General features: G+C 71.4%; 217 protein-coding genes, 4 tRNA genes, 3 pseudogenes and 2 riboswitches (1 of these 226 only partly in view). Of the genes and pseudogenes, 150 read left to right on the top strand and 74 right to left on the bottom strand.

The features are described 5' to 3' along the window. A protein-coding gene (locus tag ACIQR3_RS03830; protein WP_403533584.1) for a GNAT family N-acetyltransferase crosses the window boundary here: on the bottom strand, window positions 1-807 show its 5' portion. The gene continues 258 nt to the left of window position 1, outside the view; only the first 807 of its 1,065 coding nucleotides appear in the window; the start codon lies at window positions 805-807; its stop codon lies beyond the left edge, outside the window. Between the two features lie 230 nt (window positions 808-1,037). On the opposite strand from ACIQR3_RS03830, the gene ACIQR3_RS03825 reads away from it, so the two are divergent. Further along, window positions 1,038-1,841 carry an HAD family hydrolase gene (locus ACIQR3_RS03825; RefSeq protein ID WP_403533581.1) on the top strand — a complete coding sequence of 268 codons (804 nt, stop codon included), beginning with the start codon at window positions 1,038-1,040 and terminating at the stop codon, window positions 1,839-1,841. Between the two features lie 29 nt (window positions 1,842-1,870). On the opposite strand, the gene ACIQR3_RS03820 is transcribed toward ACIQR3_RS03825, so the two are convergent. Continuing rightward, window positions 1,871-2,389 (bottom strand): transglycosylase SLT domain-containing protein, encoded by a 519-nt coding sequence (locus ACIQR3_RS03820; protein ID WP_403533579.1) that lies wholly within the window; start codon window positions 2,387-2,389, stop codon window positions 1,871-1,873. Between the two features lie 4 nt (window positions 2,390-2,393). Next, window positions 2,394-2,582: riboswitch (cyclic di-AMP (ydaO/yuaA leader) on the bottom strand. Between the two features lie 868 nt (window positions 2,583-3,450). On the opposite strand from ACIQR3_RS03820, the gene ACIQR3_RS03815 reads away from it, so the two are divergent. The 4 genes from ACIQR3_RS03815 to ACIQR3_RS03800 all read left to right on the top strand — a co-directional run bounded on the left by ACIQR3_RS03815 (window position 3,451) and on the right by ACIQR3_RS03800 (window position 7,906). Further along, window positions 3,451-4,461, top strand: coding sequence for a polyprenyl synthetase family protein (locus tag ACIQR3_RS03815; RefSeq protein WP_403533576.1), 1,011 nt, complete (start codon window positions 3,451-3,453; stop codon window positions 4,459-4,461). A gap of 252 nt (window positions 4,462-4,713) precedes the next feature. Continuing rightward, complete coding sequence (locus ACIQR3_RS03810) at window positions 4,714-6,009, top strand: outer membrane lipoprotein carrier protein LolA (protein WP_403533574.1); 1,296 nt, start codon at window positions 4,714-4,716, stop codon at window positions 6,007-6,009. 75 nt (window positions 6,010-6,084) lie between these two features. Continuing rightward, window positions 6,085-7,017 (top strand): ABC transporter ATP-binding protein, encoded by a 933-nt coding sequence (locus ACIQR3_RS03805; RefSeq protein ID WP_403533572.1) that lies wholly within the window; start codon window positions 6,085-6,087, stop codon window positions 7,015-7,017. After that, on the top strand, window positions 7,004-7,906 hold the full coding sequence (locus ACIQR3_RS03800) for an ABC transporter permease (protein ID WP_403533569.1): 903 nt from the start codon (window positions 7,004-7,006) through the stop codon (window positions 7,904-7,906). Before ACIQR3_RS03805 ends, ACIQR3_RS03800 begins: the two co-directional genes overlap by 14 nt. Here ACIQR3_RS03800 and ACIQR3_RS03795 read toward each other — a convergent pair. Further along, complete coding sequence (locus ACIQR3_RS03795) at window positions 7,896-8,984, bottom strand: amidase family protein (protein ID WP_403533997.1); 1,089 nt, start codon at window positions 8,982-8,984, stop codon at window positions 7,896-7,898. The two genes, ACIQR3_RS03800 and ACIQR3_RS03795, sit on opposite strands and share 11 nt — an antisense overlap. Before the next feature lie 110 nt (window positions 8,985-9,094). Further along, on the bottom strand, window positions 9,095-9,598 hold the full coding sequence (locus ACIQR3_RS03790) for a DUF6668 family protein (RefSeq protein WP_403533566.1): 504 nt from the start codon (window positions 9,596-9,598) through the stop codon (window positions 9,095-9,097). Between the two features lie 216 nt (window positions 9,599-9,814). Here ACIQR3_RS03790 and ACIQR3_RS03785 point away from each other — a divergent pair, with 216 nt between their 5' ends. Further along, a complete protein-coding gene (locus ACIQR3_RS03785) occupies window positions 9,815-11,167 on the top strand; it encodes a tetratricopeptide repeat protein (protein WP_403533563.1) in 1,353 nt (450 codons plus the stop codon). A gap of 61 nt (window positions 11,168-11,228) precedes the next feature. Here ACIQR3_RS03785 and rarD read toward each other — a convergent pair whose 3' ends face one another. Then, entirely contained in the window at window positions 11,229-12,248 is a 1,020-nt protein-coding gene (gene rarD / locus ACIQR3_RS03780; protein ID WP_403533561.1) for an EamA family transporter RarD, read from the bottom strand. A 119-nt stretch (window positions 12,249-12,367) separates the two neighbouring features. Next, window positions 12,368-13,222 carry an NAD(P)H-binding protein gene (locus ACIQR3_RS03775; RefSeq protein ID WP_403533558.1) on the bottom strand — a complete coding sequence of 285 codons (855 nt, stop codon included), beginning with the start codon at window positions 13,220-13,222 and terminating at the stop codon, window positions 12,368-12,370. Between the two features lie 100 nt (window positions 13,223-13,322). Here ACIQR3_RS03775 and ACIQR3_RS03770 point away from each other — a divergent pair, with 100 nt between their 5' ends. Then, a complete protein-coding gene (locus tag ACIQR3_RS03770; RefSeq protein WP_403533555.1) occupies window positions 13,323-13,712 on the top strand; it encodes a winged helix-turn-helix transcriptional regulator in 390 nt (129 codons plus the stop codon). A gap of 87 nt (window positions 13,713-13,799) precedes the next feature. Here the strand turns inward: ACIQR3_RS03770 and ACIQR3_RS03765 are convergent, their stop codons facing one another. The 5 genes from ACIQR3_RS03765 to ACIQR3_RS03745 form a co-directional block, all read right to left on the bottom strand. Then, window positions 13,800-14,849: a 2-oxoacid:ferredoxin oxidoreductase subunit beta gene (locus tag ACIQR3_RS03765; RefSeq protein ID WP_403533553.1), complete on the bottom strand. Its 1,050-nt coding sequence runs from the start codon at window positions 14,847-14,849 to the stop codon at window positions 13,800-13,802. After that, a complete protein-coding gene (locus ACIQR3_RS03760; RefSeq protein ID WP_403533550.1) occupies window positions 14,842-16,770 on the bottom strand; it encodes a 2-oxoacid:acceptor oxidoreductase subunit alpha in 1,929 nt (642 codons plus the stop codon). The genes ACIQR3_RS03765 and ACIQR3_RS03760 overlap by 8 nt, the downstream gene beginning before the upstream one ends. Before the next feature lie 297 nt (window positions 16,771-17,067). Then, the gene (locus tag ACIQR3_RS03755; protein WP_403533994.1) at window positions 17,068-17,727 is read right to left on the bottom strand and encodes a LuxR C-terminal-related transcriptional regulator; all 660 of its coding nucleotides are present in this window, start codon (window positions 17,725-17,727) and stop codon (window positions 17,068-17,070) included. Window positions 17,728-18,195: 468 nt separating this feature from the next. After that, window positions 18,196-19,560 (bottom strand): sensor histidine kinase, encoded by a 1,365-nt coding sequence (locus ACIQR3_RS03750; protein WP_403533548.1) that lies wholly within the window; start codon window positions 19,558-19,560, stop codon window positions 18,196-18,198. A 370-nt stretch (window positions 19,561-19,930) separates the two neighbouring features. Continuing rightward, window positions 19,931-21,124 (bottom strand): sensor histidine kinase, encoded by a 1,194-nt coding sequence (locus ACIQR3_RS03745; protein WP_403533545.1) that lies wholly within the window; start codon window positions 21,122-21,124, stop codon window positions 19,931-19,933. 167 nt (window positions 21,125-21,291) lie between these two features. Here ACIQR3_RS03745 and ACIQR3_RS03740 point away from each other — a divergent pair, with 167 nt between their 5' ends. From ACIQR3_RS03740 to ACIQR3_RS03665, 16 genes and pseudogenes are all read left to right on the top strand, one after another. Beyond that, complete coding sequence (locus ACIQR3_RS03740) at window positions 21,292-21,717, top strand: NADH-quinone oxidoreductase subunit A (RefSeq protein WP_403533542.1); 426 nt, start codon at window positions 21,292-21,294, stop codon at window positions 21,715-21,717. Next, complete coding sequence (locus tag ACIQR3_RS03735) at window positions 21,708-22,340, top strand: NADH-quinone oxidoreductase subunit B (RefSeq protein WP_403533539.1); 633 nt, start codon at window positions 21,708-21,710, stop codon at window positions 22,338-22,340. Before ACIQR3_RS03740 ends, ACIQR3_RS03735 begins: the two co-directional genes overlap by 10 nt. Beyond that, window positions 22,337-23,749 carry an NADH-quinone oxidoreductase subunit C gene (locus ACIQR3_RS03730; RefSeq protein WP_403533536.1) on the top strand — a complete coding sequence of 471 codons (1,413 nt, stop codon included), beginning with the start codon at window positions 22,337-22,339 and terminating at the stop codon, window positions 23,747-23,749. The genes ACIQR3_RS03735 and ACIQR3_RS03730 overlap by 4 nt, the downstream gene beginning before the upstream one ends. Next, entirely contained in the window at window positions 23,746-24,714 is a 969-nt protein-coding gene (locus tag ACIQR3_RS03725) for an NADH-quinone oxidoreductase subunit H (protein WP_403533534.1), read from the top strand. Before ACIQR3_RS03730 ends, ACIQR3_RS03725 begins: the two co-directional genes overlap by 4 nt. Before the next feature lie 2 nt (window positions 24,715-24,716). Then, window positions 24,717-25,242, top strand: a pseudogene (locus tag ACIQR3_RS03720) (NuoI/complex I 23 kDa subunit family protein); the annotation flags it as partial. Beyond that, window positions 25,231-25,299: pseudogene (locus ACIQR3_RS03715) on the top strand (hypothetical protein); the annotation flags it as partial. The pseudogenes ACIQR3_RS03720 and ACIQR3_RS03715, both read left to right, overlap by 12 nt. A gap of 55 nt (window positions 25,300-25,354) precedes the next feature. Further along, complete coding sequence (locus tag ACIQR3_RS03710) at window positions 25,355-25,954, top strand: NADH-quinone oxidoreductase subunit J (RefSeq protein WP_403533532.1); 600 nt, start codon at window positions 25,355-25,357, stop codon at window positions 25,952-25,954. Beyond that, window positions 25,954-26,358, top strand: coding sequence for an NADH-quinone oxidoreductase subunit NuoK (gene nuoK / locus ACIQR3_RS03705; RefSeq protein ID WP_403533991.1), 405 nt, complete (start codon window positions 25,954-25,956; stop codon window positions 26,356-26,358). Before ACIQR3_RS03710 ends, nuoK begins: the two co-directional genes overlap by 1 nt. Beyond that, window positions 26,355-28,352: an NADH-quinone oxidoreductase subunit L gene (locus ACIQR3_RS03700; RefSeq protein ID WP_403533529.1), complete on the top strand. Its 1,998-nt coding sequence runs from the start codon at window positions 26,355-26,357 to the stop codon at window positions 28,350-28,352. The genes nuoK and ACIQR3_RS03700 overlap by 4 nt, the downstream gene beginning before the upstream one ends. 6 nt (window positions 28,353-28,358) lie before the next feature. After that, the gene (locus ACIQR3_RS03695) at window positions 28,359-29,933 is read left to right on the top strand and encodes an NADH-quinone oxidoreductase subunit M (protein ID WP_403533526.1); all 1,575 of its coding nucleotides are present in this window, start codon (window positions 28,359-28,361) and stop codon (window positions 29,931-29,933) included. After that, entirely contained in the window at window positions 29,930-31,456 is a 1,527-nt protein-coding gene (locus ACIQR3_RS03690) for an NADH-quinone oxidoreductase subunit N (protein WP_403533524.1), read from the top strand. The genes ACIQR3_RS03695 and ACIQR3_RS03690 overlap by 4 nt, the downstream gene beginning before the upstream one ends. 234 nt (window positions 31,457-31,690) lie before the next feature. After that, window positions 31,691-32,554, top strand: coding sequence for a zinc metalloprotease HtpX (gene htpX / locus ACIQR3_RS03685; protein WP_403533521.1), 864 nt, complete (start codon window positions 31,691-31,693; stop codon window positions 32,552-32,554). Beyond that, entirely contained in the window at window positions 32,551-32,943 is a 393-nt protein-coding gene (locus tag ACIQR3_RS03680; RefSeq protein WP_403533518.1) for a YccF domain-containing protein, read from the top strand. Before htpX ends, ACIQR3_RS03680 begins: the two co-directional genes overlap by 4 nt. A 227-nt stretch (window positions 32,944-33,170) precedes the next feature. Then, window positions 33,171-33,437 carry a GlsB/YeaQ/YmgE family stress response membrane protein gene (locus ACIQR3_RS03675; protein ID WP_403533516.1) on the top strand — a complete coding sequence of 89 codons (267 nt, stop codon included), beginning with the start codon at window positions 33,171-33,173 and terminating at the stop codon, window positions 33,435-33,437. 177 nt (window positions 33,438-33,614) lie between these two features. Next, window positions 33,615-34,022 (top strand): YciI family protein, encoded by a 408-nt coding sequence (locus ACIQR3_RS03670; protein ID WP_403533513.1) that lies wholly within the window; start codon window positions 33,615-33,617, stop codon window positions 34,020-34,022. A gap of 7 nt (window positions 34,023-34,029) precedes the next feature. Next, window positions 34,030-34,826: pseudogene (locus tag ACIQR3_RS03665) on the top strand (sigma factor). 152 nt (window positions 34,827-34,978) lie between these two features. On the opposite strand, the gene ACIQR3_RS03660 reads toward ACIQR3_RS03665, so the two are convergent. After that, window positions 34,979-35,467: a YajQ family cyclic di-GMP-binding protein gene (locus ACIQR3_RS03660; RefSeq protein WP_189417980.1), complete on the bottom strand. Its 489-nt coding sequence runs from the start codon at window positions 35,465-35,467 to the stop codon at window positions 34,979-34,981. 164 nt (window positions 35,468-35,631) lie between these two features. Here ACIQR3_RS03660 and ACIQR3_RS03655 point away from each other — a divergent pair. Continuing rightward, window positions 35,632-35,713 (top strand) — tRNA-Tyr (locus ACIQR3_RS03655). 153 nt (window positions 35,714-35,866) lie between these two features. Here ACIQR3_RS03655 and ACIQR3_RS03650 read toward each other — a convergent pair. The 17 genes from ACIQR3_RS03650 to ACIQR3_RS03570 all read right to left on the bottom strand — a co-directional run bounded on the left by ACIQR3_RS03650 (window position 35,867) and on the right by ACIQR3_RS03570 (window position 48,523). Further along, entirely contained in the window at window positions 35,867-37,231 is a 1,365-nt protein-coding gene (locus ACIQR3_RS03650) for a tyrosine-type recombinase/integrase (RefSeq protein ID WP_403533510.1), read from the bottom strand. Further along, a complete protein-coding gene (locus ACIQR3_RS03645) occupies window positions 37,228-37,437 on the bottom strand; it encodes an AlpA family transcriptional regulator (protein ID WP_030671993.1) in 210 nt (69 codons plus the stop codon). The genes ACIQR3_RS03650 and ACIQR3_RS03645 overlap by 4 nt, the downstream gene beginning before the upstream one ends. A gap of 457 nt (window positions 37,438-37,894) precedes the next feature. Continuing rightward, the gene (locus ACIQR3_RS03640) at window positions 37,895-39,370 is read right to left on the bottom strand and encodes an ATP-binding protein (RefSeq protein WP_403533507.1); all 1,476 of its coding nucleotides are present in this window, start codon (window positions 39,368-39,370) and stop codon (window positions 37,895-37,897) included. 3 nt (window positions 39,371-39,373) lie between these two features. Continuing rightward, a complete protein-coding gene (locus ACIQR3_RS03635) occupies window positions 39,374-40,273 on the bottom strand; it encodes a bifunctional DNA primase/polymerase (RefSeq protein ID WP_403533506.1) in 900 nt (299 codons plus the stop codon). 86 nt (window positions 40,274-40,359) lie between these two features. After that, window positions 40,360-40,647 carry a hypothetical protein gene (locus ACIQR3_RS03630; RefSeq protein ID WP_403533503.1) on the bottom strand — a complete coding sequence of 96 codons (288 nt, stop codon included), beginning with the start codon at window positions 40,645-40,647 and terminating at the stop codon, window positions 40,360-40,362. A gap of 17 nt (window positions 40,648-40,664) precedes the next feature. Then, complete coding sequence (locus ACIQR3_RS03625) at window positions 40,665-41,099, bottom strand: hypothetical protein (RefSeq protein WP_403533500.1); 435 nt, start codon at window positions 41,097-41,099, stop codon at window positions 40,665-40,667. A gap of 13 nt (window positions 41,100-41,112) precedes the next feature. Beyond that, entirely contained in the window at window positions 41,113-41,304 is a 192-nt protein-coding gene (locus ACIQR3_RS03620; protein ID WP_403533498.1) for a hypothetical protein, read from the bottom strand. Continuing rightward, complete coding sequence (locus tag ACIQR3_RS03615; RefSeq protein ID WP_403533495.1) at window positions 41,301-41,570, bottom strand: hypothetical protein; 270 nt, start codon at window positions 41,568-41,570, stop codon at window positions 41,301-41,303. The genes ACIQR3_RS03620 and ACIQR3_RS03615 overlap by 4 nt, the downstream gene beginning before the upstream one ends. 141 nt (window positions 41,571-41,711) lie before the next feature. Further along, window positions 41,712-43,892: a cell division protein FtsK gene (locus tag ACIQR3_RS03610; protein ID WP_403533492.1), complete on the bottom strand. Its 2,181-nt coding sequence runs from the start codon at window positions 43,890-43,892 to the stop codon at window positions 41,712-41,714. A gap of 87 nt (window positions 43,893-43,979) precedes the next feature. Next, window positions 43,980-44,795, bottom strand: coding sequence for a phosphoadenosine phosphosulfate reductase (locus ACIQR3_RS03605; RefSeq protein WP_403533489.1), 816 nt, complete (start codon window positions 44,793-44,795; stop codon window positions 43,980-43,982). Beyond that, window positions 44,792-45,409, bottom strand: coding sequence for a GGDEF domain-containing protein (locus tag ACIQR3_RS03600; RefSeq protein WP_403533487.1), 618 nt, complete (start codon window positions 45,407-45,409; stop codon window positions 44,792-44,794). Before ACIQR3_RS03600 ends, ACIQR3_RS03605 begins: the two co-directional genes overlap by 4 nt. Continuing rightward, a complete protein-coding gene (locus tag ACIQR3_RS03595; RefSeq protein WP_403533989.1) occupies window positions 45,406-46,464 on the bottom strand; it encodes a conjugal transfer protein in 1,059 nt (352 codons plus the stop codon). The genes ACIQR3_RS03600 and ACIQR3_RS03595 overlap by 4 nt, the downstream gene beginning before the upstream one ends. Window positions 46,465-46,520: 56 nt before the next feature. Further along, window positions 46,521-46,970, bottom strand: a complete 450-nt coding sequence (locus ACIQR3_RS03590) for a Pycsar system effector family protein (RefSeq protein ID WP_403533485.1) — start codon at window positions 46,968-46,970, stop codon at window positions 46,521-46,523. Then, on the bottom strand, window positions 46,967-47,236 hold the full coding sequence (locus ACIQR3_RS03585) for a DUF6284 family protein (RefSeq protein WP_403533483.1): 270 nt from the start codon (window positions 47,234-47,236) through the stop codon (window positions 46,967-46,969). The genes ACIQR3_RS03590 and ACIQR3_RS03585 overlap by 4 nt, the downstream gene beginning before the upstream one ends. Window positions 47,237-47,439: 203 nt before the next feature. Then, a complete protein-coding gene (locus ACIQR3_RS03580; protein ID WP_403533480.1) occupies window positions 47,440-47,655 on the bottom strand; it encodes a hypothetical protein in 216 nt (71 codons plus the stop codon). Window positions 47,656-47,853: 198 nt separating this feature from the next. Continuing rightward, complete coding sequence (locus tag ACIQR3_RS03575; protein ID WP_403533477.1) at window positions 47,854-48,234, bottom strand: ATPase; 381 nt, start codon at window positions 48,232-48,234, stop codon at window positions 47,854-47,856. A gap of 103 nt (window positions 48,235-48,337) precedes the next feature. Beyond that, a complete protein-coding gene (locus tag ACIQR3_RS03570; RefSeq protein ID WP_403533475.1) occupies window positions 48,338-48,523 on the bottom strand; it encodes a hypothetical protein in 186 nt (61 codons plus the stop codon). 872 nt (window positions 48,524-49,395) lie between these two features. On the opposite strand from ACIQR3_RS03570, the gene ACIQR3_RS03565 reads away from it, so the two are divergent. Both ACIQR3_RS03565 and ACIQR3_RS03560 read left to right on the top strand, forming a co-directional pair. Beyond that, on the top strand, window positions 49,396-50,121 hold the full coding sequence (locus ACIQR3_RS03565) for an XRE family transcriptional regulator (protein ID WP_403533472.1): 726 nt from the start codon (window positions 49,396-49,398) through the stop codon (window positions 50,119-50,121). 2 nt (window positions 50,122-50,123) lie between these two features. Further along, window positions 50,124-50,597, top strand: coding sequence for an NUDIX domain-containing protein (locus ACIQR3_RS03560; protein ID WP_403533469.1), 474 nt, complete (start codon window positions 50,124-50,126; stop codon window positions 50,595-50,597). On the opposite strand, the gene ACIQR3_RS03555 is transcribed toward ACIQR3_RS03560, so the two are convergent. The 3 genes from ACIQR3_RS03555 to ACIQR3_RS03545 all read right to left on the bottom strand — a co-directional run bounded on the left by ACIQR3_RS03555 (window position 50,585) and on the right by ACIQR3_RS03545 (window position 52,746). After that, the gene (locus ACIQR3_RS03555) at window positions 50,585-51,151 is read right to left on the bottom strand and encodes an HD domain-containing protein (RefSeq protein ID WP_403533467.1); all 567 of its coding nucleotides are present in this window, start codon (window positions 51,149-51,151) and stop codon (window positions 50,585-50,587) included. The two genes, ACIQR3_RS03560 and ACIQR3_RS03555, sit on opposite strands and share 13 nt — an antisense overlap. 1 nt (window position 51,152) lies before the next feature. Then, entirely contained in the window at window positions 51,153-51,614 is a 462-nt protein-coding gene (locus ACIQR3_RS03550) for a GntR family transcriptional regulator (protein ID WP_403533465.1), read from the bottom strand. Window positions 51,615-51,690: 76 nt separating this feature from the next. Beyond that, window positions 51,691-52,746 carry a pentapeptide repeat-containing protein gene (locus ACIQR3_RS03545; RefSeq protein ID WP_403533462.1) on the bottom strand — a complete coding sequence of 352 codons (1,056 nt, stop codon included), beginning with the start codon at window positions 52,744-52,746 and terminating at the stop codon, window positions 51,691-51,693. A gap of 431 nt (window positions 52,747-53,177) precedes the next feature. Between ACIQR3_RS03545 and ACIQR3_RS03540 the strand changes: the two genes are divergently transcribed. After that, window positions 53,178-53,390, top strand: a complete 213-nt coding sequence (locus ACIQR3_RS03540; protein WP_215164940.1) for a hypothetical protein — start codon at window positions 53,178-53,180, stop codon at window positions 53,388-53,390. A gap of 27 nt (window positions 53,391-53,417) precedes the next feature. On the opposite strand, the gene ACIQR3_RS03535 is transcribed toward ACIQR3_RS03540, so the two are convergent. Next, a complete protein-coding gene (locus ACIQR3_RS03535) occupies window positions 53,418-54,074 on the bottom strand; it encodes an NAD(P)H-binding protein (RefSeq protein ID WP_403533459.1) in 657 nt (218 codons plus the stop codon). A 288-nt stretch (window positions 54,075-54,362) separates the two neighbouring features. Beyond that, window positions 54,363-55,625: an amidohydrolase family protein gene (locus ACIQR3_RS03530; RefSeq protein WP_403533456.1), complete on the bottom strand. Its 1,263-nt coding sequence runs from the start codon at window positions 55,623-55,625 to the stop codon at window positions 54,363-54,365. A gap of 245 nt (window positions 55,626-55,870) precedes the next feature. Between ACIQR3_RS03530 and ACIQR3_RS03525 the strand changes: the two genes are divergently transcribed. The 9 genes from ACIQR3_RS03525 to ACIQR3_RS03485 all read left to right on the top strand — a co-directional run bounded on the left by ACIQR3_RS03525 (window position 55,871) and on the right by ACIQR3_RS03485 (window position 61,145). Continuing rightward, window positions 55,871-55,943: transfer RNA gene (locus ACIQR3_RS03525), tRNA-Thr, on the top strand. 46 nt (window positions 55,944-55,989) lie between these two features. After that, a tRNA-Met gene (locus tag ACIQR3_RS03520) sits at window positions 55,990-56,062 on the top strand. 90 nt (window positions 56,063-56,152) lie between these two features. Then, a complete protein-coding gene (rpmG, locus tag ACIQR3_RS03515) occupies window positions 56,153-56,317 on the top strand; it encodes a 50S ribosomal protein L33 (protein ID WP_003948671.1) in 165 nt (54 codons plus the stop codon). A gap of 116 nt (window positions 56,318-56,433) precedes the next feature. After that, window positions 56,434-56,886 (top strand): MaoC family dehydratase N-terminal domain-containing protein, encoded by a 453-nt coding sequence (locus tag ACIQR3_RS03510; RefSeq protein WP_403533454.1) that lies wholly within the window; start codon window positions 56,434-56,436, stop codon window positions 56,884-56,886. A gap of 7 nt (window positions 56,887-56,893) precedes the next feature. Next, window positions 56,894-57,322 (top strand): MaoC family dehydratase, encoded by a 429-nt coding sequence (locus ACIQR3_RS03505; RefSeq protein WP_403533452.1) that lies wholly within the window; start codon window positions 56,894-56,896, stop codon window positions 57,320-57,322. Between the two features lie 102 nt (window positions 57,323-57,424). Further along, the gene (locus ACIQR3_RS03500; protein ID WP_403533450.1) at window positions 57,425-57,994 is read left to right on the top strand and encodes a TetR/AcrR family transcriptional regulator; all 570 of its coding nucleotides are present in this window, start codon (window positions 57,425-57,427) and stop codon (window positions 57,992-57,994) included. 94 nt (window positions 57,995-58,088) lie between these two features. Next, window positions 58,089-59,540, top strand: coding sequence for a DHA2 family efflux MFS transporter permease subunit (locus ACIQR3_RS03495; RefSeq protein ID WP_403533447.1), 1,452 nt, complete (start codon window positions 58,089-58,091; stop codon window positions 59,538-59,540). Window positions 59,541-59,597: 57 nt separating this feature from the next. Further along, window positions 59,598-59,981 carry a DUF3291 domain-containing protein gene (locus ACIQR3_RS03490; protein WP_403533444.1) on the top strand — a complete coding sequence of 128 codons (384 nt, stop codon included), beginning with the start codon at window positions 59,598-59,600 and terminating at the stop codon, window positions 59,979-59,981. Between the two features lie 108 nt (window positions 59,982-60,089). Then, window positions 60,090-61,145: a UDP-N-acetylmuramate dehydrogenase gene (locus ACIQR3_RS03485; protein ID WP_403533441.1), complete on the top strand. Its 1,056-nt coding sequence runs from the start codon at window positions 60,090-60,092 to the stop codon at window positions 61,143-61,145. A 115-nt stretch (window positions 61,146-61,260) separates the two neighbouring features. Here the strand turns inward: ACIQR3_RS03485 and ACIQR3_RS03480 are convergent, their stop codons facing one another. Continuing rightward, window positions 61,261-62,310, bottom strand: a complete 1,050-nt coding sequence (locus ACIQR3_RS03480) for an adenosine deaminase (RefSeq protein WP_403533439.1) — start codon at window positions 62,308-62,310, stop codon at window positions 61,261-61,263. Between the two features lie 125 nt (window positions 62,311-62,435). Beyond that, on the bottom strand, window positions 62,436-63,662 hold the full coding sequence (locus tag ACIQR3_RS03475) for a pyridoxal phosphate-dependent aminotransferase (RefSeq protein ID WP_403533436.1): 1,227 nt from the start codon (window positions 63,660-63,662) through the stop codon (window positions 62,436-62,438). Between the two features lie 272 nt (window positions 63,663-63,934). Between ACIQR3_RS03475 and ACIQR3_RS03470 the strand changes: the two genes are divergently transcribed. The 11 genes from ACIQR3_RS03470 to ACIQR3_RS03420 all read left to right on the top strand — a co-directional run bounded on the left by ACIQR3_RS03470 (window position 63,935) and on the right by ACIQR3_RS03420 (window position 78,289). Then, window positions 63,935-64,007: transfer RNA gene (locus ACIQR3_RS03470), tRNA-Trp, on the top strand. Window positions 64,008-64,115: 108 nt separating this feature from the next. Next, window positions 64,116-64,403 (top strand): preprotein translocase subunit SecE, encoded by a 288-nt coding sequence (secE, locus tag ACIQR3_RS03465; RefSeq protein WP_190206132.1) that lies wholly within the window; start codon window positions 64,116-64,118, stop codon window positions 64,401-64,403. Window positions 64,404-64,483: 80 nt separating this feature from the next. Then, complete coding sequence (gene nusG / locus ACIQR3_RS03460) at window positions 64,484-65,353, top strand: transcription termination/antitermination protein NusG (protein ID WP_403533433.1); 870 nt, start codon at window positions 64,484-64,486, stop codon at window positions 65,351-65,353. Window positions 65,354-65,521: 168 nt separating this feature from the next. Beyond that, on the top strand, window positions 65,522-65,956 hold the full coding sequence (rplK, locus tag ACIQR3_RS03455) for a 50S ribosomal protein L11 (RefSeq protein WP_004927359.1): 435 nt from the start codon (window positions 65,522-65,524) through the stop codon (window positions 65,954-65,956). 84 nt (window positions 65,957-66,040) lie between these two features. Then, window positions 66,041-66,766 carry a 50S ribosomal protein L1 gene (rplA, locus tag ACIQR3_RS03450; RefSeq protein WP_403533429.1) on the top strand — a complete coding sequence of 242 codons (726 nt, stop codon included), beginning with the start codon at window positions 66,041-66,043 and terminating at the stop codon, window positions 66,764-66,766. 152 nt (window positions 66,767-66,918) lie between these two features. Beyond that, on the top strand, window positions 66,919-67,776 hold the full coding sequence (locus tag ACIQR3_RS03445; RefSeq protein ID WP_403533427.1) for a hypothetical protein: 858 nt from the start codon (window positions 66,919-66,921) through the stop codon (window positions 67,774-67,776). 57 nt (window positions 67,777-67,833) lie between these two features. Then, window positions 67,834-68,856, top strand: a complete 1,023-nt coding sequence (locus ACIQR3_RS03440; protein ID WP_403533424.1) for a hypothetical protein — start codon at window positions 67,834-67,836, stop codon at window positions 68,854-68,856. Between the two features lie 345 nt (window positions 68,857-69,201). Beyond that, a complete protein-coding gene (rplJ, locus tag ACIQR3_RS03435) occupies window positions 69,202-69,732 on the top strand; it encodes a 50S ribosomal protein L10 (RefSeq protein WP_215164921.1) in 531 nt (176 codons plus the stop codon). A gap of 113 nt (window positions 69,733-69,845) precedes the next feature. Continuing rightward, window positions 69,846-70,235, top strand: a complete 390-nt coding sequence (rplL, locus tag ACIQR3_RS03430; protein WP_403533987.1) for a 50S ribosomal protein L7/L12 — start codon at window positions 69,846-69,848, stop codon at window positions 70,233-70,235. Between the two features lie 578 nt (window positions 70,236-70,813). After that, on the top strand, window positions 70,814-74,299 hold the full coding sequence (rpoB, locus tag ACIQR3_RS03425) for a DNA-directed RNA polymerase subunit beta (RefSeq protein WP_215164918.1): 3,486 nt from the start codon (window positions 70,814-70,816) through the stop codon (window positions 74,297-74,299). A gap of 93 nt (window positions 74,300-74,392) precedes the next feature. Then, a complete protein-coding gene (locus tag ACIQR3_RS03420; protein ID WP_215164917.1) occupies window positions 74,393-78,289 on the top strand; it encodes a DNA-directed RNA polymerase subunit beta' in 3,897 nt (1,298 codons plus the stop codon). Between the two features lie 76 nt (window positions 78,290-78,365). Here ACIQR3_RS03420 and ACIQR3_RS03415 read toward each other — a convergent pair whose 3' ends face one another. From ACIQR3_RS03415 to ACIQR3_RS03390, 6 genes are all read right to left on the bottom strand, one after another. Beyond that, on the bottom strand, window positions 78,366-79,241 hold the full coding sequence (locus tag ACIQR3_RS03415; RefSeq protein ID WP_403533420.1) for a M48 family metalloprotease: 876 nt from the start codon (window positions 79,239-79,241) through the stop codon (window positions 78,366-78,368). A 1,014-nt stretch (window positions 79,242-80,255) separates the two neighbouring features. Next, window positions 80,256-80,795, bottom strand: a complete 540-nt coding sequence (locus tag ACIQR3_RS03410) for a Pycsar system effector family protein (RefSeq protein ID WP_403533417.1) — start codon at window positions 80,793-80,795, stop codon at window positions 80,256-80,258. Beyond that, entirely contained in the window at window positions 80,792-81,991 is a 1,200-nt protein-coding gene (locus tag ACIQR3_RS03405) for a PE-PGRS family protein (RefSeq protein ID WP_403533414.1), read from the bottom strand. Before ACIQR3_RS03405 ends, ACIQR3_RS03410 begins: the two co-directional genes overlap by 4 nt. A 36-nt stretch (window positions 81,992-82,027) precedes the next feature. Continuing rightward, window positions 82,028-84,211, bottom strand: a complete 2,184-nt coding sequence (locus tag ACIQR3_RS03400) for a hypothetical protein (protein WP_403533411.1) — start codon at window positions 84,209-84,211, stop codon at window positions 82,028-82,030. Next, complete coding sequence (locus ACIQR3_RS03395) at window positions 84,208-85,116, bottom strand: hypothetical protein (protein ID WP_403533410.1); 909 nt, start codon at window positions 85,114-85,116, stop codon at window positions 84,208-84,210. The genes ACIQR3_RS03400 and ACIQR3_RS03395 overlap by 4 nt, the downstream gene beginning before the upstream one ends. Before the next feature lie 287 nt (window positions 85,117-85,403). Next, window positions 85,404-86,111, bottom strand: a complete 708-nt coding sequence (locus tag ACIQR3_RS03390; RefSeq protein ID WP_403533408.1) for a Crp/Fnr family transcriptional regulator — start codon at window positions 86,109-86,111, stop codon at window positions 85,404-85,406. 168 nt (window positions 86,112-86,279) lie between these two features. Here ACIQR3_RS03390 and ACIQR3_RS03385 point away from each other — a divergent pair, with 168 nt between their 5' ends. The 7 genes from ACIQR3_RS03385 to ACIQR3_RS03355 all read left to right on the top strand — a co-directional run bounded on the left by ACIQR3_RS03385 (window position 86,280) and on the right by ACIQR3_RS03355 (window position 93,814). Continuing rightward, window positions 86,280-86,786: a DUF1707 and DUF4190 domain-containing protein gene (locus tag ACIQR3_RS03385; RefSeq protein WP_403533405.1), complete on the top strand. Its 507-nt coding sequence runs from the start codon at window positions 86,280-86,282 to the stop codon at window positions 86,784-86,786. Window positions 86,787-87,094: 308 nt separating this feature from the next. After that, entirely contained in the window at window positions 87,095-87,466 is a 372-nt protein-coding gene (gene rpsL / locus ACIQR3_RS03380) for a 30S ribosomal protein S12 (RefSeq protein ID WP_003948652.1), read from the top strand. A 2-nt stretch (window positions 87,467-87,468) separates the two neighbouring features. Next, window positions 87,469-87,939, top strand: a complete 471-nt coding sequence (gene rpsG / locus ACIQR3_RS03375) for a 30S ribosomal protein S7 (RefSeq protein WP_003992340.1) — start codon at window positions 87,469-87,471, stop codon at window positions 87,937-87,939. Window positions 87,940-87,978: 39 nt separating this feature from the next. Beyond that, window positions 87,979-90,105 carry an elongation factor G gene (gene fusA / locus ACIQR3_RS03370; protein ID WP_403533402.1) on the top strand — a complete coding sequence of 709 codons (2,127 nt, stop codon included), beginning with the start codon at window positions 87,979-87,981 and terminating at the stop codon, window positions 90,103-90,105. Between the two features lie 191 nt (window positions 90,106-90,296). Next, a complete protein-coding gene (gene tuf, locus ACIQR3_RS03365; protein ID WP_215164886.1) occupies window positions 90,297-91,490 on the top strand; it encodes an elongation factor Tu in 1,194 nt (397 codons plus the stop codon). 147 nt (window positions 91,491-91,637) lie between these two features. Next, a complete protein-coding gene (locus tag ACIQR3_RS03360) occupies window positions 91,638-92,612 on the top strand; it encodes an alpha/beta hydrolase family protein (protein WP_403533398.1) in 975 nt (324 codons plus the stop codon). Between the two features lie 89 nt (window positions 92,613-92,701). After that, window positions 92,702-93,814: a hypothetical protein gene (locus ACIQR3_RS03355; protein ID WP_403533395.1), complete on the top strand. Its 1,113-nt coding sequence runs from the start codon at window positions 92,702-92,704 to the stop codon at window positions 93,812-93,814. Between the two features lie 32 nt (window positions 93,815-93,846). Here the strand turns inward: ACIQR3_RS03355 and ACIQR3_RS03350 are convergent, their stop codons facing one another. The 3 genes from ACIQR3_RS03350 to ACIQR3_RS03340 form a co-directional block, all read right to left on the bottom strand. Beyond that, window positions 93,847-94,761: a hypothetical protein gene (locus ACIQR3_RS03350; protein ID WP_403533392.1), complete on the bottom strand. Its 915-nt coding sequence runs from the start codon at window positions 94,759-94,761 to the stop codon at window positions 93,847-93,849. 16 nt (window positions 94,762-94,777) lie between these two features. Further along, window positions 94,778-95,044: a hypothetical protein gene (locus tag ACIQR3_RS03345; RefSeq protein WP_403533389.1), complete on the bottom strand. Its 267-nt coding sequence runs from the start codon at window positions 95,042-95,044 to the stop codon at window positions 94,778-94,780. Window positions 95,045-95,219: 175 nt separating this feature from the next. Then, window positions 95,220-95,687 carry an ATP-binding protein gene (locus ACIQR3_RS03340; RefSeq protein WP_403533985.1) on the bottom strand — a complete coding sequence of 156 codons (468 nt, stop codon included), beginning with the start codon at window positions 95,685-95,687 and terminating at the stop codon, window positions 95,220-95,222. A gap of 150 nt (window positions 95,688-95,837) precedes the next feature. Here ACIQR3_RS03340 and ACIQR3_RS03335 point away from each other — a divergent pair, with 150 nt between their 5' ends. The 3 genes from ACIQR3_RS03335 to ACIQR3_RS03325 are packed head-to-tail and all read left to right on the top strand — an operon-like array spanning window position 95,838 to window position 97,065. After that, complete coding sequence (locus ACIQR3_RS03335; protein WP_215164978.1) at window positions 95,838-96,686, top strand: helix-turn-helix transcriptional regulator; 849 nt, start codon at window positions 95,838-95,840, stop codon at window positions 96,684-96,686. Continuing rightward, the gene (locus ACIQR3_RS03330) at window positions 96,683-96,898 is read left to right on the top strand and encodes a DUF397 domain-containing protein (protein WP_403533387.1); all 216 of its coding nucleotides are present in this window, start codon (window positions 96,683-96,685) and stop codon (window positions 96,896-96,898) included. The genes ACIQR3_RS03335 and ACIQR3_RS03330 overlap by 4 nt, the downstream gene beginning before the upstream one ends. Next, the gene (locus tag ACIQR3_RS03325; RefSeq protein ID WP_403533384.1) at window positions 96,898-97,065 is read left to right on the top strand and encodes a DUF397 domain-containing protein; all 168 of its coding nucleotides are present in this window, start codon (window positions 96,898-96,900) and stop codon (window positions 97,063-97,065) included. The genes ACIQR3_RS03330 and ACIQR3_RS03325 overlap by 1 nt, the downstream gene beginning before the upstream one ends. On the opposite strand, the gene ACIQR3_RS03320 is transcribed toward ACIQR3_RS03325, so the two are convergent. Then, the gene (locus tag ACIQR3_RS03320; protein ID WP_403533381.1) at window positions 97,062-97,994 is read right to left on the bottom strand and encodes a LysR family transcriptional regulator; all 933 of its coding nucleotides are present in this window, start codon (window positions 97,992-97,994) and stop codon (window positions 97,062-97,064) included. The two genes, ACIQR3_RS03325 and ACIQR3_RS03320, sit on opposite strands and share 4 nt — an antisense overlap. Before the next feature lie 90 nt (window positions 97,995-98,084). Between ACIQR3_RS03320 and ACIQR3_RS03315 the strand changes: the two genes are divergently transcribed. Then, complete coding sequence (locus ACIQR3_RS03315; protein WP_403533379.1) at window positions 98,085-99,296, top strand: MFS transporter; 1,212 nt, start codon at window positions 98,085-98,087, stop codon at window positions 99,294-99,296. A 2-nt stretch (window positions 99,297-99,298) separates the two neighbouring features. Here ACIQR3_RS03315 and ACIQR3_RS03310 read toward each other — a convergent pair whose 3' ends face one another. After that, a complete protein-coding gene (locus tag ACIQR3_RS03310; RefSeq protein WP_403533376.1) occupies window positions 99,299-101,308 on the bottom strand; it encodes a hypothetical protein in 2,010 nt (669 codons plus the stop codon). Window positions 101,309-101,473: 165 nt separating this feature from the next. On the opposite strand from ACIQR3_RS03310, the gene ACIQR3_RS03305 reads away from it, so the two are divergent. Next, on the top strand, window positions 101,474-102,634 hold the full coding sequence (locus ACIQR3_RS03305; protein ID WP_403533374.1) for an acyltransferase family protein: 1,161 nt from the start codon (window positions 101,474-101,476) through the stop codon (window positions 102,632-102,634). Window positions 102,635-102,662: 28 nt separating this feature from the next. Here ACIQR3_RS03305 and ACIQR3_RS03300 read toward each other — a convergent pair whose 3' ends face one another. Next, window positions 102,663-103,928 carry a family 16 glycosylhydrolase gene (locus tag ACIQR3_RS03300; protein ID WP_403533371.1) on the bottom strand — a complete coding sequence of 422 codons (1,266 nt, stop codon included), beginning with the start codon at window positions 103,926-103,928 and terminating at the stop codon, window positions 102,663-102,665. Between the two features lie 562 nt (window positions 103,929-104,490). On the opposite strand from ACIQR3_RS03300, the gene rpsJ reads away from it, so the two are divergent. From rpsJ to truA, 31 genes are all read left to right on the top strand, one after another. Beyond that, window positions 104,491-104,799 carry a 30S ribosomal protein S10 gene (rpsJ, locus tag ACIQR3_RS03295; RefSeq protein ID WP_003948644.1) on the top strand — a complete coding sequence of 103 codons (309 nt, stop codon included), beginning with the start codon at window positions 104,491-104,493 and terminating at the stop codon, window positions 104,797-104,799. 16 nt (window positions 104,800-104,815) lie between these two features. Further along, a complete protein-coding gene (rplC, locus tag ACIQR3_RS03290; RefSeq protein WP_215167406.1) occupies window positions 104,816-105,460 on the top strand; it encodes a 50S ribosomal protein L3 in 645 nt (214 codons plus the stop codon). A gap of 8 nt (window positions 105,461-105,468) precedes the next feature. Beyond that, window positions 105,469-106,131, top strand: a complete 663-nt coding sequence (rplD, locus tag ACIQR3_RS03285) for a 50S ribosomal protein L4 (RefSeq protein WP_215167407.1) — start codon at window positions 105,469-105,471, stop codon at window positions 106,129-106,131. Further along, on the top strand, window positions 106,131-106,550 hold the full coding sequence (gene rplW / locus ACIQR3_RS03280) for a 50S ribosomal protein L23 (protein WP_215167408.1): 420 nt from the start codon (window positions 106,131-106,133) through the stop codon (window positions 106,548-106,550). Before rplD ends, rplW begins: the two co-directional genes overlap by 1 nt. Before the next feature lie 40 nt (window positions 106,551-106,590). Further along, window positions 106,591-107,427 (top strand): 50S ribosomal protein L2, encoded by an 837-nt coding sequence (gene rplB, locus ACIQR3_RS03275; RefSeq protein WP_018543909.1) that lies wholly within the window; start codon window positions 106,591-106,593, stop codon window positions 107,425-107,427. A gap of 12 nt (window positions 107,428-107,439) precedes the next feature. Then, window positions 107,440-107,721, top strand: a complete 282-nt coding sequence (rpsS, locus tag ACIQR3_RS03270) for a 30S ribosomal protein S19 (protein ID WP_403533367.1) — start codon at window positions 107,440-107,442, stop codon at window positions 107,719-107,721. A 43-nt stretch (window positions 107,722-107,764) separates the two neighbouring features. Then, the gene (rplV, locus tag ACIQR3_RS03265) at window positions 107,765-108,112 is read left to right on the top strand and encodes a 50S ribosomal protein L22 (protein WP_019329637.1); all 348 of its coding nucleotides are present in this window, start codon (window positions 107,765-107,767) and stop codon (window positions 108,110-108,112) included. Further along, window positions 108,112-108,948: a 30S ribosomal protein S3 gene (rpsC, locus tag ACIQR3_RS03260; protein ID WP_215167409.1), complete on the top strand. Its 837-nt coding sequence runs from the start codon at window positions 108,112-108,114 to the stop codon at window positions 108,946-108,948. The genes rplV and rpsC overlap by 1 nt, the downstream gene beginning before the upstream one ends. Before the next feature lie 6 nt (window positions 108,949-108,954). Beyond that, window positions 108,955-109,374 (top strand): 50S ribosomal protein L16, encoded by a 420-nt coding sequence (gene rplP / locus ACIQR3_RS03255; RefSeq protein WP_190206087.1) that lies wholly within the window; start codon window positions 108,955-108,957, stop codon window positions 109,372-109,374. Then, window positions 109,374-109,598, top strand: coding sequence for a 50S ribosomal protein L29 (gene rpmC, locus ACIQR3_RS03250; protein WP_010036720.1), 225 nt, complete (start codon window positions 109,374-109,376; stop codon window positions 109,596-109,598). Before rplP ends, rpmC begins: the two co-directional genes overlap by 1 nt. Beyond that, window positions 109,598-109,885: a 30S ribosomal protein S17 gene (gene rpsQ, locus ACIQR3_RS03245; RefSeq protein WP_189417909.1), complete on the top strand. Its 288-nt coding sequence runs from the start codon at window positions 109,598-109,600 to the stop codon at window positions 109,883-109,885. The genes rpmC and rpsQ overlap by 1 nt, the downstream gene beginning before the upstream one ends. 98 nt (window positions 109,886-109,983) lie before the next feature. Continuing rightward, window positions 109,984-110,352, top strand: coding sequence for a 50S ribosomal protein L14 (gene rplN / locus ACIQR3_RS03240; RefSeq protein WP_003974257.1), 369 nt, complete (start codon window positions 109,984-109,986; stop codon window positions 110,350-110,352). Window positions 110,353-110,354: 2 nt separating this feature from the next. Further along, entirely contained in the window at window positions 110,355-110,678 is a 324-nt protein-coding gene (rplX, locus tag ACIQR3_RS03235) for a 50S ribosomal protein L24 (protein ID WP_010036713.1), read from the top strand. Further along, complete coding sequence (gene rplE, locus ACIQR3_RS03230; protein WP_403533361.1) at window positions 110,678-111,235, top strand: 50S ribosomal protein L5; 558 nt, start codon at window positions 110,678-110,680, stop codon at window positions 111,233-111,235. The genes rplX and rplE overlap by 1 nt, the downstream gene beginning before the upstream one ends. 5 nt (window positions 111,236-111,240) lie before the next feature. Then, window positions 111,241-111,426, top strand: coding sequence for a type Z 30S ribosomal protein S14 (locus ACIQR3_RS03225; RefSeq protein WP_003948630.1), 186 nt, complete (start codon window positions 111,241-111,243; stop codon window positions 111,424-111,426). A 211-nt stretch (window positions 111,427-111,637) separates the two neighbouring features. After that, window positions 111,638-112,036 (top strand): 30S ribosomal protein S8, encoded by a 399-nt coding sequence (rpsH, locus tag ACIQR3_RS03220; RefSeq protein ID WP_007384075.1) that lies wholly within the window; start codon window positions 111,638-111,640, stop codon window positions 112,034-112,036. 24 nt (window positions 112,037-112,060) lie between these two features. Further along, entirely contained in the window at window positions 112,061-112,600 is a 540-nt protein-coding gene (rplF, locus tag ACIQR3_RS03215; protein WP_215167410.1) for a 50S ribosomal protein L6, read from the top strand. A 3-nt stretch (window positions 112,601-112,603) separates the two neighbouring features. Then, complete coding sequence (rplR, locus tag ACIQR3_RS03210) at window positions 112,604-112,987, top strand: 50S ribosomal protein L18 (protein ID WP_215167411.1); 384 nt, start codon at window positions 112,604-112,606, stop codon at window positions 112,985-112,987. A gap of 36 nt (window positions 112,988-113,023) precedes the next feature. Next, window positions 113,024-113,629, top strand: a complete 606-nt coding sequence (gene rpsE, locus ACIQR3_RS03205) for a 30S ribosomal protein S5 (protein WP_108014598.1) — start codon at window positions 113,024-113,026, stop codon at window positions 113,627-113,629. Window positions 113,630-113,631: 2 nt separating this feature from the next. Further along, a complete protein-coding gene (rpmD, locus tag ACIQR3_RS03200) occupies window positions 113,632-113,814 on the top strand; it encodes a 50S ribosomal protein L30 (RefSeq protein WP_003974250.1) in 183 nt (60 codons plus the stop codon). Between the two features lie 2 nt (window positions 113,815-113,816). After that, window positions 113,817-114,272: a 50S ribosomal protein L15 gene (gene rplO / locus ACIQR3_RS03195; RefSeq protein ID WP_189417905.1), complete on the top strand. Its 456-nt coding sequence runs from the start codon at window positions 113,817-113,819 to the stop codon at window positions 114,270-114,272. A gap of 241 nt (window positions 114,273-114,513) precedes the next feature. Beyond that, complete coding sequence (secY, locus tag ACIQR3_RS03190) at window positions 114,514-115,827, top strand: preprotein translocase subunit SecY (protein ID WP_403533357.1); 1,314 nt, start codon at window positions 114,514-114,516, stop codon at window positions 115,825-115,827. Beyond that, complete coding sequence (locus ACIQR3_RS03185) at window positions 115,827-116,480, top strand: adenylate kinase (RefSeq protein ID WP_215167413.1); 654 nt, start codon at window positions 115,827-115,829, stop codon at window positions 116,478-116,480. Before secY ends, ACIQR3_RS03185 begins: the two co-directional genes overlap by 1 nt. 228 nt (window positions 116,481-116,708) lie before the next feature. Next, on the top strand, window positions 116,709-117,545 hold the full coding sequence (gene map / locus ACIQR3_RS03180) for a type I methionyl aminopeptidase (RefSeq protein WP_403533353.1): 837 nt from the start codon (window positions 116,709-116,711) through the stop codon (window positions 117,543-117,545). 153 nt (window positions 117,546-117,698) lie between these two features. Next, a complete protein-coding gene (infA, locus tag ACIQR3_RS03175; protein WP_003948620.1) occupies window positions 117,699-117,920 on the top strand; it encodes a translation initiation factor IF-1 in 222 nt (73 codons plus the stop codon). A gap of 68 nt (window positions 117,921-117,988) precedes the next feature. Beyond that, window positions 117,989-118,102 carry a 50S ribosomal protein L36 gene (gene rpmJ, locus ACIQR3_RS03170; RefSeq protein ID WP_003974245.1) on the top strand — a complete coding sequence of 38 codons (114 nt, stop codon included), beginning with the start codon at window positions 117,989-117,991 and terminating at the stop codon, window positions 118,100-118,102. Window positions 118,103-118,290: 188 nt separating this feature from the next. Further along, window positions 118,291-118,671 (top strand): 30S ribosomal protein S13, encoded by a 381-nt coding sequence (gene rpsM, locus ACIQR3_RS03165; RefSeq protein ID WP_004984507.1) that lies wholly within the window; start codon window positions 118,291-118,293, stop codon window positions 118,669-118,671. Window positions 118,672-118,740: 69 nt separating this feature from the next. Beyond that, window positions 118,741-119,145 (top strand): 30S ribosomal protein S11, encoded by a 405-nt coding sequence (rpsK, locus tag ACIQR3_RS03160; protein WP_003948617.1) that lies wholly within the window; start codon window positions 118,741-118,743, stop codon window positions 119,143-119,145. A 118-nt stretch (window positions 119,146-119,263) separates the two neighbouring features. Further along, window positions 119,264-120,286 carry a DNA-directed RNA polymerase subunit alpha gene (locus ACIQR3_RS03155; RefSeq protein ID WP_003966937.1) on the top strand — a complete coding sequence of 341 codons (1,023 nt, stop codon included), beginning with the start codon at window positions 119,264-119,266 and terminating at the stop codon, window positions 120,284-120,286. Window positions 120,287-120,401: 115 nt separating this feature from the next. Then, on the top strand, window positions 120,402-120,854 hold the full coding sequence (gene rplQ, locus ACIQR3_RS03150; RefSeq protein WP_403533350.1) for a 50S ribosomal protein L17: 453 nt from the start codon (window positions 120,402-120,404) through the stop codon (window positions 120,852-120,854). A 145-nt stretch (window positions 120,855-120,999) separates the two neighbouring features. Further along, complete coding sequence (gene truA, locus ACIQR3_RS03145; RefSeq protein WP_403533347.1) at window positions 121,000-121,866, top strand: tRNA pseudouridine(38-40) synthase TruA; 867 nt, start codon at window positions 121,000-121,002, stop codon at window positions 121,864-121,866. A 78-nt stretch (window positions 121,867-121,944) separates the two neighbouring features. Here truA and ACIQR3_RS03140 read toward each other — a convergent pair whose 3' ends face one another. After that, complete coding sequence (locus tag ACIQR3_RS03140; protein WP_403533344.1) at window positions 121,945-122,832, bottom strand: hypothetical protein; 888 nt, start codon at window positions 122,830-122,832, stop codon at window positions 121,945-121,947. Between the two features lie 74 nt (window positions 122,833-122,906). Here ACIQR3_RS03140 and ACIQR3_RS03135 point away from each other — a divergent pair, with 74 nt between their 5' ends. From ACIQR3_RS03135 to ACIQR3_RS03095, 9 genes are all read left to right on the top strand, one after another. Next, window positions 122,907-124,121 (top strand): glycosyltransferase 87 family protein, encoded by a 1,215-nt coding sequence (locus ACIQR3_RS03135; RefSeq protein WP_403533342.1) that lies wholly within the window; start codon window positions 122,907-122,909, stop codon window positions 124,119-124,121. A 204-nt stretch (window positions 124,122-124,325) separates the two neighbouring features. Further along, window positions 124,326-124,769 carry a 50S ribosomal protein L13 gene (rplM, locus tag ACIQR3_RS03130; protein ID WP_055632362.1) on the top strand — a complete coding sequence of 148 codons (444 nt, stop codon included), beginning with the start codon at window positions 124,326-124,328 and terminating at the stop codon, window positions 124,767-124,769. Between the two features lie 44 nt (window positions 124,770-124,813). Then, entirely contained in the window at window positions 124,814-125,326 is a 513-nt protein-coding gene (gene rpsI / locus ACIQR3_RS03125; RefSeq protein WP_215167419.1) for a 30S ribosomal protein S9, read from the top strand. 178 nt (window positions 125,327-125,504) lie between these two features. After that, the gene (glmM, locus tag ACIQR3_RS03120; RefSeq protein WP_403533339.1) at window positions 125,505-126,863 is read left to right on the top strand and encodes a phosphoglucosamine mutase; all 1,359 of its coding nucleotides are present in this window, start codon (window positions 125,505-125,507) and stop codon (window positions 126,861-126,863) included. Window positions 126,864-126,944: 81 nt separating this feature from the next. Further along, on the top strand, window positions 126,945-127,394 hold the full coding sequence (locus tag ACIQR3_RS03115; protein ID WP_403533336.1) for a hypothetical protein: 450 nt from the start codon (window positions 126,945-126,947) through the stop codon (window positions 127,392-127,394). A 146-nt stretch (window positions 127,395-127,540) separates the two neighbouring features. Further along, entirely contained in the window at window positions 127,541-128,227 is a 687-nt protein-coding gene (locus ACIQR3_RS03110) for a hypothetical protein (protein ID WP_403533334.1), read from the top strand. Further along, entirely contained in the window at window positions 128,224-129,033 is an 810-nt protein-coding gene (locus ACIQR3_RS03105; RefSeq protein ID WP_403533332.1) for a hypothetical protein, read from the top strand. Before ACIQR3_RS03110 ends, ACIQR3_RS03105 begins: the two co-directional genes overlap by 4 nt. Continuing rightward, window positions 129,026-129,577: a hypothetical protein gene (locus tag ACIQR3_RS03100; RefSeq protein ID WP_403533330.1), complete on the top strand. Its 552-nt coding sequence runs from the start codon at window positions 129,026-129,028 to the stop codon at window positions 129,575-129,577. Before ACIQR3_RS03105 ends, ACIQR3_RS03100 begins: the two co-directional genes overlap by 8 nt. Window positions 129,578-129,581: 4 nt before the next feature. Next, the gene (locus ACIQR3_RS03095) at window positions 129,582-130,136 is read left to right on the top strand and encodes an SUKH-4 family immunity protein (RefSeq protein ID WP_403533328.1); all 555 of its coding nucleotides are present in this window, start codon (window positions 129,582-129,584) and stop codon (window positions 130,134-130,136) included. A 15-nt stretch (window positions 130,137-130,151) separates the two neighbouring features. On the opposite strand, the gene ACIQR3_RS03090 is transcribed toward ACIQR3_RS03095, so the two are convergent. Both ACIQR3_RS03090 and coaA read right to left on the bottom strand, forming a co-directional pair. After that, window positions 130,152-131,093 (bottom strand): DUF389 domain-containing protein, encoded by a 942-nt coding sequence (locus tag ACIQR3_RS03090; protein WP_403533326.1) that lies wholly within the window; start codon window positions 131,091-131,093, stop codon window positions 130,152-130,154. Window positions 131,094-131,129: 36 nt separating this feature from the next. Further along, a complete protein-coding gene (gene coaA / locus ACIQR3_RS03085; RefSeq protein WP_403533982.1) occupies window positions 131,130-132,140 on the bottom strand; it encodes a type I pantothenate kinase in 1,011 nt (336 codons plus the stop codon). Between the two features lie 165 nt (window positions 132,141-132,305). On the opposite strand from coaA, the gene glmS reads away from it, so the two are divergent. Both glmS and ACIQR3_RS03075 read left to right on the top strand, forming a co-directional pair. Next, window positions 132,306-134,153: a glutamine--fructose-6-phosphate transaminase (isomerizing) gene (gene glmS / locus ACIQR3_RS03080; protein WP_403533323.1), complete on the top strand. Its 1,848-nt coding sequence runs from the start codon at window positions 132,306-132,308 to the stop codon at window positions 134,151-134,153. A gap of 66 nt (window positions 134,154-134,219) precedes the next feature. Next, window positions 134,220-134,591 carry a holo-ACP synthase gene (locus ACIQR3_RS03075; protein WP_403533320.1) on the top strand — a complete coding sequence of 124 codons (372 nt, stop codon included), beginning with the start codon at window positions 134,220-134,222 and terminating at the stop codon, window positions 134,589-134,591. 10 nt (window positions 134,592-134,601) lie between these two features. On the opposite strand, the gene ACIQR3_RS03070 is transcribed toward ACIQR3_RS03075, so the two are convergent. Together ACIQR3_RS03070 and ACIQR3_RS03065 are read right to left on the bottom strand one after the other, a co-directional pair. Continuing rightward, window positions 134,602-135,207, bottom strand: a complete 606-nt coding sequence (locus ACIQR3_RS03070) for a helix-turn-helix domain-containing protein (protein ID WP_403533317.1) — start codon at window positions 135,205-135,207, stop codon at window positions 134,602-134,604. After that, a complete protein-coding gene (locus ACIQR3_RS03065; protein WP_403533315.1) occupies window positions 135,191-135,883 on the bottom strand; it encodes a TetR/AcrR family transcriptional regulator in 693 nt (230 codons plus the stop codon). Before ACIQR3_RS03065 ends, ACIQR3_RS03070 begins: the two co-directional genes overlap by 17 nt. A 118-nt stretch (window positions 135,884-136,001) precedes the next feature. On the opposite strand from ACIQR3_RS03065, the gene ACIQR3_RS03060 reads away from it, so the two are divergent. The 6 genes from ACIQR3_RS03060 to ACIQR3_RS03035 all read left to right on the top strand — a co-directional run bounded on the left by ACIQR3_RS03060 (window position 136,002) and on the right by ACIQR3_RS03035 (window position 142,207). Beyond that, window positions 136,002-137,135, top strand: a complete 1,134-nt coding sequence (locus ACIQR3_RS03060) for an FAD-dependent oxidoreductase (RefSeq protein ID WP_403533313.1) — start codon at window positions 136,002-136,004, stop codon at window positions 137,133-137,135. Between the two features lie 142 nt (window positions 137,136-137,277). After that, window positions 137,278-138,765 carry an NAD(P)H-hydrate dehydratase gene (locus ACIQR3_RS03055; protein ID WP_403533310.1) on the top strand — a complete coding sequence of 496 codons (1,488 nt, stop codon included), beginning with the start codon at window positions 137,278-137,280 and terminating at the stop codon, window positions 138,763-138,765. A gap of 109 nt (window positions 138,766-138,874) precedes the next feature. Then, window positions 138,875-140,044, top strand: coding sequence for an alanine racemase (gene alr / locus ACIQR3_RS03050; protein ID WP_403533307.1), 1,170 nt, complete (start codon window positions 138,875-138,877; stop codon window positions 140,042-140,044). A gap of 106 nt (window positions 140,045-140,150) precedes the next feature. Then, window positions 140,151-141,413 (top strand): alpha/beta fold hydrolase, encoded by a 1,263-nt coding sequence (locus ACIQR3_RS03045; protein ID WP_403533305.1) that lies wholly within the window; start codon window positions 140,151-140,153, stop codon window positions 141,411-141,413. After that, complete coding sequence (gene tsaE / locus ACIQR3_RS03040; RefSeq protein WP_403533303.1) at window positions 141,370-141,903, top strand: tRNA (adenosine(37)-N6)-threonylcarbamoyltransferase complex ATPase subunit type 1 TsaE; 534 nt, start codon at window positions 141,370-141,372, stop codon at window positions 141,901-141,903. Before ACIQR3_RS03045 ends, tsaE begins: the two co-directional genes overlap by 44 nt. Before the next feature lie 154 nt (window positions 141,904-142,057). Then, entirely contained in the window at window positions 142,058-142,207 is a 150-nt protein-coding gene (locus ACIQR3_RS03035; RefSeq protein ID WP_215167435.1) for a hypothetical protein, read from the top strand. A 65-nt stretch (window positions 142,208-142,272) separates the two neighbouring features. On the opposite strand, the gene ACIQR3_RS03030 is transcribed toward ACIQR3_RS03035, so the two are convergent. After that, complete coding sequence (locus ACIQR3_RS03030; RefSeq protein ID WP_403533299.1) at window positions 142,273-142,854, bottom strand: hypothetical protein; 582 nt, start codon at window positions 142,852-142,854, stop codon at window positions 142,273-142,275. A 143-nt stretch (window positions 142,855-142,997) separates the two neighbouring features. Between ACIQR3_RS03030 and tsaB the strand changes: the two genes are divergently transcribed. From tsaB to ACIQR3_RS03010, 4 genes are read left to right on the top strand one after another with little or no spacing between them, the layout of a single operon-like run. Continuing rightward, a complete protein-coding gene (gene tsaB / locus ACIQR3_RS03025; RefSeq protein ID WP_403533297.1) occupies window positions 142,998-143,651 on the top strand; it encodes a tRNA (adenosine(37)-N6)-threonylcarbamoyltransferase complex dimerization subunit type 1 TsaB in 654 nt (217 codons plus the stop codon). A gap of 35 nt (window positions 143,652-143,686) precedes the next feature. Continuing rightward, a complete protein-coding gene (gene rimI / locus ACIQR3_RS03020; protein ID WP_403533979.1) occupies window positions 143,687-144,181 on the top strand; it encodes a ribosomal protein S18-alanine N-acetyltransferase in 495 nt (164 codons plus the stop codon). Continuing rightward, the gene (gene tsaD / locus ACIQR3_RS03015; RefSeq protein ID WP_403533295.1) at window positions 144,174-145,271 is read left to right on the top strand and encodes a tRNA (adenosine(37)-N6)-threonylcarbamoyltransferase complex transferase subunit TsaD; all 1,098 of its coding nucleotides are present in this window, start codon (window positions 144,174-144,176) and stop codon (window positions 145,269-145,271) included. The genes rimI and tsaD overlap by 8 nt, the downstream gene beginning before the upstream one ends. Further along, entirely contained in the window at window positions 145,268-145,525 is a 258-nt protein-coding gene (locus tag ACIQR3_RS03010) for a hypothetical protein (RefSeq protein WP_403533292.1), read from the top strand. Before tsaD ends, ACIQR3_RS03010 begins: the two co-directional genes overlap by 4 nt. A gap of 224 nt (window positions 145,526-145,749) precedes the next feature. Here the strand turns inward: ACIQR3_RS03010 and ACIQR3_RS03005 are convergent, their stop codons facing one another. Then, the gene (locus tag ACIQR3_RS03005; protein WP_403533289.1) at window positions 145,750-148,065 is read right to left on the bottom strand and encodes a glycoside hydrolase family 3 N-terminal domain-containing protein; all 2,316 of its coding nucleotides are present in this window, start codon (window positions 148,063-148,065) and stop codon (window positions 145,750-145,752) included. Between the two features lie 146 nt (window positions 148,066-148,211). Here ACIQR3_RS03005 and ACIQR3_RS03000 point away from each other — a divergent pair, with 146 nt between their 5' ends. The 5 genes from ACIQR3_RS03000 to ACIQR3_RS02980 all read left to right on the top strand — a co-directional run bounded on the left by ACIQR3_RS03000 (window position 148,212) and on the right by ACIQR3_RS02980 (window position 154,620). Next, window positions 148,212-149,264 (top strand): LacI family DNA-binding transcriptional regulator, encoded by a 1,053-nt coding sequence (locus tag ACIQR3_RS03000; RefSeq protein ID WP_403533287.1) that lies wholly within the window; start codon window positions 148,212-148,214, stop codon window positions 149,262-149,264. 184 nt (window positions 149,265-149,448) lie between these two features. After that, the gene (locus tag ACIQR3_RS02995; RefSeq protein WP_403533284.1) at window positions 149,449-150,459 is read left to right on the top strand and encodes an LCP family protein; all 1,011 of its coding nucleotides are present in this window, start codon (window positions 149,449-149,451) and stop codon (window positions 150,457-150,459) included. Between the two features lie 105 nt (window positions 150,460-150,564). Beyond that, window positions 150,565-150,921: a YciI family protein gene (locus ACIQR3_RS02990; protein WP_403533281.1), complete on the top strand. Its 357-nt coding sequence runs from the start codon at window positions 150,565-150,567 to the stop codon at window positions 150,919-150,921. 68 nt (window positions 150,922-150,989) lie between these two features. After that, window positions 150,990-152,336, top strand: a complete 1,347-nt coding sequence (locus ACIQR3_RS02985; RefSeq protein ID WP_403533278.1) for an RNA polymerase sigma factor — start codon at window positions 150,990-150,992, stop codon at window positions 152,334-152,336. 229 nt (window positions 152,337-152,565) lie between these two features. Beyond that, a complete protein-coding gene (locus ACIQR3_RS02980; RefSeq protein WP_403533275.1) occupies window positions 152,566-154,620 on the top strand; it encodes a cell wall-binding repeat-containing protein in 2,055 nt (684 codons plus the stop codon). Here ACIQR3_RS02980 and ACIQR3_RS02975 read toward each other — a convergent pair. Then, on the bottom strand, window positions 154,598-155,812 hold the full coding sequence (locus ACIQR3_RS02975; protein ID WP_403533272.1) for a methyltransferase domain-containing protein: 1,215 nt from the start codon (window positions 155,810-155,812) through the stop codon (window positions 154,598-154,600). The genes ACIQR3_RS02980 and ACIQR3_RS02975 overlap by 23 nt on opposite strands. An 89-nt stretch (window positions 155,813-155,901) precedes the next feature. Between ACIQR3_RS02975 and ACIQR3_RS02970 the strand changes: the two genes are divergently transcribed. The 5 genes from ACIQR3_RS02970 to ACIQR3_RS02950 all read left to right on the top strand — a co-directional run bounded on the left by ACIQR3_RS02970 (window position 155,902) and on the right by ACIQR3_RS02950 (window position 161,287). Beyond that, window positions 155,902-156,819: a polysaccharide deacetylase family protein gene (locus ACIQR3_RS02970; RefSeq protein WP_403533270.1), complete on the top strand. Its 918-nt coding sequence runs from the start codon at window positions 155,902-155,904 to the stop codon at window positions 156,817-156,819. After that, on the top strand, window positions 156,816-157,520 hold the full coding sequence (locus ACIQR3_RS02965; protein ID WP_403533267.1) for a polysaccharide deacetylase family protein: 705 nt from the start codon (window positions 156,816-156,818) through the stop codon (window positions 157,518-157,520). The genes ACIQR3_RS02970 and ACIQR3_RS02965 overlap by 4 nt, the downstream gene beginning before the upstream one ends. A gap of 256 nt (window positions 157,521-157,776) precedes the next feature. Further along, window positions 157,777-158,085, top strand: a complete 309-nt coding sequence (gene groES / locus ACIQR3_RS02960) for a co-chaperone GroES (RefSeq protein ID WP_019329594.1) — start codon at window positions 157,777-157,779, stop codon at window positions 158,083-158,085. A gap of 116 nt (window positions 158,086-158,201) precedes the next feature. Continuing rightward, a complete protein-coding gene (gene groL, locus ACIQR3_RS02955) occupies window positions 158,202-159,827 on the top strand; it encodes a chaperonin GroEL (RefSeq protein WP_403533265.1) in 1,626 nt (541 codons plus the stop codon). Window positions 159,828-159,961: 134 nt separating this feature from the next. Then, window positions 159,962-161,287, top strand: coding sequence for a hypothetical protein (locus ACIQR3_RS02950; protein ID WP_403533262.1), 1,326 nt, complete (start codon window positions 159,962-159,964; stop codon window positions 161,285-161,287). On the opposite strand, the gene ACIQR3_RS02945 is transcribed toward ACIQR3_RS02950, so the two are convergent. Then, complete coding sequence (locus ACIQR3_RS02945; protein ID WP_403533260.1) at window positions 161,224-161,706, bottom strand: ATP-binding protein; 483 nt, start codon at window positions 161,704-161,706, stop codon at window positions 161,224-161,226. The genes ACIQR3_RS02950 and ACIQR3_RS02945 overlap by 64 nt on opposite strands. 219 nt (window positions 161,707-161,925) lie before the next feature. Here ACIQR3_RS02945 and ACIQR3_RS02940 point away from each other — a divergent pair, with 219 nt between their 5' ends. Next, entirely contained in the window at window positions 161,926-162,753 is an 828-nt protein-coding gene (locus ACIQR3_RS02940) for a helix-turn-helix domain-containing protein (RefSeq protein ID WP_403533257.1), read from the top strand. Continuing rightward, the gene (locus ACIQR3_RS02935) at window positions 162,750-163,001 is read left to right on the top strand and encodes a DUF397 domain-containing protein (RefSeq protein ID WP_403533254.1); all 252 of its coding nucleotides are present in this window, start codon (window positions 162,750-162,752) and stop codon (window positions 162,999-163,001) included. Before ACIQR3_RS02940 ends, ACIQR3_RS02935 begins: the two co-directional genes overlap by 4 nt. Window positions 163,002-163,046: 45 nt before the next feature. Here the strand turns inward: ACIQR3_RS02935 and ACIQR3_RS02930 are convergent, their stop codons facing one another. The 3 genes from ACIQR3_RS02930 to ACIQR3_RS02920 all read right to left on the bottom strand — a co-directional run bounded on the left by ACIQR3_RS02930 (window position 163,047) and on the right by ACIQR3_RS02920 (window position 166,744). Beyond that, window positions 163,047-165,146, bottom strand: coding sequence for an acyltransferase family protein (locus tag ACIQR3_RS02930; RefSeq protein WP_403533251.1), 2,100 nt, complete (start codon window positions 165,144-165,146; stop codon window positions 163,047-163,049). Between the two features lie 72 nt (window positions 165,147-165,218). Next, on the bottom strand, window positions 165,219-165,989 hold the full coding sequence (locus tag ACIQR3_RS02925) for an SDR family NAD(P)-dependent oxidoreductase (protein ID WP_403533249.1): 771 nt from the start codon (window positions 165,987-165,989) through the stop codon (window positions 165,219-165,221). Between the two features lie 41 nt (window positions 165,990-166,030). Continuing rightward, window positions 166,031-166,744, bottom strand: coding sequence for an MOSC domain-containing protein (locus tag ACIQR3_RS02920; RefSeq protein ID WP_403533247.1), 714 nt, complete (start codon window positions 166,742-166,744; stop codon window positions 166,031-166,033). Between the two features lie 105 nt (window positions 166,745-166,849). Between ACIQR3_RS02920 and ACIQR3_RS02915 the strand changes: the two genes are divergently transcribed. Continuing rightward, window positions 166,850-167,749 (top strand): LysR family transcriptional regulator, encoded by a 900-nt coding sequence (locus tag ACIQR3_RS02915; RefSeq protein WP_403533244.1) that lies wholly within the window; start codon window positions 166,850-166,852, stop codon window positions 167,747-167,749. Window positions 167,750-167,790: 41 nt separating this feature from the next. Here ACIQR3_RS02915 and ACIQR3_RS02910 read toward each other — a convergent pair whose 3' ends face one another. Then, the gene (locus tag ACIQR3_RS02910; protein WP_403533241.1) at window positions 167,791-168,120 is read right to left on the bottom strand and encodes a WhiB family transcriptional regulator; all 330 of its coding nucleotides are present in this window, start codon (window positions 168,118-168,120) and stop codon (window positions 167,791-167,793) included. Window positions 168,121-168,509: 389 nt separating this feature from the next. Between ACIQR3_RS02910 and ACIQR3_RS02905 the strand changes: the two genes are divergently transcribed. From ACIQR3_RS02905 to ACIQR3_RS02890, 4 genes are all read left to right on the top strand, one after another. Next, window positions 168,510-169,121: a response regulator transcription factor gene (locus ACIQR3_RS02905; protein WP_003948568.1), complete on the top strand. Its 612-nt coding sequence runs from the start codon at window positions 168,510-168,512 to the stop codon at window positions 169,119-169,121. A 469-nt stretch (window positions 169,122-169,590) separates the two neighbouring features. Beyond that, window positions 169,591-170,181, top strand: coding sequence for a sigma-70 family RNA polymerase sigma factor (locus tag ACIQR3_RS02900; protein WP_215167476.1), 591 nt, complete (start codon window positions 169,591-169,593; stop codon window positions 170,179-170,181). A 200-nt stretch (window positions 170,182-170,381) separates the two neighbouring features. Beyond that, window positions 170,382-171,884 (top strand): IMP dehydrogenase, encoded by a 1,503-nt coding sequence (gene guaB / locus ACIQR3_RS02895; RefSeq protein WP_403533237.1) that lies wholly within the window; start codon window positions 170,382-170,384, stop codon window positions 171,882-171,884. Between the two features lie 105 nt (window positions 171,885-171,989). Next, on the top strand, window positions 171,990-173,114 hold the full coding sequence (locus ACIQR3_RS02890; protein ID WP_403533233.1) for a GuaB3 family IMP dehydrogenase-related protein: 1,125 nt from the start codon (window positions 171,990-171,992) through the stop codon (window positions 173,112-173,114). Between the two features lie 767 nt (window positions 173,115-173,881). Here ACIQR3_RS02890 and ACIQR3_RS02885 read toward each other — a convergent pair. Beyond that, the gene (locus ACIQR3_RS02885) at window positions 173,882-175,090 is read right to left on the bottom strand and encodes a nucleotide sugar dehydrogenase (RefSeq protein ID WP_215167479.1); all 1,209 of its coding nucleotides are present in this window, start codon (window positions 175,088-175,090) and stop codon (window positions 173,882-173,884) included. Between the two features lie 324 nt (window positions 175,091-175,414). On the opposite strand from ACIQR3_RS02885, the gene ACIQR3_RS02880 reads away from it, so the two are divergent. The 7 genes from ACIQR3_RS02880 (at window position 175,415) to ACIQR3_RS02850 (ending at window position 189,709) form a co-directional block, all read left to right on the top strand. Next, window positions 175,415-177,121 (top strand): glycerol-3-phosphate dehydrogenase/oxidase, encoded by a 1,707-nt coding sequence (locus ACIQR3_RS02880; RefSeq protein WP_403533230.1) that lies wholly within the window; start codon window positions 175,415-175,417, stop codon window positions 177,119-177,121. 493 nt (window positions 177,122-177,614) lie between these two features. After that, a complete protein-coding gene (locus ACIQR3_RS02875) occupies window positions 177,615-179,645 on the top strand; it encodes a serine/threonine-protein kinase (protein WP_403533977.1) in 2,031 nt (676 codons plus the stop codon). A gap of 165 nt (window positions 179,646-179,810) precedes the next feature. Then, window positions 179,811-182,627: a protein kinase gene (locus tag ACIQR3_RS02870; RefSeq protein ID WP_403533228.1), complete on the top strand. Its 2,817-nt coding sequence runs from the start codon at window positions 179,811-179,813 to the stop codon at window positions 182,625-182,627. A gap of 216 nt (window positions 182,628-182,843) precedes the next feature. Then, entirely contained in the window at window positions 182,844-184,628 is a 1,785-nt protein-coding gene (locus tag ACIQR3_RS02865) for a serine/threonine-protein kinase (protein ID WP_403533225.1), read from the top strand. Between the two features lie 157 nt (window positions 184,629-184,785). Continuing rightward, complete coding sequence (locus ACIQR3_RS02860; protein ID WP_403533223.1) at window positions 184,786-186,042, top strand: serine/threonine-protein kinase; 1,257 nt, start codon at window positions 184,786-184,788, stop codon at window positions 186,040-186,042. Between the two features lie 136 nt (window positions 186,043-186,178). Continuing rightward, a complete protein-coding gene (locus ACIQR3_RS02855; RefSeq protein ID WP_403533220.1) occupies window positions 186,179-187,831 on the top strand; it encodes a succinic semialdehyde dehydrogenase in 1,653 nt (550 codons plus the stop codon). 69 nt (window positions 187,832-187,900) lie between these two features. Then, window positions 187,901-189,709, top strand: coding sequence for a GMC oxidoreductase (locus ACIQR3_RS02850; RefSeq protein WP_403533217.1), 1,809 nt, complete (start codon window positions 187,901-187,903; stop codon window positions 189,707-189,709). A gap of 212 nt (window positions 189,710-189,921) precedes the next feature. On the opposite strand, the gene ACIQR3_RS02845 is transcribed toward ACIQR3_RS02850, so the two are convergent. Together ACIQR3_RS02845 and ACIQR3_RS02840 are read right to left on the bottom strand one after the other, a co-directional pair. Next, entirely contained in the window at window positions 189,922-190,893 is a 972-nt protein-coding gene (locus tag ACIQR3_RS02845) for an LAETG motif-containing sortase-dependent surface protein (protein ID WP_403533215.1), read from the bottom strand. A 728-nt stretch (window positions 190,894-191,621) separates the two neighbouring features. Beyond that, window positions 191,622-191,960, bottom strand: coding sequence for a chorismate mutase (locus ACIQR3_RS02840; RefSeq protein ID WP_403533212.1), 339 nt, complete (start codon window positions 191,958-191,960; stop codon window positions 191,622-191,624). Between the two features lie 338 nt (window positions 191,961-192,298). Between ACIQR3_RS02840 and guaA the strand changes: the two genes are divergently transcribed. Next, window positions 192,299-193,882 carry a glutamine-hydrolyzing GMP synthase gene (guaA, locus tag ACIQR3_RS02835; protein WP_215172913.1) on the top strand — a complete coding sequence of 528 codons (1,584 nt, stop codon included), beginning with the start codon at window positions 192,299-192,301 and terminating at the stop codon, window positions 193,880-193,882. A 13-nt stretch (window positions 193,883-193,895) separates the two neighbouring features. Here the strand turns inward: guaA and ACIQR3_RS02830 are convergent, their stop codons facing one another. Next, entirely contained in the window at window positions 193,896-194,369 is a 474-nt protein-coding gene (locus ACIQR3_RS02830) for a pyridoxamine 5'-phosphate oxidase family protein (protein WP_403533207.1), read from the bottom strand. A gap of 166 nt (window positions 194,370-194,535) precedes the next feature. On the opposite strand from ACIQR3_RS02830, the gene ACIQR3_RS02825 reads away from it, so the two are divergent. After that, window positions 194,536-195,339 (top strand): class II aldolase/adducin family protein, encoded by an 804-nt coding sequence (locus tag ACIQR3_RS02825; RefSeq protein WP_403533206.1) that lies wholly within the window; start codon window positions 194,536-194,538, stop codon window positions 195,337-195,339. 46 nt (window positions 195,340-195,385) lie between these two features. Here the strand turns inward: ACIQR3_RS02825 and ACIQR3_RS02820 are convergent, their stop codons facing one another. Beyond that, entirely contained in the window at window positions 195,386-196,279 is an 894-nt protein-coding gene (locus tag ACIQR3_RS02820; protein WP_403533203.1) for a DUF4429 domain-containing protein, read from the bottom strand. 167 nt (window positions 196,280-196,446) lie between these two features. Between ACIQR3_RS02820 and ACIQR3_RS02815 the strand changes: the two genes are divergently transcribed. Next, window positions 196,447-197,721, top strand: coding sequence for a hypothetical protein (locus ACIQR3_RS02815; protein ID WP_403533201.1), 1,275 nt, complete (start codon window positions 196,447-196,449; stop codon window positions 197,719-197,721). Between the two features lie 268 nt (window positions 197,722-197,989). Further along, window positions 197,990-198,514: a DoxX family protein gene (locus tag ACIQR3_RS02810; RefSeq protein WP_403533198.1), complete on the top strand. Its 525-nt coding sequence runs from the start codon at window positions 197,990-197,992 to the stop codon at window positions 198,512-198,514. A 46-nt stretch (window positions 198,515-198,560) separates the two neighbouring features. On the opposite strand, the gene ACIQR3_RS02805 is transcribed toward ACIQR3_RS02810, so the two are convergent. Continuing rightward, window positions 198,561-198,812: a hypothetical protein gene (locus ACIQR3_RS02805; RefSeq protein ID WP_403533195.1), complete on the bottom strand. Its 252-nt coding sequence runs from the start codon at window positions 198,810-198,812 to the stop codon at window positions 198,561-198,563. Beyond that, window positions 198,799-200,238, bottom strand: coding sequence for a PspC domain-containing protein (locus ACIQR3_RS02800; RefSeq protein ID WP_403533191.1), 1,440 nt, complete (start codon window positions 200,236-200,238; stop codon window positions 198,799-198,801). The genes ACIQR3_RS02805 and ACIQR3_RS02800 overlap by 14 nt, the downstream gene beginning before the upstream one ends. Before the next feature lie 179 nt (window positions 200,239-200,417). Between ACIQR3_RS02800 and ACIQR3_RS02795 the strand changes: the two genes are divergently transcribed. From ACIQR3_RS02795 to ACIQR3_RS02785, 3 genes are all read left to right on the top strand, one after another. Then, window positions 200,418-201,710, top strand: a complete 1,293-nt coding sequence (locus ACIQR3_RS02795) for a PspC domain-containing protein (protein WP_403533189.1) — start codon at window positions 200,418-200,420, stop codon at window positions 201,708-201,710. After that, on the top strand, window positions 201,707-202,426 hold the full coding sequence (locus tag ACIQR3_RS02790; protein WP_403533186.1) for a LuxR C-terminal-related transcriptional regulator: 720 nt from the start codon (window positions 201,707-201,709) through the stop codon (window positions 202,424-202,426). The genes ACIQR3_RS02795 and ACIQR3_RS02790 overlap by 4 nt, the downstream gene beginning before the upstream one ends. Window positions 202,427-202,541: 115 nt before the next feature. Further along, entirely contained in the window at window positions 202,542-202,895 is a 354-nt protein-coding gene (locus ACIQR3_RS02785) for a hypothetical protein (protein ID WP_403533183.1), read from the top strand. Between the two features lie 64 nt (window positions 202,896-202,959). Here ACIQR3_RS02785 and ACIQR3_RS02780 read toward each other — a convergent pair whose 3' ends face one another. Then, the gene (locus ACIQR3_RS02780; protein ID WP_403533180.1) at window positions 202,960-204,126 is read right to left on the bottom strand and encodes an NlpC/P60 family protein; all 1,167 of its coding nucleotides are present in this window, start codon (window positions 204,124-204,126) and stop codon (window positions 202,960-202,962) included. Window positions 204,127-204,134: 8 nt separating this feature from the next. Further along, window positions 204,135-204,306: riboswitch (cyclic di-AMP (ydaO/yuaA leader) on the bottom strand. Window positions 204,307-204,537: 231 nt separating this feature from the next. Between ACIQR3_RS02780 and pcrA the strand changes: the two genes are divergently transcribed. Then, window positions 204,538-207,048: a DNA helicase PcrA gene (gene pcrA / locus ACIQR3_RS02775; RefSeq protein ID WP_403533177.1), complete on the top strand. Its 2,511-nt coding sequence runs from the start codon at window positions 204,538-204,540 to the stop codon at window positions 207,046-207,048. A gap of 93 nt (window positions 207,049-207,141) precedes the next feature. On the opposite strand, the gene ACIQR3_RS02770 is transcribed toward pcrA, so the two are convergent. Further along, window positions 207,142-208,869, bottom strand: a complete 1,728-nt coding sequence (locus tag ACIQR3_RS02770; RefSeq protein WP_403533174.1) for a M23 family metallopeptidase — start codon at window positions 208,867-208,869, stop codon at window positions 207,142-207,144. A gap of 254 nt (window positions 208,870-209,123) precedes the next feature. Then, on the bottom strand, window positions 209,124-210,164 hold the full coding sequence (locus ACIQR3_RS02765; RefSeq protein ID WP_403533171.1) for an esterase/lipase family protein: 1,041 nt from the start codon (window positions 210,162-210,164) through the stop codon (window positions 209,124-209,126). Between the two features lie 472 nt (window positions 210,165-210,636). Here ACIQR3_RS02765 and ACIQR3_RS02760 point away from each other — a divergent pair, with 472 nt between their 5' ends. Beyond that, window positions 210,637-211,053: a cobalamin B12-binding domain-containing protein gene (locus tag ACIQR3_RS02760; protein WP_403533168.1), complete on the top strand. Its 417-nt coding sequence runs from the start codon at window positions 210,637-210,639 to the stop codon at window positions 211,051-211,053. A gap of 186 nt (window positions 211,054-211,239) precedes the next feature. Here ACIQR3_RS02760 and ACIQR3_RS02755 read toward each other — a convergent pair whose 3' ends face one another. Together ACIQR3_RS02755 and ACIQR3_RS02750 are read right to left on the bottom strand one after the other, a co-directional pair. Next, complete coding sequence (locus ACIQR3_RS02755; RefSeq protein WP_403533165.1) at window positions 211,240-212,892, bottom strand: DUF5691 domain-containing protein; 1,653 nt, start codon at window positions 212,890-212,892, stop codon at window positions 211,240-211,242. A gap of 94 nt (window positions 212,893-212,986) precedes the next feature. Further along, window positions 212,987-214,348, bottom strand: coding sequence for an SWIM zinc finger family protein (locus tag ACIQR3_RS02750; protein WP_403533163.1), 1,362 nt, complete (start codon window positions 214,346-214,348; stop codon window positions 212,987-212,989). A gap of 133 nt (window positions 214,349-214,481) precedes the next feature. On the opposite strand from ACIQR3_RS02750, the gene ACIQR3_RS02745 reads away from it, so the two are divergent. The 6 genes from ACIQR3_RS02745 to sucD all read left to right on the top strand — a co-directional run bounded on the left by ACIQR3_RS02745 (window position 214,482) and on the right by sucD (window position 224,207). Then, window positions 214,482-215,666, top strand: coding sequence for an AAA family ATPase (locus tag ACIQR3_RS02745; RefSeq protein ID WP_403533160.1), 1,185 nt, complete (start codon window positions 214,482-214,484; stop codon window positions 215,664-215,666). A 192-nt stretch (window positions 215,667-215,858) separates the two neighbouring features. Further along, a complete protein-coding gene (locus ACIQR3_RS02740; RefSeq protein WP_403533157.1) occupies window positions 215,859-218,549 on the top strand; it encodes a DUF5682 family protein in 2,691 nt (896 codons plus the stop codon). Further along, window positions 218,546-219,727, top strand: a complete 1,182-nt coding sequence (locus ACIQR3_RS02735; protein ID WP_403533154.1) for a VWA domain-containing protein — start codon at window positions 218,546-218,548, stop codon at window positions 219,725-219,727. The genes ACIQR3_RS02740 and ACIQR3_RS02735 overlap by 4 nt, the downstream gene beginning before the upstream one ends. A gap of 273 nt (window positions 219,728-220,000) precedes the next feature. After that, a complete protein-coding gene (locus ACIQR3_RS02730) occupies window positions 220,001-221,329 on the top strand; it encodes a hypothetical protein (RefSeq protein WP_403533151.1) in 1,329 nt (442 codons plus the stop codon). 783 nt (window positions 221,330-222,112) lie between these two features. Then, complete coding sequence (gene sucC, locus ACIQR3_RS02725; RefSeq protein WP_403533148.1) at window positions 222,113-223,294, top strand: ADP-forming succinate--CoA ligase subunit beta; 1,182 nt, start codon at window positions 222,113-222,115, stop codon at window positions 223,292-223,294. Between the two features lie 28 nt (window positions 223,295-223,322). Beyond that, complete coding sequence (gene sucD / locus ACIQR3_RS02720; RefSeq protein ID WP_403533145.1) at window positions 223,323-224,207, top strand: succinate--CoA ligase subunit alpha; 885 nt, start codon at window positions 223,323-223,325, stop codon at window positions 224,205-224,207. Between the two features lie 82 nt (window positions 224,208-224,289). On the opposite strand, the gene ACIQR3_RS02715 is transcribed toward sucD, so the two are convergent. Further along, window positions 224,290-225,561, bottom strand: a complete 1,272-nt coding sequence (locus ACIQR3_RS02715; protein WP_403533142.1) for a helix-turn-helix domain-containing protein — start codon at window positions 225,559-225,561, stop codon at window positions 224,290-224,292. Between the last annotated feature and the right edge of the window lie 81 nt (window positions 225,562-225,642).

Below are 225,642 nucleotides of genomic sequence, written 5' to 3'. Positions count from 1 at the left end.
CCGCAGATGCAGCACCAGCCCCGGCGAGTACTTCGCCACCTCCACGTCGTACGCCGGGAACCAGCAGGCCAGGACGGTCGACGAGCGCAGCCCGAAGTGGGCGGCGACCGGTTGTCCGCCGGCGTAGAGGACGGACAGCGTGCCGGTGCACTCCGGGGTGCGGGTGCCGGCGAGCCGGCCGACGAGTTCGGTGATCCAGCGCTGCGCGAACCGGTCGCGGCGCCCGGTCCTGCGGTACTGCGCCGACTTCCACGCCATGAGCGTGCGCAGCGCGGCCGGGTCGCGCTCGTCGAACACGAACCGCACGTCCCCGACCTGGCGGCCGAGCCGGCGCTCCTTGGCCAGGGTGGTCTTGAGGAACTTCGGCGACTGGGCGCGCAGTACCTTCTCGTACGCCCCGTAGCCGCCGGCGACGTCGATGACGTGCGAGGCGTACTCCTCGGCGGCGTACGGCGTGAACAGCCCCTGTTCCGCCTCCAGGTTGTCGAAGGCGAAGCTGGACAGCGAGCAGGCCCGCAGAAGTTGGCGGGTGTCGGGCAGCGGACCCTGGCGCAGTACCGCCCCCTGGCAGTCCGACACCCCGAGGCCGATGGCGCGCCCCTGCCCCAGCGGTCCGCGCTCGTACGGCAGGAAACCGGCGCTCTCGCCGCCCTCGTACACCACCGCCACCCGCGCCGCCGGGCGGACCCGGCCCACGGCCTCGGTGAACTCCGGTTCCATGAAGGGGTTGCGAGGGGCGTGCGACTTGGCGCGCAGCTCCCGCCAGTGCTCCCGTTCCCCCTCGCCCAGTTCCTCCGGCCTCAGCACACGAATGCGTCCGCTGCTCAACTCGACCCCCCGATCAAGTCCCCCTGGACAGAAGGAACGTACCTCTGGGGCCCCTCGGAGCGGTAGAGAGCGGAGCATGTTGTTGCCAACCGGTGCACAGCGCTTCAACCGCCTTTTGCCGGTGATGCGTCAGGTTTCGGACATCGGCGTCGTGAACGTGCGCTTGACGACGGTGAGTCGGGGGCGCGCGACGTCCGTATTCTCTGATCATGAACCCCACCGCATACGCTCTCGTCGCCACCGACCTGGACGGAACGCTGCTGCGCGGCGACGACACCGTCTCCGAGCGGTCGCTCGCCGCGCTCGCGCGGGTGACCGGGGCCGGCGCGCACCACCTGGTGGTGACGGGACGCCCGGCGCCGAGAGTGCGCGCGCTCCTCGGCGACCTCGGCTGCGGGGGGCTCGCGGTGTGCGGACAGGGCGCGCAGGTGTACGACGCCGGCGCGGACCGGATGCTGTGGTCGGTCACCCTGGACCGGGAGCTGGCCGAGACCGCGCTCGGCAAGATCGAGGCCGAGGTGGGCGAGGTGTACGCCGCCGTCGACCAGGACGGGGTGGACGGGCTCACGCTGATCGAGCCCGGGTACTTGATGCCGCACCCCACGCTGCCCGCGGTGCGGGTCGGCCGGCGGGACGACCTGTGGACGGAGCCCATCAGCAAGGTGCTGCTGCGCCACCCCCGGCTGTCCGACGACGAGCTGGCGGCGACGGCCCGCGCGGTGGTCGGGTCGCTGGCGACGGTCACCATGTCGGGGCCGGGGACGGTCGAGCTCCAGCCGTGCGGTGTCACCAAGGCGACCGGTCTGGAGCTGGCGGCGGAGCGCCTGGGGCTGAGCCCGGAGCGGACGGTCGCCTTCGGGGACATGCCCAACGACATCCCGATGTTCCTGTGGGCGGCCCACGGCGTCGCCATGGCCGGCGCCCACCCGGAACTGCGGGCGGTGGCCGACGAGGTCACCCTGTCGAACGAGGACGACGGCGTGGCCGTCGTCCTCGAACGACTGTTCAGCTGAGGCGTGCTCGGGGCCTCGGCGGGTCGGGCTCAGTAGGCGCTGTAGACGTTGTCCATGGAGCCGTACCGGTCGGCCGCGTAGTTGCAGGCGGCGGTGATGTTGGCGACCGGGTCGTACATGTCCCAGGAGGTGCCTTCGACGTGGTAGGCGTCGAAGGTCGGCTTGATCACCTGGAGCAGGCCCTTGGACGGGGTGCCGTTGATGGCGTTGATGTCCCAGTTGTTGATCGCGAACTGGTTGCCGGACGACTCCCGCATGATGTTGCGGTAGATGCCGTTGTACGAGCCCGGGATGCCCTTCTCGGCCATGATGTCGAGCGACTGGCGGATCCAGCCGTCGAGGTTGTTGCTGTAGCCGTTGGCCGCGGTCAGGGCGGCCGTGGTGGTCGCCGTGGCCGAGTCGGCGGCGGGGGTGGCGGCCGGGGCGGCGGACGCGCTGGCGGCGCCGGCGACCGGCAGTGCCAGCACGGCGGCGCCGGCACCGGCGAGGGCGAGCTTGCGGACGAGACGGCTGGCGCCGGTGGCGTGCCGGAGACCCTTTGCGGGCATGGTGCGGTCCTCTCCATACGCCTGCGAGGTGAGCTGTCGGGTTCGGGCGGGGAGGTGCCCGGCCGTGCCCTGTCGGGCCCGGCTTCACCCCGAGCCGCTCCGGTCCTCCGGTGACGTCGGGTGACGTCCGGTGGCCGGCGCGGCGACTTACCTGGGTCCCCCGCTCCTGCCGTGAATGAGTCGGATGCGTGTGCGTCGGGCGGTGGCAGGATTCGGCGTCCGCTCGACAGGCCGGGAACGTATGCGACAGCACATGTCCGGAACAAGTGCCGGAATCACCTAACGTGCCTGTTGACCTTGGTCTGAGGCATTTGGGGTACTTGATCCTTTGCGAGTGGCAAGGGTCAACTGGCGTACGGGGCAAAGGGATGGGGGGTGCGCGGGCGGCGATGTGTGATCGGGTGGCGGCGTGAGTCAACTCACGGGCGGCTGCGAGTGGGGCAAATCGGGCAATCATGCCACTTGGGTTTTATTGGGGCTGGAGCAGAGGTCTGGAGCAGAGGTCTGGAGCGAAGGTCTGGGGCGGAGGTCTGGGGCGGAGGTCTGGAGCAGAGGTCTGGAGCGAAGGTCTGGGGCGGGAGTCTGGAACGGGGGTCTGTAGGCCGAATGGGTGACGTTCCCGGGTCGCGCGACGTTGGGAGGAGTGGTGGGATCTTCGATGGATTCCCGGTGGATCCTCGCTGGATCCTTGATGGAGCCCTGGTGGACCGGTGGTGGGGCCCGGCGGGGCCCGGCGGGGCCCGGCGGGGCGCGGCGGGGCGCGGCGGGGCGCGGCGGCTCGGGGGCGCCCTCAGGGAGCCTCCCGGGGGCCGGCGGGTCTCCGGGAGGCCCCAGAAGAACTCGCGGCGTCGGCGTGCCCCGGCCGCCCCGCCGAGTCGCCGTATGTCCGCTGATATCACCTGATCAAAAACATACAGTTCATGATCTGATACCGACCGGCCTGTAACGGTGGGCGCTATCGGTGATCGAAACGTGACCGGATACGCTGACTTGAGTGATGGCAGCGACCTATCGACCAGCCGTGTAACCGCGAGTAGACACCAGCAGACAGGAGACCCCTCGTGACCGTCGTCGGGCCGTTCGGGCTGAGCGTGCGGGACCAGGCTCTGGAAGCCGATGTCCAGGCCGGAATGGCGGCAGTCGAGGAAGGACTGCTGGAGGCAACCAAGAGCGAGGTGCCCTTCATCACGGAGGCCGCCCAGCACCTGGTGCGGGCGGGCGGCAAGCGGTTCCGGCCGCTGCTGGTGATGCTCGCGGCCCAGTTCGGCGACCCCGACGCCCCGGGCATCGTGCCCTCGGCCGTCGTCGTGGAGCTGACCCACCTCGCCACGCTGTACCACGACGACGTGATGGACGAGGCCGCCGTACGGCGCGGCGTACCCAGCGCCAACACCCGCTGGGACAACTCCGTCGCGGTCCTGACCGGCGACTTCCTCTTCGCCCGCGCCTCGCAGATCCTCGCCGACCTCGGTCCGGAGGCGGTCCGGGTGCAGGCCCTGGCGTTCGAGCGGCTGGTCACCGGCCAGATCCTGGAGACCGCGGGCCCGCAGGACGGCCGGGACCCGGTCGACCACTACCTGGACGTGCTGGGCGGCAAGACGGGCTCGCTGGTGGCGGTCGCCTGCCGGTTCGGCGCGATGATGTCCGGCGCCGACGAGACGGTCGTGGACGTCCTCACCCAGTACGGCGAGCGGCTCGGCGTCGCCTTCCAGCTCGCCGACGACGTGCTGGACATCGCCTCCGACTCCACCGAGTCCGGCAAGACGCCCGGCACCGACCTGCGCGAGGGCATCGCGACCCTCCCGGTCCTGAGGCTGCGCGAGCGCGCCACCCGGCTGGGGCTGGCCGAGGACCTCGCCCTGTGCGAGCTGCTCGCCTCCGACCTGACCGACGACGACCGGCACGCCGAGGCGCTGCGCCTGCTGCGCGCCCACCCCGCCCTGGACCAGGCCCGGCGGGACACCGTCCGCTACGCCGAGGAGGCCCGCGCGGCCCTGGCCCCGCTGCGGGAATGCGACGCGAAGACGGCGCTGGTGGAGCTGTGCGACGCGGTGGTGCACCGGGCCGGCTGAGCCCGTCCGGACGCCACCGTCCGCCCCCGCGTGCCACCGCCCCTAGGGGGAGGGGGAGTGCTCCGTGCGTGGGTGTCATACCGCAGCAGTAGGCGGAGTTGAGCCTGCGGTCTGACGCTTCCTGATGGCCGATTTGGTCAGATGGTCATCACGGAAAACAACACATCCTCACCAGTTCGGGTGAGAATGGCGGCTCAGGGTGGACTGGTGCGAGGTCGCGAACAGCCGCCGCCTACGACGGAGGTAGGGCACATGACACCGTACGAATCCGGGTCCGGGACCGAGATCGTGACCGAGACCGAGGAGCGCGGGACGGGGCGGCGCAAGGTCGCGCGGTACGTCGTCCCGGTCACGGTGATGGGCGTCGCGGCGGCGACCATCGGACTGGTTCCCGCGCTCGCCGACTCCGGGGACCCCGACCTTCCCGACATCACCGCGCAGCAACTCCTGGAGAAGGTGGCCGCGTCGGACGTACAGCAGCTGTCCGGCACGGTGAAGATCAGCACCGACTTCGGGCTGCCGGACCTCGGGGGTCTGGAGAGCGGCCTCATGAACGGCGCGGGTTCGTCCTCCGGGTCCGCGGACGGCGGTTCCTCCGCGGACCCGTCCACGAAACTGACCGAGCTGGCCTCCGGCACCCACACGCTGCGCGTCGCGCTGGACGGCCCCGACCGGCAGAAGGTGTCGCTGCTCCAGGACGCCGCCGAGTACAGCCTGATCCACGACGGCAAGGACGTCTGGGGCTACGACAGCGAGTCCGGCGAGGTCTACCACTCCACCACCGCCGCCGCCGACGACCGGGCCGAGGACGGCGGGCGGCGCGAGGAGCTGCCGGCCACCCCGGGCGACATGGCAGAGGAGGCCCTGAAGGCGGTCGACGACACCACGTCCGTGACCGTCGACGGCACCGCGCAGGTGGCCGGGCGGGACGCGTACCGGCTGGTGATCGAGCCGAAGCAGAAGGGTTCCACGGTCGGCTCGATCAGCGTGGCCGTGGACGCGAAGACGGGCGTGCCCCTGAAGTTCACGCTCAGCCCGGCGGGCGGCGGCTCGGCGGTCGTGGACGCCGGCTTCACCCAGGTCAGCTTCGACAAGCCGGCCGCGTCGACGTTCGACTTCACGCCGCCCAAGGGCGCGAAGGTGACGGAGGGCGACGAGATCGAGGAGGCGCCGGCCGCCGGGTCCGGTTCCGGGTCCGGCAGCGGGCTGGGTTCCGGCAAGGAGCAGAAGTCCGAGGAGGAGCTGGCCAAGGGCCTCGACGGACTGAAAGTCATCGGCGAGGGCTGGAACGCGGTCGCCACCTTCGACACCGGCTCCCAGGGCGGCCTGCCCACCGGCGACACCGGCGACACCGGCGACACCGGCGACACCGGCGGCGACCTCGGCGGCTTCCTGGGCTCGCTCGGCGACCAGGTCAAGGGCGAGTTCGGCTCGGGCACGGTGTTCAGCACCCGCCTGGTCAACGCCCTGATCACCGACGACGGCACGGTCTACGTGGGCGCCGTCACCAAGGACGCGCTGGTCGAGGCGGCCGACGCGGGCCGGTGAGGGCCTGAGGACCTGAGGGACAGCACACGGCAGCGCAGGGCAGCGGACGAAGCGAGTGAGTGAGTGAAGGAGCCGATGGACGCCGTCATCGCCACCCGCGGCCTCACCAAGCGCTATCGCGGCGGCCAGCTCGCCGTGGACGGTCTGGACCTGACCGTCCCGGCGGGCAGCGTCTTCGGCTTCCTCGGCCCCAACGGCTCCGGCAAGACCACCACCATCCGCATGCTGATGGGCCTGATCGAACCCACCTCGGGCACCGCCCGGGTCCTCGGCCGGCCCATGCCGCGCGCCGCCCGCGCCGTACTGCCCGGGGTCGGTGCCCTCATCGAGGGCCCGGCCCTGTACGGCTTCCTGACCGGCCGTGACAACCTGCTGCGCTACGACGCCGCCGACCCGGCCGCCGACCCGCGCACCCGGCGCGAGCGGGTGGCGGCGGCGCTGGACCGGGTCGGCCTCACGGCCGCCGCCGGGAAGAAGGCCAAGGCGTACTCGCTGGGCATGAAGCAGCGGCTCGGCATCGCCGCCGCGCTGCTCCAGCCGCGCCGTCTGCTCGTCCTGGACGAGCCCACCAACGGGCTGGACCCGCAGGGCATGCGGGAGATCCGCGTCCTCGTGCGCGAACTTGCCTCGGACGGCACGACCGTCTTCCTCTCCTCCCACCTGCTGGACGAGATCGAGCAGGTCTGCACGCACGCCGCCGTGATGACCCGGGGCCGGCTGATCACCCAGGGGCCGGTCGCCGACCTGGCGGCCGGGGCGCGCGGGCGGCTGGTGGTGACCACGCCGGACGCGGCGGACGCGGCCCGGGTGCTGAAGGAGCAGGGGGCCGCCGACGTGGTGGTCGCCGAGGACCGGGTGACGGCCGAGCCGCCGGAGCGCGACCTGGCCGAGGTGAACGCCGCGCTGGTGGCGGCCGGGGTCCGGGTGCGCGGCTTCGGAGCGGAGCGCGCCTCCCTGGAGGACGCGTTCGTGGCGCTGACCGGGGAGGGGTTCGATGTCGCGGGCTGAGACGAGCGCGCCGCTCACCGGGACGATCACGGACGTACGCCCGCCGCGTGCCCTGTGGAGCCTCGGTCTGCTGCGCAACGAGGTGCTGACCACCTTCCGGCGCTGGCGCACCCTCGCCCTGCTGGCGGTGCTGGCCGCCGTGCCGGTGCTGGTCGGCATCGCCGTGAAGATCGAGACGGGCGACGGGGGCGGCGCGGCCGGCGGCGGGGGCGGCGCGGGGCCGGCGTTCATCTCGCAGGTCACCAACAACGGACTGTTCCTGGTCTTCACCGCGCTCGCCGCGACCCTGCCCTTCTTCCTGCCGATGGCCGTCGGCGTCGTCGCCGGGGACGCGATCGCGGGCGAGGCGAGCGCCGGCACCCTGCGCTACCTGCTGGTCGCCCCGGCCGGCCGCACCCGCCTGCTGCTCACCAAGTACGCGACCGTGCTCATCTTCTGCCTGGCCGCCACACTGGTGGTCGCCGTCTCGGCGCTCGCGGTCGGCGCCCTGCTGTTCCCGCTCGGTGAGGTGACGACCATCTCGGGGACGCGGATCTCCTTCGCCGAGGGCCTCGGCCGCGCCCTGCTGATCGCCCTGGTCGTCGCCGCCTCGCTGGTCGGGGTGGCCGCGCTCGGCCTGTTCGTCTCGACGCTGACCGGCAGTGGCATCGCGGCGATGGCGACGACGGTCGGGCTGCTGATCACCGTTCAGATCCTCGACCAGATCCCGCAGTTGCACGCCCTCCAGCCGTACTTCTTCTCCCACTACTGGCTGTCCTTCGCCGACCTGCTGCGCGAACCCGTCTACTGGGACGAGCTGGTGAAGAACCTCGGCCTCCAGGCGCTGTACGCCGCCGTGTTCGGCTCGGCGGCCTGGGCGCGCTTCGCGGCGAAGGACGTCACGGCCTGACGCCGGTCACCGCGCGGGAGGCGGCGGCCACCGCGAGCAGCAGCGCCTCCGCGCCGTGCGGTGCGACCAGGTGGAGCCCGGCCGGGCAGCCGTCGGCGCCGAACCCCGCCGGAAGACTGAGCGCCGGATGCCCACTGAGGTTGAACGCCCAGGTCAGCGCCGTCGAGTAGCGGTCGCCGGGGCCCTCGTGGCCGTGCGGCGGGGTCGGGGCCGTCGGCGTCAGCAGCAGCGGGGCGGTGCGGAACAGCAGGGCCAGTCGGCGGTCGTTCTCGGCCCGCGTCCGGTGCGCGTCCGCCGGGTCGGCGCCGGGGGTGCGCAGGGCCAGCCAGGCGGGCCCCGGGTCCAGCAGCCGGAGCGGACGCCGGGGCCGTACGAGCCGTACGGCACCCTCGGCGACCAGGCGGTCCACGGCGGTGCGGGCCAAGGCGACGGGCTCGTCGTCGGGAGCGGCGAATCCCAGGTCGGGGGACCAGACGGCGGGCACGGGCAGCGCGGGCGCCGCCGCTTCCGATGCCGGGGTGTCCGGCACCATGACACGCCAGCAGGCCGCCGCGTCCGCCGCCGACCGGGTGAGGACGCCGGGCGCCGTCAGCCGCGTACGGTCCGCGCCGCCGGTCAGCTTCAGCCCCAGTACGCCGCACCACGCGGCGGGGATACGGACCGACCCGGCCCCGTCGCTGCCGGTCGCCAGTGGCACCAGCCCGGTCGCCACGGCCGCCGCCGCCCCGGCCGAGGAGCCGCCCGGCGTACGGTCGGCCCGCCACGGGTTGACGGTACGGCGGCCCTGGGCCCCGAGCCCCCAGGTCTGCCAGCCGGTGCCGGGGCCCGGCACGGACGTCGCGCCCACGGCGACACATCCCGCGGCGAGCAGCGGTCCCGCCGTCCGCAGCCCGCGCCGCCCCTTCACGGCGATCGGCACGCCCGCCAGCGGCAGCCGCGCACCCGCCGCCGTCCGCGCGTCCACCTCGGCGGCCCGCAGCAGCGCGTCCTCCTCCCAGACCTCCAGGAACGCGCCGAGCGAGCCGTCGGCGTCCGCGATCCGGCCGAGCGCCTCCGCCACGGCGTCCACGGCTCGCAGCCGCCCCGACCGCACCGCCCCGGCGATCTCCCCGGCCCCCGGCCCGGCGCGGCCCGCCCCGGGGTGGCGTACCGGCTGGTCAGGGACGGGCGGTGGTCCGGCGGCGGCCGTCACTGTTCCGCCCCGGTCGGCCGGGCCAGCGCCTCGGTGCCGCGGGGCGGGGAGCCGCCGAGGTCGCCCAGCCGCCAGGCGGGGACCCAGGGGACGCGGTGGACGTCGACGGCCGCTTCGAGCAGCCTCACCCGCTGGGCCAGGGGACGGGGCAGCCGGCCGGGCGCGTCCGCCACCAGGACGACTCCGTCGAGGGCGAGCCCCGGCGGTGCCTCCCCGTGGCGGAACGCGTCCAGTGCGCGGACGGCGGCCGCCAGCCCGGCCGCGTGGGTCCGGGCGACCAGCAGCACGGACGGCGGATCGGCGGGGCCGGGCCAGCCGCGGCCGCAGTCGTGGCCGCCGTAGACCTCGGCGAGGGTGGTGACGCCCGCGCCGCCGTGGGTGCCGACCCAGGAGCGGTGCCGTAGGGTGCGGGGCGTCGTGGCGGACGGCGGCACCGGTCCGGGTGTGTACACCGGCCCGCGGATCCAGATCTCCGGTCCTTGCCGCATGCTGGTGCGCATGCCCGTGCTCCTCCCTCGTCACACCCCGCCCCACGGCCCGGACCGCCCCGCCGGCCCGGCCGCCACCTCCTGGAACGAGCCTGTGACAGCGCGGTGACGTGAGAACCGCGAGCGAGCGGAGAAACTCAACAGTAGGTGTTCGAATGGCTCCGGACGGCACGGGGCGGGAAACCACCGGTACGGCCGCACACGGAACCCGCCCATGAGTGAGGGACGATGGCACGACTCAGCCGCGACAAGAAGCGGGACCACCAGCACGTCGGGCATCCGGCGGCCCCCGCGGCCCCGCCGATCGACGTGCGGGTGCGGGACGCCGGGACCGGCACGGTCGGCGGCGTTCCCGTCGCCGCGGTGCCGGGCGAGGAGATGCAGCAGACCGTACTGAACCGGCTCCAGCGCCTCGCGCGCGCCGCGGGCGGGCCGGTCCTCGCCACGGTCCACGACGAGCGCATCGGCTACGTCGTTCCGCTCCGCGTCGATCCGGACGGCTCCAGCCACCTCATGGGCGAGCCGGCCCGCACCGACCCGCCGTCGGACGCCGGCCGCCGCGCGGACGAACGGCCCGCTCAGGAGGACGTGCGACCGGTGCCGGGTGCGGCATCGGCATCGGTTTCGGGCCCGGGTCCGGCTTCGGGTCCGGGTCCGGCTTCCGGTTCGGGTCCGGCTTCGGGTCCGGGTCCGGGTCCGGCTTCGGGTCCGGGTTCGGGTTCGGCCTCGCCGGGGCCGGTGGGTGATCCGTCACCGACGTTCCGGCTGCGTACGCTGCCGAAGGCCGGGGCGTCGCAGGGGGCCGCCGCGGCTCCGGGGACCGTCGCGCCGCCGACCGGGGAGTTCGGCCCGCCGCCGCGGATGGACGGACCGGCGCCGCAGGAGGCGTCGAGGTTCCCCGCGGCGCCCGCGCCTCTCCCCGTGACGCCCCCCGCGCCCTCCGCGCCTCCTGTGCCCCTCGTGCCCCCGAAGTCCGACGTCCCCCTGGGACGCGCCGCCGGCCTGGTGACCGAGGCCGACCTGGCCGCCGACACCCAGCCGACGCCCGCCCGCGGGTTCGACGCCGTGGCCGAGGCCGTGCTCGGGGACGGACCGATCACCGCGCCCGGCGACAGCACCGCCCCCGCCGTGCTCGCGGAGCCCACGGCCCGCGTCAACGAGGCCGTCCGGGAGGGCCGGACGGAGGAGGCGGCACACCTCGCCGAGCAGGCCGTGACGGAGGCGACCGGCACGCTGGGCGCCGACCACCCCGAGGTACTGCGGCTGCGCGAACTGTCCGCCTACATCGCCTACCTGTCCGGCGACCCGGTCCGCGCCCTGCACACGGCGCTGGACGTGGCCCGGGCCCACCACCGCGCGGGCGACGCGGAGGCCGCGTACGGCACCGTGCGGAGCGCGGCCACCGCCTGGCGTGCCGTACGCGACCCCGGGCTCGGGCTGGAGCTGGGGCACGAGCTGATCGGCCTGTGGACGGCACTCGCCGTCGAGGAGGGACCGGCCGCCGACGACATAGAGGAACTGGAGTCCGCCCGCGCCCGCATGGGCCGCCTCACCGAACGCGCCCGGGCCCTGGCGGAGTAGCCCCCGCCGGGCAGGGCGGCGGCCAGGTCAACGAGCCTGGGCGTGCGGTCACTCGTACGGGTCACACGACCTGCCGGCGGGAGTCCGGCGCGGGCGCCTGGGACGCTCCCGCCTCCGCCGTCGTCCCCGCCTCCGCTGTTCCGGGGCTGACGCTCCCGGCCGCCACCGTCCCGGCCCTCAGCGTCCGGGCGTTGCGGCGCGCGGTGTGCAGCGCGTTCCAGGTGAGCAGCACGAGCGCCACCCACACCAGGCCGAAGCCGGCCCAGCGCTCGGGCGGCATCTCCTCGTGGAAGTAGAGGATGCCGAGCAGGAACTGGAAGACCGGGGCCAGGTACTGGAGCAGGCCCAGCGTGGACAGCGGGACGCGGATCGCGGCGGCGCCGAAGCAGACCAGGGGGACCGCGGTGACCAGGCCGGTCGCGGCGAGCAGCGCGGCGTGCCCGGCGCCCTCGGTGGTGAAGGTGGAGTCCCCGCGCGTGCTCAGCCACACCAGGTAGCCCAGCGCGGGCAGGAACTGGATCGCCGTCTCGGCGGCCAGCGATTCGACGCCGCCGAGGTTGGCCTTCTTCTTCACCAGGCCGTACGTGGCGAAGGAGAAGGCGAGGCACAGGGAGATCCACGGCGGCCGTCCGTAGCCGACGGTGAGGACGACGACGGCGGCGAGGCCGGTGGCGACGGCCGCCCACTGCACGGGCCGCAGCCGTTCCTTGAGCAGCAGCACGCCGATGGCGATGGTGACCAGCGGGTTGATGAAGTAGCCGAGGGACGCCTCGACGACATGGCCGCTGTTGACGGCCCAGATGTAGACGCCCCAGTTGATGGTGATGACCGCGGCGGCGACGGTGACCAGGCCGAGCTTGCGCGGCTGCCGCAGCAGTTCGCCCGCCCAGACCCAACGCCGTACGAAGAGCAGCGCGACGGCGACGAAGAGGAGGGACCAGACCATGCGGTGGGCGAGGATCTCCCCGGCCCCGGCGGGCTTGAGCAGCGGCCAGAAGAGGGGGACGAGGCCCCACATCCCGTAGGCCGCGAAGCCGTTCAGCAGGCCTATGCGTTGCTCGCCCTTCGACGTCCCGGTCACGGGCTCCTCCTTCTCGCGCGCTGGTCGCCTGCACGACCGTAGCGCCGCGCGCCCGCCCGTGTCATGCCCGTATCGCTATACGGTCATGACAGCGGCGGGCGGGCCGAGGGCCGGTCCGCTCACTTGCGCAGCGCGGCCTCGATCGCCTCGCCGACCGGGGTGGTCGGGCGGCCGATGAGCCGGGACAGGTCGCCGGTGGTGACGACCAGTTCGCCCTTCTCGGTGGAGGCCTCCACGCCGCCCAGGATCTGGGCCATCGGCTCGGGCAGCCCGGCGGCGACGAGGGTGCTGACGTACTCCTCGGCGGACACGGGGCGGTAGGCGACCTCGCGGCCCGACCGCCGGCTCACCTCGGCCGCGTACTCGGCGAAGCTCCACGCCTCGTCGCCGCCCAGCTCGTACCGCTTGTTCTCGTGTCCCTCGCCGGTCAGCACGGCGACGGCGGCGGCCGCGTAGTCGGCGCGCGAGGCGGAGGAGACGCGGCCCTCGCGGGCGGCCTGGACGACGGCGCCGTGCTCCAGGACCTGGGCGAGGTTCTCGGTGTGGTTCTCGTGGTACCAGCCGTTGCCCAGGATCACCCACGGCAGACCGGAGGCGAGCAGGACCTTCTCGGTGGCGCGGTGGTCGTCGGCGAGCGCGGCGGTCAGGCTGCTGGGGGCGCTGGTGTAGGCCAGCAGCGCCACGCCGGCCGCGGCGGCGGCGTCGATGACCGTCTTGTGCTGCGCGGGGCGGTCCTTGGTGACCTCGTTGCCGGAGATCAGCAGCACCTTGTCGCCGGCCGCGAACAGCCCGTCGAAGGTCTCGGGCGCGTTGTAGTCGGCCACGGCGATCCGTACCCCGCGCTCCGCGAAGCCGGCGGCCCGCTCCTTGTCGCGCACGACGGCGGTGATCTGCTCGGCCGGGACCTTCTCCAGCAGCTGCTCCACCACGTGGCGGCCCAGGTGTCCGGTGGCTCCGGTGACGACGATGCTCATGATCTGCGTGCTCCTCAGGGGGGTGACGTCGGGTTCTGTCACTCACCCTAGGAGGGGCGCTAACTTTTGGACAGTACCCACTTTCAAGTAAGGTACGGCTATGAACGTAAGTGCCCCCCGTACACGTGCCGGCCGTGAGGAGCTGTGTCCGTACCGGCTCGTCCTGGAGCACGTCACCAGCCGCTGGGGCGTGCTGGTCCTGATCGAGCTGCTCGACCGCCCGCACCGCTTCGGTGAGCTGCGCCGGGCGGTCTCCCGGCGGGGCCGGACGGTCAGCGAGAAGATGCTGACCCAGACGCTCCAGGTCCTGGAGCGCGACGGGCTGGTCCACCGGGACGCCAAGCCGGTGATCCCGCCGCGGGTGGACTACTCCCTGACGGACCTCGGCCGGGAGGCGGCCGAACAGGTGCGGGGGCTGGCCCAGTGGTCGAAGGACCGGATGGACGAGGTGGCGCGGGCCCGCCAGGCGTACGACGAGGCGCGGGGCTGATCGCTGCCCTCGGGCGTCTGGCATACGACGAGGCCCGGGGCTGACGGCTCGGCCGTCGCCCCGGGCCTCCGGCGCGGCTGTGCGGGCTCAGCCCACGACGGTCCAGGTGTCGCCGCCGGCCAGCAGCGCGGCGAGGTCGCCCTTGCCCTGCGACTCGACGGCTCTGTCGAGCTGGTCGGTCATCTGGGAGTCGTACACGGGCCGGTCCACGGAACGCAGGACGCCGATCGGGGTGTGGTGCAGGGTGTCGGGATCGGCGAGCCGGCTCAGCGCGAACGCGGTCGTCGGGGAGGCGGCGTGGGCGTCGTGGACCAGCACGTCCGCCTCGTTCTCCGGGGTGACCGCCACCACCTTCAGGTCACCGGTGGCCGGGTCCCGCACGACCCCCTTGGCGTGGTCGGCCCCGAACCGGATCGGCTGCCCGTGTTCGAGGCGGATCACCGCGTCCTCGGCCTGCCGCCGGTCCTTGAGGACCTCGAACGCGCCGTCGTTGAAGATGTTGCAGTTCTGGTAGATCTCGATCAGGGCCGTGCCCGGGTGGGCGGCGGCCTGGCGCAGTACCTCGGTGAGGTGCTTGCGGTCGGAGTCGACGGTCCGCGCGACGAAGGACGCCTCCGCGCCGAGCGCGAGGGAGACCGGGTTGAAGGGGGCGTCCAGGGACCCCATCGGCGTCGACTTGGTGATCTTGCCGACCTCGGAGGTCGGGGAGTACTGGCCCTTGGTCAGGCCGTAGATGCGGTTGTTGAACAGCAGGATCTTGAGGTTGACGTTGCGGCGCAGCGCGTGGATCAGGTGGTTGCCGCCGATGGACAGCGCGTCGCCGTCGCCGGTGACGACCCACACGGACAGGTCGCGGCGGGAGGCGGCCAGGCCGGTGGCGATGGCGGGGGCGCGGCCGTGGATGGAGTGCATCCCGTAGGTGTTCATGTAGTACGGGAAACGGGAGGAGCAGCCGATGCCGGAGACGAAGACGACGTTCTCCTTCGCCAGCCCCAGCTCGGGCATGAAGCCCTGCACGGCGGCGAGGATGGCGTAGTCGCCGCAGCCGGGGCACCAGCGCACCTCCTGGTCGGACTTGAAGTCCTTCGCCGACTGCTTGCCCTCGGCCTTCGGGACCAGCTTGAGTGCCTCAGTCATCGATGGCCTCCTTCAGCGCGGCGGCGAGCTGCTCCGCCTTGAACGGCATCCCGTTGACCTGGTTGTACGAGTGGGCGTCGACCAGGTACTTCGCCCGGACGAGCGTGGCGAGCTGGCCGAGGTTCATCTCGGGGATCACCACCTTGTCGTAGCCCTTGAGGACCGTGCCGAGGTTGGCCGGGAACGGGTTGAGGTGGCGCAGATGGGCCTGGGCGATCGGCTCCCCGGCCGCGCGCAGCCGCCGCACGGCGGCCGTGACCGGCCCGTACGTCGAACCCCAGCCCAGTACCAGGGTCCTCGCCCCGTCCGGGTCGTCGACCTCGATGTCGGGGACGTCGACGCCGTCGACCTTGGCCTGCCGGGTGCGGACCATGAGGTCGTGGTTGGCCGGGTCGTAGGAGATGTTCCCCGTGCCGTCCTGCTTCTCGATGCCGCCGATGCGGTGCTCCAGGCCGGGCGTGCCCGGGATCGCCCAGGGGCGGGCGAGGGTCTGCGGGTCGCGTTTGTACGGCCAGAAGACCTCGGTGCCGTCGTCCAGGGTGTGGTTGGGTCCCTGCGCGAACCGCACCCGCAGGTCCGGCAGTTCCGCCGGCTCCGGGACGCGCCACGGCTCGCTTCCGTTGGCCAGGTAACCGTCGGAGAGCAGGAAGACCGGGGTCCGGTACGTCAGCGCGATCCGGGCCGCCTCCAGCGCGGCGTCGAAACAGTCGGCCGGGGTGCGCGGGGCCACCACCGGCACCGGCGCCTCGCCGTTGCGCCCGAACATCGCCTGGAGCAGGTCGGCCTGCTCGGTCTTGGTCGGCAGACCCGTGGAGGGGCCGCCGCGCTGGATGTCGATGACCAGCAGTGGCAGTTCGAGGGAGACCGCGAGCCCGATCGTCTCGCTCTTGAGCGCCACGCCCGGGCCGGAGGTGGTGGTGACGGCGAGCGAGCCGCCGAAGGCCGCCCCCAGCGCCGCGCCGATCCCGGCGATCTCGTCCTCCGCCTGGAAGGTGCGCACACCGAAGTTCTTGTGCTTGCTGAGTTCGTGCAGGATGTCCGAGGCCGGGGTGATCGGGTACGAACCCAGGAACAGCGGCAGGTCCGCCTGCCGGGACGCGGCGATCAGGCCGTAGGACAGGGCCAGGTTGCCGGAGATGTTGCGGTACACGCCGGGCGGGAACGCCGTCGCCGCCGGGGCCACCTCGTAGGAGACCGCGAAGTCCTCGGTCGTCTCCCCGAAGTTCCAACCCGCCCGGTACGCCGCGATGTTGGCCGCCGCGATGTCCGGCTTCTTCGCGAACTTGGCGCGCAGGAACTTCTCCGTGCCCTCGGTAGGCCGGTGGTACATCCAGCTCAGCAGGCCCAGCGCGAACATGTTCTTGCTGCGCTCGGCCTCCTTGCGGGTGAGGGCGAACTCCTTCAGCGCCTCCACGGTCAGCGTGGTCAGCGGCACCGGATGGAGGCTGAAACCGTCCAGCGACCCGTCGTCGAGCGGGGAGGTGTCGTACCCCACCTTCTGCATCGCCCGCTTGGTGAACTCGTCCGTGTTGACGATGATCTCCGCGCCGCGCGGCATGTCCCCGATGTTCGCCTTCAGCGCCGCCGGATTCATCGCGACCAGCACGTTCGGGGCGTCGCCCGGGGTGAGGATGTCGTGGTCGGCGAAATGCAGCTGGAAGGAGGAGACGCCCGGCAGGGTACCGGCGGGCGCCCGGATCTCGGCCGGGAAGTTCGGCAGCGTGGAGAGATCATTTCCGAAGGACGCGGTCTCCGAGGTGAAACGATCTCCGGTGAGCTGCATACCGTCGCCCGAATCGCCCGCGAACCTGATGATCACCCGGTCCAGCCGGCGGACGTCCTTGCGCCCCGCCGGTTTGCGCTGCTCTCCTACGACCGTTCCGTCGGCCTGCTCCGCTGGGCTGCTGACCTGGCTGGTCACTGAACTGGACCTCCCTCGAGGCGGCTGTCCGGGGAGTGGTCTTATGCCGACCATCCCAGGATCAACCCTACGACCGTGGGGGTTGCCTATCGGGGGACATTCGCATGATGGACACGACTTCGAGACAGCCCGTTGCCTTGCGCTCCCATGGCTCAGCCGCCTCCCTGGCGCGGGAAAGCAAGCGCCTCTCCATCGTTCGGTTTATCGTCCGTTCGGATGAACGGACGGTCTGGTGGTGATATCTGGAGGGGCGGAGGTGAAGAGGTTGAAAAGCTGATCATGAGCCAGGGGAAAGATTCATGAGTTGAGGTAAGTGAGCACCGCGAGAACACGGCGGTGGTCGCCGTCGCTCGGGGACAGCCCGAGTTTCAGAAAGATATTGCTGACGTGCTTCTCGACGGCTCCGTCGCTCACCACCAGCTGCCGGGCGATCGCCGAGTTCGTCCGGCCCTCGGCCATCAGCCCCAGGACCTCCCGCTCACGTGGGGTGAGTCCCGCGAGCACGTCCTGCTTGCGGCTGCGCCCGAGCAACTGCGCGACCACCTCGGGATCGAGCGCGGTACCCCCCTGGGCGACCCGCACCACCGCGTCCACGAACTCCCGCACCTCGGCCACCCGGTCCTTCAGCAGGTAGCCGACCCCACGGCTGGACCCGGCGAGCAGTTCCGTGGCGTAGCGCTCCTCCACGTACTGGGACAGCACGAGCACACCGATCCCCGGGTACGTCTTGCGCAACTGCACCGCCGCCCGCACCCCCTCGTCGGTGTGCGTGGGCGGCATCCGCACGTCCGCCACGACGACGTCGGGCAGCTCCCCCTGGCCGTCCAGCTCGGTGACGGTCTTGAGCAGCGCCTCACCGTCACCGACCCCGGCCACCACCTCATGCCCGCGGTCGGTCAGCAGCCGGGTCAGGCCCTCCCTGAGCAGCACTGAATCCTCGGCGATGACCACCCGCACCCTGTCCTCCACGATTCTCGGCCCCCCACGACCCCACGCCGGCCCTGCCAGCCCCTGTGAACAGGTCCAGCATCCCAGCATTGGGCCCCGCGTGTGTCCGGGCGACGGCAACGAGGGGGGACCGGACCGCGTCCCGTGCCGCGGTCGGACCTTGGTCGGGGGTGGGGCCGGGGTCGGGGTCGGGGCTGGGGCCGGAGTTGGAGCCGGGGCCGCGGGCTTGTGCGGGGCGGTGGGCTTGTGCGGGCTGGGGGGCTTGTGCGGGCTGGGGGCACATGCGGCTCAGGGCGGCTGGTCCGAGCGCTACGGCAGTTCTGCGGTGATCCGGTTTGGGGCACATGCGGCTCAGGGCGGCTGGTCCGAGCGCTACGGCAGTTCTGCGGTGATCCGGTTTGGGGCACATGCGGCTCAGGCCGGTCGGTCCGAGCGCTACGGCAGTTCTGCCGTGATCCGGTTCGGGGAACATGCGGCTCAGGCCGGCCGGTCCGAGCGCCACGGCAGCTCCGCCGTGATCCGGGTGGGCCCGCCGGCCGGGGAGTCCACCACCAGGATTCCGTCCACCGCGTCGAGCCGCTCCGCCAGCCCCGCGAGCCCCGAACCGGCCGACGCGTCGGCTCCGCCCACCCCGTTGTCCATGACCTGGAGCATCAGCCGGTTCTCCACCCGCCACACCTCCACGGCCGCGTACGTGGCCCGCGCGTGCTTGCTGATGTTCTGCAGGAGCTCCGAGACGGTGAAGTACGCGATCCCCTCTATCGCCGGGGCCGGCCGCTCCGCCAGGTCCACCTCCATCCGCACCGGCACGGTGCAGCGGGAAGCGACCGAGGACAGGGCCGCGTCCAGGCCGCGGTCGGTCAGGACGGCGGGATGGATGCCGCGGGCCAGATCCCGCAGCTCCTGCAACGCCGTCTTCACCTCGCCGTGCGCCTCGTCCACCATCCGCGCGGCCTCCTGCGGGTCCTCGCGGAGCTTCTCCTTGGCCAGGCCCAGGTCCATGGCGAGGGTGACCAGGCGGGCCTGGGCACCGTCGTGCAGGTCGCGCTCGATGCGCCGCAGGTCGGCGGCGGCCGTGTCGACCACCACGCCCCGGTCCGACTCCAGCTCCACGACCCGCGTCGCCAGCCGCGACGGACCGAGGAGCCCGAGCACCATCAGCCGGTCCACCAGTGTCAGGGCCCGCACGATCCACGGCGCGGCCAGCGTGAACAGCAGCCCCACCAGTGCCGTCACGGTGATCTCGAAGGGGTTGTCCAGATAGATCCGGTGGGTCTCGTCGCCGTACAACTGCAATCCGTCCTGGCCGGCGTACATCGGGAAGACCCAGAACCACAGCGGGTACGTCAGCATCGCCCAGCCCCAGGTCCAGACGGCGACCGTGATACCGAACGAGACGACCGCCCACGGCAGGTGCAGCAGCGCGTACAGCAGCGCCCGCCAGGAGGTGCCGCTCTTGAGGACGGCCCCCATCCAGGCGAGGGCGCCCCGCTTCCGAGTCCGCGGCGGCGCAGGGTCAGCCACCTCCAGGCCCAGCAGCCCGCGCGCCCGTATCCGCTCCAGCGTGCCGAACCCGCGGCATCCGGCGAGCGCCGCCGCCAGCACCGGTACCCCGAGGAAGGTCACCAGCAGTCCGGCCCCCAGCGAGACCATCGTGACGGCGAAGGTGAAGAGGACGATGCTGATCGGCAGGCTCAGCAGCACAAAACCGAACTCGCGCCAGCTGCGTGCCTCGAACGGTGCCCGCAGACCGGCCGGCAGCCGGTGCCGCCGCTCACCGGTGCTCCCGCGAACCCCGGGGCCGCTGTCCAGCCCGTACTCCTGTCCGTACTCCATGGCCATCGGTGCCGTCCTTCTGCTCGTCCCTGCGGCTGTGCTGTGTCCTGGGGGCCTGCGTTCTGTGTGGTCGCGCCCGTGCCCTACGGCTGTGCCGTCGTACCTCCACCCTCCTCGGTCACCGGGCCGCGGGACATGGAGCCCGTCGGTCTCTTGGACCGGGGGTTTTCCCCACCCCGGGACCCTGGGGCGCCGGGGTGCCGGGACGCCGGGACCCCGGGACCCCGGGACGTCAGTACGCCGGGACGCACCCGGGCTCCATGGCGAGGTCTGCGCTCGGGGCGCGCGGTGGCTCGTGACCGCTGCTTCCCGCCGCCGCCCCGCTGTTTCCCGCTCTGCGTCGCTGCTTCCCCGCTGCTTCCCCGCTGCTTCCCCGCTACTTCCCGGCGGGTATGCCTGTGCGGTCGCGCCACGGCAGCTCGGCCGTGACGGTCGTCGGGCCGCCCTCCGGGGAGTCGACGACGAACAGGCCGTCGACGGCACCCAACCGGTCCGCGAGCCCCTTCATCCCCGTACCGCCGTCCAGGCGCGCGCCCCCGCGACCGTCGTCCCACACCTGTATGAGCAGCCGGGACTCCGCACGCCAGACCTCCACCGCGGCCGAACGCGCCCCGCTGTGCTTGCTGATGTTCTGCAGCAGCTCCGAGACGGTGAAGTACGCGATGCCCTCGATGGCCGCCGCCGGCCGCTCCGTCAGGTCGACCGTCACCCGCACCGGCACGGTGCAGCGGGAGGCGACCGAGGACAGGGCCGCGTCCAGGCCGCGGTCGGTCAGCACGGCGGGGTGGATGCCGCGGGCCAGGTCCCGCAGCTCCTGCAAGGCCAGTTTCACCTCGCCGTGCGCCTCGTCGACCATCGCCGCGACGTGCTCGTCGGCCTGACCCTCCAGCAGCTTCTCCTTGGCCAGGCCCAGCCCCATGGCCAGGTTGACCAGGCGGGCCTGCGCGCCGTCGTGCAGGTCGCGCTCGATGCGCCGCAGGTCGGCGGCGGCCGTGTCGACCACCACGCCCCGGTCCGACTCCAGCTCGGCGATCCGCCGTTCCAGCTCGTCCGAGGGGGAGAGCAGCGCGCGCACCATCGCCCGGTCGGCGTTGCCCAGCCCCCGGGCGATGAAGGGCAGCACCGGCCACAGCACGAACAGCGAGGTCAGCGTGGTGACGAAGGTGAGGATGCCCCAGGGCAGCCGTATGAACGCGTACAGAACCGTGCGCCAGCCCACCGGGTCCTTCAGCGCTGACCACAGATGTTGGAGGAACCCGCCCCTGCCGCGCGACGGCAGCCGGCTCGGCTCGTCCACCCGTACCCCCAGCAGCGCCCGCGCGCGTCCCCGCTCCAGCCTGCCCAGCAGGCGCGCGCCCATCAGCCCGGCCGCCAGCAGCGGGAGCCCGATCACCGTGACCGTCAGCCCGACACCCAGCGGCAGGACCGTCACGACGTAGACGAACCCGAGCAGCGCCACCGGGAGGTTCGCCAGCAGATGGGCGATCTCCTTCCAGGTGTGCCGGTCGTAGGCGAAACGGGCCGGTGGTGGGCGGTCGTCGGGCGGCGTTGACGAGAGGCTTTCGGTCATACGGATCAGCGTGCCGCGCGCCGGGGCCCGGCGCCATGAGGTGAACCGCCCGGAACCACTGAGGAAAACCCCACCCTGCTTACGCTGTCTTTAGCAGGCCCTAGACTCGCAGTGGTCTCAGTAGTGGACAGGGACGGACAGGGTCGGAGAGGGAGCGAGGGACGGACGTGCCGGAACCGACCATCGGTGGTGCGACCCCGGCCGACGCGACCGTCGTCGTGGCGTCGGACTACTTCCAGTCGTACTCGGTCGTCGGACTGCTCGCCGTCGTCGGCGTGCTCTTCGTGGCCGTGGCGTTCGGCGCCGGTCGCCTGCTGCGCCCGGTGGTCCCCACGCCCGAGAAACTCCTGACCTACGAGTGCGGGGTCGACCCCGTCGGCGAGGGCTGGGCCCACACCCAGGTCCGCTACTACGTCTACGCGTTCCTGTACGTGATCTTCGCGGTCGACTCGATCTTCCTCTTCCCCTGGGCGACCGTCTTCGCCGCACCCGGTTACGGTGCGACGACGCTCGTGGAGATGTTCATCTTCCTCGGCTTCCTCGCCGTGGGCCTGCTGTACGCATACAAGAAGGGCGTCCTGGCATGGACGTGACGCCGTCCGAACCGTCCGAACCCGTGCTGCTGCCGGAGCCGAAGCGGCTGGGCGCCCTCTCGCGCCTCGCCCCCGAGCCGATGAAGGTCGTCCTCAACTGGGGCCGCCGTTACTCGCTCTGGGTCTTCAACTTCGGGCTCGCCTGCTGCGCGATCGAGTTCATCGCCGCGTCGATGGCCCGCCACGACTTCATCCGCCTCGGTGTCATCCCGTTCGCGCCGGGACCGCGCCAGGCCGACCTGATGGTGGTCTCCGGAACGGTCACCGACAAGATGGCCCCGGCGGTCAAGCGGCTGTACGAGCAGATGCCGGAACCGAAGTACGTCATCTCCTTCGGCGCGTGCAGCAACTGCGGCGGCCCGTACTGGGACTCGTACTCCGTGACGAAGGGCGTCGACCAGATCATCCCGGTCGACGTCTACGTCCCCGGCTGCCCGCCGCGCCCCGAGGCGCTGCTCCAGGGGATCCTCAAGCTCCAGGAGAAGATCGCGCGGGAGTCGCTGGGGGAGCGGTACGGCACCTCGCGGCGGCCGTCGGCGGACGCGTTGCAGAGCGACCTGGTGCGGCCGCCCGCCCCGGCCGCAGCGCCGGCGCCGGAGCCGGAGCCGGGGGAGGACCGATGAGCACGGCCGGCTGGCTGCCCGCCGACGCCGGGGAACTGTTCGGCCCCGAGGCCACCGCCGAGGAGTCGTACGAGGTCCTGACGGTGGACGTCCCCCCGGCGGGCTGGATCACCGCTCTGGAGACCGCGCGCGACCGGCTGGGCTGCACGTACTTCGACTGGCTGAGCGCGGTCGACGAACCCGGCACGGGCTTCCGCGTCGCGGCGCACGTGGTCGCCCTGGCGCCGGTACGGCGTCTGCTGCTGCGGACGACGGTTCCGCACGAGTCCCCGGTACTGCCCACCGCGGTGGGCGTCTACGCGGGGGCGGCGTGGCACGAGCGCGAGACCCACGAGATGTTCGGCGTCGTCTTCGACGGTCACCCGGGACTGGACCACCTGCTCCTGCCGGAGAGTTTCGAGGGCAACCCCCTGCGCAAGGACTTCGTCCTCGCCGCCCGGGTCGCCAAGGCGTGGCCGGGCGCGAAGGAACCGGGGGAGTCCTCGGCGGGCGGCCACGCCGGCCCCCGGCGCCGGCAGATGCTTCCGCCGGGCGTGCCCGACCCGAACGAGTGGGGCCCCCTCAAGGGACGGCTCCCCGCCGCCCCGGCCCGCCCGGCCCGTGGCGCCGGGCGCGCGACCGGCACCGGTGCCGGCACCGACGCCCGCCCGGCGCGCGCGACGGGCGACCGTCCCGTCCGCCGGACGCGTTCGGTGACGGAGGGGTCGGCCAGTCAGGCGGCAGCGGCCGCCGGGGCTGCGCCGGCGCCCCGGCGCTCACGCTCGGCCGCGGAGGGCTCCGCCGGCCAAGCGGCTCCGTCCGCCGAGACTCCGTCGGCACCGTCGGCACCGGCCAGGAGGCGGTCGCGGAGCGTGAGCGAGGGTTCGGCCTCGCAGCGGTCGGAGACCGGCGGTGCCGCAGCCCCCCGACGGGCGCGCAGCGCGGCGGAGGGCTCCGCCAGTCAGCGGACGACCGCGGGTGACGGTGTGCCCGACGAGCCACAGACCCCTCCCACCGCGCCGCGAAGCCCGGACGCCCCGTGGCACCACGCCCGCCCGGCCTTCGACGAGCCCGCGGCCGAACGCGGCGAGGACTCCGCAGCCGCCACTCCGGCGGACGGTCTGGGGAACCCCGACGGTCCGGGGAACCCCGGCAGCCCGGGGAATCCCGACGGTCCGGGGAACCCCGGCAGCCCGGGGAATCCCGACGGTCCGGGGAACCCCGGCAGCCCGGGGAATCCCGACGGTCCGGGGAACCCTGGCAGTCCGGAGACCCCCGACACCCCCGAGAAACCCTCCGCTTCCGACACTCCTGACAAGCCCGAGACCGCCGACCCCCACGAGACCGCCGAGACCCACGACACCGCCGACCCCCACGACACCGCCGAGACCCCCCAGACCCCCGAAGACCCGCAAGGAGGCCCGCAGTGAACGACGCGCTCGACGTCATCCTGCGCCTCCTGATCGTCTTCGTCGTCTTCCTGGCGTTCCCCCTGATCGTCGGCCAGACCGAGCACAAGGTGATGGCCCACATGCAGGGCCGCCTGGGCCCGATGTACGCCGGTGGCTTCCACGGTTGGGCCCAGCTCGTCGCGGACGGCGTGAAGTTCGCGCAGAAGGAGGACGTGGTCCCCGCGGGCGCGGACCGCCGTATCTTCCAGCTCGCCCCCGCCGTCGCCCTCCTCCCGTACCTCCTCGTCCTCCTGGCCATCCCCGTCGGCCCCGGCGAGGGCGCGGTCGGCCAGGTCGTCGACGCCGGTGTCTTCTTCGTCCTCGCCGTGATGGGCGTCGGAGTCCTCGGCTCGCTCATGGCCGGCTGGGCCTCCGCCAACAAGTTCTCCCTCCTCGGGGGCCTCCGCACCGCCGCCCAGCTCCTCGCCTACGAACTCCCCATGCTGCTCGCCGCCGCGTCGGTCGCGATGGCCGCCGGCACGGTCTCGCTGCCCGGCATCCTCGACGCCTTCGCGTGGTGGTGGCTGCCGTGGCAGATCGTCGGCGCGCTCGTCTTCTTCATCGCCGGCCTCGCCGAACTCCAGCGTCCGCCCTTCGACATGCCCGTCGCCGACTCCGAGATCATCTTCGGCGCGTACACCGAGTACACGGGCCTGCGCTTCGCGCTCTTCCTCCTCGCCGAGTACGCCGGGATCGTCGTCCTGTGCGGCCTGACCACCGTCCTCTTCCTGGGCGGCTGGCACGGCCCCTGGGGCGCCGACGGCCTCGGCTGGGTGTGGACCCTGCTGAAGACCGCCGTCCTCGCCTTCGTCGTGATCTGGCTCCGCGTGACGTATCCCCGGCTGCGCGAGGACCAGCTCCAGAAGCTCTCCTGGACCCTCCTCGTCCCGCTCGCCCTCGCCCAGATCGCCCTCACCGGCATCGTCAAGGTGGTGATCCAGTAACCATGGCCCCCATCCCAGGAAGTGGTCTGGCCAAGGGCCTGGCCGTCACCCTGCGCACGATGACGAAGAAGACCGTCACCGAGCAGTACCCGGACGTCCAGCCCGACCTCCCGCCCCGCAGCCGCGGAGTCATCGGCCTGTTCGAGGAGAACTGCACGGTCTGCATGCTGTGCGCCCGCGAGTGCCCGGACTGGTGCATCTACATCGACTCCCACAAGGAGACGGTCCCCGCCGCGACCCCCGGTGGCCGCGAACGCAGCCGCAACGTCCTGGACCGCTTCGCCATCGACTTCTCCCTGTGCATGTACTGCGGTATCTGCATCGAGGTCTGTCCTTTCGACGCCCTCTTCTGGTCCCCGGAGTTCGAGTACGCCGAGACCGACATCCGCGACCTCACCCACGAACGCGACAAGCTCCGCGAGTGGATGTGGACCGTCCCGGCGCCGCCCGCCCTCGACCCCGGCGCGGAGGAGCCGAAGGAACTCGCCGCCGCCCGCAAGACAGCCGACAAACTGGCTGCAGCCCAGCCCGAACCACGGCAGTCCGAACCACGGCAGTCCGAACCACGGCAGTCCGAACCACGGCAGTCCGAACCACGGCAGCCCGAACCACGGCAGCCCGAACCGCGGGAGGGCGACGCATGAGCCTCGCGGCCGAAACCCACGGCTTCCTCTCCCCGACCGGCGTCGAGATCGCCTTCCTCCTCGTCGGCCTGGTCACCTTCGGCGCCGCCCTCGTCACCGTGACCACCAGGCAGCTCGTCCACGCCGCCCTGTGGCTGGTGGTCGCCCTCGGTGGTCTCGCCGTCGAGTACCTCCTGCTCACCGCCGAGTTCATCGCCTGGGTACAGGTCCTCATCTACGTCGGTTCCGTCGTCGTCCTCCTCCTGTTCGGCCTCATGCTCACCAGGGCGCCCATCGGCCGTTCCCCGGACGCCGACTCCGGCAACCGCTGGGCCGCCCTCGCCGTGGCCGTCGCCGCCGCGGCGGCCCTCGTCTGGGTGGTCGTCGACGCGTTCCGCACCACCTGGATCGACCTCGACGGCCCGGCCGCCGGCTCCACCGCCGTCACCGGAGCGAGCCTCTTCCAGCACTGGGTCCTCCCCTTCGAGGCCCTCTCCGTCCTCCTCCTCGCCGCTCTCGTCGGCGCGATCGTCCTGTCCCGCAAGGCCAAGACCAAGACCAAGGCCGACGCGCAGGCCGCCGACCAGCCGAGGTCCGCCAAGGGCGGTGCCCGCTGATGCACCTCGCCTACCCCGCCGTCCTCGCTGCCCTCCTCTTCTGCACGGGCCTCTACGGCGTCCTCGCCCGCCGCAACGCGATCCTCGTCCTGATGTCGGTCGAGCTGATGCTCAACGCGGTCAACCTCAACCTGGTCGCCTTCGATGTCTGGCTCAGCCGGGCCGCCGAGGAGACCCTGCACTCCGGGCAGGCCCTGACCCTGTTCACCATCGCCATCGCCGCCGCCGAGATCGGCATCGGCCTGGCGATCGTCCTCGCCGTCCACCGCAACCGCGGCACCGCGGACATCGACCGCCTCCGCGACACCGCCGAGGGCCACGAACCGGACGACGGCTCCGACCCCGACCACCCCGACGCCCCCGCGACCGGAACGGCCGCCGAGAAGGCTGAGGCCAGCGCGTGACCACCACCACCCTCGCCGTCCTCGTCCCCCTCCTTCCCTTCCTCGGCGCCGCCGCCGGCCTGCTGCTGGGCCGCACCGCACCCGCCTTCGTCCGACCGCTCGCCGTCCTGCCGACGCTCGCCGCGTTCGTCCTCGCCGTGGTCGTCGCCGCGCGCCAGGGCGGCGGCCGGGCGGTCGACGCCGCCACCGAGCTGACCCCCACCGGCTCGGTCCCCGTCGAACTGGCCCTGCACATCGACGGCTTCGCCGCCCTCGTCGCCGTCCTGGTCGGCCTGGTCGCCACCTGCGTGCAGCTCTACTCGACGGGCTACCTGCGCGACGACCCGCGCTACCCCTCGTACGCCGCGCTCGTCTCTCTCTTCACCTCCGCCATGCTCCTCGTCGTCTACTCCGGCGACCTGATGGTGCTGCTGGTCGGCTGGGAAGTCATGGGCATCTGCTCCTACTTCCTGGTCGGCCACTACTGGGAGACGCCGGAGGCCCGCGCGGCCTCCCTCAAGGCGTTCCTGGTGACCAAGCTCGGTGACGTCCCCTTCCTGATCGGTCTGTTCGCGCTCGCCGGCGACGCCGGTTCCTTCCGGATCACCAAGATCCTCGGCGCGGTCGCGAGCGACGGCGGCCTGGACCACCCCACCCTGGTCGCTCTGTTGCTCCTGGCCGGCGTGGCGGGCAAGTCGGCCCAGTTCCCGCTGCACACCTGGCTCCCCGACGCGATGGCGGGCCCCACGCCCGTCTCCGCCCTGATCCACGCGGCGACGATGGTCGCGGCCGGTGTCTACTTCACCGCCCGGCTCCTTCCGGTCTTCGAGGCGTCCCAGGCCGCCATGGTCGTCCTGGCCGTCATGGCCGCGGTCACGATGACCGGCTCGGCGCTCGCCGCGCTCGCCCAGGACGACATCAAACGCGTCCTCGCCTACTCGACGATCGGTCAGCTCGGCTACCTGACCGGCGCCCTCGCCGTCGCCGACCGCGATGCCGCCGTCTTCCACCTCCTGTCCCACGGCGCCTTCAAGGCGCTGCTGTTCCTCGCGGCCGGCGTGCTCATCCACGCGGCCGGCACCAACTCGCTCGCCGCCATGTCCCGTATGCGGGGCCTGCGCGACCGTGTCCCCGACGCCTACTGGACGATGACCGTGGCGCTGCTCGCCCTCGCCGCGATCCCTCCCTTCAGCGGCTTCTTCTCCAAGGAGGCCGTCCTGGGCGCCGCCGAACACGTCGTCGGCGGTCACACCGAGCACGCCCCGGCCGCCGCCGGCTGGACCGTACTCGTCGCCGGTCTCCTCACGGCCCTGCTCACCGCCGCGTACGCGACGCGCCTGTGGCTGCTGGCCTTCCGCGGCCACGGCGCCGACGCTCCCGACCACGGCAAGCAGCCACTCGCCATGAACGCCGTGCTGTGGGTGCTGGCGATCCCGTCGCTCGCCTTCGGCGGACTCGCCTTCCGCGTGCTCCCCGACTGGTTCGACGGCCGTGACCTCACCCCGACCCTCACCACCTCCGTGCTCGGCACGGGCGTGGCCCTGGTCGGCGGCATCGTCACCTACGGAGCCTGGCGGCACACCACCGCGCTCGCCGCACGCGTCCCCCTGGGCGCCGTCGCCGCCCACCCGGAGCGCGACGCCGGCGCCGTGGAGGCCGAGGCCATCGCCGGGCACGAGCCCGCCTACGGCAGCGTGGCCCACGCACCGGACCCCGCCGACCCCGGACGGCTCCTCCTCGGCCCGCTGCACCGGCACGCGGCCGTCGGCTTCCACCTGGACGCCGTGTACACCGCGCTCTTCGTCCGCCCGGTGCGGGCCGGAGCGAGCCTCGTCCGGTTCCTGGACCGCGAGGTCGTCGAGACCTACGTACGCGGGGCGGGCGTCCTGCCCCGCTGGCTCGGGGCCGCCGTACGCCGTGCCCAGACCGGCAATGTGCAGACCTATGTGAGCGCGCTGCTCGCCGGCACCGTCGTCCTCGCGGTCGCCGCCGTCCTCGTCGCCACGGGAGCGTGAGCAGGCGTGATCGATATCAACGAGTCCGTGATGCAGTTCCTTCTGGCATTGATCGTGGCCGGCCCGCTTCTCGGGGCCGCCACCGCCCTGCTGCCCGCGCCGCCCGGACTGAAGGGGAAGTCGCCCGAGCAGGCCGTGCTGCGGCACGGCGTCACCGTGACCGGTGCCGTCCTCATCGCCGCGATCGTCCTCGCGCTCGGCTTCGACCACGACCAGCCGTCGAAGATGCAGGCCACGACCGACATCAGCTGGATCCCCGCACTCGACGTGCGCATCCACCTCGGCATCGACGGCATCTCCCTCCCCCTCCTGGTCCTGACCGCGCTGCTGACCTTCCTCTGCGCGCTCTACTCGTACTTCAAGATGCCTTCCGGGCCCACCCCGAAGGCGTTCGTCGCGCTGCTGCTCGTCCTGGAGTCCGGCACGCTCGCCAGCTTCGCCGTCCTCGACCTGCTGCTGTTCTTCCTCGCCTTCGAGATGGTCCTCGTCCCGATGTACTTCCTCATCGCCCGCTGGGGCGGCGAGGGCCGGGCCGAGGCCGCCTGGAAGTTCATCCTGTACACGCTCCTCGGCTCCGTGGTCATGCTGCTCGGCCTGCTCCTGACCGGAGTCACGGCGGGCACGTTCGACATGATGGCACTGGCCACTGACAACGGCCGGTCGCTGACCACATCCGTGCAGGTCATCGCCGTACTGGCGATCGGGATCGGACTCGCGGTCAAGACCCCGATGTGGCCGCTGCACAGCTGGCTGCCCGACGCCCACACCGCCGCGCCGACCGTCGGCTCGGTCCTGCTGGCCGGGGTCCTGCTGAAGATGGGCACGTACGGGTTCGTCCGCATCGTCCTCCCGATCGCCCCGAACGGCTTCCGCGTCTTCGCGCCCTGCCTCGCCGCCTTCGCCGTCGTCGGCATCGTCTACGGCTCCCTGGCCTGCCTGGCCCTCGCCCGGCGCGGCGCCAAGGGCGACCTCAAACGGCTCATCGCGTACTCCTCCGTCGGCCACATGGGCTTCGTCCTGCTCGGCATCGCCACCATGACCCCGACCGGCGTCAACGGCGCCCTGTTCGCCAACATCGCCCACGGCCTCATCACCGGCCTGCTCTTCTTCCTGGTCGGCGCCCTGAAGGACCGCACGGGCTCCACCGACCTCGACACCCTGGCGGCCGAGACCGGCGCCGCGCTCTACGGCAGGGCGCCCCGCCTCGGCGGCCTGCTCGCCTTCGCCGCCGTCGCCTCCCTCGGCCTGCCGGGACTGGCCGGGTTCTGGGGCGAGATGCTCGCCCTGTTCGGCGCGTTCGACCCGGCGAGCGGCCTCAGCCGCCCGGCCTTCCTCACCTTCATGTCCGTCGCCGCGTTCGGCACGCTGCTGACCGCCGCGTACATGCTGATCGTGGTCCGCCGCGTCTGCATGGGCGCCACCGCGCCGGACGCCCCCGCGCTCCCCGACGTGAGCCGCTACGAGTTCGCGGCCTGGACCCCGCTCGTCGCCCTCACCGTCGTCGCCGGACTGTGGCCGAGGGCCCTCCTCGGCCTGACCGACCCGGCCGTGCAGCAACTCCTCGCAGGAGGCACCCGATGAGCGCCCTGGCCGCCCAGCCACTGGCCCAGAACCTCGTCCAGTCCGTCGACTGGCTCGCCGTCGCGCCACCCACCGTCGTGGCGCTGGCCGGACTCGCCGTCCTGGTCGCCGACCTCTTCGTCGCCGAGCGGCGCAAGCCCCTGCTCGGCTGGGCGTCCGTCGCCGGCCTGGCCGCCTCGCTGCTCCTGCTGCTGCCCCTGCTGGACGGCGACCGCGCCACCTTCTGCCTGACCGGCGCCACGCGCGCGTGCAGCTACGTCGCCGACCCGTTCACCCTCGTCGTCCAGCTCCTGGTGCTCGGCGGCGCCCTCGTGGCCGCCCTGCTGTCGGTCACCGCCCTGAAGGACGCCGACCGGGGCCTGCCCGAGGGCGAGTACTGGTTCCTGCTGCTGTCGTCCGCGGCCGGCGCCGCGCTGCTGCCCGCCTCCCGCGACCTGGCCACCCTCGTCGTCGCCCTGGAGGTCGCCTCCCTGCCCGCCTTCGCCCTGGTGGGCCTGCGGCACGGCGACCGGCGCTCCTCCGAAGCCGCCCTGAAGTTCTTCCTCTCCTCGGTGACCGCGACCGCCGTCAGCCTCCTGGGCGTCAGTTTCGTCTACGCCGCCACCGGCACCCTGCACCTCACCGAGATCGCCGGCCGCGTCCAGGACGTCGACGGGCAGCTCACCACCCTCGCCCGTACCGGCGTCGTCCTCACCCTCGTCGGCTTCGCCTTCAAGACGGCCGCCGTGCCCTTCCACTTCTGGGTGCCCGACACCTACGCCGGCGCGCCCCTGCCGGTCGCCGCCTACCTGTCCGTCGTCGGCAAGGCGGTCGGCTTCTCCGGCCTCATCCTGGTCACCGTCGTCGCCCTCCCGTCGTACGCCGACGTCTGGGGCCCGGCGCTGGCCGCGCTCGCCGCGCTCACCATGACCGTCGGCAACGCCGGCGCCCTGCGGCAGCACGGCACGCGCGCGTACAGCGCCGTACGCCTGCTCGCCTGGTCGTCGGTGGGACAGGCCGGCTACCTCCTGGTGCCGATCGCCGCCGCCGCGTACTCCGACGACCCCGAGCGCTCGATCGGCTCCACCCTCGCCTACGCCCTCATGTACGGCGCCGTGAACCTGGGCGCCTTCGCGGTCGCCGCCCTGGTGGGCCGTACGAAGTCCCGCAACCGCCTGACCGACTACCGCGGCCTGTACGCCACCAACCCCCTCACCGCCCTCCTCCTGGCCTTCTTCCTGCTCTGCCTCGCCGGGCTGCCGCCGGGCATCATCGGCCTGTTCGCCAAGGTCACCGTCTTCTCCGCGGCGGTCGACGCCGGCCTCGGCTGGCTCGCCGTGGTTATGGCCGTGAACGTCGTCATCGCGCTGTACTACTACCTCCGGTGGACGGCCCTGCTGTTCCGCGCCCCGGCGGGCGAACCCCGCAAGCACCTCGTGCCGGCCCCGCTCACCGCCGCGCTCGCGGTGACCGCGGTCCTGGCCGCCGCCCTCTCCGGCGCGCCCCAGCTGATCCTCCGCTTCGCCGACACCGGGCTTTTCTGAACCCCGCCCCACCCCGTCCACCGCCCCCGTCACCCGGACGGCCCATGCGCGCCCGCGCGTCCACCGGGGAACTGGTGGCCGTCGCCTCGCGTTGACCAGTACGGAAGGGTCCACTGGACGTGTCACCACACACCGGTGGCATCGACAGACCGGGAAGCGACCACAGCGAGCGAGACCAGCAAGCAAAGGGTTCAAACAAAGGGTTCCCCTGCTGCACCACTTGGAGGGCGTACCGTGCACCGCCGGCACAACGGGCTCAGGACCGCAGTACTCCTCGGGGGACTGTCCGCGCTCATCATCGTCATCGGCAGCTTCTTCGGCCGAGCCGGGCTCGTCGTCGCCGTCCTCGTCGCCCTGGGCACCAACGCGTACGCGTACTGGAACAGCGACAAGCTGGCTCTACGCGCGATGCGCGCCCGCCCGGTGAGCGAGTTCGAGGCCCCGGGGCTGTACCGCATGGTCCGCGAGCTCTCCACCCAGGCCCGCCAGCCCATGCCGCGCCTGTACATCTCCCCGACGGAGGCCCCCAACGCCTTCGCGACCGGCCGCAACCCGCGCAACGCGGCGGTCTGCTGCACCGACGGCATCCTGCGCCTGCTCGACGAACGCGAGCTGCGCGGCGTCATCGGCCACGAGCTGAGCCACGTCTACAACCGGGACATCCTCATCTCCTCGGTCGCCGGCGCCCTCGCCTCGGTGATCATGTTCCTGGTCAACTTCGCCTGGCTGATCCCCATCGGCCGCTCCGACGACGACGACGGCCCCGGCCTCTTCGGCATGCTCCTGATCATGCTGCTCGGCCCGCTGGCCGCCAGCCTGATCCAACTGGCCATCAGCCGCTCCCGCGAGTACGAGGCCGACGCGTCCGGATCCCAGCTCACCGGCGACCCGCTCGCCCTGGCCAGCGCCCTGCGTAAGCTGGACGCGGGGACCAAGCAGCTTCCGCTGCCGCCGGAACCCCGTATCGAGACGGCCAGCCACATGATGATCGCCAACCCCTTCCGCCCGGGGCAGGGCCTCTCGAAGATGTTCTCCACCCACCCGCCCATGGCGGAACGCATCGCCCGACTCGAGAAGATGGCAGGTCGCAGGCAGTGAAGACCATCCTCAACCTCATCTGGCTCGTCCTGAGCGGCTTCTGGCTGTTCCTCGGCTACCTGCTCGCGGGCGTGCTGCTCTGCGTAACGATCATCGGCATCCCGTTCGGGATCGCGGCGTTCCGCATCGGGATCTACGCGCTGTGGCCCTTCGGGTACACCGCGGTCGAGCGCCGGGACGCGGGCGCGGCCTCCTGTGTCGGCAACGTGCTGTGGCTGCTCCTCGCGGGCTGGTGGCTGGCCCTCGGCCACATCGTCACCGGCATCGCGCTGTGCGTGACGATCATCGGCATCCCGCTCGGCATAGCCAACTTCAAGCTGATCCCGGTCTCCCTGCTCCCGCTGGGCCGCGACATCGTCCGGACCGACCAGCCGTTCACGGCCCGCTGATCACGCCGACGCCGCGCCACCGTCCGGCACGGCGCCCGTCGCACCCGCGAACCCGCACCCGCCATGAGCCATGTCCCACCGCTCCCTGCAACCACCGCCATGACCGTTGCGTCTTCAGTCCATGAGAGAGCAGGAACGGCCGCACCGCCCCGCAAAGCGTGGCAGAAGCAATGCCGATCACAGTGCGCTCGTAGGCCGGGCACAGCGAGAGAGGGCAGGTTCGAGGCATGACCGTCATCAGTTGGATCATCCTGGGGCTGCTGGCCGGAGCCATCGCCAAGGTCCTGTTGCCGGGCCGGGACCCGGGCGGCCTCATCGGCACGACCCTCATCGGCATCGCCGGCGCCTTCATCGGCGGCTGGATATCGGCCCGCTGGCTGGACCACCCGATCACGAAGGACTTCTACGACGGGGCCACCTGGGCGGCGGCGATCGGCGGCTCGTTCGTCCTCCTGGTCGTCTACCGCATCCTGTTCGGCAACTCCCGCGACTGAGCCGCCCGGCTGCCCGTACCGTGCGTCGGCCGTACTGAGCGCATCCACGACAATCCGGGAGAAAAATATCGGCCGACGATGTCGAATGATGTCGACGATGCCGAGAACGCGTGACCGGCTCCGTCCCCGTATCGAGCGCGACCACAAGAGGCCGCGTCGGCACCGAGGAGCGACACGATGGCCAAGTACCTGCTGCTGAAGCACTACCGCGGCGCCCCGGCGGCGGTGAACGACGTCCCCATGGACCGGTGGACGCCGGAGGAGATCTCGGCGCACATGCGTTACATGCAGGACTTCGCGGACCGGCTGGAGAAGACCGGTGAGTTCGTCGACGGGCAGGCGCTCGCCCCCGAGGGGGCGTGGGTGCGCTACGACGGTGAGGGGCGCCCGCCGGTCACCGACGGCCCGTTCGCCGAGACCAAGGACCTCGTCGCCGGCTGGATGGTGATCGACGTCGACAGCTACGAGCGCGCCGTCGAGCTGGCCGGGGAACTGTCGGCCGCCCCCGGCGCGGGCGGCAAGCCGATCCACGAATGGCTGGAGCTGCGCCCGTTCCTGACCGCTCCGCCCACCCCCACGGAGTGACCCGCCGCTGGACGAGGCCCTGCTCCGACGCCTCGCACCGAACGTCCTCGCCGTCCTCGTCCGCCGCACAGCCGACTTCGCGGCGGCCGAGGACGCCGTACAGGACGCGCTCGTCGAAGCGGTCCGCCGCTGGCCGGACGGCCCTCCCCGGGACCCCAAGGGCTGGCTGGTCACCGCGGCCTGGCGGAAGTTCCTCGACCAGGCCCGGTCGGACACCGCCCGGCGCCGGCGCGAGGACGTCGCCGAGCAGGAACCGGCACCCGGGGCCCGCGCCCGCGATGGACAACACGCTCCAGCTCTACTCCCTGTGCGCCCACCCCTCGCTGACCCCGTCGTCCGCGACCGCGCTCACCCTGCGCCCCGTCGGTGGCCTCACCACCCGCCAGATCGCCCAGGCCTACCTGGTGCCCGAGGCGACCATGGCGCAGCGCGTCAGCCAGGCCAGGTGCACCGTGTCCGGCGTCCGGTTCGACCGGCCCGGCGACGTCGCCACCGTCCTGCGCGTCCTCTACCTGGACGTCGACGAGGGTCGCGCGCCTGACCGACAGCCCCGTCGTCCGGCTCAACCGCGCGGTCGCCGTCGGCGAGGCCGACGGACCACGCGCCGCTCTGGCCGCACTTGCCGAGCTGGGTCCCGCCCTGCCCCGCGACACCGCGGCGGCGGCCTGCCTCCACGAACGCGGCGGCAAGCCGGCGACGGCGGCCCGGCTGTACGCCGAGGCGGCCCACAAGGCGTCCGACCTCGCCGAACGCGACTGCCTGCCCCGCCAGGCCGCCCGCCTCAACACCCACCGGGGCCGCTGACAGCCCACGCTCACGGCCTTCCGCACCGGCACGTGGCACACCTGGCCGAGCGGCGCCGGCCCACCGGCCCGCGCAGCCCACCCTCCGCCCGCCGCCGACCGTCCGACGGTCTCCGCGCGGGTCAGGCCGCCCTCTCCGCGGTGTCCGACGAACTAGCGGTAGTTCACGAACTGCAGCGCGAAGTCGAAGTCCTTGCCCTTCAGCAGCGCGATCACGGTCTGCAGATCGTCGCGGCTCTTGGAGGAGACCCGGAGCTCGTCGCCCTGCACCTGGGCCTTCACGCCCTTCGGCCCCTCATCGCGGATGATCTTCGCGACCTTCTTCGCGTTGTCCTGGGAGATGCCCTCCTCGATCGACGCGAAGATCTTGTACTCCTTGCCGGAGAGCTGCGGCTCACCGGCGTCCAGGGCCTTCAGCGAGATGCCGCGCTTGATCAGCTTGGACTGGAAGACGTCGAGGATGGCCTTGACCCGTTCCTCGGAGTTCGCCTCCATGAGGATCTTCTCGCCGGACCACGAGATCGAGGCGCCCACGTTCTTGAAGTCGTAGCGCTGAGAGATCTCCTTGGCGGCCTGGTTGAGGGCGTTGTCGACCTCCTGCCGCTCGACCTTCGAGACGATGTCGAAACTGGAGTCGGCCATGTCCTGTGGCTCCTTGTGTCCGGTTGCGTGTCGGCCAAGCCTAGCCACCCGCCACGCCCCGGGCGCAGATCAATCGGGTGGCGAAGCACCCCGTGGCATCGGGTATTGTTTACGTCGTTGCCACGGAGCACCGCCGAAAAGCGGTTCGAAGGGCAGCGAACCCCGGCGGTGTGCCCGAGCGGCCAAAGGGAGCAGACTGTAAATCTGCCGGCTCAGCCTTCCCAGGTTCGAATCCTGGCGCCGCCACACGGGAACAAGAGGCCCGTGACCTGCTGTCTCATCAGGTCACGGGCCTCTTGCCGTATGCCGTCCCGCAGGGCGGGGTGTCTCACCCTGTCTCGCGTTCGAACGCCCCGTCTCGGACTCTGCGGACGGAGCGCGGACGGGATTTTCGCCGCGTCAGACGCTCCGTCCCAGCCGTGCGGAGATCTTGGCATTGGCCGCGTCGTCGCCGTCCTTCAGGAACTTGGCGTACACCCGAAACAGGACCGCCACACTGTGGCCGGCCCGCTCAGCCACGAGCTGCGGTTCCACGCCCGAACTGAGCCACGTCGACACTGCGGCGTGACGAAGGTCATAAGGCCGCTTGGCCAGTGCGGAGTGGAACTCGGCAGGCGTGAGCGCGCGCGACCGCGCTTCAGCCCAGACCTCCCCGTATCCGGTGTCCTGCACGAGTCCACCTCGGAGCGTCTGGAAGACGCGACCGTCCGGCGCCGTGCCGTACGCGGTGAGGTGCCACCGCAGCAGCGCGACCAGTTCCGGCGGGATCGGCACGGGCCGTACTGCTTTCCGCGGGCGGTGCTTCAGGCCGCGCTTCTCGTGTGCCTCTCCGCTGTCCGTCCAGGCGGTGCCGGATCGGGGGCGGGTCTCATGCAGCCTCAGCACGCCCCACCCTCGCCGGGGGAGATCACAGTCCGTGACCCGTAGGCCGATCACTTCCGCCGGCCGCGCGGCGGCGTAGTACATGCAGCCGAAGAACGCGGCGAGCCGGCGTCCCCGCTTGCTCTGATCACGCACGGCGGTCAGCAGCTTGGCGGCTTGCGCCGGATTCGGGACGCATGCCGGGTCCACTTCCTCCGTGACCTGTTCGGGCGCCTTCCACTTGACGCGGTCCAAGGGGTTGTCCGTCAGCAGCTCGGCGTCGACCGCGAACTCAAGGGAGTTGTAGAAGATCGCGCGCTTGCGGCTGATCGTCCCCGGGGCCGCCGTCTTCCCGTCCAGCCGCTTGGATAGGGCCCTAAGCGCGGACTTGACCAACAGCCGGTCCGTGAGGGCCGACGTGGGCAGAGACTTCCGCTGGAACCAAGCGAGTACCTGCGCCACCTCGGCCGGTGGCTCTTCCTCCCACCGGTTTTTGTTGAACGCCCACCCGTAGAGCGCGCTCCGCACGGTCCGGGCGTCGGGCATGCCCTTGGTGTCCTTCACGAACGCCGGCGTCACGGTCGCCATGGCTTCGGCCAACGTCCGCCGGGTGTTGCCGGGGGAGTCGTCCCACTTCATCGCGATGTAGTTGCGCGCGTGCTCGTACCAGGAGATGTCACGCTTCTGGTCGACCATGGACTTGGGGAGGCCGCTCTCCACGTCGAACGGCTCACCCTTCCGGGCCGCCGTCATGAGTTCCGACCGGCGGCTGTCGGCCAAGCCCTGGGTGAGGAACGACTCCGCGTGCTCGCGGGTGCCCACCATCCAACGCAGTTGGTACGGCTTCCGGTAGCTGCGCTTTCGGATGGCCCAGAACTTGACGGTGTAGCTCCACTCGGTCACGCGGCCTCCAACTCGTCCTTGAAAGCGTCCAGGACGCTGCGGCGGACGCAGATGCGGCCGGACGGCGTGCGGCGAGCCTCGGGGGTGAGGCCACGGTCACGCCAGCGGTACCAAGTCGGGCGGCTGATGCCGAGTTCTTCCAGAACTTCCGGCAGGGGGATCAACTCGTCTTTCGGGGTGCGGCGGCGCCGGGTGGGCGTGGTCATGCTGGGGTCTCCATACCTGGGCTTTTCGGGGTGCTGCTGTGCGCGGCTGTGTCCGAGGTGCGGATTTCTGCGTCACCCGCGTCATCTGCGTCATTCGGTGCTTTGACCTGCGGTTTCGGGGTGACGCAGGGCCCGGGTGTGTGTCACCTGGTGACGTAGACCTTCGTCACCGGGTGACGCGGGTGACGCGGGGTGACGCAGGATTCGGCCGTCTGCGTCACCGTTGTTTCGGCAGGCCACACGCCGTTTGCGGGGTGTGGGTGACGCAGGTGACGCAGCGTCTTCCTACTTGGGACAAAGAGGGGGTGGTGTCTGTTGTGGTGCGCGGCTCAGAGCGTGAAAGAAGGAGCCGCTGCGCGGCGCGACCTTCGCAGGGCGGCGCCGCCGCCGAACAGCAAGAGGAGCACGCGGGGCCGGGTGCTCCTCTTGCTTGTTCCGGGCGACCGGGCGTCGGTGGTCAGAAGGCGGCTTCCTGCTCGGGCGCCGGTGGTGCGGCGGGCCGCGCGATCTCGATGTACCGGGATGTTTTGGTGCGGCCCCAGTCGATGAGGACACCCCGTGCGGCGAGGGTGGGCTGAAGGCGCTTGAGGCGGTCTGAGAGCACCTTGCCGGTAGTCGGCCACCCTTTAGGAAGGGGGCGGCACTCTTCGCCGCTGTAGAGGCCCGTGAGGGCGTACAGCCATTCGGCGGACGTCATCCGCTCTTCCGCCCCCGGCTCGATGCCGGCGGCGTGCTTGAGGACGGTCTGCGCGAGCAGGTCGCCCTCGATGACGTCGTCGTTGAGGTCGTCCAGACTGGCCCGGTACGCGGCGAGTGCCCCGAGGCCGGTTGCGGCGTCGAGCTGCGCGCACAGGTGCGCGAAGTCGGCCATGCGCAGGTCGGTCGGGATGTCCGCCTGTGCCGCCCGTACCTGGACGGTGAGGTCCAGGAGCGATCCGAGGATGACGGGCAGTACCTCTGCGAAGTCGGACCACAGTTCCGCTTCGGTGCGCCTTACGCGGGGGCGTTCCAGCCGCAGGGGAAGGAGCCGTTCGGCGAGGTCGGGCCGGATCACCCCGACGTCGATGCCGGTCAGGAGCAGGGGGCGGCGGTAGCCGACGCGGAAGACGTCCCCGTCCGTGAACAGGGCTCGCTTGACGTTCTCGGCGCCGGTCACGATGCAGCACATGGCGTCCGACAGGTCCGGCGTCATGTGGGAGAGGTTGTCCAGGGCGGTGACCCACCCGGCCGCCACCGCCGCGATCAGGTTTTCCTCATCCTTCGGGGCCCGGCGCAGGTCGCCGCTCATGCCCTCGATGATCCGTACGAGCATCCGCCCGCCGGTCGACTTCCCCGCCCCCTGGGGGCCGGTGAGGAACGGGGCGGGGACGGGCACGGACGGCCCGAGGCAGCCGATGAGCCACGCGATGGCGAGGCACTCGGTCTCGGCGTTGGCGAAGTTGCACAGCCGCATCAGCAGATCGATGCCTTTGCCGTTGGTGTCCTTGGCCGGCAGCGGCAGTTCACCGGTGAGCTGGGTCCGGCGCCAGCAGACTTCCTGCGGGTCGGGGGTGCGGATGTCCCATCCGGTGGGGTGGATGCGCACTGACTGCCCGTCGCTGCGCCCGAGGTCCAGCCACGTGGCCCCGTCGAATCCGGGGGCGACGCGGATGTGCACGGGCTGCACGTCCTCGGTCAGTGCGAGTGCTTCGATCAGGTCCAGGGCTTCCTTCATGGCGGTGCCGTTGAACACGCCCACCCCGTCGCGGAAGAGGCCGACCATGAGTTCTTGCCGGTGGCTGCCGGTGGTTCCCTGGGAGCGGATCGGGCGGGCCACGGGGTGGCCGTTCTTCTGCGCGTACACGGTGCCGTCAGCGGTGCGGAAGTACCGGAAGTGCGATTGGGCGTAGTCGGTGATGACCTGCCGTGCGGGGTTCTTTTCGTCGTCAGACATGGGTCACAGTCCCAACGTGGTGCGGGCGTTGGCCCACGCGTCGGTGCAGTGCCGGGCCGTCTCGCCCTTGGTCTGCGCGGCGGTGAACAGCCGCGTGACGTGCGCCTCGGTGAGACAGCCGCACCGGCCGTGCCGGGACAGCACCGCGAGGAAGGTCCGGTACACCGTGGCGTGCACGGCGCTGCGGGCGGCGGTGATCTGCTGCTCGGCCATGGCGATGCCGCGTTCCAGGTAGGCGGGGGTGCGGTGCGGGCACTCCCCGCCCCCGAGAGGGGCAGCCGCAGTGACGGTTCGGGACGTCTGCCGGGCCGGGGCGGGCGCCTTGGCGACCAGGGCGCGTACGGCGTCCGGCAGGTCGGCCATGGTGCCGGTGCCGGGGCCGAGGTAGCGGGCGTAGGACATGGTCGACTTGATGTCGACACCGGGCCGCACGCCGTTGGACGACGTCATGGCGCCCCGGTAGATCCAGTGCTCACCCCGTGTCGTCGGCACGGTCCGCGTGGCGGGCAGGGTGGTGCGTGCCCATGCGATGGCGTCCGCGTCGTCCAGGTCGACCACGGTCAGGCCGGCGCCGCCGGGGTGGTAGCCGACGCACACCGCCTGCCGCCACGCCGCCGCCCACGGGGGCGAGACGATGACCCCGGGCCAGGTGGTGGCGGCGGCCCACGCGTGGCAGACGCCGGGGCAGTCGCAGGGGCCCGGGGTCTTCATGTTCGGTCGGCCGCCGCACGCGTTGCCCGCGCACGCGGGGCAGTTCCCGAACGGCACCTTCCCCCGGCGCAGAGGCAGCACCGGCACGCCGGACGCCGCCAGGCTCAGCGCGGTGTGCAGGGGGTAGGCGTCCAGGACCTGAATCGGCCGGAACATGTCCGGCACTCGCCGGACGGGGGTCGGTTGCGTCATGCTGGGAAACCTCCACAGGTCGCGTGCTGGCAGGTGGACAAGGGCGGCCCCGGACTTTGGCGAGACGGGGGCCGCCCTTGGTGTAGCTAGAAGGGGGGTTCGTCGCTGTAGCCGCCGGGCGGCCACGGGTCGCGGCCGGTGTGGCGGTGGCGCAGCCAGCGGCGGCGGCGCGGCAGGGGGAGCAGAATCACGGCCCACTGCGTCCAGCAAGGGCACGGCTCCCAGTCGGTGCCGGCGTACTCGCCGTTGTGGTCGCCGTAGTCGTGCGCGATCCCGCCCGCCCCGCCGCAGTCGGGGCAGCCGGGGCGGGGGGTGTCGGACAAGGCCAGGGCCCGGCGGGGGCAGTAGGTGACCTTGAGACGGAGTCGGATCACGGGCGCCGGTCCTCTCGTCAGCCGTGGAAGTGGTTGCGCTTGATCACGGCCTTGCGGATGTTGACCGTGGTCCCGCCGCCGTGGTGGCCGTTCGCGCTGAAGACCTGCACGGCGATCCATCCGCCGAAGATGACGGCGGCGAGGATGATGAGCTGGCCGATGAACGCGGTCAGGGCGGCGATGAACGAGGTGAGCAGCAGCAGTCCGCCGCACACCGCGAGGAAGCCGACGCCGCCGAGGGCGACGTTGACCGCCGTGCGGGACACGGTCGGCTTGGCGGTGACCGGCTCGGGCTGAGCCGGGGCCACGGCGTAGCCGGTGACGACCCGGCCGTCCGGCAGGACGATGCTCGCGACCGCCGGCGTCGTGTGTGGCTGGACGGGGACGACGGTTGCCGGGTGGACGGCGGCGGGGACGATGGGGGTGGGCCGGTGGATGGTGGGTTCGTTCACGGGTGGCCTCCGGTCAGCCGAGGTCGGAAAGGGCGGTGGCGCACGCGCTCACCACGTCGTGGATGGGGCCGTATGCGCCGGTTCCGGCGGTGAAGAACCCGAACAGGAACAGCACGAGGGCGGCGCCGCCGCCGGCGGACTTGGTCTTGACCGCGAAGACGGAGGCGGCTCCGAACAGCAGCACGGCGGAGATGTCGAGAATCATCGGGAGCCTCCCGGGGTGTGGGTGCCGGCGCGGTAGACGCGGGCCCACCGGTTGTAGAGCCAGCGGCCGGTGCGGATGCGCTTGCCGGTGGCGTGGCAGCGGCGGCAGTCCTTGCCGCGCTTCATGCGGCCCTTGCGGTCCGTGGTGATGGCGTGGCCCATGCCACGGCAGCGGCGGCAGTCACCGAACGGCGAGACCGCACACACCCCGGCGTAACAGAGCGTGATGCCGAGTATGAGGGTGATAGCGAGCAGGGCGGAGGTCATGCGGGGCCCTCCCAGGCAGGTTTCAGGGGTTTGCGCAGGTGGGCCGCTATCCGCTAGCGGCCTGATCAAAGGCGGTTTGGGGTGCTAGCGGGGCCGCTAACGTTAGCGGGGGCTGCCGCTATCGTTAGCGGCCCCGCAGGCTCAGCCCGCGTCCCGCTTTCCGTCACGTTCCGCAATCGCGGTGGTGATGTGGGAGCGGTCGACGCCACGCCGGTTGACGACCTTGCCGTTCACCCGGCGCCCGACCTGGATCGTGGCGATGCCGTGCGGCTTCAGCGCGGCGGCCAGCGCGTCGGGGTCCCATCCGTCGTAGACCTCGGGGCGCAGGTCCGCGAGCCGGGCCGTGATGGTCTCCGACCACGCCTTGGCCTCCTTGGCGGGGACCACGGCGAGGATGTCCGCCAGCAGGTCATAGGCGGCGGTGGTCGGCTCCGGTGCCTCCCCGAGGGCGTGGCCGGCGAGGAGTCCGGCCTTCTCCCGGACCCGGCGGGCGCGGCCGGCGATGGCTTCGGCGCCGCCGGCGTCCACGTAGACGGAGCGGACGATCCGGGCGTCGGAGCCCTCGCCCACGAAGTAGTGGATGCCCTTGTCGCCCCAGGCGAACATGGTCGCCCGCACCCCGCGCTTGTAGGCGGACGTGCCCAGGACCATGTCGTTCTCCAGCTGGCCCATGACCTTCAGGCACCACCGGGCCGACGCGTTCGCGCTGATGCCGGTGGGCAGTGACTTGGCGTCGGGGCGCTGCGTGGCCAGCAGGACGACGATGCCGGTGGCGGGGCCGCGCTTGACCAGGTCGGTGATGATCTCCTCGAATTCCTTGCCGTGTTCGGCGTGCTCGAACAGGACTTGGCACTCGTCCACCCCGACCACGATGGGGTGCAGCCCGAGTGACCGTTTGTCCGCGAGCGCGGACGTGACCTTGGACTCGGGGCAGATGTCCCGGGGCAGGGACCGGATGACCTTGGTGCGACGGCGCAGTTCCTCGCGCAGGGCCCGGAAGTCGTCCAGGGCGTACTGGACGGATTCGTCGTCGTCGCCGGCGGCGTGCCGGTAGCCGACCGCGTTGCCCACCGGGTCGAGGTCGCCGGTGCCCTTCATGTCGTAGGTGTGCAGCTCAGCGCGTGGATCGAGGGCCGCGATCAGCAGCAGCAGCCGCAGAAGGAACGTCTTGCCCATGCGGGGGATGGCGCCGATGACGCCCGCGATGTACATGAGCGTCACTTCGGTCCACCGGCCGCGCTGGTCGGTGCCGTAGGCGACCGGCTTGAACAGATCCACGCTGCCGGACTTGAGCAGCGGCCACGCCGGCTGAGCGGCGCGGGACATGTCCTGGTCCCCGACCCACAGCACCAGGTGCCCGGTGTGCTCATCCGGGACCGCTTCGGGCCACACGCAGCCCAGCGGGCGCCGCAGACCGGACGCGAGGCGTTCACGGCGTTCGATGATGTCCGTGACCGTGACGCCGTAGGGGAGGTTGCCTTCCGCGCGCCAGCCGGGGCCGTCGCGGGTGATGGGGGCGGTGAACTCGAACCCGTCGCGGCCCTTGCCCTGAGCCTGATTGATCGCGGGAATGCCGAGTGCCCCGAGGGCCCGCAGGACGATGTCACTGGTGAGCTTGGTGGCCTTGGGCAGTTCCACGGCCCGGTGGACGACCGGGGCGTCCGCCTTGCGGCCGGCGGCCCCCAGGGCGAGGACGAGGGCGCTCACGGAGACGGCTTGCAGCCAGTCGGGGGCCAGCACGTAGATGGCGAGGGCGGCCCCGAGACCGATGAACGTCGCCAGGGCGGCGACCAGGGTGCGCAGCCGGACCCGTCCGTCACGCTGCCGGGACAGCTTGAGGTACTCGGCGGCGTCCTCGCGGCGCACGGCGGCCAGGCGGACCGGTTCGCCCTCACGGTCGGCCACCCACCGCATCGTGCCGCCGACGAACCGGGCGGCGCCGGCCGGGGCCTGCAAGGCGAGGCGGACGGCGTAGACCGGGGCGCGCAGGGCGTGATATCCGGCGGCGTGGGTGTAGTGGCGGGCCACCCACGCCGACGCGGTGCGCAGCTCAGCCACGGACTTCAGCCAGACCGGGACGACCGCGCGGCGGCGGGCGCCGGCGAGCCGTCCGAGATAGCCCGGACCGGTAGCCGCGGGGGCGGGCTGGTCGACCATGACTGGGGTGTCCGGGTCGGCCGGTACAGGCTCCGGGACGGTGACGGGGGCCGGTTCGCGGGCGGCGCGGGCCTTGTCCAGGTCGACCACATCCGCGCCGGTGTCGGTGGCCATTTCGGCTTCCAGGCGGTTGAACAGTTCGTGGTCGTGGTCGGGATGCTTCACTGAGACTTCCTTCTCTCGCAGGAGGAAGGCGGGGCCCGGTCCGTCGCTGTAGGAGGTGGGCGGACGGGCCCCGCCGTGGGAGTGGTGTCAGGTCATGCACCAGCCGGAGTCACAGCCGCTGTCCCATTCGTCGAAGGGCAGGGTGTCGACTCCGTCGGGGATCGCGGCGCGCAAGGGCCGGTTGAAGCGGGTCAGCCAGACGTGGTCTTTGCCGAGTTCGTCGCGGCGCCGGTTGAGGAGTTCTTCGAGCTGGCACGCCTTCTCGAACAGCTCGGGTTCGTTGCGGCGCATGTCGTGCCAGGTCTCGGGCCGGTGGAACGGGCAGAACCAGCACGACGACTTCGGCGGCACGGGCAGACCGGCGGCGCGGATGATGCGGGCGCAGTCGATGCGGCGGATGCCGCGTTCCAGCAGCGGGTATTCGATCCGCTCGTGCGGCTCGCACCGCCGGTTGTTGGCCCGCTGGATCTCGTCCAGGCTGATGCCGATACCGACCGTGGCCGGCGCGTCCTTGGTGGCGCCGCGCCGTTTGAGTTCGTCGGCTATGACCTTGATTTTGAACTGGGCGGTGCAGGAGCGGGTGCCGGGGGCCCCGTTCGACATGCGCACCGGAATCTTCAGCGAGCGGGAGCCCTCCCGGGTGAGGTCCTGGAGCAGGGTGCGGACCTCACCGGAGCGCTTCATCACCCGGTCCAGGACGACCAGCTCTATGCCGTGTTCTTCGGCGTAGGGGATGGCGTACTGGCGCAGATAGCGCAGGGTGCCGGGGTGCTCGGAGTCGTTCCCGACGTTCGCCATCAGGAAGGTGCGGTAGTCCAGCTCACCCGTGGCCGCGAGGACCAGGGCGGCGGTGGACTGCACACCCCCGCCGAAACTGAAGGTCTTTACCGGCTCTGCGTTCATGCCGCTCCCCTACGTCCGGGCCGGCGGCCGGCGACCGATCCGAGCAGCCGACCCAGACGGGCACGGCGAGGACCGGGCCGGTCGGACCGCTTGGCCGCGTACATGGCCTCATCAGCGCGGCGCAGCAGCGCGGACAAGTCTTCGCCGGGGTGGTCGGCGGCCCGTACCCATCCCAGGGACACGGTGGTGTGCACCTCGGGGGCGGTGTCGACCGGGCGGGCCAGGACGCGGGCGAGGGTGTGCAGCCGGTCGGCCATCGTGCCGTCGCGGTCGACGACGACGGCGGCAAATTCGTCCCCGCCGAGCCGCCCCGCCACCCCGCCGGGGGCGGTGCCGTGGGCGAGGCGGGCGGCGACCGCCTTCAGCAGCGCGTCACCGGCACCGTGGCCGTGGGTGTCGTTGATCTGCTTGAAGTGGTCGACGTCCGCCAGCACGACCACGGCGCGCTTGTCGCGCAGCAGGCGGCGGGCCCGGCGGGTGAACGCGTCCCGCGTCCACAACCCGGTGAGCGGATCACGTCGCGCGGCGCGCAGGCGGCGGACCATCCACACGGCGTGGATGGTCCAGGCGGTGACGGGCAGCGCGGCGGCGGCCGTGGATGCCAGGAGGCTCATGCGGTCGCCTCCGTCCTGGCGGCCCGCTCGGCGAGCAGGGCGTCACGCAGCTTGCGGGCGTTGGCCGGGGAGGTGCGTACCTTGCGACGGATGCCCTCGGCGGTCACCTTCGCGTCCGGCCACTCGGCCGTCGCCTTGCGCGCTTCGGTGAGCAGTTGCTCGGGGGTGCGCTTGGGCCGGGCCGGCTTGGCGGAGTCGGGCACGCGGCCGGTCGCCCGGCGCCGGGCCGGGGCCGACTGGGCGGCGACGGTGCGCGGCTCGATCGAGGCGACCGGGACGGGATCGGCCGGCGGAAGCGGCTTGGCCACTGGGGCCGGCTTCATCCAGTCGACCGGCACCGGATCGGGCACCCGAACGAGCGTCGCGGTGATCGGCTCGGGGGTCGATTCGGGCAGGTCAGCCGTAGACCGTTTCCTCACGGTCTCAGTGGATTCCTCCGCGTTCGTGCCCGGGGCGGGATCGAGGACGGGCGGGGTGCTGGCACTGCCGAACATCGAGACGAGAGCGGCGTCCGCACCGGCCGTCACCCGATCGCGCTGCACGTCCAGCAGCCTCGATCCCAGCGCCACATCCCCGACCCCGACCCTGCGGGCCAGTCGCCACGACTTCCGCTCGGACCACCACTGAACGCGGGTGCTGGGGTGGTGGGTGGCACGGGCCCGGTGGTAGGCGAGGGCCTGGACCAGATCGGCGGTACGCCGCTCGTTCTCCGCGTCCCGGCCGTCGGTGTGCACCACGATCCGCCGCGCCAGGAACGCCATGCCCTCAGCCGACACCGACATGCCCATCGGGGTCAGCGCGTAGATCACCGTGCGGCCCGGATCGGGGGCGGCCATCGCGCCCATCACGGCGGCGGCGGCCGGCAGCGCCCACAGCCCCGCCCGCACGATCCGCGGGGAGGACTGGCCCAGCATGGTCAGCCCCAGCAGGACCAGGGCGAGCACGGCGGTGGCGCCCTCGCCGGCCGCCAGGGCCCCCAGTGCGGTGCCCTTGCCGTAGGAGTGCCCGATGTTGCTGTACGTGCCGATCCCGCCGAACACCCCGGTACCGAGCATCGGCACGAACGCGGCGGCGAGAACGCCGATCTGCACCTTCGTCAGCTTGACGCCGTTCACAGGGCACCCCCTGCCGTGATCAGCGCGGCGAGGATGAGCAGGGCGCCGCCAGCGTGGATCAGGTCGACCGCGCGGCGCAGGCACGTGAACTTGGCGACCGCCAGCCGGGACAGGCCGGCGATGTCGGCGGCCATGTCCCTCTCGACCGTTGCCGTGATCTCCTCGGCCGTGAGGGTGGCCCACAGGGGGAAGCCGTGCCGGCCGGACAGGTTCGGCCGCACCGACTTCAGCAGCAGACCGGCGGCGCCGACCAGCAGCGCGAGACCGGCGCCGCCGGCGACGTAGGCGGGGACGTTCAGGGGGAGGTCGCGGGCGACCGTCCAGGCGCCGGCGAGGACCGCGCCGACGAACGCCAGCAGCAGTGCCGTCTTCGTGTCCGTCCGCGCGATCTCCGCCTTCACCTCGGCGTGCGCGGCGGTCAGGTTCTTCTCCGTCGAGGCGTTCACGCGGCACCCCCGGGCAGACTCGTGCCGGCCGCGCGGTTGACCAGGGCGACGCGGGCGGTGAGCGCCCGGCGGCGGGCCCGGCGGATACGCCGCTCGTCCAGCTCGCTCGGGGTGCGGTCCAGGGTGACGATGTGCGCGTCGAGGAGGTCGACGTCCGCCAGGATGACGGGCATCTCCTGCTCGATCGCGTCCAGCTCAGCGGCGGTCGGCTCCATCCATGGAGCGAACGCGGTAACAGCGTCCTGAAGTGTGACGATGTGGTCCATGGGTCGTGGTTCTCCCTTGCAGGTGAAACGGCCCGAACAGCACCCCCGGAGTAGCCGCTCCGGGGGTGCGCGCCGTTGTGGGGTGAGCCCGTGCGGCGAGTGCCGTGCGGGCGGAGTGCCCCGGCCGGGAGTCGAACCCGGCCTGACGACCATCGGGGCGAAACAGGCAGGCCAGAGCGCGCCGGACAGGCGCGCGGGCCGGGTCAGATGAGGTTGGGCTTGAGCAGCCAGAAGGTGATGCACGCGCCCGCCAAACGCGGGTCCTGCTCGGTGGCGCTCCCGTAGATCTGTGTCAGAACGTCCTGCTCGGTACTGCCCTCGTGCGGGGTCAGGGTTCCGTTCAGCGTCACCGACGCCAGCCCCGGCTTCTCCAGCGTCAGGATGTAGAGGTGCGTGCCCTGCACGGTCTGCGTGCTCATGGTGTCTCCCTCGTTCTCGAAGATCGGCCCACCGCGAGTCCCGCAAGATGCCCGGGAGCCACGCCACGCCGTTGGGAAGGTGAAGCCGCAGCCGAGTGGTGCGGCGGGCCGCGTCGGCGGCCGGTGCCCCGGGCCGGATTCGATCCGGCGCCCTCACGGCGAGATGCCGGGGCGATGCTGCGGGAGCGGCGGGCGGCGTCAGCGCTGGACGACGTCCTTGTCCAGGTCGCGGTGACGCACGATGACCCGGTGTCCGGCGTCGCGCAGCAGCTCAGCGAGCGCGAGGGCGAAGACCGGAGCGCGGTGACGGCCCCCCGCGCATCCGTCAGCGATCCGGATGCGTCCCTGGGAGGGGCCCGAGGCGTACGCCTCCACCGCCCGGGCGGTCGCCAGGACCAGCGCGGCCACCCCGGGGGTGCCCAGCACGACCGTGCGGACCGGCTCGTCGTGGGCGGTCATGTAGCGCAGTTCCGGGCTGACGTGCGGGTCGCGGAAGTGCTCGCGCAGGTCGATGGTCAGGTGCGCGGCGGGCGGCCCGTCGTGCAGGTAGCCGAACGAAACGATCTCGACAACAGCCATGGGGACTCCAGAAGCGAGTAGGGGTGTTCCGGCTCCCCTCAGCGCTGCTCGCACGAGACGAGCAGCGGAGGCAACCGGCCGCAGCACAGAAGCGCTGCGGTGGTCAGGACTCGACGGAGGTGAGGTGAACGTCGGCGTCCTTGTAGCCCTGGTGAGCCAACTGCCGCTGCACCGATGCGGTGTAGTTCTGGCGCGGGATGTGGTTCGGGATCGTCGTCTCGCCGGTCCCGTAGCCCCTCTCGCCCGTCTTGGCGTCGGTGGCGAAAGCGGTGAACTTGACCTTCGGCATTACTGCCCCTCTCAGGTGATGGAAGCGGAACCGTCCCGGCTCCCCGCGCGGGAGAGGCAGCCGGCCGCAGCGTCACGCGCTGCGAAACCGGGGACGGACCGGGCTTGCTGTGCGGGCGCCGCCGGCCGGTCCGTCGCGGCGGCGCCCTTGGTATGTCGTCGGTTCACACCGACCCTCCTGCCGATTGCAGGGACACGGCTTCACCGGTACTCCGTTGCCACGGGGCACCGGTCCCGAGCCGGGAAAGTCGGGCGCGTCATCGTCACTGCTCTGACGCCAGCAGGGCGGCCCGCACCGGGCGGAACCCCACGTCAGGGGGTTTTCTCCGGAGCCGGTGGGCTTGGCATTGCCGCCGACGACATCACCCGGTCGCCGCGGGGGCGGTCTCACTCTTGCCGCCACGTGCGTTGGGGCCCCGCTGTACTTCCCCACACCCGCAACCGGGTGGCGCCTGCCAGGCGCGTAGGGGGAGAGCCACGGTTCACCACGGCGGTTTGCCCTCGGACCCTCGCCCTGGGCACCTGCCGCGACCGCCGCTCTCGCGTCAGCCCCGCACGATCACTGTTCAGTTCTCAACCAACAACCGCTTCCTTCGTACTCACCCCCAGCGAGAGCGGGGCTTTCCTCCGTGCGGTGCAGTACCTGTTTTACAGGTACTGCATAGGGGTTCGTCAAGTACGGCGACGCAATCTCTTCTGTCTCGCGCCGGGACGTCTTGGCGTATCTTCAGAATCGCGGCAGGTCAGGGGAGTTGGTCACCCCGTTCATGGACAGCTCTGGGACTTCTGGCTACGGTCAAGAAGTCCCTAGACGTCCCACCGGGGGTGCAGATGTCGAACGAGCGCTTACGAACCGCTCTCCTCGCCCGTGGCATGACCGTGCAGAGTCTCGCTGAGGCGATCAAGGTGAGCCCCAAGACGGTCGAACGCTGGATTACCCAGGGCAAGGTGCCGTACCTGCGTCATCAGTACGCGACGGCAGCGGCCCTCAAAGTCGACGTGACCACGCTGTGGGAGGACGGACGGACCGTCGACAGTGCGGCCGACATCACCAAAGCCGAGATAGCGACGGTCTACCCGCATCGCCACACGGTGCCTACTGGCCTCTGGCGAGAGCTGTACGGACGTGCTGAGCGAAACCTAGACGTCCTCGTGTACTCGGGTCTCTTCCTGTCTGAAGACCCGCTCTTCCATGACCTCGTGAGGGCGAAGGTGGCAGCGGGTGCGCGGGTGCGCATCCTGCTGGGGGACCCGGGGTGTGCGGCTGTCCGACAACGCGGCATTGACGAGGGTCACCACATCATGGACGGCAAGATCCGCAATGCCCTCGTGCTGTACCGGCCGCTCATGCGGAGTCATCCGGACATCGGATTCCGGCTGCATGATTCGACGCTGTACAACTCGATCTACCGGGCCGATGACGAGATGCTCGTCAATCCTCATGTCTACGGCATCGGCGCCTACATGGCGCCCGTACTGCACCTGCGGCGACTCCCCGGCGGAAGCCTCTTCGACACGTACGCGAATAGCATCGATCACACATGGGAGAACGCACGTCCGGTCACTGACCAGGACGTCAAGAGCATCACGGGAGCCTGACCATGGGACGTATCGACTACCTGCACGACCCGGACGCACCGCCGGCCAACTCGGTTGTGCCGTCCGTCGTTGCCTTCGTCCAGAATGAGGCGGGGCAGGTTCTGATGATCCAGCGTTCTGACAACGGCAGGTGGGCACTGCCCGGCGGCGGTCACGACGTGGGGGAGTCCATCAGTGACACGGTCGTGCGGGAGGTCTGGGAAGAGACCGGCATCAGGGCGGAGGTGGTCGACGTGTCCGGCCTCTACACAGACCCCGGGCACGTCATGCAGTACGACGATGGCGAAATCCGTCAGCAGTTCAGCATTTGCTTCCGGGCCCGGCCGGTCGGCGGCGAGCTGCGTACGAGCAACGAGACGACTCAGGTCCGCTGGGTTGCCCCGGCGGACCTTGCGACGCTGGACGTGCACCCCACGATGCGGCTCCGGATTGAGCACGCCATGGACCGGACGCGCACGGCGCCTTACATCGGCTGACGCTTGGCGGCGGCGACCCGTTCGAGGACGCGGCAGGTGCACGCGAGGATCTCGGGTTCGGCACGCCGGATGAACTTGCCGATCAGGCTGTCCGGCCCGTAGCGCCCGGTGATTTCGTTGATCCGGTCCACGGGGTTGGTAGGCGTGCCGTCCGGGGTGGTGTTCATGTCGCAGTAGCAGAGCGCATCGTTCAGGTGCTCGCCCTCACGGGGGAACTCGCCGTCAAGCTCCGCCCGCAAGCCGCGGGCATCCGCCTCAAGCCACGAGCACGAGTGATGGGCGACCAGGTTGACGACCTGCTCGTTGGCGGCAGCGACGTCCCGAAGGTACCGCGCGCCGTCCAGGGGGTGGAAGCCTGTCTTGGCGAGGTCCGGCGCGTAGCCGATGTCATGCAGGACCGCCGCAGCCTCCAGTAGGTCCGCGTCCTGGTCGAGGATGAGCGCGATGGTTCGCGCCCTCTCAGCGACCCCAAGGCAGTGTTTCCAGCGTCGCGGCAGCGGCTCAGCGAGCAGCGACTCAGCCAGGGGATAGGCCCACTCCGTCAACGTCGACAAGCTACGAACGCCCCTCTCGCGCCGGCACGGAGCGGACCGTCCGCACCTTGCCCTGTCCTCCACCCGCCAGCACGCCGGCGGCTTCCAGCTTCTCCAGTGCCTTGGCCACGGTCGGACGTGACACCCCGAACCGTTCGGCCAGCATGGAAGCGCTCGGGAACGCTTCCCCTACTTCGAGCCCGTCAGTCGCGATGATCTCTGCGATTCGCTGATCAAGCGGGCGCCGGTCGACTGGCGCCCCCGCGCGTAGTACTCGCCACCGCTGGCCCCGCACTGGTTCGGCCACGCCTTCCTGGCGCAGCACGCCGAACGCGCGCAGGGCGACCCCGCGCGAGACCTTGTGATCGCGCATGAGTTCAGCCAGCGACGGAAGCCTTGCCATGGTCGGGTCGTTCTTGATCTGTCTCTTCAGTGAGTTGGCAATCTCCAGGAAGGTTCCCCGAGGGTTGGCCTGCTGCGACACTCGCTCTCCCTCTCCGCCGGGCAGTCGACACCACCAGTAAGCCTCCCACGACTTCCGCATGTCGTTGGGTCACGTTCTACAGCCCGTCCGTACGGCGGTCGGAACGGGGACGTGGGGTAGCCGGGGGTACGGGGCGGGGCCCTTCAGACGAGCGGCAGGCAGCGAGACGCGCAAGCACCCACACGTCATTCTCCAAATGAGATGGAAGTTTGGTTTCTTCATCGATCCAAGTCGTCGATAGCTGTTCCGCTGTCAAGGTTTCGCAACCGCGCAAATCGGCGCCGTCAAGGAATGCTCCCACGAGTGTGGCTTGCTGCCAGGAGGATTTCCTTAGATCGGCTTTTGAAAGAGAGGCGCCATCCAATTTTGTCCTCATTAATAGACACTCTCTCATGTCAGCATGAGTGAAGATGGCGCGCGTAAAATCCATGCCGTGGAAGGCGGAGGCGCGTAAGTCCGCCCATGTGAAGAAGGCGAGGCTCAAAGATGGCTGGTCGCTGAACTCGAAATCTCGCAGATAGATGCCCGGTAGACTCGCGTGTCTAAGGTCTATCCGAAATGGTTCAGGGCGATTGGGGCGTACCGCGAGAACTCGTAATGCCGCTTCTACGTCAGCGTCAGGCTCGGTGCCAAACGGAGGCATATCCTGCCTCGTTGACCTTAAATTGGGGAAGTTGTTAGGGAGCGCACGTGGGCGTGTGCGCTCCCTAACGAAATTGGCCAGCAGGTTGACCACAGTAAGGTGGTCTTGGGCCGATTCTCTTAGTACGTGCTCAAGGCTATATACTGCACCAAGGCGTTCTTCAATTTTTTCAGAGGCCAACAGGCTGATAGCGTTAGCGAACCGCTCGGTTACTTGCCCGCGCTTGGATAGTTGATAGGTTCGCGCAGTTATTACTAGTCCGCCGAGCACGGCGGCGCCCGCTACTGCTCCGAGGATGGTTTGACGTACTGCATTGATTGCATCGGCTTTCTCTTTGTCCGGGAGTCTCCTTACAGTATCTCCTGCGATCAGCCATGAGGCGGGACCCAAGGCGAGCAATAGAATGCCGGCTATAGTTAGTGCAGTAAGGGTGAAAAATGCCGCCCGGCGATGTCGTCTCGAAATGCGATCTTGTGGACTAAATCTCATAAACTGATGCTATCGCTGGCTGAGTGTTGCAGGTGTCTAGTTGCCGACATTGAGCCGCTGTTCGGTTGGGGATTGCCGTCGTCGACGTGGATGAGGAGCTGACTCGGTAGTAGAGGGCGCAAGCACCTTGACATCAAGTAGACGTTGTGACCCGGGCGCGTCACTGCGGCCCTAATTGACTCCCGAAGCCTGACACTGGAACCGTTCGTGCGGACGAGACGTGGACGACACACGAAGGTTTGCCCTGGGTGAGCCGTTCCTCCGCAGCTCAGGAGCTACCGCGCTGAGGATATAGCGGGGGACTGTAAATCTGCCGGCTCAGCCTTCCCAGGTTCGAATCCTGGCGCCGCCACACTGGGGAAGACCCCCTCCACCTGCGGAAACGCAGTGCGGAGGGGGTCTTTGTCATAGGGCTGCGGCACACTGGCCCCATGTCGTCCCGTCGCCGTCTCTGCCCCGAGTGCCGTCGCGAGATCGCCGTCGTCGCCGGCCGGTACGCGCGGCACGATCCGCCCGGTGCGCGGGAGAGCGGAGAGCTCACGTCCTGCCCCGGTTCCCGCCGGCACGCGCAGATCGGTGCCGTACAGCCCTCGCTGGACGGGTACGCCGTGCCCGATTTCCCCGGGCAGCTGCCCCTGTTCTGAGCGGCCGCCCGGGACGGGGCGCGGCCCTCAGTTGCCGGCCACCGACTTGACCGCCACCGACACCGGTGTCGAGCCGCTGACCAGTTCGAGCGTCAGGCCCGTCGTCGCCGGGGTGTCCACCAGTTCCGCCAGTACCGCGGCCACGTCGTCGCGCGGGACAGGGCCGCGGCCGGTACGTGCCTCCAGCCGGACCAGGCCGGTACCGGCGTCGTCCGTGAGGGCGCCCGGGCGCAGGATCGTCCAGTCCAGCGCGTCCAGCGACCGTACGTACGCGTCGGCCTCGCCCTTGGCGCGCAGGTAGACGTCGAAGACCTCGTCGCCCTCGTGCTCGGGGTCGGCGGCCATGGACGACACGACCACGAAACGCCGTACCCCGGCCCGCACCGCCGCGTCCGCGAACAGCACCGCCGCGGCCTTGTCCACCGTCTCCTTGCGGGCCGTCCCGCTGCCCGGGCCCGCGCCCGCCGCGAAGACCGCCGCGTCCGCGCCCCGCAGCCGCTCGGCGACCTCGTCGACGGAGGCCGACTCCAGGTCCAGGACGACCGGTTCGGCGCCGGCCTCGCGCAGATCGTCGGCCTGCTCGGCCCTGCGGATGATGCCCGCCACCTCGTCCCCGCGCGCGGCGAGCAACCGCTCCAGCCGCAGCGCGATCTGACCATGACCACCAGCGATGACAATGCGCATGTCTTCGACCGTACGCCTCGGCGCCCGACTGCGCCGCACGGCTCCCCGGTCGCCACCAGCCGCCGGTCCGGCGGGACGCGCGGCACCACCACCCGGCCGCGACCGTCCCGGTCAGCGCGCCTGCCCGTTCCCCTGCCCTGTCCTGGTCAGGGCACCTGCAGGTACCCCTGCTCTGTCCTGGTCAGGGCACCTGCAGGTACCCCTGCCCTGTCCTGGTCAGGGCACCTGCCAGGTACCCCTGCCCTGTCCCGGTCAGGGCACCTGCCAGGTACCCCTGCCCCGTCCCGGTCAGGGCGCCTGCCCGTACCCCTGCCGGGGCAGCCCCCACTCCGTCGCCGTCGCCGCCACGGAGTCGCCGTACTCCCGTACCGCGCTGGTCCGCGCCACCACGCGCCCCCCGTGCACCACGATCCGGCTGTACGCCAACGAGAGGGCCCCCGCGAGCCGGTCCCCGCGCACCGCGAGGAGTTCGGCCGGGAAGCCCGCCTCCACCCGTACCTCGGGCAGGCCCAGTGCCGCCCGCGCCGACCCGCTCACCGCCTCGTACGCCTCCTCCGGCCGCAGTCCGTGCCGGGAGGCCAGCAGGTACGCAGCCTCCAACGGGTCCCCGCGCCCCACCGGGTTGGCCACATCGCGCAGCGCGCCGCTGCCGGCCGCCACCCGCACGCCGGCCCGCCGCAGCAGCCGTACCGGAGCCGCCGCGCGGCCGCCGGCGTCGCCGCAGCCGCCCTGCGGCAGGCACACCACCGTCACCCCGGCCGCCGCCAGTTGGTCCGCCGTCCGGTGGGCGACCTCGGCCGGCAGTGCGTCAAGTCCGCCGCAGGGGCCCAGGGTCACGCCCGGCCGCAGTCCGCCCGCCATCGCCGCCAGCCGGGCCAGCCGGGCCGGGTCGGCGGCGTCCGTGTGCAGGTCGACGGGGCAGCCGTGCTCGGCGGCGACCTCCAGGACCGCCTCCACGTACCCCGTCGGATCCGGGTCCAGGTCCGGGCACCCGCCCACCACCCCCGCGCCCATCTTCAGCGCGTCCCGCAGCATCGCCAGCCCGTCGGCCCCGGCCGTCCCGGTCAGCACCCCCGGCGTCGCCACCGTCGTCAGCTCGGCCAGCCCGCGCAGCGCCCGCCGGGCCCGCAGTACGGCGGTCAGGGCGCCGAGCCCCGGAACGCCGCCCACGCGCACGTGTGCCCGCGACGACGTGGCGCCGTGCCCCAGTTGCAGCAGCGCAGCCTGGGTGGCCCGGCGCTGGACGTCCCGCGGCTCGTAGGAGACCGGTCCGCCGGAGTCGGCCGTCAGGGCGGTGTCGGCGTGCGCGTGGGGTTCGGCGGGGGCCGGCAGGAGGAGGTAGCCGGTGAGGTCCACACGGGTGCCGGCACCGGGCGGGCGGGGCGGGGAGAGGCTGCCCGCCGTGCCGACGGCCTCGATGCGGCCGCCGTGCAGCCGTACGTCCACGGTCCGGCCGTCGGTGAGCTGGGCTCCCGCCAGCAGCAGCGCGCCGTGGTCGGAGGCGCCCGGCCGGGAGGAGGGGGAGGGCGGCTGCGGGTGACTGTCGGGCATCGCGCTCCTCTGGGCTCGGGACTGCGCAGTGGGGGACGCATGATCACGCAGAGTGAGTCGAGCCTAGGACGGTGGCCCGCCGGCGACGCGGAGGAGCGCAATAGTCATACCGGTGGGGTCGGCCCCCCGGGACGCTCCCTGGGCGCCTCTCGGACGTGCCCGCACGGGCGGGCGACGGGTCGGGGCAGGAGCCGCGAAACGGATTTGGGCGAACGGCGGCCGACCGTGTAATGTCTTCATCGCTCGCCCCAATAGCTCAGTCGGCAGAGCGTCTCCATGGTAAGGAGAAGGTCAACGGTTCGATTCCGTTTTGGGGCTCTGGTGTGAGAGGTTCCCGCCGTCAGGCGGGGCCCGATCGCATCGCAGCGGTGTAGCTCAGTCGGTAGAGCAAGCGGCTCATAATCGCTGTGTCACCGGTTCAAGTCCGGTCACCGCTACTCCAAGTAGCCGATTGCGGGGTCGGTCCTTCGATCGGCTACTCTTCTATGCGTTAGTCCAGTCCCATCCGTTCGTCAAGGAGCACTCACGTGGCTGCCACCGACGTCCGCCCGAAGATCACGCTGGCCTGCGTGGAGTGCAAGGAGCGGAACTACATCACCAAGAAGAACCGGCGTAACAACCCGGACCGACTGGAGATGAAGAAGCACTGCCCGCGTTGCAACGCGCACACCGCGCACCGCGAAACGCGATAATTTCAGGCTCGTACGCGAGGCCGTCCCCGAGGTCTGGGGGCGGCCTCGCGTCGTTCCGGTCCAGGTGGCGGACGCCACAGCGGCAACCGCAGACAGCAGCAGGAGGTACCGAGCCCATGGCGCTCGACCAGTCCTTCGTGGGGCGGACCTATCCGCCCACCGCGCCCTACGAGGTGGGCCGGGAGAAGATCCGTGAGTTCGCGGAGGCGGTGGGGGACACGAGCCCGGCGTACACCGACCCCGAAGCCGCCAAGGCGCTCGGCCACCCCGATGTGATCGCCCCGCCGACCTTCGTGTTCTCCATCACCTTCCGGGCCGCCGGAGAGGTCATCCAGGACCCGCAGCTCGGGCTCGACTACAGCCGGGTGGTGCACGGCGACCAGAAGTTCGCCTACGTCCGCCCCGTGCGGGCCGGTGACCGGCTCACCGTCACCTCGACCATCGAGTCGGTCAAGTCCCTCGCGGGCAACGACATCCTGGACATCCGCGGTGAGGTCCACGACGAGGCCGGCGAGCACGTCGTGACCGCCTGGACCAAGCTGGTCGCCCGCGCGGCCGAGGAGGCGTGAGCATCCGATGACGGCGAAGATCGCGTACGACGACGTCGAGGTCGGCACCGAGCTGCCGGCGCAGTCCTTCCCCGTGACCCGCGACACCCTCGTCCGGTACGCGGGCGCCTCCGGGGACTTCAACCCGATCCACTGGAACGAGCGGTTCGCCAAGGAGGTCGGCCTGCCGGACGTCATCGCGCACGGCATGTTCACCATGGCCGAGGCGATCCGGGTGGTCACCGACTGGACCGGCGACCCGGGCGCGGTCGTCGAGTACGGCGTCCGCTTCACCAAGCCGGTCGTCGTCCCGGACGACGGTCAGGGTGCCACGGTCGAGGTCAGCGCCAAGGTCGCCGCCAAGCTCGACGACAACACCGTCCGCGTGGACCTCACGGCGACCAGCGCGGGCCAGAAGGTGCTGGGGATGTCCCGGGCGGTCGTGCGGCTGGGCTGAGGCTCAGGGAGCAGGGTGGCGAGGGGCGTTCTCCACGAGAGGGCGCCCCTTGCCCGTCCGTACGGGTTGCCGTAGTTAGTGATTGAGTACTAACCTGGCTTCATGGTCAGGATGAGTGCGGAGGAGCGGCGCGAGAGCATCGTCCGCGCGGCGATGTCCGAGTTCGCCCGTGGCGGCTACTACGGCACGTCGACCGAGACGATCGCCAAGCGGGTCGGTGTCTCGCAGCCGTACCTCTTCCGGCTCTTCCCCGGCAAGCAGGCGATCTTCCTCGCCGCCGCCGAGCGGTGCATCGAGGAGACCATCCGTACCTTCGAGGAGGCGGGCCAGGGGCTGACGGGCGATGACGCCCTGCGCGCCATGGGGCACGCCTACTCCGAGGTCATCATGGAGCGGCCCGAACGGCTGCTGATGCAGATGCAGATGTACCTCACCGTGGGCGCCGCCGAGCAGGCGGGCGACCATGAGTTCGGTGAGGTCGTCCGGGCCGGCTGGATGCGGCTGTGGGACACGGTCAACCTGCGGCTCGGCGGTGACGTCGCCGACACGGGTGACTTCATGGCGAAGGGGATGCTCATCAACTCCCTGGTGGCCATGGGGTTCCCGCCCGGACACCGGGTCTGGGAAGGCGTGTACGGGCAGGACGACTCCGTGGGGCGGGGCGGGGCGTGAGGCCGGGGAAGGGCTTCGCGCCCCTTTCTTTTGACCAGGAAAGTTAGTCATCAATAACTAACTGAAGAGTTCAGTGACAACCTCTGGGGGAGTCATGTCACAGCAGACCCCGCGCCGCGGAGGAGCGGCCTGGGCACTCGTCATCACCAGCGTGGCCGGGTTCATGGCCGCCCTGGACAACCTCGTCGTCACCACCGCCCTGCCCGCCGTCCGGGAGGACCTCGGCGGAGCACTCCACGACCTCGAATGGACGGTGAGCGCCTACACGCTCACCTTCGCCTGCCTCCTGATGACCGGCGCGGCCCTCGGTGACCGCTTCGGCCGCCGCAGGCTCTTCCTCGTCGGCACGGCCGTCTTCACCGCCGCCTCCGCCGGCGCGGCCCTGGCGCCCGGCATCGGCGGCCTCATCGCGGCCCGCGCGGTCCAGGGCGTCGGAGCGGCCATCATGATGCCGCTGACGCTCACCCTGCTGACCGCCGCGGTGCCCGCCGCCAGGCGTGGCATGGCGTACGGCATCTGGGGCGCCGTCAACGGACTCGCGGTGGCCTCCGGGCCGCTGATCGGCGGCGCGCTGACGGAGCACATCTCCTGGCAGTGGATCTTCTGGCTGAACGTGCCCCTGGGCATCGCCCTGCTGCCGCTCGCCCGCCTGCGGCTCGCCGAGTCCCACGGCACCGGCGCCCGGCTCGACATACCCGGCACCCTGCTCGCGAGCGGCGGTCTGTTCGGGATCGTCTACGGGCTGGTGCGCGGACCCGCCGACGGCTGGACCGACACCGTGGTGCTGCTGTCCCTGTTCGGTGGGGCCGCGCTGCTCGCCGGGTTCGTCCGCCACGGCGTCCACGCGAAGAACCCCGTGCTGCCGATGCGGCTGTTCCGCTCCCGGGCCTTCGCCGGGATCAACGCGGCGAGCCTGCTGATGTTCCTCGGCGTGTTCGGCTCGGTCTTCCTGCTCAGCCAGTACCTCCAGGGCGTGCTCGGCTACTCGCCCACCGAGGCGGGGCTGCGCATGCTGCCCTGGACCGGCATGCCGATGCTCGTCGCGCCCGTCGCCGGCCTGCTGGCCGACCGCTTCGGCGGCCGACCGGTCGTCGCCACGGGCCTCTTCCTCCAGGCCGCCGGGCTCGGCCAGCTGGCCCTCGTGATCACCACGGACGCGTCCTACGCCGTCCAGCTGCCCGGCCTGATCATCAGCGGCGTCGGCATGGCCCTGTTCTTCGCCCCCGCCTCGCACCTGGTGATGTCGAGCGTCCGCACCCACGAACAGGGCATCGCCTCCGGCGCGAACAACGCCCTGCGCGAGGTGGGCGGGGCGCTCGGCGTCGCCGTGATGGGCTCGATCTTCTCCGCCCAGGGCGGCTACGGGACCGCGCTGACCTTCGTCGACGGCCTGCGGCCCGCGCTGGTCGCCGGAGCCGCGGCGGTCGCGGTCGCCGGAGTGGCGGCGCTGCTGATCCCGGCGCGCCGCCGGTCCGGTCCCACGGCCCCGGCCGGCGACGGCGCCGGATCGGCACCCGCACCGGTCGCCGAAGCCGCGTCCCGCTGACCCCATGACCGCAGCACCGAGCTGACACCCGCACCGCAGCACCGAAAGGAGCCCGTCATGCCCACCCTTCCCTGGATCACGCCGAACCCCCCGCCGCCGGCCGCCGCCGACGTCCACGTCTTCGCCTCCCGCTTCGAGACCCGCACCCTGTGGGGAGCGCTCCGCTTCCTCGTCCGCACTCCCGGGGTGTGGCGGCAGGTGAGCCGGGCGCCCGGCGCGTACGGCGCCACCCTGAAGGCCCGGCCCTTCCGGCGGACCTACTGGACCCTGTCCGCCTGGGAGTCGCCCCAGGCCCTCAAGGCGTTCGCCCGCTCGGGCGCCCACGGGCCGACGGCCGACGGGCTGGCCGCGCAGATGAGGGACGCCAAGTTCGTCACCTGGACGACGAGCGCCGACAGCCTCCCGGTGGACTGGGACGAGGCGCTCAAGCGCCTCGCTTGAACCGCGCGAACGAACCCGCACACGCGCGTGCGGCGAGGAACGGGCGAGGAACGGCCCGCCCGTTCCTCGCCCGCCGCGCTGTCGGTGCCGTCTCGTAGTCTTGGGCGCGTGCAGGAACTCCACGACGCCCCCCTCGCCCCGCTGACCACCTTCCGGCTGGGCGGCCCCGCGACCCGGCTGGTCACCGCCACGACCGACGCCGAGGTGATCGCCGCCGTCCGCGAGGCCGACGACACCGGCACGCCCCTGCTGGTGATCGGCGGCGGCTCCAACCTGGTCATCGGCGACAAGGGCTTCGACGGCACCGCACTCGTCGTCGCCACCAAGGGCTTCGCCCTCGACGGCACCCGTCTGGAGCTGGCCGCCGGCGAGGTGTGGACCGACGCGGTCGCCCGCACGGTCGAGGCGGGGCTCGCGGGCGTCGAATGCCTGGCGGGCATCCCCGGCTCGGCCGGCGCGACCCCCATCCAGAACGTGGGGGCGTACGGCCAGGAGGTCGCCTCGACCATCACCGAGGTCGTCGCCTACGACCGCGCCTCCCGCGAGACGGTCACCCTGACGGCCGAGCAGTGCGCGTTCTCCTACCGCCACAGCCGCTTCAAGGCCGAACCCGACCGTTACGTCGTCCTGCGCGTCCGTTTCGCCCTGGAGGACGCCGACGGGCTCTCCGGGCCGGTCAAGTACGCCGAGACCGCCCGCGCCCTCGGCGTCGAACCCGGCGACCGCGTCCCCCTGGAGGCCGCCCGGGAGACGGTGCTGAAGCTGCGCGCGGGCAAGGGCATGGTCCTCGACCCCGAGGACCACGACACCTGGTCGGCCGGGTCGTTCTTCACCAACCCGATCCTCACCGACGAGGAGTTCGCCGCCTTCCACGCGCGCGTGCGGGCACGGCTCGGAGACGGCGTGGAGCCGCCCGCCTACCCGGCGGGGGACGGGCGCACCAAGACCTCCGCCGCCTGGCTGATCGACAAGGCGGGCTTCACCAAGGGCTACGGCACCGGACCCGCCCGGATCTCCACCAAGCACACCCTCGCCCTCACCAACCGGGGCGGGGCCACCACGGAGGACCTGCTCGCCCTGGCCCGCGAGGTCGTCGCCGGTGTGCGGGACGCCTTCGGGGTCACCCTCGTCAACGAGCCGGTCACCGTCGGCGTCAGCCTCTGACCCGTACCTGGCCGGCCTCAGCAGACGACGCCGACCGCCTGCGGTACCGCCGCTGGCTCCGGCAACGGTCACCCGCATGGCGTACGTCCGCGGCTCGGCACCCGGCTGCCGTCCGTCAATCGTCGCCGGGAGGCACCGCTCCGATCCAGGCGTCGACGCCGGACAGCAGCTTCGCCTTGATGTCGTCGGGGGCGGCCGAGCCGCGCACCGACTGCCGGGCCAGCTCGGCCAGTTCGGCGTCGGTGAAGCCGTGGTACCGGCGCGCGATCTCGTACTGCGCGGCCAGCCGGGAGCCGAACAGCAGCGGGTCGTCCGCGCCCAGCGCCAGCGGCACCCCCGCGTCGAACAGCGTGCGCAGCGGGACGTCCTGCGGCCTCTCGTAGACGCCCAGGGCCACATTGGACGCCGGGCAGACCTCGCAGGTGATCTGCCGGTCGGCCAGCCGCTTCAGCAGCCGGGGGTCCTCCGCCGCCCGCACCCCGTGCCCGATCCGGTCGGCCGCCAGGTCGTCCAGGCAGTCCCGCACCGAGGCCGGGCCGGTCAGCTCGCCGCCGTGCGGCGCGGAGAGCAGCCCGCCGTCCCGGGCGATGGCGAAGGCCCGGTCGAAGTCCCGGGCCATGCCGCGCCGCTCGTCGTTGGACAGCCCGAAGCCGACCACGCCCCGGTCGGCGTAGCGCACCGCGAGGCGGGCCAGCGTACGGGCGTCCAGCGGGTGCTTCATGCGGTTGGCGGCCACCAGCACCCGCATCCCGAGCCCGGTCTCCCGCACGGTCGTGTCCACCGCGTCCAGGATGATCTCCAGCGCCGGGATCAGCCCGCCCAGGCGCGGCGCGTACGAGGTCGGGTCGACCTGGATCTCCAGCCAGCCCGAACCGTCCTTGAGGTCCTCCTCGGCGGCCTCCCGCACCAGCCGCTGGATGTCCTCGGGCTCTCTGAGGCACGAGCGGGCGGCGTCGTAGAGCCGCTGGAAGCGGAACCAGCCGCGTTCGTCCGTCGCCCGCAGCTTCGGCGAATGGCCGCCGGACAGCGCGTCGGTCAGGGCGTCGGGCAGCCGGACACCGTGCTTGTCGGCGAGTTCCAGCAGGGTGGCGGGCCGCATCGAACCGGTGAAGTGCAGGTGCAGATGGGCCTTCGGCAGCTCAGAGACATCACGTACACGCTCCATCCAAGGATCTTGCCGTACGACGTGGGCGTCCCGGTAGCCGGTTCCTCGGACGTGGTCTTGCTCGCACAAAGGAACGGGGACCACCCCGTAACGTTCCCAGGTGGTCCCCGATACGACAGCAGGCGTCAGTCCCTGGCCTCCGCCAGCAGCTTCTGGATGCGGCTGACGCCCTCGACGAGGTCCTCGTCGCCCAGCGCGTAGGAGAGGCGCAGGTAGCCGGGCGTGCCGAAGGCCTCGCCGGGCACCACCGCGACCTCGGCCTCCTCCAGGATGAGCGCGGCCAGTTCGACCGTGTCCTTCGGGCGGCGGCCGCGGATCTCCTTGCCGATCAGCGCCTTGACCGACGGGTAGGCGTAGAACGCGCCCTCGGGCTCGGGGCAGAGCACGCCGTCGATCTCGTTGAGCATCCGCACGATCGTCCTGCGGCGGCGGTCGAACGCCTCGCGCATCGTCGCGACGGCGTCCAGGCTGCCGGAGACGGCGGCCAGCGCGGCGGCCTGGGAGACGTTGGCGACGTTGGAGGTGGCGTGCGACTGGAGGTTGGCGGCGGCCTTCACCACGTCCTTGGGGCCGATGACCCAGCCCACCCGCCAGCCGGTCATCGCGTACGTCTTGGCGACACCGTTGACCACGATGCACTTGTCGCGCAGCTCGGGCACGACCGCCGGGAGCGACACGGCCGTGGCGCCGCCGTAGACCAGGTGCTCGTAGATCTCGTCGGTCAGCACCCACAGGCCGTGCTCGACGGCCCAGTGGCCGATGGCCTCGGTCTCGGCCTCGGTGTAGACCGCGCCGGTCGGGTTGGACGGGGAGACGAAGAGGACGACCTTGGTCTTCTCCGTGCGGGCCGCCTCCAGCTGCTCGACGCTGACCCGGTAGCCGGTCGTCTCGTCCGCGACGACCTCGACCGGGACACCGCCGGCCAGCCGGATCGACTCCGGGTACGTCGTCCAGTACGGCGCCGGGACGATGACCTCGTCGCCCGGGTCGAGGATCGCGGCGAACGCCTCGTAGATGGCCTGCTTGCCGCCGTTGGTGACGAGGATCTGGGAGGCGTCGACCTCGTAGCCGGAGTCGCGCAGGGTCTTCGCGGCGATCGCGGCCTTCAGCTCGGGCAGGCCGCCGGCCGGGGTGTAGCGGTGGTACTTCGGGTTCTTGCAGGCCTCGACCGCCGCCTCGACGATGTAGTCGGGCGTCGGGAAGTCCGGCTCACCGGCGCCGAAGCCGATCACCGGCCGCCCGGCGGCCTTGAGTGCCTTCGCCTTGGCGTCGACGGCGAGGGTGGCGGACTCGGAGATCGCGCCGACTCGGGCGGAGACCCGGCGCTCGGTGGGAGGGGTTGCAGCGCTCATGCGCCCCATCGTTCCAGACCGGAAACCTGCCCGGCACGCGGGTTTCACGGACTGAACAGGTCCGGACACAGCTGTGAACAACAGTCCGGAACCGCCCCCGGGCCAGGGCGATCTTCGGTCATCCGGACCGTATCCGGCTCCCTGCCGGTGCTTTCTGTTCGACGCCCGGCGCCGAACCACGTACACTCACACCTCGTCGGCCTCCAGCAGCCCGCGCTCACCCGGTGCACACCAAGCATCCGAGTGGATGCGGTACGTTGGGGGACACGCAAAGGGTCGTAGCTCAATTGGTAGAGCACTGGTCTCCAAAACCAGCGGTTGGGGGTTCAAGTCCCTCCGGCCCTGCTACACACACCTTCGCCAGGATGTGTGCGCATGTACGTACAGCAATGCACCGCCGTGCGGCTCAGACCGGGCGCGGCACGGCCACGACCCGGAATCAGGTGAGGACGAGTGACGGACGCCGTGGGCTCCATCGACATGCCTGATGCCCAGGACGAGGCGCCGGACTCCAAGAAGAAGCAGCGCAAGGGCGGCAAGCGTGCCAAGAAGGGCCCCCTGAAGCGTCTCGCGCTCTTCTACCGCCAGATCATCGCGGAACTCCGCAAGGTGGTCTGGCCGAGTCGCAATCAGCTGACGACGTACACCACTGTGGTGATCATCTTCGTCGTCATCATGATCGGCCTGGTCACCGTGATTGACTATGGGCTCAGCCACGCCGCCAAGTACGTCTTCGGCTGACCCGCGAGCGAAGAGCGCCGAGGTACCCGGCGCTCCTTTCGCGTGTTCCACCCCTATGTATCCAGGAAGAAGCAGCCACCGTGTCTGACCCGAACGTGAACGACGCCCTCGAGCCGGTCGAGTCCGTCGAGGACGAGCTCGACGCCGTCGAGGGCGCGGACAACGAGGACACCGCGGCCTCCCCGGAGGCCCAGGCTGCCGAAGCCGCCGCGGACGAGACCGCCGACGAGATCGAGGCCCCCGAGTCCGACGAGGACGAGGACGCGGAAGACGCCGAGTCCGACGAGGACGCCGCCGACGAGGCGGAGGCCGAGGCCGAGGACGAGCCCGACATCGACCCGGTCGAGAAGCTCCGCCAGGAACTGCGCGTCCTGCCCGGCGAGTGGTACGTCATCCACACCTACGCCGGCTACGAGAACCGCGTGAAGACCAACCTGGAGCAGCGCGCCGTCTCGCTCAACGTCGAGGACTACATCTTCCAGGCCGAGGTGCCGCAGGAAGAGGTCGTCCAGATCAAGAACGGCGACCGCAAGACGATCCGCCAGAACAAGCTGCCGGGGTACGTCCTGGTCCGCATGGACCTGACCAACGAGTCCTGGGGCGTCGTCCGCAACACCCCCGGCGTCACCGGCTTCGTCGGCAACGCCTACGACCCGTACCCGCTGACCCTGGACGAGATCGTCAAGATGCTCGCCCCGGAGGCCGAGGAGAAGGCCGCCCGCGAGGCCGCCGAGGCCGAGGGCAAGCCGGCGCCGCAGCGCAAGGTCGAGGTCCAGGTGCTGGACTTCGAGGTCGGCGACTCGGTCACCGTCACCGACGGCCCGTTCGCCACGCTGCAGGCCACGATCAACGAGATCAACGCCGACTCGAAGAAGGTCAAGGGCCTCGTCGAGATCTTCGGCCGCGAGACGCCGGTCGAGCTCTCCTTCGACCAGATCCAGAAGAACTGACCTTCTGGCTCAGAAACGTCCGAGCAGGTCAGACGGTCGCTTCGGCGAGCGTCTGACCTGCTCGGTTTTCAGCCGCGCATCTATACCCGTTATCGTTGTGCGGTATGCCTGCGTCCGAGTTGTCGCCCGGACGTCGGCAGGACCCGAATCGAAAGGACCCGGAGAGCCATGCCTCCCAAGAAGAAGAAGGTCACGGGGCTCATCAAGCTCCAGATCCAGGCCGGTGCCGCGAACCCGGCTCCGCCGGTCGGCCCCGCGCTGGGTCAGCACGGCGTGAACATCATGGAGTTCTGCAAGGCCTACAACGCCGCGACCGAGTCGCAGCGTGGCTGGGTCATCCCGGTGGAGATCACGGTCTACGAGGACCGCTCCTTCACCTTCGTCACCAAGACCCCGCCGGCCGCGAAGATGATCCTCAAGGCCGCGGGCGTGGAGAAGGGCTCCGGCGAGCCGCACAAGACCAAGGTCGCGAAGATCACGCGTGACCAGGTCCGTGAGATCGCCACCACCAAGATGCCCGACCTCAACGCCAACGACCTGGACGCCGCCGAGAAGATCATCGCCGGCACCGCCCGTTCCATGGGCGTCACGGTCGAGGGCTGACCTCCACCCCCGTAACCCAGCAGTAGTAGTGGAAGGGCCTGCTCGGCCCGGACCACGACTCCTCAAGAGCCAACAGGAGCAACAGTGAGCAAGCGCAGCAAGTCTCTCCGCGCTGCGGACGCCAAGATCGACCGGGAGAAGCTGTACGCCCCGCTCGAGGCCGTCCGTCTCGCCAAGGAGACCTCCACGACCAAGTTCGACGGCACCGTCGAGGTCGCCTTCCGCCTGGGTGTCGACCCGCGCAAGGCCGACCAGATGGTCCGTGGCACCGTGAACCTCCCGCACGGCACCGGTAAGACCGCCCGGGTCCTGGTCTTCGCGACCGGTGACCGTGCCGAGGCCGCGACCGCCGCGGGCGCCGACATCGTCGGCTCCGACGAACTGATCGACGAGGTGGCGAAGGGCCGTCTGGACTTCGACGCCGTCGTCGCCACCCCGGACCTCATGGGCAAGGTCGGCCGCCTCGGCCGCGTCCTCGGCCCGCGTGGTCTGATGCCGAACCCGAAGACGGGCACCGTGACCCCGGACGTGGCCAAGGCCGTGACCGAGATCAAGGGCGGCAAGATCGAGTTCCGTGTCGACAAGCACGCGAACCTGCACTTCATCATCGGCAAGACGTCCTTCGACGACACCAAGCTGGTGGAGAACTACGGCGCGGCCCTGGAGGAGATCCTCCGCCTGAAGCCGTCCGCCGCCAAGGGCCGCTACATCAAGAAGGCCGCCATCAGCACCACGATGGGCCCCGGCATTCCGGTCGACTCCAACCGCACCCGCAACCTCCTCGTCGAGGAGGACCCGGCCGCGGTCTGAGCCTGACGGTTCACCCGGAGCACCGGTTCACGGGCCCCGCACCCCTTCCAGGGTGCGGGGCCCGTCCCCGTTTCCGGCCCGGTTGTCAGTGCTCTGCGTTAGCTTTCTGATACGGGACGGGTGGGGCGACGGCTGGGGGGCGGGTGACGGCGATGGCGGGGACGGGCGTGCGGTGGCCAGTGGGGCGGTCCGCGCTCACGGTGGCCGCGGTGATCGCGGTGCTGGTGGCGGGCGTGACCGGCTGCGGCCCGTCGGACGCCGACGACGACCGGCCGGCCGCGTCCGTGCCGGCCGCCGTGACCGCCGGGCTGCGTGCGGCCGAGCGGGCCACGGAGGCGGCCCGGTCCGCCCGGGTGACGTCCACGACGCGGATCGGCTCCACGATCTCCCTGACGGCGGACGGCGTCCTCGGCTGGACCGAGGGGGTCACCGGCACCCTCACCCTGACCTACACCGGCGGCACCCTGGCCGAGAGCATGCGGCAGCTGGGCAGCGCGTCGATGGAGGCCCGCTATCTGCCCGACGCGTACTACGCGCGCATGGGCGACGCCTTCGCCGCGCGGGCGGGCGGCCGGCACTGGGTCAGATACGCGTACGACGACCTGGACGACGTGGCGGGCGGCGCCGGAGCGGAATTGGGGGACCGGATACGGGCCGCGACCCCCGACCGGTCCCTGGACCTGCTGCTGGCCTCCGACGACGTGCGGGAGGTCGGCGCGGAGCGGGTGCGGGGCCGGCGCACCACGCACTACTCGGGCACGGTCCGGGACATGGACGCCGGTGTCACCGGCCAGACCGTCGAGGTCTGGATAGACGACCGGGACCTGATGGTCAAGAAGGTGGAGAAGGCGGCCACGGCGGACGGCGAGCTGACCCAGACCGCCCACTACCACGACTACGGCGTACGGGTCAGCGCCGAACAGCCCCCGGCCGACGACACCCGGGACGTGACCGAACTGTTGAGCGGAGCGGGAGGTGAGGAGGGGGGAGCCGGAGATCCGCTGGGATAAGCTCACAGAGTTTTCAAAGATCAGCAAACTGTTCCTTTTGTTTTCTTGGGGGGAATCATGGAGCTCGGTATAGGCAAGCGGGGCGGGGCCACCCTCGCCGGAATCGCGGCGCTGGTGCTGGCCGGCGGTGCCGTCGGCTGTGGCGCGGAGAAGGACGGGGCCGCCGAGCGGACGGTCCACCAGGTGATCACGGCGGCGTACGAGAAGACCGCCGAGGCCAAGTCGGCCAAGATCGAGATGACCATGTCGATGCCGACCGCGGCGGGCGGCGACATGACCATGAGCGGCGTGATGGGCTGGGACCCGACCGTCATGGATATGACGATGAAGGGCTCCGCGTTCGCGGCCGCCGGGGCGAACGCTCCCGACCAGATGCGCATGATCTGGCAGGACAACGTCATGTACATGGACATGGGGGCCGAGGCCGCCAAGGACATGGGCGGCAAGCGCTGGATGAAGTTCGACCTGGCCGCCGTGGCGGAGGCGTCCGGCGACGAGGCGCTGGCCGAGCAGATGACCTCGGGCCTGGAGAACATGAACCAGAACCCGGCCGAGCAGCTCGCCATGATGCTGGAGTCGCCCAGCCTCAAGCACGTCGGCACCGAGAAGATCGGCGGCGTCGAGGCCGACCACTACAAGGGCACGCTCACCGTCAAGGAGATGATGGAGAGCAACGAGAGCCTGGACGTGCTGGAGCCCGCGGAGCGCAAGCAGCTCCTGGACAACATCGAGAAGTCCGGCGTCAAGGGTTACGACACCGAGGTCTGGGTCGACGAGAACGACCTGCCGGTCCGCATGGACGTGACGATCGAGTCCCCCGAGGGCGACATCGACACGAGCATGAAGTTCTCGGACTACGGCGCCAAGGCCGAGGTCGAGGTGCCGCCGGCCAGTGAGACCACCGACCTGTTCGAGATGCTCAAGAGCATGGGCGACGCGCTCGGCGACCTCTCCGACGCGACCGGTTCCACCGGCACCGGCTCCACCGGCACCGGCTCCACCGAGGACCTCGACAAGCAGCTCGACGACATCGAGAAGGAGCTGGCCGACCTGGAGGCACTGGACTCCTCCGGCGCCTGAGCCGCTCCCGTCCCGGTCATGACGACGGTCCACTGAGGTCATGACGACGGTCCGCTGACCGGATTTGCCTGCCGGCGATCCGGTCGCGTACTCTCCATGAGAAGCCAAAGACCGCTGGTCGTTGCCGTACGTTCGCAAGAAGGTGCGGTGGCCGAAGGATCCGCTGAACAGCGGACGACCCGCGCAGGTGTCAGTGGAGAAGCTCCCGACGGAATCCGTACCGTGCGCGTGCGGAAGAAAACCGGTTGAGCTACGCCCCGTGCGCCTGCGCCGGGGCGTTTCGTTTTCCCCAGTCCTCCTTCGGGTCCGCGCGGTCCGAATCACCCGGAAGGAGGCCGAGGCTCTATGGCGAGGCCCGACAAGGCTGCCGCGGTTGCCGAGCTGACGGACCAGTTCCGCAACTCGAACGCCGCCGTGCTGACCGAGTACCGCGGTCTCACCGTGGCGCAGCTCAAGACGCTGCGCCGGTCGCTCGGTGAGAACGCCCAGTACGCCGTGGTGAAGAACACGCTGACCAAGATTGCGGCCAACGAGGCCGGGATCACGACGCTGGACGACTACTTCAGTGGTCCGACGGCTGTCGCCTTCATCACCGGTGACCCGGTGGAGTCGGCGAAGGGTCTGCGCGACTTCGCCAAGGACAACCCGAATCTCGTCATCAAGGGCGGTGTCCTTGACGGCAAGGCGCTGTCCGCCGACGAGATCAAGAAGCTTGCGGACCTCGAGTCCCGCGAGGTTCTGCTCTCCAAGCTGGCCGGTGCCTTCAAGGCGAAGCAGTCCCAGGCTGCCTCCGTCTTCCAGGCGCTGCCCTCGAAGCTCGTCCGCACCGTGGACGCGCTCCGTGCCAAGCAGGACGAGCAGGGCGGTGCCGAGTAATTCGGCTCGCTTTCTGATCCGCGCCGCCTGAGCGGCAAGGGTCGCAGCGGGCCCGACGTACGCCCGCCTCACCCCGTACACCCGGCACCTGCCGAATGAGTGGAAGGAAAGCCATCATGGCTCTCACCCAGGACGAACTGCTTGCCGAGTTCGAGAACATGACCCTGATCCAGCTCTCCGAGTTCGTGAAGGCGTTCGAGGAGAAGTTCGACGTCACCGCTGCCGCTGCCGCGCCGGTCGTCGTCGCGGGTGGTGCCGCTGGTGGCGCCGCCGCCGAGCAGGCCGAGGAGAAGGACGAGTTCGACGTCATCCTCACCGGTGCCGGCGACAAGAAGATCCAGGTCATCAAGGTCGTGCGCGAGCTGACCTCCCTCGGCCTGAAGGAGGCCAAGGACCTGGTGGACGGCGCCCCGAAGCCCGTCCTGGAGAAGGTCGCCAAGGAAGCCGCCGAGAAGGCCGCCGAGTCCCTCAAGGGCGCCGGCGCCTCCGTCGAGGTCAAGTAAGACCTTCGCGACCGCGTCGGCGGCCCGTAGCGCGGTAAACATTCCGCCAGGGCTGTAACGCGTACGCACCGAAGAGCGATCATCCATCCGGGTGGTCGCTCTTCGTCGTTCCCGGGCCCTCGCCGTGGTTGCCTTGCGACTGTGTGTGTGCGAGGTATGGTGATCTTCGTTGTGTCTTCGAGCGCCCCGGTTCGGGCAAGGGGGGCCTTGACGAACCGCACGCAGCGCGCAATTCTCAGGACGCGTCGTCACAACGATCCGGGTTCCGAGGCATGGATCGGCGGCGCAGAGGGAAGTATCACCGTGCGTTGAGGGCAGGCTTGCCGCAGGCGTTGAGATGAGGGTAGTGAGGCGCTCCGTAGAGCGGGACTGGACATCAGTGTGCCAAGTGGCTACACTGACCCTTTGCGCTGCCTGTTAGCTGCTCCCTGCCCGTCACCAGGGGCATGCCCTCGCTCGAGCACGGAAACCGGACCATCTCTGACCTGGCCAAACGGCCACAACGGGAAGTCTGTCTCCGTGTGGGGTGAGGGACCGGTACGCGCGTAGTGAGTCCGAGCCCTCGGAAGGACCCCCTCTTGGCCGCCTCGCGCAATGCCTCGACCGCGAATACGAACAACGCTGCCAGCACCGCCCCGCTGCGCATCTCCTTTGCAAAGATCAAGGAGCCCCTCGAGGTTCCGAACCTTCTCGCGCTGCAAACCGAGAGCTTCGACTGGCTGCTCGGCAACGACGCGTGGAAGGCTCGCGTCGAGGAGGCTCTCGAGTCGGGTCACGACGTCCCCACCAAGTCCGGCCTGGAGGAGATCTTCGAGGAGATCTCGCCGATCGAGGACTTCTCCGGGTCGATGTCGCTGACCTTCCGCGACCACCGCTTCGAGCCGCCGAAGAACTCCATCGACGAGTGCAAGGAGCGCGACTTCACGTTCGCCGCCCCGCTCTTCGTCACCGCCGAGTTCACCAACAACGAGACCGGCGAGATCAAGTCCCAGACCGTCTTCATGGGCGACTTCCCGCTCATGACGAACAAGGGCACCTTCGTCATCAACGGCACCGAGCGTGTCGTGGTGTCGCAGCTCGTCCGGTCCCCGGGTGTCTACTTCGACTCCTCCATCGACAAGACGTCCGACAAGGACATCTTCTCCGCCAAGATCATCCCGTCCCGGGGTGCCTGGCTGGAGATGGAGATCGACAAGCGCGACATGGTCGGTGTGCGCATCGACCGCAAGCGCAAGCAGTCCGTGACCGTCCTCCTCAAGGCGCTCGGCTGGACCACCGAGCAGATCCTGGAGGAGTTCGGCGAGTACGAGTCCATGCGCGCCACCCTGGAGAAGGACCACACCCAGGGCCAGGACGACGCGCTGCTCGACATCTACCGCAAGCTGCGTCCGGGCGAGCCCCCGACCCGCGAGGCCGCGCAGACGCTGCTCGAGAACCTGTACTTCAACCCGAAGCGCTACGACCTCGCCAAGGTCGGCCGCTACAAGGTCAACAAGAAGCTCGGCGCGGACGCCCCCCTCGACGCGGGCATCCTGACCGTCGAGGACGTCATCGCGACGATCAAGTACCTGGTCAAGCTGCACGCCGGCGAGACCGAGACGGTCGGCGACAACGGCCAGCCGGTCGTCGTCGAGACCGACGACATCGACCACTTCGGCAACCGTCGTCTGCGCAGCGTCGGCGAGCTCATCCAGAACCAGGTCCGTACGGGTCTGGCGCGTATGGAGCGCGTCGTGCGGGAGCGCATGACGACCCAGGACGTCGAGGCGATCACGCCGCAGACGCTGATCAACATCCGGCCGGTCGTCGCCTCCATCAAGGAGTTCTTCGGCACCAGCCAGCTGTCGCAGTTCATGGACCAGAACAACCCGCTGTCGGGTCTCACCCACAAGCGCCGCCTGTCGGCGCTCGGCCCGGGTGGTCTCTCCCGTGAGCGGGCCGGCTTCGAGGTCCGTGACGTGCACCCCTCGCACTACGGCCGCATGTGCCCGATCGAGACGCCCGAAGGCCCGAACATCGGTCTGATCGGCTCGCTCGCCTCCTACGGCCGGGTCAACGCGTTCGGTTTCGTCGAGACCCCGTACCGCAAGGTCGTCGACGGCCAGGTCACCGACGAGGTCGACTACCTGACCGCCGACGAGGAGGACCGCTTCGTCATCGCGCAGGCCAACGCCACGCTCACCGACGACATGCGGTTCGCCGAGGCCCGCGTCCTGGTCCGCCGCCGCGGCGGCGAGGTCGACTACGTCACGGGCGAGGACGTCGACTACATGGACGTCTCGCCGCGCCAGATGGTGTCGGTCGCGACCGCCATGATCCCGTTCCTGGAGCACGACGACGCCAACCGTGCCCTCATGGGCGCGAACATGATGCGCCAGGCCGTGCCGCTCATCAAGAGCGAGTCGCCGCTGGTCGGCACCGGCATGGAGTACCGCTCCGCGGTCGACGCCGGTGACGTGGTCAAGGCCGAGAAGCCGGGTGTGGTCCAGGAGGTCTCCGCCGACTACATCACCACCGCCAACGACGACGGCACGTACATCACGTACCGGCTGGCCAAGTTCGCCCGCTCCAACCAGGGCACCTCGGTCAACCAGAAGGTCATCGTCAACGAGGGCGACCGGATCATCACCGGCCAGGTCCTGGCCGACGGTCCGGCCACCGAGAACGGCGAGATGGCGCTCGGCAAGAACCTGCTGGTCGCGTTCATGCCGTGGGAGGGTCACAACTACGAGGACGCGATCATCCTGTCGCAGCGCCTCGTGCAGGACGACGTCCTCTCCTCGATCCACATCGAGGAGCACGAGGTCGACGCCCGTGACACCAAGCTCGGCCCCGAGGAGATCACCCGGGACATCCCGAACGTCTCCGAGGAGGTCCTCGCCGACCTCGACGAGCGCGGCATCATCCGCATCGGCGCCGAGGTCATCGCCGGCGACATCCTGGTCGGCAAGGTCACGCCCAAGGGTGAGACCGAGCTGACCCCGGAGGAGCGCCTGCTGCGCGCGATCTTCGGTGAGAAGGCCCGTGAGGTCCGTGACACCTCGCTGAAGGTGCCGCACGGCGAGACCGGCAAGGTCATCGGCGTCCGCGTCTTCGACCGCGAGGAGGGCGACGAGCTGCCGCCCGGCGTGAACCAGCTGGTCCGCGTCTACGTCGCGCAGAAGCGCAAGATCACCGACGGTGACAAGCTCGCCGGCCGTCACGGCAACAAGGGCGTCATCTCCAAGATCAACCCGATCGAGGACATGCCGTTCCTGGAGGACGGCACGCCGGTCGACATCATCCTCAACCCGCTGGGTGTCCCGTCCCGAATGAACCCGGGACAGGTCCTGGAGATCCACCTCGGCTGGCTCGCCAGCCGCGGCTGGGACGTCTCCGGCCTTGCGGAGGAGTGGGCCCAGCGGCTCCAGGTGATCGGCGCCGACAAGGTCGAGCCCGGCACCAACGTCGCCACCCCGGTCTTCGACGGCGCGCGTGAGGACGAGCTGGCGGGTCTGCTCCAGCACACCATCCCCAACCGCGACGGCGAGCGCATGGTGCTCCCGTCCGGCAAGGCGCGGCTGTTCGACGGCCGCAGCGGTGAGCCGTTCCCGGACCCGATCTCGGTCGGCTACATGTACATCCTCAAGCTGCACCACCTGGTCGACGACAAGCTGCACGCCCGCTCGACCGGTCCGTACAGCATGATCACCCAGCAGCCGCTGGGTGGTAAGGCCCAGTTCGGTGGCCAGCGCTTCGGTGAGATGGAGGTGTGGGCGCTGGAGGCGTACGGCGCCGCTTACGCCCTCCAGGAGCTGCTGACCATCAAGTCCGACGACGTCACCGGCCGCGTGAAGGTCTACGAGGCCATCGTCAAGGGCGAGAACATCCCTGAGCCCGGCATCCCCGAGTCCTTCAAGGTGCTCATCAAGGAGATGCAGTCCCTGTGCCTCAACGTGGAGGTGCTGTCCTCGGACGGCATGTCCATCGAGATGCGCGACACCGACGAGGACGTCTTCCGCGCGGCGGAGGAGCTTGGCATCGACCTGTCCCGGCGCGAGCCGAGCAGCGTCGAAGAGGTCTGACGGGAGTCCGGCCGGGCTCGACTGAGCCCGGCCGGCCCCAGGACCCCCGTATCAGACCCCATGACTTACAACCCTGAGAGGGATTGACGCATAGTGCTCGACGTCAACTTCTTCGATGAGCTCCGGATCGGTCTGGCCACCGCTGACGACATCCGTCAGTGGAGCCACGGCGAGGTCAAGAAGCCCGAGACCATCAACTACCGCACCCTCAAGCCGGAAAAGGACGGGCTCTTCTGCGAGAAGATCTTCGGTCCGACCCGGGACTGGGAGTGCTACTGCGGCAAGTACAAGCGCGTCCGCTTCAAGGGCATCATCTGCGAGCGCTGTGGCGTCGAGGTCACGCGCGCGAAGGTGCGCCGTGAGCGGATGGGCCACATCGAGCTGGCCGCTCCCGTCACGCACATCTGGTACTTCAAGGGCGTTCCGTCGCGGCTCGGCTACCTGCTCGACCTCGCGCCGAAGGACCTGGAGAAGGTCATCTACTTCGCCGCGTACATGATCACGTACGTGGACGAGGAGCGCCGTACGCGCGACCTGCCCTCGCTGGAGGCGCACGTCTCCGTCGAGCGCCAGCAGATCGAGCAGCGCCGCGACGCCGACCTGGAGGCCCGCGCCAAGAAGCTGGAGACGGACCTCGCCGAGCTGGAGGCCGAGGGCGCCAAGGCCGACGTGCGCCGCAAGGTGCGCGAAGGTGCCGAGCGTGAGATGAAGCAGCTGCGCGACCGCGCGCAGCGCGAGATCGACCGCCTCGACGAGGTGTGGAACCGGTTCAAGAACCTCAAGGTCCAGGACCTGGAGGGCGACGAGCTGCTCTACCGCGAGCTGCGCGACCGCTTCGGCACCTACTTCGACGGCTCGATGGGCGCCGCCGCGCTGCAGAAGCGCCTGGAGTCCTTCGACCTCGACGAGGAGGCCGAGAAGCTCCGCGAGATCATCCGTACCGGCAAGGGCCAGAAGAAGACCCGCGCGCTCAAGCGCCTCAAGGTCGTCTCCGCGTTCCTGCAGACCAGCAACAGCCCCAAGGGCATGGTGCTCGACTGCGTGCCGGTCATCCCGCCGGACCTGCGTCCGATGGTGCAGCTGGACGGTGGGCGCTTCGCGACCTCCGACCTGAACGACCTGTACCGCCGTGTCATCAACCGCAACAACCGCCTGAAGCGGCTTCTCGACCTCGGCGCGCCCGAGATCATCGTCAACAACGAGAAGCGCATGCTCCAGGAGGCCGTCGACGCGCTCTTCGACAACGGTCGTCGTGGCCGGCCGGTGACCGGTCCGGGCAACCGCCCGCTGAAGTCGCTGTCCGACATGCTCAAGGGCAAGCAGGGCCGCTTCCGTCAGAACCTGCTCGGCAAGCGCGTGGACTACTCCGCGCGTTCCGTGATCGTCGTCGGTCCGCAGCTGAAGCTGCACCAGTGCGGTCTGCCGAAGGCGATGGCGCTGGAGCTGTTCAAGCCGTTCGTGATGAAGCGGCTCGTGGACCTCAACCACGCGCAGAACATCAAGAGCGCCAAGCGGATGGTCGAGCGTGGCCGGACCGTGGTGTACGACGTCCTCGAAGAGGTCATCGCCGAGCACCCGGTGCTGCTGAACCGCGCGCCCACCCTGCACCGCCTCGGCATCCAGGCCTTCGAGCCGCAGCTGGTCGAGGGCAAGGCCATCCAGATCCACCCGCTCGTCTGCACCGCGTTCAACGCGGACTTCGACGGTGACCAGATGGCCGTCCACCTGCCGCTCTCCGCGGAGGCGCAGGCCGAGGCCCGCATCCTGATGCTGTCCTCGAACAACATCCTCAAGCCCGCCGACGGCCGTCCGGTGACGATGCCGACCCAGGACATGGTCCTCGGTCTGTTCTTCCTCACCACCGACGGCGAGGGCCGGGACCTCAAGGGCGAGGGCCGTGCGTTCGGCTCGGCGGCCGAGGCGATCATGGCCTTCGACGCGGGCGAGCTGTCGCTCCAGTCGAAGATCGACATCCGCTTCCCGGTGGGCACCATCCCGCCGCGCGGCTGGACCCCGCCGGCCCGTGAGGAGGGCGAGCCCGAGTGGCAGCAGGGTGACACCTTCACGCTGCGCACCACGCTGGGCCGCGCGCTCTTCAACGAGCTGCTGCCCGAGGACTACCCGTTCGTCGACTACGAGGTCGGCAAGAAGCAGCTCTCCGAGATCGTCAACGACCTCGCCGAGCGCTACCCGAAGGTCATCGTGGCGGCGACGCTCGACAACCTGAAGGCGTCCGGCTTCTTCTGGGCGACCCGTTCCGGTGTCACCGTGGCCATCTCCGACGTCGTCGTCCCCGAGGCGAAGAAGGAGATCGTCAAGGGCTACGAGGCGCAGGACGAGAAGGTCCAGAAGCAGTACGAGCGCGGTCTGATCACCAAGGACGAGCGCACGCAGGAGCTCATCGCGATCTGGACCAAGGCGACCAACGAGGTCGCCGAGGCGATGAACGACAACTTCCCGAAGACCAACCCGATCTTCATGATGGTGAACTCGGGTGCACGAGGCAACATGATGCAGATGCGTCAGATCGCCGGTATGCGTGGTCTGGTGTCGAACGCGAAGAACGAGACGATCCCGCGTCCGATCAAGGCGTCGTTCCGTGAGGGTCTGTCCGTGTTGGAGTACTTCATCTCCACGCACGGTGCCCGTAAGGGTCTGGCGGACACCGCCCTGCGTACCGCCGACTCGGGTTACCTCACCCGTCGTCTGGTCGACGTCTCCCAGGACGTCATCATCCGCGAGGAGGACTGCGGCACCGACCGCGGTCTGCGCCTGAAGATCGCCGACCGTCAGGACGGCGTGCTGCTCAAGGCGGAGGACGTCGAGACGTCCGTGTACGCGCGCTGCCTCGCCGAGGACATCGTGGTCGACGGCAAGGTGCTGGCCCCGGCCGGCACCGACCTCGGCGACGTGCTCATCGACGAGCTGGTCAAGCACGGCGTCGAGGAGGTCAAGACCCGCTCGGTCCTGACCTGCGAGTCCGCCGTCGGTACCTGCGCGATGTGCTACGGCCGCTCGCTGGCCACCGGCAAGCTGGTCGACATCGGTGAGGCGGTCGGCATCATCGCCGCCCAGTCCATCGGTGAGCCCGGTACCCAGCTGACGATGCGTACCTTCCACACCGGTGGTGTGGCCGGTGACGACATCACCCAGGGTCTGCCGCGTGTCGTCGAGCTGTTCGAGGCCCGTACCCCGAAGGGTGTCGCCCCGATCTCCGAGGCCTCCGGCCGCGTCCGGATCGAGGAGACCGAGAAGACCAAGAAGATCGTCGTCACCCCGGACGACGGCAGCGACGAGACGGCGTACCCGATCTCGAAGCGTGCCCGTCTGCTGGTGGGCGAGGGCGACCACGTCGAGGTGGGCCAGAAGCTCACCGTGGGTGCCACCAACCCGCACGACGTGCTGCGCATCCTCGGTCAGCGGGCCGTGCAGGTCCACCTGGTCGGCGAGGTGCAGAAGGTCTACAACTCGCAGGGTGTGTCGATCCACGACAAGCACATCGAGATCATCATCCGGCAGATGCTGCGCCGCGTGACGATCATCGAGTCCGGCGACGCCGAGCTGCTGCCCGGCGAGCTGGTCGAGCGGTCGAAGTTCGAGACCGAGAACCGGCGGGTCGTGCAGGAGGGCGGTCACCCGGCCTCGGGTCGTCCGCAGCTGATGGGTATCACCAAGGCCTCGCTGGCGACGGAGTCCTGGCTGTCGGCCGCCTCCTTCCAGGAGACGACCCGAGTGCTGACGGACGCGGCGATCAACGCCAAGTCCGACTCGCTGATCGGCCTCAAGGAGAACGTCATCATCGGTAAGCTCATCCCGGCCGGTACGGGTCTGTCCCGTTACCGCAACATCCGGGTGGAGCCGACCGAGGAGGCCAAGGCCGCGATGTACTCGGCCGTCGGCTACGACGACATCGACTACTCGCCCTTCGGGACGGGGTCGGGTCAGGCCGTGCCGCTGGAGGACTACGACTACGGGCCGTACAACCAGTAGCCGGCAGGCGTAACTGTTGAAGGGCGGCCACTCCGTTTCGTACGGGGTGGCCGCCCTTCGGCGTGGGCGGGGCCGGTCAGCGGCCGACGGAGGGGTGTGCCTCCAGGGCCTGCAGCCGCTCCTCGTGGCCGGGATGGCCGGCCAGCAGACGGGTCAGCGCGCCGGGCTGGTCCGGCCGTTTCCCGGTCCTGCGCTCGGCCTCGGCGGCGCGGGCGCGCTCCGCCGCTTCCTGGGCCTCCAGGTGCCGCAGCACCTCGGTCATCTCCGGTGCGAAGCCGAGTGCGGCGGCCTGTTCGTCGGCGCGGAGTTCGCTCTTGCGGGCCGTGTAGGCGAGGAAGTACGGGGCGACCAGCAGGGAGAGCACGATCGGCCAGTAGGCCAGTGCGAGCCCGACCGCGCAGGACGCCAGGCAGACGAAGAGCAGTGTGGCCACGATCAGGCTGATGCGGCTGGCGATGTACACCGCGCCGATCGCGACGACACTCGTCACGTTCCAGGCGATCCGGCCGGGCAGGGCGTACCAGTAGCCGAGCAGGCCCGCCCAGGAGTGGCCGCCGGTGTGGTGGCCCAGTTCGTGGGCGAGGACGGCGGCGAGGTGGCTGCTGGGGACGTTGTCGAGCGCGTAGGTCGTGACGCCGACGATGTGGCAGGCGATGGCGGTCGCGTTCAGGCCGTCGCGGTTCTCCACCATCAGCTCGTACGTGCGGGCCTCGATGCCCGCGCGGGCGGTGACCTCGTGCCACACGGGCTCCAGGCGGGCCTGCTCCTCCGGCTCCGGGGGCCGCAGCTTCATGACGCGGCGGGCGAAGAGCCGCTCGGTGGGGCGGTGGAAGGCGAGGGCGCCGGAGAGCAGCCAGGCGGCCACGACGATCCAGCCCACCACGGGGCCGGCCAGGGCCACGGCCAGTGAGGCGACGAGGGCGAAGCTCGCCACGAAGCCGGGTACGTGCACGAGCAGGCGCCCCCAGGCTGTGGCGTCCGCGCCGCGTTGCTGCGCGGCGATGTGGACGCGGGCTCCCGCGTGACGGTAGTCGAGGTCGTCAGGGGCGGGGGGCTTCTCGGCGGGGGCCTGGGCCTGGGTCGGGGCCGGGGTCGGGGCCGGGGCCGGGATCGAGGTTGGGGCGGTGGCGGGAAGCGGTGCGGTGAAGGTTGTGGAGGGGCCTGTGCGGTCCGGGTGGGGCGGGCCTGTGCGGTCCGGGTGAGCTGCGGCTTCGGGTGGCGGGGCGGTGGGTGCCCCGGCGGGGTGCGGAGGTGGCGCGGGTTCAGGGTGGACGGGGGGTGCCGTGTCGCTGGGGTGCGGGGTACGAGGTGCGGGGGTGGTGGGGTAGGCGGGTGGCGCCGGGATGGTGGGGTACGGGGGCGCCGTGTCGCCGGGGTGGCGGGGCGCCGTGTCGCCGGGGTGGCGGGGCGTCGTCGCGCCGGTGGGGTAGCGGGGTGGGGCGTCGGCGGGGTGCTGGGGGCGGGTGTCCTCCGGGTACTGGGGCGGCGCGGCCGCGTGGTCGGCCTGCGGGGAGGGTGAGCCGGGGGTGGCCGACGGAGTGTGCGGGTACGGGGGCGGGGCCTCGGGGTAGGTGGGGGCGGATGTGGGGTCTGGGGGTGGGGCTGCCGGGTATGTCGGTGCGGGTGTGGGGTCTGAGGGTGGGGCTGCCGGGTACGTCGGTCCGGCGTGGTGGGGGCGCGGGAGGGGAGTTTCCGGGTATGCCGGCGCCGGTGGGGTGTGTGCGGGGGGTGTCTTCGGGTAGGTCGGCGGGGTTTCGGGGTAGGTGGGTGCGGGCGTGGGGTACGGGGGAGGTGCTTCCTGGTATGCCGGTGCCAGTGGGGTGTGTGCGGGGGGTGCTTCCGGGTAGGTCGGCGGGGTTTCGGGGTACGTCGGTGCGGGCGTCGGGTCCGGGGGTGTCGGCTGGGTGTGTGGGTGTGGCTGGTCCGGGTGCTGGGGCATGGTGGGAGTTCCTTCGGGGCGGGGACGTCAGCCGACCAGGAGCGCGGCGGGCAGCAGGACCGTCCCCGCGCAGAAGGCGATCAGGCCGACGCGGATCCACTGGTGCTTGCGGGCGGCTATGCGGCTGGTGTCGGTGAGCGCGGCCGTCAGCCCGGCCACGGGGTCGCGTTCGGTGTCGGCGAGGGCGCCGGCCAGTGCGCCGTCGTACGCGGCCTGCCGTACGTCGTCGAAGTAGCACAGCGGTTCGCCGGGGACCCAGCGATCGCCGCCGAAGCGGGGCAGGACGGCGAGCAGCAGCGCGAAGAGGGAGAGGCCGAGGGCCAGTGTTCCGGCCCACCACAGGAGTGATCCCGCTGCCGAGAGGGAGCCCGGGGTCCAGTCCCGGCCGGCCATGAGACCGCTGAACACGCCGGCGGTCATGCCGAGCGCCGCCACCAGGACGGCCGCCTTGCTGTCGGCGCGCGCGATCTCGCCGCGCATCTCGGTGAGCAGCCGTTCGCCGGTCTGTGCGCCGGGCGGCGGCACGGCCCGGGCCGGGGACCCGGGCGGCGCGTCCGGAGTCGTCATGCGGGCTCGGCCGGAGGCGTGCCGGGCATGCCGGGCGTGTTGGGCGCCGGGCCGTCGACGGCGTACGGCGGCGGGGGTGCGGCGGGGGCGGGGACGTCCGTGGGCGGCGGTGCGGCCGGGCCGGGCGGCTGGTGCGGCGCGGGCGCCCGCGGGGTCTGCCGATCGTCCGGGCCCGGCGCCTCGCGGCCCTCGTGCCCGCCCTGGGCCGGGAGCGTCCCGGCCGGGAGGGCCTGCCGGCCGTCGGCCCCCGTGCTCCGGCGGCGGACCAGGTCGTCGACCGCGTGGCGTACCTGCCGGATCGCCTCGGCCTTCTGGTAGTCCTCCAGCTCGTCACCGCCGATGAGCTGCAACTGGTTCTGGATGAAGACCAGCTGGTCCTGCTGGATGCTGTGGATGACCAGCTGGGTGTCCCCGGGGTGCTGGGCCAGGTGGAGGGCCCAGGCGCCGACGCCGCCGTGCTGGAGGTGGTAGCGGTAGAAGTTGATCTTCTCGGCCACCAGTTGCTGTTGCTGCTGCTGGTGCAGGGCCTCCAGCTCGTACTGCTGACGGGCCCTGCGGAGCTGGAGCTCGTGTTCGGGGTCGAGCATCTCGGACTCGTAGCGCAGCGACCGCTGCCGCCGCCGGTGCTCCAGCGCATCCTCGTCCGGGCGCAGCCGCACCACGCAGTCGACCGCCAGCCCGGTGCCCGCCGCGAAGCCGTTGCTGTCGGCCGTCTTCTGGACGGCCTCCTCGGCGGCGGCGCTGTCCTCGACGGAGAACCGGCGGCTGACCGGCCGGGCGAGCTGCTGCAGTTCACGCGTCAGCCGCGCGGGCACGTCGCGCTCGCCGCTGCGCACGTACGCCTCGGGATCGGTGACCCGCCAGGTCAGTTCGGCGGTGACGGTGAACGGGAAGGCGTCGTCGTCGCTGGGCAGTTCCAGCTCGGCCCGCACGGGGTGGCTGCCCATGTCCACCTCGTACACCGAGACGTAACGGCGGGTGGCCGCGTCCGTGCGGCTCGGGCGGTGCGGCGGGATGTACGGGTCGTAGGCGCCGTCCTTGGTGGCGAAGACCAGCGCGTGGTCGATCGCCATGACCGGGCGGCGGCCGGTGTAGTCGAACCGGGAGATCGGCCGGACCGTGATGACCGGGTCCTTCAGTGTGCTGTGCCGGTCGACGTCCTGCTGCCACTCCGGCTGACGGAAGAAGTCCGCCATGGGTCAACTCCTCGTGTTGCTTCGGGTCCTCGTGGATCAGGGGGCCGCGGCGGCCGGGTTCAGCAGCGCGAGCAGGTGGTCCGCCACGGGCGGGCGCGGGCCGCCGTCCTCGGCGCGCAGCGTGCGCAGCTCGTGGCAGAGCCGGTCGCGGTCGGCCGCGGTGACGACCAGCGCGGGCAGCAGCAGCTCCAGGGCGCGTGCCGTGTCGGCGCGGTGCTGGGCCACCCGCACCCAGGTGCGCAGGGCGCTCAGGGCCTGCCGGGTGTGGGCGCGGTCGCCCAGCGCGGTGCGCCACAGGGTGGCCAGGTCGCGGGCGGTGGCCGCCTCGTACATGCCGGTGTCGGCGTACCACTCGACGAGCGCGCTCTCCTCGGCGTTGTCACAGGCGCGCACGAACGCGTTCAGGGCGAGGGCGCGGACGGCCGGGGTGTCGTGGTGGAGCAGCCGGACGAGTTCGGAGAGCATCTCGCCCCGGCGCGCGCCCACCGACAGCAGCAGTGCCGTCGACTCGATCAGGTTGGCGCTCTCGGCCGGGCTGCTGTTGTCGGCCCGGGCCCGGCCGGCGAGCGCGGCGAGGGCCGGCGGGGCCAGGTCCGGGCTGAGCGGCGCGAGCAGCCCGAAGGCGCGGATGGCGGTCCAGCGGCGGGCCCAGTGGGTGTCCGTGCACCACTGGGTGAGGAGCCGCAGGACGACCGGGGCGTCCAGCAACTGCGCGAGGGTGAGCGCGTTCGCGGCGGTCACCCGCGGTCCGAAGGAGGGCGAGACGGCCCAGTCGCCGATGAGCAGGGCGATCGCCGAGGGCAGGTCGGCGCGGGCGAGCAGCGCGGCGGCGGCCGCGGCGCGGGTGCGGACGACGGGACGCGCGTCGCGGGCCAGGTCCTTCAGCCAGGCCACGAGCGCGGGCCGGGCCGAGGGGTGCCCCGTCCACACCTCGGCGAGCAGCGCGCGGGGCGCGTCCTCCCGGGGGAAGAACGCCGTGAACTGCGGAACCACTCCCCATTCGGTGGCCTCGTCCCGCATCTCGCCCTCGGCGCCCGCGCGCTCCAGCCGGGCTTCGGCGGACAGCCCGAACACCGGGATCTCCGGTGGTTCCTCGGGCTGCTGGAGGCGCTGGAAATGGACGAACAGCCGGTCGGCCAGTTCGGCGGCCAGGACGTACGGGGCACGGTCGAAGACGGCGAGCGCGATCAGGAACGCCTTGTCGCGCAGATCGGTGCCGGTGTCGCCCAGCCGGTCGCGGCACTGCTTCTCCATCGCCGCCTGGCCGAAGTCCGTGAGCCGGGCCGCCGCACGGTCGCTGCCGTCGTACGCGGCCAGCGCCTCGGCGAACTCGGCCGCCTCCGCCGGGTGACGCGGGCCCTGGGCGTGCCGGGCGAGGAACTCGCGTACGGGGGCGAGGGACAGCAGCCGGTCGGCGTCGTCCGCGCGCCGCCGGACCACATGGGCCCGGAGCACGTCCGCCGTCTCGGGGGGCTCCCACCGGGTGGGGGTGACACCCAGCAGGAACGGCGAGTTCTCGACGGTCACCACGAGGTAGCCGTCCGTCTGTCCGAGCCGGTCGCGGGCCGCGTACAGGTGGGTGTCGCGCAGCGGCCGGTTGCGGGTCAGCGGCAGATCGCGCAGGACGTACCCGCCCGGCTGCGCGAGCAGGCCCGGCAGGGCGGCCGGGGTCGTCTCCGCGGGCAGGGCGTGCACGGCGGGCACGCCCAGGCGGTGCAGCAGCATGCGCGCGGCCGCGTACCGTCCGCCGGCGTGGGCGCCGGACAGGACCAGGACGCGCTCCCGGCGCAGCCGTTCCAGGGCGCCCGCGAAGACGGGGCCCTCGACGAACACCGAGGCCAGGGCCTCCAGCCGTTCGCCCGGGATCTGACCGGAGACGTACGGGTCCGCGGCCGGCCCGTGGTGGTGGACCTCGGTCTTGCCGCCGAGGAAGACGTCCCCCGTCACGTGGCCGCCGGACACGCCGTGCTGGGACCCGCCGACGAGACTGCCGCCGAAGGAGGCGGCCGACCCGAGGATGAAGCCGGGCGCGTGGGTGAACAGCTCGCGCTGGGCGGCGCGCGCCTCCTGGGTGAGCTCCTGGGGCTCCTCACCGCTCCCGGTGGTGCCCGGGGGCGGGGAGGGCGAGGGCGAGGGTGAAGCCGGGGGAGACGGGGACGGGGGCTCGGACGGACGCGGCGCGGAGTCCGCCGAGGGCTCCTGGAGCGGGGGCGCCGTCATGCCGGCTCACCTCCGGACGGAGTCCGCGGGGCGCCCTCGGTGACCGGGGCGTTCGTCCCGCCCAGGTGGACGCCTCCGGTGACCTGCCCGCCGGACACGCCGTGCTGGTCCCCGCCCACGAGGCTGCCGCCGAAGCTGGGGGCGCCCCCGGTGAAGTGGAAGACGGCACCGCCCGCGGGCGCCGCGGCCGGCGGCGTCTGCCGGCGGGCGTCGTCCTGCGGCGGAGCGGGCGGTCGATGCCCCGGTGCCGGACGCTCCCCCGAGCCGTCCGGCACCGGGGCTCCCCCCACCCCCGTGCCACTGTGGTCATGGACCCCGGCGGAGCCTTCGCCGCCGGGGATCGGGCCGTGCAGCCAGGCCCGCAGGGGGCCGTTCTTGCTGTCCACCGTCACCGCGTGGAAGTCGTCCGCCGGGATGCCGGGGTGGTCGTGCCGTACGACGCCGGAGTACACGCTCTCCGAGACGCACAGCGCGAAGTCGTCGCGGCGGTCCCGCAGGGCCGCGCGCAGCAACTGGGCGTCGAGCAGCCGGCAGGCGTGGTTGAGGTCGGAGCCGACCCAGCCGTCGTGTCCGTCCACGGCGACGTAGCCCGACGCGACGACACCGCGCAGCCGGATCTGGGCGGAGCGCGACGCCATGCGGTTGACGGCCCGCAACTCGGCGGGCACCTCGGTGAGCAGGGCCCGCAGCAGCGCGGTCAGCGACGCGTTCGCGTCGATCAGCTCCATCACCGAGTCGCCGCGGTCGGCCCGCAGTCGCCGGGTCTCGTCGATGCCGGCGCGTTCGAGCGCGCGGTCGGTGATGTCGTAGAGCATGCGCCGCAGGTACGCCTGCTCGACATCGTCCCGGTCGCTGTACTTCTCGATGTCGAGCAGGAGGATCGTCCGGCTCACGGGGTCCGCCATGGTCGCCTTCCGGTGAGAGTGTCGCCTGGTGAGAAGAGTGGCGTCCCCGGTGGCGGCGGGAGGAGGACGGATGACGCACTCGAACTGTGACCGTGTGCACAGTGGGGCACCGTGGGGGAGGCGGGGCGCCTGCCCGTGCGGGTGCTTCTGTGGGTGCCGGGTGCCGGGTGCCGGGTGCCGGGTGCCGGGTGCCGGTGACGGGTGCCGGTGACGGGTGCCGGCGACGGTTCGGCGGGTGGTGTGCCCGTGCGGCCGATGCGTACCGGCCCCCGGCCCCCGGCCGCGGTTCAGCCGTCCGCGCGGGCGATGCGCCGCAGGACGTCCATCCGGACGATCACCAGCGCCCGTCGGCCCGTCACCACCACGCCGCGCGAGCGCAGGTCCTTCAGCTCCCGCTGCACCATCTCCCGCGACGCCCCGACCGACCCGGCCAGCTCCTGCTTGGTGAGGGGGACCAGCAGTTCGACCCCCGCCTCCGTGTAGCGCGCGTTGGTGCGGGCCAGCTCCAGGAGAAGGGCGGCGAGCCGCTCCCGTACGCTCATCGCCGCGAACTCCACCCGCCGCTGGTCCGCCGCCCGCATCCGGTCGGAGGTGAGCCCCAGCAGCGCGTACGACACGGCGGGGGAGCCGGAGAGGAACTCGGTGAACCGCGTCCGCTCGACCGCCACCGCGCGCACCGGCTCCAGCGCGGTCACCGTCGCCGAGCGCGGCCGTCCGGTGAGCGCGGCGGACTCCCCGATGATGTCGCCGGGCCCGCGCACCGCGAGCAGGGCCACGTAACCGTTGACGGCGGCGGCGGTCACCTTCGTCCACCCGTGGGTGACGAACAGGACGTACGACGACGGTTCGTGCTGGTGGAGCAGGACGTCCCGGAGCCGGAAGCGCAGCTCGCGGCCGAGGTCGAGGAGCGCCTCGCGGTCCTGTTTCTCCAGCCGCGCCAGGAAGGGCACCTGGTCGTCGAAGCCCGCCTCTCCCATCAGGTCTGCCGTGGTCATGAGCCCCCGTCCCCCTCGGTCCGTCCCCAGCGACCGTTCAACGTACTGAACCTGTCGTTGTCATGAACGGCAGATCGGTAAACCGGTCACAGCCGCACGCACCGGTGCCGGACGGGCGGCTTCGGGCGCATGATGGAAGCCAACCCTCGCCCCGGGAGGTGCCGGCCCGTGTCGTACCCCGCATGGCAGCAGCCGACGGGTCCCCACCCCCCGTCCGTCCTCGCCTCCCACGCCGAGCGCGAGCGGGCCGTGGATGTGCTCCGGGCCGGGTACGGGGAGGGCAGGCTGGAGCACGCCGAGTTCGAGAAGCGGGTCGCGCGGGCCTACGAGGCGCGGACCGTCGGGGAGCTGGCGCTGCTCGTCGCCGATCTGCCGCAGGGGCCCGCGCCGGTCGGGCGGGCCGTGGCGCCGGCGGCCTTCCTGCCGGCGCCGCCGGTCACCAACGGCAAGGCGGTCGGGGCCCTGGTCTGCGGGGTGCTCACGTTCGCGACGGGGGGTCTCACCGGCATCCCCGCGGTGATCCTCGGGCACACCGCCCGCGGGGAGATGCGGCGCAGCGGGGAGCGCGGTGACGGGCTCGCCATGACCGGGCTGGTGCTGGGCTGGCTGTCGGTCGCCGGGTGGGCGTTCTTCGTCGTGCTCCTCGTCGCGGCGGGGCTGGCCTCGTCGGGGTGACCTCCGGGGACGGGTGATCCGAAGATCGACTTCAGTGCGGGGGCTTGACAGGGGCCGCGTGGGAATGCGGGTCGGTCGCATTTGTTTTGACCACAGCGAATGCGGTAGGTACGCTCAGACCTTGTGCCTGGGGTGTGCCCTGGCTCCTGTGCGTGCCTGTGAACCGTACGGGGGTCCGCGAGCGGCCACCGTAATCTGTGCTCTTTTCGCCTCGCGGCGGGAGTCCGCCGGATTCGACACACCCGACCGCGTGGGTCGGCGACGTTCCAGGTTAGCTGTACCCATCGGCACAAGAGACCGGAGAAGTAGTGCCTACGATCCAGCAGCTGGTCCGAAAGGGCCGGCAGGACAAGGTCGAGAAGAACAAGACGCCCGCACTCGAGGGTTCCCCTCAGCGTCGCGGCGTCTGCACGCGTGTGTTCACGACCACCCCGAAGAAGCCGAACTCGGCCCTGCGTAAGGTCGCGCGTGTGCGTCTGACCAGCGGGATCGAGGTCACCGCTTACATTCCGGGTGAGGGGCACAACCTGCAGGAGCACTCCATCGTGCTCGTGCGCGGCGGCCGTGTGAAGGACCTGCCGGGTGTTCGCTACAAGATCATCCGCGGCTCCCTCGACACCCAGGGTGTCAAGAACCGCAAGCAGGCTCGCAGCCGCTACGGCGCCAAGAAGGAGAAGTAAGAATGCCTCGTAAGGGCCCCGCCCCGAAGCGTCCGGTCATCATCGACCCGGTCTACGGCTCTCCTCTGGTGACCTCCCTGATCAACAAGGTGCTGCTCAACGGCAAGCGCTCCACCGCCGAGCGCATCGTCTACGGCGCCATGGAGGGTCTGCGTGAGAAGACGGGCAACGACCCGATCATCACGCTGAAGCGCGCGCTGGAGAACATCAAGCCGACCCTCGAGGTCAAGTCCCGCCGTGTCGGTGGCGCCACGTACCAGGTGCCGATCGAGGTCAAGCCCGGTCGCGCCAACACGCTCGCGCTGCGCTGGCTCGTCGGCTACTCCCGCGCCCGTCGCGAGAAGACCATGACCGAGCGTCTGCTCAACGAGCTTCTCGACGCTTCGAACGGCCTCGGTGCGGCCGTCAAGAAGCGCGAGGACACGCACAAGATGGCCGAGTCCAACAAGGCCTTCGCGCACTACCGCTGGTAGTCGCTACCCACATCGAGACCGAGAGAAGACTGAAGCCTTATGGCTACCACTTCACTTGACCTGGCCAAGGTCCGCAACATCGGGATCATGGCCCACATCGACGCGGGCAAGACGACCACCACCGAGCGGATCCTGTTCTACACCGGTGTGTCGTACAAGATCGGTGAGGTCCACGACGGCGCCGCCACGATGGACTGGATGGAGCAGGAGCAGGAGCGTGGCATCACGATCACCTCTGCTGCCACCACCTGTCACTGGCCGATGGAAGACGTCGACCACACCATCAACATCATCGACACGCCGGGCCACGTCGACTTCACCGTCGAGGTGGAGCGTTCGCTGCGTGTGCTCGACGGTGCCGTGACGGTGTTCGACGGCGTCGCCGGTGTCGAGCCGCAGTCCGAGACGGTGTGGCGTCAGGCGGACCGCTACGGCGTCCCGCGCATCTGCTTCGTCAACAAGCTCGACCGCACGGGTGCCGAGTTCCACCGCTGCGTCGACATGATCTCCGACCGCCTGGGCGCGCAGCCGCTGGTCATGCAGCTGCCGATCGGTGCGGAGGCGGACTTCAAGGGCGTCGTCGACCTCGTGACGATGAAGGCCTTCGTCTGGTCCGCCGAGGCCAGCAAGGGCGAGATGTACGACATCGTCGACATCCCGGACACCCACACCGAGGCTGCCGAGGAGTACCGCGGCAAGCTTCTGGAGGCCGTCGCCGAGAACGACGAAGAGCTGATGGAGCTGTACCTGGAGGGCGAGGAGCCCTCCGTGGAGCAGCTGTACGCGGCGATCCGCCGTATCACCATCGCCTCCGGCAAGGGCGACGGCACCACCGTCACCCCCGTCTTCTGCGGCACCGCGTTCAAGAACAAGGGCGTCCAGCCCCTGCTCGACGCGGTCGTGCGCTACCTCCCCTCCCCCCTGGACGTCGAGGCCATCGAGGGCCAGGACGTGAAGGACCCGGAGAAGGTCATCGCGCGCAAGCCGTCGGACGACGAGCCGCTCGCGGCGCTGGCGTTCAAGATCATGAGCGACCCGCACCTCGGCAAGCTCACCTTCGTCCGCGTGTACTCCGGCCGCCTGGAGTCCGGCACCTCCGTGCTGAACTCCGTCAAGGGCCGCAAGGAGCGCATCGGCAAGATCTACCGCATGCACGCCAACAAGCGTGAGGAGATCGACGCGGTGGGCGCCGGCGACATCGTCGCGGTGATGGGTCTCAAGCAGACCACCACCGGTGAGACGCTGTCCGACGAGAAGAACCCGGTGATCCTGGAGTCCATGGACTTCCCGGCGCCGGTCATCGAGGTCGCGATCGAGCCCAAGTCCAAGGGCGACCAGGAGAAGCTGGGTGTCGCCATCCAGCGCCTCGCGGAGGAGGACCCCTCCTTCCAGGTGTCCACCAACGAGGAGACCGGCCAGACCGTCATCGGCGGTATGGGCGAGCTTCACCTCGAAGTGCTGGTCGACCGGATGAAGCGCGAGTTCAAGGTCGAGGCCAACGTCGGCAAGCCGCAGGTCGCGTACCGTGAGACGATCCGCAAGGCCGTCGAGCGCGTCGACTACACCCACAAGAAGCAGACCGGTGGTACCGGTCAGTTCGCCAAGGTGCAGATCGCGATCGAGCCGATCGAGGGCGGCGACGCCTCGTACGAGTTCGTCAACAAGGTCACCGGTGGCCGTGTGCCGAAGGAGTACATCCCTTCGGTGGACGCCGGCGCGCAGGAGGCCATGCAGTTCGGCATCCTCGCCGGTTACGAGATGACCGGTGTCCGCGTGACGCTGCTCGACGGTGCCTACCACGAGGTCGACTCCTCCGAGCTGGCGTTCAAGATCGCCGGTTCGCAGGCCTTCAAGGAGGCCGCGCGCAAGGCTTCGCCCGTGCTCCTGGAGCCGATGATGGCCGTCGAGGTCACCACGCCCGAGGACTACATGGGTGACGTCATCGGCGACATCAACTCCCGCCGTGGCCAGATCCAGGCCATGGAGGAGCGGGCCGGTGCCCGCGTCGTCAAGGGCCTCGTGCCCCTGTCGGAGATGTTCGGCTACGTCGGCGACCTCCGCAGCAAGACGTCGGGTCGCGCAAGCTACTCGATGCAGTTCGACTCCTACGCCGAGGTTCCGCGGAACGTCGCCGAGGAGATCATCGCGAAGGCCAAGGGCGAGTAACGAGGCTCCGTTTAACGGACCACGTTCCCACGCTTTAGGCTTGACTCCGGAGCCTGCATCAGGGCATTCCGCCGCGAATCGGCTATCCGCCGTGCAGCCGGCGGAATGCCCCCCGGGCCCGGGCTATCCAGCAAAGATCACCTGGCGCCGATGAAGCAAGGCGTTCAGAACCACTCCACAGGAGGACCCCAGTGGCGAAGGCGAAGTTCGAGCGGACTAAGCCGCACGTCAACATCGGCACCATCGGTCACATCGACCACGGTAAGACGACCCTCACGGCCGCCATTACCAAGGTGCTGCACGACGCGTACCCGGACCTGAACGAGGCCTCGGCCTTCGACCAGATCGACAAGGCTCCTGAGGAGCGCCAGCGCGGTATCACCATCTCCATCGCGCACGTCGAGTACCAGACCGAGACGCGTCACTACGCCCACGTCGACTGCCCCGGTCACGCGGACTACATCAAGAACATGATCACGGGTGCGGCGCAGATGGACGGCGCCATCCTCGTGGTCGCCGCCACCGACGGCCCGATGCCGCAGACCAAGGAGCACGTGCTCCTGGCCCGCCAGGTCGGCGTTCCGTACATCGTCGTCGCCCTGAACAAGGCCGACATGGTGGACGACGAGGAGATCCTGGAGCTCGTCGAGCTCGAGGTCCGTGAGCTCCTCTCCGAGTACGAGTTCCCGGGCGACGACCTGCCGGTCGTCAAGGTCTCCGCCCTGAAGGCCCTTGAGGGCGACAAGGAGTGGGGCCAGTCCGTCCTCGACCTGATGAAGGCCGTGGACGAGTCCATCCCGGAGCCCGAGCGCGACGTCGACAAGCCGTTCCTGATGCCGATCGAGGACGTCTTCACCATCACCGGTCGCGGTACGGTCGTCACCGGCCGCATCGAGCGTGGTGTCCTCAAGGTCAACGAGACCGTCGACATCATCGGCATCAAGCAGGACAAGACCACCACCACGGTCACCGGCATCGAGATGTTCCGCAAGCTGCTCGACGAGGGCCAGGCCGGTGAGAACGTCGGTCTGCTGCTCCGCGGCATCAAGCGCGAGGACGTCGAGCGCGGCCAGGTCATCATCAAGCCGGGCTCGGTCACCCCGCACACCGAGTTCGAGGCGCAGGCCTACATCCTGTCCAAGGACGAGGGTGGCCGCCACACGCCGTTCTTCAACAACTACCGTCCGCAGTTCTACTTCCGCACGACGGACGTGACCGGCGTGGTGACCCTCCCCGAGGGCACCGAGATGGTCATGCCGGGTGACAACACCGAGATGAAGGTGGAGCTCATCCAGCCCGTCGCCATGGAAGAGGGCCTGAAGTTCGCCATCCGCGAGGGTGGCCGGACCGTGGGCGCCGGCCAGGTCACCAAGATCAACAAGTGATCTGACCTGTCCTGAGTGGCTCGGAGGGGCCCGTACGACTTCGGTCGTGCGGGCCCCTTCGCCGTGTCCGGGTGCGGGCGTGTTGACTAAACGGAGCGGTGTTCCGTATCGTAACGGAACGTGGTTCCGCTTACTGGAGGGCGCATCATGAGCGCACCGACCCCTGTTCTCTCGTACAGCCCCGTCGTCCTGCCGGTACCCGGACGTCCCGTGGACCTCCAGGTGCGGGTCACCGTGCCCGCGACCGGGGAGGCCGGCCTGCCCGTCATCCTCTTCTCGCACGGTCACGGCCCCTCGAACCACCTCTCCTCGCTGAACGGCTACGCGCCGCTCGCCCACGCCTGGGCCGCGCAGGGCTTCGCCGTCGTGCAGCCCACCCACCTCAGCTCCCGGACGCTGAGCCACCTGCACAGCGGTCCCGGCTCCGGGTCCCTGTTCTGGCGCTCGCGTGCCGAGGACATGACGCACGTCCTCGACCGGCTCGACGCGGTGGAGGCCGCGGTGCCGGGGCTCGCCGGGCGGATCGACCACGGCAAGGTCGCCGTCGCCGGGCACTCGCTCGGCGGCCACACAGCGAGCCTGCTGCTCGGGGCGCGGGCCACCGACCCCGACGACGGGCGGGTGGTGAGCCTGCGCGAACCCCGCATCAAGGCGGGCGTGCTGCTGGCCGCGCCCGGCCGGGGCGGGGACGTGCTGACCGGCCCGATGGCCGAGGCGGTCCCGGTCTTCCGGTCCACCGACTTCTCCACGATGACGACGCCCGCCCTGGTCGTCGCCGGCGACGAGGACGACTCCCGGCACTTCACGGACCTGGGCCCGGACTGGCACGCCGACCCCTACCACCTCGCTCCCGGTCCCAAGTCCCTGCTCACCGTGTTCGGCGCGGGACACGGCCTCGGCGGGATCGCCGGGTACGACGCCGCGGAGACGACGGACGAGAACCCGGCGCGGGTCGCGGCCGTCGCCCGGCTCGCCGCGGCGTACCTGCGCGGTGCGCTCGTCCCCGGGGACGGCGCCTGGAAGGCGGCGTGCGACGAGCTGGCGGCGGAGGCCGAGCCGGTGGGGCGGGTCGCGTCCAAGCAGGGCGAGCGGGGCGAGTCGGGCGTGCGGGGTCCGATTTGATCACAGGCCGCGCATAGGTATGGGCATTGTCAGTGCCGGGAGGAAAACTGGTCCCGCGACATGTCCCGTCTCTTGCCTGTGAGTGAACCGTGAGTAACTCGTCCGGTGACGAACCGTCCCTTTCCGACGCCGAGCTGGAGGCGTTCCTGAAGGACGCCGCCGAGGGCTCCTCGGGCGGGGGAGCCCCGCCGCCCGAGGAGCCCTCGGCGCGGGCGCGGATGGTGGCGCGGCGGCTGCGGGAGGAGGAGGAAGCGGCCCGGCGGGGGAAGAAGGGCCGGCAGGCCGACCCGCCCGGGTGGCGTACCGGCCCCGCGTGGGACGAGGTGAACGGCCGGCGTACGCGCCGGCGCCGTGTCCTCGCCGTGGCCGGCGTGGTGCTCGCCGCGGCCGTCGCCGTCGTGGCCGTACGGCCCTCGCTCCTGCTGGACCGCTTCGGTGACACGGGGACGACGGAGGCGAAGTCCCCGGACTCCGGGCTGCCCACCCGCGCGGAGCCGTTCCGCGGGTCGCCCGCGCTGAGCTGGGCCGACGGCGCGGAGGGGATCGAGCTGCCGAAGGCGAAGGCGGTCGGCGGCATGAGCGAGGCGGATGTGGCGTCCGCGCTGCGGATGACCAAGGAACTGCTGGTCGCCTCCCACCTCGACCCGGATGTGCTCGGCGGTGGGCGTCCGGAGAAGGCGATCGGTCTGCTCGACCCGAAGAGTCCCGGCCTGACGGACCAGGTGGAGCGGTCGCTGAGCGACCCGAGCCGGGAGGACGACCCGCTGACGCTGTTCACCCGGTTCGACCCGGACGAGGCCAGGGTCATCGGGGGCGCGGTGAAGGTGCGCGGGGAGATGACGTACGAGGCCGGCGACCCGGGCTCGGTCGAGGTGCACGCCGACTACACCTTCGTCTACACCGTCGAGCGGGTCGGGGGCGACGAGGCCGTCGACCGTACGATCGTCCGCCGGGACGTGACGATGATGCTGGCCGACCCGGAGCGGTGGGAGGCCACCGAGGGGCGGCTGCTGCCGAAGTCGTACTACGCCGACTTCGGCGACACCGCGTGCGAGGTGTACGACGGGTACCTGCACCCGTCCTTCTCCGGCGCGTCCGCGACGGGGTCACCGGCGACGGGGCCCGAGATCGACCCCTACGACCGGAGCGAGCCGTTGACGGGGGAGCGGGACATGGCCTGCGGGAAGGTCACGAGGACCTGACGCTCCCCTGCTGGGCGCGCTTCTGGGAGCTGTCAGTCGATGACCTCGTCGAGGGAGGTCGCGGTCACGGCTCGCAGGAGCCAGGTGTGCAGCAGCTCGGGATCACCGCAGTGGGTGATGCGCTCGCGTGCCTCCGGCGGGACGTCGATGCCGCGCTGGGCGAGGACGTCGAGGACGTCCTTGACCGCCTGTTGGGTTTCGCCTTCGGCGCGGCCTTCTGCGCGGCCTTCTGCACGGCCTTCGGTGCGCGCTTTCTCGGTCGCCTTCTGGAAGAAGTCCGACTGGTAGAAATCAAGGTCCACGACCACCAGTTTGCTCCAGATCTCTGCGGCGGGCAGCTTGCCCAGTCCTCGGAAGATGAGTTCGACGAAGGGAATGCTGACGGGTTCCGGTTCGTCCATGAGCGCCGTCGACATGGCCTTCAGTATGCCCTCGATGTCCGGGCTCGCGCCGTGGACGATCGCGGCCAGCGCGGCCAGGGCGAGGTCTTCGCGGACCTGGTCCGGGTCGGTGATCACCGGCATGTTGTGGGGGCCGGCGACGATGGGCCGAACGGTCAGCGAGGGCCATGAGCAGAACCCGATGGGCTCCGGTCGGGCCGCCCACTCGGCCGTGGCGCGGTCCTGGCAGACCACGAGGAGGAGGGGCGGCAGGCGGTACTTGCTGCGCAGGTAGGCGAGGTAGTAACTCCAGCTGACCGATTTCTCCGGGTCCTTTTTCCGCTGTGCCTCGATGGCGAGCAGGAAGGACCCGTCGTGCCGGGTCTCGATGCGGAGCAGAGTGTCGATACGGCGTTCGATGGGCTCCGTCTCCGTCACGTCGTTGGGCAGCACGCTGACCGAGACGGGCGGTGGCAGAGGGACGCCGAGGGCTTGGGAGACGCGGGAGAAGAGCGTCGGGTGGTCCTGGAAGACGCGGTGCATCGCCTCGTGCGACGAGCTGACCATGGAGTTCCTTGCGGGGTTACGAGTGGGTGGGTGTGCGGCGGAGGTCTTCCAGGGCGCTGAGGCTGAGGGTGCCGTCCGCCTCGGTGAGCTCGCGCAGTACGGCGACCTCGCGCAGCAGGGGGACCGCCTCCGCCGGTTCGGCCGGGTCGGCGGCGGGTGTGCCGGTCGGCAGCGACTGGATGCGGACGGCCACGCCGATGGCCAGGCCGGAGAGTTCGCTGTGCTGCGCGAGGTGGTTGCCGATCACCACGAAGTGGGTGGTGTGGCGGGTGTTTTCGTGCATCACGCCGGAGCGGGGAGGGCAAGGCGCGATAGGGTCTTGGGTATCCATCGGGAAGGTCTCTTCTTCCTGGGTGGTGAGGCCCTCGCTCCGGGATTGCCGTCCCTGCGGGGGCCGTTCTGTTGCCGCTGAGCGTAGGGCAGTTGGGGGACGTGAACGCCAGCCCGGCCGGTGATGTTCACCCGGGCGAGTGAGCGGGCGCCACGGGGGCGCTCGCGGCACCGGAGTTCGGAGATTCGGGGTCCGGTGGCGTGAGGCGCAGTTCCGCCCACACGGTCTTGCACGGGAAGCGGTCGTCCGCTACGCCCCAGCGGTCGGCCAACGCGTCGACGAGCAGCAGGCCACGGCCGGTTTCGGCGTCCGGCGGCGTCTCCTGGGGTTTGGGGAGGCGGTCGCCCTGTGTGTCGGTGACCTCGATGCGGAGGGTGCCGTCGATGACGTGCAGTACCAGGCGGAAGTCGCGACCCTGGACTCGGCCGTGGGTCGCGGCGTTGGCCGCCAGTTCGGCGACGAGGAGGTCGGCGGGGTGGGTGGGGAGGCCCCAGGAGCGGAGTTGCTCGGTCGACAGGAGACGGGCGAGGCGGGCACCTCGGGGTGTGGAGGAGAGCTGCACGTTGAAGGGGCATTTCTGATTCACGTCACTCAGCGTGGCGTTCTCTGCTTACCGTGGACAGTGACTCTGCGGATGCGTGCCGTGACTGTCCGGAGCTTGTCCTGAGCGTCCGGGGCTGTCGGTGTGGGGTGGAGGGGTAGGGCGGTGGGTGACGTTGCGGGTTCGACGAAGGGGTGGTGCGTGATGGCCGTCGAGGTGGATGAGCCGGGGTGGGAGGTCGACCCGGACGATGAGTGGGGGGTCGCGGTCATCGCGACGGTGGGGCGGCAGTTGAAGTTGCGGAGGGAGGCTGCGGGGATGGGGGCCGCCGAGTTCGGGGCGGCGATCGGGTACGGGGAGGACCTGGTCTACAAGGTCGAGGGCGGGCGGCGGATTCCTCGGCAGACGTATCTGGACAGGTCGGATCGAGTACTCAACGCGGGTGGGCTCATTTCCGCGACCTGGGAGGACGTGAAGAAAGTCCGGTACCCGAAGAGGGTTCGGGCACAGGGGCAGGCGGAGGCGAAGGCGGTTGAGATCGCCGTGTACCAGAGCAACAGCATCAACGGGTTGTTGCAGACGCCGGAGCATGCGCGAGCTGTGATCGGAGCCGCGCAGCCGCCGTACTCACCGGACGACGTAGAGCGCATGGTGGCCGCGCGGATCGCCCGGCGGGCGGTCTTCGAGCGTTCACCCGCTCCCGCGCTCAGCTTCGTCCTGGAAGAAGGGGTGGTGCGTCGTCCCATCGGAGGCACAATGGTCTGGCGTCCGCAGCTCGAACGTCTGCTGGAGGTGGGGCAGTTGCACAATGTCGTGCTTCAGGTGATGCCGATGGACTGCGAGACCCACTCCGGGACGGACGGCACGATCGAGTTGCTGAAGTTCGAGGACGGGTCGGCGGTCGGCCGATCCGATGGGGCGTTCAACGGGCGACCGACCTCGGACCCCAAGCACCTCCGCATCCTGGAGCTGCGGTATGGCACGATCCGAGCCCAGGCGCTCTCTCCGCGGGAGTCGCTGGTCTTCATCGAACAACTGCTGGGAGAGACATGATCCGCAAGACCACCGCCGGAGACGCCTCTGAGCTGGCGTGGTTCAAGAGCAGCTACAGCAGCGGAAACGACGGCAACTCGTGCGTTGAGTTGGCCCTCACTCCCGGCACCGTGCACGTCCGTGACTCCAAGACCGTCGACGGGCCCCGTTTGACGGTCACGTCTGGCGCGTGGGCGGACTTTCTGGCGTACGCCTCGGAGGTTGACTGCTGATGCGGTGGTTCAAGAGCAGCTACAGCGGCGGAAACGACGGCACCTCCTGTGTCGAGATCGCGATAACCCCCCACACCATCCACGTCCGCGACTCCAAGACCATGGACGGCCCCCACCTGACCCTCCCCCCGGAGACCTGGACGGCGTTCCTCTCGCAGCTCCGCTAACGCCGCCGTACCCACCCCGGCACCCACGTCCCGCCCCCGCCCCTCTCCCCGCCGCCCGCGAGGTGACCTCGCAGCACCTCCAACCCCGGGTGGGCATTGTCCCGGTGCCAGAGGAGTGAGTGTGGGTAGACGGGGGTCGGGTCGGTCACCGGGATGAGGCGCAGGTCGTGGCCCGTCGGCCAGATCAGGCGGGTGCGGGCGCCCATGAACGTGGCCAGGGTCGGCGTGTCGGCGATGGTGTCGAGCAGCGCGTCGCTGCCGAAGTTGGGGCCGGTCGCCTCGATGGTCAGGCCGAACGCGGCGACCAGGTCGTCGTAGTACGCGGCCCACTCCGTGCCCGGGACGATGCCCGGCATCCAGATCCGGTGGCCGGCGAGGTCGGCGAGACGCACCGAGCGGGCGTCGGCCAGGGCATGGCCGGGGCCGGTCAGCAGGTGCAGCGGCTCGTCGAGTACGCGGACCGACGCGATGTCGTCGGGGAGCGGCCGGCCGGGTGCCGCCACCGCGCGGAACGTCGCGTCGAGCGCGCCCGAGCGGAGCGCGGTGACGGCCGTGTCGATGCCGAAGATCGTCATCACGTCGAGGTCGATCTCGGGGTGCGCCTCGTGGAAGCCGCGCATCAGGCGGGACTGCGCGCTGCGTGAGGTGAGGACGTCGACGCGCAGGGGGCGGCGGTCGGCGCGGACGGACGCCTCCGCGCGCTCGGCCACGCGCAGCAGCTCGCGGGCGTGGGGGAGGAAGGCCCGTCCGTCGATGGTCAGGTCGGCGCCGCGCGGCGTACGGACGAACAGCCGGACGCCGAGGCTCCGCTCCAGCGCGGCGACGCGTTTGGAGACGGCCTGCTGGGTGAGGCCCAGCACGGCGGCGGCCTCCTGGAACTGTCCCGCGTCGGCGACGGCGACGAAGGTCCGGACGGTGGCGAGGTCCATGACGACACCGTAAATGTACAACCAGGGGTTGTGGGGGGAGGGTGTCCGGGTTGTTTGATGCCGGCGCTTCCCGATCGCTTTGATGTCGGCATGGGATGGCTCTGGGCGGCGTACGGGACCAGCGCGCTCGGGACGTGGCTCGCCTTCGGGGCGTTTCCGCTGATCGCCGTGCAGGTGCTGCATGCTGGACCGGCCCAGGTCGCCGCGCTGTCCGCCGTGGGGACCGCCGTCGGCGCGGCCGTGGCGGTGCCGCTCGGGCCGTGGGTGGAGTTCCGGCGGAAGCGGCCGGTGCTGATCGGGATGGATCTGGTGCGGTGCGTGGCGCTGCTGACGGTACCCGTCGCGTACGGGGTCGGCGTGCTGACCTTCGTACAACTGGTGGTGGTAGCGACAGTCGTCGCCGCGGGCGATATCGGGTTCCGGGCCGCCTCCGGGGCGTACCTGAAGGCGGTGCTGGACGGGGAGGAGCTGTTCGTCGCCCACGCGCGGCTGGAGGCCATCACCTGGTCGGCCACGATCGTCGGGCCGCCGCTGGGCGGTGCGGTGATCGGGGTGCTCGGGCCGGTGGCGACCGTCGCGGCCGACGCGGTCAGCTACCTGCTGTCCGCGCTGGGCATCCGGGCGACGGGCCGGGGAGGGCGGGACACCGTGCCCCGGAGGCCGGAGGCCGCGGCGCGGATGCGGGCGGGGGAACTGTTCGACGGGTGGCGGTTCATCGTCTCCGACGCGGCGCTGCGGGCGCTGTTCCTCAACACCGCGCTGTTCAACGGGTTGGTGATGGCCACCTCGCCGTTGCTGGCCGTGCTGCTGCTCGGGCCGCTCGGGTTCGCGCCCTGGCAGTACGGGCTGGCCTTCGCCGCGCCCTCGGTCGGCGGGCTGCTCGGGGCGCGGCTCGCCCGGCCGCTCGTCCGGCGGTTCGGGCCGTACCGGGTGCTGGTCGGGGCGGGGGCGTCGCGCGCGCTCTGGCCGGTCGGGCTGGCCTTCGTCGGGCCCGGGGCGGGCGGGCTGCTGGTGGTGGTCGGCGTCGAGTTCGGGCTGATCCTGTGCTGCGGGGTCTTCAACCCCGTCCACGCCACCTACCGCCTCCAGCGGACCCCGGCCGACCGGGTCACCCGCACGCTGACCGCCTGGACGGTCACGACCAGGGGCTCGACCGCGCTGCTCACGGCCCTGTGGGGCGTACTGGGCGGGCTGCTCGGGCCGCGAGCGGCCCTCGGTCTGGCCGGCGTACTGCTGCTGGCGACCCCGCTGCTGCTGCCCCGCCGCCCGGCGCCGGACGGCGGGGCCGGGCGGCGGCCGTGAGGTCAGTGCCAGTCGACGGTCACCTCGCGGGTCTCCAGCTCGGCCAGGACGGGGTCGGGCCGGTCCGACAGTGCCTGCGCGCGCATCTGGCGCGACCTCTTGACGCGGCGCAACGACTCCACGTCGAGCAGGGGGCCGGTGTCCGTGAGGAGGGGGAGGTCGATGAAGTCGATCTCGGCGAGGGCGGGCAGCGCGGTCAGGGCGCTGATGTCCGTCAGTTTCTCCATGGTCCCCAGTTCCAGCTTCCGGAGCGAGGCGAGGCCGGTCAGCGGGGACAGGTCCGGCCACGGCAGGTGGGACAGGGAGAGCTCGGTGAGGGAACCGGCTTCGGGCAGCCCCGTCAGGGACTCGGTCCGCCGGAGATCCAGTTTCCGCAGGCCGGGGCAGTTCTCCAGGCCGCGCAGCGCGGGCAGGCCCGGGGCGTCCATCAGTCTCAGCTCGGTGAGCGGGGTGCCGGACAGCCCGCTGATGTCGGTGAGTGCCCGGCAGCCCGACAGGTCGACCTGGGTGACCGGGGCGCCGGCCAGCGCGTCGAGGTCCGTGAGCGCCGGGCAGTCCCGGACGCGTACGTGGCTGAGCGAGGGCAGCCGGTTCAGCCGCCCGAGGCCGGTGAGGGAGGGGACGCCGGACAGCTCCAGTTCGCGCAGGGCGGGCAGGCCGTCGAGGTCACCGACGGTGCGCAGACTGGGCGCCTGCTGGACGGAGCACCGGGTCAGCTCGGGGTGGACGCCGAGGCCGGTCAGGTCGGTCAGCCCGTGGCAGGTGCCGAGGCTGAGCGTCCGCAGGCCGGTGAGCGCGGCGAACGGGGCGAGGTTCCGCAGCGCACCGGTCCCGGTCAGGTGGAGGTGGCGCAGACCGGGGAGGAGGGCCAGGTCGGCGAAGTCCTCCAGCGCGGTGCAGCCGAGGAGGACGAGCCGTTCCAGGGAGGGCAGCGGGCCGACGCCCGCGACGGAGACGAGTCCCTCGCCCCCCTCGACGCGCAGGTCCGTCAGGCCGGTCAGCGCGGCGACGCCGGTCAGGTCGCGCAGGGCCGGACAGCCCTTGACCCTGAGGGTCGTCAGCCGGGGGTGGTGGCCGAGCCCGCGGAAGCTCTGGAAGCGGGGGCAGTCCTCGACGACCAGCTCGGTCAGGTTCGGGGCCGCGGCGATGCCGGTCAGGTCGCGCAGGCGCTTGCAGCTCGCCAGGTCGAGCGCGAAGAGGTCGGGGACGCCGGCCAGGCCGGTCAGGTCGCGGACGCCGGTCCAGCCGAGGTCCAGGCGGGTCAGCCGGGTCAGTCCGGACAGCTCGGCGGGGGTCTTGAAGGACCGGCAGCCGCGCAGGTTCAGCCGCTCGAGCAGCGGGAAGGCCGCGCCGAAACCGGCGACCGACGTCACCCGCGTCATGCTCAGGTCCAGGTCGCGCAGGCGGCCGAGGGTCAGCAGGGGCGCCGTGTCGGCCACGGCGCGGCAGCGGTGCAGGTCGAGCCGGGTCAGCTCGGTGAGGGCGCTGAGCGGGGTGAGGTCCTCGACCTTGGCGCAGCCGCGCAGGTCGAGACCGGTCAGGCCGGTGAGGGCGGCGAGCGGGGAGAGGTCCTCGACCTTGGCGCAGCCGTACAGCCCGAGGGAGGTCAGGCCGGTGAGCGCGCCGATCTCCGTGAGGTCGGTGATGTCCTTGCTGCTCTCCAGCTCCAGCTTGCGCAGCATGGTCAGGTGGCGCAGCCCGGTCAGCGTGACCATGCGGGTCAGCCGCAGCACGGTACGGCCCTCACGGCGGAACGCCGGTGCCAGCACGGCGGCGGCGAAGCCGTCCTCGTCGGCGGCGGACCCCCACCACAGCTGCAGCAGCGAGTCCGAGGACAGCTCGGCGACCGGCGCGAAGCGCGCGGCCAGCTCCAGCGCCGCCCCGTCGTCGGAGATCCGCACCAACTCCCGTAAGGCGGAGCGGGCCTGGGCGCGGGTGGCCGTCTCCCACCGCCCGCTCCAGTACGCGACTCGGGAACCGATGGCGTGATGGGAACCGTCATTCGAAGGCATGCGCGAACCCTAGGGGGCGGGTGTGACACGGCACACCCGGAACGGCCGGAGCGGCGCCCGCAGGTGAACTCCCCGCCAACTCTGTGAGGGAGCTTGGCGACAGCTGTCCCAAACCCCTACCGCTCACTGTGAACACTGTTCTTGTCTGGAAGGATGAGACATCCGTTGCCCCCGCTCACCGCGACCGTCCCCGCCCAGCGCTCCTCGGCACGCCACGGGACGCGCGGGACGGGCACGGCCGGGGGACGGGGCGCGGGACGCCGGCTGTACGTCATCGACGGCATCCGCCTCGTCGCCGCCCTGATGGTGGCCCTGCACCACTTCGCCGGCACCGAGCGGACCGACCGGCCGGGCAACGTCATCTGGGGCCGGCCGGTCGGCGACATCATGCCGACGGTGCACCACGTCGGCACCTACGGCTGGATCGGCGTCGAGATCTTCTTCGTGATCAGCGGCTTCGTGATCTGCATGTCGAGCTGGGGGCGCACGCCCCGCCAGTTCTTCGTCTCCCGGGTGATCCGGCTCTACCCGGCGTACTGGTTCGCGGTCCTGTTCACCACGGCCGTCCTGGTCGCCGTACCGGGCGTGTGGGAGCGCCTCAAGGTGCGCGAGATCCTGCTCAACCTCACCATGCTCCAGTCCGGCTCGGCCGTGCCCAACGTCGACGGCGTCTACTGGACGCTCTGGTCCGAGCTGCGCTTCTACCTGCTGTTCCTGGTCGTCGTCGCGATGGGGCTGACGTACCGCAGGGTGGTCGCCTTCTGCTGCGTGTGGGGCGCCGTGGCGATGCTGGCGCCGATCTCCGACCTGCCGCTGCTGGAACTGGTCGCCAACCCGGACGGTGCCTGGTTCTTCATCGCCGGACTCGCCCTGTACCTGATGCACCGCTTCGGCCCCGACCTGCTGCTGTGGGGCATCCTCGGCACGGCCTGGCTGATGGGCCAGCTGGAGCTGGGGAAACGCATCGACGAGGTCGAGCACGTCTCCGGCTGGCGCGGCGCCTTCCTGATCTACACCGTCTTCCTGCTCTTCATGGCCGCCGTCGCCCTCGGCCACACCGACCGGATCCAGTGGAAGTGGCTGGTGACGGCGGGTGCGATGACGTATCCGCTGTACCTGATGCACTACGCGGCGGGGACGGCGCTGATCAGCCGGCTGCGGGACACGATGGACCCCCGGCTGCTGGTGGCGGCGCTGATCGCCGGGTTCTGCGTACTGGGCTGGCTGGTCCACCGGCTGGTGGAGCGCCCGGTGGCCCGCGCGCTCAAGAAAGGGCTGGACCGGTCCTTCACCCGGCTGTGGGAGGCCGACGCCCGCCGGGGCTGAGCAGCCGCGGGCGGGCGCCGGCCGGGGCTCAGCCGATGGTCCACTTCTGGTTGGCGGTTCCGGCGCAGGTCCAGATCTGCAGGCGGGTGCCGTCGGCCGAGGAGTTGTCCTTGGCGTCCAGGCACTTGTCGGCGCCGGTGTTGGTCAGGTCCCCGGCCGCGGTGTACGTCCACTGCTGGGCCTTGGTGCCGTTGCAGGTCCACAGCTGCACCACCGCGCCGTCCGCGGTCGAACCGCCGCTCACGTCCAGGCACTTGCCCAGCGCCCGGACCGTGCCGTCGCCGGGCAGCGTCCACTGCTGCGCGGCGACGCCGTTGCAGTCGTGGAGCTGGACGGGTGTCCCGTCGGCGTCGGCGGCACCGGCCACGTCGACACACATGCCGCCGATGCCCTTGATCGGCCCGCCGGTGGCGCCGCCGCCGGAGCCCGCGGCGGAGACCCGGACGTAGTCGACGGTCATCGTCTGCGGGAAGGCGGTGGCGGAGTCGGGGCTGCCGGGCCAGTTGCCGCCGACCGCGAAGTTGAGGATCAGGAAGAACGGGTGGTCGAAGACCCACTTGTTGCCGTTCACCCCGGACGGCGTCAGCGTCTTGTACGTCTGCCCGTCCACCGACCAGGTGATCGCCTCGGGGCTCCAGTCGACCGCGAAGGTGTGGAAGTCGTCGGCGAACGCCCTGCCGTCGGGCAGCGTGTACGCCGCGCCGATGCCGCCGCTGCCGGAGTAGCCGGGGCCGTGCACCGTGCCGTGGACCGTGCCGGGCTCGTAGCCGACGTTCTCCATGATGTCGATCTCGCCGCTGTTCGGCCAGCCGACGCTGCCCAGGTCGTCGCCGAGCATCCAGAACGCGGGCCACACGCCCTGGCCGCGCGGCACCTTGATGCGGGCCTCGAAGCGGCCGTACTTCTGCGTGAAGGTCTTGGCGGTGTTCAGCCGGGCCGAGGTGTACTGGCAGGTGCCGTACCAGCACTGGAGGCCGGAGTCGGTGTTCTTGCGGGCGGTGATGACCAGGTTGCCGCTGCCGTCGAGGGCCGCGTTGGACGTGCTGTCCGTGTAGTACTGCAGTTCGTTGTTGCCGTTGCCCGTGCCGCCGGTCTCCAGCGTCCACCTGCCGGGGTCCGGGCGGCTGCCGGCGGCGCCGTCGAACTCGTCGGACCAGGTCACCGCGGTCTGAGCCGCGTCGGCCCGGTGCGTGCCGGGCCCCGACGTGGTCAGGAGCAGGGCGGCGACGAGCGCGCCGGTCACCAGCAGGACCAGTCCGCCCAGGGACCGTCCGCGGGCGCGATGAGCAGCCATGGTGAGCACACCTCGTTCTGTGGGGGAGAGCGATGCCGTGCCGGGAGACTAGGGGGACCGAGCTGGGGTTACCTTTGGTAACAAGGTTCGGCCGGGCCCGCTTGAGGCGGCCTTGAGCGTGGCTTAAGGCGGGCGACGCGGCGTCGAGGGTTTGAGGTGTGGCACCGGCGGGGTAATGTCGTCGGCTCGATTGGCGTCCTCGATGCCCCGTATGGCAGACTAGCGGGGTTGCTCGGTCGAGTGCCGATGCTGCGCGCCTCCCGCCGGGAGGACCGGAAGCGAGTCCCACAGTACTCGTCGCCCCAGGTAGTGCACCGGAAGGTGCGGGGACGGACGTACGGGAATCTTTCGGGAAGCGTATGCGGGGTTCCGACCAGGCGCCCGGTGGGTCTTCGCCCCCGGTCCGCGGTTCCGGAAGGGCCCGCACTCCCCATAGCAGGGATGTTCGAAGTAGGGGCATCTGTGTCAGCGGGAGCGCGACACGCCCGACCGCGTGGGTCGGAGACGGGGACAGGAAACTCCGGGTCCCAGAGCGTGAGAGAGACAGGACTACTAAGTAGCCATGGCGGGACAGAAGATCCGCATCCGGCTCAAGGCCTACGACCACGAGGTCATCGACTCTTCGGCGAAGAAGATCGTCGAGACGGTGACTCGCACTGGTGCGTCGGTCGCGGGCCCGGTGCCGCTGCCCACTGAGAAGAACGTGTACTGCGTCATCAAGTCGCCGCACAAGTACAAGGACTCGCGCGAGCACTTCGAGATGCGCACGCACAAGCGCCTGATCGACATCCTCGACCCGACCCCCAAGACCGTTGACTCTCTGATGCGACTCGACCTCCCGGCCGGTGTCGACATCGAGATCAAGCTCTGAGGCCGGTGATCTGAAGATGACCAAGCAGATCAAGGGCATCCTGGGCGAGAAGCTCGGCATGACGCAGGTGTGGGACGAGAACAACCGTGTTGTTCCGGTCACCGTCGTCAAGGCCGGCCCCAACGTCGTCACCCAGGTCCGCACGAACGACGCCGACGGCTACGAGTCGGTCCAGATCGCCTTCGGCGAGATCGACCCGCGCAAGGTGAACAAGCCCCTCAAGGGCCACTTCGCCAAGGCCGACGTCACGCCCCGCCGCCACCTCGTCGAGATCCGCACGGCCGACGCCGCCGAGTACACGCTCGGCCAGGAAGTCACCGCCGAGGTCTTCGAGGCCGGTGTCAAGGTCGACGTGACCGGCAAGAGCAAGGGCAAGGGCTTCGCCGGTGTCATGAAGCGTCACAACTTCAAGGGCCTCGGCGCCGGACACGGCACCCAGCGCAAGCACCGCTCGCCCGGCTCCATCGGTGGCTGCGCCACCCCGGGCCGCGTGTTCAAGGGCCTCCGTATGGCGGGTCGCATGGGCAACGAGCGGGTCACCACCCAGAACCTGACCGTCCACGCCGTTGACGCGGAGAAGGGTCTGCTGCTCATCAAGGGCGCGGTTCCCGGTCCGAACGGCGGCCTCGTCCTGGTCCGCACCGCGGCCAAGGGGGCCTGAGGTAACCGATGAGCACTGTTGACATCCTTTCGCCGGCGGGCGACAAGGCCGGTACCGTCGAGCTCCCCGCGGAGATCTTCGACGTCGAGAAGGTCAGCGTTCCGCTGATCCACCAGGTCGTCGTCGCGCAGCTGGCCGCTGCCCGCCAGGGCACCCACAAGACCAAGACGCGTGGCGAGGTCCGCGGCGGTGGCAAGAAGCCGTACCGCCAGAAGGGCACCGGTCGAGCCCGTCAGGGTTCGACCCGCGCGCCGCAGTTCGCCGGTGGTGGCGTCGTGCACGGTCCCGTGCCGCGCGACTACTCGCAGCGCACCCCGAAGAAGATGAAGGCTGCCGCCCTGCGTCACGCCCTCACCGACCGGGCGCGTCACAACCGCATCCACGTCGTCTCCGGCGTGGTCGAGGGCGAGATCTCCACCAAGGCCGCCAAGACGCTGTTCGGCAAGATCAGCGAGCGCAAGAACCTGCTGCTCGTCGCCGACCGCTCGGACGAGGCCGCGTGGCTCTCCGCCCGCAACCTGCCCCAGATCCACATCCTGGAGCCGGGCCAGCTGAACACGTACGACGTTCTCGTCTCGGACGACGTGGTCTTCACCCAGGCCGCGTTCGAGTCCTTCGTGTCTGGCACGGCTAAGTCGCCGGCTGCTGACACCGAAGGGAGCGAAGCCTGATGGCTACGCGTCACCCGAGCATCGCCTCGAAGGCGGCCAAGGCCGCCAAGGCCGCGCGCGTCGCCAAGGCACGTCGCCACGAGGCCGAGGGCAAGAACACCGTCGTCACCCCGGCGAGCAAGGCGTTCACGGACCCCCGTGACGTCCTGCTGAAGCCGGTCGTGTCGGAGAAGAGCTACGCGCTGCTCGACGAGGGCAAGTACACCTTCATCGTCGCGCCGGGCGCCAACAAGACCCAGATCAAGCAGGCCGTGCAGGCGGTCTTCTCGGTCAAGGTCACCGGGGTCAACACGATCAACCGCCAGGGCAAGCGCAAGCGCACCCGCACCGGTTTCGGCCAGCGCGCCGCGACCAAGCGCGCCATCGTGACCCTCGCCGAGGGCGACCGTATCGACATCTTCGGCGGTCCGACCTCCTGACGGAGGTCCGGATCGTCCGATATCGGACGAGGACTGAGAAATGGGAATCCGCAAGTACAAGCCGACGACTCCTGGCCGTCGTGGCGCCAGCGTCGCCGACTTCGTCGAGGTCACGCGGTCCACGCCGGAGAAGTCGCTGGTTCGCCCGCTGCACAGCAAGGGCGGCCGTAACAACGCCGGTCGTGTGACCGTTCGCCACCAGGGTGGCGGACACAAGCGCGCCTACCGCGTCATCGACTTCCGTCGGCACGACAAGGACGGCGTGCCGGCGAAGGTCGCGCACATCGAGTACGACCCCAACCGCACCGCGCGCATCGCGCTGCTGCACTACGCCGACGGCGAGAAGCGCTACATCCTCGCCCCGCGCAACCTGCAGCAGGGTGACCGCGTCGAGAACGGTCCCGGGGCCGACATCAAGCCGGGCAACAACCTCGCCCTGCGCAACATCCCGGTCGGTACGACCATCCACGCGATCGAGCTGCGCCCCGGTGGCGGCGCCAAGTTCGCCCGCTCCGCCGGCGCCTCCGTGCAGCTGCTCGCGAAGGAGGGCGCCTACGCCCACCTGCGCATGCCGTCCGGTGAGATCCGCCTGGTCGACGTCCGCTGCCGCGCCACCGTCGGCGAGGTCGGCAACGCCGAGCAGTCGAACATCAACTGGGGCAAGGCGGGCCGCAAGCGGTGGCTGGGCGTTCGCCCGACCGTCCGTGGTGTGGTCATGAACCCGGTGGACCACCCGCACGGTGGTGGTGAGGGCCGGACCTCCGGTGGCCGCCACCCCGTGTCCCCGTGGGGCAAGAAGGAAGGCCGTACTCGTTCGCCCAAGAAGGCGTCGAACAAGTACATCGTCCGCCGCCGCAAGACGAACAAGAAGCGCTAAGGACGGGTTGAGATGCCGCGTAGCTTGAAGAAGGGGCCCTTCGTCGACGACCACCTGATCAAGAAGGTGGACGCACAGAACGAAGCCGGCACCAAGAACGTCATCAAGACCTGGTCCCGTCGCTCGATGATCGTCCCCAGCATGCTGGGCCACACGATCGCGGTGCACAACGGCAAGACCCACATCCCGGTGTTCGTCACCGAGTCCATGGTCGGCCACAAGCTCGGCGAGTTCTCGCCGACCCGCACCTTCCGGGGTCACGTCAAGGACGACCGGAAGTCGAAGCGCCGCTAACGGCGGGGTGGAATCGACTATGACTAACACCGAAGGGACAACCATGGAAGCCAGGGCCCAGGCGCGGTACATCCGCGTCACGCCCATGAAGGCCCGCCGCGTGGTGGACCTCATCCGTGGCATGGACGCCACGGAGGCTCAGGCGGTCCTGCGTTTCGCCCCGCAGGCCGCGAGCGTGCCGGTCGGCAAGGTGCTGGACAGCGCCATCGCCAACGCCGCGCACAACTACGACCACACCGACGCCGACAGCCTCTACATCTCCGAGGCGTACGTCGACGAGGGCCCGACCCTGAAGCGGTTCCGTCCGCGCGCCCAGGGCCGCGCCTACCGGATCCGCAAGCGGACCAGCCACATCACCGTGGTCGTCAGCAGCAAGGAAGGAACCCGGTAATGGGCCAGAAGGTAAACCCGCACGGGTTCCGGCTCGGTGTCACGACCGACTTCAAGTCGCGTTGGTACGCCGACAAGCTGTACAAGGACTACGTCAAGGAAGACGTCGCCATCCGTCGGATGATGACGTCCGGCATGGAGCGCGCCGGCATCTCGAAGGTGGAGATCGAGCGCACCCGTGACCGTGTCCGCGTGGACATCCACACGGCGCGTCCGGGCATCGTCATCGGCCGCCGCGGCGCCGAGGCCGACCGCATCCGCGGTGACCTGGAGAAGCTGACCGGCAAGCAGGTCCAGCTGAACATCCTCGAGGTCAAGAACCCGGAGACGGACGCTCAGCTGGTGGCCCAGGCCGTCGCCGAGCAGCTCTCCTCCCGCGTCTCCTTCCGCCGCGCCATGCGCAAGAGCATGCAGTCGGCGATGAAGGCGGGCGCCAAGGGCATCAAGATCCAGTGCGGTGGCCGCCTCGGCGGCGCCGAGATGTCCCGCTCGGAGTTCTACCGCGAGGGCCGCGTGCCCCTGCACACGCTCCGCGCGAACGTGGACTACGGCTTCTTCGAGGCCAAGACGACCTTCGGCCGCATCGGCGTGAAGGTCTGGATCTACAAGGGCGACGTCAAGAACATCGCCGAGGTCCGCGCCGAGAACGCCGCTGCCCGCGCCGGCAACCGCCCGGCCCGTGGTGGCAACGACCGCCCGGCCCGTGGTGGCCGCGGTGGCGAGCGTGGCGGTCGCGGTCGCAAGCCGCAGCAGCAGTCGGCTCCGGCCGCCGAAGCCCCCAAGGCTGACGCGCCCGCCGCTGCGGCTCCGGCTGAGAGCACCGGAACGGAGGCCTGACCAGTCATGCTGATCCCCCGTAGGGTCAAGCACCGCAAGCAGCACCACCCCAAGCGCAGTGGTATGGCGAAGGGTGGCACGCAGGTTGCGTTCGGCGAGTACGGCATCCAGGCGCTGACCCCGGCGTACGTCACGAACCGCCAGATCGAAGCGGCTCGTATCGCCATGACCCGCCACATCAAGCGTGGCGGCAAGGTCTGGATCAACATCTACCCGGACCGCCCCCTCACCAAGAAGCCGGCCGAGACCCGCATGGGTTCCGGTAAGGGTTCCCCGGAGTGGTGGGTGGCCAACGTCAAGCCCGGACGCGTCATGTTCGAGCTGTCGTACCCCAACGAGAAGATCGCGCGCGAGGCCCTGACCCGTGCGGCCCACAAGCTGCCGATGAAGTGCAAGATCGTCAAGCGCGAGGCAGGTGAAGCGTGATGTCGGCCGGTACCAAGGCGTCCGAGCTGCGCGAGCTGGGCAACGAGGAGCTGCTCAACAAGCTCCGCGAGGCCAAGGAAGAGCTGTTCAACCTCCGCTTCCAGGCGGCGACGGGTCAGCTCGAGAACCACGGCCGGCTCAAGGCCGTCCGTAAGGACATCGCGCGGATCTACACCCTGATGCGTGAGCGCGAGCTGGGCATCGAGACGGTGGAGAGCGCCTGATGAGCGAGAGCAACGTGACTGAGAACAACACCGAGGCGCGCGGCTTCCGTAAGACCCGTGAGGGCTACGTCGTCAGCGACAAGATGGACAAGACCGTCGTCGTCGCCGTCGAGGACCGCGTCAAGCACGCGCTGTACGGCAAGGTCATCCGCCGTACCAACAAGCTCAAGGCGCACGACGAGCAGAACGCCGCGGGTGTCGGCGACCGCGTCCTCCTCATGGAGACCCGGCCGCTGTCCGCCACGAAGCGCTGGCGCGTCGTCGAGATCCTCGAGAAGGCCAAGTAATTCTCCTGCGGGCAAACCCGCAGGACAGTTCCGCCAGGCTCCGGGGGCCGGTCGCTTGATCGGCCCCCGGGGAACCGGCAGACAATCAGGAGATAGACGTGATCCAGCAGGAGTCGCGACTTCGTGTCGCCGACAACACGGGTGCGAAGGAAATCCTCACCATCCGTGTGCTCGGTGGCTCAGGTCGCCGCTACGCGGGTATCGGTGACGTCATCGTCGCCACCGTCAAGGACGCGATCCCCGGTGGCAACGTGAAGAAGGGTGACGTCGTCAAGGCGGTCATCGTTCGCACCGTCAAGGAGCGCCGCCGTCCGGACGGCTCGTACATCCGCTTCGACGAGAACGCCGCCGTCATTCTGAAGAACGACGGCGACCCTCGCGGCACCCGTATCTTCGGCCCCGTCGGCCGTGAGCTGCGCGAGAAGAAGTTCATGAAGATCATCTCCCTCGCGCCGGAGGTGCTGTGAGCATGAAGATCAAGAAGGGCGACCTGGTCCAGGTCATCACCGGTAAGGACAAGGGCAAGCAGGGCAAGGTCATCGCGGCCTTCCCCCGCGAGGACCGCGTCCTGGTCGAGGGTGTCAACCGGGTCAAGAAGCACACCAAGGCCGGGCCGACCGCTCGCGGTTCGCAGGCCGGCGGCATCGTCACCACCGAGGCGCCGATCCACGTCTCCAACGTCCAGCTGGTCGTGGAGAAGGACGGCAAGAAGGTCGTGACCCGCGTCGGTTACCGCTTCGACGACGAAGGCAACAAGATCCGCGTTGCCAAGCGGACGGGTGAGGACATCTGATGGCTACCACCACCACTCCGCGTCTGAAGACGAAGTACCGCGAGGAGATCGCGGGCAAGCTGCGTGACGAGTTCAAGTACGAGAACGTCATGCAGATCCCCGGCCTCGTCAAGATCGTGGTCAACATGGGTGTGGGCGACGCCGCCCGCGACTCCAAGCTGATCGAGGGCGCCATCAAGGACCTCACCACGATCACCGGTCAGAAGCCGGCCGTCACCAAGGCCCGCAAGTCCATCGCGCAGTTCAAGCTGCGTGAGGGTCAGCCGATCGGTGCCCACGTCACGCTCCGTGGCGACCGCATGTGGGAGTTCCTGGACCGCACCCTGTCGCTCGCGCTGCCGCGCATCCGCGACTTCCGCGGCCTGTCCCCCAAGCAGTTCGACGGCCGTGGCAACTACACCTTCGGTCTCACGGAGCAGGTCATGTTCCACGAGATCGACCAGGACAAGATCGACCGCGTCCGGGGTATGGACATCACCGTGGTCACCACGGCGACCAACGACGCTGAGGGCCGCGCGCTCCTTCGTCACCTCGGCTTCCCCTTCAAGGAGGCGTGAGCGAGATGGCGAAGAAGGCTCTGATTGCCAAGGCTGCTCGCAAGCCGAAGTTCGGTGTGCGTGGCTACACCCGCTGCCAGCGCTGTGGCCGCCCGCACTCCGTGTACCGCAAGTTCGGCCTCTGCCGCGTGTGCCTTCGTGAGATGGCTCACCGTGGCGAGCTGCCGGGCGTGACCAAGAGCTCCTGGTAGTCCCCTTACAGGGACTCCCCAGGGCTCTCGGTAAGCAACTGGGTCGGCAGGGGCCCACCCTCGCATGCCTTAGGCTTGTGGGGTTGGGCGCCTGTCGTGCCCATACGACTTACTACGCCGTAGGTCCACCGCGCCGCACCCGTCCCGTCTCGGATCGGGGAGAGGGATGGCGCACCAGGAAACCCCGGCGAGAGAGGCCGAAGGCCAATTCATGACCATGACTGATCCGATCGCAGACATGCTTACGCGTCTGCGGAACGCGAACTCGGCGTACCACGACTCCGTGACGATGCCGGCGTCCAAGATCAAGTCTCACATCGCGGAGATCCTCCAGCAGGAGGGCTTCATCACGGGCTGGAAGGTCGAGGACGCCGAGGTCGGCAAGAACCTCGTCCTGGAGCTGAAGTTCGGCCCCAACCGTGAGCGCTCCATCGCGGGCATCAAGCGGATCTCCAAGCCCGGTCTCCGGGTGTACGCGAAGTCCACCAACCTGCCGAAGGTGCTCGGCGGCCTGGGCGTGGCGATCATCTCCACGTCGCACGGGCTCCTCACCGACAAGCAGGCCGGCAAGAAGGGCGTGGGTGGGGAAGTCCTCGCCTACGTCTGGTAGCGGAAGGGAACGGAGGAAACAGCTATGTCGCGCATCGGCAAGCTCCCCATCGCGGTTCCCGCCGGCGTGGACGTCACCATCGACGGCCAGACGGTCTCGGTCAAGGGCCCCAAGGGCTCGCTGACCCACACCGTCGTGGCGCCGATCGAGATCGCCAAGGGTGAGGACGGCGTGCTCAACGTCACCCGCCCCAACGACGAGCGTCAGAACAAGGCCCTGCACGGCCTGTCCCGCACGCTGGTGGCGAACATGATCACCGGCGTGACCCAGGGTTACGTGAAGAAGCTCGAGATCAGCGGTGTCGGTTACCGCGTTGTCGCCAAGGGTTCGAACCTGGAGTTCTCCCTCGGCTACAGCCACCCGATCCTGGTCGAGGCCCCCGAGGGCATCACCTTCAAGGTCGAGGCCCCCACCCGTTTCTCGGTCGAGGGCATCGACAAGCAGAAGGTCGGCGAGGTCGCGGCCAACATCCGCAAGCTGCGCAAGCCCGACCCGTACAAGGCCAAGGGCGTCAAGTACGAGGGCGAAGTCATCCGCCGCAAGGTCGGAAAGGCGGGTAAGTAAGCCATGGCATACGGGCAGAAGATCCTCAAGGGCGACGCTTACAAGCGCGCCGCGATCAAGCGCCGTCACATCCGCATCCGCAAGCGTGTCGCGGGTACGGCGGAGCGTCCCCGTCTGGTCGTGACCCGCTCCAACCGCCACATCGTGGCGCAGGTCATCGACGACCTGAAGGGCCACACCGTGGCGTCGGCGTCCACCCTGGACACCTCGATCCGCGGTGGCGAGGGCGACAAGTCCGCGCAGGCCAAGCAGGTCGGTGCCCTGGTCGCCGAGCGCGCCAAGGCCGCCGGTGTCGAGGCCGTGGTGTTCGACCGTGGTGGTAACCAGTACGCCGGGCGCATCGCCGCCCTGGCGGACGCCGCCCGCGAGGCCGGGCTCAAGTTCTGAGCCGCTTGTAGCTAGCGGAAAGAGAGAGGTAATCCAATGGCTGGACCCCAGCGCCGCGGAAGCGGTGCCGGTGGCGGCGAGCGGCGGGACCGGAAGGGCCGTGACGGCGGCGCTGCTGCCGCCGAGAAGACCGCATACGTTGAGCGCGTCGTCGCGATCAACCGTGTCGCCAAGGTTGTGAAGGGTGGTCGTCGCTTCAGCTTCACCGCGCTGGTCGTGGTGGGCGACGGTGACGGCACCGTGGGTGTCGGTTACGGCAAGGCCAAGGAGGTGCCGGCCGCCATCGCCAAGGGTGTCGAGGAGGCCAAGAAGCACTTCTTCAAGGTCCCCCGTATCCAGGGCACCATCCCGCACCCGATCCAGGGTGAGAAGGCTGCCGGCGTCGTCCTGCTCAAGCCCGCGTCGCCCGGTACCGGTGTTATCGCCGGTGGTCCGGTGCGTGCCGTGCTCGAGTGCGCCGGTATCCACGACATCCTGTCGAAGTCGCTCGGCTCCGACAACGCGATCAACATCGTGCACGCGACCGTGGCGGCCCTCAAGGGCCTGCAGCGTCCCGAGGAGGTCGCGGCCCGCCGCGGTCTGCCGCTCGAGGACGTCGCCCCCGCGGCTCTTCTCCGTGCGCGTGCCGGGGCGGGTGCGTAATCATGGCGCAGCTCAAGATTACGCAGGTCAAGTCCTACATCGGCAGCAAGCAGAACCACCGTGACACCCTGCGTTCCCTTGGTCTCAAGGGCATCAACACGCAGGTCGTCAAGGAGGATCGTCCCGAGTTCCGCGGCATGGTGCACACCGTCCGCCACCTCGTGACGGTCGAGGAGGTCGACTGATCATGGCGGAGCAGAACCCGCTCAAGATCCACAACCTCCGTCCCGCCCCGGGCGCCAAGACCGCCAAGACCCGTGTGGGTCGTGGTGAGGCGTCGAAGGGTAAGACGGCCGGTCGTGGTACCAAGGGTACGAAGGCCCGCTACCAGGTTCCGGAGCGCTTCGAGGGTGGCCAGATGCCCCTCCACATGCGTCTTCCGAAGCTGAAGGGCTTCAAGAACCCGTTCAAGACCGAGTACCAGGTCGTGAACCTCGACAAGCTGGCCAAGCTCTACCCGCAGGGTGGCGAGGTCACGGTCGAGGACCTGGTGGCCAAGGGCGCCGTTCGCAAGAACAGCCTGGTCAAGGTCCTCGGCGAGGGCGAGATCTCCGTCGCGGTCGAGGTGAAGGTCGACAAGGCCTCCGCCTCCGCCAAGGAGAAGATCGCCGCCGCCGGCGGCAGCGTCACCGAGCTCGTCTGAACACCACAGGCGTCTCGATGACTTGAGCGATCCCGACCGGGGATACCCCACAAATGGGGTATCCCCGGTTGGTCGTTCCAAGGGCAGTGGTCTCGCCGGTAAGGTGACCGGAACTGCCCACTTTCACGGGTGTCACACATGGGGCACCCTGAGCGGCAGTTGACCGTTACTCATTAAGTCGTCAGTCGAACCTCAAGACCGTCACCCTTGACGCGCCAGCGCGGGGGTCGCAGGAGGCACCGTGCTCACCGCGTTCGCCCGGGCGTTCAAGACGCCCGACCTGCGCAAGAAGCTCCTCTTCACGCTCGGGATCATCGTCGTGTACCGCGTGGGTACGCACATCCCCATCCCGGGCGTCGACTACAAGAGCGTTCAAGAGTGTGTGGACCAGGCGTCCGGCAACCAGGGCCTCTTCGGTCTGGTCAACATGTTCAGCGGCGGCGCCCTGCTGCAGATCACGGTCTTCGCGCTCGGCATCATGCCGTACATCACGGCCAGCATCATTCTGCAGCTGCTGACCGTCGTGATCCCGCGCCTGGAAGCCCTGAAGAAGGAGGGCCAGGCCGGCACGGCGAAGATCACGCAGTACACCCGCTACCTGACCATGGCACTCGCCATCCTCCAGGGCACCGGCCTGGTGGCCACCGCGCGCAGCGGCGCCCTCTTCTCCGGCTGCACCGTGGCCAACCAGATCGTCCCGGACCAGGCGATCTTCACCACCATCGTCATGGTGATCTGCATGACCGCCGGCACCGCCACCGTGATGTGGCTCGGTGAGCTGATCACCGACCGCGGCATCGGCAACGGCATGTCGATCCTCATGTTCATCTCGATCGCCGCGACCTTCCCGTCCGCCCTGTGGGCGATCAAGACGCAGGGCTCGCTGGCCGACGGCTGGATCGAGTTCGGCACGGTCATCGCGGTCGGCCTGGTCATGGTCGGCCTGGTGGTCTTCGTCGAGCAGGCACAGCGCCGCATCCCCGTGCAGTACGCCAAGCGGATGATCGGCCGCCGTTCCTACGGCGGTACGTCCACGTACATCCCGCTCAAGGTGAACCAGGCGGGCGTGATCCCCGTCATCTTCGCGTCGTCGCTGCTGTACATCCCGGCTCTGATCGCCCAGTTCTCCAGCGGCACGTCCGGCTGGAAGACCTGGATCGAGGCCAACCTCGTCCAGGGCGATCACCCCATCTACATCACGCTTTACTTCTTGCTCATTGTTTTCTTCGCGTTCTTCTACGTGGCGATCTCCTTCAACCCCGAGGAAGTCGCGGACAACATGAAGAAGTATGGTGGCTTCATCCCGGGCATCCGGGCTGGCCGACCGACCGCTGAGTATCTGAGCTACGTACTCAACCGGATCACCTGGCCGGGTTCGCTGTATCTGGGTCTTATCGCTCTCGTGCCGACGATGGCGTTGGTTGGTTTCGGGGCAAACCAGAACTTCCCGTTCGGTGGTACCAGCATCCTGATCATCGTGGGTGTGGGACTGGAGACGGTGAAGCAGATCGAGAGCCAGCTCCAGCAGCGCAATTACGAAGGGTTCCTCCGCTGATGCGAATCGTCCTCGTCGGGCCGCCGGGTGCCGGTAAGGGAACGCAGGCCACCCGCCTTGCCGAGACGCTGCACATCCCGCACATCTCCACGGGTGATCTGTTCCGCGCCAACATCAGCCGGCAGACGGAGCTGGGCAAGCTCGCGAAGTCCTACATGGACGCGGGGAATCTCGTCCCCGACGAGGTCACCATCGCCATGGCGAAGGACCGCATGGAGCAGCCCGACGCCGAGGGCGGCTTCCTGCTGGACGGCTTCCCGCGCAACGTCTCCCAGGCGGAGGCGCTGGACGAGCTGCTCGAGACCGAGGACATGAAGCTCGACGCGGTGCTGGACCTGGAGGCGCCGGAGGAAGAGGTCGTCAAGCGCATCGCCGGACGGCGCGTGTGCCGCAACGACTCGTCGCACGTCTTCCACGTCACGTACAAGCAGCCGGCCAAGGAGGGCGTCTGCGACGTCTGCGGCGGCGAGCTGTACCAGCGGGACGACGACTCCGAGGAGACCGTGCGCAAGCGGCTGGAGGTCTACCACACGCAGACCGAGCCGATCATCGACTACTACAAGTCGCAGGGGCTGGTCGTGACCATCTCCGCGATGGGGGCGGTCGACGAGGTCACGGGGCGGGCGCTGGAGGCGCTCAAGCGCGACCAGTAGGTTTGACGTGCGTGCAGCCGCGGTCCGCCTTCCGGCGGGCCGCGGCTGTCGTATGGAGGGCCTCGCGCGGCCCGGCGCCGGCGGCGTACCGTCCGCGCCCACCAGTGCCACCTGAGCCACCCGTGCCACCCGTGCCGCCCGGCGGCACGACTGCCCGCGGATCGACGGCCCCGTATCGTTGAGGGTGTTCGTCCCCTTCCCCTGGTTGAGAGAGGCCGCAGGTTTTCCATGGTGCAGATCAAGAGTCCCGAGCAGATCGCCAAGATGCGTGAGGCGGGGCTGGTCGTCGCCGCCATTCACGCGGCCACGCGGGAGGCGGCCGTGCCCGGCGCCACCACCAAGGACCTGGACCAGGTCGCCCGCAAGGTGCTCGCGGAGCACGACGCCAAGCCGAACTTCCTCGGCTACGGCGGCTTCCCCGCGACGATCTGCACCTCGGTCAACGAGGTCGTCGTCCACGGCATCCCCTCCGACGAGGTCGTGCTGAAGGACGGGGACATCATCTCCATCGACTGCGGGGCGATCATCGACGGCTGGCACGGCGACGCCGCCTACACCGCCTTCGTGGGGTCCGGCCACGCGCCGGAGCTGGTCGAGCTCTCCCGGGTGACCGAGGAGTCGATGTGGGCCGGGATCGCCGCCATGAAGCAGGGCAACCGGCTGGTCGACATCTCCCGGGCGGTCGAGACGTACATCCGCCGGCAGCCCAAGCCCGGCGGCGGCCGGTACGGGATCATCGAGGACTACGGCGGCCACGGCATCGGCACCGAGATGCACATGGACCCGCACCTGCTGAACTACGTCGACCGGCGTCGGGGCAAGGGGCCGAAGCTGGTCCCCGGGTTCTGCCTGGCCATCGAGCCGATGGTGTCGCTCGGCACCCCGCGGACGCGGGTGCTGGAGGACGAGTGGACGGTCATCACGACCGACGGCACCTGGTCCTCGCACTGGGAGCACTCCGTCGCGCTCACCGAGCAGGGCCCCCTGGTGCTGACCGCCCCCGACGGCGGCAAGGCCAAGCTGGCGGAGCTGGGGATCACGGCCGCGCCCGACCCGCTCGCATAGTGATCTCCCCGGTGGGGCAGACTTCCTCGTTTCGCCTTTCCGGGGGTGCTGACGTAGACTGACTCGTCGGCTCTGGTGCACCCGCATGTCTGCATGCAGACGTGTGTAAGTGTCGCGGGAGTCGATCAAGGTAGTCGATTCGAAGGGCGAAGCGTGGCCAAGAAGCAGGGTGCCATCGAGATCGAGGGCACTGTCGTCGAGTCTCTGCCGAACGCCATGTTCAAGGTTGAGCTCCAGAACGGCCACCAGGTCCTGGCACACATCAGCGGCAAGATGCGTATGCACTACATCCGCATCCTCCCTGACGACCGGGTCGTGGTGGAGCTGTCTCCGTACGACCTGACGCGTGGCCGGATCGTCTACCGGTACAAGTAGATCTTGCCCACGTCCCGTGGCCGCCAGGCCGGGGGACCGCCGGCAACTGACCCGGAGAACCTCACCCCATGAAGGTCAAGCCGAGCGTCAAGAAGATCTGCGACAAGTGCAGGGTGATCCGCCGTCACGGTCGGGTCATGGTCATCTGCGACAACCCGCGCCACAAGCAGCGCCAGGGCTGACGCAGTACCCTCCCTCCGCGATTCGCAGTACTTCGCGCGACGCGAGCTGAATATGTTCATACGCAGGACCCGGGCGCTCACGTGCCCGACACCCCCGGTTCGGAGGCCGGGGACCCTGTCCGTACCTGGTACGGCGGGCGGGGAGCCGGTTCTGTGGAAGACCTCCGAAGATCACCAGGAGCCATTGAATGGCACGCGTTTCCGGTGTTGACATCCCGCGCGAAAAGCGCGTGGAGATCGCCCTCACCTACGTGTTCGGCATCGGCCGGACCCTCTCGCAGCAGACGCTCGCCGCGACCGGCGTGGACCCGAACACCCGTGTTCGGGACCTCTCCGAGGAGCAGCTCGTCGCGATCCGCGAGTACGTCGACAACAACATCAAGACCGAGGGTGACCTCCGTCGCGAGATCCAGGCCGACATCCGCCGCAAGGTCGAGATCGGCACCTACCAGGGTCTGCGTCACCGCCGTGGTCTGCCGGTGCGCGGTCAGCGCACCAGCACGAACGCTCGTACCCGCAAGGGCCCGCGTCGCGCCATCGCCGGTAAGAAGAAGCCGGGCAAGAAGTAGTCCTCAGCGGACAACGCTTCATCAGCGGTCTTCGCTGTAGGACCGACCACCTCCCCGTAGGAGTTACAGATGCCCCCCAAGGGACGTCAGGGCGCTGCCAAGAAGGTGCGCCGCAAGGAAAAGAAGAACGTCGCTCACGGCCACGCGCACATCAAGAGCACGTTCAACAACACGATCGTGTCCATCACGGACCCGACCGGCAACGTGATCTCCTGGGCCTCCGCCGGCCACGTCGGCTTCAAGGGCTCCCGGAAGTCCACGCCGTTCGCCGCGCAGATGGCCGCCGAGTCGGCCGCCCGTCGCGCGCAGGAGCACGGCATGCGCAAGGTCGACGTGTTCGTGAAGGGCCCGGGTTCCGGTCGTGAGACCGCGATCCGCTCCCTCCAGGCCACCGGTCTCGAGGTCGGCTCCATCCAGGACGTCACGCCGACCCCGCACAACGGCTGCCGTCCGCCGAAGCGCCGTCGCGTCTGACGTTCGCTTCTCGGCTTGCGGTTCCGGGCGGTACGGCTCCTTTCGGTCGTGCCGCCCGTACCCTTGCAGTACATGGTCGGGCGTCAAATAGCGGGCGCCCCTGACTGAAGGAACACACATGCTGATCGCTCAGCGTCCCTCGTTGACCGAAGAGGTCGTCGACGAATTCCGGTCCCGGTTCGTGATCGAGCCGCTGGAGCCGGGCTTCGGCTACACCCTCGGCAACTCCCTGCGTCGTACGCTCCTGTCGTCGATCCCCGGTGCGGCCGTCACCAGCATCCGGATCGACGGTGTCCTGCACGAGTTCACCACCGTGCCGGGCGTCAAGGAGGACGTCACCGACCTGATCCTCAACATCAAGCAGCTGGTCGTGAGCAGTGAGCACGACGAGCCGGTCGTGATGTACCTGCGCAAGCAGGGCCCGGGTCTGGTCACCGCCGCCGACATCGCGCCCCCGGCCGGTGTCGAGGTGCACAACCCCGACCTCGTCCTCGCCACGCTCAACGGCAAGGGCAAGCTGGAGATGGAGCTGACGGTCGAGCGCGGCCGCGGTTACGTCTCCGCCGTGCAGAACAAGCAGGTCGGCCAGGAGATCGGCCGCATCCCGGTCGACTCGATCTACTCGCCGGTGCTGAAGGTCACGTACAAGGTCGAGGCCACGCGTGTCGAGCAGCGCACCGACTTCGACAAGCTGATCGTCGACGTCGAGACCAAGCAGGCGATGCGTCCGCGTGACGCCATGGCCTCCGCCGGCAAGACCCTGGTCGAGCTGTTCGGTCTCGCCCGCGAGCTGAACATCGACGCCGAGGGCATCGACATGGGTCCGTCCCCGACGGACGCCGCGCTCGCCGCTGATCTGGCGCTGCCGATCGAGGAGCTGGAGCTCACCGTTCGGTCGTACAACTGCCTCAAGCGCGAGGGCATCCACTCCGTGGGTGAGCTGGTCGCGCGGTCCGAGGCGGATCTGCTCGACATCCGCAACTTCGGTGCGAAGTCGATCGACGAGGTCAAGGCCAAGCTCGCGGGCATGGGCCTGGCGCTCAAGGACTCGCCTCCCGGGTTCGACCCGACCGCCGCGGCCGACGCCTTCGGCGCGGACGACGACGCGGACGCCGGGTTCGTGGAGACCGAGCAGTACTGACGGCTGTGCCTTCCGGGGGACGTCCGCGTCCCCCGGATCTCCGACAGGCGACCGCCTGCTCGGATACTGACCCCGGTACCTGATACGGCCGGGGCAGACACCTAGGAGAAACATCATGCCGAAGCCCACCAAGGGTGCCCGTCTGGGCGGCAGTGCCGCGCACGAGAAGCTGCTGCTCGCGAACCTCGCGAAGTCGCTCTTCGAGCACGGCAAGATCACCACCACCGAGGCGAAGGCCCGCAAGCTGCGGCCGTACGCCGAGCGTCTGGTCACCAAGGCGAAGAAGGGCGACCTTCACAACCGCCGTCAGGTGCTCCAGGTGATCACGGACAAGAGCATCGTCCACACGCTCTTCACCGAGATCGGCCCGCGCTACGAGAACCGGCCGGGCGGCTACACGCGTATCACCAAGATCGGCAACCGCCGTGGTGACAACGCGCCCATGGCCGTCATCGAGCTGGTCGAGGCGCTGACGGTCGCCCAGGAGGCGACCGGCGAGGCCGAGGCCGCGACGAAGCGTGCGGCCAAGGACGCCGAGGCGCCCGCTGAGGAGTCGAAGGACGCGTAAGCGTCTGCCGGGTGCTGTGGTCTTGGCGGCTGCGGCTCGTTCGTGGCTGGTCGCGCAGTTCCCCGCGCCCCTTGAGGGGTGCGTTGCGGGTCCGTTCCTCTTCGGAGGGGCGGGCCCGCTTTCACGTGGGTGAAAGGATCTGGGTGTGAGCGATGGAGTAGCGGACGGGCACGTGCGGGTGCGGCTCGATCTGTCCTACGACGGGACCCACTTCTCCGGCTGGGCCAAGCAGGCCGGGGGGCGGCGGACCGTGCAGGGGGAGATCGAGGACGCGTTGCGGACGGTCACGCGGTCGGGGGAGCGGACGTACGAGCTGACCGTGGCCGGGCGGACGGACGCGGGGGTGCACGCGCGGGGGCAGGTCGCGCACGTCGATCTGCCGGCGGAGGTGTGGGACGAGCACCGGGAGAAGCTGCTCAAGCGGCTGGCCGGGCGGTTGCCGAAGGACGTGCGGGTGTGGTCGGCCGAGGAGGCGCCGGCGGGGTTCGACGCGCGGTTCTCGGCGGTGTGGCGGCGGTACGCGTACCGCGTCACCGACAACCCGGGCGGGGTCGACCCGCTGCTGCGGGGGCATGTGCTGTGGCACGACTGGCCGCTGGACGTCGACGCCATGAACGAGGCGGCGCGGGCGCTGCTGGGGGAGCACGACTTCGCCGCCTACTGCAAGCGGCGGGAGGGGGCCACCACCATCCGGACCTTGCAGGAGCTGAGCCTGGTGCGGGGGGCGGACGGGGTCGTCACCGCGACGGTGCGGGCCGACGCCTTCTGCCACAACATGGTGCGCTCGCTGATCGGGGCGCTGCTGTTCGTCGGGGACGGCCACCGGGGGCCCGAGTGGCCGGGGAAGGTGCTGGCGGCCGGGGTGCGGGACTCGGCGGTGCATGTGGTGCGGCCGCACGGGCTGACGCTGGAGGAGGTCGGCTACCCGGCCGACGAACTGCTGGCGGCGCGGAACCTGGAGGCCCGGAACAAGCGGTCATTGCCCGGCAGGGCGGGCTGTGCAGCCTGCTAGTTCCACAGGATCTCCCTCAGCAGGATCTCCCTCCCCAGCATCTCCCACCGCGGCCGGAGCGCCGGCGGGCGGCCGGAGTCAGCCGCTCGCCGCCGCCGAGGCCTGCGCCTCCCCCCGTCGGTGGATCTGGCGGTAGGTGAACGTGCCCAGGTCGTCGCCGGTGCGGAAGACCGCCGTGTCCTGTTCCGTGACGTCCTTGCCGCCGGTGAAGCCGGCGACGGTGAAGTAGACGTAGCGGCCGTAGGAGTTGGTCGTGTTCCGGCAGACGGGGCCGTCGCAGAAGGAGGCGACGCCGCCGCCGGAGAGCGGCTTGACGATGCTCCTGGTGTCGGTCTGCGCCTTGGCCTGGGCCGCCTTCGCGGCGGTGTCGAAGACGGCGACGCCGACCGTGACCGCGATGTCGTCCTTGGTGTAGGTGACGCGCATCAGCCGGGTGCAGTCGTTGGCCTCCAGCACCTTCGGCAGCGTCTGCTGGGCGGCCGAGGAGCAGGTGGTGGTGTCGGCCGTCGGACCCTTCTTGTAGACCGTCTCGCCCATGGTCAGCTGGGTGCCGGGGAAGAGGGTCTCCGGGCTGAGCGCGGCCGTGTCCTTCTTGGCGCTGGAGATGAAGTCCTTCGGGTCCAGCGGAGGCGGCGCGCTGGTCGGGGCGAACGACGGCGCCGCGGCCGACGCGCTCGGGATCTCGGCCGCGCTCGGCAGCTGGGACGTCGGCGAGTCCGACGCCTGGCCCGAGCCGTCCGCCGAGACGACGGCCACGGCGACGGCGGCCGCCACCGCCACGGTGGCCAGCGCCCCGCCGCCGATGAACAGCAGCCGGCGGCGCTTGGCGCGCGCCTCGGACGCCTCGGCCAGCGCGGCCCAGTCCGGGGTGTCACCACCCCCGCTGTTCCACGGCTGTTGCTGCTGTTGGGATTGCGGTGTCCAGGGATCCCACTGGGAGTCAGGTCCCCCCTGCCCAAAGCTCATGGGGCGCATCTTAGACGGGACAGATGGCGTGCTGGTCCGTGTCCACGGGGAGGGGAGCGCCTAGCGTTCCGGTCATGCGTACCGGCAAAAGTGACATCTCGGGGTGGTTGGGGCAGACGGCGGGGCGGGCGGCGTGGGCGGTGCTCGTGGCGGTGCTGGGCGCCCTGGTGGTGCACGCCGGGCGGGTGACCTCGGGCGGAGGGATGGACAACGCCATCGTCGTGCGGGCCGCCCGGGCCTGGCTGACGGGCGGCGACCCCTATGACGATCCCCACTTCCTCTATTTCCCGAGCGCGGTCCTGGCCGCCGTACCGCAGGCCCTGCTGCCGCCGGCGGTGCTGCGGTGGGCGGTGCCGCTCGTGGTGGCCGGGCTGCTGGCGCTGGGCTGGGCGTGTGCTCTGCGGCTGCACGGGGTGGCGCGGGACAGCCGGCTCGCCGTACTGGGGCTGACCGGGCTCGCGGCGGGGTTCGCGCCGTTCGCGCACCTGGTGCGGCTGGGCAACTGGACCGTCACGGCGGCCCTCGCCCTGCCGCTCTGCCTGCTCCTCGCGCACCGGGGCCGGTGGGTCGCGGCGGGCGCGGTGCTCGGCGCCGCCGTCGCGCTGAAGCCGCTGCTCGTCCCGGCCGCCCTGCTCTTCGTCCTGGCCGGGAGGTGGCGGGCGCTGGCGGCGGCCGTCCTGGTGCCGGCCCTCGCCTCCGGGGCGGCGGCCCTGCTGATGCCCGACCCGGCCGGCTTCTTCACCCGCACCCTCCCCTTCCTGCTGAGCGGCGACGACGGCTTCGTACGGCTCTACGAGGCGTCCCCGGCGGCCGTGCTGCCCCGGCTCGGCGTGCCCGCGCCGCTCGCCCAGGGGCTGGCCGTCCTGGCGGCGGGTGCCGGGGTGCTGTGCGCCCGGGTGCGCTGGTGGCGCGGTGATCCCGGGCCGCTGCGGTACGCCGAGACCGCCGCCGGCCTGATGCTCTCGGCGTTCCTGGTCTCCCGCCCGTCCTACGACCACTATCTGCTGGTCGTCGTGCCCCTGCTGCTCGCCGGGCTGCCGTACGGCGACTCGGTCGCCCGGCGCCCCGGGTTCTGGGTCGCGCTGGTGCCGCAGCTGCCCGGCGTGACCTGGCCCTGGCTGGAGACGGGGCGGCGGCGGGCCTTCCGGGACGCGGTCACGCTGAGTGCGCTGGCGGTGACGGTGGCGGCGCACGCCCGGGGCGGCCGGGCGCCCCGGGTTCCGGCGGGGGGTGGCGTGCGGTCACGTACGCTGGAGGTGGACAGCGGTTCCGGGCGGCCCTCGTTTTGACCCTTCTGGGGGCACACCGGTATCCTGCATGTTCGTTGTGTATTGGCTTGCTCATTCTCACGGGACGGGCCCTTACACCGGTCCACCGGGCCGATGACCAGCGACCCACGTACGCGGTATGCGTCGCCGCAGTGCGGTCCAGGCTGTCGTGATCGTTTCGGTGACCTGTTCAGGACCATTCACTCGAAGCGAAGGCTACGAACCGTGCGTACGTACAGCCCCAAGCCCGGCGATGTGACGCGCCAGTGGCACGTCATCGACGCTCAGGACGTCGTCCTGGGCCGTCTGGCCTCCACCGCGGCCTCCATCCTGCGTGGCAAGCACAAGCCGATCTACGCGCCCCACGTCGACACCGGTGACTTCGTCATCATCATCAACGCCGACAAGGTGCACCTCTCCGGCAACAAGCGGACCCAGAAGATGGCCTACCGCCACTCCGGCTACCCGGGCGGTCTGCGCTCCGTCCGCTACGACGAGCTCCTGGACAAGAACCCGGAGAAGGCCATCGAGAAGGCCGTCAAGGGCATGCTCCCCAAGAACACGCTGGGCCGTCAGATGCTCTCGAAGCTGAAGGTCTACAAGGGTGACCAGCACCCGCACGGCGCGCAGCAGCCGCAGCCGTTCGAGATCACCCAGGTCGCGCAGTAAGTCCGGCCACCCCCAAGACTGAACAGAATCTTCTGAGGAGAATCGTGGCCGAGACCACTGCCGAGCAGCCGCTCGAAGAGCTTGACATCGACAGCTACACCACCGAGTCCGAGGTGCCCGTCGAGGGCGAGTACACCTCCGAGTCGATGGCCTCCCGCTTCGGCGAGCCCCAGCCGGCCGCCGGCCTGGGCCGCCGCAAGAACGCCATCGCCCGTGTCCGGATCGTCCCGGGCACCGGCAAGTGGAAGATCAACGGCCGCACCCTTGAGGACTACTTCCCCAACAAGGTGCACCAGCAGGAAGTCAACGAGCCCTTCAAGGTGCTCGAGCTGGACGACCGCTACGACGTCATCGCCCGGATCTCCGGTGGCGGCGTCTCCGGCCAGGCCGGTGCCCTCCGTCTCGGTGTCGCCCGCGCGCTGAACGAGGCCGACGTGGACAACAACCGCGGCGCCCTCAAGAAGGCCGGCTTCCTGCGCCGCGACGACCGCGCGGTCGAGCGGAAGAAGGCCGGTCTGAAGAAGGCCCGCAAGGCCCCGCAGTACAGCAAGCGCTAAACCCCACGCGCCTGCGCGTACTCCGAACGCCCCGGCGGCACGCCACTTGTGCCTCCGGGGCGTTCGTTTATCCACAGCCGGGGGCGTATAACGGCACAAGACGCTCAAAGGCTTATGTGATCGGATGTCGGTTCGGGTGTCGGTGCGGTGTGCATCTGACGATTCCTCAGGAGGACAAGTGGGACGACTCTTCGGCACGGACGGCGTGCGCGGTGTCGCCAACGCGGATCTGACGGCCGAGATGGCGCTCGGCCTCTCCGTCGCCGCGGCGCACGTACTGGCCGAGGCGGGCACGTTCGAGGGGCACCGGCCGACCGCCGTGGTCGGACGTGACCCGCGGGCGTCCGGCGAATTCCTGGAGGCCGCCGTCGTCGCGGGCCTGGCCAGCGCCGGTGTCGACGTGCTGCGGGTCGGGGTGCTGCCGACGCCCGCGGTCGCCCACCTGACCGGCGCCCTCGGCGCCGACCTCGGGGTGATGCTCTCCGCGAGCCACAACGCCATGCCCGACAACGGGATCAAGTTCTTCGCCCGCGGCGGCCACAAACTCGCCGACGAGCTGGAGGACCGCATCGAGTCCGTCTACGCCGAGCACCGCACCGGGGCGCCCTGGGACCGGCCGACCGGGGCCGGCGTCGGCCGGGTGCGGGAGTACAAGGAGGGGCTCGACCAGTACGTCGCCCACCTCGTCGGCGTGCTGCCGAACCGGCTGGACGGGCTGAAGATCGTCCTCGACGAGGCGCACGGGGCGGCCTGGCGGGTCTCGCCGGAGGCGTTCGCGCGGGCCGGCGCCGAGATCGTCACCATCGGTGCCGAACCGGACGGCCTCAACATCAACGACGGCTGCGGCTCCACCCACCTGGACCTGCTGAAGGCCGCCGTCGTGGAGCACGGCGCCGACCTCGGCATCGCGCACGACGGTGACGCCGACCGCTGCCTGGCCGTGGACCACACCGGCGCGGAGGTGGACGGCGACCAGATCCTCGCCGTGCTGGCCCTGGCGATGCGGGAGCGGGGCGCGCTGCGCTCGGACACGGTGGTCGCCACCGTCATGTCCAACCTGGGCTTCAAGCTCGCCATGGAGCGCGAGGGCATCGAGTTCGTGCAGACCGCGGTCGGCGACCGGTATGTGCTGGAGGCGATGAAGCAGCACGGGTACGCCCTCGGCGGCGAGCAGTCCGGGCACGTCATCGTGCTGGACCACGCCACCACCGGCGACGGCACCCTGACCGGGCTGCTGCTGGCGGCGCGGGTCGCGCAGTCCGGACGTACGCTGCGGGAGCTGGCGTCGGTGATGGAGCGGCTGCCGCAGGTGCTGATCAATGTGCCCGATGTGGACAAGTCCCGGGTGACGACCTCCGCCGAGCTGGCCACGGCGGTCGCCGAGGCCGAACGCGAGCTGGGCTCCACCGGTCGGGTGCTCTTGCGTCCCTCCGGGACGGAGCCGCTGGTGCGGGTCATGGTCGAGGCGGCCGACATCGAGCAGGCGCGGGCGGTGGCGGGGCGGTTGGCGGATTCGGTGAAGTCGGCGCTGGGGTAGGTACCGGAGGACACTTCCGCGCTTCGGCCCGAGGACGGCGGCCATGCGTGGACGATGGCGCGATCGGCGTGAGGGGGACGTGTGTACGAGGGACGTGAGGTCGGCCCGGAGGACCTGCTGGAGGTCGCCGGGGACGAGGAGCGGGCCCGCAGTCTGTACCGCACTCTGCGGGACCTGCGGAGCAGTCCCGATCCCCGGCTGCGGGAGATGGCCGCCGGAGTGCTGCGCGGCGACCTCACCGCGCGCGAGGCATTCACCGACCCGGAGTACACCGCCGCCCTGTTCTCCGGCGCCGCCGAGGTGCGCCGGGCCGGGGAGCTGCGGTCCGCCGCCGAGGCGCGGGAGGCCGGCGAGCGCTTCGACGGTTGGCAGCGGGAACGGCGTGCCGACGACGAGGACACCGCGCAGGACCCACCCCCACAGGCCGCGCCGGCCTACCCGCTTCCCAGGCGGCAGGCCGGACCCGGGCGTGATCCCCGCCCCGGTGGTCCGGGCGGACTCCGGCCGACCGGACCCCCACGCCACCGCTGACCCGGATTCGGTGGGCGGGACCGACTGGGCCCGTCCCGTCGGCGAGATCCGGGATTTCCTTCTTCGTGACGCTTTCCCTCTCGTAGTACTGTTCGATCGTCACCAGCGGATTGAGGTGCTCTTGCCAAGCTGGAGGGGGAACGGGGATGGGTGTCGTGCTGCCCGACGAGGCGGCCTGGGTTCTGGACCTCATCGGCGTCGAGTGGCCCAACGTCGACGAGGACGACTACCGGGACATGGCCGACGGCCTGCGTACCTTCGCCGCTCAGACGAGGGACGGCAAGGACGCGACGGCACGTGTGGTGCAGGAGTTCCTCGAAGGCAATGAAGGGCTGGCGACCGCCGCCTTCCAGGCGCACTGGGGCAAGGTCAGCGACACCCATCTGGAACGCCTCGCCGAGGCGGCCGACCTCGGTGCCATGGCGCTGGACGGCGCGGCCGTCGCGGTGGCGGGCGCCAAGGTGGCGGCCATCGTCCAGTTGGGCATTCTCGCGGCGGAGATCATCGCGGCTCAGGCCGCGGCGCCGTTCACGCTCGGGCTCTCCGAGCTCGGCGCGCTGGGCGCCACCCAGGCCACGCGCGTCATCGTCCGGCGACTGCTGAAGGAGGCGGAGCAGCTCCTCGTCGAGGAACTCATGGCGGTCGCCACCGGCCCCGTCTTCTCCGCGCTGGGGAACATGGCGGCCGACCTCGTCGTCCAGGTCGGCGCGAACGCCGTCGGCCTCCAGGACGGTTACAGCCCGGGAAAGACGTTGCGCGCGGGCGGTGAGGGCTTCTCCGAGGGCCTGGACACCGCTACCGGAACTCTGACCGGGCGGGGAGGCGGCGCGTGAGCGACACGGTACGCAGCGACAAGGACCTGCACGACCGGCTGGCCGACCGGATCACCTCGCAGGCCGACGAGCAGGAGTCCGGGGCCCGTCCCCAGCTGCGCCGCAGCCGCGCCGGGCTGGACCGGACGCGGGGCCGGGGGGCCATGGCCGCGGCCGTCGAGACCGGCGCGGAGAAGATCCTGCGAGCCATAGAGGAGGCCGAGGACCAGCTCCACAAGCACCTGCACGACGTGTCCAAGGGCGTGCGGGCCATGGGTGACAACCACGCGCGCAACGACAAGAACATCGAGACGATGCTGAACAACATCGTCAACCGCTCCCGTGCGCAGGACACGGTCCGGGACGGCGGCGGGATAGGCAAGGACCGGCCGGACCCGACGAAAGACCCGCACACCGTCACGCTGGAGTGGAAGCCCGGGATGCCCAAGCCGGCCTTCGAACGCAAGGCCAGGGCCTTGCAGCGCCTCGGCGAGGAGGGGAAGCTCTTCAAGTTCAAGGGCAGGACCCAGGACTACCGCGACTCAGAGATCACCAAGCAGTACAAGGGCGCCCTGGAAGCGTTGATCCGCAGGAACCACAAGGACGACCCCGGGTTCGCCGAAGAGGTCGCGAGAACCGCCCGTAGTATGCAACCCGACCACATAAACGAGCTCCAGACAGGTGGCCCCGACGCGTGGCGCAATCTGCGCTTGCTCGATGCGTTCACGAACCGGGACATCGGCTGGCACCAGATAGCCCCGCAGATCAGAAGTCTTCCCGACGGCAATCCCATCAAGATCGACATCAAGTGGTGGCCAGATGACTAGCGCGAGCCATGCCTCCCCCCGCCTGATCACGACAGTGGACGCCCTGAGGCTGGCGTTGGCGGAGAGCCCGGACGTGCTCTCCTTCACACTCGGCGGAACGATCGACGAGGAGACGGCGGCCGCCGCGGAGGCCGATGGGGTGCCGCGCGAGTTCCTGGACTTCTGCCAGGTGCTGGACGGAGCGAGTTGCGGACCGAACGTGCAGCTTTTCGGCCTGGAGGAGGCCGAGGCGAATCAGTTCTACTGCGAGCCGGTGGTCGACTCGCCGCTCCCGCTGTCCCCGGAGAAGTTGTTCTGCATCGGAATGATCAACCAGGCGGCCGTCTTCCTCGATCGCGCAGGCGGTGGCGTCCTCGGCGCCCCGGAGCTGGGCGCCGACTGGTCCGCTGCGGAGCGCTTCGAGCAGCTCGCGCCCGGAGTGGAGACGTTCTTCCTGGAACGGCTGGCCGCCCCGGAATACGTACGGCTCGCGTCCATCGACGACACGTTGCTGGAGTACGACGACTGGCTGAAGCTGCTGCGGCGGGCCGGGCTCGCCGACTGAGCGCATGACGAAGGGAAGTAACGGACGCATGGCCACCCACGAGGAGATGACGGAACTGTTCGGCGCGGACCGGGTGGTCACGCTGGAGCGTGCCGTCGCCGACGAGCGCGGGCTGTCCGAGGCCGACACCGAGGTGCTCTGTGAGGTCGGGGTGCCCGTCTTCGTCGACGTGCTGTTCATCCTGGACACCGCCGACGGGGGGCCCGACCCCTTCACCGTGGTGCCGGTCGCCGCGGGCGGTGAGGAGACCCGCATCCTCGTGCTGGGCGGGCCGACCGACGATCCCGCGCTGCGGTACTGCCTCGACATGGAGCGCGGCTATGTGATCCTCATGTCCTTCGGCGAGGAGCCGCAGGCCGAGATCGCCAACCGCACCCTCGCCGACTTCGTGGAGTTCCTTTACCGCTTCGCGCTGCGCGCCAAGCACCTGGAGCACGCCGCCCCGCAGGACCGCGGCCCGTACACGGACAAGCTGGTGGAGTACCTCCGGGCCCGTGACCGGTACGCGTTCGCACAGCCGGACAGCTGGTGGTCGATGGTCTTCGAGCAGGTCGGCTGAGACGGGCGGCGCGGGTCAGGGACGCCGTCCGGGCCGGCGTTTCATGGCGGCCCACAGGGTCTTCTGGAGGAGCAGGGTCAGGGTGCCGGCGATGATGATGCCCACCAGGTTCAGCAGGAGCTGTTCCGTGGAGCGCCAGCCCTGGACGGCGTCGCCGTAGATCAGGGCCACGGCCGCGTTCGCGGCGGCCGGGACCGTGGTGACCGAGATGGCCACGCCGACCAGGGCGCCGGACTTCGCGGAGGTCAGGGAGAGCATGCCGGCGGCGCCGGCCAGGACCGCCACCACGAACGAGAACCAGTCGGGGGCGTAGACGAAGCCGGTGTTGGGCCGGTCGCCCTCCAGCTTCGCCTCGGTGAACAGGCCGACGGAGTCCATGAACAGGCTGAAGGCCGCCGTCACCGCCATGGCGACCGCGAAGCCCGCCAGCAGGGCGACGGCCGAGCGCAGCGCCAGGCGCGGGGCGCGCTGGACGGCCGCGGTGCAGATGCCGGCCAGCGGGCCGAACTCCGGGCCGACCGCCATCGCGCCGACGATCAGGATGGCGTTGTCCAGCACCACACCGCAGGCCGCGATCATCGTGGCGAGCGTGATGAAGGCGACGTAGGTGACCGAGAGGGTCGACTCCTCGTGGGTCGCCTCCTGGAGCTGCTCCCACAGGACCGCGTCCGCCGCCTCGCCCGGCGCCTCCCGCTCGGCCCGGTCGGCGTACTCGGACAGCGACAGGTCGATGTCCTCGGCGGTGATGGCCCCGTGGCGCTGCAGGCCCAGCTCGCGCAGCCGGCCGATGAGGTCGTCACCCGCCTCCCGCGCCACGTCGCACATCACCACGTCCCCGGCGGGGGAGCGGGCGGCCCCGGGGAGGACGACCAGGTGGGCGGTGCCGACGGTCGTGTCGAGGAGGCGGACCACCTCGTCGGTCTGTTCGGGCGGGGTGATCAGGCGCAGATGCAGCATGCGGCCTATTGAACCGTCGGACGGCCCCGGGTGAGGTCACAGTTTGCGCAGGTGCAGCCGCTGCACCTTGTGGTCCGGGCCCTTGCGCAGGATCAGGGTGGCGCGGCCCCGGGTGGGGGCGACGTTCTCGATCAGGTTGGGCTCGTTGATGGTGCGCCAGGTGGTGCGGGCGTAGTCGAGGGCCTCCTCCTCCGACACCTGGGTGTACTTGCGGAAGTAGGAGGAGGGGTTCTGGAAGGCGGTCGCGCGCAGCTTCTTGAAGCGGTTGAGGTACCAGCTCTCGATGTCCTCGGGGCGGGCGTCGACGTACACGCTGAAGTCGAAGTAGTCGGCGAGGCCGACCCGGGTGCGGCCGTCCTTGCCGGGGAGGGCGGGCTGGAGGACGTTGAGGCCCTCGACGATCAGGATGTCCGGGCGGCGGACGGTCAGCTTCTCGCCGGGGACGATGTCGTAGATCAGGTGGGAGTAGACGGGCGCGGTCACCTCCGCCTTGCCGGCCTTGATGTCGGCGACGAAGCGGGTCAGCGCGCGGCGGTCGTACGACTCGGGGAAACCTTTCCGCGCCATCAGGCCGCGCGCTTCCAGCTCCCGGGTCGGCAGCAGGAAGCCGTCGGTGGTGACCAGCTCGACGCGCGGGTGCTCGGGCCAGCGGGAGAGCAGCGCCTGGAGCAGGCGGGCGACGGTGGACTTGCCGACCGCGACCGAGCCGGCCACGCCTATGACGAAGGGGGTGCCGGACTGGGAGCCCTGTTCGCCGAGGAAGGTGTTGAGCGCGCCGCGGAGGCCGTCGGTGGCGCCGACGTAGAGGTTGAGCAGCCGGGAGAGCGGGAGGTAGATGTCCCGCACCTCGTCGAGGTCGATGACGTCGCCGAGGCCGCGCAGCTTCTCCACCTCCTCGGCGGTGAGCGGCAGCGGCGTCTTCTCACGCAGCGCGCTCCACTCGGCGCGGGTGAGGTCGACGTAGGGAGTCGCCTCCGGCCTGGGCCGGTGGGCGCTCCGGGGGGTCGAGGGGACGACTGAAGGCGCCGTCGAAGGGACCGGAGAGATCACAGTCCATTGTTAACGGAGTTTGAACGGGGTGCAGGGTGGGGTCGGTCACGTCGCCCGGCCGGAGTCCATGTGGGCCGACGCGGGCCGGGCAGCCGTAGGAATTTCCGATATCGGGCAGGATTCGGCGCGATCGTGATCGGATCTGACCGTAGGCTGCCGATCATGTGCGGAATCGTGGGATATGTGGGAACGCAGTCGGCTCTCGACGTCGTGATGGCCGGGCTGAAGCGACTGGAGTACCGGGGATACGACTCCGCGGGCGTCGCCGTGCTCGCGGACGGCGGCCTCGCCGCCGCCAAGCGGGCCGGCAAGCTCGTCAACCTGGAGAAGGAGCTGGCCGAGCGCCCGCTGCCGGCCGGGGCCACCGGCATCGGCCACACCCGGTGGGCCACGCACGGCGGCCCCACCGACGCCAACGCCCATCCGCACCTGGACAACGCGGGCCGGGTCGCCGTCGTGCACAACGGCATCATCGAGAACTTCGCCGCGCTGCGGGCCGAGCTGACCGAGCGCGGTCACGGTCTCGCCTCCGAGACGGACACCGAGGTCGTCGCCCACCTGCTCGCCGAGGAGTACTCGGCCTGCGCCGACCTGGCGGAGGCGATGCGGCTGGTGTGCCGGCGCCTGGAGGGCGCGTTCACGCTGGTCGCGACGCACGCGGACGAGCCGGACGTGGTGGTCGGCGCCCGCCGCAACTCGCCGCTGGTGGTCGGGGTCGGCGAGGGCGAGTCCTTCCTCGCCTCCGACGTGGCGGCGTTCATCGCGCACACCCGCGAGGCCCTCGAACTCGGCCAGGACCAGGTGGTCGAGCTGCGCCGGGACGGCGTCACGGTGACCGGCTTCGACGGCTCCCCGGCCGACGTCCGCGCCTACCACGTCGACTGGGACGCCTCCGCCGCCGAGAAGGACGGCCACGCCTCCTTCATGCTCAAGGAGATCGCCGAACAGCCGAAGGCGGTCGCCGACACGCTGCTGGGCCGCATCGACGCGGCGGGCTCACTGACCCTGGACGAGGTACGGATCCCGGCGGCGGAGCTGCGCGAGACGGACAAGGTCGTCATCGTCGCGTGCGGTACGGCCTTCCACGCGGGGCTGATCGCCAAGTACGCGATCGAGCACTGGACGCGTATTCCGTGCGAGGTCGAGCTGGCGAGCGAGTTCCGCTACCGCGACCCCATCCTCGACTCCCGGTCACTGGTCATCGCCATCTCCCAGTCCGGCGAGACCATGGACACGCTGATGGCCCTGCGGCACGCCCGCGAACAGGGCTCCAAGGTGCTGGCCATCTGCAACACCAACGGTTCGACGATCCCCCGCGAATCCGACGCCGTGCTCTACACGCACGCCGGTCCCGAGGTCGCCGTCGCCTCGACCAAGGCGTTCCTGACCCAGCTGGTCGCCTGCTACCTGGTCGCTCTGTACCTCGGGCAGGTGCGCGGCACCAAGTGGGGGGACGAGATCCGGGCGGTGATCCGGGACCTGGCGGGCATCGGGGAGGCGGTCGGCCGGGTGCTGGAGACCATGGAGCCGGTACGGGAGCTGGCGCGCACGCTCGCCGGGAAGGACACGGTGCTGTTCCTGGGGCGGCACGTGGGCTATCCGGTCGCGCTGGAGGGCGCGCTGAAGTTGAAGGAGCTGGCCTACATGCACGCCGAGGGGTTCGCGGCGGGGGAGCTGAAGCACGGGCCGATCGCGCTGATCGAGGAGGACGTGCCGGTCGTCGTGGTGGTGCCGTCCCCGCGTGGGCGCTCGGTGCTGCACGACAAGATCGTCTCCAACATCCAGGAGATCCGCGCCCGGGGCGCCCGCACCATCGTCATCGCCGAGGAGGGCGACGACGCGGTGACGCCGTACGCCGACCACCTGATCCGGGTGCCGGTCACGCCGACGCTCCTCCAGCCCCTGGTGGCGACGGTGCCGCTGCAGGTCTTCGCCTGCGAACTGGCGACGGCCCGGGGCAACGAGGTGGATCAGCCCCGGAACCTGGCGAAGTCGGTGACGGTGGAGTGAGCGGCCGGGCGGGCTGAGGACCGCTACGGTGCGGGGGAGGAGCGGGGAGCCCCGTAGGGTGCCCGCATGAGCATCATCGGGGTCGGGATCGACGTGGCGGAGATCGAGCGGTTCGCGGCGTCGTTGGAGCGTACGCCCGCGTTGGCCGGGCGGCTCTTCCTGGAGAGCGAGCTGCTGCTGCCGGGCGGTGCGCGGCGCGGGGTCGCCTCGCTGGCCGCGCGGTTCGCGGCGAAGGAGGCGCTGGCCAAGGCGCTGGGGGCGCCGGCCGGGCTGCTCTGGACCGACGCCGAGGTCTACGTGGAGGACAGTGGGCGGCCCCGGCTGCGGGTGACCGGGACGGTGGCGGCGCGCGCCGCCGAGCTGGGCGTGACCTCGTGGCACGTGTCGCTGAGCCATGACGCCGGGGTGGCGTCGGCCGTGGTGATCGCGGAGGGGTGAACCCCGGGTCTCAGTCCCGCGTCGGGCGGACCCTGACCTGCATGCGCTCGCCCTGGGCGCCGTACAGCGCGATCCACTCCACCGGGCGGTCGCCCGCGTTGGCCAGGCCGTGCGGGACGCGCGTGTCGAACTCCGCCGACTCGCCCGCCGCGAGGACCAGGTCGTGGTCGCCGAGGGCGAGGAGCAGGCGGCCGGAGAGGACGTACAGCCACTCGTGCCCCTCGTGGGAGCCCTGCTCGGGGCGGGTGGTGCGCGGGCCGGCCGGGGCCGGGAGGATCTGCTTGTAGGCGTGCAGGCCGCCGAGGTGCGGGGCCGGGGTGAGCGGAATCCAGGTCTGTCCGTGGCGGACGAAGGGCCGGGGGTGGACGCGGGGGTCGCCGGTGCGGGAGCCGACCAGGTCGTCCAGGGAGACGCGGAACGCCTCGGCCAGCGGGAGCAGATGACGCAGGGTCGGCTCGCGTCGTCCCGACTCCAGCCGGGACAGGGTGCTCACGGAGATGCCGGTGGCCGCGCCGAGCTGGGCCAGCGTGGTGCCGCGGGACTGGCGCAGGGCGCGCAGGCGGGGGCCGAAGCCGGACAGCGCCGCCGGACCGCTCTCCTCACTCGGGTCGTTCACGGGGAGCGATGCCGGTGAGGATGAGGTCGATGCCGGCCAGGAACTCCACCCGGTCGTCGTGGTGGGGCAGGTCGCCCGCGATGTGCCGGACGAACCGGTACTCCTCGGGGTCGAGGTCCGCCCAGCCCGCCGCCATCGTGGTCAGGAACTCGGCGCGGTCGGTGCCCGGCTGGACCGCGCGGGCGTTGGCCGCGTTCTGGCCGGCCACGCCGACGACGTAGTTCAGCAGCGCGGACGCGGCCGTGAACTGGAGGGCGCGGGGCACGCCGAGCGCCTGGACCTGGCGGCCGAGGCGTTCGAAGATCCGCAGGACCGGCGCGTCCATGTCCATGGGGGAGCGGGCGAGCTGCGCGCCGACCCACGGATGGGCGTCGATCGCGTCGAACACGCCGAGCGCGGTGGCGCGGGTGGCCTCCTGCGGGGTGGTGCCGGCGGTCGTCGGGGGCACGGCGGCGGTGACGACCGCGTCGGTGGCGGCGTGCAGGAGTTCGTCCTTGCCGGTGACGTGCCAGTAGATCGCGCCGGGCCCGGTGGCGAGCCGCTCGGCGAGGGCGCGGAAGGTGAGCCCGCCCTCGCCCGCCGTGTCGAGCAGCTCGATCGCGGCCTCGACGATGCGCTCGCGGGAGAGCGGGTGCTCGCGGCGGCGCTCGGGTCGGCGGGTCCTGGTTGCTGCCATGCGGCCATTGTGGCACAGGGCCTGGAACCCCGTTCCAGCTTGACAAGGGTGGAACGAGGTTCCAGTGTGGAGCGCGGAAGCAATGGAACGGCATTCCAGCACTGTAGGGAGCGTTGTCATGACGACCGACGTCACGATCATCGGCGCCGGGCTCGGGGGGCTCACCCTCGCCCGTGTCCTCCACGTCCACGGCATACCGGTCACCGTCCACGAGGCGGAGGCCTCGCCGACCGCCCGTGCGCAGGGCGGGATGCTCGACATCCACGACCACAACGGGCAGCTCGCCCTCGAGGCCGCGGGCCTCCACGAGGAGTTCCGCGGCCTCGTCCTGGAGGGCCGCCAGGCCTCCCGCGCCCTCGCCCCGGACGGGACCGTCCTGCTTGACGAACCCGACGACGGCACGGGCGGACGCCCCGAGGTGCAGCGCGGTGAGCTGCGGCGGCTGCTGCTCGACTCGCTGCCGGAGGGCACCGTGCGGTGGGGGCGCAAGGTGAGCGGCGTCCGGGCACTGGGCGGGGGCCGGCACGAGGTGGCCTTCGCCGACGGCACGACCGTCGTCACGAGGCTGCTGGTCGGCGCGGACGGCGCCTGGTCGCGGGTGCGGCCGCTGCTCTCCGCGGCCACACCCGAGTACACCGGCACGTCGTTCGTCGAGACGTACCTGTACGACGCCGACACCCGGCACCCCGCCGCCGCGAAGGCCGTCGGCGGCGGATCGATGTACGCGCTCGCGCCGGGCAAGGGCATCACGGCGCACCGGGAGAGCGGGGGCACCCTGCACACGTACGTGGCGCTGGCCCGGCCGCTGGAGTGGTTCGACGGCGTCGACTTCACCGGCGCTGGCCCGGCCGCCGCGCGGATCGCCGGGGAGTTCGAGGGCTGGGCGCCGGAACTGACCGCGCTGATCACCGACGGCGAGACCGCGCCCGTACTGCGCCCCCTGTACGCGCTGCCGGACGAGCACCGCTGGGACCGGGTGCCCGGGGTGACCCTGCTCGGTGACGCCGCCCACCTCATGCTGCCGTCCGGTGAGGGCGCCAACCTGGCCATGTACGACGCCGCCCGGCTCGGTGAGCTGCTCGCCGCGCACCCCGGCGACACCGAGGCCGCGCTCACCGCGTACGAGCGGGAGATGTTCCCGCGCGGCGCCGCCGAGGCCGTCGAGGCGGGCCGGCTGCACGCGCTGATGTTCGGCGACGACTCGCCCCACGGGCTGCTCGCCCTGTTCACCGGACGTGACCGACCGGCCTGAGGGGGAGGGCCTGGCGGGGGAGTGTGCGGGCGGTTGGTCGCACGGGCGGCCGGCCGGGCTCGCCGTCCGTGGGGCGGAGGAGGTCCGCCTCCGCCGTTCCGTCCCCGCGTCGCACCGCGCGGTGCGGGGCACACTCGGACCCATGCGGACTGCGTACAGCGTGGAGACGGTCAGGACGGCGGAGCGGGCGGCGATGGCGCGGCTGCCCGAGGGGGCCTTGATGCAACGCGCGGCGGCCGGGCTCGCCGCCGCCTGCGCCGACCTGCTCGGCCGGGCGCCGGGCCGGGTGTACGGCAGCCGGGTGGTGCTGCTGGTCGGCAGCGGCGACAACGGCGGCGACGCCCTGTACGCCGGAGCGCGGCTGGCCCGGCGGGGCGCGGGCGTGAACGCCGTCCTGCTCGCGCCCGAGCGGGCGCACGCCGGGGGGCTCGCGGCGCTGCGCCGGGCGGGCGGGAACGCGGCGGGCGCGGACTCCGGGGTGGGGCTGATCGAGCGGGCCGACCTGGTCGTCGACGGCATCGTCGGGATCGGGGGCAAGGGCGGGCTGCGGCCGGAGGCGGTGCCGCTCGCCGAGGCGGCGGAGCGGGCGCGGGCCGCCGTGGTCGCCGTGGACCTGCCGAGCGGGGTGGACGCGGACACGGGACAGGTGCGGGGGGCGGCCGTGCGGGCCGACCTGACCGTGACGTTCGGGACGCACAAGCCGGGGCTGCTGATCGATCCGGCGCGGGAGTACGCCGGGTCGGTGCGGCTCGTCGACATCGGGCTGGAACTGGACGAGAAGCCGGTGCTGGAGGCGTTGCAGCACGCGGACGTGGCGCGGCTGCTGCCGGTGCCGGGGGCCGAGAGCGACAAGTACCGGCGGGGGGTGGTGGGCATCGCCGCCGGGTCGGCCCGGTACCCGGGAGCGGCGGTGCTCGCCGTGTCCGGCGCGCTGCGGGGCGGGGCCGGTGCGGTGCGGTACGTCGGTCCGGCCGGGGACGCGGTGATCGCCCGGTTCCCCGAGACGCTCGTGTCCGACCAGGGGCCGAAGCGGGCGGGGCGGGTGCAGGCGTGGGTGGTCGGACCGGGGGCCGGGGACGACGCCGGGACCGTGGCGGAGGTGGTCGCGGCGGAGGTGCCGGTGCTGATCGACGCGGACGGGCTGCGGCTGGCGGACGCCGGGGCGGTACGGGCGCGGACGGCGCCGACGCTGATGACGCCGCACGCCGGGGAGGCGGCGGCGCTGCTCGGGGTGGGCCGTGAGGAGGTCGAGGCGGCGCGGCTGGACGCGGTGCGGGAGCTGGCGGGGAGGTACGGGGCGACGGTGCTGTTGAAGGGGGCGACGACCTTGGTCGCGGGGGCGGGCGAGGGGCCCGTGCGGGTCAACGGGACGGGGACGCCCTGGCTGGCCACGGCCGGGAGCGGGGACGTGCTGTCCGGGCTGGCGGGGTCGTTGCTGGCGGCGGGGCTGTCGGCGGTGGATGCGGGGAGCGCGGGGGCGTATCTGCACGGGCTGGCGGGGAGGTTCGCGGCGCGGGGAGCGCCGATGGGCGCGCACGACGTGGCGTCGGCGATTCCTCGGGCGTGGCGGGAAGTAAGGGATGTACAGGAGGTATGGGATGTACAGGAGGTAAGGAATGTACGGGGGTGACGCGCCGGTCGGTCACGGGACGCGCGGTGTCGGTTCCGGCGGCGGGGTACGCGCCCGCCGGAGACATCCCCGGCCTCCCTGTCCGACCCTCTGAGACACTGGCCCCACGATGAGTGAGACAACTGCCCGCCGGGGCGCCGCCCTGCGGGCCCGGGCCGAGATCGATCTGGACGCGCTGCGGGGCAACGTGCGCACCCTGCGCGCGCTGCTCGCGCCGGGTGCGGAGCTGATGGCCGTGGTGAAGGCCGACGCCTACGGCCACGGCGCGATCCCGTGCGCCCGCGCGGCCGTGCAGGCCGGCGCCACCTGGCTCGGTACCGCCACCCCGCAGGAGGCCCTCGCGCTGCGCGCCGACGCCGGGCTCCCGGACGACCTGCGGATCATGTGCTGGCTCTGGACGCCCGGCGGCCCCTGGCAGGAGGCGGTCGAGGCCGGCCTCGACGTCTCCGTCAGCGGCATGTGGGCCCTGCGCGAGGTCGAGGCCGCCGCCCGTCGCGCCGGGCGCCCGGCGCGCGTGCAGCTCAAGGCCGACACCGGGCTGGGCCGCAGCGGCTGCCAGCCGGGCCCGGACTGGCACGAGCTGGTCGGCGCCGCCCTGCGCGCCGAGGACGAGGGGCTGCTCCGCGTCACCGGACTCTGGTCCCACTTCGCCTGCGCCGACGAGCCCGGCCACCCCTCCATCGCCGCCCAGCTCACCGTCTTCCGGGAGATGACGGCGTACGCCGAGGAGCGGGGCGTGCGGCCCGACGTACGGCACATCGCCAACTCCCCGGCCACGCTCACCCTCCCCGAGGCCCACTTCGACCTCGTACGCACCGGCATCGCGCTCTACGGCCTCTCGCCCAGCCCCGAGCTGGGCACCCCCGCCGACCACGGGCTGCGCCCGGTGATGACGCTGTCCGCCTCCCTCGCCCTGGTCAAGGACGTCCCCGGCGGCCACGGCGTCAGCTACGGGCACCACTACACCACCGCCGGCGAGACCACCCTCGGCCTCGTCCCCCTCGGCTACGCGGACGGCATCCCGCGGCACGCCTCCTCCACCGGCCCGGTCCTGGTCGACGGCAAGTGGCGTACGGTGGCGGGCCGGATCGCGATGGACCAGTTCGTGGTCGACCTCGGCGGCGACCGGCCCGCGGCCGGTGCCGAGGCGGTGCTGTTCGGACCGGGGGACCGGGGCGAGCCCACCGCCGAGGACTGGGCGCAGGCCGCGGGCACCATCGGGTACGAGATCGTCACCCGCATCGGGGCCCGGGTGCCGCGCGTCCATGTGCATGAGTGACCCGTGTGTGACCCGTGAGATGTCCGAGCATGAGTGCCTCGTGCATGAGTGAGGCGAGCACGAGTGCTGCGCGCCTGAGTGACCCGGTGGTGAGGAGGAGCGGTACGTGAGCGAGAGCAGCGGGGAGGCCGTCGCCTCCGCCGCCGAGGCAGCCGCGGAGGCCGCGCTGGAGGCCGCCGCCGGCGGCTGGCGCCGGGCGACCGGCATAGCGGGCGTCGCGATAGGCGTGGTCGCGGCGGGCGCCGCGGCCGGCGTCGCGATAGAGCGGCTCACCGTCGGCCGCGGCATGCGCCGGCGGGCCCGCCTCGCCCTCGACTCGACGGGTCCGTACGGCTCGCTGCGCGGCATACCCGGCCAGGCGTACGCCGACGACGGCACCGAGCTGTACTACGAGATCGACGACGTCGGACCGGAGGACGGGACCGCGCCGCGCCGCCGCCGGCTCTTCGGCCGCAAGGCCCCCGCCCCCGTGACCGTCGTCTTCTGCCACGGCTACTGCCTCAGCCAGGACTCCTGGCACTTCCAGCGCGCCGCCCTGCGCGGCGTCGTCCGGTCCGTCTACTGGGACCAGCGCAGCCACGGCCGGTCCGGGCGGGGCGTGTCCCAGGTCCGGGACGGCGAGCCGGTCAGCATCGAGGACCTGGGCCGCGACCTGAAGGCGGTCATCGACGCCACCGTCCCCGAGGGGCCGGTCGTGCTGGTCGGGCACTCGATGGGCGGGATGACCGTGATGGCCCTGGCCGACGAGTTCCCCGAGCTGATCCGCGAGCGCGTCGTCGGCGTCGCGCTGGTCGGCACCTCGTCGGGGCGGCTCGGCGAGGTCAACTTCGGACTCCCCGTGGCCGGCGTGAACGCCGTGCGGCGGATACTGCCGGGCGTGCTGAAGGCGCTGGGGCAGCGGGCCGAACTGGTGGAGCGGGGGCGCCGGGCGACCGCCGACCTGTTCGCCGGGATCATCAAGCGGTACTCCTTCGCGGCCCGGGACGTCGACCCGGCCGTCGCCCGGTTCGCCGAGCGCATGATCGAGTCCACGCCGATCGACGTCGTCGCCGAGTACTACCCGGCCTTCGACGACCACGACAAGACGGCGGCGCTCGTCCGCTTCCAGGACATACCCGTCCTGGTGCTGGCCGGGGTGCGGGACCTGGTGACCCCGAGCGAGCACAGCGAGGCCATCGCCGGCGAACTGCCGGACGCGGAACTGGTCCTGGTCCCGGACGCCGGGCACCTGGTGATGCTGGAGCACCCGGAGGTGGTCACCGACCGCCTCGCCGACCTGCTCGTCCGCGTCGGCGCCGTCCCCTCAGGGGCTACCGTGGGTGGCTATGGAAGCACCAGCAGCCCCGCAGGGCCCGGACAGCCCGGCTGAGCACACCCCTGCCGCAGAGATCACCGTCACCTCCCCCGAGCAGATGCGCGAGCTGGGCCGCCGCCTGGCCAAGCTGCTGCGCCCCGGCGACCTCGTGATGCTCAGCGGCGAGCTGGGCGCCGGCAAGACCACACTGACCCGGGGACTCGGTGAGGGCCTCGGCGTGCGCGGCGCCGTCACCTCCCCCACGTTCGTCATCGCCCGCGTCCACCCCTCCCTCGGCGACGGCCCGCCGCTGGTCCATGTCGACGCCTACCGGCTGTCCGGCGGCCTGGACGAGATGGAGGACCTCGACCTGGACGTCTCGCTGCCGGACTCCGTGGTCGTCGTGGAGTGGGGCGAGGGCAAGGTCGAGGAGCTGACCGACGACCGGCTCCAGCTCGTCATCCACCGGGCCGTCGGCGACACCACCGACGAGGTACGGCACGTGACGCTGACCGGGATCGGCGCGCGCTGGACGACGGCCGACCTGACGGTCCTGACCGCCTGAGCCGGCCGGACCTCCCCCGCTTCCCGACACCACGTCACTTCCCGACAACACGTCGGGAACATATTGCGCTGCGCGCCCTGGCCGTGGTCACATGGTAGCCAGTACGTGGTTAGGCATGCCTAACCACGCCGCCCCCGAGCTTCAGGAGGCGACCATGTCGGCTTCGCAGACCCAGCCGGTCCAGGTGCCCATGCGCGATCTGCTGGCCGCCTGCGCCGCGGCCCGGACCCTCTCCACACCGCCGCGCGCACCCGAGCCCGAGCCCCGGCAGCAGCCCGCGCCCCACCACCGCGACGCCGCCTGAGCCGGGGCCGGGGCGGGCCGCCGCGCGGCGGCCCGCCCCGGCCCCGGCGGGCCGCCGTGCGGCGCTCAGCGGACGACCACGACCTTCTGTCCGATCGTCGCGAAGTCCCACATGGCGTCGCCGTCCGCGCGGCTCTCCCGGATGCCGCCCGTCTTCACGCCCGGCGCGGGCTTCTCCGTCGAGCCGTCCACCGCCGCGCTGAACCCGATGACCACCCCGTCGACGCTTGCGAAGCGCACGACGTGCTCGACCGGGGTGCCGTCGGAGCCGGTGACCCGGTTGGAGCGGGAGGTGACCGTGTAGGTGCCCGGCGCCGGGTCCACCGTGCTGGGCGTGACCCGGAAGGTGCGCTGCACCCGGTCGCCCGCGCCGACCAGCCAGACCCGGTCGTCGTCCACCGAGTACACCACGCGTTCACCCTTTCCGGACCCCGTCGGCAGGGCCTCGGGGTGCCGCTCGTCGCGCGGCGCCTTGGAAGCTCCGGGAGCCCCGGGGACCCCGGAGACGCCGGGGGAGGGGGAGGCGCTCGCGCGCGGCCTGCCCAGTTCGGCCGGGACGGTCACCGACGCCTGGTGGGCGAGGAAACCGATCGCGGTCAGGGCCGCCGCGGTGAGCCCGGCGACCATCGCGGAGCTGCTGCTTGGCACTGGCGACCACCTCGGCGTCGTGCGGGGCGCGGCGGGCGCCGTTGCGGGCCGCGCCGTCACTGATTCCGTAGCGACGGTAGCAGTCCGTGACCTGGCGACCGGCCCGGCCGACACGGCCGTCCGGGCCGCCGTAGGCTGTCCGTGTGCTCTTGCTCGCTCTGGATACCGCCACCCCCGCCGTCACCGTCGCGCTGCACGACGGCACGGACGTCATCGCCTCCGCCGGCCAGGTGGACGCGCGCCGCCACGGTGAGCTGCTGCTGCCCGCCGTCGACCGGATGCTCGCCGAGACCGGGCTGCGGCTCGACGCGGTCACCGGCGTCGTCGCCGGCACCGGTCCCGGGCCGTACACGGGGCTGCGCGTCGGCCTGATGACCGCCGACACCTTCGGGCTCGCGCTCGGGGTGCCCGTGCACGGCGTGTGCACGCTGGACGGCCTCGCCTACGCCGCCGACCTGGAGGGCCCCTTCGTGGTGGCGACCGACGCCCGCCGCAAAGAGGTCTACTGGGCCCGCTACGCCGACTCCCGCACCCGGCTCACCGACCCGGCCGTCGACCGTCCCGCCGACATCGCGGACGAGGTCGCGGGCCTCCCGGCGGTCGGCGCGGGCGCGCTGCTGTACCCGGACACCTTCCCCCAGGCCCACGAGCCCGAGCACGTCTCCGCCGCCGCGCTCGCCTGCCTGGCCGCCGAGCGGCTCGCGGCCGGCGAGGAACTGCCCCCGCCCCGGCCGCTCTACCTGCGCCGCCCCGACGCCCAGGTCCCCAAGAACTACAAGGTGGTCACCCCCAAGTGACCGCCCCAGTGAGCCCGACCGCCGTGCTGCGCGAGATGCGCTGGTGGGACATCGACCCGGTGCTGCTCCTGGAACGGGAGCTGTTCCCCGAGGACGCCTGGTCCCGGGGCATGTTCTGGTCCGAACTGGCGCACGCCCGGGGCCCGGAGGCGACCCGCCGCTACCTGGTCGCCGAGGAGCCCGACGACGGCCGGATCGTCGGGTACGCGGGGCTGGTCGCCTCCGCCGGCGACCAGGCCGACGTCCAGACCATCGCCGTGGCCCGCGACCAGTGGGGCACCGGCCTCGGCTCCCGGCTGCTGACCGAGCTGCTCCGCGCGGCCACCGCCTTCGAATGCGCCGAAGTGATGCTGGAGTGCCGCGTCGACAACGTCCGGGCGCAGCGGCTCTACGAGCGCTTCGGCTTCGCGCCCATCGGCGTCCGGCGCGGCTACTACCAGCCGGGCAACGTGGACGCCCTGGTGATGCGCCTCACCGATCCGGCGAACTCCGTACCCGATCCCGTACAAGGAACCGAGACCCATGGCTGACGAACCCCTGGTACTGGGGATCGAGACCTCCTGCGACGAGACCGGTGTCGGTGTCGTGCGCGGTACCACCCTGCTGGCCGACGCCGTCGCCTCCAGCGTCGACGAGCACGCCCGCTTCGGCGGGGTCGTCCCGGAGGTCGCGAGCCGCGCCCACCTGGAGGCGATGGTCCCCACCATCCGGCGCGCGCTGAAGGAGGCCGGGGTCAGCGCCCGCGACCTCGACGGCATCGCCGTCACCGCGGGGCCGGGCCTGGCCGGCGCGCTGCTGGTCGGCGTCTCGGCGGCGAAGGCGTACGCCTACGCGCTGGGCAAGCCGCTCTACGGCGTCAACCACCTCGCCTCGCACATCTGCGTCGACCAGCTGGAACACGGCCCGCTGCCCGAGCCGACGATGGCCCTGCTGGTCTCCGGCGGGCACTCCTCGCTGCTGCTCTCCTCCGACATCACCTCCGACGTGCGGCCGATGGGCGCGACCATCGACGACGCGGCCGGCGAGGCGTTCGACAAGATCGCCCGCGTACTGAACCTCGGCTTCCCCGGCGGCCCGGTCATCGACCGCTACGCCCGCGAGGGCGACCCGGCCGCGATCGCGTTCCCGCGCGGTCTGACCGGGCCGCGCGACCCGGCGTACGACTTCTCCTTCTCGGGGCTGAAGACGGCCGTGGCCCGCTGGATCGAGGCGAAGCGGGCGGCGGGGGAGGAGGTGCCGGTGCGCGATGTGGCGGCCTCCTTCCAGGAGGCGGTCGTCGACGTGCTGACCCGCAAGGCGGTGCGGGCCTGCAAGGACGAGGGCGTCGACCACCTGATGATCGGCGGCGGCGTCGCCGCCAACTCCCGGCTGCGGGCGCTGGCCCAGGAGCGCTGCGAGGCGGCCGGCATCCGGCTGCGCGTGCCGCGCCCCAAGCTGTGCACGGACAACGGCGCGATGGTGGCCGCGCTCGGCGCCGAGATGGTCGCCCGGAACCGGGCCGCCTCCGACTGGGACCTGTCGGCGGACTCGTCCCTCCCGGTCACCGACCCGCACGTGCCCGGCCACGCGCACGGCCATGATCACGTGCACGAGGTCAGCAAGGAGAACCTGTACTCATGACCGTCGCCGTGATGTGGGAGGCGCGGGCCGTCCCCGGCCGGGGCGAGGAGCTGCTCGCCTGGGCCCGCGCCCAGGAGCTGCCCGCCGCCCCGCTGCGCCGCGAGACGTTCCGCGCCCCGCAGGACCGCGTGCTCGTCATCACCTGGTGGGACGCGGAGTACGGCGCCGACCTGCCCGAACTCCCGGAGCCGGCCGCGGACCTGGTCACCCGGGCGGTGCACCGCTGGCGGTTCGAGTCGGTCGCGGAGGACTGACCGGCGGGTAGGAGTACTCCGCCGGGTCGCGGTCCTCGGGGCCCCTCCACAGCCGGACCCCGCGCCGGCGTTCGTAGCGGGCGGCCAGGACGCGGCCCGTCCGGTCCGGCGCCGGGTACCGCGCGCACCGGGCGGCAACGCGGAGCGCCGGCGGCCGACGGCAACGCCGCGGACGGGCGGATCATCGGCTCCCCCTCCGGCGCCCGGCGGTTCCGGCGCCGGGCTCACTCCGCGGCCGACACCTCCGTCTCGCAGCGCAGCCGCCGGTCGGGGCCGACCTTCCGGGCGGGGCCCGTGAGGGTGAGCCGGGCCGTGTGCCGCAGGTCCGCGCTGGACGCTCCCAGGCGCAGGTCCAGCGCCCCCGGCTCGACCACCCTCCGCCCGGAACGGTCGGTGAAGGAGGAGAGGTCCGCGTGGAACCGGAACGTGACCCGCCGGGCCTCGCCCGGGGCCAGTTCCAGGCGCCGGTAGCCGATCAGGCGGACGTCGGGGCGGGTCACGCGGGCCACCGGGTCGTGCAGGTAGAGCTGCACCACCTCGGCGCCCGCCCGGTCGCCGGTGTTGCGGACGGTCACGGACACGTCGTACGAGCCGTCCGTGCCGATCGCGGCGGGCGGGCCGGTGAAGTCCTCCCACGCGAACGCCGTGTACGAGCGGCCGTGTCCGAACGGGTACAGCGGCGTCGGGTCCAGGTTGCTGACCTCGCCGGCCAGGCCCAGCGGGGGCTGGAGGTAGGTCCACGGCTGGCCGCCGGGCAGCCGCGGCACGCTCACCGGGAGGCGGCCCGACGGGTTGACGCGCCCGGACAGCACGCCCGCCACCGCCGGGCCGCCCTCCTCCCCGGGGAAGAACGCCTGGACCACCGCGCCCAGCCGCCCGTGCCAGCGGCCCAGCGCGTACGGCCGCCCGGTGAGCAGCACGAGGACCACCGGGACGCCCGTCGCCACCAGCGCGTCGAGCAGCGCGCCCTGCACGCCCGGCAGCCGCAGGTCGCTCGCGTCGCAGCCCTCGCCCGAGGTGCCCCGCCCGAACAGGCCCGCCCGGTCGCCCAGTACGGCCACGCACACGTCGGCCTCGGCGGCCCGCGCCACCGCCTCCGCGATGCCGTCGGTGTCCGGTCCCGAGGTGTCGCAGCCCTCGGCGAAGGTCACCTTGGCGTCCGGGAGTTCGGTCCGCAGGGAGTCCAGGACGGTCGGGATGTCGATGCCGGCCGGGGTGCCGGGGTGGCTGGGCAGGACGTGGGACGGGAAGGAGTAGCAGCCGAGCATCGCCAGCGCGTCGGCGGCCCGGGGGCCGACCACCGCGATCCGGGCGTCGGGGGCCAGCGGCAGCAGGCCGCCGGGGTTGTCGAGGAGGACCACCGACTCCTCGGCCAGCCGGCGGGCGAGGGCCCGGTTGGCCGGGGAGTCCAGGTCGACGGGGCCGTCGCCGGCGGGCGGCGCGGGCGTCCAGTCCTCGTCCAGCAGGCCCAGTTCGCACTTCTGGAGCAGGACGCGCCGCGCCGACTGCTCGATCAGCGCCTCGGGGACCTCGCCCGCCCGGACCGCTTCGAGCAGCGGGGTGCCATAGCACTTGACCGTCGGCAGTTCCACGTCGATGCCGGCCGCGAGGGCGAGGTGCGCCGCCTCGGCGGGGCTCCCGGCGACGCGGTGCAGGGACTGGAGGAAGCCGACGCCGAAGTAGTCGGCGACCACCGTGCCGGTGAAGCCCCACTCCTCGCGCAGCAGGCCGGTCAGCAGCGCCGGGTCGGCCGAGGCGGGCACGCCGTCGGTCTCGGTGTACGCCGCCATCACCGACCGGGCGCCGCCCTCGCGCAGGGCCAGCTCGAACGGGGGCAGGGTGACGTCCGCCAGCTCCCGCACCCCGGCCCGCACCGGCGCGAGGTTGCGCGCTCCGGCGGACGCGGCGTACCCGGCGAAGTGCTTCAGCGTGGCGACGATCCCGGCCGACTCCAGCCCTCGCACATAGGCGGCGCCGACCGTGCCGACCAGGTACGGGTCCTCGCCGATGGTCTCCTCCACCCGGCCCCAGCGCGGATCGCGTACGACGTCCAGGACCGGGGCGAGCCCCTGGTGGACGCCGACCGAGCGCAGGTCGCGGCCGATGCGCCCGGCCATCTCCTCGACGAGGTCCGGGTCGAAGGACGCGCCCCAGGCCAGCGGCACCGGGTAGGCGGTGGCCCGCCAGGCGGTGAAGCCGGCCAGGCACTCCTCGTGGGCCAGCGCCGGGATGCCGAAGCGGCCGGCCGCCATGATGCGCCGCTGGGCGCTCGCCAGCGACCGGGCGCCGGCGGCCGGATCGACGGGGGCGGTGCCGAAGGGGCGGGTGAGCTGCCCGAGGCCCCGGGTGATCAGCTCCTCCCAGTCGTACTCCTCGGTCATCTCGCGCTGGAGCGGGGCGACGCCCGCACCGTCCGCGGAGGCGCCCACCCACACGCCGTAGAGCTGGGCGGTCTTCTCCTCCAGGGTCATCCGGGCCAGGAGGTCGTCGACACGGGCGGCGGCGGGCAGGGCGGGGTCACGCCAGGGCGCGGTGGTCATGGAACTCCTGTTCCGGGAACTCCGAGGCTCTTACGGTCGATGGACTGAAAGGGTTCGAATGTTTCGATGTAAAAAGCGAATGTTCCGGGAACCTATGGCCCCACGCGCTCTTCGTCAAGAGGTCCCGCAGGGATACGATCGCCGCCATGACATCCCCGCAGCCCGCTGAAACCCGGACGCGAGGGCGGTCCTCGCAGACCGCGACCCTCGCCGAGATCGCCCGCGAGGCCGGTGTGTCGGCGCCGACTGTTTCGAAGGTCCTCAACGGCCGTGCCGACGTCGCCCCGGCCACCCGCGCCCGGGTGGAGGAACTGCTGCGCGCCCACGGCTACCGGCGCCGCCGCGCCGAGGCCACCCGCTCGCCCCTGATCGACCTGGTCTTCCACGAACTGGAGAGCGCCTGGGCGATGGAGGTCATCCGGGGCGTGGAGAACGTCGCCCGCGACACCGGCCTCAGCGTCGTGCTGTCGGAGAGCGCGGGCCGGCTCACCCCGGGCCGGACCTGGGCCGACCAGGTCGCCGCCCGCCGCCCGCACGGCGTCGTCCTCGTCCTGTCCGGGCTCGACGAGTCCCAGCGCGCGCTGCTGACCAGCCGTTCCATCCCGTTCGTGGTGATGGACCCGGCCGGCGACCCGGGCGCCGACGTGCCCTCCATCGGCGCCACCAACTGGCAGGGCGGACTGGCCGCCACCCGGCACCTGGTCGAGCTGGGCCACACCCGCATCGGCGCGATCAGCGGGCCCACCCGGATGATGTGCAGCCGCGCCCGGATCGACGGCTACCGGGCCGCGCTGGACACCGCCGGGCTGCCCGCCGACCCCGCCCTGATCCGCACCGGCGACTTCCACCACGAGACCGGCTACCGCCAGGGCCTGGAACTGCTGCGCCGCCCCGACCGGCCCACCGCGGTCTTCGCCGGCAACGACCTCCAGGCGCTCGGCCTGTACGAGGCCGCCCGCGAACTGGGGCTGCGCATCCCGGAGGACCTGAGCGTGGTCGGCTTCGACGACCTGCCGGTGGCCCGCTGGGTGGGGCCGCCGCTGACGACCGTACGGCAGCCCCTGACCGAGATGGCCGAGGCCGCCGTCCGGCTGGTGCTCGACCTCGGCCGCGAGGGCGGCGCCGCGGCGGCGACCCGGGTGGAGCTGGCGACCAGCCTGGTGGTGCGCAGCAGTACGGCGGCGCCGCCGACGGCGTAGCCCCGCGCCGGTCGGTCACGGGTCCGAAACTTTCGGCTGCCCCGGAAGTCTGAGAATTTCCGCAGAAATGGCCCCCGTGTGTCGCCGCCCGCAACAATTCGGACGTACGTTCTTCCCGGGCGGGCACCCGGTGACGGCACCGTGGGGCGTGGGCAGGGGCGACAGAGCCGACAGGGGCGGACGCATGGGCGGGCGGGCAAGAGGGCTGAAGGTCGCCGGCCTCACGATGGCGGGGCTCCTGCTGCTGGGCGTCGCGGCGGCCGGCTGGGTCTACTGGCACCTCAACGACAACATCACCGGCGTCGACATCAACAGCGCGCTCGGCGACGACCGCCCCGCCCGCGCCACCCCGGAGCCGTCCGTGTCGGCGTCCGCGTCCGCGCAGGCCACCGGCGCCCTCAACATCCTGGTCCTGGGCTCGGACTCGCGCAGCGGCGAGGAGAACGAGGAGCTGGGCGGCGGCGACAGCGAGGGCGCCCGCTCCGACACGGCGATGGTCGTCCACCTCGACGCCGGCCGGACCGGCGCCACCGTCGTCAGCATCCCCCGTGACACCCTCGTCACCCGCCCGTCCTGCCCGCTGGCGGACGGCGGGTCGACGCGGGAGGCGTACCAGGTCATGTTCAACACCGCCTACGCGGTGGGCGGTCCGGTGTGCGCGGTGAAGACGGTCGAGACGCTCACCGGTGTCCGCATGGACCACTACATCGAGATCGACTTCTCCGGTTTCGCCAAGCTGGTGGACGCGCTCGGCGGGGTCACCGTCACCACCGACGAGGACATAGACGACGAGAAGAGCCACCTCACCCTCGACGCGGGCACCCACCACCTCGACGGCACCCAGGCTCTGGGCCTGGCCCGCACCCGGTACGGCATATCCGGCGGCAGCGACCTCGCCCGCATCGAACTCCAGCAGAAACTGGTCAAGGCGCTGCTGAAGCAGATCTCCGACACCGACCTGCTCACCGACCCCGCTCAGCTCTACGACGTCGCCGACGCCGTCACCGGCAGCCTCACCACCGACACCGGACTGGACTCCCTGGGCGAGCTGATGAGCCTGGGGCAGAGCCTCGGGGGCCTCGCGGAGGACGAGGTGAAGACGGTGACGATGCCGGTGGTGCAGGCCCCGTCCGACGCCAACCGGGTGGTCGCCGACGAGCCGGACGCGAGCGCGCTGTGGGAGTCGCTGCGCTGACCCCTCGAAAAATCTCCCCCGACCGTGTCGATCCGGTCGCCTCCCGATCGACGTACGGGTGAGAGGCCGGGACGGGAACCCGGCCGCCGATCCCGAGGAGTCACCATGCCCCGCTTCCTGTCGCTGATCCGCATCGACGAGACCGACGTCCCCGCCGGGGGCCCCAGCCCCGAACTGATGGAACGCATGGGGAAGCTGATGGAGGAGATGACCAAGGCCGGCGTCCACCTCGACGACGGCGGCCTCGCCCCCACCGCCCAGGGCGCCCGCGTCCACTACACGGGCGGACAGCTCTCCGTCACCGACGGCCCGTTCACCGAGACCAAGGAGGTCATCGGCGGGTACGCGATGCTCCAGGCCAAGGACCAGGCCGAGGCGGTCGAGTGGGTCAAGCGCTTCCTGAAGACCCACGAGGAGCACTGGACGATCACCTGTGAGGTGCGGGAGATCCTCGAGGGCTGACGGCTGACGGCTGGCGGCTGACGCGGCTGACGGGCCCGCGGTTGGTCCGGCGCGGCCCACGGTGTTGCATGGGGCCTGTGGAACCACAGCCCACCGCCGCCGGGGCCACCCGGACCGCCCGGGCCGCCCAGGCCGCCCGCACCGCCCAGGACACCCGCACTGCCCGGACCGCCCGGGCCGCCCTGGAGACCGTCTTCCGCCTGGAGTCCCCGCGGGTCGTCGCCGGCGTCGCCCGCGTCGTCCGCGACCTCGGCATCGCCGAGGAACTCACCCAGGACGCCCTGGTCGCCGCCCTGGAGCAGTGGCCCCGCGACGGCATCCCGGACAACCCGGGCGCCTGGCTCATGACCACCGCCCGCCGCCGCGCCGTCGACCTGGTCCGCCGCCGGGAGAACTACGCCCGCAAGCTCGCCGAGATCGGCCGGACCCTCGACGACACGGCCCCGCCCGAGGAACCCGCCGACCCGGACGACATCGACGACGACCTGCTCCGCCTGGTCTTCACCACCTGCCACCCGGTGCTCTCCGCCGAGGCCCGCACCGCCCTCACCCTGCGCCTGCTCGGCGGCCTCACCACCGCCGAGATCGCCCGCGCCTTCCTGGTCCCCGAGCCGACGGTCGCCCAGCGCATCGTCCGCGCCAAGCGCACCCTGGCCACCCGGAACGTCGCCTTCGAAGTGCCGTACGGCCCCGACCGCGAGGCCCGCCTCGGCTCCGTACTCGACGTCATCTACCTGATCTTCAACGAGGGGTACGCGGCCACCGCGGGCGACGACTGGCTCCGCCCCGCCCTCTGCGAGGACGCCCTGCGCCTCGCCCGCGTGCTCTCCGCCCTGATGCCGAAGGAACCGGAGGTGCACGGCCTCACCGCCCTGCTGGAGTTCCAGTCCTCCCGCGCCGCCGCCCGCACCGGCCCCGACGGCGCCCCGGTCCTCCTCAAGGACCAGGACCGCGGCCGCTGGAACCGCCTGCTCATCACCCGCGGCCTCACCGCCCTCGCCCGGGCCGACGCCGCCGCCCCGGGCCCGTACGTCCTCCAGGCCGCGATCGCCGCCTGCCACGCCCAGGCGTACACCTACGAGGAGACCGACTGGCCCCGCATCGCCGCCCTCTACGCCCTGCTCGCCGCCCGCGCCCCGTCCCCGGTCGTGGAGCTGAACCGCGCGGTCGCCGTCTCGATGGCCGAGGGCCCGGCCCCCGCCCTGGAGATCGTCGACGCCCTCGCCGCCGAACCGGCCCTGCGCTCCTACCACTTGCTCCCCAGCGTCCGCGGCGACCTCCTCCACCGCCTCGGCCGCACCGCCGAGGCCCACGCCGAGTTCGCCAAAGCGGCGTCCCTGACCGGCAACGCCCGGGAGCGCGAGCTGCTCACCCGGCGGGCGGAGGAGTGCCGTCATCCCCGCTCCCGCGACTGAACCGGCCTCTTCACCCACACGAGGCCCACTGTTCACTCAATGATCGACTCGAACACGTGTCCCCGGCGCCTCGCCCGCACCTACACTGACGCCGCCGCTGTGGAACGGCTGTGAGGTCGACGGGAGAACACACCGACCCGGCCCCGCGCGGCACTTCTCCGTGACATCGGCACCGGCGTCGACAGCGACGCCGACATCGATGTCCTCCGATCCGTGGGGGGTCGACAACTTGAGACTGTTCACGCGCCGCCGTGCCGCGGCGCTCGCCACCTCGGCGGTACTCGCCGCCGTGGGCACCCTGGCCACCGCGCCCGGCGCCGTCGCCGACGACGCCGGACCCTGGCCGGGTACCGAGGGCAAGATCCTCACCAGCGGGGGAGGGCTGATCGACCCGGCGACCGGGCAGGTCACCCAGATTCCCGGTGTCGGCGGCACCGACGCGGCCTGGGCGCCGGACGGCAGCCGGCTGATCACCTCCGCCGGCCGGATCACCAGCTACCGGGCGAGCGGCTCCACGCCCATCACCCTGCCCTGGGCGGAAGGCGTCCGCTCCAGCGCCGCCTACGAGGACCTGGCCTACTGGTGGGGCGGGCGCTACGTCGTCTTCTCCACCGCCGGCCAGCTCGTCTACGGCCCGTCCGACGGCTCGTGGGCGCCCGTCCCGCTGCTGACGGACGCCCAGGAGCCGTCCACCGTCTGCGACACCGACCCGGCGGTGAACCCGTCCGGCCAGGTCGCCTTCACCCGCAGCACCGGCTACGGCTGCTACGACAACGCCGGCGTGTACGTCTTCGACGGCGCCGCCGGCACGGTCAAGCGCGTCCTGACCGACGCCGCGCAGCCCGCCTGGTCGCCGGACGGCACCCGGCTCGCCTTCGTCCGCGCGGACGCCGACGGCAACCCGCAGGTCTTCACGGCGAACGCCGACGGCAGCGCGGTCACGCAGCTCACCAGCGGTCCGCGCTGGTACGCCAACCCGTCCTGGTCGCCCACCGGCGAGCGGATCGTCTTCGACGCCCACACCGCCCCGAACAGCACCGACGTGCACACCGTCGAGTACGCCGACCTGGCCACCGGCGAGCTGACCGCCGTCACCGACGCCGCGCAGAGCGCGTACGTGGACAGCCCGAGCTGGCAGCCGCTGCGCAAGAACAGCACCGCCCGGGTCTGGGGCGCCGACGCCTACGCCACCGGCATCGCCGCCTCCCGCTGGACCTTCAACGACATCGGCGGTGACGTGCCGGGGCTGCTGGACGCCAAGGCGGCCGTCCTGGTCCAGCAGGACAGTCCGGGGTACGCGCTGACCGCCGCCACCCTGGCCGGCAAGAAGCAGGCGCCGGTCCTGATGACCCCGAAGTCGGGGCTGTCGACGGCGGTGAGGAACGAGCTGAAGCGGACGCTGAAGCCCGGCGCCGACGTGTGGATGATCGGCGGCACCTCGGTACTGAGTTCCTCGGCCGCCGCCCAGCTGCGCACCCTCGGCTACGTCCCCAAGCGGATCTCCGCCGCGGACCGGTACGCCACCTCGGTCTCGGTGGCCAAGGTGGTCACCACCGCCCCGAAGTACGTCTTCCTGGCCGACGGCACCGACTACCAGGGCGCTCTCGCCGCAGCCGCCGCCGCGGGCGCCGACGGCACCGGCAGCGCCGGCGGCCTGGTGCTGACCAGCGGCAACAAGCTGAGCACCGGGGTGCGGTCCTACCTCAACAGCCTGAACCCCGACAAGACCATGATCATCACGGTCGGGTCGGCGGCGAAGTACGCGCTGACCCACTCCACGTTCTCCAAGTGGCCGTCGACGTACTCGTACTACCCGATCACGGGCTCCACCGACGCCGCGCTGTCGGTGGCCGTCGCCAAGTTCTGGTGGACCGCGCCCAGCCAGGTCGGCCTCGCCTACGCGGGCAACTGGCGCGACGGCGTCTCGGCCGGCTCGGCCATGAACGTCTTCGGCCCGCTGCTGTGGACGTCCCGCCCCGCCCTGTCCGCCGAGACCAAGAGCTACCTGCTGCGCCAGTCGGCCGGTACGCAGGGAGCGATCGCCTTCGGTGACACCGCCGCGGTGACGGTGACCGCGCTGAACACGGCGGGCTCGTCGATCAGCGCGAGCGGCACGCAGTTCACGTACCACCCGTACTACGACGGCAAGGTCCCGGCGAGCCCCGCGGCGACCGCCCGGTCGACCATGCGGACCAACGACGGGCAGGAGGTCACGGTCGCCCGCTCCGGCCCCGTCGGCTCCGACCCGCACCTGGACTCCCTCAGGACGGTCCACCGCCAGTAACCGGACCGCCGGTGACCGGACCCGCGGGGGCGCCGACGAGCATGAACGGCGCCCCCGCCACCCGGGTCAGGAACACCGTCGCCGCGTGCGGCCCCTGGGGCTTGACCTTGCGGCGCAGCTCCTCCGGTTCGACGGCCGAGCCGCGCTTCTTCACGGTCAGCGTGCCGACGCCCCGCTCCCGCAGCAGCGCCTTCAGCTTCTTGACGTTGAAGGGCATCAGGTCGGTGATCTCGTACGCCGTGGCGTACGGCGTCGGCCGCAGCGCGTCCGCCGTGACGTACGCGATCGTCGCGTCGAGCAGCCCGCCGCCGACCTGGTCGGCCACCTCGGCGACCAGGTGGGCGCGGATGACGGCGCCGTCCGGCTCGTAGAGGTACCGGCCGGGCGTGCGGACGTCCGGGTCGGGCAGCCGGCGGGAGAGCAGGGTGCGCGGGCCCGGCAGCAGTGTCGCCCGCACCGCGCCCGGCTCGGTGCCGAACCACAGCACCGCCTCCTTGACGTCCCCGCCGTCGGAGATCCACTCGGCCTCGGCGCCGTCGGGCACCGCCTCGTGCGGGATGCCGGGCGCCACCTTCAGCGCGGCGGCCCGGGACGCCGTACGGGCCGCCCGCACGGCCCACGACAGGGGCGGCGAGTAGGCCTCGGGGTCGAAGATCCGGCCCCGGCCGCCCCGTCTGGCGGGGTCGACGAAGACCGCGTCGTACCCGCCGGTCTCCACCTCCGCGACATCCCCCTCCCGCACCTCGATCAGCCCGTCGAGCCCCAGCGCCTCGGCGTTGGCGCGGGCGGCGGCGGCCGTCGCCGGGTCCCGGTCCACCGCCAGCACCCTGATCCCGGCCCGGGCCAGCGCGATCGCGTCCCCGCCGATCCCGCAGCACAGGTCGGCGACGGAGGTCACGCCCAGCTCGGTGAAGCGCCGGGCGCGGTACGCGGCGACACTCGCCCGCGTCGACTGCTCGACCCCGTTGGGCGTGAAGAACATCCGCCCGGCGTCCTCGGCCCCGAACTTCGCCACCGCCCGCTGCCGCAGCCGCGCCTGGCCCAGGGCCGCCGAGACGAGGTCGGCCGGGTGGGTGCGGCGCAGCCGGGTGGCGACGGCCAGCTCCTCGGCGGGATCGGTGTCGCGCACCTGGTCGAGCAGGTCGCGGCCGGCGGGGGTGTCGAGGGCGAGGAGGGCGTCGAGGTCGTTCACCGGGCCATTGTGGGCCAGGCGGTGGACCGTTCACCTCCGGTCGCGTGTCGGGCGGGCTGACGGTCCGGCGGCTGCGAGGATCCGGCACCATGCGAGCAGTAGTACAAAATGACAAAAATCGGGTACGTCGCGGGGGGAGGGCGCGCGTCCGGGGCGGTCTCGCCGTGCTCGCCGTCGCCACTCTCGTCCCGGGCTGTGCACTGGGCTCCTCCGAGGTGCGGCCCGCCGCCGGCCAGCCCCTCAAGGCGCCGCCGGCCCGCGCGCTGGACGCCTACGCGGGCAAGCTGCGCGCCGCGCACGCCGCGGCGAAGCGCTGGGGGCTGAAGCGGGCCCCGCTGCCCGCGCCCCCGCCCCCGGCCGAGAAACCGGAGATCCCCACCCGCGACGGCTTCGAGGTCGACGACCACGCCGAACGCGGCCTCCCGCCGGTCTTCACCACGGTCCCGACCAAGGAGAAGATCGTCTTCCTCACCATCGACGACGGCGGCGAGAAGGACCGCCGCTTCCTGAAGATGATGAGCGACCTGAAGGTCCCGTACACCGCCTTCCTCAGCGACTACCTGGTGAAGGACGACTACGCCTACTTCAAGAAGATGCAGGCCCGCGGCGTCACCCTGAACAACCACACCCTCACCCACCCCTACCTGCCGGGCCTCTCCTACGCCGAGCAGAAACGCGAGATCTGCGGCATGCAGGAGGTGATCCGCGAGCAGTACGGCAAGCGCCCCGCCGTCTTCCGCCCGCCCTTCGGCAACTACGACCAGGACACCCTGGTCGCCGCCAAGAGTTGCGGCATCACGCACGTCCCGCTGTGGAACGAGGAGGTCTTCGCCGACCACTGGGACTACCGCGAGTGGGACCGCGAGATCCACCCCGGCGACATCGTCCTCACCCACTTCCGCGGCACGAAGGACTGGGACGGCACCATGCGCGACATGGTCCGCCGGTTCCTGGACAAGGTCACCGCCGAGGGATACGCGGTGGCCCGCCTGGAGGACTACCTGTGAGGCGGCGGCGGGCGGCCACGGCGGGAGCCGCCCTGGCCGCCGCCCTGCTCACCGCCTGCGCCACGGCCGGCGCCCCCGCGGCGGGCCCGGGGACGGGCGGGGGCCCGGCGGGCGGGCTGCCGCCCGTCGTCGACCACGTCCCCACCCGCGACCGCGTCGTCTTCCTCACCTACGACGACGGCGCCGAACGCGACCCCGGCTTCCCCCCCCTCGTCCGCGACCGGCGGTTGCCGGTCACCCTGTTCCTCACCGACCAGGTCGCCGGACCGGCGTACGGCCACTTCGCGCGGCTGCGCGCGGTCGGCGCGAGCCTGCAGAACCACACCCTCGACCACCCCGCCCTGCGCGGCCTGCCCTACGCCGGCCAGCGCGCCGAGATCTGCGGCCAGCAGCGCAAGCTGAAGGCCCGCTTCGGCGTCCGCCCCCGGCTCTTCCGCCCGCCCTACGGCCGCTACGACACGGCGACCCTGCGGGCCGCCGCCGGCTGCGGCATCACGGCGGTCGTCCTGTGGCGGGCCGCCCCGGACGCGACCGGCGCCCTGACCTTCACCCACGGCGAGCCCCGCCTGCGCCCCGGCGACATCATCGCCGTCGACCCCGACCGGCCCAAGGGAACGTCCCTGACGGAGCGTACGGAGCGGGTACTGCGGCAGATCGAGAGGGCGGGGCTGAGGGTGGGACGCCTGGAGGACCACCTGTGACGTCCCGGCGACGCGCACCCCCGTGCCGGGGCGTCACGGAAACCGGCGTCCGCCGGCGAATCCCCGCCGACGCGCCGCGAGGATTGGCACTCCGCTTGACCGAGTGCTAATCGCGGTCATAGTCTCAGGTCTGGCACTCCCCCCAGGAGAGTGCCAACAACGCGACGGGCAGGTCCGGCACCCGCGACGACGGATCGACCTGGTCGCCACCTCAGACAGTTAACCCCGTGAGATCTCCGAAGGGGGAGGTCGGATCGTGACGACCGCCAGCTCCAAGGTTGCCATCAAGCCGCTCGAGGACCGCATCGTGGTCCAGCCGCTCGACGCCGAGCAGACCACGGCCTCGGGCCTGGTCATTCCGGACACTGCCAAGGAGAAGCCCCAGGAGGGCGTCGTCCTGGCCGTGGGCCCGGGCCGCTTCGAGGACGGCAACCGTCTTCCGCTCGACGTCTCCGTCGGTGACGTCGTGCTCTACAGCAAGTACGGCGGCACCGAGGTGAAGTACAACGGCGAGGAGTACCTCGTCCTCTCGGCCCGCGACGTCCTCGCGATCGTCGAGAAGTAATTCACCCGAAGCACATTGCTTTTCAGCTGCGCCCCTGGCCCCCGCCACCACCAAGAAGCCGGGCGCCCGGGGCGCAGCGTCGTTAACCCACATTCCGGAAGAGGGCTCACGCTCCCATGGCGAAGATCCTGAAGTTCGACGAGGACGCCCGTCGCGCCCTCGAGCGCGGCGTCAACAAGCTCGCTGACACGGTGAAGGTGACGATCGGTCCCAAGGGCCGCAATGTCGTCATCGACAAGAAGTTCGGCGCCCCCACCATCACCAACGACGGTGTCACGATCGCCCGTGAGGTCGAGATCGAGGACCCGTACGAGAACCTGGGCGCCCAGCTGGTGAAGGAGGTGGCGACCAAGACCAACGACATCGCGGGTGACGGTACGACCACCGCCACCGTGCTGGCCCAGGCGCTGGTCCGCGAGGGCCTGAAGAACGTCGCCGCCGGTGCCTCCCCGGCGCTGCTGAAGAAGGGCATCGACGCGGCCGTCAAGGCGGTCTCCGACGACCTGCTCGCCACCGCCCGCCCGATCGACGAGAAGTCCGACATCGCCGCCGTCGCCGCGCTGTCCGCGCAGGACAGCCAGGTCGGCGAGCTGATCGCCGAGGCGATGGACAAGGTCGGCAAGGACGGTGTCATCACCGTCGAGGAGTCCAACACCTTCGGTCTGGAGCTGGACTTCACCGAGGGCATGGCCTTCGACAAGGGCTACCTGTCGCCGTACTTCGTCACGGACCAGGAGCGCATGGAGGCCGTCCTGGAGGACGCCTACATCCTGATCAACCAGGGCAAGATCTCCTCCATCCAGGACCTGCTGCCGCTGCTGGAGAAGGTCATCCAGGCCAACTCCTCCAAGCCGCTGCTGATCATCGCCGAGGACGTCGAGGGCGAGGCGCTCTCCACCCTGGTCGTCAACAAGATCCGCGGCACCTTCAACGCGGTGGCCGTCAAGGCCCCCGGCTTCGGTGACCGCCGCAAGGCGATGCTCCAGGACATGGCGGTCCTCACCGGCGCCACGGTCATCTCCGAGGAGGTCGGCCTCAAGCTCGACCAGGTCGGCCTGGACGTGCTCGGCACCGCCCGCCGCATCACCGTCACCAAGGACGACACCACCATCGTCGACGGTGCCGGCGACAAGGCCGACGTCGAGGGCCGCGTCAACCAGATCAAGGCCGAGATCGAGGCCACGGACTCCGACTGGGACCGCGAGAAGCTCCAGGAGCGCCTCGCCAAGCTGGCCGGCGGCGTGTGCGTGATCAAGGTCGGCGCCGCCACCGAGGTGGAGCTGAAGGAGCGCAAGCACCGTCTGGAGGACGCCATCTCCGCGACCCGCGCCGCGGTCGAGGAGGGCATCGTCTCCGGTGGTGGCTCCGCCCTGGTCCACGCGTCCAAGGTCCTGGAGGGCAACCTCGACAAGACCGGCGACGAGGCCACCGGTGTCTCCGTGGTCGCCCGCGCCGTCGTCGAGCCGCTGCGCTGGATCGCGGAGAACGCCGGCCTGGAGGGCTACGTCATCGTCTCCAAGGTCAAGGAGCTGGAGAAGGGCAGCGGTTACAACGCCGCCACCGGTGAGTACGGCGACCTGGTCAAGGCCGGCGTCATCGACCCGGTGAAGGTCACCCGCTCCGCCCTGGAGAACGCCGCCTCCATCGCCTCCCTCCTCCTGACGACCGAGACCCTGGTCGTCGAGAAGAAGGAAGAGGAAGAGCCGGCCGCCGCGGGCCACAGCCACGGCCACAGCCACTGAGGCTGCGCGACCCTTCCGGTGCCCGGCACCCCCTCGTGGGGTGCCGGGCACCGGCGTCTCCGGGACCCGGGTATCAGCATCGATGTCAGTGCCCTGCGGCATGCTGTGAACAGGTGACCGAGGGAGGGGCGACGGTGCGTACACCGATCAGGGGCGAGGTGCGGGTCGAGTACGGCCAGACCTACGTGGAGAGCGATCCGAACTGCTTGATTCCGGAGCTGCGCGAGGCGTTCGCGGGCCAGCGCGAAGGACTGTGCGGGGCCGCCACGCCCGGTTTCCTCTGGCTGATCACCGGACTGCACACGGGCAGCGTCGGCTTCACGGTCGAGGTCCACGACGAGGAGCCCGCCCTGGACCCGGAGTGGGAGGAGGTGGTGGAGGCGTCCTTCCGTCCCGTGTCGGAGCGGACCCGCCTGTCGCAGTGGGCGGGCGAGGCCGCCTGGGACCTCGGCCTCGCCGTGACCGACCACCGGGTGCGCTACTGCGCCCGGGGATTCGACGAGGGCCGCCGGCGCGACACCCGGTCTCCCGAAGATCCACCGGCCGACACGTACCTCCTCCAGTTCTGGCCCGCCCCGCCCGCCCCGGACCGGGTGATCCGCCAGACCTCCCCGCACGCCGCCTACCATCACGACCACGCGCGCGAACTCCCGCCGCCCCCCACCCCGGAGGAACGCACCGAGGCCGAGCGCCGGGCCCGCGAGGCGAAGGCCCGCGCCGCCGAGCAGCGCCGCCTGCACCGCGAGCGCTGGGAATGGGGCGGCCGGCTGCCCAGCGCCACCCTGCGCGCCGTGGGCGGCAACGTCCGCGGCCTGCTGCGCTTCGACCCCGACCTGGTGCACACCCTGGACGCGGCCGGTCCCGAGGTCCAGCGCCGGGTGGCGGTACGGGCCGCGCACCGCGCCTGCGAGGCGGCGGGCCTGACGGACGTCCCGTGGATCGCGGGGGCGCTCACCGCCCTCACCGAGGGACGCCCCCTGCCGCCGCCGTTCGACGGCCCCGACGAGAGCCGGACCGCGATGTGGGACGCCCTGCGCACCGACCCCCGGGTCCCCGGCACCTCGGTCCTGGAGGCGAGGCCCCCGGAGCGCCCGCCGTACCAGCCACCGGAGCCCCACCCGGACCAGCCGATGCCGGCCCCCCGACGGGCGGACACCCCACGGCCCACCCGCCAGGGCCTCGGCCGGTACCTGGGCACGCCCACACCGACACGCTCGGCCAAGGAGCAGTTCCACGCGACCTACGCGGAGATCCGCCCAGCCGACGAACCCCGCCCACCCCACCGCATCTCCCAGCCCCACTACGCCCTCCCGGCCATACCCGCAGCCGCCGACCCCGACCCCCTGCGCGCGGCCCTGGACGCGGTCTGGCATGCGCTGGGCACCCACGGGGAGCACTACCCGGACCTGTTGGCGGAGGTCCGCGCACTGTGCGGCGAGGGGCTCGGACCGGAGGCGTAGCGCCCGTCGGACACGTCCGCGACCACCGCCCACACCGTCTTCCCGGGCCCGCCGACCCGTTCGCACACGCCCCAGCGGTCGGCGAGCGCGGTCACCAGCAGCAGACCACGCCCGCTGTCCTCGCCGGGATCACCGCTCGTCGGTCGCGGCAGGCACTCCCCGAGCGTGTCGCTCACCTCGACCCGTACGAACCCGAGGGCGGGGAAGGGGACCAGCCGCAGCTCCGCGTCCCGGCCGGGCACCCGGCCGTGCGTGACGGCGTTCGCGGCCAGCTCGGCGACGATCAGCTCGACGGTGTCGTGCACCGCGCTGCCGTACGTCCAGCCCCAGGCGTCCACCCGCTGGGAGGCGAGCCGCCGGGCGAGCCGGGCGCCGCGGGGCGTGGAGGAGAAGCGCAGGGTGAAGGGGGGAGTGTCCATGCACCGAAGGTCGCGGCCGGTCCACCCTCCTGACCAGGGGGTACGGCCAGACGGCCCGGTTCTGTAAGGGCGGTCGGGGTTTCCGTACAGGGCGTACAGCGCGTACAGCCGGGTGCACACGTACGCGTTGCGTGAAGGGGATTGGGCTGCGGGGGCTCGCTCGGCGCCCTACTCTCCGGCTACGGAGGGTGGTTGGACGGACGCGAAGGGGCGCGGCGGATGGACGCGAGCAGCATGGGGCTGGACGACTCCCGTGGGGGGTTCCTGAAGTGCTTCGGGTGTCAGGTGAAGCTGTTCCGGGAGGCGGCGGGGCTCACCCAGGCGCAGTTGGGGGCGCTGGTCGGGTACAGCGAGGCCCAGGTGGCGGCGGTGGAGCAGGGGCGCCGGATTCCCAAGCCGGACATGATCGACGCGATCGACCGGGCGGTGGGGGCGCGGGGCGTGCTGATGGCCATGAAGAAGGAGGTGGCCAAGGCTCGGTATCCGTCGTTCTTCCGGCAGTACGCGGAGCTGGAGGCACAGGCGGCCGAGCTGCACGCCTACGACAACCACGTGATCAAGGGCCTGTTGCAAACGGAGGCGTACGCAAGAGCCGTCTTCACCATGTGGCGCCCACTCCTTGGTGAGGAGGTCATTGAACAGCGTGTCGCGGCACGGCTGGAGAGGCAGAAGCTGTTCGCCCGACGCCCCGCGCCACTACTGAGCTTCGTCATCGAGGAGCAGGCGCTACGCCGCCCTGTCGGGGGACGTCCTGTGCTGCGCGGCCAGTTGGAACAACTCCTTCTCTTCGGGCACGAGCGCAACGTAGAGATGCAGGTCATGCCGACGGAACGCGCTGAACACGCCGGGCTTGGCGGCGCATTCACGTTGATCCATCTCCCGGACCAGCGCAGGATTGGATACATGGAGGTGCAGGAGGCAAGCATCCTGTACTCCGAGCCCAAGGAGGTCAGTCCGTTGGAAGCGACGTACGGCGTGCTCCGAGCGCAGGCGCTGACTCCCAGCGACTCCCTGGCCTTCATCGAGAAGCTGTTGGGAGAGTTGTGAAGGACACGAATCAGACAGCTGGGCCGACCTGGGTCAAGAGCAGTCACAGCGCGGGTGACGGCGGCCAGTGCGTGGAGGTCGCCTGGACGAAGAGCAGTTACAGCTCCGGCAGTGGCGGAGATTGCGTCGAGATCGCTGAAGCGGGCGCGTCCGTACTGATACGTGACTCCAAGCGACCGTCGGAGACGATCCTCTCCGTCGGCGTCGATGAATGGGCGGCGTTCGTGCGCATGGCAGCGCGCGGTTGACGTACGGGGGAGGGGCGTCCGGCTGACCGGGCGCCCCTCCCTCCGTCACACCGCCACCGGCAACTCCCCGCCCAGCCACGCCGTCATCGTCCGTACATACGTCGCCGTCAGATGGTCGTCGTTGCGGTACACGACCACGCTGCCGATGACCGCCGGGCACTCCCCGTCCCGGCAGAGCATCGGTGTCGCGTCGATGAGTGACGCCCCGTCGACCTCGTCCGTCGCCACCTCGCCGACCTGCTCGAAGCCGAGCGCGTCGCCCTTCGCGGTGGCGCAGTCCGCGAGGGAGTCCAGCGCGCCCGAGACGCAGGACGGCACGTCCTGCGCGGGGTGCGGATTGTCGGCGAAGGTCAGCACCTTCGCGCCGGTCCCGGTCAGCCGCCGCAGCGTCTTCGCGTAGCCCTCCTCGGTGAGTTCCGCGCCCGCCGTGTCGCCGAGCCGCGTGCCGTCGCCCGCCACCGGTGTGGTCGCCCGCGCCCCGGTCACCACCAGGGCCGGCTGCTCCGCCTCGATCCGCTGGAGTGCCGCCTCCCGCCAGGTGTCGCACTCGGTGTACGCCCGCTTCAACTGGGTCGCCCACATCGTCACCTCGGCCGGTGAACAGGCCGACTTGGTCAGCACCTCCAGGCGCCAGCCGCGCCGCTCGGCGATGGTCTGCAGCGCGGGCGTCCACTGGACGGCGTGCGAATCGCCGAACAGCACCACGGTGGTGCCGGAGGAGGTGTCGCCGTAGACGCAGCCACTGGCCAGAGTGGAGTCCAACTGGTCGACCAGACAGTCGTCGTGCGCGTCGTCCACGTCGTCCTCGGCCGTCTCCGGCAACGGACGCAACGCGTCCGCGCTGCGCTGGAGGTCCGTGTCGCCCGCCGTCAGCACCGCCGCGCCGGGCGCGTCCGCCGCCGCCGCGAGCCGGGTGCCCGGCACCGCCGTCCAGGACACCGCCCCGCAGAGCACCGCGCCCGCCGTGCAGGCCGCGCCGAGCACCAGGCCGGAACGGTGCGGCCGTACGGACCGCTCGGGAGCGTGCCGGAAACGGTTCTCCACGTACCGGTGGGTGAGCGCGGCCGGTATCCAGGAGAGGGCGACCGCGAGCAGCGCCACCGACAGGGGCGGCTCGCCCAGCCACACCGTGGTGAAGGCGAGGAACGGCCAGTGCCACAGGTACCAGGAGTACGAGATCCGGCCGACACAGCGGACGGGGGCGAGGGAGAGGAGGCGGCCCGCCGGGGTGTCCACGGCCACCGCGCCCGCCGCGACCACCGCCACCGTCCCGAGCACCGGCAGCAGCGCCCACGGGCCGGGGAAGGCGGTGTCCTCCCCGAAGCAGAGCGCGGCGGCGCCGATCGCGGCGACCCCGGCCAGGCCCGCCGTACCGGCCGCCCACCGCGGCACCCGCCGCCACCAGGAGCCCGGCACCAGCGCCGGCAGCCCGCCGGCCGCCAGTTCCCAGTACCGCGTCCCGGTGGAGAAGTACGCCGCACCGGCCGCCTGCCGGGTGAGCGCGAGGGCGTACCAGAAGGAGGCGGCGGCCGTCACCGCGAGCACCCCGGCCAGCCACGGCCGCGCGTCCCGGCCCCGGCGCCGGCCCCACCGGGCCACGGCGACCAGCAGCAGCGGCCACACCACGTAGAACTGCTCCTCGACCGCCAGCGACCAGAAGTGCTGGACGGGGCTGGCCGCGGTGCCCAGCGCCGAGTAGTCGACGGCCTCGGCCGCCTGGCGCCAGTTGACGACGTACAGCGCGGCGGTGACGACGTCCAGGAAGACGTCGCGCAGGCCGGCGGGGGAGACCAGCAGCCAGGCCACCAGGACGACCGCGGCCAGCACCGTCAGCGCCGAGGGCAGCAGGCGGCGCATCCGCCGGGCGTAGAACCCGGCCAGCGAGACGCGGCCGGTGCGGCCCAGCTCCCGCACCAGCAGGCCGGTGATGAGGAAACCCGAGATCACGAAGAAGACGTCGACGCCGACGTAGCCGCCGGCGAGGCGGGCCGCACCGGCGTGGTACAGCAGGACGAGCCCGATCGCGAGCGCCCGCAGCCCTTCGATGTCGGGCCGGAACCCCGGACGCGGTCTCGGCCGCGCCGCCGCCCCGCGCGCACCGGGCGGCATCACCTCCGCCGCCCCGCCGCTCCCGCTTCCCGTCATGCTCCGGCCGTCGTACATCCCCCTTCGCTATCACCCGTGGCTGTGCGCCGGGGGAGTACCTCGGCCCGCCGGCTACTGCGGCCCGTACTTCCGCGTCCGCGAGCTGACCGCCCCCAGCACGCCCCGCGGCACCAGCTTCGCCGCGCCCATCAGGGCCTTGTAGCGGGGGTCGGGGATCGACAGGGTCTTGCCCCGGGCCAGGTCGTCGAGGGCCGCCGCGACCAGCTTGTCGGCGTCCAGCCACATCCAGTTGGGGATGCTGTCCGTGCCCATCCCGGCCCGCTCGTGGAACTCCGTGCGCACGAAACCGGGCGCCAGCGCCATCAGCCGTACGCCGCTGCCGGCCAGGTCCCGCGCCGCGCCCTGGGTGAACTGCACGACCCACGCCTTGGAGGCGCCGTACGTGCCGCGCGGGACGAACGCGGCGACCGAGGCCACGTTGACCACACCGCCCCGGCCCCGCGCGCGCATCGCCGTCGCCGCCGCCGACGTCAGCCGCAGCACCGCCTCGCAATGCACCTTGAGCATCCGCAGCTCGTCGGCCATGGGTACGTCGAGATAGCGGCCCTTGTTGCCGAAGCCGGCGTTGTTGACCAGCAGGTCGACCGGGTTCTTGCGGTCGTCCAGCCGGGCGGCCACCGCCTCGATGCCGGTGTCCTCGGCCAGGTCGGCGGTCAGGACCTCGGCCTCGATACCGTGCCGGTCGTGCAGTTCGGTCGCCTGCTCGCGCAGCCGCCGGGTGTCGCGGGCGACCAGCACCAGGTCGTGCCCGTCGGCCGCCAGCCGCCGCGCGAACGCGGCGCCGATGCCTGACGTCGATCCCGTAATCAATGCCGTTGTCATGGCGCAAGGTTAGTGACCCGGACTGTCAACGTCCGGTTTGCTCACCGAGCCTTCGTCCGGTGAAGCGCCGGTGAAGGCTCGGCACCCCTGGGGGAAGTCCGGGACCCCTCTGCGTACGCCCGAGCCTGCGCCAGCGCCACCGGGTGCAGCGCCTCGCCCGCCGCCAGCAGGCGCGGCAGCAGCTCCCGTTCGGTCGTCACCGCGCGGAACTGCAGCGCCACCGTCACCTCGTGACCGGGCCGGTGCACGACCTCGACCGGGTCGCCCGCCCGTACCTCGCCGGGCTCGATCACCCGCAGGTACGCCCCGGGCGCGCCCTTGCGCGTGAACCGCCTCACCCACTGTTTCTCACCCAGGTGGCCCTGGAAGGTGCGGCAGGGGATGCGTCCGCAGGTGACCTCCAGGAGCACGTCGGGGCCGATCCGCCAGCGCTCGCCGATCAGCGCCCCGGAGACGTCCAGGCCCACGGTGGTGAGGTTCTCGCCGAACGCGCCGGAGCGCAGCGTGCGCCCCAGTTCGCGCTCCCAGTCGTCGAGGTCCTCGCGGGCCACCGCGTACACCGCCTGGTCGTCGCCGCCGTGGTGGCGGGTGTCGCAGACCGCGTCCCCGACGACCCCGCCGCCCCCGTCCGGTCCCGGCGCCGCGATCCGCACCGGCCCGTCGACGGGCCGCTTGTCGATCCCGGTCACGCCTTGGGGGTGATCGCTGTACGGCACCGGCTCGGGGCGGCCCAGGTTCACGGAGAGAAGCTTCATGTCCGGCACGGTAGAAGAGCCACGGCCAAAGCGTCGACGCGTTTTCCGCCTCCAGGCCAAAGCATCGCTTATCCGTGACGGTCCCGGTCGCTTATCCTCGGTCGCGTGATCGAGGCTCGTCATCTCCGCGTGCTGCGCGCCGTGGCCGCCACCGGCTCGTTCTCGGCGGCGGGGCGCGCGCTGGGCTGCACCCAGCCCGCGGTCAGCCAGCAGATGAAGGCCCTGGAGGCGTCCGTCGGCACGCCCCTGCTGGTCCGCGGCCAGCGCGACATGCGGCTGACCCAGGCCGGCGAGGCCCTGGTCCGGCACGCCGCGGGCATCCTCGCCGGGCTCACCGCCGCCGAGGAGGAGGTCGCCGCCATCGCCGGGCTGCGCGCCGGACGGGTCCGCCTGGTCTCCTTCCCCAGCGGCAGCTCCACCCTCGTCCCCACCGCGCTCGCCGCCCTGCGCGCCGCCCACCCCGGCACCCGGGTCTCGCTGGAGGAGGCCGAACCCCCCGCCTCGGTCGAACTGCTGCGCGAGGGCGACTGCGACGTGGCGCTCACGTTCCGTTACGAGGGAGCCGCGGGCGGCGCCGAGGAGTGGGACGACCTCGTCGTACGGCCCCTGCTGACGGACCGGCTGGTGGCGCTCGTACCCGACCGGCATGCCCTGGCGCGCGCCGGGTCCGTCGCCATCGGGGAGCTGGCCGACGAGCCGTGGATCGCGGGCTGCCCGCGCTGTCGCGGCCAGTTGGTCGAGGTGTGCGAGGCGGCCGGTTTCTCCCCCCGGATCGACTTCGCCACCGACGACTACCCGGCGGTCGTCGGCCTGGTCGGCGCCGGTCTCGGCGTCGCGGTCCTCCCCCAGCTCGCGGTCGACTCGGTACGGCCGCGGGGCGCCCGCACGGTGCGGCTGGAACCGGCGGTGCGGCGAGAGATCGTCGCCCTCACCCTGCCCGACCTGGCGCAGGTGCCGGCCGTCGCGGCGACGCTCGACCAGCTGGCGCGGGCCGCGGGGCGCTGACCCGCGCGCGTGCCACGTACGGCGCTTGCAGAAACGTTCCTTCAGCTGTTCGGGGCGGCGTCCGTGCCGCCGGCCGCCGCGGGGACCAGACGATGGCGCGCCCGTCCCATCAGTTCCTCGCGCTCGTCCTCGGTCAGTCCGCCCCACACGCCGTACGGCTCACGTACCGCCAGCGCGTGCGCGGCGCACTCGGCGCGGACCGGGCACCGCATGCAGACCTCCTTGGCCGAGTTCTCACGAGCGCTTCGGGCCGCGCCGCGCTCCCCCTCCGGGTGGAAGAAGAGCGAGCTGTCCACCCCGCGGCAGGCGGCCAGCAGCTGCCAGTCCCACAGGTCCGCGTTAGGTCCGGGAAGGCGGGAGAAATCTGCCATTGCGTGACCCCTTGTAACCGATATGGGTGGATGCCGTATCCACGACCGTACAACTACGATCTAAGGAGATGAAAATATGACCCATTGCGAATCTAGTGCCAGACACCTCCAAAGCGGAAGAAAAGCGTCTAAATGGGGCACGGGTTGTGGTGAAAGATTGAGGGTCCCCGCGCGTGACTGCGTCGTGTTCGTCCCCTCACGTAGAGTGCCGAAGACGACACACAGCCCCGTAACTCTTTCGAGTGACCGTCGTTGAGAGGGCGGAGGCGGTTGCAGGAACAAGCGCTCGGGCGGGCGTCCGAGACGGTGACCGCACAGGTGACGAATTTCGTACCAGCCTGGAGGCTCAAGGTGACGCGCAGCAGCTGTGAGAGCCGCGGAGGACAGCCATGACATCGGTCCTCGTCTGCGACGACTCCCCGCTTGCCCGAGAGGCGCTCCGCCGCGCGGTCGCGACCGTGCCCGGTGTCGAGCGCGTGACGACGGCGGCCAACGGCGAGGAAGTCCTCCGCCGCTGGGGTGCCGACCGCTCGGACCTGATCCTGATGGACGTGCGCATGCCCGGCCTGGGCGGCGTCGAGACGGTCCGGCGGCTGCTGTCCGCCGACCCCGGCGCGCGCATCATCATGCTCACGGTCGCCGAGGACCTGGACGGCGTGGCCCTCGCGGTCGCCGCCGGCGCCCGTGGCTATCTGCACAAGGACGCCTCGCGCGCCGAACTGCGGGCCACGGTCACCCAGGCGCTGGCCGACCCGACCTGGCGGCTCGCCCCGCGGCGGCTGCGCTCGGCCGAGATGGGCGCCGCGCCCACGCTCACCGCGCGCGAGATCCAGGTCCTGGAGGGCATGAGCCACGGCCGCTCCAACGCGGAGATCGGCCGTGAGCTGTTCCTCTCCGAGGACACCGTCAAGACCCACGCCCGGCGGCTCTTCAAGAAGCTCGGCGCCTCGGACCGGGCACACGCGGTGGCGCTCGGTTTCCGGTGGGGCCTGGTCCGTTAGGCGACGCCCGTGAGGCGCGGACCCACGGGGGCGTACGGAGACGCGGCGGACCCGGGCGAGGGTGCGACGGATCTCGGCGGCGGCGCGGCGGACCTCGACGGGGGTACGGCAGACCCTGGCGGAGGCGCGGCGGACCCCGGCGCGAGTGCGACGGATCCCGGCGGACGTGCGGCAGTCCCCGGCGGCGGCGCGGCGGACCCCGGCGAGGGGGCGGCAGACCTCGGCGGCGGCGCGGCGGATCCCGCTCATCACCAGGTGGGCGGGGGTGACGAGCGGAACCGTCGGGTGCCCGCTGCCCGTTTCGGCGCCGATGCCGCATCCTTGAGGTGTGGAGTTCCTCGGGGACGAGTCGGTCGAGCGGAAGGGGAGGGCGCAGGGGATGAGTTCCGGCGCACCTGCTCATAACGCTTCGGTGCACAACAACGGACGCGGCGGAGCGGACCAGACGGCCGCAAGGCACCATGGACCGATGCGTGACGACGAGACGGCCCCTGGGCAAGGGGGAACAGTCGGTGCGCTCGTCCACCGTGCCGTAGACGGGGACGAGCAGGCCACGCACGACCTGCTCGCCCATGTCCACCCCCTCGCACTGCGCTACTGCCGCACCCGGCTGTCCCGGCTGCCCGGCGACGCGCGTCACTTCGTGGAGGACCTGGCCCAGGAGGTCTGCGTGGCGGTGCTCCTGGCACTGCCCCGCTACAAGGACACCGGACGCCCGTTCGAGGCGTTCGTCTTCGCCATCGCCGCCCACAAGGTCGCCGACCTCCAGCGCGCCGCGATGCGCCACCCCGGCTCGACCGCCGTCCCCTCCGACGAGATGCCCGAGCGGCCCGACGACTCCCTCGGCCCCGAGGAGCGCGCCCTGCTCAGCAGCGACGCCGAGTGGGCCAAGAAGCTGCTGGCCAACCTCCCCGACAACCAGCGGGAACTGCTCCTGCTGCGCATCGCGGTGGGGCTCACGGCGGAGGAGACCGGCCAGATGTTGGGAATGTCACCCGGCGCCGTCCGCGTGGCGCAGCACCGCGCGCTGAGCCGGCTGCGGGCCCTGGCGGAGCAGTAGCCGCACCGGCGGGACAGGCGTGCCCTGCCGGGCACGGGCGTGCCCTGCCCGGGGGCGGTGGCCGTCCCGTTGAACGGGCGGCCCGTCACTTTCGTACGAACATACGGCGGCGGAAGATGCCCATGATCGTGGAATGCGCCACCCTCACTTCCCGTTAGCATGGACATCCGCACCGATCAAGGCCATTTGGGGAAGGTGTCATGACTGCGAACGTCGACGGAGTGCCCGATAAATTCGCGACACTCGGGCTGACCTACGACGACGTGCTGCTGCTGCCGGGCGCCTCCGCTGTGCTCCCGAACGCGGTCGACACCTCGTCCCGCATCTCCCGCAACGTGCGGGTCAACATCCCGCTGCTCTCCGCGGCGATGGACAAGGTGACCGAGTCCCGGATGGCGATCTCCATGGCCCGTCAGGGCGGTGTCGGCGTCCTGCACCGGAACCTGTCCATCGAGGACCAGGCCAACCAGGTCGACCTGGTCAAGCGCTCCGAGTCCGGCATGGTGGCCAACCCCATCACCATCCACCCGGACGCCACCCTCGGCGAGGCGGACGCGCTGTGCGCCAAGTTCCGCATCAGCGGCGTGCCGGTCACCGACGGCGCCGGCAAGCTGCTCGGCATCGTCACCAACCGTGACATGGCCTTCGAGACCGACCGCTCCCGGCCGGTGCGCGAGGTCATGACGCCGATGCCGCTGGTCACCGGCCAGGTCGGCATCTCCGGTGTGGACGCCATGGAGCTGCTGCGCCGCCACAAGATCGAGAAGCTGCCGCTGGTCGACGGCGACGGCGTCCTCAAGGGCCTGATCACGGTCAAGGACTTCGTGAAGGCCGAGCAGTACCCGCACGCCGCCAAGGACGCGGAGGGCCGCCTGATCGTCGGCGCCGCCGTGGGCGCCAGCCCCGAGGCGCTCGACCGCGCCCAGGCCCTCGCCGAGGCCGGGGTGGACTTCCTGGTCGTCGACACCTCGCACGGCCACAACAGCAACGCCCTGAGCTGGATGGCGAAGATCAAGTCGAGTGTCGGCATAGACGTCATCGGCGGCAACGTCGCCACCCGCGACGGCGCCCAGGCACTCATCGACGCCGGCGTCGACGGCATCAAGGTGGGCGTCGGCCCCGGCTCCATCTGCACCACCCGAGTGGTCGCCGGCATCGGCGTCCCGCAGGTCACGGCGATCTACGAGGCGTCCCTGGCCGCCCGGCCGGCCGGTGTGCCGCTGATCGGCGACGGCGGACTGCAGTACTCCGGTGACATCGGCAAGGCGCTGGCCGCCGGCGCCGACACGGTGATGCTGGGCAGCCTGCTCGCGGGCTGCGAGGAGTCGCCGGGCGAGCTGCAGTTCATCAACGGCAAGCAGTTCAAGTCGTACCGGGGCATGGGCTCGCTGGGCGCCATGCAGTCCCGTGGCCAGGGGAAGTCGTACTCCAAGGACCGCTACTTCCAGGCCGAGGTGGCCTCCGACGACAAGCTCGTGCCCGAGGGCATCGAGGGCCAGGTGCCCTACCGCGGCCCCCTGGCCAACGTGCTGCACCAGCTCGTCGGCGGTCTGCGCCAGACCATGGGCTACGTCGGCGCGGCCACCATCGAGGAGATGGAGTCCAAGGGCCGCTTCGTGCGGATCACCTCCGCGGGCCTGAAGGAGAGCCACCCGCACGACATCCAGATGACGGTCGAGGCGCCGAACTACAGCCGTAAGTGAGCGAAGCGCTTCCCGAGGGCGGCCCCGGAGCACCGGGGCCGCCCTCGTCCGTGTCCGTCGGGGATACTGGAAGACGCTGCAACGCATGAGGGAAAGGCCACACACGTGACTGAGATCGAGATCGGGCGCGGCAAGCGCGGCCGCCGGGCATACGCCTTCGACGACATCGCCGTCGTCCCGAGCCGCCGTACGCGAGACCCGAAGGAGGTCTCGATCGCCTGGCAGATCGACGCCTACCGCTTCGAGCTGCCCTTCCTGGCCGCCCCCATGGACTCGGTCGTCTCCCCGGCCACCGCCATCCGCATCGGCGAGATGGGCGGCCTCGGCGTACTGAACCTGGAAGGGCTCTGGACGCGGTACGAGGACCCGCAGCCGCTGCTCGACGAGATCGTCGGCCTGGATTCGGAGACCGCGACCCGCCGCCTCCAGGAGATCTACGCCGCGCCGATCCGCGAGGAGCTGATCGGGCAGCGCATCAAGGAGGTGCGCGAGGCCGGTGTGGTCACCGCCGCCGCGCTCTCCCCGCAGCGCACCGCCCAGTTCTCCAAGGCCGTCGTGGACGCGGGCGTGGACATCTTCGTCATCCGCGGTACGACCGTCTCCGCGGAGCACGTCTCCAGCGCCGCCGAGCCGCTGAACCTCAAGCAGTTCATCTACGAACTCGACGTCCCGGTGATCGTCGGCGGCTGCGCCACCTACACCGCCGCCCTGCACCTGATGCGTACCGGCGCGGCGGGTGTCCTCGTCGGCTTCGGCGGCGGCGCCGCGCACACCACGCGCAACGTGCTGGGCATCCAGGTCCCGATGGCGACCGCGGTCGCCGACGTGGCGGCGGCCCGCCGGGACTACATGGACGAGTCCGGCGGCCGGTACGTGCACGTCATCGCGGACGGCGGCGTCGGCTGGTCCGGCGACCTGCCCAAGGCGATCGCCTGCGGTGCCGACTCGGTGATGATCGGCTCGCCGCTGGCCCGCGCGACGGACGCGCCGGGCAAGGGCCACCACTGGGGCATGGAGGCCGTCAACGAGGAGCTGCCGCGCGGCAAGAAGGTCCACCTCGGCACGGTCGGCACCCTGGAGGAGGTCCTCACCGGGCCGTCCCACCACCCCGACGGCTCGATGAACATGTTCGGCGCCCTGCGCCGCGCCATGGCCACCACCGGCTACAGCGAGCTGAAGGAGTTCCAGCGGGTCGAGGTCACGGTGGCGGACTCACAGCACCGGAGGTAGTCACGACGGCGGTCGTCACACCGGCGGTCGTCATACCGGTGGTAGTCACGACGGACGGTCGTCGCACCGGCGGTAGTCACGACGGACGGTCGTCGCTGGAGGCCGGTCGCCCTTGCGGGGGTGGCCGGCCTCTTTCGCGTGTCCGGGCGTCCGGGCGGTCCGGCGCGGGGGCGCGCAGGGTGATCGGGGGGCGCATGGTCGCCTTCGGCCCGAATACGCCGGAATGCGCCTTGGAGCGCCGGTAACGTCCGTGTCCGGCGCCCCGGTTCTCTGGGACGCCCCCTTCCAAGGAAACGCGTTCCGGGCCCCGTCCCCTCGGGGCCCGGCCCGAATTCCAGACGCGCCGCCCACCGGGCTGACGGCGGCATCGTGGAAGGGGGCGTGCCCATGGGACGTCACCGCAAGCCCACCCGCTGGGACCGGATCCGTCTTCGGATGGTTCAGTGCCGCAGGAGGTGGATCTTGCGGATTTTTGGATGGTGAGCGGCCACCCCCACAAGAACTAGGGGTGGACACTCCGTGATCCATCTTGGAGCCTGCCGCACTAGCCCTGCGGTGGGCTCCACCTTTTGCGGTGCCGAAGGAGGCGGATCTTGCGGATTTTCGGATGGTGAGCGGCCACCCCCACGAGACCTAGGGGTCGACGCTCCGTGATCCATCTGGGGTCCGCCGCAGTGCCCTCTGCGGTGGGCCCGCCTCTACGTTACCCACCCAGCCCCTCCGCCCACCACACCCCTCGTTGCGGGGACGGCGTCCGCGCGCCCCTCTCACAACCGATGCGCCGCCCCCGTGGGCGTGGCCCCCCGCGTGTCCAGCAGCAACTGGGCCTTCACCGACAGGCCCTGGAGGTCGTACGTGCGGTGCTGCTGGAGGAGGATCGTCAGATCGGCGTCGGCGGCGGCCTCGTAGAGGGAGTCGGCGCGGGGGATCGGGCGGTCCAGGACCGTCCAGGACGGGATGTGCGGGTCGTGGTAGCTGACCGCGGCGCCCATCGAGAGCAGGCGGGTCGCGACCTCCTGTGCCGGGGTGCCCTGCTGGTCGGCGAGGTCGGCCTTGTACGTGACGCCCAGGAGGAGCACGCGGGCGCCGCGCGCGGACTTGCCGTGCTCGTTGAGGAGGGCGGCGGCGCGCTGGACGACGTAGCGGGGCATCTGGCTGTTCACCTGCTGGGCGAGTTCGACCATGCGCAGGCCGCGGGGGGCGTGGCCGGCCAGGTCCTGGGCGACGGAGTGGCCGCCGACGCCGGGGCCGGGGCGGAAGGTCTGGAAGCCGAACGGCTTGGTCTCCGCGCAGCGGATGACGTCCCACAGGTCGACGCCTAGGTCGTGGCAGAGGACGGACATCTCGTTGACGAGGGCGATGTTCACATGGCGGAAGTTGGTCTCCAGGAGCTGGACCGTCTCCGCCTCGCGGGGGCCACGCGCGCGTACCACCTTGTCGGTGAGCCGGCCGTAGAACGTCGCGGCGGACTCGGTGCAGGCGGGGGTGAGGCCGCCGATGACCTTGGGGGTGTTCGCGGGGGTGAACTCGCGGTTGCCGGGGTCGACGCGGCTGGGGGAGTAGGCGAGGTGGAAGTCGCGGCCGGCGCGCAGGCCGGAGCCGTTTTCGAGGAGAGGGCGGAGGAACTCCTCGGTCGTGCCGGGGCGGACGGGCGACTCCAGGATCACCGTGGTGTGCGGGCGCAAATGTGCCGCCAGGGTGCGCGCCGCGGCCTCGACCTGGCCGAGGTCGGGGCCGCCGCCCTCGCTCGGCGGGGTCGGGGCGCAGATGACCGCGGTGCGGACCCGGCCCAGCTCGGCCGGTCCGGCGGCGGTGCGGAAGCCGCCCGCGAGCATCCGGCGCAGTTCGGCGGGGGTCAGGGAGCCGGCCTCGGGCCCGGTCCGGTAGCCGAGGGTGGGGATGCCGGCGGCGGTGGCGGCCTGGGCCAGGGGCAGGCCGTAGGGGCCGAGTCCGATGACGGCGAGATCTGCGGGCATGGCGTGGGCCGTCCTTCCCAATATCCGGAGCGGGACAGGTGCGCAAGCCCTGTGGACAGAACGGGCGAGCACAACGTCAGACTAGGAGTAAATATGACCGATTTGCGGGATTGGTCGGCCGAGTTTCGGTGAGTGTTGAGGGCTCTGTGCGCCGGAAGCGCCCCTTGGGGTTGTCCACAGGTCCTGGGTGCGTGGTGGCTGAAGTCGGGCAACCCGGTCAGAATCTGGGCATGGGGGGTACTGGGAACCACCGGGCTTCGCCTGCCTGACGGGTGCGGCCGACGCGACCGATCGACGGATGAGCGGGATGAGCGGGAGGCAGCGGTGAGGACAGCGACACTGGGCCCGGCGCAGCGAGCCGAGTCGCTCGCGGCCATGGCCGAGCGGGAACTGGACGTACTGGTCGTCGGCGGCGGCGTGGTCGGCGCGGGCACCGCCCTGGACGCCGTGACCCGCGGCCTGTCCACCGGGCTGGTCGAGGCGCGGGACTGGGCGTCGGGCACCTCCAGCAGGTCGAGCAAGCTGATCCACGGCGGCCTGCGCTATCTGGAGATGCTCGACTTCGCACTCGTACGGGAGGCGCTGAAGGAACGCGGCCTGCTGCTGGAGCGGCTCGCCCCGCATCTGGTGAAGCCGGTGCCGTTCCTGTACCCGTTGCGGCACACGGGGTGGGAGCGGCTGTACGCCGGTTCGGGCGTCGCGCTCTACGACGCGATGTCGATGGCCCGCGGACACGGCCGGGGCCTGCCGCTCCACCGCCACCTCACACGCCGTCACGCCCTGCGCGTGGCACCGGCGCTGAAGAAGGACGCGCTGGTCGGCGCGCTCCAGTACTACGACGCGCAGATGGACGACGCCCGCTTCGTGACCACCCTCGTCCGTACGGCGGCGGCGTACGGCGCGCCGGTCGCCAACCGCGCGCGGGTGACCGGGTTCCTGCGCGAGGGCGAACGGGTCGTCGGGGCCCGGGTGCGGGACGTCGAGGGCGGCGGCGAGTACGAGATCCGCGCCAAGCAGATCGTGAACGCCACGGGCGTGTGGACCGACGACACCCAGTCGCTGGTGGGGGAGCGCGGGCAGTTCCACGTCCGGGCCTCCAAGGGCATCCACCTCGTGGTCCCCAAGGACCGCATCCACTCCTCGACCGGGCTGATCCTGCGCACCGAGAAGTCCGTGCTGTTCGTCATCCCGTGGGGCCGGCACTGGATCATCGGCACCACCGACACCGACTGGGACCTGGACAAGGCCCACCCGGCCGCTTCCAGCGCGGACATCGACTACCTCCTGGAACATGTGAACTCGGTCCTTTCCACGCCGCTGACCAGGGACGACGTCCAGGGCGTGTACGCGGGGCTGCGCCCGCTGCTGGCCGGCGAGTCGGACGCCACCAGCAAGCTGTCGCGCGAGCACACCGTCGCCCACCCGGCGCCGGGGCTGGTCGTCGTGGCGGGCGGGAAGTACACGACGTACCGGGTGATGGCCAAGGACGCGGTGGACGAGGCCGTGCACGGACTCGACCTGCGCGTGGCCGACTGCGTCACCGAGGACGTGCCGCTGCTGGGCGCCGAGGGCTTCTCGGCGCTGTGGAACGCGCGGGCCCGCATCGCCGCCCGCACCGGCCTGCACGTCGTGCGCGTGGAGCACCTGCTGAATCGGTACGGCACCCGGACCGAGGAGCTGCTGGAGCTGATCGCCGCCGACCCCTCGCTCGGCGATCCCCTCCAGGCCGCCGACGACTATCTGCGGGCCGAGGTCGTCTACGCCGCCTCGCACGAGGGGGCACGGCACCTGGACGACGTGCTGACCCGGCGCACCCGCATCTCCATCGAGACCTTCGACCGGGGCACACGCAGCGCCCGCGAGGCCGCCGGACTGATGGCGCCGGTACTGGGCTGGGACAAGGACCGGATCGAGCGCGAGGTCCAGCACTACGAGAAGCGGGTGGAGGCCGAGCGGGAGTCCCAGCGCCAGCCCGACGACCTCACGGCGGACGCGGCACGGCTGGGGGCACCGGACATCGTGCCGTTGTGACGGCCGGGGTTCCGGATCCGGCGATCCGGGCGGCCCCGTCGGTCGCATTCACTCGAACGGGTGTGCGTGACCGGGATATCCGGGCGGGCGCGGGGCGTTCTACCGGGTGTGAGGGCAGAACTCGGGGGCGGACGCGGGGCCGTGCGGATCGGGCGGCGAAGTACGGGAACGGGGGGAGGAGGTGACGGACCGACCGGGCGGAAGGTCCAGGCGGCGATCGGCCTTGCCGACCGCGCCGTGATCGGTGACCCGCTCGGCCGCCAGGCCGGGAGGGAAGGACCAGAACCACGGGGAGGGGTGGGAGCGTCCGAAGCGGTGGCATCACGGTTTCCTCCGTGTCGCGTCACTCATCCAGGGCGGGGGGACGGCCGGTTCACCGGGCTGCCCGGGAGTCGGGGCCGCGGGGTGCGGTCAGGGGGCACCCTGGGCGTCGAGCACTTGTCGGGTGAGAGACAATGAAGGCTCTGTCAGGGCGGGTTGCATGAGGGGACGCATGTCGGAGGCGGAGCGGGCGGGGACATCCCGTCAGGACAAGAGCGCACGTCTCCTCGCCGGGCGGTACCGGCTGGGAGATGTGCTCGGCCGCGGCGGCATGGGGACGGTGTGGCGGGCCCAGGACGAGACCCTGGGACGCACGGTCGCCGTCAAGGAGCTGCGGTTCCCGACCAACATCGACGAGGAGGAGAAGCGGCGCCTGATCACCCGGACGCTGCGCGAGGCCAAGGCGATCGCGCGGATCCGCAACAACAGCGCCGTGACGGTCTTCGACGTGGTCGACGAGGACGACCGGCCGTGGATCGTGATGGAACTCGTCGAGGGCAAGTCGCTCGCCGAGGTCATCCGGGAGGACGGCCTGCTGGAACCCAAGCGCGCGGCCGAGGTGGGGCTGGCGGTGCTGGACGTGCTGCGGTCCGCGCACCGCGAGGGCATCCTGCACCGCGACGTGAAGCCGTCGAACGTGCTGATCGCCGAGGACGGCCGGGTCGTGCTCACCGACTTCGGCATCGCCCAGGTCGAGGGCGACCCGTCCATCACCTCCACCGGCATGCTCGTCGGCGCTCCCTCCTACATCTCCCCGGAGCGGGCCCGCGGGCACAAGCCGGGACCGGCGGCCGACCTGTGGTCGCTGGGCGGACTGCTGTACGCGGCCGTCGAGGGCACACCGCCGTACGACAAGGGCTCGGCGATCGCGACGCTCACCGCGGTGATGACCGAGTCGCTGGAGGAGCCGAAGAACGCCGGTCCGCTGCGGGACGTCATCTACGGACTGCTCACCAAGGACCCCGCCCAGCGGCTCGACGACGCGGGCGCCCGCGCGCTGCTCAACAAGGTGATCCACGCGCCCATGAGCACGCCGGCCGAGCCGATGGACGCGACCAAGGTCGTGCCGCTGCCCGCCCAGCCGGACGAGCGGTCCGGGAGCAGGCGGGGCGAGGAGGCCGGGGATCGGCTGAAGGGGGCGCTGCGCTCCGTGCGCAAGGCCGCGGTCTCGGCCGGGGCGGCCGGGGCGGCGGCCGGGGCCCGCGCCAAGTCCCGGAGCGGTTCGGCCACCGCCGGGCCGGCCACTACGGGGTCCGGGCCCGTCACCACGGGGTCCGGGGTCGGGCCCGCCGGGGGCGCGGCCGCTGCCGGTGCGGCGCGTGGGACCGGTGCCGCGGCGGCCACGCCGGCCGCAGGCAGCGGGAACGCGACGACGGGCGGCCGGAGTTCGGGCTGGCCCGTGATGACGCCCCCCGACCTGCCGTCCCGGCCCGTGCCGAAGGCGTCCCTCACCGACGTGGTGCCGCGGCGCACCCTGGTGATCATCGCGGTGGTCGTCGTGCTCGCCGTGATCGGCACCGTGCTGGCCTTCACGCTGGGCGACGACGGCGAGGAGAAGACCGGGAACGGCGCGGGGACCACGGCCACCGCCACCGCGAGCGACGAGACCAAGCAGGACGACAGCACGGACAGCGCGGGAGCGTCGGAGCCCACCGCGGACGGCTCGACGGGCGCGGAGGCGAGCGCGTCCGGCGGCGCGGGCACGGGCGGTGCCGCCGAGGACGAAGAGGACGGGAACGAGGACGCGACGGGGTCGGAGGACTCCGGCAACGGGGCCGTCACCACGCATGAGGGCGACCAGGGGTACGAGATAGGACTGCCCGAGGGCTGGAAGTACCAGACCACGGGCTCCGCGGGTGACCGGTTCACCGGCCCGGACGGGCAGAAGCTGCTCGTCGCCTGGACGTCCACGCCGAAGGACGACCCGGTGGCGGACTGGAAGAACCAGGAGCGGTACATGACCCGCTCCCAGTACAAGAAGATCCGCATAGAGGAGGTGGACTACCGCGGGTGGAACACGGCCGACTGGGAGTTCACCTATGTGGACAGCGGTACCAAATACCGCACGATCGACCGGGGATTCGTCGTCGACGACGAGCAGGGGTACGCCCTGATGTACACCGCCAAGGCCGCCGACTGGGGCACTGACCAGCGCCGGGAGACCTGGCAGACCCTCACGAAGAGCTTCGAGCCGGAGCCCTGATCCCTCCCTGCGCCCGGCGTGCGCGGGTTTGGTGATGCCGAGATCTGGTGACACCTCTTTGCGGGTTGCCTCCGGCACGTATCGTGAGTGCTTGCGGACCGTACGCAGTAGGAACGGCCCGCGAGGCGAACGGAATTGACCGACCGGGATGCCGGGGGAGGCAACGTGGACGACTACGCGGGACGGGTCCTCGCCGACCGCTATCGGCTGCCGCTGCCGCCCTCCGACGAGTACGAACTCACCGAGACCCGCGCCTTCGACACCTACAGCGGGCAGGAAGTGCTGGTCAGGCAGGTGCCGTTGCCCGAGGTCGTCGAGGCCGAGGTGCTCGACGCGGAGGGGCTGCCGGACGGGTTCACGGCGCGTGACGGTGCGCCGCGCCGGCCGGTCCAGCGGCCGCCGGCCGCGCGCGGCAGTACGCGACGCCCGGCCGACCCCGTGGTGCGGCGGGCCGTGGAGGCGGCCCAGGCCGCGGCCGGCATTCCCGACCATCCCCGCCTCGACCAGGTCTTCGACGTGTTCGCCGAGGGTGGTTCGCTGTGGGTCGTCAGTGAGTTGGTGCCCGCCCGGCCGCTGGCGGCACTCCTCGCCGAGCAGCCGCTGACGCCGTACCGGGCGGCCGAGATCGCCTCCGACGTCCTCATGGCGCTGCGGGTGCTGCACGCCCACGGTTGGGTGCACCGGAACATCACCGCCCGCACGGTGCTGGTCTGTGACGACGGCCGCGTGCTGCTGACCGGCCTCGCGGTCGGGGCGGCGGAGGAGGCGCTGTGCGGGTACGACCCGGTGCCGGGGGACGGGGAAGAGGAGGGTGAGGGGGGCGGCTCTCAGGGCTCGCACGGCCCCCACGGCCCTAGCAGCCCTCACGGCCCTCACGGCCCCCATGGCCCCCACGGCCCTCAGGACTCCCATCGGGGCGGTGGTCTCGTGGGGCACGGTGGTCCCGTCGGCTCCGCCAGCTCCACTGGTCGCAGCGGACCCGGCGGCTCCGCCAGTTCAAGCGGCCCTGAGCGCCCTGTAGACGCCGCAACCACTCGGCTGGATCCAGAAGCCGCTCGGCGGGCCGCCATTCAGGCGCGGGCGGCCGAGGTGCTGCCGGGGCAGGGGATGGCCAACGGGCGGGGGGACGCGGGCGGGGCGCGTTCGCTCGGGGACGGCAGTGCGGATGTCCGGGCCGCGCGGGCCGGGGCGATCGCCGCCTACCGGGCGGGAGCACGGGCCGCGGCCCGTGTCCAGGAGGCGGAGAACGGCCGGGCGGCGCTGCCCGGCGCCCGTCCCGCCCCCGGCGCCCTGCCGTACGGCGAGAGCGGTGGTACCGGCGGTGGCAGCGGCAGTGACAACGGCAACGGCAACGGCGCGGAACGGTCGCCGTACGGCCCTGGCGGAACCCCGCCGGGACAGATCCCCGATCCCTACGGTGTCCGCACCACCTCCTGGCACGGTGCAGCGCCCCGGACCGCCGGTGATGCCCGGCCGTCGTCCGGTCAGACCGCGCTGCCCGCCGCACGCGGCCTGTCCAGGACACCCGCCTCGCCCACGACGCCCGCCGAGCCCGCCGCATCCGGGGCGTCCGCCGCGCCTGCCGGACCCGGGGCGCCCGCCGTTCCCGAGGCGGGCGCCGCGCCGCAGGCCAGCCGTTGGGACGACCTGGTCGCCAAGACGCCCCCGCGCCGGGGGCCGGCCACCGCGCTCGCCGCCGAGCGGGCCCGGCAGGCCAGGATGGCGGTGGTCGGCCCGGTGACCGAGCGCTGGGCGCCGGAGCAGGCCGGCCCGGTGCACGAGAACTGGCAGCTCGCACCGCCCATCGGCCCCGCCACCGACCTGTGGGCGCTCGGCGCCCTGCTCTTCCGGGCCGTACAGGGACACGCGCCGTACCCGGAGGAGTCCACGGCCGAGCTGGTGCAGATGGTGTGCGCGGAGCCACCGGCGTACGCCGAGGAGTGCGGACCGCTCCGGCCGGTCGTGGAGTCGCTGCTGCGCCAGGACCCCACCGAGCGCCTGGAGTTCGAGGAGCTGCGCGGCTGGCTGCGCTCCCTGGTGCGTTCCGCGCCCGAGGCGGACGCCGGACTGAACGTCGTCCCCGCCCCGCCGGCCGACGCGAGCCGGTTGCCGATCGTCCGCCGCCGGGGCGAGCTGGTGCGCAGGCGGCGTGCCGGGCTGCCCGCCCACCACGGACGCCACAAGCGGGCCAAGCGGGACGGTGGCTCACCGCGCCGGCTCGGCCGCACGCTGCTCCTGCTGATACTGCTCGGCATGGCCGCGCTGATCGCGTACGCCATGCTGTTCATGCCGAAGAACGAGGAGACCGGCGCCGTCGGCGAGACGGACCGCACGGGGGCCACCGGATCGGTGGACGCCAGCGACGAGCCGCGGCCCGAGCGCGAGTCGCCGAAGGAATCGGACGGTTCGGACGGTTCGAATGGTTCGGATGGGTCGGACGGTTCTGATGGTTCGAAGGGCTCGAAGGGGGAGGTGAATCCGTCCCGGTCCGCGGGCTCCACCGAGCCGCAGACCGCCGAGCCCGAGGTCGCCGACGGTTTCACTCTGCGCAAGGACACGGAGGGCTTCCGCGTCGCCGTCGCCGAGGGCTGGGACCGCACGGCGGTCAACGGACGCGGTCAGGTCGTGTACGCGAAGGGCGACTTCGAGCTGATCGTCGTACCCGGCCGCGACGGCAGTGACGACTTCGGCGGCGATCCGATGACGTACCAGCGGGACCGGGAACCCGAGTTGCAGCCCTACCGCGACTCCAGCTGGGCCACTGCTTCCGGGCTGAAGTCCATAGAGGTGGGCGGGCGGTCCATGGCGGAGGGGCAGTTCACCTGGACCGGCGACGACGGGGGCGAGCTGTTCGTGCGCAACCTCGCCATCCTGATCGACCGGCACTACCACGTGGTGCAGGTGCGCGGACCGGAGGCGGAGCGCGACGAGGTGACCCGGCTGTTCGAGCAGGCGTCGGCGACGTACCAGTACACCGGCTGACCGCACCTGGCGCGCTGACGTACTGGCGCCTGTATCTGCCTGATTTTCGATCACATCAGCAGAGCAGTGACGCAAGTTGAGTGTCTTCGGTTGCCCAGTAGAACGGAAAGCGACAACCGTCACAGAGCGGTCTCCGGGGTACCCCACCGGTTCCCTGGGCGGGGGCCGGTCCCTACGCTGACCCTGTCAAGAGCATTGCGGGGCAACGTGAATCAGATGCAGGGCCAGCTCCTCGCCGGCCGCTACCGGCTCGGCGACGCCATCGGCAGCGGTGGCATGGGCCGGGTGTGGCGTGCCCATGACGAGGTGCTGCACCGAGTCGTCGCCATCAAGGAGTTGACCGCCGCGCTCTACGTCTCCGAGAGCGACCGGGCCGTACTGCTGGCCCGCACCCGGGGCGAGGCGCGTGCGGCCGCGCGGATCAACCACCCGGCCGTCGTCACCGTGCACGACGTACTCGAACACGACGGCCGGCCGTGGATCGTGATGGAACTCGTCGAGGGCCGTTCGCTGGCCGACGCGGTCAAGGACGAGGAACGCGTCGAGCCGCGCGAGGCCGCCCGGATCGGGCTGTGGGTGCTGCGCGCCCTGCGTGCCGCCCACACCGCCGGTGTGCTGCACCGCGACGTGAAACCGGGCAACGTGCTGCTCAGCGCGGACGGACGTGTGCTCCTCACCGACTTCGGCATCGCGCAGATAGAGGGCGACTCCACCATCACGCGGACGGGAGAGGTGGTCGGTTCGGTCGACTACCTGGCGCCCGAACGCGTCCGCGGCAACGTCCCCGGTCCGTCGTCCGACCTGTGGGCGCTCGGCGCGACGCTGTACACCGCGGTGGAGGGCAGGTCGCCGTTCCGCCGCACCTCGCCGCTGACCACCATGCAGGCGGTCGTCGAGGAGGAGGCCGAGCCGCCGGAGTACGCCGGTCCGCTGGAGCCCGTCGTCAGTGCCCTGCTGCGCAAGGACCCGGCCGCCCGCCCCTCCGCGGAAGAAGCCGAGCAGATGCTCGCCGAGGCGGCGGAGGGCCGCCGGTCGGACGCGGCGCAGGCGTACGTGCCGACCGGGCCGGTGCGGTACGGGACGACGGAGACGCAGGCCGCCGCTACCGGGACCGGCACCAGTACAGGCACCGGCACAGGTACCGGGACCGGCACGGGCACAGGTACCGGCACCAGTACAGGCACCGGCACCGCGTCCGCGCAGACGGCTGCCACCGCGCTCCCTTCGTCGGCCACCGCGGCGTCGTCACCCGTGCGGTCGAAGCGCGGGCACCGGTTGCGCACGGTCGCCCTCGTCGTCGCCCTCGCGGCGCTCGTCGGCGGGGGTGTCGCGGTCACGCTGAACCAGTTCGGTTCGGACGGCTCCGCCGACTCCGCCGACTCCGTCTCCGTATCGCCTACGCCGGATGCCAGTGCGAGCGCGAGTGCGAGTGCGAGTGCCAGTGCGGGTGCCGGTGCCGGTGCGAGCGCCGGCGCGAGTGCCGACGCCAGTGCCACGCCGAGCGGCGAGGGCGCTCAGGGGGCGGTTCCCGCGGGTTGGGAGCGGCGCGAGGACCCGGTGGGCTTCAGCATCACCATGCCCGAGGGGTGGGAGCGGTCCGTCTCCATCGACCAGGACGGCATCCAGCAGGTCGACTTCTCGCCCGACAACGGCAAGCACCTCGTGCGCGTCGCCATCGACACCGCGCCGGACTTCAGCACTTCGTACGAGCATATGAGCTACCTGGACAAGCAGCTCGCCGCGCGGTTGCGGGACTACGAGCAGGTGGTCCTCAAGGAGGAGCTTTTCCGCGACCTGCCGGGCGTCCGGTGGGAGTACACGTGGAACGCGCTGGCCAAGGACGCGCCGCACTACTTCGCGGGGCCCTACCGTGCCATCGACGTCGGGTACATGAAGAGCGACGGCACCGAGTACGCCCTCTACGCGTCCGCGCCGGCCGACGACTGGGCCACCACCAGTGAGCAGTTCGACGTGATGCTGCGGAGCTTCCAGGAAGGCTGACCCCGGCGAGGTGAATCCCGCGAGTTGCTCCCGGAGAAGCCGGTGGGGATTGCCGGTGCGAACAGACGGGTAATCGTCTGATCGACGGCCGGGCGGCGACACACTTGGCCGGTCACCGCCCCGGAAGGGGCCCGCCCGGGGCGGCATGATGAGACGCATGGGGAGCCAGGGGAGTCATGGGAGCAACTTCCATCTCGTAGCGAACCGGTACCGCCTGGAGGCACAGCTGGGGCGCGGCGGCATGGGCGTAGTGTGGCGGGCGACCGACGAACTGCTCGGCCGGCGGGTCGCCGTCAAGGAACTCCCCTTCGACGTGAGCCTGTCCGACGCCGAGGCCCGGCAGTGGCGGGACCGCACCTTGCGTGAGGCCCGTGCGGTCGCGCGACTGAGCCACCCGCACATCATCGTCGTCCACGATGTCGTCGCGGACGGCGAACGTACGTACATCGTCATGGAGTTGCTCGACGGCGGCTCGCTCGCCGACCGCATCGCCCGGTACGGCCCGGTCGGCCCCGTCGAGGCGGCCCGGATCGGGATCGCCCTGCTCGGTGCCCTGCGTACCGCGCACGCGGCCGGGGTCCTGCACCGCGACGTGAAGCCGTCCAACGTCCTGGTCGCCGAGGACGGCCGGATCGTGCTCACCGACTTCGGCGTCGCCCAGATCCCGGGCGCGACCACCCTCACCGAGTCCGGCTCCTTCGTCGGCTCGCCCGAGTACACCGCTCCCGAACGGATGTCCGGGGGCGGGACCGGACCGGAGTCCGACCTGTGGTCGCTGGGTGCCCTGCTGTGCACCGTACTCAGCGGTGAGTCCCCGTTCCGCCGGGATTCGCTGGGCGGCATCCTGCACGCCGTGGTCTCCGGGGAGATCCAGCCGCCCCCGCAGGCCGGTCCGCTCCTCCCCGTCATCAGGGGGCTGCTCGAACGCGACCCGCGACGGCGGCTGGAGGCGGCGGAGGCGGAGCGGATGCTGCACGCCTATCTGGCCACCGGCCTCAGCCCCGTACCGCCCGGAACCGGACGACCGCGTTCCAGACGGAGTCTGCTCACGGCGGCGCTGCTGGCCGCCGCGACGGCGGGCGCGGGCATCTCCGCGGCGGTCCTGCTGATCGACGACATCGGCGACGGCGATGAGAACGGCGACGGTGACGAGAACGAGAACGGGAACGAGGACGGGAACGAGAACGGCGGCACGACACCGACGGCACCGGCGACTCCGACGCTCCCGACCACACACAACCCCTCGACCACACACCACCCCCCGACCGGCCCGGATCCGTCGCCCCCGATGCCCACCGCCACGGTCACCGTGACCCGCCCGCCCCTCTCCCCTGCCGCCTCCGCCGCCCCCGCCGCCTCCCCCGCCTCCACGCCTCCCACGTCCACGACCCCGCCGCCACCGCTCTCGCCCTGAAAATACGGTCGGCACCGCCGGACAACCCCCTGATCAGGCATTCGTTGCCACTGATCACTGGCGCCATGTGAGCAGTCGGTGAATCTGGATTACCGACGGGTACACAAGGGCCCCGGCGCGGCATACCCTGCCGCTCATGACGGATGCGCAGGCCCTGGACAGCACCGAGAAGACCGGCACGGGGCGGACCGGCCCGGCACCGGCCGGCAGCAACCCCCTCGCCCCCGCACCGGAGGGCGCCCGCACCGCCGCCGACGTGGTCACGCCCGAGCTGATCGCCCAGCTCACCAAGGGAGTGACCGGTTCCGGACGGACGGTCAGCCACGCGCCGTTCACCGGCCGGAAGCTGGCCGACCTGCCGGAGTCCACACCGGCGGACGTGGCGAAGGCGTACGACCGTGCCCGTGCCGCCCAGCCCGCCTGGGCGCGGACCCCGGTCCGGGAGCGCGCCGCCGTTCTGCTGCGCTTCCACGACCTGGTCCTCCAGCGCCAGGCCGAGGTCCTCGACCTGATCCAGCTGGAGACCGGCAAGGCCCGCCTGCACGCCCACGAGGAGGTCCAGGCCGTCGCCGTCGCCGCCCGCCACTACGGCCGCCGCGCCACCGCGTACCTGAAGCCGAGGCGGCACACCGGCGCCGTACCGACCCTGACGAAGGTCACCGAACTGCGCCACCCGCGCGGCGTCGTCGGCCAGATCGCCCCCTGGAACTACCCGCTCGAACTGTCCGTCGGCGACGCGCTCCCCGCCTTCGTCGCGGGCAACGCGGTCGTGATGAAGCCCGACACCGAGACCTGCCTGACCGCCCTGTGGGCCCGTGACCTGCTCGTCGAGGCCGGGCTGCCCGCCGAGGTCTTCCAGGTCGTCCTCGGCGACGGCCCGGTCGTCGGCCCCGAGGTCGTCAAGCACGCCGACTACGTCTCCTTCACCGGCTCCACCCGCACCGGCCGCGAGGTCGCCCAGGGCGCCGCCGCCCGCCTGGTCGGCGTCTCCCTCGAACTCGGTGGCAAGAACGCCATGCTGGTCCTGGAGGACGCCGACGTCGAGAAGGCCGCGGCGGGCGCCGTGCGCGCCTGCTTCTCCTCGGCCGGCCAGCTCTGCATCTCCATCGAGCGGCTCTACGTCCACGAGTCCGTCGCCGACGCCTTCCTGGAGCGCTTCGCCGCCCGCACCAGGGCGATGCGGCTGGGCAGCTCCCTGGCCTACGGCGCCGACATGGGGTCGCTGGTGGGGGAACGGCAGCTGGAGACCGTACAGCGGCACGTGGCCGACGCCGTCGAACGCGGCGCGAAGCTCGTCACCGGCGGGGTCGCCCGCCCGGACATCGGACCGTACTTCTACGAGCCGACCATCCTCGAAGGCGTCGCCGCCCCCATGGCGGTGTGCACCGAGGAGACCTTCGGCCCGGTCGTCTCCGTCCACCGTTTCCACACCGAGGAGGAGGCCGTCGAACTCGCCAACGCGACGCCGTACGGCCTGAACTCCTCGGTCTGGACGCGGGACGCCCGGCGCGGCCACGGGGTCGCCGCCCGCCTGCGCACCGGCACCGTCAACATCAACGAGGGGTACGCCGCCGCCTACGGCAGCGTTCAGGCACCGATGGGCGGCATGAAGGACTCCGGCCTCGGCCGCCGGCACGGCTCCGAGGGCATCCTCAAGTACACCGAGGCCCAGACCGTCGCCCACCAGCGCCTGCTGCCGATGGCCCCGTCGCTCGGCATGGACGACGAGAAGTACGCCCGGTTCATGTCCCGCAGCCTGCGCCTGATGAAGGCGTTCCGGCTGCGCTAGCCGCCCGAAACCTCCGGGCCCCGGCCACCACAGACGAACCCGCACGTGAAACTCGACGAGGAGACAACCGTGCCCCAGGACGCTTACGACTACGACGTCATCGTCGTCGGCTCAGGCTTCGGCGGCTCGGTGAGCGCCCTGCGCCTCACCGAGAAGGGCTACAAGGTGGGCGTCCTGGAAGCCGGCCGCCGCTTCACCCGCGCGTCGCTGCCCAAGAACTCCTGGGACCTGAAGAACTACCTCTGGGCCCCCAGGCTCGGCATGTTCGGCCTCCAGCGCATCCACCTCCTCGGAAATGTCATGGTCCTGGCAGGTGCCGGGGTCGGCGGCGGCTCCCTCAACTACGCCAACACCCTCTACGTCCCGCCCGCGCCCTTCTTCGAAGACTCCCAGTGGCGGGACATCACCGACTGGAAGGACGAGCTGGCGCCCTACTACGACCAGGCCCGCCGCATGCTCGGCGTCCGCCTGAACCCGACGACGACCCCCTCCGACGTCCACCTGAAGGCCGCTGCCGAGCGGATGGGCTGCGGCGACACCTTCCACCTGGCCCCGGTCGGCGTCTTCTTCGGCGACGGCCGGGACGCCGACGGATCGGTGCGGGCCAGGCCGGGGGAGCGGGTCGCGGACCCCTACTTCGGGGGCGCGGGCCCGGACCGGCACGCCTGCGCCGAGTGCGGCGAGTGCATGACCGGCTGCCGGCACGGCGCGAAGAACACCCTCAACGAGAACTACCTCTACCTCGCCGAGAAGGCGGGCGCCGTGGTGCACCCGATGACGACGGTCGTCTCCGTCACGGACGACTCCCGGGGCGGCTACGCGGTGACCACCCTCCCCACCGACCGCCGGGACCGCACCCGGAACCGGAAGAGGGCCGAGGGCCGCACCCTCACCGCCCGCCGGGTGGTCCTCGCGGCCGGCACGTACGGCACCCAGACCCTGCTGCACCGGATGAAGGCCGGCGGGCAGCTCCCGTACATATCCGACCGGCTCGGGTCGCTGACCCGCACCAACTCCGAGGCCCTGGTCGGCGCCCAGACCGACGACCGGCGCTACCGCAAGGCCACCGGGGAACCGAAGGCCGACTTCACCCGCGGCGTCGCCATCACCTCCTCGGTCCACCCCGACGCCAACACCCACATCGAGCCGGTCCGTTACGGCAAGGGGTCCAACTCGATGGGCGGCCTGTCGATCCTCCAGGTCCCCTACGCCGGCCGGACCGCCTCCGGGACCACCCGCGTCCTGGGCTTCCTGGCCAACGCGGCCAGGCACCCGCTGCTGGTCCTGCGCTCCCTCTCCAACCGGCGCTGGTCGGAGCGGACCATCATCGGCCTGGTGATGCAGTCGCTGGACAACTCCCTGACGACGTACCTGAAACCGGCGGGCGTCGGCAAGGGCCTGCTCACCGCCCGCCAGGGCCACGGCTCGCCCAACCCCAAGCAGATCGAGGCCGCCACCGAGAGCGCCTCCGCGCTGGCCGCCGAGATCAACGGCTTCCCCGGCTCCAACATCGGCGAGCTGATGGGCACCCCGCTCACCGCCCACTTCCTCGGCGGCTGCCCGATCGGCGCCACCCGCGAGACCGGCGTCATCGACCCGTACCACCGGCTGTACGGCCACCCCGGCATCTCCGTCGTCGACGGCGCCGCGGTCTCGGCCAACCTGGGCGTCAACCCGTCCCTGACCATCACCGCCCAGGCCGAACGGGCCATGTCCTACTGGCCGAACAAGGGCGAGCCCGACCCGCGCCCGGCCCAGGGCAGGGTGTACGAGCGTCTGGCCCCCGTCGAGCCCAAGTCCCCGGCGGTCCCGGCGGACGCGTTCGGCGCGCTGCGGCTGCCGTTCCTGGGCATGCCGACGGTGCCGCCTAAGCCGTAGCCGTAGCCGTAGCCGACGCCGAAGCAGTAACCGACGCCGACGCCGACGCCGACGCCGACGCCGTAGTCGTAGCCGACGCCGTACCCGTAGCCCGCTGGTCCGCCGGGCAGCTGCGGTGGGAAAGGAAAAGGACCCGCACCCCCCTCCGAGCGCGGGTCCTCCCCTGTTCTGCGGCGGGCCCGGTCCACAGGCCCGCGGATACCACGTGCCGGCTACGCCTCGGCGCCGGCCTTGCGCCGCCGCACGGCGAACACCGCGCCGGCACCGGCGACGACGGCGAAGCCGCCGACCAGGCCGACCATCGGCAGCGCGGAACTGGAACCGGTCTCGGCCAGGTTGCCGGTGACCTGCGGGGTGCCGGCCGAGGGCGACGCGCTGGCCACGGGCACCTTGCCGCCTGTCTGCGGCTTGGTGCCGGAGGTGTCCGTGCCGGCGGCGACGATCTGGAACTGGTACGCCACCTCCAGGTCGCGGACGCACAGGTCGTCGTCGGCGTAGAGCGTCGAGCCGATCGTGAAGGCGGTACCGGTCGCGGCACCGGCGGCCACGTTGAGGCGCAGCGGGACCTCGGCCTCGTAGCCGGGCTTGAGTTCCTCGGTCATCCCGGCGTAGCCGATGGCGTAGCCGTACTCGTCGAGGTCGTACCAGCTCTTCTCCTCGGGGTCGTACGCCTGGAGGCGGACGGTCCGGCTGGTGAACAGGTCGTCACCGGCCTTGTTCGAGGCGGCGCTGATCAGGTAGCCGAGCCCGTAGAGCGTGCCGTCGGAGGTGTTCTTCACGGTGAGGGAGAACTCGTGCCAGCCGCTGCCCGCCGCGATCTTGCCCGGCAGCCCGGTGATGTCCGAGTCGACCGCCTCGGCCACGCACTCGCTCGGCTCGGGTTCCGGCGACTCCGACTCCTCGGGCTTCGAGGCGCTCGGCGACGGGCTGCTGGAGCCGGTGGGCGAGGCGCTCGCCGAGGGCGACTGGCCGGCCTCGTCCGTCGGGGCGGCGCTCGTGGAGGAGTTCTCCTCGGGCGCGGTCTCCGGCGCGGACGTGGACGGGGCGGGCGGCGTGCTCTCGGCGGCCGGCGCGCTCGCGGAGGTGCTCGGTGAGCCGGACGGCGTCTCTCCGGTGGCGTACGCGGCCGGAGCGGCGAGCAGCGCCACGGGGGCTATCACTGCCGTCGCGGCCGCTGCTGCCATGGCGCGGCGAAGCTTCATGAACACCTCGGGAAGTCGGGCGTACCGCTGGGACGCGGCACGGACGGTGAAGGAAACCTCCGCGGTGGGACGCGGCCGGGGCCCTTGGGTCAGCAGGTTGGATCGGTGAGACCTGCGAATGGTTGTCCGCGCGTTCATGGAATTCTCATGTGGCCTGGATCACTACTGTCCGGCATGGTCCGCTCACTGTCGGCTTCCGTGCCCGGTGGGCCGGACGACCGGCATGCGAAGGGCCCCGCGGCAGACGGCTGCGGGGCCCTTCGGCGGCCGGCACCGGCGTCAGGGCGGCGCCGGTGCCCGCGGAGCGGCGCCGGGGGGTCGCGCCGCTGGTCACGGATGCCCCGGCGCGTAGGCACGGGAACATCGGACTGGGGATGTGCTCGCATCGTGCTGGAGGAGGAACACGCTCCGCAACCGTTTGACGCGGACTTGAACATTCCTGAACACGTACCGACGGTCGGCCCCGGGCGTCCCCGGAGCCGACCGTTCTCTTGGTGACCGGGCTGCTGTCCCCTGCCGTCCGGTCACTTCCCTGGAGCGAGGTCCCACGACGTACGGCACGATCCGTACGTCTCATCGCTCCAGCGAGCCACGCGTGGTTCTTTCGGGCCCGCCCCTGGCTGGCACGGACACCGGGACCAACGAAGCGACGCGGCCACCGGTCACGCGCCGTACGGGTGAGAACGGCCCCGAACTCATCTGCGACCGGTTCAGACGCGGCCCCGGCACAGTTCCAGCAAGGTCATGGCGAGGGCGGTGCCCGGCTTGCCGAGGGCCTCGCGGTAGTGGGAGAGGACGTCCATCTCGCGGGAGAGGTTCACGCGCCGGCCGCCGGAGGCGATCCGGGCGTCCTGGATGACGGCCGACACGGCCATGCGTTCCTGGATCAGGCCTATGATCCGGTCGTCGAGCGCGTCGATGCGCTCCCGGGCGCCGGTGATCACGTCGGCCGCTTCGGGGGTGCGGGCGCCGGTCGCGGCGGTGGCGGCTGTGGCTGTGGTGGTGGCGGTGGTGGCGGCTGTGGTGGTGGCTGTGGCGGTGGTGGTCATGGGCGGGGCTCCTCGTCGGACGGGGTGCCCCGGAGCGAGCGACAGGATCCGGGAGAAACGTCAGGCGCCCCGGGCCTTGTCGGCCCGGGGCGCCTGGGAAGTCGCTGTCAGTTGCTCAAGCAGCACGACCATGGCAGCCGGTGGGCCGGTTGCCATAGGTAAACAGGAAAGCCTGCTGTGCGGTGAGCATGGGCCCAGTATGCCGGGGGAACGCACGGTGGCCAAGCCCTTTCGCATGGTGAGACATGCCACCGGCGTCCGCGGCCGGGACGGGTCACGTGCCCACCTCGGTAGAATCGGAGTCACAAGCCCCCCGCCCGACCGCCGGAAGGCACCTCGTGTCATCAGCGACTCCCGCTGCCAACGCCGCCCCCGACACCGTTCTGGTCGTCGACTTCGGCGCGCAGTACGCCCAGCTCATCGCCCGCCGAGTCCGCGAGGCCCGGGTCTACAGCGAGATCGTGCCGAGCACCATGCCGGTCCAGGACATGCTCGCCAAGAACCCGGCGGCCATCATCCTCTCCGGCGGCCCCTCGTCCGTGTACGAGGAGGGAGCCCCCCGCCTCGACCGCGAGATCTTCGAGGCCGGCGTCCCCGTCTTCGGCATGTGCTACGGCTTCCAGCTGATGGCGCAGTCCCTCGGCGGCACGGTCGACAACAGCGGCGCCCGCGAGTACGGCCGTACCGACCTTGCCGTCTCCCGGCCGTCCTCCACCCTCTTCGAGGGCACCCCCGCCGAGCAGGCGGTCTGGATGTCGCACGGCGACGCTTGCTCCGCCGCCCCCGAGGGCTTCACCGTCACCGCCTCCACGGACGTCGTCCCGGTCGCCGCCTTCGAGAACGACGAGAAGAAGCTCTACGGCGTCCAGTACCACCCCGAGGTGATGCACTCCACGCACGGGCAGCAGGTGCTGGAGCACTTCCTCTACCGGGGCGCGGGCCTGACCCCCGACTGGACCACCGGCAACGTGATCGAGGAGCAGGTCGCCGCGATCCGCGAGCAGGTCGGCGACAAGCGCGCCATCTGCGGCCTGTCCGGCGGCGTGGACTCCGCGGTCGCCGCGGCCCTGGTCCAGAAGGCCATCGGCTCCCAGCTGACCTGCGTCTACGTCGACCACGGCCTGATGCGCAAGGGCGAGACCGAGCAGGTCGAGAAGGACTTCGTCGCCGCGACCGGCGTGCAGCTCAAGGTCGTGGACGCCGAGGAGCGGTTCCTGACCGCGCTGAAGGGCGTCTCCGACCCCGAGGAGAAGCGGAAGATCATCGGCCGGGAGTTCATCCGAGTCTTCGAGCAGGCCCAGGCCGAGATCATCGCCGACGAGGGCCCGGCGGTCGAGTTCCTCGTCCAGGGCACCCTGTACCCGGACGTGGTCGAGTCCGGCGGCGGCACCGGCACCGCCAACATCAAGTCGCACCACAATGTCGGCGGGCTCCCCGAGGACCTGGAGTTCCAGCTGATCGAACCGCTGCGCAAGCTGTTCAAGGACGAGGTCCGGATGGTCGGCCAGGAACTGGGCCTGCCCGAGGAGATCGTCCAGCGCCAGCCCTTCCCCGGCCCCGGCCTCGGCATCCGGATCGTCGGCGAGGTCACCAAGGAGCGGCTCGACCTGCTCCGTGAGGCCGACGCCATCGCCCGCGAGGAACTGACGGCGGCCGGTCTCGACCGGGAGATCTGGCAGTGCCCGGTGGTGCTGCTCGCCGACGTCCGCTCGGTCGGCGTCCAGGGCGACGGCCGCACCTACGGCCACCCGATCGTGCTGCGTCCCGTCTCCTCCGAGGACGCGATGACCGCCGACTGGTCCCGGCTGCCGTACGACGTGCTCTCCAAGATCTCGACCCGCATCACCAACGAGGTCAAGGACGTCAACCGGGTCGTCCTCGACGTCACGTCGAAGCCGCCGGGCACCATCGAGTGGGAGTGACCCCTGTGTGGCCCTAGGCGCGCTTGACGGTGCGCAGGGGCTGTCCGGGCTGCCAGACCTGGACGACGAGATACGCGTCGTCCTCCACGGAGGTCCGCACGACCTCCGTCAGCTCGGTACGGAAGAGGTGGAACGGCTCCGGCGGTTCCACCTCTTCGACGTATCCGGCCTTCGTCCCCGCGTCCTCGACCTCGAACGCCCGCCCGCCGATCCGCACATCACCGCCGCCCATGCCGGTGCCCTCCCCGGGGTTGGCCTGGAGCGCGAAGCGCGGGTCGCGGCGCAGGTCCAGGGCCTTGAGCGAGCCCGGCATCATGCCGAGCCACAGCTCACCGGCGAGGAAACGCACCTCCAGACCGCTGGTCCGGGGTGAGCCGTCCTTGCGCAGGGTCGCGAGGACGTGGTGGGTGAAGGCGCCGAAACGCCGCTCCACGGCCGTGGCGAGAGCGGGTTCGGCGGCGGCGAAGAAGGCCCAGTTCGCTGTCATGCGCCGAGTCTCCCGCTCAAACCGGACATCTGCTGTCGGGTATCCGTCGGACGGTGTCGATCGGACGGTGTCGATCAGTCCCGCACATTTACGGAACAGAACTGTCTTCCCCGGCTCACCGAGGGTAACTTCACGCCCCGTGAATCAACCCAGTGCCGGAGGACACATGCACGGGACGCCCGGGGCCGCTCCGCCCCCGCCGCGACCGCTCGACACGCTCCAGTTCGCGATGCCGCCGATGCACGAGTCCGTCGCCGACGAACGCCGGCACCGCAAGGAACGGCTGGCCGGCGCGCTGCGGATCTTCGGGCGGTACGGGCTCGAAGACGGCGTGTCCGGGCACATCACCGCCCGCGATCCCGAGTTCACCGACTGCTTCTGGGTCAACCCCTTCGGCCTGCCGTTCCGGCACGTCACGGTGAGCGACCTGGTGCTGGCCAACGCCGACGGCCAGGTCATCGAGGGCCGCTACCACGTCAACCAGGCCGCCTTCACCGTCCACTCCCGGGTGCACGCCGCCCGCCCCGACGTCGTCGCCGTCGCCCACTGCCACTCGGTGCACGGCCGCGCGCTCGCCGCCCTGGGCGACCTGCTCGACCCCATCACCCAGGAGAGCTGTGCCTTCTACGAGGACCACGCCCTCTACGACTCCTACAGCGGCGTCGCGGTCGACGCCGAGGAGGGGCGGCGCATCGCCGCGGCGCTCGGTTCCCGCAAGGCGCTGGTGCTGCGCAACCACGGTCTGCTGACGGTCGGCGACTCGGTGGACGCGGCGGCCTGGTGGTTCCTGTCGATGGAACGGTGCTGCCAGGTGCAACTGGCGGCCAAGGCCGCGGGCCGGCCCGTACTGATCGAACACCGACGGGCGACGGCGACCTGGGAGCAGCTCGGCGGGGACCTGGTGGCGTGGATCAACTACCAGCCCCTGTGGCGCGAGGTCACCCGCGACGAACCGGACCTGCTGGACTGACGGGTCCGGCGGGTCCGGCGGGTCCGGCCCGCCGCAGGGCCGGGCTTCAGAACGCCCGGAGCACCACCGCCTTGGTCATCGCGAACTCCTCGTCGGTGAGCACCCCGTCGCGGTGCAACCGCCCCAACTCGCGGAGCCGGCACAGCAGTACGTCGTGACGGTCCATCCGCGTCGGCGCGGCGCGGGCCGGGTGGCAGCCCTCGTCCCTCAGGGCCGCGTGGGCGTCGGCGCGGGCCGACGGATGCGGCAGCCGGGCGGTGACCGCGGTGGCGACCAGCGCGGTGAGCAGATCGCGGCGGGCGTTGCCCCACAGGTCCAGGGCGTACGGGTCCTTCTCGGGCGGCAGCTCGGCGGAGACCGTCTCCCGCGTCACGAAGCGCAGGACACCGTCCTGGTGACCGGAGTTGGGCAGCCACTCGACCCGCACGAGGTCACCCACGTGGATGATCCTGGGCCCCGTGGCGCGTTTGACCCGCTCGGAGGTGTCCGCCCAGTCGATCCGTACCCGGGCGCCGTCGAAGGAGACGGTGCCGTCGGAGGAACGGACCGAGACCGGGACCGGAGGGCCCGGCAGCAGATACGCCGTGGCGGGCCCCTTCGGAACCCGGTCGAGCAGCAGCGCGCGGCGGATCTCCTCGGTGACGTACTCGGCGATCCCGGCGCGGTCGGTGTCCACCGTCAGCCGGTAGGGGTCCGCCGGGCCGGGGAGCCGGCCGCCGGTCGCCTGGAGCAGGGGGTCGGCGCCCTCCCGCAGCCGCAGCCGGAGCCGCCCGCGCTTGCGTTCCGGCTCGAAGACGACGCCCGAGACGGCCTCCAGCGGTACGGCGACCTCTCCGTACGTCTGCCGGAACAGCGGCACCGAGCGGTGCAGGCCCGGGGTGATCCTGACCGTACTGCCGTCGAAGGCCCAGGCTCCGTCACGCTGGATGATCTCGGCCATAAGGGAATTCTCGCAGCCGGGTCAACCCTGCGGACCGCACGTCACCCGTGCTGAGCAGAGGAGGCCGGGGGCGCCCGGCGCGAACGGGGTGGTGTAGGGCACAATTCGCTGTCGTCCCGGGGGAGTTGCGGGTCCGGTCGCAAGGGTGCGGAAGGTGGATGTCGGGCGTGGCGGTGCAGGAGGCGAGACACGGTGGGGCGGGCGTGCACGGCGGCGGGTGCACGTGCGGGGACTGCCCGCACGGCGCACGTGAGGGCCATCGGCGGGCGGTCGCCGATTTCGCCCTGCGCAGGGACGAGTTCGCGGCCGGACAGGGGCTGCCGGCCGCGGTGGCCCACTCGGCGTCGGCCTCCCGGCAGTGGGTCTCCGAGGAACTGACCCAGTCCGCCGGGCTCGTCGCCGAACGCGGCCGGGCCGAGGGCGGGGCCTGGCTGGCCGGCCTGTGGCGCCGCACGGCCGGCACGGCACTGGCCGCCGTGGTGCTCCTGCTGCTGGTGCAGGCGCTCACCGCGGTGGGCGCCGGCTGGACGCCCGCCCGGACCGCCGGTCTGCTGGCGGCGCTGGTCGTGGCCGGGGCGCTGACGGCGGCGTCCTGGTTCCACCGGGCCCGGGGCGGCGCGCTGGCCCCGGTCATCGGCGAGGACAACCGGCTCTCCACGTCCCGCGCCGTGGCGGCGGCCTGGGTGCTGTTCGTCGCCTACGCGGTACTGGTGCTGGTGGGACAACTGGCGCTGGCCTCCGCGCACGGTGACCGGGACGCCCTCATCTCCGGCCTCGAACTGCGCCGGGGCGCCGGTGTGGTGACCGTGCTCGCGGTGGTCTGCGGGGTCGCCGTCCTGGTACGGCGGGTGGTCGGGCTGCGGGTGCTGGGACAGCGGCTCCAGAAGGTCAGGGCGAACCGGCCGCGCGCGGCCGATCTGCTGACGGACGACGCCGGACGCGGGACCTTCGCCGACATCCAGTACGTCGTGATCAACGGGGTCGCCCTGGTGTTCGGGGCGGTACGGCTGGCCCGCCGGCCGGAGCAGCTGCCGGACCTGCCGTGGGGGCTGGCGGTCGTGGTGCTGGTGTCGGCGGCGACCTACCTGGCCGGCAAGTACGCCGAGGGCGGCCGTCCGGTGGTCCTCTCGGTGGTGCGGGCCCGGGAGGCCGGTGATCTGGACGGACCCATCCGGACGGGCGACGACATCGAGATCCGGGGTGCCGGATTCGTACCGCCGGGGGCGCAGAGCGCGGACCGGCTGTCCCGGATGGTGGTGCGGATCGGCGCGGTCCATGTCCACGTGCCGCTGGTCCCGGTCGCCGGAGGCTTCAGCAACCCCACCGACACGCTGCTGACCGTGCCCGTACCGGCGGACGTGGAGCCGGGGCGGGTCGAGGTGCAGGTGGTCACGGCGGCGGGAGTGGAAACCAACCGGTGTGTGATCGACGTGACGGAGTGAGGGCCCCGAGCGGTCACCACGCGGTGTGGACTCCAAGCAGTGCGGTGTCCAAGCAAGGCTGTCTCCAGGCAGCGCGGTTTCCAAGTGGGTGGTTTCGCAGCGGGTGGTTTCGAGGCGGGTGGTTTCCAAGCAGGTCGGTCTCCTGTCGGTCAGAAACGATCCAGTCGGGAAAAATCTTGGCCCGTGAGGATTGAGCGGGTCCTCCACGTCGTACGTATGGACGTCGAGGGGGTCTCGGCACGCGGCGGGCGAGAGGCGGCTGGCAGCGATGACTCACGGCATGCGGACGGACACGTCCCCCGGCGACGGCGCCCTGGACTGGCGCGAGCGGGCCACCCGGTATGCGCTCCTTCCTCTGCGGATCTTCCTCGGCATCACCTTCGTCTACGCCGGCATCGACAAACTGACCGACAGCGCCTTCATGAAGGACTCGGGCTCCGGTTCCGTCGGCGACATGATGCGGACCGTCCGTGACTCCTCGGCCGTCCCCGCCCTCGTCGACCTCTCCCTGAAGAGCCCGTCCGGCTTCGGCTACGCCATCGCCTTCGGGGAACTGGCCGTCGGCATCGGCACCCTGATCGGGCTCCTCGCCCGGCTCGCCGCGTTGGGCGGCGCCCTGATCTCGCTCAGCCTGTGGCTGACGGTGAGCTGGGCCTCCGACCCGTACTACTACGGCAATGACCTGGCCTACCTCATGGCGTGGATTCCTCTCGTGCTGGCGGGTGCGCCGGTGTTGTCGCTGGACGCGGGGTTGCGTGCGCGGCGACGGCGGCGACGAGGCGCCTACCGGTGATGCGGGGGAACTGAGCCACCGGGTTCGTGCCGGCCTCCGCCCGGACTCAGCCCCGGGCGTCCGCGTGCGGCTCGGCGGTGTCGGACGGGTGGTGGTCCGGTGGCCGACGGCGTCGCCGTACCCCGTGGGCCAGCGTGCCCACCGCGCCCGCGAGACAGAGGCCGCCGACGACGACGGGAATCACCGCGAACCACGGTGTCTCCCACAGCCCGCCCGCGTCGCCGGCGTAGACGACGCCCGCCACGGCCAGGAAGGCCCCGGCCACCAGCCGCCCCGGCTGGAACTCATGACGCAGCACGGCTCACCTCCGCCTGGCCGAGACCGACCTCCACATCGAGATCGAGTGTTCCGGCGCCCTTGCCGCCCTCGGGGGGAGTCAGGGTCACCCGCCGGTGCTTGTCGGGTGCCACGTCCACGTCCTTCTGATCGTCACCCGGCAGTTGGATGTCGCCCAGTCCGACCTCGACGTCCAGCCGTACCGTCACGTCCGGCGGCACGATGACCCGTATTCGGCCCAGGCCCGCCTCGGCCCGGGTGGTGACCGTCCGGTCCGTGTCCAGGTCCAGCCGGGACAGGTCCAGGGTGCCGACACCGGTGCCGACCTCGTACCGCTGCTTCACCTCCGCCACCGAGGCGGGTGTCCAGTCGGTGCGCACCCACTCGGTGCCGATGTCCTTGGGCAGCGCGGCCGACGCGGCGAGCAGCCCCGCCGTGACGATCGCCAGGAAGACCGAACCGGCCCCCGTGCGCCCGAGGAAGGCGCTGACCGCGATGCCCAGACCGAAGACGGCCAGCGCGCAGGCCAGGCCGGTCTGCAGGCTGGTGCCCAGCGCCTGCTCGCCCCAGGACACCCGGGTGCCGAGCGCGCCGGCGAGGAGGGCCAGCAGGAAGACCCAGCCACCGATCCCGCGGGGACCGCGCGGCCTGGGCGGCCGGGGGCGCGGTTCGTCCGGGCCCGCACGGTCGTGGTCATGGTCGTGGATGTGGTCGCCCAGGCTGATGTTGACGGCCGCCGCTATGTCCCGGGCGCGGGCTTCGCTCGGTCCCCACAGATAACCCGTGCCGCCGGCATGGGAGCCGTCCTTGACGATGGGGTCACGCCACCAGGACGGCCAGGTGATGATGACCGGTGGTGCCTTCGCCTCGGGCGGGGCGTCGGCGACGGCCTGCGCGGCGAGCGGGTCGGGCCCGGGCGTGCCGCGCTGCTGCGACCAGTACCCCGCGCCCGCGAGCAGCAGGGAGAGGACCACGGCGAAGGTGAGCACCCCGCTGTTGTGCAGCATGGTCAGGAAGACGCCGCAGCCGACCAGGGCGAAGAGCACGGCTGCCAGCGCCTGGCCGTCGACGCGGCCGGTCAGCAGCTTGCGCACCTCGTTCTCGTCCTCGTCGTCGGCCGGGACGAACAGCCACGCGAAGCCGTAGAAGAGGAGACCGAGACCGCCGGTCGCGGAGAGCACCGCCAGCGTGATCCGGAAGATCACCGGATCCATGTCGCACTGCCGGCCGAGCCCCGCGCACACCCCGGCCACCATCTTGTGCCGCCGGTCGCGGCGGAACCGGTGCGGTGGCCCGGGCACGCCCGGCCCGGCCCCGGCCCCGGCATCGGCGCCAGCGCCGGGCGTGGCAGCCGCGCTGGGCGCGGTGTCCTGCGGCCCGGCGCCCCGTGGCGGGCGCGGGCCGGCACCGGGTCCCGTACCCGCCGCGGCGCGCTCGTTTTCTGTCATGCGTCCATGGTGGCGGGCGCGGCGCCGCGGCGGCAGCCGTTACGACCCTGGTCGGACCCTGATATCGGCCCTGATGAGGCGCCGGGGAGATGTTCGACGACACGCCGCTCCGAAGATCAGGGGAGTCTCCGGGGTACACCCTGATGCCCTGGCCCCGGGGCCGTGTGACCATCGTTGGCATGCCGGAAGCCGCAGCAGCGCCAGTCGTCGAGCCACGGCCGCCGCGCAAGCTCTACCGCAGCAGCGACGGACGCTGGCTCGGTGGAGTGGCGCGGGGGCTCGCGGGCCACCTCGGGCTGCCCGTGGTCTGGGTGCGGCTGGTCTTCGTCGGCCTGTTCATGGCCGACGGGCTCGGCGCGCTGCTCTACGCGGCGTTCTGGTTCTTCGTGCCGCTCGGCGTCGGCGGTGTCGACGCGCAGAAGCCGCCGTCCCTCGTCGCCACCGAGACCTCCCCGGACGGCCGCCGCAGACTCGTCGCCCGCAGACCGGACAAGGGACAGATCGTCGCCCTGCTCCTCATGGTCGTCGTGGCCATGGTCTTCGTGGGCAACGTGGACCTCAGCGGCGGGGTGAAGGCGTACCTCTGGCCGACCGTGCTGGTCGGCGCGGGCGTCGCCCTCGTCTGGCGGCAGGCGGACAACGCCCGCCGGGCCCGCTGGGTCGAGGCGGGCCGGCGCCGGCGCACGGTCCGGCTGCTGCGCGCGGTGGCCGGGGTGCTGCTGGTGACGGCCGGTGTCTCCGGCATCTTCGTGCTGCAGGGCTCCGCGGCCCACCTCGGGTCCGTGCTCCAGGCGGCCCTCGCGGTCCTGGTCGGCATCACACTGCTGGCCGGGCCGTATCTCGTGCGCATGACGCAGGACCTCTCCGAGGAACGCCTGATGCGCATCCGGGCGCAGGAGCGCGCCGAGGTCGCCGCCCATGTGCACGACTCGGTGCTGCACACCCTGACCCTGATCCAGCGCAACGCGGAAAGTCCCGGAGAGGTACGGCGCCTGGCCCGCGCTCAGGAGCGGGACCTGCGCGCCTGGCTCTACAAGCCGGAGGGCAACGGCAAGGACGAAGCCGACGAACCGGCCACCCTCGCCGAGGCCGTGAAGCGCGACGCCGCCGAGGTCGAGGACAAGCACGGCGTCCCCATAGAGGTCGTCGTGGTCGGCGACTGCCCGCTCGACGAACGGATCGGAGCACAGATGCAGGCCGCGCGCGAAGCGATGGTGAACGCGGCCAAGTACGGTGGCGAGGGCGGTGCCGTACAGGTCTTCGCCGAAGTCGAGGGCAGGACGGTCTTCGTGTCCGTCCGGGACCGGGGACCCGGCTTCGACCTCGATTCGATACCCGCCGACCGGATGGGTGTCAGAGAATCGATCATCGGCCGCATGGAGCGCAACGGCGGCACGGCGCGGCTGCGCGCGGTGCCCGGCGGCGGCACGGAGGTCGAGCTGGAGATGGAGAGGGCGGAGAAGACGTCATGAGCGACCCGACCGAAGCGAACGCGGAGTCCGCCGAGCCGACCGGAGGGACGGCCGGGCGGCACGTGCGCGTGGTCCTCGTCGACGACCACCGCATGTTCCGTACGGGCGTGCAGGCCGAGATCGGCCGGACCGAGCAGACCGGGGTCGAGGTGGTCGGAGAGGCGGCCGACGTCGACCAGGCCGTCACGGTCATCACCGCGACCCGGCCCGAGGTGGTCCTGCTCGACGTCCACCTCCCCGGCGGCGGTGGCGTCGAAGTGCTGCGTCGCTGCGCCCCGTTGATGGCCGACGCCGAGCGGCCCGTCCGCTTCCTCGCCCTGTCCGTCTCGGACGCGGCGGAGGACGTGATCGGTGTGATCCGCGGCGGCGCCCGTGGCTATGTGACCAAGACGATCACCGGCTCCGACCTCGTCGACTCCGTCTTCCGGGTCCAGGAGGGCGACGCCGTCTTCTCGCCCCGCCTGGCCGGCTTCGTCCTCGACGCCTTCGCCTCCACCGACGCCCCGCCGGTCGACGAGGACCTCGACCGCCTCACCCAGCGGGAGCGCGAGGTGCTGCGCCTCATCGCCCGAGGCTACGCGTACAAGGAGATCGCCAAGCAACTGTTCATCTCCGTCAAGACGGTCGAGTCCCACGTCTCGGCGGTCCTGCGCAAACTCCAGCTGTCCAACCGGCACGAGCTGACGCGGTGGGCCACCGCGCGGCGCCTCGTCTGACGCGGCCACCGCCGGACGGCCTCGCGGCCGGGCGGAGTGTAGCCCCGTGGGGAACCGCGGTACCGGGGGGACGGGTGGCCGGCCGGTTCCGCGCCCTTCATTAGGCTCCGGACTCATGGACGTACTCATCCACCTCTTCGTCGGCCTGCACATCATCGGCATCGCGGCGCTGCTCGGCGGCTTCCTCACCCAGATGAAGGCGATGGGCGAAGGCACCGCCCGATTCGGCCCGGCGATGCTGCACGGTGCGCTGACCATGCTGGTCACGGGGGTGATCCTGGTCGGGCTGAACCAGGCCGACGACCAGTCCGTCAACAACATCAAGATCGGCGTGAAGCTGGCCGTGCTGGTCGTGATCCTCGGCCTGGTCTATGTGAAACGGGACGAGGAGAAGGTGGAGAAGGGGCTGTTCGGGCTGGTCGGCGTGCTGACCATGGTGAACGTCTTCATCGCGGTGCTGTGGACCTGAGCGCCGGCCGCGCGGACGCGACCGGCGCACCAGGCCGGGGCCGGTGCCGGAAGAGCGGAACCGCTCAGGCCGGGCGCACCACGCTGTAGATCGACGACTCACCGTCGTAGTAGACGGACTCCTCGCGGACGTACGCGCCCGGCTTCGGCGCGTGGATCATCATGCCGTTGCCGATGTAGATGCCGACGTGGCTGATGTCGTCGTAGAAGAAGACCAGGTCACCGGGTTGCGCCGCGGAGATCGACACCGTGGTGCCGGCGTTGACCTGGTCGTAGGTGACGCGGGGCAGGTCGACGCCCGCAGCCTTCCAGGCGGCCTGGGTGAGGCCGGAGCAGTCGTAGGAGTCGGGGCCGGTGGCGCCCCAGACGTACGGTTTGCCGATCTGGGCGCGGGCGAAGGCCAGGGCCTTGTCGGCCTTGGTGGCGTACGAGGAGTCGGTCGGGCCCGATGATTCCGTGCCCGTGGAGCCGCTCGCCTGCTCGGAGGCAGCGGCAGCAGCGGCGGCGTCCTCCTGGCGCTGCCGTTCCTCGGCCTGCTGCCGGGCCAGCTCCTTGGCCTTGCGGGCCGCCTCCGCCTGCTTCTTCTTCTCGATCGCGGCGAGCCGCGCCTTCTCCTGGGCGGTCAGGTCGGCCAGCAGTTCACGCGCGGAGGCGAGCTTCGTCTGGACGGTGGCCTTGGCCGTCTTCAGGTCCTTCTGCGACGTGGTGAGCGTCTGGAGGCTCTCGGTGGCCTCCTGGCGCTTCTCCATCGTCTCGGCCTGCTGGGTGACGTAGTCGTCGACCAGCTGCTTCTGGCGGCCGGTGAGCCGGTCCATCAGCTGGTTCTGGTCGAAGTAGTCCTGCGGGGAGTCCGCGAGCAGAAGGGTCGCGGTGTCGGAGACGGCCGCGCCGGTGCGGTACTGGGCGGCGGCGAAGGAGCCCAGCTCCTCGCGCGCGTCGTTCAGCTCCTGGGTGCGCTGGGCGACGTCGTCCAGGAGGCTGTCGACCTGCTCGCGCTGGATCGCGGTCTTCTCCTTGGCCGCGTTGTACTTCTCGGTGGCCGAGCCGGCCTGGCGGTAGAGGTCGTCGACCTTCTTCTGGACCTCTTCCAGGCTCGGCCGGTCGTCGGCGGGAGCGGCGGTGGCCGTCTGGGAGAGCAGGGCGACGGAGGTGAGGGCGGCCGTGGCCAGGACGGGGGTGCGTATGCCTGCCACGCGCGTTCCGGCGGGACGCGACTTGCGGTGCGACGCCAAGGGAGGCGACTCCTTCCGTGCTCCGCCTACCGGGTTAGCTGTCGGGTTCGGGCGGTGGGACGGAAGGCTGCCCTACGGTTCGCGCCCCGGGGAGGGCTGTGAACCGATTCACCCCATGTCACGGTGGGTCCCCGGTTCCGGGCGCCCGCGCGGGCACGCCGGATTCGGCGGAGGCCGCGCGGCCCGGCGACGTTCGCCGGTGGGGGTCGTGCGGCCCGCCCGCACCGTAGCCAACTCGTGTGGCCCCTGTGAAGGTTGAAGGGTGATATGCCCGATACATTTTCGTGACCTAGGGGGCGGCCCTCACGGTGGGTGATGTGCGGTGGCGGGAGCGTGTCCAGCGGTCCGGGTCCGGCCGGGTTTTCGAGGGGGCGTCCGGTTGTCGGTGGGGCGCCCTAGACTCGTAGAGCGATGAGCAGCCTCTTTGACGACAGCTTCCTGGCGAGCCTCCAGGCCCCCCGCGGCCACGAGGAGGAACCTCCGCCACCGCCCGAGGACGAGCACGTACCGGAGCCGATCCCGGACGATCTGTTCGCCGGGAAGTTCGACGTGCCGCCGGACCGGGACCACTACTACCGGGACGGCGCCCCACGCCCGGTACTGGACCCCGCCGCGCTCCTGGACGGACTGAACGAGAACCAGCGCGCCGCGGTCGTCCACGCCGGTTCCCCGCTGCTCATCGTCGCCGGCGCAGGCTCCGGCAAGACCCGCGTACTCACCCACCGCATCGCCCACCTGCTCGGCGCGCGCGGCGTCCACCCCGGCCAGATCCTCGCGATCACGTTCACCAACAAGGCCGCCGGTGAGATGAAGGAGCGCGTCGAGCAGCTCGTCGGCCCGCGCGCGAACGCCATGTGGGTGATGACCTTCCACAGTGCGTGCGTACGCATCCTGCGGAGGGAGTCGAAGAAGCTCGGTTTCACGTCGTCGTTCTCGATCTACGACGCCGCCGACTCCAAGCGGCTGATGGCGCTGGTCTGCCGTGACCTGGACCTCGACCCCAAGCGCTTCCCGCCGAAGTCCTTCAGCGCCAAGATCTCGAACCTGAAGAACGAGCTGATCGACGAGGAGGACTTCGCCGCCCAGGCCGCCGACGGTTTCGAGAAGACCCTCGCCCAGGCGTACGCGATGTACCAGACGCGGCTGCGCGAGGCCAACGCCCTCGACTTCGACGACCTGATCATGACGACGGTCAACCTGCTGCGCGCCTTCCCGGACGTCGCCGAGCACTACCGCCGCCGCTTCCGGCACGTCCTGGTGGACGAGTACCAGGACACCAACCACGCCCAGTACGCCCTGGTGCGCGAGCTGGTCGGCACCGGCGCCGAGCACCCGGTGGACGTGCCGCCCGAGGCCGAGGTGCCGCCCGCCGAACTGTGCGTCGTGGGCGACGCCGACCAGTCGATCTACGCCTTCCGCGGCGCGACCATCCGCAACATCCTCCAGTTCGAGGAGGACTACCCGGACGCGACCACCATCCTCCTGGAGCAGAACTACCGCTCCACGCAGACCATCCTGTCCGCCGCCAACGCGGTCATCGAGCGCAACGAGTCGCGCCGGCCGAAGAACCTGTGGACCAACGCGGGCGCGGGCGAGCGGATCACCGGGTACGTCGCCGACACCGAGCACGACGAGGCGCAGTTCGTCGCCGACGAGATCGACCGGCTCACGGACGCGGGCGAGGCCAAGGCCGGCGACGTCGCCGTCTTCTACCGCACCAACGCCCAGTCCCGTGTCTTCGAAGAGGTCTTCATCCGCACCGGCCTGCCCTACAAGGTCGTCGGCGGCGTCCGCTTCTACGAGCGCAAGGAGGTCCGGGACGTCCTGGCCTACCTGCGGGTCCTCGCCAACCCCGAGGACTCGGTGCCGCTGCGGCGCATCCTCAACGTCCCGAAGCGGGGCATCGGCGACCGCGCCGAGGCGATGATCGACGCCCTCGCCCAGCGCGAGAAGATCAGCTTCCCGCAGGCGCTCCGGCGCGTCGACGAGGCGTACGGCATGGCCGCGCGCTCCACGAACGCCGTCAAACGCTTCAACACGCTGATGGAGGACCTCCGCACGATCGCCGAGTCCGGCGCCGGACCGGCCACCGTACTGGAGGCGATACTGGAACGCACCGGCTACCTCGCCGAGTTGCAGGCCTCCACCGACCCGCAGGACGAGACCCGGATCGAGAACCTCCAGGAACTCGCCGCCGTCGCCCTGGAGTTCGAGCAGGAGCGCGCGGAGGCGGAGGGGGAGCAGGCCGGGACCGGAACCCTCGCCGACTTCCTGGAGCGGGTCGCGCTGGTCGCCGACTCCGACCAGATCCCCGACGAGGAGGACGGCGACGGTGTCGTCACGCTGATGACGCTGCACACCGCCAAGGGCCTGGAGTTCCCGGTCGTCTTCCTGACCGGCATGGAGGACGGCGTCTTCCCGCACATGCGCGCCCTCGGCCAGACCAAGGAGCTGGAGGAGGAACGGCGGCTGGCGTACGTCGGCATCACGCGTGCGCGGGAGCGGCTGTACCTGACCCGGTCGACGCTGCGCAGCGCCTGGGGGCAGCCGTCGTACAACCCGCCCTCACGGTTCCTGGAGGAGATCCCGGCCGCCCACCTGGCGTGGAAGCGGACGGGCGCGAGTGCCGCCGCCTCGTCCGCCGGGCCGGTGTCCGGGGTGGCGGCCTCGCTGTCGTCCTCCCAGTCCCGGTCCCGGTCGCGGTCGTCGGCGTCCGGCGGGTCCGGGTTCGCCACGCGCCGGGCCGGTGAGCAGCCGGCGGTGTCGCTGGCGGTCGGGGACCGGGTCACGCACGACCAGTTCGGACTCGGGACGGTGGTCGCGGTGAAGGGCACGGGAGGCAACGCCGAGGCGACGATCGACTTCGGTGACACCAAGCCGAAGCGGCTGCTGCTGCGGTACGCGCCGGTGGAGAAGCTCTGACGGAACCTGCAGCCCGCGGCCCCTTCGGGGGCCCGGGCCCGGGCGTTCTGCGCCGGGTGGTTCAGGCGTTCCGCGTCCGGGGGTCCGGGCGGCTCACGTCGGGTCGAGGTCGTGGCTGCGCAGCCACGCCAGCGGGTCGATCGCCGAGCCGCCGGAGGGGCGCACCTCGAAGTGCAGGTGCGGGCCGGTCGAGTTGCCCGAGTTGCCGGAGTACGCGATCGCGTCCCCGGCCTTGACGGTCGTACCGGAGGCGACCTGGTAGCTGGAGAGGTGGCAGTACCACGTCTCCGTGCCGTCCTTCGCCGTCACGATCATCATGTTCCCGTACGCGCTGTTGTACTGGGTGCGGACCGTGCCGTCGGTCGCGGCCATGACCGTCGTGCCGTACGAGACGGGGAAGTCGATGCCGGAGTGGACGGACATCCAGTTGATGCCGGACTGGCCGTAGTAGGCGCTGAGCCCGTGCTGGGCCACGGGGAGCGCGAACTTGGGGCGCAGCCGCTCCTTGCGCGCCGCCTCCTGCGCCGCGCGCTTCTTCTCCGCCGCCTGCTCGGCCTTGAGGTCGATGCGCTCCTGGGTACGGCTGGCCCGGTCGGCGAAGTCGTCGGCGCCTGCGGAGAGACTGGCGAGCTGGGTGTCGAGCTTGTTGTTGGCGGCGGACGGTTTCACCGCCTGGGTCCGGGTGTCCGACGCCGAGGCCGTGTTCTCCTTGTCACCGTCGCCGTTCAGGCCGTCGACGGAGGCGGCGGCGATACCGGCCACGCCCATCACACAGGCCGAGGGCACGGCGATGGTCAGCAGCGCGGAACGCTTGGCGGGCTGGCGGCGGCGCGAACGGGATCCGCTCCGGGAAGCCGCGCGGGCGGCGGCGCGGGTGCCGGGCGCCTGCGACGCGTCAGCGGCCGGGGTGTTCTCTTCCTCCTCCTCCAGCAGCGGTGCGACGGTGGGGAGTTCGCCGGTGGCGGCGAGGCCGTGGTCCGGACCGGCGTCGTGCGGGTCGCTCTGGGGGTGGTTCTGGGGGTGGTTCTGCGGTGTGTCCTGCGCGGTTCCGTCGTGCGTCGGCGTGCCGTCGGTGTTCCACTGGGTGGCGTCGTACGCGCCGGTGTCGAAGGTCTGCGTGCCCCAGTCCCACTGCTGGGTCTGGTCGGCGGGGTCCACCGGGGCCGGAGCGGAGGCCGGGGCGCCGGACTGGTCGATCTGGTCGATCTGGTCGATCTGGGCGAGCTGGTCGGTCTGGAGCCAGGCGGTGCTGTCCCACTGGCCGCTGGTGTCCGGAGCCCCCGGCTGCGGCGGCACGGTGGGCAGGGGCTGACAGCCGTCCGCCCAAGTGGCGGTGTCGAAGGCCCCGGTGTCGTACGCGGCGTGGTGCTGAGCGGCGTACGCGTCGTAGTTCAGGGTCTGGTGGCCGCCGGTGTCCAGGAGGGGGTGCCCGCCGGTGTCCAGCGTGTGGTGGCTACCGGTGTCCAGCGTCTGATGCCCGCCGGTGTCCAGGGTCTGGTGGCTGCCGGTCCACTGGGTGGTGTCGTACGTGCCGGTCGTGTCGTACGCGGTGTACGCGCCGGTCGTGTCGTACGTGGCCGTGGCGGCAGCCGCGGCGGTCGTGGCCGCGGCGTAGGGAGCGGTCTCGTATGCCCCGGTGTTCTGATCCGGGAGATCGCCGAAGAGCGGGTCCGCGGCAAAACCAGTGGTGTCGTAGCCGTTGTACGTGGTGAGGTCGCCGTACTGGGCTTCCTGGATGCCGTACGACGCGTAGTGCGCCGAGGCGGCTTCGGAAGCCGCGGCCGGGGCGGTGGGGGTCCCCGACGGGTGACGGTCGTTCACCAACTTCTCTTTCGCCTCGACAACAGGGGCTGCCAGAGCAGTGCGGCGACTGTACCCGGCGGTACGCGGGCGCGACAATCTTCCTCAGGTTTCGCTCGCGCAGGAAACGGGCAATCGGCCGTGATTCGGCGGACTGCGGGCACGGGTTTGGCCTTGTGTTCGAGGGTTGTTCGATGGGTCGGTCGCGGGTGAACGTCTTTCCGTGTTCGGTGGACGCGCGGTGGATGCCGGATGCGTGGCCTGTCAGACGGCTGTCAGGCGACGGTGAGCCCGGTGGGGCCGGCGGAACCGGTCGGGTCGTCGGGGCCGGCCTCGGACGGTGCGCTGATGTCGCTCGCGTCGAGGGCCTGCCGGATTCCGGTTGCCACCGCGGGGTGAACCGGCAGGGCCAGATGGCCGATGCCGCTGACCCGTACGTTCTGCGACAGCAGGTCCGGGTGGTCCAGGCGGGCCGCCTCCAGCGGCACCATCAGCGGGTCCAGGTCGCTCCAGAAGCTGACGAAGCGGGTGCGGCAGCCGGGCGCGGGGCGGGCCAGTTCTTCGATCACCGGAGAGCCGGGGCGCATCTGGCGCACGATCGGGTGCGCGTTGGCCAGCGGCGCCACGCGGGTGCCGGTGTGCGGGGTGCCGAGGGTCACCAGCATCCGGACGCGCCGGTCACCGCCGAGGCGCTGGACGTAGTACCGCGCGATCAGCCCGCCGAGGCTGTGCCCGACGATGTCCACCTGGTCCTTGCCCGTGCGCTCGCAGATGTCCTCCAGGTGCCGGCCCAGCAGCTCCGCCGCGGTGCGTATGTCGCAGGTCAGCGGTGAATAGTTGAGCGACTCGACCTGTTGCCTGCCGTGCTGCGCCAAGCTGCGGCGGAGCAGGACGAAGACGGACCGGTTGTCGATGAAGCCGTGCAGCAGGACGACCGGAGGGCGGTTCTCGGCCTGCGTCGGCAGTCGCGGGGGTGCGATGGAGGTTCCGGCGGCGGGGTCGGCGGCGGCGCGGTTGTCGGGGGTGGGGGCCTCGGCGACGGGGGCCGCGGTGGCCGTGGCGGTGGCAGTGGCGGCGGCGTCGTGCTTGGCGGAGGGCTGTCGGTCCGGCGAGGCCGGGGCGGGCAGCGCCGGGGCCGACCGGCGCTCCTGGATGATGCCCGAGGGGTAGAGGATGACGTGCCCGGCCAGGATCGCGATCTCCAGGGCCGTCGCCTTCAGCAGACCCACGGACACGCCCGCCACCTTCACCGGCAGAACCGGTGCGAGCCGCTGACACAGCGGACGAAAGGGCTGCACTGCCCAGCTGACCTTCATGGCCGGCCTCCCGTCGGTACGCGGAAGAACGCCTCTGTCTCCCGTGTGCCCTCATGGAGAGCCGTGACACGGGTGCCGGGCGGTGCAAATGGGGTACGGCGTGACTTCTGTGAGGGGTGGGGTTCGGCGTACCGGTGATGAGCTGGTGGTTCGCGTGCTCGTGCCGTCTGGCCCGCGCACTGTCAGCGCACTGTTAGCGCACTGTTAGCGCACTGTTAGCGCGCTGTCCGCGCGCTGCCCGCGTGCTGTGCGTGTCCCCGTGTTCACTGCCCGTGTGCTGTGCTGCCCGGTGCGTCCGTGTCGGGCGCGGCTCTCCTTGCGCGCTCCCGCCGATGGTCGGAACGCTGCGCGGTCAATATGTTCTTCTGTGTGATTTCCCCCTCGGTGGCCATCGCGAAACTGCCGGTTGCGGGATGCTGGAGATAACGTTCGTTCACTTCGTCAGAGGTCGCTTCATGTCATGGAGGCAGTGATGGGCGTGGCAGCCGGACCGATCCGAGTGGTGGTGGCCAAACCGGGGCTCGACGGCCATGACCGAGGGGCCAAGGTGATCGCGCGGGCGCTGCGCGACGCGGGTATGGAGGTCATCTACACCGGGCTCCATCAGACCCCCGAGCAGATCGTCGACACCGCGATCCAGGAGGACGCCGACGCGATCGGCCTGTCCATTCTCTCGGGTGCGCACAACACCCTCTTCGCCGCCGTGATCGACCTCCTGGAGGAACGGGACGCGGCGGACATCCTGGTCTTCGGGGGCGGGATCATCCCGGAGGCCGACATCCCGCCGTTGAAGGAGAAGGGCGTCGCGGCGATCTTCACCCCTGGCGCGACCACGACGTCGATCGTGGAATGGGTGCGGGAGAACGCGCGGCAGCCTGCGGAGGCGTGAGGGAGAGGCGTCGAGGCGGTCGAAGGGAGAGGGGCGGAGGCGAACAGGGCGGGGCGGGGAGGCGAACGGAGGGCAGGACGGGGAGGGTAGGCGTACGGAGGGCAGGGCAGGGCAGGGAGGCGTAGGCGTACGGAGGGCTTAGCAGGGAGGAGCGGGCAGGCGCGGTACGGCGGGGGCGGCCGGACGTCAGCGCGGCTTCTGGGTGCGGGGAACGTCCGTGAGGGCCGGGCCCGGCTCCAGTTCTTCCGCCATCGTCGCGCGCAGCCGCAACGTGGTGACCAGGCGCTGGAACGCCTCCGCCCAGTACCCGCCGGCTCCGGGTGACGCGTCCTCCGGCTCGTCCGGTATCGCCGACAGCCCGTCGAAGCGGTCCGCCTCGGAGGGGTCGAGGCACCGTTCCGCCAGGCCCATGACCCCGCTGAAGCTCCAGGGGTAGTTCCCCGCGTCCCGAGCGATGTTGAGGGCGTCGACCACCGCCCGTCCCAGCGGCGCGGCCCACGGCACCGCGCACACCCCGAGGAGCTGGAACGCCTCGGACAGACCGTGTGTGGCGATGAACCCGGCGACCCACTCGGCGCGTTCGGCGGCGGCCAGGACACCGAGCAGCTTGGCCCGCTCGGCCAGGGACACCGCGCCCGGCCCTCCGGCCTCGGGTGCCGTGGGTGAGCCGAGCAGCGCCCGTGCCCACGCGGTGTCCCGCTGGCGTACGGCCGCCCGGCACCACGCGGCGTGCACCTCGCCCTGCCAGTCGTCCGCCACCGGGAGCGCGACGATCTCCTGGGGCGTCCGTCCGCCCAGGCGCCCGGTCCACGTCGGGAGAGGCGCCGCTTCCAGCAACTGACCCAGCCACCAGGACCGCTCGCCCCGTCCGCTGGGCGGCTTGGGGACGACACCGTCGCGCTCCATGCCCGCGTCGCACTCGTGCGGTGCCTCCACGACGATCGTCGGGACGGTCCGGGTGCGGTCGACGGACACGCAGGTCACCGCCCTCGCGGCCATCCGCTCCGCGAGTGCCGAACCCGGCAGTGCCGACAGCAGCTCCGCCGCCGTCGCCCGTACGTTGCGGCTGCGGTCGGCGAGCGCCTGCTCCAGGAACGGTTCGTCGTCCGGGCCGAGGCCCGTGCGGAGCGAGTCGAGGAACATCAGGCGATCCTCGGCCCGTTCCGTCGCCCAGGTGGTGGCGAGCAGGTCACGGGCGTCGGCGGGGTGCCGGGCGCGCAGGGACGACAGGAGCGCGACCCGCTCGGCGAACAGGCCCTCTTCCCACAGCCGGCGGACCCGGTCCGCCTCCTCCGGGCGCGGCAGCGCGGAGTCGCCGCCCGGTGCCGCGCGCAGGGCGAACCGCCAGTCCGGGTTCAGCCGGGCCAGCCACAAGGCGCGGGGTCCGGCGAATTCCAGGGCCGCCGGGCGCAGGTCGGTCCGGCCGCGCGCCGCGTCCAGCAGTCCGGGCAGTGCCTCCGGCGGGGCCGCGTACCCGTGGTCGTTCGCCGCCGCCAGCCACTGGGGCAGCAGTTCCATGAGGTCCGGGGCCGACCCGCGCCGGCCGCCGCCCGTGCCGGGACGGTCCGTGAGCAGCAGGGCGAGCCTGCGGGAGGCGGCCTCCGGCAGGGGCGGACGCTGATCGGCGGGGGCCGGCGCCGGACGCTCCGCCGGCCGGGCGGGGCGCAGGGAGGCCCTTCTGCGGACGGTCTCCATGGCCGCCGCGTCCAGCAGGGCCGTCGGAGCGTGCGGACCGGGTGCGCAACCAGGCGGAGTACGCCGTTCCGTGCCGAGCAGGGCCGCGGTGACCAGTTCCTCCCAGACGGGCGGCGCGGTCGCGGGCGCGGGTGTCCTGGACATGCGGTTCCTTTTCCTGGAGAGGGTGGGGCGGGTGTCTGAAATGTCGAGGAGGCGGCTCGGGAAGAGGGGAGCGGTTCGGAGGAAGGCAGGTGGGTCAGTGCAGCGGCACCGCCGGGCCCGGGCCGGCCGGCCATGCCGTCAGCGGGGTGAAGCCCCGGTGGCCGCACTCGCCGAAGACCTTGACGGGCGCGCCGCCCGACAGCGCGACCAGGCGCCACAGGCCCGGGCGGTTGCGGGCAGCGGGCGTGAGAGGCAGGGCCGTGTCGCCGTCGGCGTCCGCCAGTTGCCAGCCGTCGCCGTCCGGGACCGGTATGACCCCGTCCAGTGTCACCGGTACGGAATCCAGCCAAGGATCGTCGCGGAGGGCCTCGCCGTAGCGGGCTGCCGCCCGGGACGTACTGATTCCCGGGGGACGTTCCTCCGTCACGGCGGGCGGGGCGAGCCGCTCGCCCAGGGCCGCCCGGTACTGGCCGGCTCCCGGATAAGGGGACACCTCCGACTCCAGTGCCAGTCCCACCGGCAGCGCGAGTTCCGGGGCCCGGCCGGCCGCGCCGTAGGAGAGGAGCAGGGCGGTGCGGTCCGACTCGGTCCCGTACAGCCAGACCCGGCGCGTGGTCAGCCGCGCGTCCGCCGTGTCGTACTGGGCGAGGACCAGCCACCGGTCGCGGACGGCCGGTCCGTCCGGCGACGCGGGCAGACCCACCCGCGAGCGGACGGTCGCCGCCAGCCCCTCCGGCAGGCGGTCACGGCGCAGCCAGCCCTGGTCGAGCAGGTGGAGCAGGGCGCACTCCTCCAGCAGCCGGACCGGCCAGCCGGGGCCGGACGACGGGATCGAACCCAACTCGCGGGCCCGGGCGGCGAGCCCGGGAGCCTGGGCGTCGACCATGCGGGCCGCGGTCTCCTCCCACAGCTCGTACCCGGCCGTCTCCGCGCCCGCCAGGCCGCCGCGCAGCAGGTCGGTCAGGCGCTGCTCCAACTCCGTGGCGCCCGCGGAGATCCGCTCGGCCCGGCGGTCTGCCCGGCGCCGCGCCGCCTCCGGATCGGCGGACGCGGAACCGGAGCCGGAACCCGAGGTCTCCGCCCGTCCCTTCCGCTCCGCTTTCCCCCGCCGCGCCGACAGCCACTGCTCCGCCCAGTCCGGTGCCTGGGCCGACGGCACCGCGCCGTCCCCGCCCGTCCAGAGCAGGAGCAGACCGAGCGCGTGCTTGCACGGGAACTTGCGGCTCGGACAACTGCACTTGTACGCGGGCCCGCTCGCGCCCGCGAGATCGACGACCGTCTGGTACGGCTTGCTGCCGCTGCCCTTGCACAGTCCCCACACCGCCCCTTCGTCGGTACATCCCGCCCCGGACCACGGCCCGGCCGTGCCGAGTTTGCCGCCCGCTTTCCGTGACGACGCGTCAGGCGCCAGTGCCAGCACCTGGTCCGCCGTCCAGCGCTCCCCCTGCTGAGTCATGCCGTCGAAGTTAGGACCTGCCACTGACAATCACCCTTCGCGACGGCGTTTGTGCAGGTCAGAGCGATTGTCAGTGGTGTGGTGCACCGTTGATGCCAGATCCGAACCGGCCGAGCTGGAGGGGGACTCAGCCATGCCTGTGTCCGCAGAACCGACGTCCGTCGACCCGAGCCAGAACGGGTCCGCGCCCGTGCACACGGACGCGGACACCCAGACATCCGCAGGAGTGCGGGAGACCGATCAGGCCCTCCGCCCGCACGCCGAGAACGCCTTCGCCGGCGAACTGGCCGCGCTCGCGGCGCAGGACGACCGCCCGCGCCCGGCCCGCTGGAAGCTGTCGCCGTGGGCCGTCGCGACCTACCTGCTCGGCGGCACCCTGCCGGACGGCACGGTCATCACGCCGAAGTACGTGGGCCCGCGCCGCATCGTCGAGGTCGCCGTCACCACGCTGGCCACCGACCGCGCCCTGCTCCTGCTGGGGGTGCCCGGCACCGCCAAGACCTGGGTGTCCGAGCACCTGGCCGCGGCGGTCAGCGGTGACTCGACGCTGCTGGTGCAGGGCACGGCCGGCACGCCCGAGGAAGCGATCCGGTACGGCTGGAACTACGCGCAGCTGCTCGCCCACGGCCCCAGCCGGGACGCCCTGGTGCCGAGCCCGGTCATGCGGGCGATGGCCGAGGGAATGACCGCCCGGGTCGAGGAACTGACCCGTATCCCGGCCGACGTGCAGGACACGCTCATCACGATCCTGTCGGAGAAGACGCTGCCGATACCGGAGCTGGGCCAGGAGGTCCAGGCGGTCCGCGGCTTCAACCTGATCGCCACGGCCAACGACCGCGACCGCGGCGTCAACGACCTGTCCAGCGCCCTGCGCCGCCGCTTCAACACCGTCGTACTGCCGCTGCCGGAGAGCCCCGAGGCCGAGGTCGAGATCGTCTCGCGCCGCGTCGACCAGATCGGCCGCTCCCTCGACCTGCCCGCCGCGCCCGACGGCATCGACGAGATCCGCCGCGTCGTCACCGTCTTCCGTGAACTGCGCGACGGGGTGACGACCGACGGACGCATCAAGCTGAAGTCGCCCAGCGGCACGCTGTCCACGGCCGAGGCGATCTCCGTCGTCACCGGCGGGCTCGCGCTGGCCGCGCACTTCGGCGACGGCGTGCTGCGCTCCGGCGACGTCGCGGCCGGCATCCTCGGCGCCGTCGTCCGCGACCCGGCGGCCGACCGCGTCATCTGGCAGGAGTACCTGGAGACGGTCGTCCGCGAGCGCGACGGCTGGAAGGACTTCTACCGGGCTTGCCGGGAGGTGAGCGCATGACCGGCATAACCGGCATCACCGGCATCCGAGGGGCGTCACGGAGGACGGAGGGACTTGGGCTGATGGCGTACGACGGGCAGGTCCTGATGGGTCGCTCCGGTGACGAGGACGACACGACGTGGTCCTGCACGGGCGCTCGTGGATCAGCGGGAGTCCGGGAATCCATGGGGGAGTTCAAGGGAGGAGGACGGTGTGACGGGCACTGACGCCCAGGTCCGCGGGGGTGGCCCGCTGCTGCTGGGCGTACGGCACCACGGGCCGGGGTCGGCCCGCGCGGTGCGGGCGGCGCTGGCTGCCGCCCGGCCCCGGGTTGTTCTGATCGAGGGACCGCCCGAGGCCGACGCCCTGGTCCCGCTGGCCGCCGACGAGGAGATGCGGCCGCCGGTCGCCCTCCTCGCCCACGCCGTGGACGAGCCCGGCCGCTCGGCGTTCTGGCCGCTCGCAGAGTTCTCACCGGAGTGGGTCGCCCTCCGCTGGGCCTTGGACCACGACGTCCCGGTCCGTTTCTTCGATCTGCCGGCCACGCACACGCTGGCCTTGCGGGAGCGGACGGAGGAGACGGGTGAGTCGGACGAGCCGGGTGAATCCGGCGAGTCGGCTGAGTCCGGTGGGCCGGCTGAGTCCGGTGGGCGCACGGCGTCCGATGCGCCCGATCACGCGGGTTCGGAGGGGCTGACCGTGCGGACCGCCGCGCGGACCGCCGTGCGGACCGATCCGCTCGCCGCGCTCGCCGAGGCCGCCGGGTACGACGACCCCGAGCGCTGGTGGGAGGACGTCGTCGAGCACCGGGGCGCGGGAGAGGACGACCCGCTCGCACCGTTCGCCGCGCTGGAGGAGGCGATGGGGGCGCTGCGGGAGACCGAGGCGGCGGAGGGGACGCGGGGGGCCGGCTCGCCGAGCCCGTCGGGACCGCCGGGGGCGGACACCGAGCACGACCGGGACCTGGTGCGCGAGGCGTACATGCGGCTGCAGGTCCGGGCCGCGCAGCGCGAGTTCCCGGGCGGCGTGGCCGTGGTGTGCGGGGCCTGGCACGTGCCCGCGCTGCGCCGGAAGACCGCCGTCACCGCCGACCGGGCGCTGCTCAAGGGCCTGCCCAAGGTCAAGGTGGACATGACATGGGTGCCGTGGACCCACCGCAGGCTGTCCCGGAGCAGCGGCTACGGCGCGGGCATCGACTCACCGGGCTGGTACGGGCATCTCTTCGAGGCGCCGGACCGGCCCGTCGAGCGGTGGCTGACCAAGGTCGCGGGGCTGCTGCGGGAAGAGGACCGGATCGTGTCCTCGGCCCACGTCATCGAGGCGGTGCGGTTGGCCGAGACGCTCGCCGTGATGCGGGGACGCCCGCTGCCCGGCCTGACCGAGACGACCGACGCCGTGCGTGCGGTGATGTGCGAGGGGTCGGACGTACCGCTGGGCCTGGTGCACGACCGGCTGATCGTCGGGGACGTCCTGGGGGAGGTGCCCGAAGCGGCGCCGGCGGTACCGCTGCAACGCGATCTGACCCGGATACAGCGCCGGCTGCGGCTCAAGCCGGAGGCGTTGGAGCGGGAGCTGGAGCTCGATCTGCGCAAGGAGAACGACACCGAGCGCAGCAGGCTCCTGCACCGGCTGCGCCTGCTCGGCGTCGGCTGGGGCGAGCCGGCCGCGTCACGCGCGGGCACGGGCACGTTCCGGGAGACCTGGCGGCTGCGCTGGGAGCCGGAGCTGTCGGTGCGGGTCGCCGAGGCCGGCGTGTGGGGCACCACGGTGCTCTCCGCCGCGACCGCCAAGGCCGAGGCGGACGCCGTCGCAGCACCGCACCTCGCCGATGTCACGGCCCTCGCCGAACACTGCCTGCTGGCCGAACTGCCGGACGCGCTCCCGGTGGTGATGCGGATCCTGGCCGACCGGGCGGCGCTGGACACGGACGTCGGCCGGCTCGCCCAGGCGCTGCCGGCCCTGGTCCGGACCCTGCGCTACGGCGATGTGCGCGGTACGGACACCGGTGCGCTGGCCGGGGTGGCCGCGGGCCTCGCCGAACGGGTGTTCGTCGGTCTGCCGCCGGCCTGCGCCGCGCTGGACGCGGACGGGGCCGAGGAGATGCGGCGCCATGTGGACGCGGTGCACGGGGCGGTGGGCCTGCTGGGTGACGCCCCCGCGCCCGGCCACGGTGACCTGCGCGCCCGCTGGCGCCGGGTGCTGCGGGTGCTGTCCGCGCGGGACACCGTGCCCGGCGTCATCCGGGGCCGCGCCGTGCGGCTCCTGCTGGACGACGGGGAACTGCCGGCGGAGGAGGCTGCCCGCCTCATGGGGCTGGCGCTCTCGCCGGGGACGCCGCCGGCGGACGCCGCCGCCTGGATCGAGGGCTTCGTCGGCGGCGGCTCCGGGGGCGGGATGCTCCTCGTCCACGACGAGCGGCTGCTGGGGCTGGTCGACGCGTGGCTGAGCGGCGTACCGGAGGAGGCGTTCACGGACGTCCTGCCGTTGCTGCGGCGCACGTTCTCGGCGTACGAGCCCGGAGTGCGGCGCACGCTGGGCGAACTGGTGCGGCGCGGGCCCGGGGTGCGGGGGAGCGTGGCCACCGGCGGTTCCGGCATACCGGGCTTCGCGCCCGAGCCGGATGCCGTACGCGCCGACGCGGTGGAGCCTGTGGTGCGGCTGTTGTTGGGCCTGGATGATCCGGGTTCGGGTTCGGGTTCGAGTTCGGCTTCGGATGCGAGTTCGGGCACGTGGGTGAGTGGGGGTGCGGGCGCGGGCGGGGGCGCGGGTGGCGGACCGGTCGGCTCGACGGGGCGCGGTGGCGATGGCCGCGGTCGGCAGGACGGCGACGTCAGGGACGTCAGGGACGTCAGGCACGACGGGGACGGCAGGGACGGCAGGGATCTCGTGGGGGTGGAGGCGTGACGATCTCATCGGTTGAAACGGGTGATCCGGGCGCGGAGCGGTTGCGGCGGTGGCGGCTGGTGCTGGGCGGTGACGCGGCCGACGGCACCGGATGCACCCTCACCGGGCGCGACGCCGGGATGGACGCGGCGCTCACCTCGCTCTACGGCAAGGGGGACAAACCGCAGACGGGACAGGGAGGACGGGAACGTTCGGCCGGGCTCGGGGCGTCGGCGCCGTCCGTGGCGCGCTGGCTGGGAGACATACGGACGTACTTCCCCTCCTCCGTCGTCCAGGTGATGCAGCGCGACGCGATCGACCGGCTCGGGCTCTCCACGCTGCTGCTGGAGCCGGAGATGCTGGAAGCGGTGGAGGCGGACGTGCACCTCGTCGGCACGCTGCTCTCCCTCAACAAGGCGATGCCGGAGACGACGAAGGAGTCGGCACGGACCGTGGTGCGCAAGGTCGTCGAGGACCTGGAGAAGCGGCTCGCCACCCGGACCCGGGCCACGCTCACCGGTGCCCTCGACCGCAGCGCCCGGATCAACCGGCCGCGCCATCACGACATCGACTGGAACCGCACGATCGCGGCCAACCTCAAGCACTATCTGCCGGAGTACCGGACGATCGTGCCGGAGCGGCTCATCGGCTACGGGCGGGCGTCCCAGTCGGTGAAGAAGGAGGTCGTCCTCTGCATCGACCAGTCCGGGTCGATGGCGGCATCGGTCGTGTACGCGTCGGTGTTCGGGGCGGTGCTGGCGTCCATGCGGTCGATCAGCACGCGGCTCGTCGTCTTCGACACGGCGGTCGTGGATCTCACCGATCAGCTCGACGACCCGGTCGACGTGCTCTTCGGTACCCAGCTCGGTGGCGGCACGGACATCAACCGGGCGCTGGCGTACTGCCAGTCGCAGATCACCCGGCCTTCGGAGACGGTCGTCGTGCTGATCAGCGACCTCTACGAAGGGGGGATACGGGACGAGATGCTCAAGCGGGTGGCGGCGATGAAGGCGTCGGGGGTGCAGTTCGTGACGCTGCTGGCGCTGTCCGACGAGGGGGCGCCCGCCTATGACCGGGAGCACGCGGCGGCGCTGGCCGCGCTGGGCGCGCCGGCATTCGCCTGCACGCCGGATCTGTTCCCGGACGTGATGGCGGCGGCGATCGAGAAACGGCCACTGCCGATACCTGACACGGTGTGAGGGCCGAGGGGGTGTGATGGCCGGGGGTGGCGTGTTGTCGGTGGGTGGGACTACCTGTCGGTAGTGGAGGGCTTGCGCAGACTCCGTATATCCGTGCGATTATCGGCGTCTGTCAGCGGTGACTCGGCGATGCGCTCGTCCGCATCGCTGTGCCGCTGTACCGCGTCGCGCCGGCAGGTGCCCGTGACGCCCACCTCGTTCCGTCGCACGGGAGGCATCTCCTTGTCCTGGCCGGCCGCTTCGCACGCTGCCGCTCGGCGCGCGCTCCTGGGCGTGCTGCTGGCCGGCGGGGTGTTCCTCCTCGGGCTGCTCCTCGGACAGCCTGCGGAGGCGGCCGAAGGCGCGGGGGGCGAGACGTCATCGCCGCTGGGGCGGGGGGCGTTGCCGCTGGTGGGTGGCGTGGCCGGCCGGGTGGTCGAGCCGGTGGCCGACGGTTCGGGGGCCGTTCGTGCCGGTGGTGCCGGTAGTGCCGTTCGTGCCAGTGGTGCCGGTGCCGCCAGCGGTGCCAGTGTCGTCGGGCGTTCCGTCAACGGTCGGGCGACGGAGCCGGTGAGGGAACGGGGCGCGGAGTCGGTCGGCGACGTGGTGGAGGCGGTGGCCGAAGGGCTCGGTTCAGTGCGGGGAGAGGTCGCCTCGCCGGAGCCGGAGCCGGAGCCGGAGCCGGAGCCGGAGCCGTCGCCGTCGTCTCCGCCGTCAAGTCGCCCTGACGCCCCGTCCGGCACGCCGAGCGTGCCCGATCTGCCGAGCGTGCCGGACCTGCCGGTCCCTGCCGATCTGCCGAGTCGGTTGCCGTCGTCGAGTGGGTCCGACGCCTCGGAGGGGGCGCCGGGGGTGTCCGCTCCGCCGTCCCCGGCCGACTCACCGGTCCTGCCCACCTCGCCGAGCCTGGCGGATCTGCCGAGCCTGTCGGACCTGCCTGTCCTGTCGGATCTGCCGGTCGTCTCAGACCTGCCGGCCCTCTCCGACCTGCCTGGCCTGTCGGACCTGCCCATCGTGTCCGATCTGCCCATCGTGTCCGACCTGGTCGGTGGCTCGACGCTGCCCGTGTGGCCTGCGTTTCCCGTGTCCCCCGTAGCTCCGGCCGAGCCCGTGCTCCCGGTGCTTCCCGTGTTGCCGGTGTCCCCCGCGCTGCCGGCGGACCTGCTGCCCGCCCCGATCGGAGCGGTGGCCGCACCTGCCGGGTCCGGGCCCGTCCCGGACGAGTCCGCCTCGCCGCCGGAGTCGGTGACCGCGTCCCCGACCGGCGGTCGCGGCGCCGATGGTCAGGTGACCGGAGGCCAGGGCGGCACGCGGAGCGTGGTGGTCGGTCCGTACGGACCGCGGTCCGTCGGTGGGCCGACGCACTTCGGTGGGAGCGGTGACGGTCGCCCGGCCGTGGGCGCGGGACACGTGCCCGGTCCCGTTCACCAGTCGCCCGCAGGGCCGGACGGCGCCTTGGGCGACGCGTCCGCGGCCGATCACGGCACGCCGCGGCACGGTGACGCGTCGGCCGTAGCCCCGAGCACCCGCGTCCCCCTGCGACTCGCGCCCGGCGCCGTCGCGTACGCCGACGCGGGCGATGTCCGCGACCGGTACCGGGACATTCCCGTATCCCCTGCATAGCCCGGGTCCGGGGGCGGCAGTAACGCGACCGACCCGGTGATCCGATCCGGGTTCCTTCGTCGCCACGTCACGTCACGTCACGCCAGTCACGCCACGCCGTCAATCGTCGTAGCTCGTCGTAGCTCGTCGTAGCTGGTCATAGCTCGTCGTAGCTCGTTCGGTCCGGCGTGTCGTGTGCGTGCCTCCGTCGTGTGCCCCGCACTTCAGCGCCCAGCACCCCCGCGCCGCTGTCCAGCTTCCGTCCTGCGGCCCACGCGGCCCACGCGGCCCACGGGCCTGTGCCTGCGTCGACGCACAGGCCCCCGACGCCCGCAGGGCGGGTACCGACACCGCGGAGCCTCCGGTGCCGGACGGCCGAAATCCGTCGGTTCCGTCCGGCACGGGAGACCGCGGGCGGGGTGGCGGTCCCCAGGGGTGGGGATCGGCCACCCCACGCCCCGAGAGCACCGGCATCGCCGTGGCTCAGGGGTGTTCACCGGCCTCACCGGGCCGACCCCAGCCCGGTGAGGCCCCGCGCGGCCTCACCTGCGTACCCACCCGTTCCGCCGCACCCGCGGCACGCGGTGCCAGAGAGGTGGGCATCATGTGACAGGTATCACCGCTCAGGTGTGAGATGAGATTTAGAGACCGTCCGCAAGCGGCGATAACCTGCGAGACGGACATGCCGCGCGCTCGGACACCGTGTGCGCCTCCCTTGTGACTGACACGGCGGTCGTCACGTTGCCCTCGCGGCACGCCCACGCAGACAACGAACCGCGAGATCACTGATAGGGACGGAAGCGCGTGGACCTGTTCGAGTACCAGGCGAGGGACCTCTTCGCCAAGCACGATGTACCGGTGCTGGCCGGTGAAGTCATCGACACGCCTGAGGCGGCCCGCGCAGCCACTGAGCGCCTCGGTGGCAAGTCCGTCGTCAAGGCCCAGGTGAAGGTCGGCGGCCGCGGCAAGGCCGGCGGCGTCAAGCTCGCCGCCGACGCGGACGAGGCCGTCGCCCGCGCGACGGACATCCTCGGCATGGACATCAAGGGCCACACGGTCCACAAGGTGATGATCGCCGAGACGGCCCCGGAGATCCTGGAGGAGTACTACGTCTCCTTCCTCCTCGACCGTGCCAACCGCACCTTCCTCTCCATCGCCTCCGTCGAGGGCGGCATGGAGATCGAGGAGGTCGCCGCGACCCGCCCCGAGGCCGTCGCCAAGACGCCGATCGACGCGATCGACGGGGTGACGCCGGAGAAGGCGCGCGAGATCGTCGAGGCCGCGAAGTTCCCGGCCGAGGTCGCGGACAAGGTCGCCAACGTCCTCGTCACCCTCTGGGACACCTTCATCAAGTCGGACGCCCTCCTCGTCGAGGTCAACCCGCTCGCGAAGGTCGCCTCCGGTGACGTCATCGCCCTGGACGGCAAGGTGTCGCTCGACGACAACGCCGAGTTCCGCCACGACTGGGACGAGCTGCACGACAAGGCCGCGGCCAACCCCCTCGAGGCCGCCGCCAAGGAGAAGAACCTCAACTACGTCAAGCTCGACGGCGAGGTCGGCATCATCGGCAACGGCGCGGGTCTCGTCATGAGCACCCTGGACGTCGTCGCGTACGCCGGTGAGAAGCACGGCAACGTCAAGCCCGCCAACTTCCTGGACATCGGCGGTGGCGCCTCCGCCCAGGTCATGGCGAACGGCCTGGAGATCATCCTCGGCGACCCGGACGTCAAGTCCGTCTTCGTCAACGTCTTCGGCGGCATCACCGCCTGCGACGAGGTCGCCAACGGCATCGTCCAGGCGCTGAAGCTCCTGGAGGACCGCGGCGAGAAGGTCGAGAAGCCGCTGGTCGTCCGCCTCGACGGCAACAACGCCGAGCTGGGCCGCAAGATCCTCACCGACGCCAACCACCCGCTGGTGCAGCGCGTCGACACCATGGACGGCGCCGCCGACAAGGCCGCCGAGCTGGCTCACGCCGCCGCCAAGTAAGCACTCAGGACGAGGACACCAACACACCATGGCTATCTGGCTCAACAAGGACAGCAAGGTCATCGTCCAGGGCATGACCGGCGCCACCGGCATGAAGCACACCAAGCTCATGCTCGGCGACGGCACCAACGTCGTGGGCGGCGTGAACCCGCGCAAGGCGGGTCAGTCCGTGGACTTCGACGGCACCGAGGTACCGGTCTTCGGCACCGTCAAGGAGGCCATCGAGAAGACCGGCGCGAACGTGTCGGTCATCTTCGTGCCGGAGAAGTTCACCAAGGACGCCGTCGTCGAGGCCATCGACGCCGAGATCCCGCTGGCCGTCGTGATCACCGAGGGCATCGCCGTGCACGACTCGGCGTCGTTCTGGGCGTACGCCGGCAAGAAGGGCAACAAGACCCGCATCATCGGCCCGAACTGCCCCGGCATCATCACCCCGGGCCAGTCCAACGTCGGCATCATCCCGGGCGACATCACCAAGCCGGGCCGCATCGGCCTGGTGTCGAAGTCCGGCACGCTGACGTACCAGATGATGTACGAGCTGCGGGACATCGGCTTCTCGACCGCCGTCGGCATCGGTGGCGACCCGATCATCGGCACCACGCACATCGACGCGCTCAAGGCGTTCCAGGACGACCCCGAGACCGACCTGATCGTCATGATCGGCGAGATCGGCGGCGACGCCGAGGAGCGGGCCGCGGACTTCATCAAGGCCAACGTGACCAAGCCGGTCGTCGGCTACGTCGCGGGCTTCACCGCGCCCGAGGGCAAGACCATGGGCCACGCCGGCGCCATCGTCTCCGGTTCGTCCGGCACCGCCCAGGCGAAGAAGGAGGCCCTGGAGGCCGCGGGCGTCAAGGTCGGCAAGACCCCGACCGAGACGGCGAAGCTGGCGCGCGAGATCCTCGCCGGCTGAACCCCCGCACCGCAGGACACGGAAGGGCCCGCACCCCCGGAACTCGCCGGGGTGCGGGCCCTTCCGCGTGCCGGGCCGCGTCTCAGCGCGCCTGCGGAACCAGCCGCTCCGGCCCGTCCTGAAGTTCCTGCCGCAGCTTGTCCCGCAGCGACAGTTCCTCGTCCGACAGCGGCCCCGGCGCCACCCGGGCCGGTACGCCCCGTACCGCCTCTCCCACCGGCACCGGCGGTTCGTACTGCGTCGGGGCCGTCCGCAGGGTCAGCGCCGTCGTGCCGATCAGGGCCGCCGTGAAGGCGATCGCGGCCCTCGTCCAGAACCGGGCCCGGCGTTCACCGCCCGTCCGTACCGTCGGCGCCTCGGAGGCCCGCAGTCGCGCGGTGGAGGCCAGCTCGGCGAGCCGTCGGTGCAGTACGGCCGGATCGGCCAGTTCCGGCAGCCGGGCGGCGACGGCCTCGCGGGCGCTCAGCAGACGGTTCGCCGCCGCCGGGGTGGTCGCCTCCGTCTCCGCCGCCGTCTCCGGCAGGCCGAGGCCGACACCGTCGTACAGGACGAGGGTGCGGCGGCGGGAGGGCGGGAGTTTCAGCAGGGCGTCCAGCAGGACCCGGCCGTCGGCGTCGGCGGCGGGCGGTTCGGGGCGTCGGGGGCGCAGCCGGAACCGGTGCCAGGGGGAGAGGGCGGCCTCGTACGCCGCCGCCCGCACCCATCCCGCCGGGTCCCGGTCGCGGGCCACCTCGGGCCAGCGCTCCCAGGCGAGTTGGAAGGCCCGCTCGACCGCGTCACGCGCCAGTTCACGCCGGCCGGTGAGCAGGTACGCCTGCCGTACGAGGGCGGGGGCGCAGAACGCGTACAGCGCGTCGAACGCCTGAGCGGGCGTCAGGGCGGGCGGGCTCGGGACCGGCTCGTGCGGCGGCTCGCTCTGCGGCGCTGGGCCCGGCTCCGGGCCCGGCTCCGGCTCCGAAGCCATCCCGGTCTCAGCCTCAGCCTCAGCCTCGGTTTCAACCTCAGCCTCAGCCTCGGTCTTGGTCTCGGCCTTCGGCTCCTGCTGCTCCCGTGCCTGTTCCCGTGCCTGTTCCCGTTCCGGCTTCGCGGGTGCGGTGGGCGTGGGCCGCTCAGGTGGTGACCACACGACCGCCTCGCCGGTCCTCTGCGCCTCCTGGGCCAGCCTGGCCAGCAGTTTCGCGTACGTCTCCCGCTTCCGGCCGCGCGGAGTCATGCGGCCCGTCTCCCACGCGCGTACCGTCTCGCGGGTGACGCCCACCCGTGCCGCGAGCTGAGCCGGTGTCAGCGAGGCGGCCTCCCGCAGGCGTCGGCGTGCCTTGGGAGGGGGAAGCGGAATGGCAGGACTCTCCGTCACCAGGCGCCCCTCCGTGCGAAAAAGTACATAAACATATATTGGGCGACACAGCGGGGCTTCGCCTGTTACGACGGGAAGGCG

Origin of the sequence: Streptomyces sp. NPDC090994, from assembly GCF_044768905.1 — a bacterium.
Lineage (GTDB): Bacteria > Actinomycetota > Actinomycetes > Streptomycetales > Streptomycetaceae > Streptomyces.
Note: the sequence above shows the minus strand (reverse complement) of the source record. Positions and strands in the feature narration are given on the sequence as shown.

Coding starts and splice junctions, on each gene's coding strand:
- ACIQR3_RS03825 (WP_403533581.1), top strand. CDS start 1,038: ATGAACCCCACCGCATACGCTCTCGTCGCCACCGACCTGGACGGAACG.
- ACIQR3_RS03820 (WP_403533579.1), bottom strand. CDS start 2,389: ATGCCCGCAAAGGGTCTCCGGCACGCCACCGGCGCCAGCCGTCTCGTC.
- ACIQR3_RS03810 (WP_403533574.1), top strand. CDS start 4,714: ATGACACCGTACGAATCCGGGTCCGGGACCGAGATCGTGACCGAGACC.
- ACIQR3_RS03805 (WP_403533572.1), top strand. CDS start 6,085: ATGGACGCCGTCATCGCCACCCGCGGCCTCACCAAGCGCTATCGCGGC.
- ACIQR3_RS03800 (WP_403533569.1), top strand. CDS start 7,004: ATGTCGCGGGCTGAGACGAGCGCGCCGCTCACCGGGACGATCACGGAC.
- ACIQR3_RS03790 (WP_403533566.1), bottom strand. CDS start 9,598: ATGCGCACCAGCATGCGGCAAGGACCGGAGATCTGGATCCGCGGGCCG.
- ACIQR3_RS03785 (WP_403533563.1), top strand. CDS start 9,815: ATGGCACGACTCAGCCGCGACAAGAAGCGGGACCACCAGCACGTCGGG.
- ACIQR3_RS03775 (WP_403533558.1), bottom strand. CDS start 13,222: ATGAGCATCGTCGTCACCGGAGCCACCGGACACCTGGGCCGCCACGTG.
- ACIQR3_RS03770 (WP_403533555.1), top strand. CDS start 13,323: ATGAACGTAAGTGCCCCCCGTACACGTGCCGGCCGTGAGGAGCTGTGT.
- ACIQR3_RS03765 (WP_403533553.1), bottom strand. CDS start 14,849: ATGACTGAGGCACTCAAGCTGGTCCCGAAGGCCGAGGGCAAGCAGTCG.
- ACIQR3_RS03750 (WP_403533548.1), bottom strand. CDS start 19,560: ATGGCCATGGAGTACGGACAGGAGTACGGGCTGGACAGCGGCCCCGGG.
- ACIQR3_RS03745 (WP_403533545.1), bottom strand. CDS start 21,124: ATGACCGAAAGCCTCTCGTCAACGCCGCCCGACGACCGCCCACCACCG.
- ACIQR3_RS03735 (WP_403533539.1), top strand. CDS start 21,708: ATGGACGTGACGCCGTCCGAACCGTCCGAACCCGTGCTGCTGCCGGAG.
- ACIQR3_RS03730 (WP_403533536.1), top strand. CDS start 22,337: ATGAGCACGGCCGGCTGGCTGCCCGCCGACGCCGGGGAACTGTTCGGC.
- ACIQR3_RS03710 (WP_403533532.1), top strand. CDS start 25,355: ATGAGCCTCGCGGCCGAAACCCACGGCTTCCTCTCCCCGACCGGCGTC.
- nuoK (WP_403533991.1), top strand. CDS start 25,954: ATGCACCTCGCCTACCCCGCCGTCCTCGCTGCCCTCCTCTTCTGCACG.
- ACIQR3_RS03690 (WP_403533524.1), top strand. CDS start 29,930: ATGAGCGCCCTGGCCGCCCAGCCACTGGCCCAGAACCTCGTCCAGTCC.
- ACIQR3_RS03675 (WP_403533516.1), top strand. CDS start 33,171: ATGACCGTCATCAGTTGGATCATCCTGGGGCTGCTGGCCGGAGCCATC.
- ACIQR3_RS03670 (WP_403533513.1), top strand. CDS start 33,615: ATGGCCAAGTACCTGCTGCTGAAGCACTACCGCGGCGCCCCGGCGGCG.
- ACIQR3_RS03660 (WP_189417980.1), bottom strand. CDS start 35,467: ATGGCCGACTCCAGTTTCGACATCGTCTCGAAGGTCGAGCGGCAGGAG.
- ACIQR3_RS03645 (WP_030671993.1), bottom strand. CDS start 37,437: ATGACCACGCCCACCCGGCGCCGCCGCACCCCGAAAGACGAGTTGATC.
- ACIQR3_RS03640 (WP_403533507.1), bottom strand. CDS start 39,370: ATGTCTGACGACGAAAAGAACCCCGCACGGCAGGTCATCACCGACTAC.
- ACIQR3_RS03635 (WP_403533506.1), bottom strand. CDS start 40,273: ATGACGCAACCGACCCCCGTCCGGCGAGTGCCGGACATGTTCCGGCCG.
- ACIQR3_RS03620 (WP_403533498.1), bottom strand. CDS start 41,304: ATGATTCTCGACATCTCCGCCGTGCTGCTGTTCGGAGCCGCCTCCGTC.
- ACIQR3_RS03615 (WP_403533495.1), bottom strand. CDS start 41,570: ATGACCTCCGCCCTGCTCGCTATCACCCTCATACTCGGCATCACGCTC.
- ACIQR3_RS03605 (WP_403533489.1), bottom strand. CDS start 44,795: ATGAACGCAGAGCCGGTAAAGACCTTCAGTTTCGGCGGGGGTGTGCAG.
- ACIQR3_RS03600 (WP_403533487.1), bottom strand. CDS start 45,409: ATGAGCCTCCTGGCATCCACGGCCGCCGCCGCGCTGCCCGTCACCGCC.
- ACIQR3_RS03595 (WP_403533989.1), bottom strand. CDS start 46,464: ATGCTCGGTACCGGGGTGTTCGGCGGGATCGGCACGTACAGCAACATC.
- ACIQR3_RS03585 (WP_403533483.1), bottom strand. CDS start 47,236: ATGGACCACATCGTCACACTTCAGGACGCTGTTACCGCGTTCGCTCCA.
- ACIQR3_RS03580 (WP_403533480.1), bottom strand. CDS start 47,655: ATGAGCACGCAGACCGTGCAGGGCACGCACCTCTACATCCTGACGCTG.
- ACIQR3_RS03575 (WP_403533477.1), bottom strand. CDS start 48,234: ATGGCTGTTGTCGAGATCGTTTCGTTCGGCTACCTGCACGACGGGCCG.
- ACIQR3_RS03570 (WP_403533475.1), bottom strand. CDS start 48,523: ATGCCGAAGGTCAAGTTCACCGCTTTCGCCACCGACGCCAAGACGGGC.
- ACIQR3_RS03565 (WP_403533472.1), top strand. CDS start 49,396: ATGACCGTGCAGAGTCTCGCTGAGGCGATCAAGGTGAGCCCCAAGACG.
- ACIQR3_RS03560 (WP_403533469.1), top strand. CDS start 50,124: ATGGGACGTATCGACTACCTGCACGACCCGGACGCACCGCCGGCCAAC.
- ACIQR3_RS03545 (WP_403533462.1), bottom strand. CDS start 52,746: ATGAGATTTAGTCCACAAGATCGCATTTCGAGACGACATCGCCGGGCG.
- ACIQR3_RS03540 (WP_215164940.1), top strand. CDS start 53,178: ATGTCGTCCCGTCGCCGTCTCTGCCCCGAGTGCCGTCGCGAGATCGCC.
- ACIQR3_RS03535 (WP_403533459.1), bottom strand. CDS start 54,074: ATGCGCATTGTCATCGCTGGTGGTCATGGTCAGATCGCGCTGCGGCTG.
- ACIQR3_RS03530 (WP_403533456.1), bottom strand. CDS start 55,625: ATGCCCGACAGTCACCCGCAGCCGCCCTCCCCCTCCTCCCGGCCGGGC.
- ACIQR3_RS03510 (WP_403533454.1), top strand. CDS start 56,434: ATGGCGCTCGACCAGTCCTTCGTGGGGCGGACCTATCCGCCCACCGCG.
- ACIQR3_RS03505 (WP_403533452.1), top strand. CDS start 56,894: ATGACGGCGAAGATCGCGTACGACGACGTCGAGGTCGGCACCGAGCTG.
- ACIQR3_RS03500 (WP_403533450.1), top strand. CDS start 57,425: ATGGTCAGGATGAGTGCGGAGGAGCGGCGCGAGAGCATCGTCCGCGCG.
- ACIQR3_RS03495 (WP_403533447.1), top strand. CDS start 58,089: ATGTCACAGCAGACCCCGCGCCGCGGAGGAGCGGCCTGGGCACTCGTC.
- ACIQR3_RS03490 (WP_403533444.1), top strand. CDS start 59,598: ATGCCCACCCTTCCCTGGATCACGCCGAACCCCCCGCCGCCGGCCGCC.
- ACIQR3_RS03480 (WP_403533439.1), bottom strand. CDS start 62,310: ATGGAGCGTGTACGTGATGTCTCTGAGCTGCCGAAGGCCCATCTGCAC.
- ACIQR3_RS03475 (WP_403533436.1), bottom strand. CDS start 63,662: ATGAGCGCTGCAACCCCTCCCACCGAGCGCCGGGTCTCCGCCCGAGTC.
- rplK (WP_004927359.1), top strand. CDS start 65,522: ATGCCTCCCAAGAAGAAGAAGGTCACGGGGCTCATCAAGCTCCAGATC.
- ACIQR3_RS03445 (WP_403533427.1), top strand. CDS start 66,919: ATGGCGGGGACGGGCGTGCGGTGGCCAGTGGGGCGGTCCGCGCTCACG.
- ACIQR3_RS03440 (WP_403533424.1), top strand. CDS start 67,834: ATGGAGCTCGGTATAGGCAAGCGGGGCGGGGCCACCCTCGCCGGAATC.
- rplJ (WP_215164921.1), top strand. CDS start 69,202: ATGGCGAGGCCCGACAAGGCTGCCGCGGTTGCCGAGCTGACGGACCAG.
- ACIQR3_RS03410 (WP_403533417.1), bottom strand. CDS start 80,795: ATGACGACTCCGGACGCGCCGCCCGGGTCCCCGGCCCGGGCCGTGCCG.
- ACIQR3_RS03405 (WP_403533414.1), bottom strand. CDS start 81,991: ATGGCGGACTTCTTCCGTCAGCCGGAGTGGCAGCAGGACGTCGACCGG.
- ACIQR3_RS03400 (WP_403533411.1), bottom strand. CDS start 84,211: ATGACGGCGCCCCCGCTCCAGGAGCCCTCGGCGGACTCCGCGCCGCGT.
- ACIQR3_RS03395 (WP_403533410.1), bottom strand. CDS start 85,116: ATGGCGGACCCCGTGAGCCGGACGATCCTCCTGCTCGACATCGAGAAG.
- ACIQR3_RS03390 (WP_403533408.1), bottom strand. CDS start 86,111: ATGACCACGGCAGACCTGATGGGAGAGGCGGGCTTCGACGACCAGGTG.
- rpsG (WP_003992340.1), top strand. CDS start 87,469: ATGCCTCGTAAGGGCCCCGCCCCGAAGCGTCCGGTCATCATCGACCCG.
- fusA (WP_403533402.1), top strand. CDS start 87,979: ATGGCTACCACTTCACTTGACCTGGCCAAGGTCCGCAACATCGGGATC.
- ACIQR3_RS03360 (WP_403533398.1), top strand. CDS start 91,638: ATGAGCGCACCGACCCCTGTTCTCTCGTACAGCCCCGTCGTCCTGCCG.
- ACIQR3_RS03350 (WP_403533392.1), bottom strand. CDS start 94,761: ATGGTCAGCTCGTCGCACGAGGCGATGCACCGCGTCTTCCAGGACCAC.
- ACIQR3_RS03345 (WP_403533389.1), bottom strand. CDS start 95,044: ATGCACGAAAACACCCGCCACACCACCCACTTCGTGGTGATCGGCAAC.
- ACIQR3_RS03335 (WP_215164978.1), top strand. CDS start 95,838: ATGGCCGTCGAGGTGGATGAGCCGGGGTGGGAGGTCGACCCGGACGAT.
- ACIQR3_RS03330 (WP_403533387.1), top strand. CDS start 96,683: ATGATCCGCAAGACCACCGCCGGAGACGCCTCTGAGCTGGCGTGGTTC.
- ACIQR3_RS03325 (WP_403533384.1), top strand. CDS start 96,898: ATGCGGTGGTTCAAGAGCAGCTACAGCGGCGGAAACGACGGCACCTCC.
- ACIQR3_RS03320 (WP_403533381.1), bottom strand. CDS start 97,994: ATGGACCTCGCCACCGTCCGGACCTTCGTCGCCGTCGCCGACGCGGGA.
- ACIQR3_RS03315 (WP_403533379.1), top strand. CDS start 98,085: ATGGGATGGCTCTGGGCGGCGTACGGGACCAGCGCGCTCGGGACGTGG.
- ACIQR3_RS03310 (WP_403533376.1), bottom strand. CDS start 101,308: ATGCCTTCGAATGACGGTTCCCATCACGCCATCGGTTCCCGAGTCGCG.
- ACIQR3_RS03300 (WP_403533371.1), bottom strand. CDS start 103,928: ATGGCTGCTCATCGCGCCCGCGGACGGTCCCTGGGCGGACTGGTCCTG.
- rpsJ (WP_003948644.1), top strand. CDS start 104,491: ATGGCGGGACAGAAGATCCGCATCCGGCTCAAGGCCTACGACCACGAG.
- rplC (WP_215167406.1), top strand. CDS start 104,816: ATGACCAAGCAGATCAAGGGCATCCTGGGCGAGAAGCTCGGCATGACG.
- rplD (WP_215167407.1), top strand. CDS start 105,469: ATGAGCACTGTTGACATCCTTTCGCCGGCGGGCGACAAGGCCGGTACC.
- rplW (WP_215167408.1), top strand. CDS start 106,131: ATGGCTACGCGTCACCCGAGCATCGCCTCGAAGGCGGCCAAGGCCGCC.
- rplB (WP_018543909.1), top strand. CDS start 106,591: ATGGGAATCCGCAAGTACAAGCCGACGACTCCTGGCCGTCGTGGCGCC.
- rpsS (WP_403533367.1), top strand. CDS start 107,440: ATGCCGCGTAGCTTGAAGAAGGGGCCCTTCGTCGACGACCACCTGATC.
- rplV (WP_019329637.1), top strand. CDS start 107,765: ATGGAAGCCAGGGCCCAGGCGCGGTACATCCGCGTCACGCCCATGAAG.
- rpsC (WP_215167409.1), top strand. CDS start 108,112: ATGGGCCAGAAGGTAAACCCGCACGGGTTCCGGCTCGGTGTCACGACC.
- rplP (WP_190206087.1), top strand. CDS start 108,955: ATGCTGATCCCCCGTAGGGTCAAGCACCGCAAGCAGCACCACCCCAAG.
- rpmC (WP_010036720.1), top strand. CDS start 109,374: ATGTCGGCCGGTACCAAGGCGTCCGAGCTGCGCGAGCTGGGCAACGAG.
- rpsQ (WP_189417909.1), top strand. CDS start 109,598: ATGAGCGAGAGCAACGTGACTGAGAACAACACCGAGGCGCGCGGCTTC.
- rplX (WP_010036713.1), top strand. CDS start 110,355: ATGAAGATCAAGAAGGGCGACCTGGTCCAGGTCATCACCGGTAAGGAC.
- rplE (WP_403533361.1), top strand. CDS start 110,678: ATGGCTACCACCACCACTCCGCGTCTGAAGACGAAGTACCGCGAGGAG.
- ACIQR3_RS03225 (WP_003948630.1), top strand. CDS start 111,241: ATGGCGAAGAAGGCTCTGATTGCCAAGGCTGCTCGCAAGCCGAAGTTC.
- rpsH (WP_007384075.1), top strand. CDS start 111,638: ATGACCATGACTGATCCGATCGCAGACATGCTTACGCGTCTGCGGAAC.
- rplF (WP_215167410.1), top strand. CDS start 112,061: ATGTCGCGCATCGGCAAGCTCCCCATCGCGGTTCCCGCCGGCGTGGAC.
- rplR (WP_215167411.1), top strand. CDS start 112,604: ATGGCATACGGGCAGAAGATCCTCAAGGGCGACGCTTACAAGCGCGCC.
- rpsE (WP_108014598.1), top strand. CDS start 113,024: ATGGCTGGACCCCAGCGCCGCGGAAGCGGTGCCGGTGGCGGCGAGCGG.
- rpmD (WP_003974250.1), top strand. CDS start 113,632: ATGGCGCAGCTCAAGATTACGCAGGTCAAGTCCTACATCGGCAGCAAG.
- rplO (WP_189417905.1), top strand. CDS start 113,817: ATGGCGGAGCAGAACCCGCTCAAGATCCACAACCTCCGTCCCGCCCCG.
- ACIQR3_RS03185 (WP_215167413.1), top strand. CDS start 115,827: ATGCGAATCGTCCTCGTCGGGCCGCCGGGTGCCGGTAAGGGAACGCAG.
- map (WP_403533353.1), top strand. CDS start 116,709: ATGGTGCAGATCAAGAGTCCCGAGCAGATCGCCAAGATGCGTGAGGCG.
- rpmJ (WP_003974245.1), top strand. CDS start 117,989: ATGAAGGTCAAGCCGAGCGTCAAGAAGATCTGCGACAAGTGCAGGGTG.
- rpsM (WP_004984507.1), top strand. CDS start 118,291: ATGGCACGCGTTTCCGGTGTTGACATCCCGCGCGAAAAGCGCGTGGAG.
- rpsK (WP_003948617.1), top strand. CDS start 118,741: ATGCCCCCCAAGGGACGTCAGGGCGCTGCCAAGAAGGTGCGCCGCAAG.
- ACIQR3_RS03155 (WP_003966937.1), top strand. CDS start 119,264: ATGCTGATCGCTCAGCGTCCCTCGTTGACCGAAGAGGTCGTCGACGAA.
- rplQ (WP_403533350.1), top strand. CDS start 120,402: ATGCCGAAGCCCACCAAGGGTGCCCGTCTGGGCGGCAGTGCCGCGCAC.
- ACIQR3_RS03140 (WP_403533344.1), bottom strand. CDS start 122,832: ATGAGCTTTGGGCAGGGGGGACCTGACTCCCAGTGGGATCCCTGGACA.
- ACIQR3_RS03135 (WP_403533342.1), top strand. CDS start 122,907: ATGCGTACCGGCAAAAGTGACATCTCGGGGTGGTTGGGGCAGACGGCG.
- ACIQR3_RS03110 (WP_403533334.1), top strand. CDS start 127,541: ATGGGTGTCGTGCTGCCCGACGAGGCGGCCTGGGTTCTGGACCTCATC.
- ACIQR3_RS03100 (WP_403533330.1), top strand. CDS start 129,026: ATGACTAGCGCGAGCCATGCCTCCCCCCGCCTGATCACGACAGTGGAC.
- ACIQR3_RS03095 (WP_403533328.1), top strand. CDS start 129,582: ATGACGAAGGGAAGTAACGGACGCATGGCCACCCACGAGGAGATGACG.
- ACIQR3_RS03090 (WP_403533326.1), bottom strand. CDS start 131,093: ATGCTGCATCTGCGCCTGATCACCCCGCCCGAACAGACCGACGAGGTG.
- glmS (WP_403533323.1), top strand. CDS start 132,306: ATGTGCGGAATCGTGGGATATGTGGGAACGCAGTCGGCTCTCGACGTC.
- ACIQR3_RS03075 (WP_403533320.1), top strand. CDS start 134,220: ATGAGCATCATCGGGGTCGGGATCGACGTGGCGGAGATCGAGCGGTTC.
- ACIQR3_RS03065 (WP_403533315.1), bottom strand. CDS start 135,883: ATGGCAGCAACCAGGACCCGCCGACCCGAGCGCCGCCGCGAGCACCCG.
- ACIQR3_RS03060 (WP_403533313.1), top strand. CDS start 136,002: ATGACGACCGACGTCACGATCATCGGCGCCGGGCTCGGGGGGCTCACC.
- ACIQR3_RS03055 (WP_403533310.1), top strand. CDS start 137,278: ATGCGGACTGCGTACAGCGTGGAGACGGTCAGGACGGCGGAGCGGGCG.
- alr (WP_403533307.1), top strand. CDS start 138,875: ATGAGTGAGACAACTGCCCGCCGGGGCGCCGCCCTGCGGGCCCGGGCC.
- tsaE (WP_403533303.1), top strand. CDS start 141,370: ATGGAAGCACCAGCAGCCCCGCAGGGCCCGGACAGCCCGGCTGAGCAC.
- ACIQR3_RS03035 (WP_215167435.1), top strand. CDS start 142,058: ATGTCGGCTTCGCAGACCCAGCCGGTCCAGGTGCCCATGCGCGATCTG.
- rimI (WP_403533979.1), top strand. CDS start 143,687: ATGCGCTGGTGGGACATCGACCCGGTGCTGCTCCTGGAACGGGAGCTG.
- tsaD (WP_403533295.1), top strand. CDS start 144,174: ATGGCTGACGAACCCCTGGTACTGGGGATCGAGACCTCCTGCGACGAG.
- ACIQR3_RS03010 (WP_403533292.1), top strand. CDS start 145,268: ATGACCGTCGCCGTGATGTGGGAGGCGCGGGCCGTCCCCGGCCGGGGC.
- ACIQR3_RS03005 (WP_403533289.1), bottom strand. CDS start 148,065: ATGACCACCGCGCCCTGGCGTGACCCCGCCCTGCCCGCCGCCGCCCGT.
- ACIQR3_RS03000 (WP_403533287.1), top strand. CDS start 148,212: ATGACATCCCCGCAGCCCGCTGAAACCCGGACGCGAGGGCGGTCCTCG.
- ACIQR3_RS02995 (WP_403533284.1), top strand. CDS start 149,449: ATGGGCGGGCGGGCAAGAGGGCTGAAGGTCGCCGGCCTCACGATGGCG.
- ACIQR3_RS02990 (WP_403533281.1), top strand. CDS start 150,565: ATGCCCCGCTTCCTGTCGCTGATCCGCATCGACGAGACCGACGTCCCC.
- ACIQR3_RS02985 (WP_403533278.1), top strand. CDS start 150,990: ATGGGGCCTGTGGAACCACAGCCCACCGCCGCCGGGGCCACCCGGACC.
- ACIQR3_RS02970 (WP_403533270.1), top strand. CDS start 155,902: ATGCGAGCAGTAGTACAAAATGACAAAAATCGGGTACGTCGCGGGGGG.
- groL (WP_403533265.1), top strand. CDS start 158,202: ATGGCGAAGATCCTGAAGTTCGACGAGGACGCCCGTCGCGCCCTCGAG.
- ACIQR3_RS02945 (WP_403533260.1), bottom strand. CDS start 161,706: ATGGACACTCCCCCCTTCACCCTGCGCTTCTCCTCCACGCCCCGCGGC.
- ACIQR3_RS02940 (WP_403533257.1), top strand. CDS start 161,926: ATGGACGCGAGCAGCATGGGGCTGGACGACTCCCGTGGGGGGTTCCTG.
- ACIQR3_RS02930 (WP_403533251.1), bottom strand. CDS start 165,146: ATGACGGGAAGCGGGAGCGGCGGGGCGGCGGAGGTGATGCCGCCCGGT.
- ACIQR3_RS02925 (WP_403533249.1), bottom strand. CDS start 165,989: ATGACAACGGCATTGATTACGGGATCGACGTCAGGCATCGGCGCCGCG.
- ACIQR3_RS02920 (WP_403533247.1), bottom strand. CDS start 166,744: ATGAAGCTTCTCTCCGTGAACCTGGGCCGCCCCGAGCCGGTGCCGTAC.
- ACIQR3_RS02910 (WP_403533241.1), bottom strand. CDS start 168,120: ATGGCAGATTTCTCCCGCCTTCCCGGACCTAACGCGGACCTGTGGGAC.
- ACIQR3_RS02905 (WP_003948568.1), top strand. CDS start 168,510: ATGACATCGGTCCTCGTCTGCGACGACTCCCCGCTTGCCCGAGAGGCG.
- ACIQR3_RS02900 (WP_215167476.1), top strand. CDS start 169,591: ATGCGTGACGACGAGACGGCCCCTGGGCAAGGGGGAACAGTCGGTGCG.
- guaB (WP_403533237.1), top strand. CDS start 170,382: ATGACTGCGAACGTCGACGGAGTGCCCGATAAATTCGCGACACTCGGG.
- ACIQR3_RS02885 (WP_215167479.1), bottom strand. CDS start 175,090: ATGCCCGCAGATCTCGCCGTCATCGGACTCGGCCCCTACGGCCTGCCC.
- ACIQR3_RS02875 (WP_403533977.1), top strand. CDS start 177,615: ATGTCGGAGGCGGAGCGGGCGGGGACATCCCGTCAGGACAAGAGCGCA.
- ACIQR3_RS02865 (WP_403533225.1), top strand. CDS start 182,844: ATGCAGGGCCAGCTCCTCGCCGGCCGCTACCGGCTCGGCGACGCCATC.
- ACIQR3_RS02860 (WP_403533223.1), top strand. CDS start 184,786: ATGGGGAGCCAGGGGAGTCATGGGAGCAACTTCCATCTCGTAGCGAAC.
- ACIQR3_RS02855 (WP_403533220.1), top strand. CDS start 186,179: ATGACGGATGCGCAGGCCCTGGACAGCACCGAGAAGACCGGCACGGGG.
- ACIQR3_RS02845 (WP_403533215.1), bottom strand. CDS start 190,893: ATGGCAGCAGCGGCCGCGACGGCAGTGATAGCCCCCGTGGCGCTGCTC.
- ACIQR3_RS02840 (WP_403533212.1), bottom strand. CDS start 191,960: ATGACCACCACCGCCACAGCCACCACCACAGCCGCCACCACCGCCACC.
- ACIQR3_RS02830 (WP_403533207.1), bottom strand. CDS start 194,369: ATGACAGCGAACTGGGCCTTCTTCGCCGCCGCCGAACCCGCTCTCGCC.
- ACIQR3_RS02825 (WP_403533206.1), top strand. CDS start 194,536: ATGCACGGGACGCCCGGGGCCGCTCCGCCCCCGCCGCGACCGCTCGAC.
- ACIQR3_RS02820 (WP_403533203.1), bottom strand. CDS start 196,279: ATGGCCGAGATCATCCAGCGTGACGGAGCCTGGGCCTTCGACGGCAGT.
- ACIQR3_RS02810 (WP_403533198.1), top strand. CDS start 197,990: ATGACTCACGGCATGCGGACGGACACGTCCCCCGGCGACGGCGCCCTG.
- ACIQR3_RS02800 (WP_403533191.1), bottom strand. CDS start 200,238: ATGACAGAAAACGAGCGCGCCGCGGCGGGTACGGGACCCGGTGCCGGC.
- ACIQR3_RS02795 (WP_403533189.1), top strand. CDS start 200,418: ATGCCGGAAGCCGCAGCAGCGCCAGTCGTCGAGCCACGGCCGCCGCGC.
- ACIQR3_RS02790 (WP_403533186.1), top strand. CDS start 201,707: ATGAGCGACCCGACCGAAGCGAACGCGGAGTCCGCCGAGCCGACCGGA.
- ACIQR3_RS02785 (WP_403533183.1), top strand. CDS start 202,542: ATGGACGTACTCATCCACCTCTTCGTCGGCCTGCACATCATCGGCATC.
- pcrA (WP_403533177.1), top strand. CDS start 204,538: ATGAGCAGCCTCTTTGACGACAGCTTCCTGGCGAGCCTCCAGGCCCCC.
- ACIQR3_RS02765 (WP_403533171.1), bottom strand. CDS start 210,164: ATGAAGGTCAGCTGGGCAGTGCAGCCCTTTCGTCCGCTGTGTCAGCGG.
- ACIQR3_RS02760 (WP_403533168.1), top strand. CDS start 210,637: ATGGGCGTGGCAGCCGGACCGATCCGAGTGGTGGTGGCCAAACCGGGG.
- ACIQR3_RS02755 (WP_403533165.1), bottom strand. CDS start 212,892: ATGTCCAGGACACCCGCGCCCGCGACCGCGCCGCCCGTCTGGGAGGAA.
- ACIQR3_RS02750 (WP_403533163.1), bottom strand. CDS start 214,348: ATGACTCAGCAGGGGGAGCGCTGGACGGCGGACCAGGTGCTGGCACTG.
- ACIQR3_RS02745 (WP_403533160.1), top strand. CDS start 214,482: ATGCCTGTGTCCGCAGAACCGACGTCCGTCGACCCGAGCCAGAACGGG.
- sucD (WP_403533145.1), top strand. CDS start 223,323: ATGGCTATCTGGCTCAACAAGGACAGCAAGGTCATCGTCCAGGGCATG.